Source organism: Streptomyces sp. NPDC086766, assembly GCF_044746005.1.
GTDB lineage: Bacteria > Actinomycetota > Actinomycetes > Streptomycetales > Streptomycetaceae > Streptomyces.
In genome coordinates, this window is sequence record NZ_JBIVBI010000006.1 from 158,343 (window position 1) to 382,238 (window position 223,896).

General features: G+C 73.4%; 203 protein-coding genes, 8 tRNA genes and 3 pseudogenes (1 of these 214 cut by a window edge). 63 read left to right on the forward strand and 151 right to left on the reverse strand.

From position 1 onward, the window contains the following. Positions 1-216: 216 nt before the first annotated feature. The 4 genes from ACIPM1_RS13665 to ACIPM1_RS13680 all read right to left on the reverse strand — a co-directional run bounded on the left by ACIPM1_RS13665 (position 217) and on the right by ACIPM1_RS13680 (position 4,810). The gene (locus ACIPM1_RS13665) at positions 217-777 is read right to left on the reverse strand and encodes an HIT domain-containing protein (RefSeq protein WP_356185315.1); all 561 of its coding nucleotides are present in this window, start codon (positions 775-777) and stop codon (positions 217-219) included. 82 nt (positions 778-859) lie between these two features. After that, the gene (gene thrS / locus ACIPM1_RS13670) at positions 860-2,836 is read right to left on the reverse strand and encodes a threonine--tRNA ligase (protein WP_356185317.1); all 1,977 of its coding nucleotides are present in this window, start codon (positions 2,834-2,836) and stop codon (positions 860-862) included. Positions 2,837-2,931: 95 nt separating this feature from the next. Beyond that, positions 2,932-4,209, reverse strand: coding sequence for a hypothetical protein (locus ACIPM1_RS13675; protein ID WP_402433306.1), 1,278 nt, complete (start codon positions 4,207-4,209; stop codon positions 2,932-2,934). Positions 4,210-4,243: 34 nt separating this feature from the next. Continuing rightward, positions 4,244-4,810, reverse strand: a complete 567-nt coding sequence (locus tag ACIPM1_RS13680; RefSeq protein ID WP_356185323.1) for a DUF4365 domain-containing protein — start codon at positions 4,808-4,810, stop codon at positions 4,244-4,246. A 168-nt stretch (positions 4,811-4,978) separates the two neighbouring features. Here ACIPM1_RS13680 and ACIPM1_RS13685 point away from each other — a divergent pair, with 168 nt between their 5' ends. Further along, the gene (locus ACIPM1_RS13685; RefSeq protein WP_402433309.1) at positions 4,979-5,707 is read left to right on the forward strand and encodes a 3'-5' exonuclease; all 729 of its coding nucleotides are present in this window, start codon (positions 4,979-4,981) and stop codon (positions 5,705-5,707) included. 54 nt (positions 5,708-5,761) lie between these two features. Here ACIPM1_RS13685 and ACIPM1_RS13690 read toward each other — a convergent pair. Next, positions 5,762-5,833: transfer RNA gene (locus tag ACIPM1_RS13690), tRNA-Val, on the reverse strand. A 39-nt stretch (positions 5,834-5,872) separates the two neighbouring features. Further along, on the reverse strand, positions 5,873-6,319 hold the full coding sequence (locus tag ACIPM1_RS13695; RefSeq protein ID WP_402433312.1) for an SRPBCC family protein: 447 nt from the start codon (positions 6,317-6,319) through the stop codon (positions 5,873-5,875). Between the two features lie 100 nt (positions 6,320-6,419). On the opposite strand from ACIPM1_RS13695, the gene ACIPM1_RS13700 reads away from it, so the two are divergent. Then, positions 6,420-9,059, forward strand: a complete 2,640-nt coding sequence (locus ACIPM1_RS13700; protein WP_402433315.1) for an SCO7613 C-terminal domain-containing membrane protein — start codon at positions 6,420-6,422, stop codon at positions 9,057-9,059. A gap of 387 nt (positions 9,060-9,446) precedes the next feature. Here the strand turns inward: ACIPM1_RS13700 and ACIPM1_RS13705 are convergent. Together ACIPM1_RS13705 and ACIPM1_RS13710 are read right to left on the reverse strand one after the other, a co-directional pair. After that, positions 9,447-9,518: transfer RNA gene (locus ACIPM1_RS13705), tRNA-Val, on the reverse strand. Between the two features lie 147 nt (positions 9,519-9,665). Continuing rightward, positions 9,666-10,118, reverse strand: coding sequence for a TIGR02611 family protein (locus ACIPM1_RS13710; protein WP_402433318.1), 453 nt, complete (start codon positions 10,116-10,118; stop codon positions 9,666-9,668). Positions 10,119-10,309: 191 nt separating this feature from the next. On the opposite strand from ACIPM1_RS13710, the gene ACIPM1_RS13715 reads away from it, so the two are divergent. Then, positions 10,310-10,723 carry an SsgA family sporulation/cell division regulator gene (locus tag ACIPM1_RS13715; RefSeq protein WP_004002642.1) on the forward strand — a complete coding sequence of 138 codons (414 nt, stop codon included), beginning with the start codon at positions 10,310-10,312 and terminating at the stop codon, positions 10,721-10,723. Between the two features lie 358 nt (positions 10,724-11,081). Then, the gene (locus ACIPM1_RS13720; RefSeq protein WP_356185336.1) at positions 11,082-11,642 is read left to right on the forward strand and encodes a CGNR zinc finger domain-containing protein; all 561 of its coding nucleotides are present in this window, start codon (positions 11,082-11,084) and stop codon (positions 11,640-11,642) included. A 54-nt stretch (positions 11,643-11,696) separates the two neighbouring features. On the opposite strand, the gene ACIPM1_RS13725 is transcribed toward ACIPM1_RS13720, so the two are convergent. Both ACIPM1_RS13725 and ACIPM1_RS13730 read right to left on the reverse strand, forming a co-directional pair. Continuing rightward, the gene (locus ACIPM1_RS13725) at positions 11,697-11,849 is read right to left on the reverse strand and encodes a hypothetical protein (protein ID WP_356185338.1); all 153 of its coding nucleotides are present in this window, start codon (positions 11,847-11,849) and stop codon (positions 11,697-11,699) included. 175 nt (positions 11,850-12,024) lie between these two features. Further along, positions 12,025-12,450, reverse strand: coding sequence for a hypothetical protein (locus ACIPM1_RS13730; protein WP_402433322.1), 426 nt, complete (start codon positions 12,448-12,450; stop codon positions 12,025-12,027). 217 nt (positions 12,451-12,667) lie between these two features. On the opposite strand from ACIPM1_RS13730, the gene ACIPM1_RS13735 reads away from it, so the two are divergent. After that, a complete protein-coding gene (locus ACIPM1_RS13735; protein ID WP_402433325.1) occupies positions 12,668-13,192 on the forward strand; it encodes a DsbA family protein in 525 nt (174 codons plus the stop codon). Between the two features lie 34 nt (positions 13,193-13,226). On the opposite strand, the gene ACIPM1_RS13740 is transcribed toward ACIPM1_RS13735, so the two are convergent. From ACIPM1_RS13740 to ACIPM1_RS13750, 3 genes are all read right to left on the reverse strand, one after another. Then, positions 13,227-14,051, reverse strand: a complete 825-nt coding sequence (locus tag ACIPM1_RS13740; RefSeq protein WP_402433328.1) for a GNAT family N-acetyltransferase — start codon at positions 14,049-14,051, stop codon at positions 13,227-13,229. 72 nt (positions 14,052-14,123) lie between these two features. Then, a complete protein-coding gene (locus tag ACIPM1_RS13745) occupies positions 14,124-14,945 on the reverse strand; it encodes an aminotransferase class IV (protein WP_402433331.1) in 822 nt (273 codons plus the stop codon). After that, the gene (locus ACIPM1_RS13750; RefSeq protein ID WP_402433334.1) at positions 14,942-15,997 is read right to left on the reverse strand and encodes a chorismate-binding protein; all 1,056 of its coding nucleotides are present in this window, start codon (positions 15,995-15,997) and stop codon (positions 14,942-14,944) included. The genes ACIPM1_RS13745 and ACIPM1_RS13750 overlap by 4 nt, the downstream gene beginning before the upstream one ends. 177 nt (positions 15,998-16,174) lie before the next feature. Here ACIPM1_RS13750 and ACIPM1_RS13755 point away from each other — a divergent pair. The 5 genes from ACIPM1_RS13755 to ACIPM1_RS13775 all read left to right on the forward strand — a co-directional run bounded on the left by ACIPM1_RS13755 (position 16,175) and on the right by ACIPM1_RS13775 (position 16,645). Then, positions 16,175-16,247 (forward strand) — tRNA-Gly (locus tag ACIPM1_RS13755). Between the two features lie 37 nt (positions 16,248-16,284). Then, a tRNA-Cys gene (locus ACIPM1_RS13760) sits at positions 16,285-16,358 on the forward strand. 1 nt (position 16,359) lies between these two features. After that, positions 16,360-16,431 (forward strand) — tRNA-Val (locus ACIPM1_RS13765). Positions 16,432-16,467: 36 nt separating this feature from the next. Continuing rightward, positions 16,468-16,539, forward strand: a tRNA-Val gene (locus ACIPM1_RS13770). Between the two features lie 34 nt (positions 16,540-16,573). Continuing rightward, positions 16,574-16,645: transfer RNA gene (locus ACIPM1_RS13775), tRNA-Val, on the forward strand. A gap of 99 nt (positions 16,646-16,744) precedes the next feature. On the opposite strand, the gene ACIPM1_RS13780 is transcribed toward ACIPM1_RS13775, so the two are convergent. The 3 genes from ACIPM1_RS13780 to ACIPM1_RS13790 form a co-directional block, all read right to left on the reverse strand. Beyond that, the gene (locus tag ACIPM1_RS13780) at positions 16,745-17,035 is read right to left on the reverse strand and encodes a zf-TFIIB domain-containing protein (RefSeq protein ID WP_402433337.1); all 291 of its coding nucleotides are present in this window, start codon (positions 17,033-17,035) and stop codon (positions 16,745-16,747) included. Positions 17,036-17,116: 81 nt separating this feature from the next. Continuing rightward, positions 17,117-18,247, reverse strand: coding sequence for a phosphotransferase (locus ACIPM1_RS13785; RefSeq protein WP_402433340.1), 1,131 nt, complete (start codon positions 18,245-18,247; stop codon positions 17,117-17,119). A 200-nt stretch (positions 18,248-18,447) separates the two neighbouring features. Continuing rightward, a complete protein-coding gene (locus tag ACIPM1_RS13790) occupies positions 18,448-18,654 on the reverse strand; it encodes a hypothetical protein (RefSeq protein ID WP_402433343.1) in 207 nt (68 codons plus the stop codon). A gap of 603 nt (positions 18,655-19,257) precedes the next feature. Here ACIPM1_RS13790 and ACIPM1_RS13795 point away from each other — a divergent pair. After that, entirely contained in the window at positions 19,258-20,733 is a 1,476-nt protein-coding gene (locus tag ACIPM1_RS13795) for a protein kinase (protein WP_402433346.1), read from the forward strand. Between the two features lie 222 nt (positions 20,734-20,955). Here the strand turns inward: ACIPM1_RS13795 and ACIPM1_RS13800 are convergent, their stop codons facing one another. The 9 genes from ACIPM1_RS13800 to ACIPM1_RS13840 all read right to left on the reverse strand — a co-directional run bounded on the left by ACIPM1_RS13800 (position 20,956) and on the right by ACIPM1_RS13840 (position 34,816). After that, a complete protein-coding gene (locus ACIPM1_RS13800; RefSeq protein ID WP_402433349.1) occupies positions 20,956-22,686 on the reverse strand; it encodes a RecQ family ATP-dependent DNA helicase in 1,731 nt (576 codons plus the stop codon). Positions 22,687-22,827: 141 nt separating this feature from the next. Then, positions 22,828-23,727, reverse strand: coding sequence for a TrmH family RNA methyltransferase (locus ACIPM1_RS13805; protein WP_402433352.1), 900 nt, complete (start codon positions 23,725-23,727; stop codon positions 22,828-22,830). A 65-nt stretch (positions 23,728-23,792) separates the two neighbouring features. After that, a complete protein-coding gene (cobA, locus tag ACIPM1_RS13810) occupies positions 23,793-25,025 on the reverse strand; it encodes a uroporphyrinogen-III C-methyltransferase (protein ID WP_402433355.1) in 1,233 nt (410 codons plus the stop codon). A gap of 145 nt (positions 25,026-25,170) precedes the next feature. Beyond that, on the reverse strand, positions 25,171-29,646 hold the full coding sequence (gene cobT / locus ACIPM1_RS13815; RefSeq protein ID WP_402433358.1) for a nicotinate-nucleotide--dimethylbenzimidazole phosphoribosyltransferase: 4,476 nt from the start codon (positions 29,644-29,646) through the stop codon (positions 25,171-25,173). Between the two features lie 347 nt (positions 29,647-29,993). Next, the gene (cbiE, locus tag ACIPM1_RS13820; RefSeq protein ID WP_402433361.1) at positions 29,994-31,202 is read right to left on the reverse strand and encodes a precorrin-6y C5,15-methyltransferase (decarboxylating) subunit CbiE; all 1,209 of its coding nucleotides are present in this window, start codon (positions 31,200-31,202) and stop codon (positions 29,994-29,996) included. A 126-nt stretch (positions 31,203-31,328) separates the two neighbouring features. Beyond that, positions 31,329-31,967, reverse strand: a complete 639-nt coding sequence (locus ACIPM1_RS13825; protein ID WP_402433364.1) for a GNAT family N-acetyltransferase — start codon at positions 31,965-31,967, stop codon at positions 31,329-31,331. 172 nt (positions 31,968-32,139) lie between these two features. Further along, complete coding sequence (locus tag ACIPM1_RS13830) at positions 32,140-32,973, reverse strand: MetQ/NlpA family ABC transporter substrate-binding protein (protein WP_402433367.1); 834 nt, start codon at positions 32,971-32,973, stop codon at positions 32,140-32,142. A gap of 65 nt (positions 32,974-33,038) precedes the next feature. Continuing rightward, the gene (locus ACIPM1_RS13835; RefSeq protein WP_402433370.1) at positions 33,039-33,776 is read right to left on the reverse strand and encodes a methionine ABC transporter permease; all 738 of its coding nucleotides are present in this window, start codon (positions 33,774-33,776) and stop codon (positions 33,039-33,041) included. Beyond that, the gene (locus ACIPM1_RS13840) at positions 33,773-34,816 is read right to left on the reverse strand and encodes a methionine ABC transporter ATP-binding protein (protein WP_402433374.1); all 1,044 of its coding nucleotides are present in this window, start codon (positions 34,814-34,816) and stop codon (positions 33,773-33,775) included. The genes ACIPM1_RS13835 and ACIPM1_RS13840 overlap by 4 nt, the downstream gene beginning before the upstream one ends. Before the next feature lie 647 nt (positions 34,817-35,463). Between ACIPM1_RS13840 and ACIPM1_RS13845 the strand changes: the two genes are divergently transcribed. Together ACIPM1_RS13845 and ACIPM1_RS13850 are read left to right on the forward strand one after the other, a co-directional pair. After that, positions 35,464-35,823, forward strand: a complete 360-nt coding sequence (locus ACIPM1_RS13845) for a hypothetical protein (RefSeq protein ID WP_402433377.1) — start codon at positions 35,464-35,466, stop codon at positions 35,821-35,823. A gap of 1 nt (position 35,824) precedes the next feature. Beyond that, positions 35,825-36,256 carry a hypothetical protein gene (locus ACIPM1_RS13850; protein ID WP_356191441.1) on the forward strand — a complete coding sequence of 144 codons (432 nt, stop codon included), beginning with the start codon at positions 35,825-35,827 and terminating at the stop codon, positions 36,254-36,256. A gap of 30 nt (positions 36,257-36,286) precedes the next feature. Here ACIPM1_RS13850 and ACIPM1_RS13855 read toward each other — a convergent pair whose 3' ends face one another. The 3 genes from ACIPM1_RS13855 to ACIPM1_RS13865 form a co-directional block, all read right to left on the reverse strand. Beyond that, positions 36,287-36,784, reverse strand: a complete 498-nt coding sequence (locus ACIPM1_RS13855; protein ID WP_356191439.1) for a GNAT family N-acetyltransferase — start codon at positions 36,782-36,784, stop codon at positions 36,287-36,289. A 45-nt stretch (positions 36,785-36,829) separates the two neighbouring features. Further along, positions 36,830-37,336 (reverse strand): RNA polymerase sigma factor, encoded by a 507-nt coding sequence (locus ACIPM1_RS13860; protein ID WP_402433381.1) that lies wholly within the window; start codon positions 37,334-37,336, stop codon positions 36,830-36,832. 75 nt (positions 37,337-37,411) lie between these two features. Further along, positions 37,412-38,587, reverse strand: a complete 1,176-nt coding sequence (locus tag ACIPM1_RS13865) for a glycerophosphodiester phosphodiesterase (RefSeq protein WP_356191433.1) — start codon at positions 38,585-38,587, stop codon at positions 37,412-37,414. Positions 38,588-38,957: 370 nt separating this feature from the next. On the opposite strand from ACIPM1_RS13865, the gene ACIPM1_RS13870 reads away from it, so the two are divergent. Next, entirely contained in the window at positions 38,958-39,629 is a 672-nt protein-coding gene (locus ACIPM1_RS13870) for a lysophospholipid acyltransferase family protein (protein WP_402433385.1), read from the forward strand. Between the two features lie 108 nt (positions 39,630-39,737). Here the strand turns inward: ACIPM1_RS13870 and ACIPM1_RS13875 are convergent, their stop codons facing one another. The 5 genes from ACIPM1_RS13875 to ACIPM1_RS13895 all read right to left on the reverse strand — a co-directional run bounded on the left by ACIPM1_RS13875 (position 39,738) and on the right by ACIPM1_RS13895 (position 45,723). Further along, a complete protein-coding gene (locus ACIPM1_RS13875) occupies positions 39,738-41,261 on the reverse strand; it encodes an MFS transporter (RefSeq protein WP_402433389.1) in 1,524 nt (507 codons plus the stop codon). After that, positions 41,258-41,809 (reverse strand): TetR/AcrR family transcriptional regulator, encoded by a 552-nt coding sequence (locus ACIPM1_RS13880; RefSeq protein WP_402433392.1) that lies wholly within the window; start codon positions 41,807-41,809, stop codon positions 41,258-41,260. The genes ACIPM1_RS13875 and ACIPM1_RS13880 overlap by 4 nt, the downstream gene beginning before the upstream one ends. A gap of 130 nt (positions 41,810-41,939) precedes the next feature. Then, a complete protein-coding gene (locus ACIPM1_RS13885) occupies positions 41,940-42,911 on the reverse strand; it encodes an aldo/keto reductase (protein ID WP_402433395.1) in 972 nt (323 codons plus the stop codon). Positions 42,912-42,986: 75 nt separating this feature from the next. After that, positions 42,987-44,423 (reverse strand): argininosuccinate lyase, encoded by a 1,437-nt coding sequence (gene argH, locus ACIPM1_RS13890; protein WP_402433398.1) that lies wholly within the window; start codon positions 44,421-44,423, stop codon positions 42,987-42,989. A gap of 106 nt (positions 44,424-44,529) precedes the next feature. Continuing rightward, positions 44,530-45,723: an argininosuccinate synthase gene (locus ACIPM1_RS13895; RefSeq protein ID WP_402433401.1), complete on the reverse strand. Its 1,194-nt coding sequence runs from the start codon at positions 45,721-45,723 to the stop codon at positions 44,530-44,532. 212 nt (positions 45,724-45,935) lie between these two features. On the opposite strand from ACIPM1_RS13895, the gene ACIPM1_RS13900 reads away from it, so the two are divergent. Then, a complete protein-coding gene (locus tag ACIPM1_RS13900; RefSeq protein ID WP_402433404.1) occupies positions 45,936-46,523 on the forward strand; it encodes a pyridoxamine 5'-phosphate oxidase family protein in 588 nt (195 codons plus the stop codon). A 5-nt stretch (positions 46,524-46,528) separates the two neighbouring features. Here ACIPM1_RS13900 and ACIPM1_RS13905 read toward each other — a convergent pair whose 3' ends face one another. Both ACIPM1_RS13905 and ACIPM1_RS13910 read right to left on the reverse strand, forming a co-directional pair. Next, a complete protein-coding gene (locus tag ACIPM1_RS13905) occupies positions 46,529-48,025 on the reverse strand; it encodes a sensor histidine kinase (RefSeq protein ID WP_402433407.1) in 1,497 nt (498 codons plus the stop codon). Then, positions 48,022-48,789: a response regulator transcription factor gene (locus tag ACIPM1_RS13910; protein ID WP_356191409.1), complete on the reverse strand. Its 768-nt coding sequence runs from the start codon at positions 48,787-48,789 to the stop codon at positions 48,022-48,024. Before ACIPM1_RS13910 ends, ACIPM1_RS13905 begins: the two co-directional genes overlap by 4 nt. Before the next feature lie 325 nt (positions 48,790-49,114). Here ACIPM1_RS13910 and ACIPM1_RS13915 point away from each other — a divergent pair, with 325 nt between their 5' ends. From ACIPM1_RS13915 to ACIPM1_RS13935, 5 genes are all read left to right on the forward strand, one after another. Continuing rightward, positions 49,115-50,467 (forward strand): ferric reductase-like transmembrane domain-containing protein, encoded by a 1,353-nt coding sequence (locus ACIPM1_RS13915; RefSeq protein ID WP_402433411.1) that lies wholly within the window; start codon positions 49,115-49,117, stop codon positions 50,465-50,467. Between the two features lie 7 nt (positions 50,468-50,474). Then, the gene (locus ACIPM1_RS13920; RefSeq protein ID WP_402433414.1) at positions 50,475-50,987 is read left to right on the forward strand and encodes an FMN-binding protein; all 513 of its coding nucleotides are present in this window, start codon (positions 50,475-50,477) and stop codon (positions 50,985-50,987) included. 94 nt (positions 50,988-51,081) lie between these two features. After that, a complete protein-coding gene (locus ACIPM1_RS13925) occupies positions 51,082-52,464 on the forward strand; it encodes a ferric reductase-like transmembrane domain-containing protein (RefSeq protein WP_402433417.1) in 1,383 nt (460 codons plus the stop codon). 53 nt (positions 52,465-52,517) lie between these two features. After that, on the forward strand, positions 52,518-53,402 hold the full coding sequence (locus ACIPM1_RS13930) for an FMN-binding protein (RefSeq protein ID WP_402433420.1): 885 nt from the start codon (positions 52,518-52,520) through the stop codon (positions 53,400-53,402). A 58-nt stretch (positions 53,403-53,460) separates the two neighbouring features. Next, complete coding sequence (locus ACIPM1_RS13935; protein ID WP_402433989.1) at positions 53,461-54,198, forward strand: FAD:protein FMN transferase; 738 nt, start codon at positions 53,461-53,463, stop codon at positions 54,196-54,198. Between the two features lie 88 nt (positions 54,199-54,286). Here ACIPM1_RS13935 and ACIPM1_RS13940 read toward each other — a convergent pair whose 3' ends face one another. The 5 genes from ACIPM1_RS13940 to argC are packed head-to-tail and all read right to left on the reverse strand — an operon-like array spanning position 54,287 to position 59,141. Next, positions 54,287-54,832 carry an arginine repressor gene (locus ACIPM1_RS13940; RefSeq protein ID WP_356191398.1) on the reverse strand — a complete coding sequence of 182 codons (546 nt, stop codon included), beginning with the start codon at positions 54,830-54,832 and terminating at the stop codon, positions 54,287-54,289. A 19-nt stretch (positions 54,833-54,851) separates the two neighbouring features. Further along, positions 54,852-56,048 (reverse strand): acetylornithine transaminase, encoded by a 1,197-nt coding sequence (locus ACIPM1_RS13945; protein WP_402433423.1) that lies wholly within the window; start codon positions 56,046-56,048, stop codon positions 54,852-54,854. Beyond that, entirely contained in the window at positions 56,045-56,968 is a 924-nt protein-coding gene (argB, locus tag ACIPM1_RS13950) for an acetylglutamate kinase (RefSeq protein WP_402433426.1), read from the reverse strand. The genes ACIPM1_RS13945 and argB overlap by 4 nt, the downstream gene beginning before the upstream one ends. Then, a complete protein-coding gene (argJ, locus tag ACIPM1_RS13955) occupies positions 56,965-58,116 on the reverse strand; it encodes a bifunctional glutamate N-acetyltransferase/amino-acid acetyltransferase ArgJ (RefSeq protein ID WP_402433429.1) in 1,152 nt (383 codons plus the stop codon). Before argJ ends, argB begins: the two co-directional genes overlap by 4 nt. Then, a complete protein-coding gene (argC, locus tag ACIPM1_RS13960; protein ID WP_402433432.1) occupies positions 58,113-59,141 on the reverse strand; it encodes an N-acetyl-gamma-glutamyl-phosphate reductase in 1,029 nt (342 codons plus the stop codon). The genes argJ and argC overlap by 4 nt, the downstream gene beginning before the upstream one ends. A gap of 187 nt (positions 59,142-59,328) precedes the next feature. Here argC and ACIPM1_RS13965 point away from each other — a divergent pair, with 187 nt between their 5' ends. After that, on the forward strand, positions 59,329-59,790 hold the full coding sequence (locus tag ACIPM1_RS13965) for a DUF6314 family protein (protein WP_402433435.1): 462 nt from the start codon (positions 59,329-59,331) through the stop codon (positions 59,788-59,790). Here ACIPM1_RS13965 and ACIPM1_RS13970 read toward each other — a convergent pair. From ACIPM1_RS13970 to ACIPM1_RS13980, 3 genes are read right to left on the reverse strand one after another with little or no spacing between them, the layout of a single operon-like run. Next, a complete protein-coding gene (locus tag ACIPM1_RS13970) occupies positions 59,772-60,365 on the reverse strand; it encodes a histidine phosphatase family protein (RefSeq protein WP_356191341.1) in 594 nt (197 codons plus the stop codon). The two genes, ACIPM1_RS13965 and ACIPM1_RS13970, sit on opposite strands and share 19 nt — an antisense overlap. A 52-nt stretch (positions 60,366-60,417) precedes the next feature. After that, positions 60,418-60,885 (reverse strand): GNAT family N-acetyltransferase, encoded by a 468-nt coding sequence (locus ACIPM1_RS13975; protein WP_402433438.1) that lies wholly within the window; start codon positions 60,883-60,885, stop codon positions 60,418-60,420. Further along, positions 60,882-62,396: a PLP-dependent aminotransferase family protein gene (locus ACIPM1_RS13980; RefSeq protein WP_402433441.1), complete on the reverse strand. Its 1,515-nt coding sequence runs from the start codon at positions 62,394-62,396 to the stop codon at positions 60,882-60,884. The genes ACIPM1_RS13975 and ACIPM1_RS13980 overlap by 4 nt, the downstream gene beginning before the upstream one ends. On the opposite strand from ACIPM1_RS13980, the gene ACIPM1_RS13985 reads away from it, so the two are divergent. Together ACIPM1_RS13985 and ACIPM1_RS13990 are read left to right on the forward strand one after the other, a co-directional pair. Further along, a complete protein-coding gene (locus ACIPM1_RS13985; RefSeq protein WP_402433445.1) occupies positions 62,395-63,399 on the forward strand; it encodes a DMT family transporter in 1,005 nt (334 codons plus the stop codon). The two genes, ACIPM1_RS13980 and ACIPM1_RS13985, sit on opposite strands and share 2 nt — an antisense overlap. 147 nt (positions 63,400-63,546) lie before the next feature. Then, a complete protein-coding gene (locus ACIPM1_RS13990) occupies positions 63,547-63,747 on the forward strand; it encodes a DUF1918 domain-containing protein (RefSeq protein WP_356191331.1) in 201 nt (66 codons plus the stop codon). A gap of 90 nt (positions 63,748-63,837) precedes the next feature. Here the strand turns inward: ACIPM1_RS13990 and ACIPM1_RS13995 are convergent, their stop codons facing one another. Next, the gene (locus tag ACIPM1_RS13995; protein WP_402433449.1) at positions 63,838-65,157 is read right to left on the reverse strand and encodes a glycoside hydrolase family 10 protein; all 1,320 of its coding nucleotides are present in this window, start codon (positions 65,155-65,157) and stop codon (positions 63,838-63,840) included. A gap of 172 nt (positions 65,158-65,329) precedes the next feature. On the opposite strand from ACIPM1_RS13995, the gene ACIPM1_RS14000 reads away from it, so the two are divergent. Both ACIPM1_RS14000 and ACIPM1_RS14005 read left to right on the forward strand, forming a co-directional pair. Then, positions 65,330-66,202 carry a 3-hydroxybutyryl-CoA dehydrogenase gene (locus ACIPM1_RS14000; protein ID WP_356190076.1) on the forward strand — a complete coding sequence of 291 codons (873 nt, stop codon included), beginning with the start codon at positions 65,330-65,332 and terminating at the stop codon, positions 66,200-66,202. A 194-nt stretch (positions 66,203-66,396) separates the two neighbouring features. Continuing rightward, on the forward strand, positions 66,397-66,654 hold the full coding sequence (locus tag ACIPM1_RS14005) for a hypothetical protein (protein ID WP_402433452.1): 258 nt from the start codon (positions 66,397-66,399) through the stop codon (positions 66,652-66,654). Between the two features lie 28 nt (positions 66,655-66,682). Here ACIPM1_RS14005 and ACIPM1_RS14010 read toward each other — a convergent pair whose 3' ends face one another. From ACIPM1_RS14010 to infC, 10 genes and pseudogenes are all read right to left on the reverse strand, one after another. Further along, positions 66,683-67,228 (reverse strand): NUDIX hydrolase, encoded by a 546-nt coding sequence (locus ACIPM1_RS14010; RefSeq protein WP_402433455.1) that lies wholly within the window; start codon positions 67,226-67,228, stop codon positions 66,683-66,685. Positions 67,229-67,394: 166 nt separating this feature from the next. Continuing rightward, positions 67,395-68,735 (reverse strand): transcriptional regulator, encoded by a 1,341-nt coding sequence (locus tag ACIPM1_RS14015; protein WP_402433458.1) that lies wholly within the window; start codon positions 68,733-68,735, stop codon positions 67,395-67,397. Positions 68,736-69,032: 297 nt separating this feature from the next. Further along, positions 69,033-70,046, reverse strand: a complete 1,014-nt coding sequence (locus ACIPM1_RS14020) for a PP2C family protein-serine/threonine phosphatase (protein ID WP_356190065.1) — start codon at positions 70,044-70,046, stop codon at positions 69,033-69,035. A 464-nt stretch (positions 70,047-70,510) separates the two neighbouring features. After that, complete coding sequence (gene pheT, locus ACIPM1_RS14025; RefSeq protein WP_402433462.1) at positions 70,511-73,024, reverse strand: phenylalanine--tRNA ligase subunit beta; 2,514 nt, start codon at positions 73,022-73,024, stop codon at positions 70,511-70,513. After that, on the reverse strand, positions 73,024-74,169 hold the full coding sequence (gene pheS, locus ACIPM1_RS14030) for a phenylalanine--tRNA ligase subunit alpha (protein ID WP_402433465.1): 1,146 nt from the start codon (positions 74,167-74,169) through the stop codon (positions 73,024-73,026). The genes pheT and pheS overlap by 1 nt, the downstream gene beginning before the upstream one ends. A gap of 169 nt (positions 74,170-74,338) precedes the next feature. Beyond that, positions 74,339-75,484, reverse strand: a complete 1,146-nt coding sequence (locus tag ACIPM1_RS14035) for an ATP-binding protein (protein ID WP_402433468.1) — start codon at positions 75,482-75,484, stop codon at positions 74,339-74,341. Positions 75,485-75,581: 97 nt separating this feature from the next. Further along, positions 75,582-76,443: pseudogene (locus ACIPM1_RS14040) on the reverse strand (TrmH family RNA methyltransferase). A gap of 96 nt (positions 76,444-76,539) precedes the next feature. Then, positions 76,540-76,923, reverse strand: a complete 384-nt coding sequence (gene rplT / locus ACIPM1_RS14045; protein ID WP_003989074.1) for a 50S ribosomal protein L20 — start codon at positions 76,921-76,923, stop codon at positions 76,540-76,542. Positions 76,924-77,022: 99 nt separating this feature from the next. Then, on the reverse strand, positions 77,023-77,217 hold the full coding sequence (gene rpmI, locus ACIPM1_RS14050; protein WP_004933563.1) for a 50S ribosomal protein L35: 195 nt from the start codon (positions 77,215-77,217) through the stop codon (positions 77,023-77,025). 107 nt (positions 77,218-77,324) lie between these two features. After that, a complete protein-coding gene (gene infC / locus ACIPM1_RS14055; protein WP_356190095.1) occupies positions 77,325-77,972 on the reverse strand; it encodes a translation initiation factor IF-3 in 648 nt (215 codons plus the stop codon). Positions 77,973-78,339: 367 nt separating this feature from the next. Between infC and ACIPM1_RS14060 the strand changes: the two genes are divergently transcribed. Further along, a complete protein-coding gene (locus ACIPM1_RS14060) occupies positions 78,340-78,696 on the forward strand; it encodes a DUF1844 domain-containing protein (RefSeq protein WP_356190052.1) in 357 nt (118 codons plus the stop codon). Positions 78,697-78,900: 204 nt separating this feature from the next. Here ACIPM1_RS14060 and ACIPM1_RS14065 read toward each other — a convergent pair whose 3' ends face one another. Beyond that, positions 78,901-79,632 carry an SseB family protein gene (locus ACIPM1_RS14065; protein WP_402433472.1) on the reverse strand — a complete coding sequence of 244 codons (732 nt, stop codon included), beginning with the start codon at positions 79,630-79,632 and terminating at the stop codon, positions 78,901-78,903. A 144-nt stretch (positions 79,633-79,776) separates the two neighbouring features. Here ACIPM1_RS14065 and ACIPM1_RS14070 point away from each other — a divergent pair, with 144 nt between their 5' ends. Further along, positions 79,777-80,523: a serine hydrolase gene (locus ACIPM1_RS14070; RefSeq protein WP_402433474.1), complete on the forward strand. Its 747-nt coding sequence runs from the start codon at positions 79,777-79,779 to the stop codon at positions 80,521-80,523. 151 nt (positions 80,524-80,674) lie between these two features. Here the strand turns inward: ACIPM1_RS14070 and mycP are convergent, their stop codons facing one another. Together mycP and ACIPM1_RS14080 are read right to left on the reverse strand one after the other, a co-directional pair. Next, positions 80,675-81,820 carry a type VII secretion-associated serine protease mycosin gene (mycP, locus tag ACIPM1_RS14075; RefSeq protein ID WP_402433993.1) on the reverse strand — a complete coding sequence of 382 codons (1,146 nt, stop codon included), beginning with the start codon at positions 81,818-81,820 and terminating at the stop codon, positions 80,675-80,677. 665 nt (positions 81,821-82,485) lie between these two features. Next, positions 82,486-83,601 (reverse strand): hypothetical protein, encoded by a 1,116-nt coding sequence (locus ACIPM1_RS14080; RefSeq protein ID WP_402433477.1) that lies wholly within the window; start codon positions 83,599-83,601, stop codon positions 82,486-82,488. Positions 83,602-84,802: 1,201 nt separating this feature from the next. Here ACIPM1_RS14080 and ACIPM1_RS14085 point away from each other — a divergent pair. Then, the gene (locus ACIPM1_RS14085) at positions 84,803-86,005 is read left to right on the forward strand and encodes an amino acid deaminase/aldolase (protein WP_356190043.1); all 1,203 of its coding nucleotides are present in this window, start codon (positions 84,803-84,805) and stop codon (positions 86,003-86,005) included. Between the two features lie 10 nt (positions 86,006-86,015). On the opposite strand, the gene ACIPM1_RS14090 is transcribed toward ACIPM1_RS14085, so the two are convergent. From ACIPM1_RS14090 to ACIPM1_RS14105, 4 genes are all read right to left on the reverse strand, one after another. Continuing rightward, the gene (locus ACIPM1_RS14090; protein WP_402433996.1) at positions 86,016-86,999 is read right to left on the reverse strand and encodes a DUF2510 domain-containing protein; all 984 of its coding nucleotides are present in this window, start codon (positions 86,997-86,999) and stop codon (positions 86,016-86,018) included. Between the two features lie 71 nt (positions 87,000-87,070). Continuing rightward, positions 87,071-87,862: a 3-oxoacyl-ACP reductase gene (locus ACIPM1_RS14095; protein WP_402433480.1), complete on the reverse strand. Its 792-nt coding sequence runs from the start codon at positions 87,860-87,862 to the stop codon at positions 87,071-87,073. Further along, positions 87,859-89,238 (reverse strand): aldehyde dehydrogenase family protein, encoded by a 1,380-nt coding sequence (locus tag ACIPM1_RS14100; protein WP_402433483.1) that lies wholly within the window; start codon positions 89,236-89,238, stop codon positions 87,859-87,861. The genes ACIPM1_RS14095 and ACIPM1_RS14100 overlap by 4 nt, the downstream gene beginning before the upstream one ends. 11 nt (positions 89,239-89,249) lie before the next feature. Then, a complete protein-coding gene (locus ACIPM1_RS14105; RefSeq protein ID WP_402433486.1) occupies positions 89,250-90,620 on the reverse strand; it encodes a glutamine synthetase family protein in 1,371 nt (456 codons plus the stop codon). 85 nt (positions 90,621-90,705) lie between these two features. Here ACIPM1_RS14105 and ACIPM1_RS14110 point away from each other — a divergent pair, with 85 nt between their 5' ends. Next, positions 90,706-91,443, forward strand: coding sequence for an FCD domain-containing protein (locus ACIPM1_RS14110; RefSeq protein WP_356190031.1), 738 nt, complete (start codon positions 90,706-90,708; stop codon positions 91,441-91,443). A gap of 82 nt (positions 91,444-91,525) precedes the next feature. Beyond that, complete coding sequence (locus tag ACIPM1_RS14115) at positions 91,526-92,236, forward strand: gamma-glutamyl-gamma-aminobutyrate hydrolase family protein (protein ID WP_402433488.1); 711 nt, start codon at positions 91,526-91,528, stop codon at positions 92,234-92,236. 114 nt (positions 92,237-92,350) lie between these two features. Here the strand turns inward: ACIPM1_RS14115 and ACIPM1_RS14120 are convergent, their stop codons facing one another. Both ACIPM1_RS14120 and ACIPM1_RS14125 read right to left on the reverse strand, forming a co-directional pair. Then, positions 92,351-93,325, reverse strand: coding sequence for a phosphotransferase (locus ACIPM1_RS14120; protein WP_402433491.1), 975 nt, complete (start codon positions 93,323-93,325; stop codon positions 92,351-92,353). 66 nt (positions 93,326-93,391) lie between these two features. After that, positions 93,392-94,351: a LysR family transcriptional regulator gene (locus ACIPM1_RS14125; protein WP_356190024.1), complete on the reverse strand. Its 960-nt coding sequence runs from the start codon at positions 94,349-94,351 to the stop codon at positions 93,392-93,394. A 70-nt stretch (positions 94,352-94,421) separates the two neighbouring features. On the opposite strand from ACIPM1_RS14125, the gene ACIPM1_RS14130 reads away from it, so the two are divergent. Further along, positions 94,422-95,594: a C4-dicarboxylate ABC transporter gene (locus ACIPM1_RS14130; RefSeq protein ID WP_402433494.1), complete on the forward strand. Its 1,173-nt coding sequence runs from the start codon at positions 94,422-94,424 to the stop codon at positions 95,592-95,594. Here the strand turns inward: ACIPM1_RS14130 and ACIPM1_RS14135 are convergent. From ACIPM1_RS14135 to ACIPM1_RS14150, 4 genes are all read right to left on the reverse strand, one after another. Then, positions 95,506-96,225, reverse strand: coding sequence for a helical backbone metal receptor (locus tag ACIPM1_RS14135; protein ID WP_402433497.1), 720 nt, complete (start codon positions 96,223-96,225; stop codon positions 95,506-95,508). The genes ACIPM1_RS14130 and ACIPM1_RS14135 overlap by 89 nt on opposite strands. Then, the gene (locus ACIPM1_RS14140) at positions 96,225-96,791 is read right to left on the reverse strand and encodes a helix-turn-helix domain-containing protein (RefSeq protein WP_402433500.1); all 567 of its coding nucleotides are present in this window, start codon (positions 96,789-96,791) and stop codon (positions 96,225-96,227) included. Before ACIPM1_RS14140 ends, ACIPM1_RS14135 begins: the two co-directional genes overlap by 1 nt. Before the next feature lie 482 nt (positions 96,792-97,273). Then, positions 97,274-99,892 carry an ABC transporter permease/substrate binding protein gene (locus tag ACIPM1_RS14145; RefSeq protein ID WP_402433503.1) on the reverse strand — a complete coding sequence of 873 codons (2,619 nt, stop codon included), beginning with the start codon at positions 99,890-99,892 and terminating at the stop codon, positions 97,274-97,276. After that, complete coding sequence (locus ACIPM1_RS14150; RefSeq protein WP_402433506.1) at positions 99,885-100,973, reverse strand: glycine betaine/L-proline ABC transporter ATP-binding protein; 1,089 nt, start codon at positions 100,971-100,973, stop codon at positions 99,885-99,887. Before ACIPM1_RS14150 ends, ACIPM1_RS14145 begins: the two co-directional genes overlap by 8 nt. Before the next feature lie 204 nt (positions 100,974-101,177). Here ACIPM1_RS14150 and ACIPM1_RS14155 point away from each other — a divergent pair, with 204 nt between their 5' ends. The 3 genes from ACIPM1_RS14155 (at position 101,178) to ACIPM1_RS14165 (ending at position 104,235) form a co-directional block, all read left to right on the forward strand. Next, a complete protein-coding gene (locus tag ACIPM1_RS14155; RefSeq protein WP_402433999.1) occupies positions 101,178-102,107 on the forward strand; it encodes a 5'-3' exonuclease H3TH domain-containing protein in 930 nt (309 codons plus the stop codon). Between the two features lie 103 nt (positions 102,108-102,210). After that, positions 102,211-103,056 (forward strand): siderophore-interacting protein, encoded by an 846-nt coding sequence (locus ACIPM1_RS14160; RefSeq protein ID WP_402433509.1) that lies wholly within the window; start codon positions 102,211-102,213, stop codon positions 103,054-103,056. 225 nt (positions 103,057-103,281) lie between these two features. After that, positions 103,282-104,235, forward strand: coding sequence for an RluA family pseudouridine synthase (locus ACIPM1_RS14165; protein WP_402433511.1), 954 nt, complete (start codon positions 103,282-103,284; stop codon positions 104,233-104,235). Here ACIPM1_RS14165 and ACIPM1_RS14170 read toward each other — a convergent pair. The 16 genes from ACIPM1_RS14170 to ACIPM1_RS14245 all read right to left on the reverse strand — a co-directional run bounded on the left by ACIPM1_RS14170 (position 104,229) and on the right by ACIPM1_RS14245 (position 120,923). Beyond that, complete coding sequence (locus ACIPM1_RS14170; protein WP_402433514.1) at positions 104,229-105,842, reverse strand: cytochrome P450; 1,614 nt, start codon at positions 105,840-105,842, stop codon at positions 104,229-104,231. The two genes, ACIPM1_RS14165 and ACIPM1_RS14170, sit on opposite strands and share 7 nt — an antisense overlap. 52 nt (positions 105,843-105,894) lie before the next feature. After that, positions 105,895-106,515 carry a GTP-binding protein gene (locus tag ACIPM1_RS14175; RefSeq protein WP_402433518.1) on the reverse strand — a complete coding sequence of 207 codons (621 nt, stop codon included), beginning with the start codon at positions 106,513-106,515 and terminating at the stop codon, positions 105,895-105,897. Next, complete coding sequence (locus ACIPM1_RS14180; RefSeq protein WP_356190002.1) at positions 106,496-106,900, reverse strand: DUF742 domain-containing protein; 405 nt, start codon at positions 106,898-106,900, stop codon at positions 106,496-106,498. Before ACIPM1_RS14180 ends, ACIPM1_RS14175 begins: the two co-directional genes overlap by 20 nt. Beyond that, entirely contained in the window at positions 106,897-107,304 is a 408-nt protein-coding gene (locus ACIPM1_RS14185; protein WP_402433523.1) for a roadblock/LC7 domain-containing protein, read from the reverse strand. The genes ACIPM1_RS14180 and ACIPM1_RS14185 overlap by 4 nt, the downstream gene beginning before the upstream one ends. Continuing rightward, positions 107,301-108,914, reverse strand: coding sequence for a sensor histidine kinase (locus ACIPM1_RS14190; RefSeq protein ID WP_402433526.1), 1,614 nt, complete (start codon positions 108,912-108,914; stop codon positions 107,301-107,303). Before ACIPM1_RS14190 ends, ACIPM1_RS14185 begins: the two co-directional genes overlap by 4 nt. A gap of 423 nt (positions 108,915-109,337) precedes the next feature. Then, positions 109,338-112,190 carry a DEAD/DEAH box helicase gene (locus tag ACIPM1_RS14195; RefSeq protein ID WP_402433529.1) on the reverse strand — a complete coding sequence of 951 codons (2,853 nt, stop codon included), beginning with the start codon at positions 112,188-112,190 and terminating at the stop codon, positions 109,338-109,340. Positions 112,191-112,296: 106 nt separating this feature from the next. Further along, positions 112,297-113,238 (reverse strand): twin-arginine translocase subunit TatC, encoded by a 942-nt coding sequence (gene tatC, locus ACIPM1_RS14200; RefSeq protein WP_402433532.1) that lies wholly within the window; start codon positions 113,236-113,238, stop codon positions 112,297-112,299. Between the two features lie 47 nt (positions 113,239-113,285). Continuing rightward, on the reverse strand, positions 113,286-113,561 hold the full coding sequence (gene tatA / locus ACIPM1_RS14205) for a Sec-independent protein translocase subunit TatA (protein WP_356189989.1): 276 nt from the start codon (positions 113,559-113,561) through the stop codon (positions 113,286-113,288). Between the two features lie 305 nt (positions 113,562-113,866). Beyond that, positions 113,867-114,061: a hypothetical protein gene (locus tag ACIPM1_RS14210; protein ID WP_356189987.1), complete on the reverse strand. Its 195-nt coding sequence runs from the start codon at positions 114,059-114,061 to the stop codon at positions 113,867-113,869. A 9-nt stretch (positions 114,062-114,070) separates the two neighbouring features. Then, a complete protein-coding gene (locus ACIPM1_RS14215) occupies positions 114,071-114,394 on the reverse strand; it encodes a hypothetical protein (protein ID WP_402433536.1) in 324 nt (107 codons plus the stop codon). Next, positions 114,391-115,479, reverse strand: a complete 1,089-nt coding sequence (locus ACIPM1_RS14220) for a helix-turn-helix transcriptional regulator (protein ID WP_402433539.1) — start codon at positions 115,477-115,479, stop codon at positions 114,391-114,393. Before ACIPM1_RS14220 ends, ACIPM1_RS14215 begins: the two co-directional genes overlap by 4 nt. Positions 115,480-115,497: 18 nt before the next feature. Next, complete coding sequence (locus ACIPM1_RS14225) at positions 115,498-116,475, reverse strand: helix-turn-helix transcriptional regulator (protein WP_402433542.1); 978 nt, start codon at positions 116,473-116,475, stop codon at positions 115,498-115,500. A gap of 135 nt (positions 116,476-116,610) precedes the next feature. Then, entirely contained in the window at positions 116,611-116,982 is a 372-nt protein-coding gene (locus ACIPM1_RS14230) for an FKBP-type peptidyl-prolyl cis-trans isomerase (protein ID WP_356189979.1), read from the reverse strand. A 91-nt stretch (positions 116,983-117,073) separates the two neighbouring features. Then, complete coding sequence (locus ACIPM1_RS14235; protein ID WP_402433546.1) at positions 117,074-118,081, reverse strand: FKBP-type peptidyl-prolyl cis-trans isomerase; 1,008 nt, start codon at positions 118,079-118,081, stop codon at positions 117,074-117,076. A 211-nt stretch (positions 118,082-118,292) separates the two neighbouring features. Then, positions 118,293-119,654 carry a Pup--protein ligase gene (pafA, locus tag ACIPM1_RS14240; protein ID WP_402433549.1) on the reverse strand — a complete coding sequence of 454 codons (1,362 nt, stop codon included), beginning with the start codon at positions 119,652-119,654 and terminating at the stop codon, positions 118,293-118,295. Positions 119,655-119,663: 9 nt separating this feature from the next. Next, positions 119,664-120,923: an MFS transporter gene (locus tag ACIPM1_RS14245; protein WP_402433552.1), complete on the reverse strand. Its 1,260-nt coding sequence runs from the start codon at positions 120,921-120,923 to the stop codon at positions 119,664-119,666. Positions 120,924-121,048: 125 nt separating this feature from the next. On the opposite strand from ACIPM1_RS14245, the gene ACIPM1_RS14250 reads away from it, so the two are divergent. Further along, entirely contained in the window at positions 121,049-122,065 is a 1,017-nt protein-coding gene (locus ACIPM1_RS14250; RefSeq protein WP_402433555.1) for a LacI family DNA-binding transcriptional regulator, read from the forward strand. A gap of 143 nt (positions 122,066-122,208) precedes the next feature. Here ACIPM1_RS14250 and prcA read toward each other — a convergent pair whose 3' ends face one another. The 6 genes from prcA to arc all read right to left on the reverse strand — a co-directional run bounded on the left by prcA (position 122,209) and on the right by arc (position 128,392). Further along, positions 122,209-122,961, reverse strand: a complete 753-nt coding sequence (gene prcA / locus ACIPM1_RS14255) for a proteasome subunit alpha (RefSeq protein WP_402433557.1) — start codon at positions 122,959-122,961, stop codon at positions 122,209-122,211. 59 nt (positions 122,962-123,020) lie between these two features. Beyond that, entirely contained in the window at positions 123,021-123,866 is an 846-nt protein-coding gene (prcB, locus tag ACIPM1_RS14260) for a proteasome subunit beta (protein ID WP_402433560.1), read from the reverse strand. Then, positions 123,818-124,423, reverse strand: a complete 606-nt coding sequence (locus ACIPM1_RS14265) for an endonuclease VII domain-containing protein (protein WP_402433563.1) — start codon at positions 124,421-124,423, stop codon at positions 123,818-123,820. Before ACIPM1_RS14265 ends, prcB begins: the two co-directional genes overlap by 49 nt. Before the next feature lie 49 nt (positions 124,424-124,472). Continuing rightward, positions 124,473-124,691, reverse strand: a complete 219-nt coding sequence (locus tag ACIPM1_RS14270) for a ubiquitin-like protein Pup (RefSeq protein ID WP_355892170.1) — start codon at positions 124,689-124,691, stop codon at positions 124,473-124,475. Positions 124,692-124,880: 189 nt separating this feature from the next. After that, entirely contained in the window at positions 124,881-126,392 is a 1,512-nt protein-coding gene (gene dop / locus ACIPM1_RS14275; RefSeq protein WP_356189957.1) for a depupylase/deamidase Dop, read from the reverse strand. A gap of 233 nt (positions 126,393-126,625) precedes the next feature. After that, complete coding sequence (gene arc / locus ACIPM1_RS14280) at positions 126,626-128,392, reverse strand: proteasome ATPase (RefSeq protein ID WP_356189955.1); 1,767 nt, start codon at positions 128,390-128,392, stop codon at positions 126,626-126,628. A gap of 250 nt (positions 128,393-128,642) precedes the next feature. Between arc and ACIPM1_RS14285 the strand changes: the two genes are divergently transcribed. After that, complete coding sequence (locus ACIPM1_RS14285) at positions 128,643-128,942, forward strand: ferredoxin (RefSeq protein ID WP_402433568.1); 300 nt, start codon at positions 128,643-128,645, stop codon at positions 128,940-128,942. Positions 128,943-129,001: 59 nt separating this feature from the next. Here the strand turns inward: ACIPM1_RS14285 and ACIPM1_RS14290 are convergent, their stop codons facing one another. From ACIPM1_RS14290 to ACIPM1_RS14300, 3 genes are all read right to left on the reverse strand, one after another. After that, on the reverse strand, positions 129,002-129,580 hold the full coding sequence (locus ACIPM1_RS14290) for a hypothetical protein (RefSeq protein ID WP_402433571.1): 579 nt from the start codon (positions 129,578-129,580) through the stop codon (positions 129,002-129,004). A gap of 218 nt (positions 129,581-129,798) precedes the next feature. Then, positions 129,799-130,701 (reverse strand): tRNA (adenine-N1)-methyltransferase, encoded by a 903-nt coding sequence (locus tag ACIPM1_RS14295; protein WP_276109401.1) that lies wholly within the window; start codon positions 130,699-130,701, stop codon positions 129,799-129,801. 131 nt (positions 130,702-130,832) lie between these two features. Next, entirely contained in the window at positions 130,833-132,395 is a 1,563-nt protein-coding gene (locus ACIPM1_RS14300) for a site-2 protease family protein (protein ID WP_402433574.1), read from the reverse strand. 188 nt (positions 132,396-132,583) lie between these two features. On the opposite strand from ACIPM1_RS14300, the gene ACIPM1_RS14305 reads away from it, so the two are divergent. Next, positions 132,584-133,603, forward strand: coding sequence for a RecB family exonuclease (locus ACIPM1_RS14305; protein WP_402433577.1), 1,020 nt, complete (start codon positions 132,584-132,586; stop codon positions 133,601-133,603). Positions 133,604-133,617: 14 nt separating this feature from the next. After that, the gene (locus ACIPM1_RS14310) at positions 133,618-134,289 is read left to right on the forward strand and encodes a response regulator transcription factor (RefSeq protein ID WP_356189943.1); all 672 of its coding nucleotides are present in this window, start codon (positions 133,618-133,620) and stop codon (positions 134,287-134,289) included. 23 nt (positions 134,290-134,312) lie between these two features. Here the strand turns inward: ACIPM1_RS14310 and ACIPM1_RS14315 are convergent, their stop codons facing one another. From ACIPM1_RS14315 to metH, 4 genes are all read right to left on the reverse strand, one after another. Beyond that, positions 134,313-135,893, reverse strand: a complete 1,581-nt coding sequence (locus ACIPM1_RS14315; RefSeq protein ID WP_402433580.1) for an ABC transporter substrate-binding protein — start codon at positions 135,891-135,893, stop codon at positions 134,313-134,315. 92 nt (positions 135,894-135,985) lie between these two features. Continuing rightward, a complete protein-coding gene (locus ACIPM1_RS14320; protein ID WP_402433583.1) occupies positions 135,986-137,590 on the reverse strand; it encodes an ABC transporter substrate-binding protein in 1,605 nt (534 codons plus the stop codon). A 419-nt stretch (positions 137,591-138,009) separates the two neighbouring features. Further along, on the reverse strand, positions 138,010-138,711 hold the full coding sequence (locus ACIPM1_RS14325; protein ID WP_402433586.1) for an HAD family hydrolase: 702 nt from the start codon (positions 138,709-138,711) through the stop codon (positions 138,010-138,012). A gap of 143 nt (positions 138,712-138,854) precedes the next feature. Then, on the reverse strand, positions 138,855-142,367 hold the full coding sequence (gene metH, locus ACIPM1_RS14330; RefSeq protein ID WP_402433589.1) for a methionine synthase: 3,513 nt from the start codon (positions 142,365-142,367) through the stop codon (positions 138,855-138,857). A gap of 367 nt (positions 142,368-142,734) precedes the next feature. Here metH and ACIPM1_RS14335 point away from each other — a divergent pair, with 367 nt between their 5' ends. From ACIPM1_RS14335 to ACIPM1_RS14360, 6 genes are all read left to right on the forward strand, one after another. Then, positions 142,735-143,499: an IclR family transcriptional regulator gene (locus tag ACIPM1_RS14335; protein WP_356189934.1), complete on the forward strand. Its 765-nt coding sequence runs from the start codon at positions 142,735-142,737 to the stop codon at positions 143,497-143,499. Between the two features lie 442 nt (positions 143,500-143,941). Next, the gene (locus ACIPM1_RS14340) at positions 143,942-144,736 is read left to right on the forward strand and encodes an MIP/aquaporin family protein (protein WP_356189931.1); all 795 of its coding nucleotides are present in this window, start codon (positions 143,942-143,944) and stop codon (positions 144,734-144,736) included. 83 nt (positions 144,737-144,819) lie between these two features. Further along, positions 144,820-146,355 carry a glycerol kinase GlpK gene (glpK, locus tag ACIPM1_RS14345; RefSeq protein ID WP_402433594.1) on the forward strand — a complete coding sequence of 512 codons (1,536 nt, stop codon included), beginning with the start codon at positions 144,820-144,822 and terminating at the stop codon, positions 146,353-146,355. Between the two features lie 8 nt (positions 146,356-146,363). Further along, positions 146,364-147,980 carry an FAD-dependent oxidoreductase gene (locus tag ACIPM1_RS14350; protein ID WP_402433597.1) on the forward strand — a complete coding sequence of 539 codons (1,617 nt, stop codon included), beginning with the start codon at positions 146,364-146,366 and terminating at the stop codon, positions 147,978-147,980. Positions 147,981-148,260: 280 nt separating this feature from the next. Continuing rightward, the gene (locus tag ACIPM1_RS14355; protein ID WP_402433600.1) at positions 148,261-148,932 is read left to right on the forward strand and encodes a FadR/GntR family transcriptional regulator; all 672 of its coding nucleotides are present in this window, start codon (positions 148,261-148,263) and stop codon (positions 148,930-148,932) included. Between the two features lie 352 nt (positions 148,933-149,284). Beyond that, positions 149,285-150,301, forward strand: coding sequence for a PAC2 family protein (locus tag ACIPM1_RS14360; protein WP_402433603.1), 1,017 nt, complete (start codon positions 149,285-149,287; stop codon positions 150,299-150,301). A 182-nt stretch (positions 150,302-150,483) separates the two neighbouring features. Here the strand turns inward: ACIPM1_RS14360 and mshC are convergent, their stop codons facing one another. The 4 genes from mshC to ACIPM1_RS14380 form a co-directional block, all read right to left on the reverse strand. After that, positions 150,484-151,713 carry a cysteine--1-D-myo-inosityl 2-amino-2-deoxy-alpha-D-glucopyranoside ligase gene (gene mshC, locus ACIPM1_RS14365; RefSeq protein ID WP_402433607.1) on the reverse strand — a complete coding sequence of 410 codons (1,230 nt, stop codon included), beginning with the start codon at positions 151,711-151,713 and terminating at the stop codon, positions 150,484-150,486. A gap of 145 nt (positions 151,714-151,858) precedes the next feature. Further along, positions 151,859-152,677, reverse strand: coding sequence for an SCO1664 family protein (locus ACIPM1_RS14370; protein WP_402433609.1), 819 nt, complete (start codon positions 152,675-152,677; stop codon positions 151,859-151,861). After that, the gene (locus ACIPM1_RS14375) at positions 152,641-153,231 is read right to left on the reverse strand and encodes a DUF3090 domain-containing protein (protein ID WP_356189917.1); all 591 of its coding nucleotides are present in this window, start codon (positions 153,229-153,231) and stop codon (positions 152,641-152,643) included. The genes ACIPM1_RS14370 and ACIPM1_RS14375 overlap by 37 nt, the downstream gene beginning before the upstream one ends. A gap of 100 nt (positions 153,232-153,331) precedes the next feature. Then, positions 153,332-154,018 carry a histidine phosphatase family protein gene (locus ACIPM1_RS14380; RefSeq protein WP_356189915.1) on the reverse strand — a complete coding sequence of 229 codons (687 nt, stop codon included), beginning with the start codon at positions 154,016-154,018 and terminating at the stop codon, positions 153,332-153,334. A gap of 62 nt (positions 154,019-154,080) precedes the next feature. Between ACIPM1_RS14380 and corA the strand changes: the two genes are divergently transcribed. Beyond that, positions 154,081-155,085 carry a magnesium/cobalt transporter CorA gene (gene corA, locus ACIPM1_RS14385; protein ID WP_402433614.1) on the forward strand — a complete coding sequence of 335 codons (1,005 nt, stop codon included), beginning with the start codon at positions 154,081-154,083 and terminating at the stop codon, positions 155,083-155,085. 32 nt (positions 155,086-155,117) lie between these two features. Here the strand turns inward: corA and ACIPM1_RS14390 are convergent, their stop codons facing one another. After that, on the reverse strand, positions 155,118-155,906 hold the full coding sequence (locus ACIPM1_RS14390; RefSeq protein WP_402433617.1) for a ferritin-like domain-containing protein: 789 nt from the start codon (positions 155,904-155,906) through the stop codon (positions 155,118-155,120). A gap of 229 nt (positions 155,907-156,135) precedes the next feature. Then, on the reverse strand, positions 156,136-157,191 hold the full coding sequence (locus ACIPM1_RS14395) for an LLM class F420-dependent oxidoreductase (RefSeq protein ID WP_356189910.1): 1,056 nt from the start codon (positions 157,189-157,191) through the stop codon (positions 156,136-156,138). 177 nt (positions 157,192-157,368) lie between these two features. On the opposite strand from ACIPM1_RS14395, the gene ACIPM1_RS14400 reads away from it, so the two are divergent. Further along, on the forward strand, positions 157,369-158,352 hold the full coding sequence (locus tag ACIPM1_RS14400) for an aldo/keto reductase (protein ID WP_402433620.1): 984 nt from the start codon (positions 157,369-157,371) through the stop codon (positions 158,350-158,352). Further along, positions 158,349-160,697, forward strand: coding sequence for an ATP-binding domain-containing protein (locus tag ACIPM1_RS14405; RefSeq protein ID WP_402433623.1), 2,349 nt, complete (start codon positions 158,349-158,351; stop codon positions 160,695-160,697). The genes ACIPM1_RS14400 and ACIPM1_RS14405 overlap by 4 nt, the downstream gene beginning before the upstream one ends. A gap of 67 nt (positions 160,698-160,764) precedes the next feature. On the opposite strand, the gene ACIPM1_RS14410 is transcribed toward ACIPM1_RS14405, so the two are convergent. Beyond that, positions 160,765-161,526, reverse strand: a complete 762-nt coding sequence (locus tag ACIPM1_RS14410; RefSeq protein ID WP_402433626.1) for a hypothetical protein — start codon at positions 161,524-161,526, stop codon at positions 160,765-160,767. 47 nt (positions 161,527-161,573) lie between these two features. Here ACIPM1_RS14410 and ACIPM1_RS14415 point away from each other — a divergent pair, with 47 nt between their 5' ends. Beyond that, positions 161,574-161,762, forward strand: a complete 189-nt coding sequence (locus ACIPM1_RS14415) for a DUF5703 family protein (RefSeq protein ID WP_356195371.1) — start codon at positions 161,574-161,576, stop codon at positions 161,760-161,762. An 82-nt stretch (positions 161,763-161,844) separates the two neighbouring features. Here the strand turns inward: ACIPM1_RS14415 and ACIPM1_RS14420 are convergent, their stop codons facing one another. The 3 genes from ACIPM1_RS14420 to ACIPM1_RS14430 form a co-directional block, all read right to left on the reverse strand. Further along, complete coding sequence (locus tag ACIPM1_RS14420; protein ID WP_402433630.1) at positions 161,845-162,627, reverse strand: chaplin; 783 nt, start codon at positions 162,625-162,627, stop codon at positions 161,845-161,847. A 191-nt stretch (positions 162,628-162,818) separates the two neighbouring features. Then, positions 162,819-163,052, reverse strand: a complete 234-nt coding sequence (gene chpH, locus ACIPM1_RS14425) for a chaplin ChpH (protein WP_356195367.1) — start codon at positions 163,050-163,052, stop codon at positions 162,819-162,821. A 147-nt stretch (positions 163,053-163,199) separates the two neighbouring features. Continuing rightward, positions 163,200-164,525, reverse strand: a complete 1,326-nt coding sequence (locus ACIPM1_RS14430) for a M20/M25/M40 family metallo-hydrolase (RefSeq protein WP_402433633.1) — start codon at positions 164,523-164,525, stop codon at positions 163,200-163,202. A gap of 201 nt (positions 164,526-164,726) precedes the next feature. Between ACIPM1_RS14430 and ACIPM1_RS14435 the strand changes: the two genes are divergently transcribed. Further along, a tRNA-Leu gene (locus ACIPM1_RS14435) sits at positions 164,727-164,814 on the forward strand. Between the two features lie 154 nt (positions 164,815-164,968). On the opposite strand, the pseudogene ACIPM1_RS14440 reads toward ACIPM1_RS14435, so the two are convergent. From ACIPM1_RS14440 to ACIPM1_RS14520, 17 genes and pseudogenes are all read right to left on the reverse strand, one after another. Beyond that, positions 164,969-166,516 (reverse strand): annotated as a pseudogene (locus ACIPM1_RS14440) (peptide MFS transporter); the annotation flags it as partial. Positions 166,517-166,644: 128 nt separating this feature from the next. Continuing rightward, positions 166,645-167,463, reverse strand: coding sequence for an SAM-dependent methyltransferase (locus ACIPM1_RS14445; RefSeq protein ID WP_402433636.1), 819 nt, complete (start codon positions 167,461-167,463; stop codon positions 166,645-166,647). 122 nt (positions 167,464-167,585) lie between these two features. Next, positions 167,586-168,878, reverse strand: a complete 1,293-nt coding sequence (locus ACIPM1_RS14450; protein ID WP_402433639.1) for a cytochrome P450 — start codon at positions 168,876-168,878, stop codon at positions 167,586-167,588. 1 nt (position 168,879) lies between these two features. Further along, complete coding sequence (locus tag ACIPM1_RS14455) at positions 168,880-169,221, reverse strand: antibiotic biosynthesis monooxygenase family protein (protein WP_356195355.1); 342 nt, start codon at positions 169,219-169,221, stop codon at positions 168,880-168,882. After that, the gene (locus tag ACIPM1_RS14460) at positions 169,218-169,553 is read right to left on the reverse strand and encodes an antibiotic biosynthesis monooxygenase family protein (protein WP_356195352.1); all 336 of its coding nucleotides are present in this window, start codon (positions 169,551-169,553) and stop codon (positions 169,218-169,220) included. The genes ACIPM1_RS14455 and ACIPM1_RS14460 overlap by 4 nt, the downstream gene beginning before the upstream one ends. A gap of 1 nt (position 169,554) precedes the next feature. Beyond that, positions 169,555-170,304 (reverse strand): SDR family NAD(P)-dependent oxidoreductase, encoded by a 750-nt coding sequence (locus ACIPM1_RS14465; protein ID WP_356195349.1) that lies wholly within the window; start codon positions 170,302-170,304, stop codon positions 169,555-169,557. A gap of 32 nt (positions 170,305-170,336) precedes the next feature. Next, positions 170,337-171,104, reverse strand: coding sequence for an SDR family NAD(P)-dependent oxidoreductase (locus tag ACIPM1_RS14470; protein WP_402434002.1), 768 nt, complete (start codon positions 171,102-171,104; stop codon positions 170,337-170,339). After that, positions 171,084-171,533, reverse strand: a pseudogene (locus ACIPM1_RS14475) (SRPBCC family protein); the annotation flags it as partial. The gene ACIPM1_RS14470 and the pseudogene ACIPM1_RS14475, both read right to left, overlap by 21 nt. After that, the gene (locus ACIPM1_RS14480) at positions 171,533-171,796 is read right to left on the reverse strand and encodes an acyl carrier protein (protein WP_402433643.1); all 264 of its coding nucleotides are present in this window, start codon (positions 171,794-171,796) and stop codon (positions 171,533-171,535) included. The gene ACIPM1_RS14480 and the pseudogene ACIPM1_RS14475, both read right to left, overlap by 1 nt. A gap of 38 nt (positions 171,797-171,834) precedes the next feature. Next, a complete protein-coding gene (locus tag ACIPM1_RS14485; protein ID WP_402433646.1) occupies positions 171,835-173,121 on the reverse strand; it encodes a ketosynthase chain-length factor in 1,287 nt (428 codons plus the stop codon). After that, the gene (locus tag ACIPM1_RS14490) at positions 173,118-174,443 is read right to left on the reverse strand and encodes a beta-ketoacyl-[acyl-carrier-protein] synthase family protein (RefSeq protein WP_402433649.1); all 1,326 of its coding nucleotides are present in this window, start codon (positions 174,441-174,443) and stop codon (positions 173,118-173,120) included. Before ACIPM1_RS14490 ends, ACIPM1_RS14485 begins: the two co-directional genes overlap by 4 nt. After that, positions 174,440-174,868 carry a cupin domain-containing protein gene (locus ACIPM1_RS14495; RefSeq protein ID WP_356194449.1) on the reverse strand — a complete coding sequence of 143 codons (429 nt, stop codon included), beginning with the start codon at positions 174,866-174,868 and terminating at the stop codon, positions 174,440-174,442. The genes ACIPM1_RS14490 and ACIPM1_RS14495 overlap by 4 nt, the downstream gene beginning before the upstream one ends. Next, on the reverse strand, positions 174,865-175,236 hold the full coding sequence (locus ACIPM1_RS14500) for a TcmI family type II polyketide cyclase (protein WP_356194447.1): 372 nt from the start codon (positions 175,234-175,236) through the stop codon (positions 174,865-174,867). Before ACIPM1_RS14500 ends, ACIPM1_RS14495 begins: the two co-directional genes overlap by 4 nt. A 445-nt stretch (positions 175,237-175,681) precedes the next feature. Further along, positions 175,682-177,613 carry a BTAD domain-containing putative transcriptional regulator gene (locus ACIPM1_RS14505; RefSeq protein ID WP_402433652.1) on the reverse strand — a complete coding sequence of 644 codons (1,932 nt, stop codon included), beginning with the start codon at positions 177,611-177,613 and terminating at the stop codon, positions 175,682-175,684. A gap of 401 nt (positions 177,614-178,014) precedes the next feature. After that, on the reverse strand, positions 178,015-179,889 hold the full coding sequence (gene asnB / locus ACIPM1_RS14510; RefSeq protein ID WP_402433655.1) for an asparagine synthase (glutamine-hydrolyzing): 1,875 nt from the start codon (positions 179,887-179,889) through the stop codon (positions 178,015-178,017). Then, positions 179,886-180,446, reverse strand: a complete 561-nt coding sequence (locus ACIPM1_RS14515; protein WP_402433658.1) for a hypothetical protein — start codon at positions 180,444-180,446, stop codon at positions 179,886-179,888. Before ACIPM1_RS14515 ends, asnB begins: the two co-directional genes overlap by 4 nt. Next, the gene (locus ACIPM1_RS14520; protein WP_356194436.1) at positions 180,443-180,892 is read right to left on the reverse strand and encodes a DUF1772 domain-containing protein; all 450 of its coding nucleotides are present in this window, start codon (positions 180,890-180,892) and stop codon (positions 180,443-180,445) included. Before ACIPM1_RS14520 ends, ACIPM1_RS14515 begins: the two co-directional genes overlap by 4 nt. A 211-nt stretch (positions 180,893-181,103) precedes the next feature. On the opposite strand from ACIPM1_RS14520, the gene ACIPM1_RS14525 reads away from it, so the two are divergent. Continuing rightward, positions 181,104-182,708, forward strand: coding sequence for an FAD-dependent monooxygenase (locus tag ACIPM1_RS14525; protein WP_402433662.1), 1,605 nt, complete (start codon positions 181,104-181,106; stop codon positions 182,706-182,708). A gap of 100 nt (positions 182,709-182,808) precedes the next feature. Here the strand turns inward: ACIPM1_RS14525 and ACIPM1_RS14530 are convergent, their stop codons facing one another. From ACIPM1_RS14530 to ACIPM1_RS14560, 7 genes are all read right to left on the reverse strand, one after another. Beyond that, complete coding sequence (locus ACIPM1_RS14530; RefSeq protein ID WP_356194432.1) at positions 182,809-184,416, reverse strand: FAD-dependent oxidoreductase; 1,608 nt, start codon at positions 184,414-184,416, stop codon at positions 182,809-182,811. Next, the gene (locus ACIPM1_RS14535; protein ID WP_402433665.1) at positions 184,413-185,459 is read right to left on the reverse strand and encodes a methyltransferase; all 1,047 of its coding nucleotides are present in this window, start codon (positions 185,457-185,459) and stop codon (positions 184,413-184,415) included. The genes ACIPM1_RS14530 and ACIPM1_RS14535 overlap by 4 nt, the downstream gene beginning before the upstream one ends. A 354-nt stretch (positions 185,460-185,813) precedes the next feature. Continuing rightward, the gene (locus ACIPM1_RS14540; protein WP_402433668.1) at positions 185,814-187,394 is read right to left on the reverse strand and encodes an MDR family MFS transporter; all 1,581 of its coding nucleotides are present in this window, start codon (positions 187,392-187,394) and stop codon (positions 185,814-185,816) included. A 229-nt stretch (positions 187,395-187,623) separates the two neighbouring features. Beyond that, positions 187,624-188,601, reverse strand: coding sequence for a zinc-binding dehydrogenase (locus ACIPM1_RS14545; RefSeq protein WP_356194424.1), 978 nt, complete (start codon positions 188,599-188,601; stop codon positions 187,624-187,626). Between the two features lie 161 nt (positions 188,602-188,762). Continuing rightward, positions 188,763-189,740: an NADPH:quinone oxidoreductase family protein gene (locus tag ACIPM1_RS14550; protein WP_356194421.1), complete on the reverse strand. Its 978-nt coding sequence runs from the start codon at positions 189,738-189,740 to the stop codon at positions 188,763-188,765. A 171-nt stretch (positions 189,741-189,911) separates the two neighbouring features. Continuing rightward, positions 189,912-190,991, reverse strand: a complete 1,080-nt coding sequence (locus ACIPM1_RS14555) for a methyltransferase (protein ID WP_402433672.1) — start codon at positions 190,989-190,991, stop codon at positions 189,912-189,914. Positions 190,992-191,032: 41 nt separating this feature from the next. Then, on the reverse strand, positions 191,033-192,553 hold the full coding sequence (locus ACIPM1_RS14560) for an FAD-dependent monooxygenase (protein WP_402433676.1): 1,521 nt from the start codon (positions 192,551-192,553) through the stop codon (positions 191,033-191,035). A 124-nt stretch (positions 192,554-192,677) separates the two neighbouring features. On the opposite strand from ACIPM1_RS14560, the gene ACIPM1_RS14565 reads away from it, so the two are divergent. Continuing rightward, positions 192,678-193,169 carry a MarR family winged helix-turn-helix transcriptional regulator gene (locus ACIPM1_RS14565; protein WP_402433680.1) on the forward strand — a complete coding sequence of 164 codons (492 nt, stop codon included), beginning with the start codon at positions 192,678-192,680 and terminating at the stop codon, positions 193,167-193,169. 184 nt (positions 193,170-193,353) lie between these two features. On the opposite strand, the gene ACIPM1_RS14570 is transcribed toward ACIPM1_RS14565, so the two are convergent. The 10 genes from ACIPM1_RS14570 to ACIPM1_RS14615 all read right to left on the reverse strand — a co-directional run bounded on the left by ACIPM1_RS14570 (position 193,354) and on the right by ACIPM1_RS14615 (position 202,105). Continuing rightward, complete coding sequence (locus ACIPM1_RS14570) at positions 193,354-194,979, reverse strand: FAD-dependent oxidoreductase (RefSeq protein WP_402433683.1); 1,626 nt, start codon at positions 194,977-194,979, stop codon at positions 193,354-193,356. Between the two features lie 45 nt (positions 194,980-195,024). After that, a complete protein-coding gene (locus ACIPM1_RS14575) occupies positions 195,025-195,894 on the reverse strand; it encodes an ester cyclase (RefSeq protein WP_402433686.1) in 870 nt (289 codons plus the stop codon). 47 nt (positions 195,895-195,941) lie between these two features. Beyond that, positions 195,942-196,904 carry a GNAT family N-acetyltransferase gene (locus ACIPM1_RS14580; protein WP_402433689.1) on the reverse strand — a complete coding sequence of 321 codons (963 nt, stop codon included), beginning with the start codon at positions 196,902-196,904 and terminating at the stop codon, positions 195,942-195,944. Between the two features lie 80 nt (positions 196,905-196,984). Then, complete coding sequence (locus ACIPM1_RS14585) at positions 196,985-197,179, reverse strand: ferredoxin (RefSeq protein WP_356194402.1); 195 nt, start codon at positions 197,177-197,179, stop codon at positions 196,985-196,987. Between the two features lie 11 nt (positions 197,180-197,190). Then, positions 197,191-198,420, reverse strand: a complete 1,230-nt coding sequence (locus tag ACIPM1_RS14590) for a cytochrome P450 (RefSeq protein WP_402433693.1) — start codon at positions 198,418-198,420, stop codon at positions 197,191-197,193. A 111-nt stretch (positions 198,421-198,531) separates the two neighbouring features. Beyond that, positions 198,532-199,305 carry an SDR family NAD(P)-dependent oxidoreductase gene (locus ACIPM1_RS14595; RefSeq protein WP_402433696.1) on the reverse strand — a complete coding sequence of 258 codons (774 nt, stop codon included), beginning with the start codon at positions 199,303-199,305 and terminating at the stop codon, positions 198,532-198,534. After that, the gene (locus ACIPM1_RS14600; RefSeq protein ID WP_402433699.1) at positions 199,302-200,711 is read right to left on the reverse strand and encodes an FAD-binding oxidoreductase; all 1,410 of its coding nucleotides are present in this window, start codon (positions 200,709-200,711) and stop codon (positions 199,302-199,304) included. Before ACIPM1_RS14600 ends, ACIPM1_RS14595 begins: the two co-directional genes overlap by 4 nt. A gap of 29 nt (positions 200,712-200,740) precedes the next feature. Then, positions 200,741-201,109, reverse strand: a complete 369-nt coding sequence (locus ACIPM1_RS14605; RefSeq protein WP_402433702.1) for a hypothetical protein — start codon at positions 201,107-201,109, stop codon at positions 200,741-200,743. Continuing rightward, complete coding sequence (locus tag ACIPM1_RS14610; protein ID WP_402433705.1) at positions 201,109-201,381, reverse strand: hypothetical protein; 273 nt, start codon at positions 201,379-201,381, stop codon at positions 201,109-201,111. The genes ACIPM1_RS14605 and ACIPM1_RS14610 overlap by 1 nt, the downstream gene beginning before the upstream one ends. A 166-nt stretch (positions 201,382-201,547) precedes the next feature. Continuing rightward, the gene (locus ACIPM1_RS14615; RefSeq protein WP_356195405.1) at positions 201,548-202,105 is read right to left on the reverse strand and encodes a class I SAM-dependent methyltransferase; all 558 of its coding nucleotides are present in this window, start codon (positions 202,103-202,105) and stop codon (positions 201,548-201,550) included. Between the two features lie 198 nt (positions 202,106-202,303). Between ACIPM1_RS14615 and polX the strand changes: the two genes are divergently transcribed. Beyond that, positions 202,304-204,031: a DNA polymerase/3'-5' exonuclease PolX gene (gene polX / locus ACIPM1_RS14620; RefSeq protein WP_402433708.1), complete on the forward strand. Its 1,728-nt coding sequence runs from the start codon at positions 202,304-202,306 to the stop codon at positions 204,029-204,031. Positions 204,032-204,117: 86 nt separating this feature from the next. On the opposite strand, the gene ACIPM1_RS14625 is transcribed toward polX, so the two are convergent. Then, positions 204,118-205,248, reverse strand: a complete 1,131-nt coding sequence (locus ACIPM1_RS14625) for a CapA family protein (RefSeq protein WP_402433711.1) — start codon at positions 205,246-205,248, stop codon at positions 204,118-204,120. 293 nt (positions 205,249-205,541) lie between these two features. Between ACIPM1_RS14625 and ACIPM1_RS14630 the strand changes: the two genes are divergently transcribed. Both ACIPM1_RS14630 and ACIPM1_RS14635 read left to right on the forward strand, forming a co-directional pair. Further along, positions 205,542-206,186 (forward strand): sigma 54 modulation/S30EA ribosomal C-terminal domain-containing protein, encoded by a 645-nt coding sequence (locus ACIPM1_RS14630; RefSeq protein WP_402433714.1) that lies wholly within the window; start codon positions 205,542-205,544, stop codon positions 206,184-206,186. A gap of 35 nt (positions 206,187-206,221) precedes the next feature. Next, entirely contained in the window at positions 206,222-206,464 is a 243-nt protein-coding gene (locus ACIPM1_RS14635) for a hypothetical protein (protein WP_402433717.1), read from the forward strand. 78 nt (positions 206,465-206,542) lie between these two features. Here ACIPM1_RS14635 and ACIPM1_RS14640 read toward each other — a convergent pair whose 3' ends face one another. Then, positions 206,543-207,841, reverse strand: a complete 1,299-nt coding sequence (locus tag ACIPM1_RS14640) for a phosphoribosyltransferase family protein (RefSeq protein WP_402433720.1) — start codon at positions 207,839-207,841, stop codon at positions 206,543-206,545. 65 nt (positions 207,842-207,906) lie between these two features. Beyond that, positions 207,907-208,218 (reverse strand): dsRBD fold-containing protein, encoded by a 312-nt coding sequence (locus ACIPM1_RS14645; RefSeq protein WP_356195389.1) that lies wholly within the window; start codon positions 208,216-208,218, stop codon positions 207,907-207,909. 121 nt (positions 208,219-208,339) lie between these two features. Here ACIPM1_RS14645 and ACIPM1_RS14650 point away from each other — a divergent pair, with 121 nt between their 5' ends. Then, a complete protein-coding gene (locus ACIPM1_RS14650) occupies positions 208,340-208,714 on the forward strand; it encodes a YchJ family protein (RefSeq protein ID WP_402433723.1) in 375 nt (124 codons plus the stop codon). Between the two features lie 28 nt (positions 208,715-208,742). On the opposite strand, the gene ACIPM1_RS14655 is transcribed toward ACIPM1_RS14650, so the two are convergent. Beyond that, positions 208,743-209,444 carry an FCD domain-containing protein gene (locus tag ACIPM1_RS14655; protein ID WP_356195384.1) on the reverse strand — a complete coding sequence of 234 codons (702 nt, stop codon included), beginning with the start codon at positions 209,442-209,444 and terminating at the stop codon, positions 208,743-208,745. A 129-nt stretch (positions 209,445-209,573) separates the two neighbouring features. On the opposite strand from ACIPM1_RS14655, the gene ACIPM1_RS14660 reads away from it, so the two are divergent. Next, positions 209,574-210,101, forward strand: coding sequence for a gluconokinase (locus ACIPM1_RS14660; RefSeq protein ID WP_402433726.1), 528 nt, complete (start codon positions 209,574-209,576; stop codon positions 210,099-210,101). A 132-nt stretch (positions 210,102-210,233) separates the two neighbouring features. After that, a complete protein-coding gene (locus tag ACIPM1_RS14665) occupies positions 210,234-211,631 on the forward strand; it encodes a GntP family permease (protein WP_402433729.1) in 1,398 nt (465 codons plus the stop codon). A 121-nt stretch (positions 211,632-211,752) separates the two neighbouring features. Here ACIPM1_RS14665 and ACIPM1_RS14670 read toward each other — a convergent pair whose 3' ends face one another. The 4 genes from ACIPM1_RS14670 to ACIPM1_RS14685 form a co-directional block, all read right to left on the reverse strand. Continuing rightward, positions 211,753-212,379: a cytochrome b/b6 domain-containing protein gene (locus tag ACIPM1_RS14670; RefSeq protein WP_402433732.1), complete on the reverse strand. Its 627-nt coding sequence runs from the start codon at positions 212,377-212,379 to the stop codon at positions 211,753-211,755. Then, positions 212,363-213,088 (reverse strand): molybdopterin-dependent oxidoreductase, encoded by a 726-nt coding sequence (locus ACIPM1_RS14675; protein ID WP_356190280.1) that lies wholly within the window; start codon positions 213,086-213,088, stop codon positions 212,363-212,365. Before ACIPM1_RS14675 ends, ACIPM1_RS14670 begins: the two co-directional genes overlap by 17 nt. Positions 213,089-213,210: 122 nt before the next feature. Next, positions 213,211-214,761, reverse strand: a complete 1,551-nt coding sequence (locus ACIPM1_RS14680) for an APC family permease (RefSeq protein ID WP_402433735.1) — start codon at positions 214,759-214,761, stop codon at positions 213,211-213,213. 76 nt (positions 214,762-214,837) lie between these two features. Then, positions 214,838-215,791, reverse strand: a complete 954-nt coding sequence (locus tag ACIPM1_RS14685) for a hypothetical protein (RefSeq protein WP_402433738.1) — start codon at positions 215,789-215,791, stop codon at positions 214,838-214,840. Positions 215,792-216,226: 435 nt separating this feature from the next. Here ACIPM1_RS14685 and ACIPM1_RS14690 point away from each other — a divergent pair, with 435 nt between their 5' ends. The 6 genes from ACIPM1_RS14690 (at position 216,227) to ACIPM1_RS14715 (ending at position 221,092) form a co-directional block, all read left to right on the forward strand. Further along, positions 216,227-217,138, forward strand: coding sequence for a DMT family transporter (locus ACIPM1_RS14690; RefSeq protein ID WP_402433741.1), 912 nt, complete (start codon positions 216,227-216,229; stop codon positions 217,136-217,138). 42 nt (positions 217,139-217,180) lie between these two features. Continuing rightward, entirely contained in the window at positions 217,181-217,696 is a 516-nt protein-coding gene (locus ACIPM1_RS14695; protein WP_402433744.1) for an NUDIX hydrolase, read from the forward strand. 202 nt (positions 217,697-217,898) lie between these two features. Next, positions 217,899-218,291: a DUF202 domain-containing protein gene (locus ACIPM1_RS14700; RefSeq protein ID WP_356190268.1), complete on the forward strand. Its 393-nt coding sequence runs from the start codon at positions 217,899-217,901 to the stop codon at positions 218,289-218,291. Then, complete coding sequence (locus tag ACIPM1_RS14705; protein ID WP_402433748.1) at positions 218,288-218,617, forward strand: DUF202 domain-containing protein; 330 nt, start codon at positions 218,288-218,290, stop codon at positions 218,615-218,617. Before ACIPM1_RS14700 ends, ACIPM1_RS14705 begins: the two co-directional genes overlap by 4 nt. A gap of 219 nt (positions 218,618-218,836) precedes the next feature. Next, positions 218,837-219,871: a phosphotransferase family protein gene (locus ACIPM1_RS14710; RefSeq protein ID WP_402433751.1), complete on the forward strand. Its 1,035-nt coding sequence runs from the start codon at positions 218,837-218,839 to the stop codon at positions 219,869-219,871. A 6-nt stretch (positions 219,872-219,877) separates the two neighbouring features. Then, complete coding sequence (locus tag ACIPM1_RS14715) at positions 219,878-221,092, forward strand: acyl-CoA dehydrogenase family protein (RefSeq protein ID WP_356190263.1); 1,215 nt, start codon at positions 219,878-219,880, stop codon at positions 221,090-221,092. Between the two features lie 78 nt (positions 221,093-221,170). On the opposite strand, the gene ACIPM1_RS14720 is transcribed toward ACIPM1_RS14715, so the two are convergent. The 3 genes in view from ACIPM1_RS14720 to ACIPM1_RS14730 are tightly spaced (at most 26 nt apart) and all read right to left on the reverse strand, a layout consistent with a single transcriptional unit that may run on beyond the window. After that, positions 221,171-221,764 carry a TetR/AcrR family transcriptional regulator gene (locus tag ACIPM1_RS14720; protein WP_402433756.1) on the reverse strand — a complete coding sequence of 198 codons (594 nt, stop codon included), beginning with the start codon at positions 221,762-221,764 and terminating at the stop codon, positions 221,171-221,173. Between the two features lie 26 nt (positions 221,765-221,790). After that, positions 221,791-223,494, reverse strand: a complete 1,704-nt coding sequence (locus tag ACIPM1_RS14725) for a class I adenylate-forming enzyme family protein (protein ID WP_402433759.1) — start codon at positions 223,492-223,494, stop codon at positions 221,791-221,793. After that, positions 223,491-223,896, reverse strand: the 3' portion of a protein-coding gene (locus ACIPM1_RS14730; RefSeq protein WP_402433762.1) for an SDR family oxidoreductase. Its footprint extends 359 nt past the window's final position; 406 of the gene's 765 nt are visible here — the last part of the coding sequence; the start codon falls outside the window, past its right edge — the gene reads right to left on this strand; the stop codon is at positions 223,491-223,493. Before ACIPM1_RS14730 ends, ACIPM1_RS14725 begins: the two co-directional genes overlap by 4 nt.

Here is a 223,896-nt window from a genome sequence, read left to right on the forward strand (position 1 = left end):
GGGGGGGGGGGGGGTTTTTTTTTTGGGGGGGGGGGGGGGGGGGGGGGGGGGGGGGGGCGGGGGGGGGGGGGGGGGGGGGGGGGGGGCGGGCCCCCCCCCCCCCCACCCCCCGCTTCGGTTGACGGCCTCGTCCTCGAGCGCCGGACGGGCTGGGTGACGCGGACGGGGCCGAAGGCTCACGCGGTGGGCGGACGGCTCACGTCCTGCGCCGACGGCTCACGTCGTGGGCCAGGCCTCCGCCAGCATCTTCCGGGTGTCGGCCAGCAGTTGCGGCAGCACCCGGGTGTGGCCGACCACCGGCATGAAGTTGGTGTCGCCGCCCCAGCGGGGCACGATGTGCTGGTGGAGGTGGGCGGCGATGCCCGCGCCCGCCACCGTGCCCTGGTTCATGCCGATGTTGAAACCGTGGGCGCCGGAGGCGGCGCGCAGGGCCCGCATCGCCTGCTTGGTCAGCTCGGCGAGCTCGACCGTCTCCGCCGGGGTCAGATCGGTGTAGTCCGCCACGTGCCGGTACGGCACGGTCATCAGGTGGCCGCCGTTGTACGGGTACAGGTTGAGCACGGCGTACACCTGCTCCCCGCGCTTGACGATCAGGCCGTCCTCGTCGGACTTGGCCGGGATGGAGCAGAACGGGCAGCCGTCACCGGCCCCCGGACCGGTCGGCTTGTTCTCGCCCTGGATGTAGGCCATCCGGTGGGGCGTCCACAGGCGCTGGAACGCGTCCTGCGTCCCGACTCCGATCTGCTGCTCCGGCTCACTCGTCATGCAACGCAGCATATGGCTTCACGCCCCGGCACAGGGCCCGGCCCCCGGTGAGAGAAGATCACCGGGGGCCGGGGCGGACAGCCGTCGCGGCCGCTCAGACCTGCGTCCGCTCCTCGACGACCTTCGCGATCTTCGCGATGGCCTCGTCGAACGGGATGCCGTTCTCCTGGGAACCGTCGCGGTAGCGGAAGGAGACGGCGTTGTTCGCCATGTCCTCGTCGCCCGCGATGACCATGAACGGCACCTTCTGCTTCTGCGCGTTGCGGATCTTCTTCTGCATCCGGTCCGAGGACGAGTCGACCTCGACCCGCAGGCCCTTCCTCCTGGCCGCCGCGGTGAACTTCTCCAGGTACTCCACGTGTGCGTCGCCGATCGGGATGCCGATCGCCTGCACCGGGGCCAGCCACGCCGGGAACGCGCCCGCGTAGTGCTCCAGCAGGACCGCGAAGAAGCGCTCGATGGAGCCGAACAGGGCACGGTGGATCATGACCGGGCGCTGCTTGGAGCCGTCCGCGGCCGTGTACTCCAGGTTGAACCGCTCGGGCAGGTTGAAGTCCAGCTGGACCGTCGACATCTGCCAGGTGCGGCCGATCGCGTCCTTGACCTGGACGGAGATCTTCGGGCCGTAGAACGCGGCGCCGCCCGGGTCCGGGACCAGCTCCAGGCCCTGCTTCTCGCCGACCTGGCGCAGGACCTCCGTGGCCTCCTCCCACACCTCGTCCGAGCCGACGAACTTCTCCGGGTCCTTGGTGGACAGCTCCAGGTAGAAGTCGGTCAGACCGTAGTCGCGCAGCAGGTTCAGCACGAAGGTGAGCGTCTTGTCGAGCTCCTCGGCCATCTGCTCGCGGGTGCAGTAGATGTGCGCGTCGTCCTGGGTGAAGCCGCGTGAGCGGGTCAGGCCGTGCACGACGCCCGACTTCTCGTACCGGTACACGGTCCCGAACTCGAACAGGCGCAGCGGCAGTTCGCGGTACGACCGGCCGCGCGCGTCGAAGATCAGGTTGTGCATCGGGCAGTTCATGGGCTTGAGGTAGTAGTCCACGCCCTCGTCGAGCTGCATGGGCGGGTACATGCCGTCGGCGTACCAGTCCAGGTGGCCCGAGGTCTCGAAGAGCTTCCCCTTCGTCGCGTGCGGGGTGTAGACGAACTCGTAGCCCTCCTCCTCGTGGCGGCGGCGCGAGTAGTCCTCCATGACCCGGCGGATCGTGCCGCCCTTGGGGTGGAAGACGGCGAGGCCGGAGCCGATCTGGTCGGAGATCGAGAACAGGTCCAGCTCGTTGCCCAGCTTGCGGTGGTCACGCTTCTCGGCCTCGGCGAGGAAGTCGAGGTACTGCTTCAGCTCGTCCTTGGACGGCCAGGCGGTGCCGTAGATGCGCTGGAGCATCGGGTTCTTCTCGCTGCCGCGCCAGTAGGCGGCCGCGTTGCGCATCAGCTTGAACGCCGGGATGAGGCGGGTGGAGGGCAGGTGGGGACCGCGGCAGAGGTCCTTCCAGCACAGCTCGCCGGTCTTGGCGTCCAGGTTGTCGTAGATGGTCAGCTCGCCGGCGCCGACCTCGACGTCCGCGCCGTCGTCGCTGGAGGCGGAGCCCTTGAGGCCGATCAGCTCCAGCTTGTACGGCTCGCCGGCCAGCTCCTCGCGGGCGGCCTCGTCGGTGACCACCCGGCGGGAGAACCTCTGCCCGCGCTTCTGGATCTCCTGCATCTTCTTCTCGATGGCCTTGAGATCCTCGGGCGTGAACGGCCGGGCGACGTCGAAGTCGTAGTAGAAGCCGTCCCTGACCGGCGGGCCGATGCCCAGTTTGGCCTCGGGGAAGATCTCCTGCACGGCCTGCGCCATCACGTGCGCGGTGGAGTGGCGCAGGATGTTCAGGCCGTCCTCGGAGGAGATCTCGACGCCCTCGACGGTCTCGCCGTCCGCCACCTCGTGGGTGAGGTCCCTGAGTTCTCCGCCCACGCGCGCGGCGATGATCGAGCGCTCGCCGGCGAAGAGGTCGGCGGCCGTAGTGCCCGTCGTCACCACGCGCTCTTCCCGCTCGGAATCGCGTTGGATGATCACACGGACGTCTGACACCGGTCTCTCCTGACTGCAGGTGGGGTGCGGCGCCATACCGGGAGCGCGCGCATGACTGGGATCGTACCGAGCCGGGGCCGCCGACCGCGAAACGGTTACCGTCCGTCCTCCCCCGTGCACACCTCCCCGAAGCAGTCCGGGTCCCCGGTGTCCTCCCGCAGGGACTTCATCAGGCGCTCCCGCTCCTCGTCGTCCACCTCCACGGGTACGACGCCCCGGGCGCCGGTGAGCCGCCGGAAGCCGCCCCGGCTCTCCAGCCGGCCCTCCACCCTGACCGGCAGGCCGACCAGGTGCGCGTGACCGGCGATCCGGTAGTCCTCCTCGTCCAGGGTGACGCGGAGGTGCGGCACCTCGGCGCCGGCGATCACCCGCAGCCGTACGGTGCCCTCGCCGCGTGGCTGCGGCCGGCGCATCCGCACCACCGCGCCGGTGACCCGCACGGGCACGGACGGCTCCGCGCGCAGGTAGCGGGCGCCGGCCTCGCGCAGCACGGGCAGGTCGCCCGGCGAGAACTCGACGGGTTCCGCGCTCGCCGCGCAGTCCCCGGGGACGCCTGCCGCGGGTGCCCACGCGACGGCGATGCGGGCTCCCTCGGTGCCGCGCACCAGTGCGACGAGGGCGTCGGTGAGCTCGCGGCTCACGCCCGCCGCGACGGCGCCGTCGAAGGCGTCCATCCCGCCCGCGGCCCGCCGGTAGTCGACGGCCTCCCGGACCGCGTACAGGGCCTGGTGCAGCCGTACCGCGAGCGGCCGCCCGGTGCCGACGGGGACGAACGCGGTCAGGCGGCGGCCGTCGGCCACGGAGCCGACGAGGACGTGGTCCAGGGACGCGGCGGCCGGGCGCCGGTAGCGCGCGCCGTAGTAGCCGGCCCGGGCGCAGCCGGCGAGCGCGGCGGCGAGCAGCATCCGGCGGGCGGCGGTGCGCAGCCCCTCCTCGGCGGACCAGGGCGCCGCGTCGCCCGGCCCGCCCGGCACGTCCCGCCACCAGCGGATCTCGTCGCTGGGGACGGCGAGCGAGACCAGCACCTCGCGTGCGGACGGCGTGCCGCTGCGGGCCAGGGCGTCGATCGCCTCGCCGAGCAGGTCGTCGCTGTCGGGAAAGGCGCGGCTCTCGGGCACCAGCAGGCTGGTCCCGGCGCCGCCCGGGCCGGGAGGGGTCCAGCGGCCGTAGCGCCCGCGGGCGCCGCCGCGCCGCTGCCAGCCGTGCCGGTGCAGCAGGGCGCCGAGCACGGCGGGGTCGACGTCGCCGGGGTCGACGTCGGCGGGGCCGGGCGGCCGGTGCCAGGAGGCGTCGACGGGCCGCGGCCGTACCGGTCGCACCGGTCGCACCGGTCGCACGGGTCGCGGGGTCTCGCCGAGAGGGCGATGCGTCATGGCCGGCCTCCCGGCCCCTGGAGTGGCCGGAGCGTCACGGTCTGCCTCCCGTCCCGACCCGCGTCATGATCTCGCAGAGCGCCCGGTCGTCGAAGATGCGCGAAGTCGGTACCCGCACGGTGGTGCGGTGCCGGCCGGTGACGGGGTGGCCGGCCAGGTTGACCCAGTAGCAGCAGTGCCTGAGGTCGAGCCGGTCGTGGCCCGCCCGCAGCCACTGCTCCTGAGAGCGCGGGACGATCATCACGACCAGGATCTTGTGCACCGTGACCGGGGTGCGGGCGAGCTTGGCCAGGTGGCCGTTGTCGAGCGTGAAGGAGAAGAAGCGGCCCGGGGGGTTCGGCGCGATCTGGTACGTGCACTTCAGCTGCACCTTGATGGTCACCTCGTCGTCGACGGTGTGCCCGGGGGCGCTGTGGCTGACGTGCCAGTCGATGCCGTTGTCCGGGAAGGGCTGCGACAGCGAGCAGCCGGCCGCCGCGGCCACCGCGTGCAGATAGCCCACCTGCAGTGTCTCCATGCACGCGGTGGTGGCGAGTGTGCCGCGAAGGGGGCCCGCACGTTCGGGCAGCAGCCCGCCCCGCTCGGGCTGCGCAATCGCCATGACGAACAGCCTTCCACGCCGGTGAAATCCCCGCTGCGGGCCGCTGAACTGCAAAGACCCGTACTCCTGTTGTCTCCATCCGGCGTACGACGCAAACAGCCCGGGTATCACCAAACGGGCAGAAGACGGGACGTCAGCTGCCGGGACCGCGGGAGGAGTTGGGGACGTATGACGTGCTGGTACGAGGGCCCGCTGGCCGCGTTCGACACGGAGACCACCGGCGTCGACGTCGAGACCGACCGCATCGTGTCGGCCGCCGTCGTCGTCCAGGACGCCCCGGGCTTCCGGCCGCGGGTGGCCCGCTGGCTGGTGAACCCGGGGGTGCCGGTGCCGGAGGCGGCGACGGCGGTGCACGGGCTGACGGACGAGCACCTCCAGCGCAACGGCCGCTGGCCGGCGCCGGTGATGCACGAGATAGCCGAGGAGCTGGCGGAGCACGCGGCCCGCGGCCGTCCGCTGGTGGTGATGAACGCGCCATTCGATCTGACGCTGCTGGACCGGGAGTTGCGGCGGCACCGGGCCTCCTCGCTCGCCCGCCGGCTCGAGGCGTCGCCGCTGCACGTGCTCGATCCGCGGGTCCTCGACAAGCATCTCGACCGCTACCGCAAGGGCCGCCGTACGCTCACCGACCTGTGCGCGCACTACGAGGTCGCGCTGGAGGACGCGCACGACGCGGCGGCGGACGCGCTGGCCGCGCTGGAGGTCGTCCGCGCGCTCGGCCGCCGTTTCTCGGCCCGGCTGGAGCGCCTGACCCCGGCCGAGCTGCACACCCTCCAGACCGGGTGGCACGCGGCCCAGGCCCGCGGCCTGCAGGCGTGGTTCGCGCGCAGCGGCTCGGAGGAGTCGGTGGATCCGTCCTGGCCGCTGCGCCCGGAGGTGCCGGCGGCGGCCGCGTAGCGGTGCCGGGGGCATGCAAAAAGCCGGTCCGCTGTGCGGACCGGCCTTTCCCGGTGGGCGATACTGGGTTCGAACCAGTGACCTCTTCGGTGTGAACGAAGCGCTCTCCCACTGAGCTAATCGCCCGGGAACGCACTGAACCATACAGGCCCGTGCGGGCTTCCTTCAAACCGCTGCCAGCCGGAGGGCGAGTCCGCGCCGTCCGGCGCGCATCATCAGCCGGTGGTTGAGCCGGAAAACCGGCCGTCCCGGTACGGCGAGGTGCCTGAGCAGCGGTTTGTTCACGTCGACGAGCTGGTCGTAGCGGGCCAGGGCGCCGGAGCCGTGGGCGGTGACGGTCCAGCGGGCCCAGCCGTCGAGATCGCCGGTCATCGTGGTCTCCAGCACCCCGGCCCGCGGGTCGCGCCGGGCCTCGCGGACGGTGACGACGAGGTCGTACGGCAGGAGGGAGCGGATCGTCAGCACGGCCGTCGCGCCGTCGACCCGCTCGACCCGGCGCACCTGGGGCCACCAGCGCGGATAGTCCTCGACCCGCTCCAGCTCCGCGTACACGGCGGCGGGCGGAGCGGCGAGGGGCCAGAGGCTGCGGAAACGGTAACGGTGCAGGTCCACGGGGAGAGTGTGGCAGCGCATCCGAGTACGGGCATCTGAGTACGCCGCCTGAGTACGCGCGCTCATGCCCGGGGCCGTGACCGCCGCCACACTCCGAGGCATGACGCACTTTCCGCCCCCGGCCGAGGAGTTGCGGCTCCTCGACGCCGAACTGAGCCGACTGGACGCCCGCCGCGCCCAGTTGCTGGCCCGCCGCGGCTGGCTGGTCGCCGTGCTGCGGCAGCACCCGGCGCCGCCCGCACCGCCGTTGCCGCCGGTGGCGGCGGCCGCCGTCGGGCCCGTCCAGGACACCACCGCACCGCGCGTGCAGAACGTGCTGCTGGTGCTCGGCGGTGTCCTGCTGACCGTCGCGGCGGTGGCGTTCACGCTGGTCAGCTGGGGGCATCTGGGCATCGCGGGGCGGGGCCTGGTACTCGGCGCGGTCACCCTGGGCGCACTCGCCGCGCCGGTGCCGCTGCTGCGGCGGGGGCTGGCCTCCACGGCCGAGTCGCTGGCCGGTCTGGGGCTCGCCCTGACCGTCCTCGACGTCTACGCGCTGCACGAGACGGTGTTCGCCGACACCGACGGCACGGGTTACGGGGCGGTGGCGTCGGCGCTGCTCGCGGCCGTGTGGGCGGTGTACGGGCACCTGCTGCGGACGGTACGGCCGCCGCGGCCGGCGGAACCCTCACCGGCGGACCCGCGGGGCCCGCGCCCGGCGGAGGCCACCCCGGCGCGGCCGGCCGGGCTGCGGCTGCCGCTGCCCTCCGCGCTCGGCGCGGCCCAACTGCCCCTGCTGCTCTGGGCGGTCGCCGCCGCCACGGGCCCGTGGGGCATCACCACCGCGCTCCTGCTGACCGGCGGGTTCGACACCGTCCTCGCGCTGCGGGCACGGACGGGGCACCTGCGGGTGACCGCCGCGGTCGGCGCGTGCGCGCTGGGCGGCTGGGGCGCGCTCGCGGCCGGCCTGCTGGCGTGGACGGCCGCCGGTCCGGCCGACGCCGTCCGGGGCGCGGCGCTCCTGCTGCTCGCCGCGGGCATCGCCCTGGCCGCCGCCGGGCGGCTCCCCGCGCCGAAGGCCGCCACCGGCGCCGCCCTCGGCGCCGGGCTCCTCGTGGTCGCCGCGCTGGGCAGCGTGCCGCACGCGGTGCTGCCGGACACGTGGACGGTGCCGGTCCTTCTGGGCTGGGGCGTCGCCCTGCCGGCGGCGGCCCGGACGAGCCGGCTGCCGGAGGCGGTACGGCAGGGCCTGGCCCGGGCCTCGGCCGTCGTCCAGGGCCTCGCGGTGCTGTGGGCGCTGCCGGCCGTCGTCGTGGTACTGCTGGGGCCGGCCGGCTGGGCGGCGCGGGCGTGGTCCGGGGCGCCGGACGACGTCCGCGCCGCGGTGACGGCCGGCCTGCCGTGGCCGCCGCACGCGGTCACCGCTCCGCTGGTCCTCGCCGTGGTCGCCGGCTTCCTGGTGACGGCGGTCCGCGCCCCGGCCCGGCGCCCGCGCGCGCTCGCCGGTGCCCTGGCCCTGGCCTGGGCGGCGGCCCTGGTCCTGCCCGCGGCGCTGGAACTGCCGTACGCGGCGGGCCTGGTGACCGAGGGTGTGACGACGGCGGGGCTGGTGCTCCTGGCCTACGGCGTGACGCGGGCCCCGGCACCCACCACGCCCACCGGACCGTACCCGTCCGCCGGACCGGCCGCGACCGCCACGCCCATCACCGCCGACGGGCCGACCGCACCGTCCGAGCCGACGTCCGCCCCGACGTCCCAGGCACCCCATGCACCTCACGGGCCCCACGGGCCCACCGCTCCCCCCACGCCCCTCCCCTCCCCTCTCCTCATCCCCCTCACCGCCACCGTCCTCGCGCTGGTGACCTCCGCCGGTCTCGCGCTCCTCGCGCTCGCGTCCGAGTCGGCCACGCTGGTGGTGCTCGCGTTCCTCACCGCGCTGTTCGCGGCCGTCGTACGCCGTCCCGCGCCGGCGGCCGCCGCCGGTGGCTACGCGACCGCCCTGGCCTGCGCGGTCGGTGCCTGGCTCGACTGGCAGCCGCAGCACAGCGCGCTGCTGGTCCTCGCCGTGCCGGCCGCCGCCGCGCTCGTCGCGCCGCGCGTCACCGGCGCCGCCCGGTACGCGGTCGAGGCGACGGGCGCCGCCTCGGCGCTGGTCGGCGTCGGGGCGGCGGTCACGGACCCGCCGATGCTGGCGCTGGTGCTCGCCCTGTGCGGCGTGATCGCCGCGGGCACGGCGGTCCGGCCGGACCGGAGGCAGGCGGGCTACGCGGCGGCCGCGCTGTTCGTGCTGGCCGGCTGGGTGCGGCTGGCGTCCTGGGGTGTGGAGACCCCGGAGGCGTACACGCTGCCGGTGGCCGTCCCGGCGCTGGTGGTCGGCGTGCTGCGCAGGCGCCGCGATCCGCTGGCGTCGTCCTGGACCGCGTACGGCCCGGGGCTCGCCACCGGGCTGCTGCCGAGCCTCGGCGCCGCCTGGAGCGACCCGCACTGGCCGCGCCCCCTGCTGCTGGGAGCGGCGGCGCTGCTGCTCACCCTGCTCGGCGCCCGGCACCGGCTGCGGGCGCCCCTCCTGCTCGGCGGCGCGGTGCTCGCCCTGGACGCGCTGCACGAGCTCGCCCCCTACCTCGTCCAGGTCACGGACGCCCTGCCGCGCTGGGTGCCGCCCGCCCTCGCCGGGCTGCTGCTGCTCGCCGTCGGGGCCACCTACGAGCGGCGGCTGCGGGACGTCCGCCGGGTGCGGGACCTGCTGGGGAGGATGCGCTAGCCGCGCGGCCGCGTCGTCCGGATCTCCGGCCTCACGGTCTTCGCCGCCCACGGGGAAAAGTGACGGTGTTTTGGAATACGCACGGGGATTTCCGCCGGACGCCCGCCTTCGGAACTTCTTCCGTAAAGAGAGGTGGTCCCGAAAGTCCGCCTCACTTGATCCCATTGATCCTCTTCGCGTGTTCTCGTACGCCCCGTCGCGAGTAACGGATCGTCACCGTCCGGACCGTGGAACCGCTTTCACCGCCACGCCCCCGGGATCGCGTGCGGGGTCGCGGACGGCGGCAGGAGGGGAGCCGGGGCGCGGTCGGCGGGTGGTGTACCGCGGAGACACGGCGGAAACGACGGCGGCCCGTCTGCCGAATCGCAGACGGGCCGCCGTGCCGGGTGGGCGATACTGGGTTCGAACCAGTGACCTCTTCGGTGTGAACGAAGCGCTCTCCCACTGAGCTAATCGCCCGGACGCAGGAAGAACATTACCCCATGTCAGGGGGTGGCCGGGACCAGCGGGCGGCCACGGGGCGGCCAGGGGCCGGTGAGCAGCCGGAGGGCGGGTCCCGGCGGGCCCGAGCGGGCCGTCCCCGCAGGCCGGCCCGGGCGTCCCGGATCACTGGTTCTCTATGGTCCAGGGCGACTGGAGGCCGAACTTCCACACGTAGACGCCGACCAGGGCGGCGATGATCACCAGCCCGGTCACGGTGAGGACGATGTTGCGGCGGCGCACCCTGGGATCGAGGGCCCGCTGGGCGGCCTCGGTGACCTTGCGCTTGGTCCAGCGCAGCACGAGCTGGGCCCAGACGAACTCGGTCGCCCAGATCGCCATGCCGCCGAAGATCACGACCCAGCCCGGTCCGGGCAGCGGGAGCATGACGACACCGGCGCCGACGACCGCCAGCCCGACGACGAAGACCCCGACCTGCCAGCTCACGTGCAGCGCGCGGCGCGACCGGATGAAGCGCGGCGCGCGCGACCCGAGTCCCTGCCGGTCCCGCGCCTCGTCCGCCTTCGGCTCGTCCGACGTCACGGCGACCTCGCCAGACCCGTCACTCCCCGTATTCATACAGCCCGACCCTACCCGAGAGATTCGAGTCACCGGAATGGTGGTACCTCGCGAACAGGTTCTCGGCCGGAAGAGTTACGTAAAGGCAGGCAAAACACTCAGAGGGGTTTACAACGGCACCGTAGGTGGCATGTCGATTTCGCCGACGTGCGAATCCCCGAGCGCACACTGAGCGAAAGGCCCCGGCGCTTATGAACACCACGGTCAGCTGCGAGCTGCACCTGCGCCTCGTTGTGTCGAGCGAGTCATCCCTGCCTGTCCCCGCAGGCCTGCGGTACGACACGGCCGACCCCTACGCCGTGCACGCCACCTTCCACACCGGAGCCGAGGAGACCGTCGAGTGGGTGTTCGCCCGCGACCTCCTCGCCGAAGGGCTTCACCGTCCCACCGGGACCGGCGACGTCCGTGTCTGGCCGTCGCGCAGTCATGGTCAGGGCGTCGTGTGCATCGCCCTGAGCTCACCGGAGGGCGAGGCCCTGCTGGAGGCCCCGGCGCGAGCCCTGGAGTCCTTCCTGAAGCGAACCGACGCCGCCGTGCCACCCGGCACGGAACATCGACATTTCGATCTGGATCAGGAGCTCTCGCACATCCTCGCGGAAAGCTAGCCCCGGATCCCTCGAGGGCCTCAAGCTGCCCGGCGCCGTCCACTCGGGGAGACGGCTCGGGCCAGGACAACCGCATACGGGATGCAACGGCACCGTTCCCAGCCAGGGAACGGTGCCGGTGTGCGTGGGCGGATGTGCGCGCAGTGCAGAGATGTCCTCCCGGCGCACAGGGCGGGGAAGCCCGTCACACAGGGTGAGCGCCGTCGGCGACGGCCGCGGGAACCCAGGAGCGCGCCACGGCGTTGATACCGACGGACGCTGGTGCGTGGTGAGGCCGGGTCGGCCGGCGGGCCGAACCACTACCATCGGCCAGCATCGGCGGGCGTGTGCGCCCGATCCCCAGGCCAGGGAGCGAAACGTGCTGATCACCCACGACACCCGGTGTGCGCTCGACACCGTGGTCGATCTGGTGAACACCGCACCGGAGGAGGACACGGCGCCGGACGGACTGTCGGACATCACGGCACTCGAGGAGTTCGTGCGGTCGCACCGGATGAGCGACGTCGGGGTGCTGTCGGAGTTCGACCTCTCGGCGGTGCGCCGGATCCGGGGACGCTTCGCCGGGATCTTCGCCGCCCCGGACAGCCGGACGGCCGCCGGAATGATCAACGAGCTGGTCGCCGCCGCGGGCACCACGCCCCGGCTGACGGACCACGACGGCTACGACTGGCATGTGCACTACTTCGCCCCGGGCGCCTCCGTGGCCGACCACCTGGCCGCCGACTGCGGCATGGCGCTGGCGTTCTTCGTGGTGGCCGGAGAGCGGGAGCGTCTGCGGCGCTGCGAGGCACCCGACTGCCGTCGCGCCTTCGTCGACCTCTCCCGCAACCGCTCGCGGCGCTACTGCGACAGCCGCACCTGCGGCAACCGGCTGCACGTGGCCGCGTACCGGGCGCGGCGCAAGGAGGCGGCGGGCTGACACGGCCTGTGGTCGTGGTCCCCGGCGGGTGACGCCGAGGACCCACGGTACGGCTCACAGCAACAGCAGGTCGTGCAACGAAGCCATGAGCAGCAGACACCCGATCACCGCAAGGAAGATCATCAGCGGCGGCTGGGAAAGGGCGAAGAGGCACCCGCGCGGCTCGTCCTTCGGCGGCGCGGCCTCGCTCTGTGTCGTGTCCACCATCTCGCGGCGATGATGACGCAGCGGGCACCGGCCGCGCGATCAACACGCGAGGATCGTCCGGGAGTTCGCCGGATTCCGTGATCTTCGTTTCGATTCGGGTCGGGTCCTGAGCACTTCAGGGCCAACCCCTGACGCCCCGCCCCGTTCCGGGCGGCGCGCGCCGGCCGCGCTCCGGTCAGATGCCGTGCTTCTTCAGGATGGCCTCGATGTCGCTGAAGTCGTCCTCGGCGCGGGGCGCGGCCGCGGGGCGGTCGGCCGGGCGCAGGGCCGGGGCCGACGTCCCCGGAGCCGCCACCTCCTGCCGCTCGGCCCGGGCCGCCGCCCTGCGCTCCTTGCGGGTGCCGCCGCGGCGGCGCTCCACCGCGCGGGTGGTCAGGAAGAGCGCCGAGGCGACGCCGAGCACGGCGAAGCCGGCCCAGGCGGTGGGGCTGAAGGCCGTGTCGGCCAGCCAGCCGACGACGCCCGTCATCACCAGGCCGACCGGGACGAGGGAGTACGCGGCGATCCGGGCCGCCGCGAGGAAGCGCTTGCGGTACGCCGTGACCGCGGCGATGCCCAGGCCGGCCGCGGAGACGGCGGAACAGACGGTCTCGGCAATCATCCGGGCCTCCAGGCAGGGCTCACCGGTCGGGCGTTTTCCTCCCTTCCATCCTGCACCCCGGCCGCGGCGCCGTGCCACGATCCGGGCGGACATCAGGGACATCTCCGGGTCGTCTCCTCCCCGGGTCCGGGTGGGCCGTACGACCGGCGCGGGACCCCGCCGGGCCGGCCGTGATCCCGGATTGGGCGGTCCGGGGCGGGGCTGGGAGACTGGAGCCATGAGCGACTCCTCCCCCGCACGCGCCGCCGCCCCGGTCCTCGACGTCTGGTGCGAACTCCAGTGTTCGGACTGCCGCACGGCGCTGGCCGACCTGCGCGCCCTGCGCGAGCGCTACGGCGACCGGCTGGAGCTGCGGCTGCGGCACTTCCCGCTGGAGAAGCACAAGTACGCCTTCGCCGCCGGGCAGGCCGCCGAGGAGGCCGCGATGCAGGGGCGGCTGTGGCCGTACGTGGAGGCGGTGCTCGAACGGGTCGAGGAGCTGGACCGCCGGGGCGAGTCCTTCCTGGTCGAGGTGGCCCGCGAACTGGGCCTGGACGCCGAGGAGTTCGACACCGCGCTCATCGACGGCCGGCACATCCTGATGGTCGACGCCGACCAGGCCGAGGGCAAGGCGATCGGCGTGACCGGCACACCGACGTACGTGGTCGGGGGCGAGCGCCTGGACGGCGGCAAGAGCCAAGAGGGTCTGCGCGAGCGCGTCGAGGAGATCGTGGACCGGCTGCTGGCCGGCCAGGAGGGCTGACCCGGTCCCCGTGCGAGGGGCCGCACGCGAGGGGCTACAGCAGGGGTTTGTGCAGGGCGTACCGCGTCGTCGTGTAGCCGAGCGACTCGTAGAGCCGCTCGGCCGGGGTGTTGCCCGCGAACACGTTGAGGCCGAGGCGGCGCCGGCCGGCCGCGATCGCCTGTGCCTCCGCGAGCCGCATGAGCGTACGGCCGTGGCCTTCGCCGCGGTGGGCGGCGTCCACCTCCACGTCGAAGACGAACGCCTCGTCGTCGCGCAGTGCCAGCCACAGGACGCCCACCCGCGCGCCGTCGTGCTCCAGGACGCTGAGGAGCGTGTCCTCGGTGGCCAGGCCGCGCGGCAGGAGCTGCTCGTGGTCGCGGCGCGACTTGGCGTACGCCTCGGCCTCGGGCACGCCCCGCTCGATCCAGGTGCGGGCGTACTGCTCGGACTGGTACGCGTGCCAGGCGGTGAACTCCGCCTCCGTCATGGGGCGCGCGCGGCTGCCGGGGGGCAGGTCGGGCGGCACGTCGCCGAGCTGCTTCTCCATGCCGCGGTTGCGCTGCGTGTAGCCGAGCACCCGGGTGAGCCTGAGGGCCGCCGGTGCGTCGGCGGGGACGAGGGTCTCGATCTGCCGGCAGCCCCAGCCGCGGACGACCTCCTCCGCGGCGAGCGCGGCCACGGTGGCCCGGCCGCGGCGGCGGTCGGGCTCCTCGATGCGCAGGTGGACGATGCGCGCCACCGAGTCGCCGAAGGAGGACGACGTGGCCAGGTGGATCACGCCGACGGGGCGGCTGTTCACGCACACCTGGTAGCGGCGCGAACGGGTCCCGTCGGCGTGGTGCTGAAGCGGCTCGCTCGGCCGCAGGGTCGTGGTCATCAAAGGTGTTCTACCCGCCGCGGCCGCGGGCGTCAGCCCGTTTTCCGGCTCCGGGAGGGGTGGGACGCGATGCTACGGATCGAGGTCGTCCCCGGACCGCTCCTGGAAGACCCGCATGGCCTTGGCGGTCACCGGCCCCGGCGCGTCCCCCAGGTCGCGGGCGTCGACCCGGCGCACGGCCTGGACGTCCCGCAGGGTGGAGGTGAGGAAGACCTCCTCGGCCCGCTCCAGCACGTCCAGCGGCAGGTCGGTCTCCTTCGCCCCGGTCCACTCGACCGTGAGCGCGCGCGTGATGCCGGCGAGACAGCCGGAGGCGAGCGGCGGGGTGTGGATCTCGCCGTCGAGGACGACGAAGACGTTGGAGCCGGTGCCCTCGCACAGCTGCCCGACCGTGTTGGCGAACAGCGCCTCGGAGGCGCCCTGTTGGTGGGCCCGGGAGAGGGCGACGACGTTCTCGGCGTAGGAGGTGGTCTTCAGGCCGGTGAGCGCGCCCCGTTCGTTGCGGGTCCACGGCACGGTGATGACGGCGGTGGAGTCGGGGCGGCGGGAGGTCTCGCCGAGGGCGACCACGAGGGTGGGGCCGTGGTCGCCGCGGTCGGAGCCGAGGGGGCCGTGACCGCCGGTGTAGGTGATCCGCAGCCGGCCGAGCGGCATCGGGTTGGCCGCGAGGACGGCCGCGCAGGCGCGGCGGACCTCGTCGTGGTCGGGGTCGGGCAGCCCCAGGCCGCGGGCCGAGCGGGTCAGCCGGTCCAGGTGGCGGGTGAGCGCGAACGGCTTCCCGTCGGCCGCCTTCACCGTCTCGAAGATGCCGTCGCCCACGGTCAGCCCGTGGTCGAAGACGGAGACGCGGGCGGTCTCGGTGTCCTGCAGCCCGCCGTCGAGCCAGATCTTCACGTGTGCAGTCCCTCTCCGATGGCCTCGTAGGATCCCGACGCTACCGCGAGCAGCCGGGCCGCCTTCAGCTCGGTCTCCCGCCACTCCCCCTCGGGGTCGGAGTCCCAGGTGATGCCGGCGCCGGCGCCGAAGCGCAGCAGCGCGGCGCCGTCGGCGGTCCGGTCGATCCAGAAGGTGCGGATGCCGACGGCCAGCTCGCCCGTCCCCCGGTCGGCGTCGACCCAGCCGATGCCGCCGCAGTAGGGGCCGCGGGGGGCGGTCTCCAGGGCGTCGATGATCCGCAGGGCGCTGGACTTGGGGGCTCCGGTGATGGAGCCGGCCGGGAAGGTGGCGTCGAGCAGCTCCGGCCAGCCGGCGCCGGGGAGCAGTTCGCCGCGGACGGTGGAGACGAGGTGGACCAGGCCGGGGTGCTTCTCGACGGCGCAGAGGTCGGGGACGGTGACGCTTCCGGTGGCGCAGACGCGCCCGATGTCGTTGCGGACCAGGTCCACGATCATCACGTTCTCGGCGAAGTCCTTCGCCAGCAGTTCCCCCTCGGTGGGGGCGGTGCCCTTGATGGGGCCGGACTCCACGGTCCGGCCGTCGCGGCGCAGGAACAGCTCGGGGGAGGCGGTGGCTATCTCCACGCCGTGCTCCGGCAGCCGTATCGTCCCCGCGTACGGCGCCGGGTTGCCGCGGGCCAGAACGGCGGTGAGGGCGTCCACGTCGGCGTCGGGCGCGACCGGCGCGGACAGCACCCGGCAGAGGTTCGCCTGGTAGACCTCGCCGGACGCGATGTGCTCGTGGATGCGCCGCACGCCGGCCGTGTACGCGGCGCGGTCGAGGGACGACGTCCAGTCACCCACCGCCGGGCCCCGCCACCGGCCCGGCACCGGGCCGGGCACCGGCTCCTCCCGTACGTCCCGGAAGCGGGCGCAGGTCAGCCGACCCTCGTAGTCGGCGGCGACGGCCCAGAAACCGGTGGAGTCCAGGGCGGCGGGGTCGTCGGTGACGTCGAGGAGGCCGGTGGCGGCGCGGTCGCCGAAGCGGGCGAGAGGAGGCAGGTCGGGCACGCAGTCGAGTCTATGGCGGGTGTCCGCCGGGCGACCCGGGCGTGTCCTTCCGGGTGCCCGCCCGGGTCCTCCCGGGGACGCAGCGCAGCACGCTGCACAAACGCGTTTTTGTACTGGCCCCGGAATCCGCTAGAGTTCAACACGTCGCCGGGACGCGGAAGCGGACCGAAACGACAGGCGGACGTAGCTCAGTTGGTAGAGCGCAACCTTGCCAAGGTTGAGGTCGCGAGTTCGAGCCTCGTCGTCCGCTCGAAGGAAGCAGGGGACTCCCGGTTCCCCGCACTCCTGGTGGAGTGGCCGAGAGGCGAGGCAACGGCCTGCAAAGCCGTCTACACGGGTTCAAATCCCGTCTCCACCTCCAAGGACGATTAGCTCAGCGGGAGAGCGCTTCCCTGACACGGAAGAGGTCACTGGTTCAATCCCAGTATCGTCCACTGGACCTGCAGGTCCGCCGGATCCCCGGATCCTCCGCGCGATTAGCTCAGCGGGAGAGCGCTTCCCTGACACGGAAGAGGTCACTGGTTCAATCCCAGTATCGCGCACGCAGTGCCCGTGATCTTCGGATCGCGGTCCCGAGGACGATTAGCTCAGCGGGAGAGCGCTTCCCTGACACGGAAGAGGTCACTGGTTCAATCCCAGTATCGTCCACACACCGAAGCCCCCGGCCGTCGCGTACGGCCGGGGGCTTCGTCGTGGTGCCGGCGGGCTGTCCGCGGGGTCAGCCGGAGAACGACGGCATCCGCCGGGTCAGCTGGAGAACAGCATGTGGCCGAAGCTCTTGTGGCGGTGGTGGCCGTAGTGACCGTGACCGCCGCCGTGGTGGCCGCCGTGCGGGGCTCCCCAGGCCGGGGCGGAGGGGTATGCCTGCGGGGCGGGCGGGGCCGGCGGCGCGGGCTGGGTCCACTGGGACTCCAGGCGGGTCAGCGACTCGAGCTCACCGTAGTCGAGAAAGATGCCGCGGCAGCCGCTGCACTGCTCGATCTGAACGCCGTTGCGGTTGTACGTGTGCATCGGCGCATGGCACTTCGGACACTGCATGGTCGGCTCAACTCCTCGCCGGTCGGTCCTGCTTCGGGGTGTCGCCAGGACAGACTCTGTCCGGCTGCGGTCGGTTGCACCCTACTTCGGCACGGCCTGGGTCAACTCCGCCGGGATGCCCCTCATTCGGTCGCAGGCGTCCACCACGGCCCGCTCGACCTCGTCCAGCGGGCGGCCCGCCGCGGCCGCCCGGGCGACGGCCAGGGCGGCGGTCTGCACGGTGAGCGCACGGGCGGGCACGTCGAGGGCGGGCCAGGGGTCGCCGTCCGCGGGCACGGCCGGGCCGCCGGCCGTCCGGTAGGCGGTCAGGAAGCGGGTCCACTCGTCGGGCGGCAGCAGCCCGCAGGCGAACCAGGCCGCCGGGCGGGCCAGGTCCCAGGCCGGTACGCCGGTGCCCAGGTCGTCGACGTCGATGAGCAGCCAGGGGCCGCCGGGCGCGGGGTGGCGCACGAGCTGACCGAGGTGCAGGTCGCCGTGGCACAGGACGGCGGAGTCCGGCATCGGCGCCTCGCCGCGGGCCCAGGCGGGCAGGGTGTCCCAGGCCCGCAGCACGGGAGCCGCGGCGGGATGCGCGGGCGCCACGGCGAGGAGACGGTCCCGCGCGCGGGCGGCCTTGAGGGGGCCGCGCATGGGCGGCGGCCCGGCGGCGGGACGGACGCCCGGGACCCCGGCGCGCGTCGCGGGCACGGTGACGGAGCGGGCGTCAGGCTCACCCTCCCGGGTCACGGGCGAGGGGACGGAACGGATCTCCGAAGTCTCGGCGTTCCTCGGGGGCGGGGCGACGGGACGGGCGTCCGGCGCGCCCCGGCCGCGCGCCGGCGGCACGGTGGCCGGGGCGGCGAGGGGGCTGCGGTGGAGGCGGGCCAGGAGGGTGGCGGCGGCTTCCCAGGGGGCGGCGTCCGGGGCGTCGGGGTCGACGGGGGCGCCGTAGGGCCAGAAGGTGACGAGACGGCCGTGCAGGTCGGCGGGGGCCGGGCACAGCGGGGGCAGCAGGATCCCGGGCAGCCGGGCCGCCACGGCCAGGCGGGCGGTCAGTTCGGCGCGGTCGGCGTCCGGGGCGTGGGCCTTGGCGACGGTGTCCGCGTGGCGGACGACGGTGCCGTCCGGGCGGTCGGCCAGGGTGCCGGCCGCCTCGCAGGCGCAGTCGCCCGCGCGCGCGTGGGCGGCGTCCCTCGCGCGTCCGGTCAGGGCGGGCGGCAGGTCTGCGGTCACGGGACCCCCGGGTGTGCGGCACTGGGGGCGATCGTACGGGGACGGGCCCGGCGGAGGGGCGAGAGGTCAGGGGAAAGGCAATGCCGGCGCAGCTCTTCAGCTGCGCCGGCATCTGTGCCGTCCGTCGCACCCCCGTCCCCACGGGGTTTCATGGGTGGATGTCCCCGCCCGGACCGCTCTTCCGGGCCTGGGGTCGCCGCTCAGCGCCCCAGCATCCCGCCCACGGACGACGCCTGTGTGGCCACCGTCTCCCACCCGTCGAAGACGAGCAGGAGCAGGACCGCCAGGGGAAGGGCCATCAGCGTCGCCACCAGGGGGTGGCGAGGGCCCTGACGGCGCGTGCGGAACGCGGTGTACACCCGGCGTCCCTCCGTGCGGAGCAGTGCCCGCGGTGCCGTGTGGGCCATGGTCCCTCTCCCGACCGTGCTCGGTTGTCCTTCGGCGGCGGCGGGTGCTGACCTCGGGGGACGAGTGCTGCACCCGCCGCTCGACCTCAAATCTAGGCGCGCGGCGGGCGCCGGGCGTCATGCCTTCGTATCGATTGCCGGGCCTCCCGGAGGATGAGCCGGGACCCCGGGACTACTCCCCTGGGTGGAGACGCGCCCCCGGATCTCCGGGTCTTCCCCGAAGGGGTGCCCGATGCGCGCCGGCTCCTCCGGTCCGTCCGGCCGCGGCCGTGCGTGACTTCGCTCACTTCCCCGGCATTCCGGTGTACCTCGGACTCCCCGCGGCGGGGCCTTCCGCCCGCCGTGGCCGCGCCCCCGCGCACCGGGTCCGCGGCGCCCCGGCTCTGAGCCGTGGCGTGGCCGACGGCATGATCAACCACCTGTGTGCGGGCGGCGGTTGAGTTCCGACACTTCCTCAGGACCGGCCACCCGCCCTCTTCCTGACCGCAGTTCAGCCGCACCGTCCGGCCGTCACAATCGATCGGGTCGAGAGGGCGCGGCCTCTGCGCGCGGACGCCCCCGGAAACGTAAGCTGTGGCTCGTCACAGGGACCGGGCAGCGGGGATGAACATGGCGATGATGCGCCTGAGGCGCGAGGACCCGCGTGTCGTCGGCTCGTTCAGGCTTCACCGACGGCTGGGCGCGGGCGGGATGGGCGTGGTCTACCTGGGCTCCGACCGCAAGGGCCAGCGCGTCGCCCTCAAGGTCATCCGGCCGGATCTGGCGGAGGACCAGGAGTTCCGGTCGCGGTTCGCCCGCGAGGTCTCCGCGGCCCGGCGGATCCGGGGCGGGTGCACGGCGCGGCTCGTCGCGGCGGACCTGGACGCGGACCGGCCGTGGTTCGCCACCCAGTACGTGCCCGGCCCCTCGCTGCACGACAAGGTCGCCGGCGAGGGCGCGCTCGGCGCGGCGGAGGTGGCCCGCATCGGGTCCGCCCTGTCCGAGGGCCTGGTGGCCGTGCACGAGGCCGGGGTCGTGCACCGGGACCTGAAGCCGTCCAACATCCTGCTGTCCCCCAAGGGCCCGCGGATCATCGACTTCGGCATCGCCTGGGCCACCGGCGCCTCGACGCTCACCCACGTCGGCACCGCGGTCGGCTCCCCCGGCTTCCTCGCCCCGGAGCAGGTGCGCGGCGCCGCCGTCACCCCGGCCACCGACGTGTTCTCCCTGGGGGCGACCCTGGCCTACGCGTCGACGGGCGACTCCCCCTTCGGGCACGGCAGCTCCGAGGTCATGCTCTACCGGGTGGTGCACGAGGAGCCGCACCTGTACGGCGTGCCGGACGCGCTGGCCCCGCTCGTCCGGGCCTGTCTGGCGAAAGACCCCGAGGAACGGCCGAGCACGCTGCAACTGTCGCTGCGGCTGAAGGAGATCGCCGCCCGGGAGGCGCAGGACCTGAACGACCTGCGGCCGCCCGCGCCGCGCTCCGCCGAGGCGGACCGCCCGACGGGGCGGCTCGTCGACACCTATCCGGACCAGCAGCGCGGCAGCCCTTCCGCCCGGCAGCGGACCGGCCACCCGGAGCAGCAGCGGGGTCAGCGGCGTCCGCAGGGCTCTTCCGGCACTCCCGCTCCGCGCGGCTCCGTCCCGTCCTCCCGGGCCGGCACCCCGTCGCGCGCGGGCGGCGCGTCGCGGCGCGGGGGCGCCGCACGCGGGAGTTCCACGGCCTCCCGTACGGGCGGAACGCGGTCGACGCCGCCGCCCCGGGGCGGCTCCCGCTCGGGCAGCCGTCCCGTGCGCGGCGGCACCGGGCGGCCTGGGCCGCGGAACACGTCGACGGGGCGGCGGCCCGCCAACCCGCGGCTGCTGCGCCAGCGGCTGTTCGTGTTCGTGGTGGTGACGCTGCTGGTCGCACTCGGCATCGCGCTGGCGCAGGGCTGCCAGGGGCCGGCGCGCGGCCTCGGCGACGACGGCGGCGGGGACCGGTTGCGGCTGGAGCAGGTACGGCAGGAGCCGGAGCGGCAGGAGCCAGAACGGCGGGGAGCGTGGGACGCCCGGCCGGTACCGGACGCGCGGTCGGCGCCCGCCGCCGGCGAGTAGCCCGGAGCGACGCTGCCTCCCCTCGCTCGCGAGGAGTTTGGGGAGTCCGGCGCGTTCCGGCCCGCGCCGTAGCCGCCGGGCCGACCGCGCCGGTCTCCGGTGCGGAGGCGGCCGGTCGCCCCCGCGTGGAAGGCGACGGCGGCCACGGCGCCCGCGTGGAGCCTGTCGACGTGGGGTCGCTGCGGGAGCGCCGGAACGCGTGCCGAGGACGTCGAGGCGGCGTCAGCCCCTCGTCGCGGCGGACGGCACCGGCGTCAGCAGGCCTCGCGCCTGGACGGCGGGGAGGGACAGCGTGCGATAGCCCACGCTCTCGAAGAGAACCGTGATCCTGTTCCCCTCTTCGCTCATCACCTCGCCCTCGCCCCACGTGCTGTGCCCCACCCGCGTCCCGGGCGGGAAGGCGCCCTCGGCCGCCGCGGGTTCCAGCGGGTCGGGGCCCGTCCCGGACAAGATGTCTCCTGTCCGGACGGGGGCCTCCTTCAACTCTTGTCTGCGGGTGCACGTGTCGCAGCCCGCGCAGTCGCCTTCTGCCAGACTCTCACCGAAGTACCCGAGCATGTGGCGTCGGCGACAGCCGTTCGTCTCCGCGTAGGCCCGCATCATCTCCACGCGGGAACGCTCCAGATCGACACGGGCGGAAGCAATCCGCATCGCCTCGCGGACGCACACGTCCCGCCGCGCCCCGGGAACGGCCCGAACGCCGCCGCGCTTCTGCGTCGTCACGGCTCCGGCCTCCTCCAGCAGATGCAGCATCGACGTCAGCGACGTCTGGGACAGCCCGGTGCGCTCGCGCAGAGCGGTCGCCGTGACCGGTCCCCGGTGCTCGCGCACCGCGTCGATCAGCCCGCCCAGCGCCTCCGGGTCGGGGTGGGCGCCCGCCCGGAACCGCTGCACGCCGAGGTCCTCGGGCCGGTACGCGAGGATCGCCCGCGACGGTTCCCCGTCGCGGCCCGCCCGGCCGATCTCCTGGTAGTAGGTGTCGAGGGACCCCGGCACCGATGCGTGCAGCACGAAGCGGATGTTCGGCTTGTCGATGCCCATCCCGAACGCGGAGGTGGCGACGACCACGTCGAGTTCGCCGTCCCGGAAGCGGTCGTGCGTCCGGGAGCGCTCAGCCGCCGTCAGCCCCGCATGGTAGGCGGCGCTGTCGAATCCGAGCGCCGACAGTTCCTGCGCGTACTCCTCGGTCTCCCGCCGCGTTCCCGCGTAGACGATGCCCGGTTTGGCCTCGGCCGCGGCCCGTTCCACCACCCACCGGCGCTTCTCCGCGTTCTCCCGGTGCCGTACGACCTCCAGCGTGATGTTGCGGCGGTCGAACCCCGCGACCACCTCGTACACCTCGTGCATGCCGAGCCGCTCCACGATGTCCGCCCGCACGGGGGCCGCCGCGCTGGCGGTGAGGGCGAGGAGCGGAGGCCGGCCGATGCGTTCGCGCACATGGCACAGGGACAGGTAGTCGGGCCGGAAGTCGTATCCCCACGAGGACACGCAGTGCGCCTCGTCGACCACCATCAGCGCGGGAGCGGCCGCGGCGATCTGATCCACCACCTCGTCCTTCGCGAGCTGCTCGGGCGAGACGAACAGAAAGTCCAGACTGCCTGCGCGTACGCGCTCCCACACGGCTTCGTTGTCCCGTGCGCGCTGCGCGGAGTTGACGGCCGAGGCGTCGGATCCCTCGATACGGGCGAGGTGGGCGACCTGGTCCCGCTGGAGCGCTATCAGGGGGGAGACCACGACGGTCGGCCCCTCCAGCAGCACCCCCGGCACCTGGTACACGGCGGACTTCCCCGCACCCGTCGGCATCACCACGACGGTGTCGCGTCCCTCCATCACCGCCGTCATGGCGGCGACCTGGGACGGGCGCAGTCTCTCCCAGCCGAACACCTCACGGGCGCAGCGGTGCAGGCGTCTGCTGAGTGACCTGGTCTTGAAGCATCCGACCTTGACCCGCATGACACTCCTGACGCCGCTCTCCGGTGGGGTTCGGCGCTCGTGTACCCCCAACGGGACGAAAAACGGTCCTGTGGCGCGGAGTTGTCGTTGCGTGGGCCGTCGAGACGGTCGGACTCATGACCCCGTCCCCGTCCTCCGGGGTCAGTCGGACGTCGGCCGGGTGGCGTAGAAGGCGACAGCGGAGGCGGCGGCCACGTTCAGGGAGTCGACACCGGCGTCCATCGGGATGCGCACATGCTCGTCGGCGGCCCGTAGCGCGCCGGCCGACAGCCCTTCCCCCTCCGTGCCCAGCATCAGGGCCAGCTTCTCGTAACGGCGGTCGGCGAGCTCGTCGAGAGGGATGGAACTCCCCGAGAGGCAGAGGGCAGCGAGCACGAAGCCGTGCTGCCGGACGGCATCGGCGTCACGCGGCCATGACTCGAACCTGGCGTACGGGACGGCGAAGACAGCCCCCATGGACACCTTGACGGCCCGCCTGTAGAGGGGGTCGGCACAGCGCGGGGTGAGGAATACGGCGTCCACTCCGAGGGCCGCCGCATTGCGGAAGGCCGCACCCAGGTTGGCGTGGTCGACGATGTCCTCGAAGATCGCAATACGACGTTGACCGGCACGCTCTCGCAGACCCGAGGGCGGAACCGCGCCGATGCCGGTGTGGTCGTCGGCCGGCTCCGCCACCGCGGCGCGGCGCGCGCTCTGCAGCAGTTCGCCCGCCGTCGGCAGCGGCTTGCGCCGCATGGAGGCGAGCGCGCCGCGGTGCACGTGGTAGCCGGTGACCCGCTCGGCGAGCTCCGGACTGACCGCGTAGACCGGGGCCGGGAGCTCGTCGATGACGTCCCGCATGACGTCGACCCACTTGGCCGACAGCAGCATCGAGCGCATCTCGTAGCCGGCGTCCTTGGCCCGGCGGATGACCTTCTCGCCCTCGGCGATGAACAGGCCCTCGGCCGGTTCGCGCCTGCGGCGCAGCTCGACGTCGGTCAGGCCCGTGTAGTCGCGCAGGCGCGGGTCGTCGGGGTCGTCGAGGGTGATGAGATCGGCCACGGAGTGATACTGCCTTGTCGTGGGTGCGGTGCCAAACGGCTCGGTGCGGGTGGCGTTACCCGAAGTCACGCGGTGGTCCGGGCACCGACCGCGACGACCTCTCCGACGACGATGACGGCCGGCGGCCTCACGTCCTCGGCGCGCACGGTCTCGGCGACCGTGGCGAGGGTGGCGTCGACCCGGCGCTGGGCGGCGGTCGTGCCCTCCTGGACCAGGGCGACCGGGGTCTCGGGGGACCTGCCGTGCGCGACGAGCGTCTCGGCGATCCGGCCTATCTTGTCGACGCCCATGAGGATCACCAGCGTGCCGGTGAGCCTGGCCAGGCTCGGCCAGTCGACCAGCGAACGCTCGTCGTCCGGGGCCACATGGCCGCTGACCACCGTGAACTCGTGGGCGACCCCGCGGTGGGTGACGGGGATGCCCGCCGCGCCGGGGACCGAGATGGAGCTGGAGATGCCGGGGACCACCGTGCACGGGATGCCGGCCTCGGCCAGCGCCTGCAGTTCCTCCATGCCCCGCCCGAAGACGTAGGGGTCGCCGCCCTTGAGGCGTACCACCGACTTGCCCTGCCGGGCGTGCTCGATCAGGGCGGCGTTGATGGCCTCCTGGGCCATGTAGCGGCCGTAGGGGATCTTCGCCGCGTCGATCACCTCGACGTGCGGCGGGAGCTCGGCGAGCAGGTCGCGCGGGCCGAGGCGGTCGGCGATGACGACGTCGGCCTCGGCGAGCAGGCGGCGGCCGCGCACGGTGATCAGGTCCGGGTCGCCGGGTCCGCCGCCGACCAGGGCGACGCCCGGGGTGCGGGTGCGGAAGTGCGGGGCGACCAGGGTGCCGTCGCGCAGGCCCTCGACGACCGCGTCGCGGACGGCCGCGGTGTGGCGGGGGTCGCGCCCCTTGGCCTCGGTGGTGAGCACGGCCACCGTGACGCCCTCGCTGTGCCCGGTGGCCGGGGTCCAGGCGGTCGCCGCGTCGGCGTCGTCGGCGCGGACGCACCAGACGCGCCGGCGCTCCGCCTCGGCGGAGGCACGGGCGTTGGCCTCGCCGTCGTCGCTGGCGACCAGGGCGTACCAGGCGTCCGCGAGGTCGCCGTCCTCGTAGCGGCGCCGCGTCCAGGTGATCTCGCCCGCGTCCGCCATCGCCTCGACGGAGGGGGTCGCCGCCGGGGAGACGAGCACGACGTCCGCGCCCGCGGCGACGAGTGCGGGGAGGCGGCGCTGGGCGACCTGGCCGCCGCCGACGACGACCACGCGGCGGCCGGTCAGACGGAGACCTACGGGGTAGGCGGGGTGTTCGGCCATGTGCGGTGCGGCTCCTCGTCCGGGCGGTACGCATGGGCGCTACGGCGCTGGAGCAGCCCTGACATGCGGATTTTAGAGGCGGTTTCAGCGTACGGCCGCGCCGGGGGCACGCGGGAGCGCGTGCCCGCCGGGCGCGGCCGCCGGCTCACTTCTCGGTGACGCCGGCCGAGTCGAACGTCGCGACCTCGTGCATGGCCCGCGCGGTGCTCTGCACCAGCGGCAGTGCCAGCAGCGCCCCCGTGCCCTCGCCCAGCCGGAGGTCGAGGTCGACCAGCGGGCGCAGGCCCAGCTTGTTGAGGGCGGCGACATGGCCCGGCTCGGCGCTGCGGTGACCCGCGATGCAGGCCGCCAGGACCTCGGGCGCGATGGCGCGGGCGACCAGCGCGGCGGCGCCGGCACTGACACCGTCCAGGATCACCGGGGTGCGCAGGGAGGCGCCGCCGAGCAGCAGCCCCACCATGGCCGCGTGCTCGAATCCGCCGAGCGCGGCGAGGACGCCGAGGGGGTCCGCCGGATCCGGCTGGTGCAGTTCGAGCGCCCGGCGGACGACCTCGGTCTTGCGGGCGAGCGTCTCGTCGTTGATACCGGTGCCCCGGCCCGTGACCTCGGCGGGGTCCGCGCCGGTGAAGACCGAGATCAGGGCCGCGGACGCCGTGGTGTTCGCGATGCCCATCTCGCCGGTGAGCAGCGCCTTGTTGCCCGCGGCGACCAGGTCGCGGGCGGTCTCGATGCCGACCTCGATGGCCCTCTTGGCCTCCTCGCGGGTCATCGCGGGGCCGGCGGTCATGTCGGAGGTGCCCGCGCGGACCTTGCGGGGCAGCAGGCCCGGGGTGGCCGGAAGGTCGGTGGCGACGCCCACGTCGACGACGCAGACCTCGGCGCCCACCTGGCCGGCGAACGCGTTGCAGACCGCTCCCCCGCCGAGGAAGTTGGCCACCATCTGCGCGGTGACCTCCTGCGGCCAGGGGGTGACGCCCTGGGCGTGCACGCCGTGGTCGCCGGCGAAGATCGCGACGGCCGCGGGCTCCGGGATCGGCGGCGGGCACTGGCGGGACAGGCCGCACAGCTGCGCGGAGATGATCTCCAGCATGCCGAGCGCGCCCGCGGGCTTGGTCATCCGCTTCTGCCGCTCCCACGCCTCGCCGAGCGCCTTGGCGTCCAGCGGGCGGATCTGAGCGACGGTCTCGGCGAGCAGGTCGTGCGGGTCCTCGCCGGGCAGCGCGCGACGGCCGTACGTCTCCTCGTGCACGACCCACGACAGCGGGCGGCGCTTGGACCAGCCGGCCTGCATCAGCTCGGGCTCGTCCGGGAACTCGTCGACGTATCCGACGCACAGGTAGGCGATGACCTCCAGGTGCTCGGGCAGGCCGAGGGCGCGGACCATCTCGCGCTCGTCGAAGAAGCTGACCCAGCCGACGCCGAGGCCCTCGGCGCGCGCGGCGAGCCAGAGGTTCTCGACCGCGAGGGCGGCGGAGTACGGCGCCATCTGCGGCTGGGTGTGGCGGCCGAGGGTGTGCCGGCCGCCGCGGGTCGGGTCGGCGGTGACGACGATGTTCACCGGGGTGTCGAGGATGGCCTCGATCTTCAGTTCCTTGAACTGCTTCGCGCGGCCCTTCGGCAGCGACTTCGCGTACGCCTCACGCTGGCGCATGGCCAGTTCGTGCATGGCGCGCCGGGTGTCGGCGGAGCGGATGACGACGAAGTCCCAGGGCTGCGAGTGGCCCACGGAGGGCGCCGTGTGGGCCGCCTCCAGGACGCGGAGCAGCACCTCGTGCGGGATGGGGTCGTCGCGGAAGCCGTTGCGGATGTCGCGGCGCTCGCGCATCACCTTGAGCACGGCCTCGCGCTCGGCGTCGTCGTAGCCGGGCGCGGCGGGACCGGTCGACTGTCGTTCCTCTGCCACTGCGGCCGTGCTCTCTTCCTGGTCGGCGACCTGTGTGTCCAGGTCGTCCGCGTGCTGCACGACCTCGATCTGGGGTTCCCCGCCGGGCGCGGCGGGGAGGGTGTCGGCCCCGCGGGGAGCGGGGAGGGTGACGACGGGTTCCGCGGGGCCCGCGGGAGGCTCCGCCGCCTGCCCGGCGGGCTGCTCGGCCGGGGCGGCGAGCGGGTGCGGCGGCGCCGGGGCCAGGTGCGGGGTGGTGGGCACCGAGCCCTCCACCGGCACGAACCGGCCCAGCGGCTCGCCCGGCTGCGCCTGGAGCGGCACGCCGGCCGGGAGGGGCCCGCTCCGGCCGGGGTCCTCGGCGTGGGCCGGCTCTTCCGGCGACTGGGCGGCGGGGGCCGCCGCGGGGACGCCGTCTTCGGCCGCGACCGTGGGGCCGGCCGGTCCGGCGGCGCCGGGCTCGGCGATTCCGGGCTCGGTGGTGTCCGGCTCGGCCGACCGGGCCGGTGGCGCGGCCTGGAGGCCCGGATCCACGGGGGCCGCGGCTACGGCCTGCTGGGCGTCGGTGAGGGCGTCCTGGTCCTGCGCGCCGGGGACGGCCGAATCGGCGGCCATGCCCTCGCCCGCCTCGGCGGGCGGTGCGGACTGCGGCAGCCCGGCCGCCTGCGCGGTCTCGGAGGACGGCGTGTGGTCGGCCGCCTTGGCGGCGTCACGGGCGATCGCGGCCTCCAGGGCGGACTGCTGCGAGAAGTGCGGGAGGTGGGGGTCCTGGTCCGGCAGCGCGGCCGGGTCCTCCCCCGCTGAGGCGGCGTCCGCGGGGTGGGCACCGGGAACGGCGGTGACCGCTTCCACGCCCTGCGGTCGCTCCGCCGGCAGGGCCTGCGCGGGCTGCGGCTCGTGGGTGCCGGGTCCCGCCTCGGCCGACTGCCGGAGGGCCTCCGGGTCGAGAGGCGCGGGGTCGCCTTCGGCGGGAATCGCGGTTCCCTCGGCGGGCGTCCGCGCCGGGTCGGCGTCCGCGGCTGCCGGCACGGTCGTGTCAGCGGGCGCGTCCGGGGTCTGGTCGGGGGTCTGCGCGGCGCCGGAGTCGGCTGCGGCCCCGGCTGCCTGCGGGTCCTGGGTGTCCTGAGCGCCCCCGGCGGCGTCCTGGCCCACCTCGGCGGCGGACGCGGCCTCGTGGTCCTGCGGGATCTGCGCGGCGTGGACGGCCTCAGGCGCCCGGCCGCCCTCGGCGGCGCCCGGGTCCAGGGGCTGCTCCGGTCCGGCGGCGGTCGGGTCCGGGACCAGGACCTGCTCGGCGGGGGCAGCGGCCATGGACGCGTCCGGCGTCTGACCGGAGTCGGCCGGGAGCGCGTCCGAGAACGGGCCCTCCTCGGCGGCGGCCGGGGTCTCCGCCGCGTCCGCGCCGTCGACGTCGGCGTTCGCGGCGACCGGTGCCGCGCCGGTCTCCGACATTCCCTCGGGTACGGACCCGTCCGGAGTCCGGGCCTCCGCGGGGGCCTGCCCGGTCTCCGCGCCCGGGGCGACCGTGTCCGGGGCCGGTACGGCGTGCCCGGCGTGCGCGCCGCCCGGCGTCACGTCGGCGTCGGCGCCGGGCACGGTGTGGCCGGCTTCCGGCTCCCGGCCCGACGGGGAGGCGGGGGCGTCCGCCGGAGCGGGACCCCCCTCGAACCCCTGACCGGAGCCGCCGACCTGAGCACCGTCCGCACCGTCCGCACCCGGCACCGTCGCGGCGGCGTCCGCACCGGGCGTCACCGGCTCAGCGGCGTCGGCGTCCGGAAGCACCTGAGCACCACCGTCCGCGACCGGCACGGCCTGCGCATCGCCGCCCACCCCGGGCTCCGTCTGCGCGTCGCCGACCGCTCCGGGAACCGCCGCTCCCCCGGCCACACCGGGCATCGTGGGCGCACCGTCCACGCCGGGCATCGCCGACGTGGCGACGTCGGTCCCCGGCACCGCCTGCACGCCGTCCGCGCCGGAGACCGGGTACGCACCGTCGCCGCCCCGCATCGTGCGCGCACCACCGTCCGCCGCCGGTGTCACCGGCGCGCCGTTCTCGGGGTCGTAAGCGGTGGGGGCCGTGGCCACCGGGGCGGGGCCGGTGGCGAACGTCTGGGTCGCGAGGCGGGCCAGGGTGGCCTGGGCCGCTCCGCCCGCTGGCGCGTCCCCCTCCGGAATAACCGTTTCCGCAGCCGGGACCTGCGCGCCGACCGGTGCCGGGGCGACCCCCGCGGTGGGGACGTGCGCGCTCCGGGGCGCGACGCCCTGCGGGGCGGTCTCGCGCGGCTGCTGGGCATCGGGGTACTCCGGGCCGACCGGCGCCGGGCCGGGCCGGACCGGCGCGCCCGCCGGGCCACGGTCGGCCAGGGACCGGACCGGGCTGGCGGAGGCGTCCGGGATCGGCGGGCCGAGGTGCAGCGGACGGCGCGGGGCCTGCGCGGCGGGCGGCGTGTACGCCGGGTTCGGGTGCAGGACGCCGCCGAGGTCGAGGGAGCCGCTGTCACGGCCGGACAGCTCGTGCGGACCCGGCTCGTGGACGGCCTCGAACACCGGCTCCGGGGCGGGCGGCGGCACCTCGTTGCCCCACGCGCCGTGCGAGCCGGGCAGCAGCAGGTCTTCGTCCTCGGCCGGGGTCTCGGAGAGGTAGGCGTACGACGCACCGTGCGTGGGGACGCCCGGCTGCTCCACCATGCCTGCGCTCTCCGGCAGTCCCTCGGCCGGGACCTGGCCGGTGTCGGTCATGCGTACCCCTCGCCCATCGGTTGAGTGCTTCTGCGACCAGCTCACCGGGAACGGCGCACCGACCGCCCCACAGTGAAGAACGAGCGTGCGTGCCCAGCGGCACGAACGACCCGCCCGTAAAAGACGACAAAGCCATTGAGAGGCATTGTCGCGGGCGTGCCGCCGCCACGACAGCTTGATCCGTGACGGTCCGCTGTGGACTGCGCCACGTTGCGCGTCCTCCGGTTCTGCCGTACCACACTCACCTCAAAACGGGCGGGGTTTCCGGACATTGGCGAACGAATTTCCGGACCACCCCATGCGGTACAACGATCGGCCAGCCTACCCCGCGCGGTACGACAAGCCGATCACGGGGCGCGGTCGGGAAGCACCCCGCTGAGCAGGAAGGCAACGCTCCGTTCCTTCTCCGTCCAGGCCCGCGTGTCGAGTTCGACGGACTGCAGGAGGGCGCACTCGACGTCGTACCCGTGCTCCGTGAGGTCGCGGCCGACGAGTTCGGCCTCGTCCCGGGTCGCGGCGTGCGTGACGATGCGCTGCGGGCGCCGGTCGGCGACCGCGGAGACGACGGCCGCGCCGCCGCCGCCGATCCGGACGACGTCGGGTTCGGGCAGGATCTCCAGAATGTGCGGGGCGGTCCCGTGCACCACTTGGAGGTGGACGCCGAAGCGGCGGGCGGCCGACTCGGTGCGGGCGCAGGACTCCGGGTCGCGGTCGACGGCGATGACCGCCGCGCCGCCGCGCGCGGCCTCGGTGGCGAACGCGCCACCGCCGCAGCCGATGTCCCAGACGAGGTCCCCGACGCGCGGTCCGAGGCGGGCCAGTTGGGCGGCCCGGAGCAGATCCGTTTCTCCCTCGCCGAACACGCCGCCGTAGACCTCGGCGGGCTGGGTCCAGCCGCGCGGTCCGGCGGCGGGGTCGCGCCCGGCGATCCAGCCGCCGTCGCCGCCGGCGGCCGGGCCGCCGATGGCGATGACGACGTTCGGGTCCCGCCAGACGTGGTCGGCGGCCTTGTCGGAGGTGACGACGGTGACCCGCTCCCGTTCGGTGCCGAGTTCCTCGCAGATGACGAAGGTGCGGTGGACCCCGTCGAGGAGCAGGCCCAGTTCGGCGGGGCCGGCGCCGGGGGCGGTCAGGACGGCGACCTTGCTGTGGGCGCGGCACACGTTCACCGCGCGTCGCAGGGTGCGCTTGTGTGCGACGACCACTTGGGCGTCGTCCCAGGGCATCCCGGCGCGGGCGAAGGCGGCGGCCACCGAGGAGACGGCGGGGACGACCTCGACCTCGAGGCCGAACTCCGGGGCGCGCAGGCTCCGTACGACGCCGAAGAAGCCGGGGTCGCCGTCCGCGAGCACCACGGCGGTGCCGCGGTGGGCGGCGATGCGGCGGGCGGCGAGGTCGAGGCTGCCGAGGCGGATGCGCTCGGCGGTGCCGGGCACCTCGGGCAGTGCCAGGTGGTGGGCGGCGCCGGCCACGAGGGTGGCGGCGCCGAGCGCGCCGCGTGCCGCCTCGGTCAGCGGCGAGCCGTCCCAGCCGATCACCGTGACCCGGTCGGCCATCGTCGTCAGTCTCCCAGGGGGTTTGCGCAGGTCGTCAGGGGCCGCCCGTACGGGCCCCGTGAGCGTACCCCGTCGTGTAGTACGGCGTGGCCCCGGCCGTGCCGCGTCGCCGCGCTTCCCGTCCGGTCAGCTCCATTCCGGGAACGACGTGAAACCGTCCGAGCCGTCGAGGCCGTCCCCCGCGCCCTCCAGGTCCTCCGGGAGCAGGCTCCAGACGATGAAGTCGGTGCGGACGTCGGCCCAGCCGCCGTCCTCGGTCCGCACGTGGGCTATGCAGGCGTTGCGCAGGACGCCCTCGCTGATGCAGCCGATCTTCTGCGCGACCTGCTGGGAGGCGGTGTTGCCGGCGGCGGTGCGCAGTTCGACGCGCTCGAACTTCTGGTCCTGGAACAGCCAGCGGGCGGTGGCGAGCGCCGCCTCGGAGGCGTAGCCCTCGCCGCGGGCCCAGGGGGCGACGATGTACGACAGCTCGGCGGAGCGGACGTGCCAGTCGGCCTTGGTCAGCTGCACGACGCCGACCAGGCGCTGGGTGAGGAACTCGGTGACGGCCAGGTCCAGGCCGCGGCCCTCGGCACGCTCGGTGGGCGCGTACTCGGTGACCCAGGTGCGGGCGCCGTCCTCGGTGAAGGGCTGGGGGACGTCGGTCCAGGCGGCGACCTGTTCGTCGTTCATCATCGCGGCCAGGGCGGGGACGTCGTCCTCGTCGAGGGGACGCAGCACCAACCGCTCCGTGCTGATGGAGATGTTGGGGAAGGTGCTAGTCATGCGCCGCTCCGTAACCTTCGGTGAACCTTCAGGGTCAGGCTGAACTGCCCAGCATGCAGCATGCAAGCATCGCGCCGCACCACGGGGTCCACACCCGGTGAGGGTGTGGACCCCGTGCGTGGCGATACACCGTGACGCGTCGTCAGGCGCGCGCCTGCGGTACCGGCCGTGCTCAGAAGGAGGGGATGACGGAGCCGGCGTACTTGTCCTGGATGAACTTCCTGACCTCGGGCGAGGTGAGGAGCTTGGCGAGCTTCTTGACCCGCGGGTCCTTCTCGTTGCCCTCCTCGACCGCGAGGAAGTTGCCGTACGGGCTGTTCTTCGCGGACTCCAGGACCAGGGCCTCCTTGGCGGGCTTGATCCCGGAGGAGATGGCGTAGTTGCCGTTGATCACCGCCGCGTCCACGTCGTCCAGGGAGCGCGCGGTCTGGGCCGCCTCGACCTCCTTGAACTGCAGCTTCTTCGGGTTCTTGGTGATGTCCCGCGGGGTGGCCTCGGTGCCGACGCCGTCCTTGAGGGTGATCAGCCCGTTGGCGGCGAGCAGCTTCAGGGCGCGGGCCTCGTTGACGGAGTCGTTCGGGACAGCGATGGTCGCACCGCTCTTCAGGGCGTCGGCCTTCTTGACCTTGTGGGAGTAGAGGCCGAGCGGCTCCAGGTGCACCGTGACGACGGGCGCGATGTGGGTGCCGCGCTTGTTGTTGAAGTCGTCGAGGTACGGCTGGTTCTGGAAGTAGTTGGCGTCCACCGAGCCGTCCTCGGTCGCCGTGTTCGGCGTGATGTAGTCGGTGAACTCCTTGACCTCGAGGTCGAGGCCCGCCTTCTTCGCCAGGTTCTTCTTGACGAAGTTCAGGATCTCGGCGTGCGGGGTCGGGCTCGCGGCGACGACCAGGGGGCCGCTGTAGTCGGAGGAGCCGGCGGAGTTCTTGCCGGAGCCGCAGGCGCTGAGCCCGAGGGTGAGGGCTCCGGCGGCGAGGACGGCGGTGGTGAGCTTGGCGGTGTTACGCACGAAAAGTGCCTTTCCTTCAGGGGTGGTGCGGCCCCGTCGTGGGTGGGACGGGGAGTTCTGGGGGGTCAGGCGACCTTGCCGACGTCGGCGGCCGCGGGCTCCTTCGCCTTCAGCAGCCGCAGCTTCGGCGCCGGGCCGGAGCGGGCGCCGCGGTGGTGCAGGGCGCGGGCCGCGACGTCGCCGGCGAACTGGATGAGGGAGATGACGACGGCGAGGATCGCCACGATCACCCACATCAGGCCGGTCTCGAAGCGCTGGTAGCCGTAGCGGACGGCGAGGTCGCCGAGGCCGCCGGCGCCGACGGTGCCGGCCATGGCGGAGTAGCCGATGAGCGCGACGAGGGTGGTGGTCGCGGAGGCGATCAGCGACGGCAGGGCTTCCGGCACCAGGACCTTGCGGACGATGGTGAGGGTGTTGCCGCCCATCGACTGCACTGCTTCGACGAGTCCGCCGTCCACTTCGCGGACGGCCGTCTCGACGAGGCGGGCGAAGAACGGGATGGCGCCTATGGCCAGCGGCACGATGGCCGCGTCACGGCCGATGCTGGTCCCGGTGACCCACCGGGTGAAGCTGGTCAGGGCGACCATGAGGATGATGAACGGCATGGAGCGGGTGATGTTCACGACCTGCCCGAGGACCTTGTTCACCACGACGTTCTGCAGCAGTCCGCCGCGCTCGCTGACCACCAGCAGGATGCCCAGCGGCAGTCCGCCGGCGACGGCGATGAGCGTGGACCAGCCGACCATGTAGGCGGTGTTCCAGCACTCCGGTTCCAGCAGCGACCACATCTCGGACCAGGTCACTTGGCCCCCTCCTTCACCAGCGGGGCCTCGGAGGCCGGGTTGTCCACGACGTCGATCTGCAGTCCCTGTTCGCGCAGGAAGCCGATCGGCACGACGTTGTCCTCGTAGCGGCCGGGCAGTTCGACGCGCATCCGGCCGACCTGGAGGCCGCCGGCGGTGTCGAGGGCGGCGCCGAGGATGGAGACGTCGATGTCGTAGGTGCGCGCGAGCCGCGAGACGACCGGCTGGGTGGCGGCCTCGCCGTGGAAGGTGACGTCGACGACGGTCCGGTCGGCACCGGAGGCCTCACCGCTCACCGGGAACAGCGCCGCGGCCAGCTCGGAGCCCGGGGTGGCGAGCAGTTCGCCGACGGTGCCGGACTCGACGATGCGGCCCTTCTCCATGAGCGCGGCCGAGTCGCAGACCGACTTCACGACGTCCATCTCGTGCGTGATGAGCAGGACGGTCAGGCCGAGCTGCCGGTTCAGGTCGCGCAGCAACTGGAGGATCGAGCGGGTGGTCTCCGGGTCCAGGGCGCTCGTGGCCTCGTCGGACAGCAGCACCTCGGGATCGCCGGCGAGGGCGCGGGCGATGCCCACGCGCTGCTTCTGGCCGCCGGAGAGCTGGGCGGGGTAGGCGCGGGCCTTGTCGGCGAGGCCGACCAGGTCGAGCAGTTCGAGCGCCTTGCGGGAACGTTCCCGCCCCGAGGTGCCGAGGATCTCCAGCGGCAGTTCGACGTTGTCCTGGACCGTCCGCGAGGAGAGCAGGTTGAAGTGCTGGAAGACCATGCCGATACGGCTGCGCGCGCGGCGGAGTTCCCGGCCGGCGCGGGGGCCCCGCCCGGCGAGGGCCGTGAGGTCCTGTCCGGCGACGGTGACCGTCCCGGAGGTGGGGCGCTCCAGCAGGTTGACGCAGCGGATGAGCGAGGACTTGCCGGCGCCGGACTGGCCGATGACGCCGAACACCTCGCCTTCGCGGACATGCAGGTCGACGCCGTCGAGGGCGGTGACCTCGCGGCCGCGTGAGCGGTAGACCTTGGTCAGGCCCGTTGTCGTGATCACGTGGGTTTCCGTCACTGTCGAGTGCGCGGCGCGTCGTGGGCACCGGCGCACGGCGTTCATGGTCGTGGGCAGCCGGAACGCGGCACGAATCCCGGGAGGACGCGGAGGACGGCGGGAAAGGTGCGCGCGATGGGGGTCCCCTCACGCCGTTCCGGCGGTGAGGGACGAGGCTCGGTCGTCCGCGCCGGACGGGCCGGACGCGGCGGTGGACACGAGCGGGCTCTCGCTTCGGGGCGCGAGGCTCAGGTGGTGCGGGGGCCCTCTGTCAGGCGCACATTCGACGCACAGGACACAGACAACGAGCACCGGGCGTCATCGTCGCCTCGGTCGCAGGGATGCGGTCGCTCGTCGTGGTCATGCGAGCAGTAAAGCAGACCGGCGATGCCGTCCCGGCATCGCTGTCCGCATGGTGGACACCCGTGGACACCCTGCGCCCCGGGCCGGCTCGCCACTTCCGCCCGCCCGTGACCAGCAAGGACGCGGTCGGCGCCGGAACTTGCGCCGCTCCCCCACGCGCGCGGGGCGGGCCAGGGCTGTGGCCGACACCACGACCGCGGCGCCCTCCCGGCGAGCCCCCGCCGTACCCCCTGGGGGCACGCGCCGGGGCCGGGGACGCCGGGGTATTTGGGCCGTAATAAGGTCGCACCATGCTTGATGCCCTGACGCTGGTGACCGGCGTCGCCGCGCTGCTGCTCGCCGCCTGGTGCGGCTTCGCGGCCTACCGCGACCAGCCGACGAAGGACTGGCACTTCATCGGGATGGCCGTGGTCACGCTGCTGGCCACGGTGCAGCTGGTGATCGGGGTCGTGGCGCTGGCGCGGGGCGGGAAGCCGGAGCAGGGGACGGCGATCTTCGTGGCCTATCTGCTGGGCGCCTTCGCGTGCGTCCCTGCGGCCGGCTTCATGTCGCTGGCCGAGCGGACGCGCTGGGGCTCGGTGACGGCCGCGGCCGGCGGTGTCGTCCTCGCCGTCCTCGAAGTGCGGCTCTACGACATCTGGGGAGGGTGAGATGGCGACCACGCAGCAGAAGCCGCCGCGCACGCGGCTGATCGGCGGTCCGGGGATGCTGCTCGTCTGGCTGTACGGGGTGATGGTCGTCGGCGCGGTGTCGCGCTCCGTCTACCAGATCGCCACCGAGTTCGACCGGGCGCCGCTCGCCTACACCCTCTCCGCGCTGGCGGGCCTCGTCTACGGGTTCATCACGTACTCGCTGGTCCGCGGCGGCGAACGGGCGCGCAGGGCGGCGCTGGTGTGCTGCGCCGCCGAACTCGCGGGTGTGCTGGTCGTCGGGACCTGGACGCTCGTCGAGCCGTCCGCCTTCCCCGACGCGACCGTGTGGTCGGACTACGGGATGGGCTACCTCTTCATTCCGGTGCTGCTGCCGGTCTCGGCGCTGTACTGGCTGCGCAGGGCCGAGAAGCGGCAGCCTGACGCCGCCTGACCCACTGGGCCCTGTTCGGCCGAACAGGGCCTACGCCGTCGCCACGTAGGCGCCGGCCGGCTTCTCCAGGACGATCATCGGTACGCCGTCCGCGCCCTGGGAGGTGCCCACCGCCTGGTAGCCCACGCGCCGGTACAGGCGCAGGCCGCTCTCGCTGCGGTGGCCGGTGTGCAGCCGGAACCTGGTGGCCCCGCGCTCCCCGGCCAGCGCCGCCTCCGCCGCGCGCAGCAGCCGCGCGCCGATGCCGTGGCCCTGGAGGCGCGGGTGGACGCAGAGCTTTCCGATGGAGGCGGCGCCGTCTCCGGTCACGCTGCCCCGCACCGAGCCGACCACCTCCTCGCCGAGCCGCGCGACGAACACGCAGTCCTCGGCGACCTCCCGGCGGACCGAGTCCAGGCTCTGGACGAGCGGGTCGATGCGGTAATTGCCGTAGAGCGCCGCCTCGCTCTGGAAGCACAGGTACTGCAACCTGAAGATCTGCTCCGCGTCCTGCTCGGTCGCCGCAGAGATGGTCACGCTCATGCCCATGTGCGCACGCCTCCCGCTCACCTGATCCGCTGCCGTTCCCGACTTCTATCCCCGCACTTCGCGGGCCGCAACCTCCGAGGTGAGCAATCGCCGCAGACATCCCAGGCATCGGGAACGTTCCGGGCCGAGGCTGCCCTGTGAGATACCCAACTCGCCCGCGATCTCCCGGTAGGTGAGGTCCCGCGGCGACAGCAGCGCCTCCAGCAGCCGCGGGCAGCGGCCCGGCAGCCGGCGCACCGCGTCGCGCAGCGCCCGCCGCCCGGAGGCGGCCAGGGCGAGGTGTTCGGGGGTGCGCTCGTGGTCGTCGGCGGGTTCGAGGCCGTACGGCAGTTCCAGCCGGACCGTGCGGCGGGTGCGGCGCGCCTCGAGGCGCACGGCCCGGCGCAGCCAGCCCTGCGGATCGGGAGGCGGGCCGCCCGCCTCCAGGAGTTCCAGCAGCCGTACCCAGACCGCCTGTTCCAGGTCGCCCGGTTCGGATCCGGACGCGTACGCCTCGGCCGACGCCTCGGCGGCGAGCAGCGGGCGCAGGGCGGTGAGCAGGTCGTGCGTCATATGCGGCACGACGCGGCCGCCCCGGCGCGGGTTGCCGGAGCGGCCGTCGTTTCACCCCAACCGGGGTTGGATCTCTCAGCCGTTGACGAAGTCCTCGCGGGCCAGCAGGCCGGTGTCCGCGTTGTCGGTGAAGACGCCGTCGATGCCGGTCGCGAAGTACGCCCGGAAGACGCCGAAGACGTCACCGTAGGCGTCCGGGTCCGTGCCCCTGCGGAACTTCGGCGGCAGGAAGGGGTTCTCGTTGCGGACGGTCCACGGGTGCACGACCAGGCCCGCCGCGTGCGCGTCGCGGACGAGCGAGCTGGGCGTGGTGAGGTTGCCGTCCTTGTCCTTGGGGATGACCAGGTCGAAGGTCGGGCCGATGCCCTGGGCGTAGGAGGCGATCTCCTTCAGGCCCTTGGGGGTGATGAGGTCGGCCACGGTGCGCGGGTCGCCCGCCTCGACGAAGTCGTAGGGACGGCTGTCGGCGCCGGACAGCAGCACGGCGAGGGGGTTCCCGACCAGCTTGTTCAGGCGCTGGATGCTGCTCGGCTCGAAGGACTGGATGATGACCGGCGCGTCCTTCCCGTCCTTGCCGTGCTTGCGCAGCAGCCGGGCGACCCGCTCCTCCAGGCCGAGGCCGAGCTTGCGGAAGTAGGTGGGGTGCTTGGTCTCCGGGTAGATCCAGACCTGCCGGCCGCGCCTGCGGGTCTGCTCGTCCTGCCACTTCAGGACCTCTTCGAAGGTGGGGATCTCCCAGCGCCCGTTGTAGAGGGTGTTGTGCGGGCGGTTGGCCGGGATGCGCTCGACCGCGCGCAGCGTCTTCAGCTCCGCCAGCGTGAAGTCCTCGGTGAACCAGCCGGTGGTGGGGACCCCGTCGAGGGTCTTGGTGGTCTTGCGGTCGGCGAACTCGGGGTGGTCGGCGACGTCCGTGGTGCCGCCGATCTCCGGCTCGTGCCGGCAGACCAGGTGACCGTCCTTGGTGGGCACCAGGTCACCGGCCTCGACGATGTGCGCGCCCAGGTCCAGGGCGAGGTTGTACGAGCCGAAGGTGTGCTCCGGCCGGTAGCCGCTGGCGCCCCGGTGCCCGATGATCGTGGGCACCGGCAGGCTCTTCAGGCCGCCGCCGGCGGACCCGGCCGTGGTGCCGCCCGCCGCCCGCGCTGCGCCGGGCAGCCCGAGGACCGCGCCGCCCGCGCCGAGCACCGCCGCGCCGAGCAGCGCCCGCCGTCCGGTCGCGTGTACCTGTCCGTCCGACCCCTGCGTGGCCATGACCGTCTCCTGCCCGTCGTGTCGTGGGTGGTGCGGGCCGATGGTAGGGGGGTGCGCATGACATGGGGGAGACCGCGTGCCGAACACAGGGGTGACGCCGGATGTCGTCACGGGCACGGCGGGTGACGCACCGTCGGCATGACCCGGGCCGGGCGGGGAACCCGCAGGGGGACGCGACCGGCGCGGCACGCGCGACCTCCGTCACATCGTTCCGTCCCGGTTTCCGGGGCGCTACGGGGTGCCGTCGCAGGTAAACATGCGTCAACAGTGCGTAAGACGTGGTGAGCCCGATGTGCAATCCGCCCGGGGCCGCGAGTATCGTCCTCACCTGCACATACTCATACCGAATCCCTTGACACCGGAGGGTCCGTTGTCCCGCTTCGCGCTCATCAAGGCAGTGCTCGGTCCGATCATGCGCCTGATGTTCCGCCCCCGGGTGGAGGGTGCGGAGCGCATCCCGGGCGACGGTCCGGTGATCCTGGCCGGCAACCACCTGACGTTCATCGACTCGATGATCCTGCCGCTGGTCTGCGACCGTCAGGTCGTCTTCATCGGCAAGGACGAGTACGTCACCGGCAAGGGCCTCAAGGGCCGGCTGATGGCCTGGTTCTTCACCGGCGTCGGCATGGTCCCGGTCGACCGCGACGGCGGCAAGGGCGGCGTCGCGGCGCTGATGACCGGCCGGCGGATCCTGGAGGAGGGCCGGATCTTCGGCATCTACCCCGAGGGGACCCGCTCCCCCGACGGCCGCCTGTACCGGGGGCGCACCGGCATCGCGCGGCTGACGCTGATGACCGGGGCGCCCGTCGTCCCGTTCGCCATGATCGGCACGGACAAGATCCAGCCCGGCGGGTCGGGGATGCCGCGGCCGAGCCGGGTCACCGTCCGGTTCGGCGAGCCGATGGAGTTCTCCCGCTACGAGGGGATGGACCGGGACCGGTATGTGCTGCGGGCGGTGACCGACTCGGTGATGGCCGAGGTCATGCGGTTGTCCGGGCAGGAGTACGTGGACATGTACGCCACGAAGGCGAAGGCGGCGTAAGCCTCCGGCGCTCGGCCGGGATCGCGCCGTCGGGGACCGATGTCTTCCGGGTGCGGGTGACCGGTGGCTGAGCGCGCGGTTCCCCGCGCCCCCTTCGGCGCGCCTGACTCAGGGCGCTTCTTCGAGGCGCCGGCCCTTCAGCAGGAACCAGGCCGCCGCCGCTGTCGCGAGGAGGACCGCCGCACCGGCGCCCGAAGCCAGGTGGAGGCCGTGCACGAAGGAGTCTCGGGCCGCCGTCAGCAGCGCTTCCGCGGTGGGCCGGGGCAGGGCCGACGCCGCCTCCACCGCGCCGCCCAGTGACTCGCGGGCCTGGGCCGGAGTGCCGGGCGGGCCGCTGAAGCCGCGGTAGACGCCGGTCACGATCGAGCCGAGCAGGGCGATCCCGAGGGCGGCGCCGAGTTCGTACGCCGTCTCGGAGACCGCGGAGGCCGCGCCCGCCTGCTCCTTGGGGACGGCGGCGAGGATGACGTCGGCGGTCACCGTGAAGGAGAAGCCGGCGCCCACGCCGACCACCAGCAGGGCCGCGCCCAGGAGCGGGTAGCCCGTCGAGGCGCTCAGCTTCGTCAGCACGGCCAGGGCCAGGCCCACTGCGGCGAGTCCGCCGGAGACCACGGCCCGTACCGAGAAGCGGCGGGCCGCGCGGCCGGCGGCCAGCCCCGCGGCGACCGCGCCGACGGCGGCGGGCACTTCGGCCAGCCCTGCCTCGAACGGCGCCCTGCCCTGCACCAGTTGCAGGTACTGGGAGAGGAAGAAGACCAGCCCGGACATGCCGAGGACGGTCAGGAGGTCGGCGAGGACGGCGCCGCTGAAGCCGCGGTCGCGGAACAGCCGCATGTCCAGCAGGGGCGTCGGCAGTGTGAGCTGGCGGCGCACGAACCCGTGGAGCGCGGCCGCGCCGAGCAGTCCGGTGGCGAGGGCCACCGGGGTGGGCCCGTGGGCGGCGGCGTCCTTCACCGCGTACACGACGCCGATCACGCCGGCCAGCGAGAGCGCCACGCTCAGCGGGTCCCAGGGTCCGGGGCGCGGATTGCGGGACTCCGGGAGCGTCCGGACGCCGACGAGCACGAGGACCGCCATCACGGGCAGGTTGATGAGGAAGACCGAGCCCCACCAGAAGTGTTCGAGCAGGAATCCGCCGGCGACCGGGCCGACGGCCGTGCCGGCGGAGGCGGTCGCGCCCCAGATGCCGACGGCGAGGCTGCGCTCGCGCGGGTCGGGGAAGATGTTGCGGATCAGGGCGAGGGTGGCGGGCATCAGGGTCGCGCCCGCGACGCCGAGCAGCGCCCGCGCCGCGATCATCAGCTCGGGCGTCGTGGCGTAGGCGTTGAGGACGGAGACCGCGCCGAACGCCGTGGCACCGCCGAGCAGGACGCGCTTGCGGCCGACGCGGTCGCCGAGACTGCCCATGGAGACGAGCAGGCCGGCGATGACGAACGAGTAGACGTCGCCGATCCACAGCAGCTGGGTGCCGGAGGGCTTCAGGTCCTCACTGATGTAGGGGGTCGCGAGGCCGAGGACGGTCGCGTCGACGGTCACCAGCAGCACGGCCAGGACGAGGACGGAGAGCGCGAGCCAGCGGCCCGGGCGCCTCTCCACACCCGTCACCGTCGCCGGCCGCAGGGTGCTGGTCATGGTTCCTCTCTTCGTGTCGCTCCGCCGAGCAGCAGCTCGACGATCATGTGGGTGAAGTCCTTGGGGGCCACGCGGCCCTCGGCCACGGCCCAGGCTCCGGAGGCCAGCAGTCCGTACAGCGCCTCGGTCAGCCAGGCCGGGGTGAGGTCGATGCGGAACTCTCCGGCCGCCTGGCCGCGCCGGAACAGGGCCGCGACGCGGTCGTCGATGCGGGTCCAGCCGGCGTTCTGCTCCTCGCCCTCGAAGAGCTGGTTCTCGGTGTAGAGGAAGGCGAGCAGTCCGGCGGCCGGTTCGATCGCGCGCACCAGACGCCGTACGGCCTCACCAGCCGGCCCCTCGTCGAGGCGGGCCGTGTCGAGCGCGGCCTCGCACTCGGCGATGCCGAGCGACTCCAGCGCCCGGACGAGCGCGTCGCGCCCGGCGAAGTGGCGGTGCAGCGTGGCCCGGCTGATCCCGGCCGCCCTGGCGACCTCGTCCATGGTGGCGGTGGATTTCCGGGTGAGCAGGGCGGCTGCGCTGCGCAGCACGTGGTCACGATTCACGGCCATGAGACAAGGGTAACCCATGTGAGACACAGATGTCTCAGAGAAGGCGCACTGGTCTCATAGGCGGCGAAGGGGCGGGGGCTGGAGCGGCGGCGGGAGCTGCGGGAATGGGAAGCGGTGCGGCGGTGAGGGCTCAGTGCCAGGGCAGCTGTCCGCGCCGCTCCCAGTAGGCGCGCGGCTCCTCGGCCAGTGCGTCGAGGCGGGCGAGCTGATCCTCGTCGAGGTCCACGGCCGGGGCGTGCAGGTTGGAGGCGAGCTGGGCGGCGGTGGCCGCGCCGGACAGCACGACGCCCGCCCACGGCCGGTGCAGGACCAGCGCGAGGGCGACCGCGTCGCAGTCCATGCCGGTCTCCCGGGCCACGGCCCGCAGCGCCTCGGGCGCGTCCGGCCCGGCGAGCCGCCCGTTGGCCATGCCCTCCTTGACGATCACCGTGAGCCCGGCGTCGTGCGCCTCGGCCAGGGCGGGCCCCGCCGAGGTCTCCAGGGCGTTGTACGTCGACTGGACGGTACGGAAGAGGGGCTCGCCGTCGACCGTCACGGCGAGCGCGGCGCGGATGGCGTCGGCCTGTGCGGGGCCGCTGGTGGAGAAGCCGACGGTGAGGCCCCGCTCGGCGGCCTCCGCCAGCGCGGCGTGCAGCTTCTGGTCGGTGAGGGCGGGGCTGTCCGGCGTCACCGAGTGGATCTGGTACAGGTCGAGCCGGTCCCCGAGCAGTTCGGCGCTCTCCGCGCGCTGCCGCTCGTAGGTGGCGAGGCTGTGGTCCTTGACCTCGTGGTGCTCGGCGTCGGTGCGCCAGTCGGCGGTGTACGTGTAGCCCCACTTGCTGCCGACGACGACGTCGCCGGCGTCGGGGCGGGCGCGCAGCCAGTCGGCGAGGAACTCCTCGGAACGCCCGTAGGAGCGGGCGGCGTCGATGTAGCGGACGCCCTGCGCGTAGGCGGCGTCCAGGAGTTCGTGGGTGCGCGCGCGCAGGGCGTCGACGGTGCGGTCGGCCGGGAGGTCACGCTCGCGGCCGAGGTTGATGTAGCCCGGGCGCCCGACGGCGGCGAGCCCCAGGCCCATGTGGGAGGTGGGAGTCGTGGCTGAGGCCAGTCGGGCGAAGGGCATCACAGGCTCCGTTCGGTCGGTTCCTCGCCGTGTGGTGACCAACGTATCCCGTGCCGCCCCGCCCGTCGCGACCTGCTACTTCCCCGGCTGCTTGGCGGTGGCCCAGGCGTGCTGCGCCGCCACGTCCGCCTTCACCTCGGCGAGCTGGACGGCGACCGCGCTCGGTGCGGTGCCCCCGCGGCCGCTGCGGGAGGCGAGGGCGCCGGGAACGTCGAGGACCGTACGCACATCGGGGGTGAGGTGGGGGGAGATCTCCGCGAACTGCTCGTCGGTCAGTTTGTCCAGCTCCTTGCCCTCGGCCTCGGCCGCCTTCACGCACTCGCCGGCGACCTCGTGCGCCACCCGGAACGGCACGCCCTGCCGGACCAGCCACTCGGCGATGTCGGTGGCGAGCGAGAAGCCGGCCGGGGCCAGTTCCTCCATGCGCTCGCGGTGCACGGTGAGGGTGGCGATCATGCCGGTGAAGGCGGGGAGCAGGACTTCGAGCTGGTCGCAGGAGTCGAAGACGGGCTCCTTGTCCTCCTGCAGGTCACGGTTGTACGCGAGGGGCAGCGCCTTGAGGGTCGCCATGAGCCCCGTCAGGTTGCCGATCAGCCGGCCGGACTTGCCGCGGGCCAGCTCCGCGATGTCCGGGTTCTTCTTCTGCGGCATGATCGACGAGCCGGTGGAGAAGGCGTCGTGCAGGGTCACGAAGGAGAACTCCTTCGTGTTCCAGATGATGATCTCCTCGGCGATCCGGGAGAGGTTCACACCGATCATCGCGGTGATGAAGGCGAACTCGGCGGCGAAGTCCCGGGAGGCCGTGCCGTCGATGGAGTTGCCGGCGCTGCCGTGCTCGAAGCCGAGGTCCTCGGCGACCGCCTCCGGGTCGAGCCCGAGGCTGCTGCCCGCCAGCGCCCCCGAGCCGTACGGCGACACCGCCGTGCGCTCGTCCCACTGCCGCAGCCGCTCGGCGTCCCGGGACAGGGACTGCACGTGCGCGAGGACGTGGTGGGCGAAGAGGACGGGCTGCGCGTGCTGGAGGTGGGTCCGCCCGGGCATGGCCACGTCGGGGTGGGCCTCGGCCAGGCCGACGAGCGCGTCCTGGAGGTCGGCGATCAGGCCGCCGATGATCCGGGCGTGGTCGCGCAGGTACATGCGGAAGAGGGTCGCGACCTGGTCGTTGCGGGACCGGCCCGCGCGCAGCTTGCCGCCGAGGTCCGCGCCGAGGCGCTCCAGCAGTCCGCGTTCGAGGGCGGTGTGCACGTCCTCGTCGGCGACGGTGCCCACGAACTCCCCGGACGCCACGTCCGCCTCGAGCCGGTCCAGGCCCGCGAGCATCCTCGTCAGCTCGTCGTCGGTGAGGAGCCCCGCCTTGTGCAGCACGCGCGCGTGGGCACGCGAACCGGCGATGTCGTAGGGCGCGAGCCGCCAGTCGAAGTGGACGGACGCGGACAGCTTCGCCAGGGCTTCGGCGGGACCGTCGGCGAAACGGCCGCCCCAGAGCCGTACGTCACCGCTGTTGCTGCTCACTTGCGTTGCTCCTCGAGGGTCTGGATGTGCCGCCGCCTCCCCACCTGGGAGCGAGGAGACGGTTGCCAGGCTAGTGCGTGCGGGGTGCGCCCGGCGGATCAGCTGGTCAGGCCAGGTCGCGCTTGGCGGCGATCTTCGACGACAGGCTGTAGATGTCGATGAAGCCCTTGGCGGCGGCCTGGTCGAAGGTGTCGCCGGTGTCGTAGGTGGCCAGGTTGAAGTCGTAGAGCGAGGACTCGGAGCGCCGGCCGGTGACGACGGCGCGGCCGCCGTGCAGGGTCATCCGGATGTCCCCGGAGACGTGCTGGTTGGCCTCGTTGATGAAGCCCTCCAGGGCGCGCTTGAGCGGGGAGAACCACTGGCCGTCGTAGACCAGTTCGCCCCAGCGCTGCTCGACCTGCCGCTTGTAGCGGGCCAGTTCGCGCTCGACGGTGACGTTCTCCAGCTCCTGGTGGGCGGTGATCAGGGCGATCGCGCCCGGAGCCTCGTACACCTCGCGGGACTTGATGCCGACCAGCCGGTCCTCGACCATGTCGATCCGGCCGATGCCCTGGGCGCCGGCGCGCTCGTTGAGCTGCTGGATGGCCTGCAGGACGGTGACGGGCTTGCCGTCGACGGCGACCGGGACACCCTCCTTGAAGGTGATGATCACCTCGTCGGCCTCGCGCGGGAGGGCCGGGTTCTGGGTGTACTCGTAGATGTCCTCGATCGGGGCGTTCCAGATGTCCTCGAGGAAGCCGGTCTCGACGGCCCGGCCGAAGACGTTCTGGTCGATGGAGTACGGGGACTTCTTGGTGGTCGCGATCGGGAGGTTCTTCTCCTCGCAGAACGCGATGGCCTTGTCCCGGGTCATCGCGTAGTCGCGGACCGGCGCGATGCACTTGAGGTCGGGGGCGAGGGCGACGATGCCGGCCTCGAAGCGGACCTGGTCGTTGCCCTTGCCGGTGCAGCCGTGGGCGACCGTGGTGGCGCCGTGCTTCTGGGCGGCGGCGACGAGGTGCTTGACGATGGTCGGCCGGGACAGGGCCGAGACCAGCGGGTAGCGGTCCATGTAGAGGGCGTTGGCCTTGATCGCCGGGAGGCAGTACTCGTCGGCGAACTCGTCCCTCGCGTCCGCGACCTCGGCCTCGACGGCGCCGCAGGCGAGCGCGCGCTTGCGGATGACGTCCAGGTCCTCGCCGCCCTGGCCGACGTCGACCGCAACGGCGATGACCTCGGCGCCCGTCTCCTCGGCGATCCAGCCGATGGCGACGGAGGTGTCCAGACCGCCTGAGTAGGCGAGTACGACGCGCTCGGTCACGGGTTTCTCCTCACAGTGCATTCGCTGTCATGCATGAGTATGCAGAAGTCTGCATGATTCGTCAATCTCATCGGGTCTGAACACGCGGAGCCGCTCTCCCGTACCTCGGGCCGTGGCCGCCCCGAAGCAGCGCCGGCCGGGGCGGCCACGGCACGTTCGTTCTCGGCCAAGTTCTTAGACAGCCGAAGGAAACGGCTCGATAATCGGCCGACATGGGAAAGACCTACGAGCGCATAGACGGCAGGCTGCGGACGTTCATCGAGGCGCAGCCGCTCTTCTTCACCGCGACCGCCCCGCTGTCCGGCGACGGCACCGTCAACCTCTCCCCCAAGGGCCTCAGGGGATCCTTCGCCGTGCTCGACGAGCACACCGTGGCCTACCTGGACTTCGCCGGGTCCAACGCGGAGACCGTGGCGCACCTGCGGGAGAACGGGCGGATCACCCTCATGTGGTGCGCCTTCCAAGGGCCGCCCACCATCGTCCGCGTGCACGGCCGGGGCGAGCCGGTCTTCCGCGACGACCCGCGCTTCGGGGAACTCCTCGCCCGCTTCCCGGACATCGACCCGTCCACCCACGGGCTGCGCGCGATCATCGTCGTCCGCGCCGACCTGGTGCGGGACACCTGCGGCTACGCGGTGCCCTTCATGGCCTACGAGGCCGACCGCGACCTGCACGGCAAGCGGTTCGCCCGCGAGGACGACGCCTCGCTGAGCGCGTACTTCGCCGGGAAGGACCACGTGGCCAGCAGCCTGGACGGACTTCCCGGGCTGCCGCTGCCGCTCCCGCCGTCCCCCGCCTGAGCCGCTCAGCCGAGCGGGAGGCGCACCGTGAACGTCGTCGCCCCCGGGCGGGACTCCAGGTCCACGCTTCCGCCGTGCGCCTCGGTCACCGCCGCCACGATCGACAGGCCGAGGCCCGCTCCGGCGCCCCCGGAGGCCCCGGTGCGGCGGCGGTCGGCGCGGGTGAAGCGCTCGAAGACGCCCGGCTGGACCTCCTCGGGGACGCCGGGGCCGTCGTCGTGCACCCGGAGGACGGCCGCCGGGCCGTCGGTCTCCAGCGACACCGTCACCTTGGTGCCGGCCGGGGTGTGCAGCCGCGCGTTGGCCAGCAGGTTGGCGAGCACCTGCTGGAGCCGGTGGGCGTCACCGGTCACCGTCACCGGCTCCTCCGGCAGCTCCATGGTCCAGCGGTGCCCGGGGCCCGCGGCGCGGGCGTCGGTCACCGCGTCCAGGACCAGGCGGGTCAGGTCGACCGGGCGGCGCTCCAGCGGCCGGCCCGCGTCGAGACGGGCCAGGAGCAGCATCTCGTCGACCATCTCGCCCATCCGGGCGGACTCCGCGGCGATGCGCTCCAGCGCGCGGGTGACCTCGGGCGGCACCGGCCCGGGATGCAGCAGGGCGAGCTCCGCGTGACCGCGGACGGAGGCGACCGGGGTGCGCAGCTCGTGGCTGGCGTCGGCGGCGAAGCTGCGCAGCCGCTCCTCGCTGGCGTGCCGTTTGGTGAGCGCGTCCTCGACGTGGTGCAGCATCCGGTCGAAGGCGGTGGCGACCCGGCCCACCTCGCTGCGCGGGTCGGACTTCGGGCCCCGCGGCGGCAGTGCCACCTCACCGCTGGCCAGCGGCAGCTCGCTGACCCGGGCGGCGGTCGCCGCGACCCGGCTCAGCGGCCGCAGCGACCAGCGCACCCACAGGGCCCCGGTGACACCGGCGAGCGCGAGGGCCGCACCGAACACGACGGCGGCGACCAGCTCGAGCCGGCGCACGGTGGCCTCCACCGGCTCCAGCGGCAGACCGGTGATCAGCACGTCGCCGTCCTCGCCGCGGGTGGCGACGACGCGGTAGCGGTGCAGGGACGACAGGCCGACGGTGCGCGCGGTGCCGTCGAGCGGCAGCCGGGCCAGCTCGGCCTGGTCGTGCGGGGTCAGCCGGGCGGTCAGGTCGGTGGAGTCGTCGGAGTCCACGCCGGGCACGACGGCGGCGTTGGTCACCCGGCCGTGCACCAGACGGGCGCCGAAGGTGCCGGACGCCTGCCGGCGGGTGTCGCCGTGCTCGTCGCCGTCGTGGTCGGTGCGGGGCGGCACGCCGTGCTCGAGGCTCGCCGGGTAGCGGGCACCGACGTCCCGCAGCTGCTGGTCGACGCGGCTGGTCAGGAAGCCGTCGAGCTCCACCACGGCGGCCACGCCGACGGCGGCGCAGCTGACCGCGAGCAGCACCACCAGGCCCGCCGTCAGCCGGGCCCGCAGGGTGCGCGGCCGGGGCAGCCGCCCGAGCCACCGGCCCGCCTTCGCCCGCACCGCCCTCATCGCACCGCCGGCTTCAGCACGTAACCGGCCCCCCGCACCGTGTGGATCATCGGCTCGCGGCCCGCGTCCACCTTCTTGCGCAGGTAGGAGATGTACAGCTCCACCACATGGGCCTGACCGCCGAAGTCGTAGGACCACACGCGGTCGAGGATCTGCGCCTTGCTGAGCACCCGCCGGGGGTTGTTCATCAGGAAGCGCAGCAGTTCGAACTCGGTCGGGGACAGTTCGATCAGCTCCCCGCCCCGGGTGACCTCGCGGGCGTCCTCGTCCATGACCAGGTCGCCCACCGTGAGCCGCGGCCCGTCCTCCTCCAGCTGCCGGGCCATGCCCGCGCGCCGCATCAGTCCGCGCAGCCGGGCGACGACCTCCTCCAGGCTGAAGGGCTTGGTCACGTAGTCGTCGCCGCCGGCGGTGATCCCCGCGATGCGGTCCTCCACCGCGTCCCGCGCGGTGAGGAAGAGCACACAGACGTCCGGCTTCACCTCGTGCAACGAGCGCAGCACGGCGAAGCCGTCGGTGTCCGGGAGCATCACGTCGAGGACGACCGCGTCGGGCAGCAGGTCGCGGGCCTCGGCGACGGCTCCCGCGCCGTCGCCCGCCGAGCGCACCTCCCAGCCCTGGTAGCGCAGGGCGCCGCTGAGGACCTCGGCGAGATCGGGGTCGTCGTCGACGACGAGGACCCGTATCGGGCTGCCGTCGGGCCGCGTGAGGGCGTGCGGACCGGGGCGGGCGGGACCTGTGGAGGGGTCGGGGGAAGTGTTCATGGCCCCTCCAGCATCCCCCGCCGCGTGACCTGTCCGCGAGGCCCGTCCCTCAGAGTTTCCTGTGAGTGGCCCCACGCCGTGACGCCCGCGGAACCGCACGGACACCCCGCCGATCACCCGGCGGACCCCCGTCGAGCGCCCTTCGGACGCCCTGCGGGCGCCTGCGGCGGGTCCCGTGTGAGATCTCCGTGAGATCCCGGTGAGACCCCGCTCAGAGTCCGCTCTGAGTTCCCTCTGGGACGCCCCGGCGGGCCCGGCGTCTCAGAGCGCCCTCAGAGGTTGACGCCGCACAGTTGCGTCCCGGACAGGTGAAAGGACGCGAACCATGACGACGGTCCAAGAGCGGCGGGCCGCTCCGCCCGTACCGCCGGCACCCCGGCGCTCCCCGGCCGCGGCCGTGCTCATGGCGCTGTGGGCCGGGGCCGCCGCCGTGATCGCCCTGTGGTGGTTCGGCACGGACTCGGTCGTGGGCACCGCGGGCTGGCTGACCGGCGCGGGCCGGATCGCCGGACTGCTGTGCGGGTACGCCTGCGCGGTGCTGGTCGGTCTGATGGCCCGGGTCCCGCTGCTGGAACGGCGGGTCGGCTCGGACCGCGTGGCCCGCTGGCACGCGATGGCCGGCCGGTACACGATCTGCCTGCTGCTCGGGCACGTGGTGCTGATCCTCGCCGGGTACGCGGCCCAGGACCACGCCACCCTGTGGCACGAGACGGTCACGGTGGTCATGGACTACCCGGAGATGCTGAAGGCCACCGCCGGCACGGTCGTCCTCATCGCGGTCGGGATCACCTCGGCGCGCGCGGTGCGCCGCCGCACCAGCTACGAGTTCTGGTACTACGTGCACCTGCTCACCTACGCGGCGGTGTTCCTCGCCTTCGGGCACCAGCTCGCCCTGGGCAACGAGTTCAACGGCAACCTGCTGGCCACCGGCGCCTGGTACGCGCTCTACCTGGGCGTCGCGGCCCTGGTGGTGTGGTTCCGGTTCCTCGCCCCGGTACGGCTGAACCTGCGCCACCGGCTGCGGGTCGAGTCCGTGCACCACGAGGCGCCCGGCGTGTACTCGGTCGTGATGCGCGGCCGGCGGCTCGACGAGCTCGGCGCGCAGCCGGGGCAGTTCTTCCGCTGGCGGTTCCTGGGCGAGGGCATGGGCTGGACGTCCACGCCGTACTCGCTGTCGGCGCCGCCGCGGCCGGACCTGCTGCGCATCACGGTGAAGGCGCTCGGCGACCACAGCGCGGCCGTGCCGCTGCTGCGGCCGGGCACACGGGTGTGGGCGGAGGGCCCCTACGGCTCGATGACCGCCGACCGGCGCACCTCGCACAAGTCCCTGCTGATCGGGGCCGGGGTCGGCATCACCCCGCTGCGGGCGCTGTTCGAGACGCTGCCCGGTGACGTCACGCTCCTGTACCGGGCCCGCACGGCGGAGGACCTCGCCCTCGGCGCCGAGCTGGAGGCGGTCGCGCGGTGGCGCGGGGCGCGGCTGCTGTACGCGCTCAACGGCCCGCGCGGGGAGCGGCCGCCGTTCACCGTCGAGGCCCTGCGGGGGGCCGTCGCCGACCTCGCCGGGCACGACGTCTACATCTGCGGTCCCCATGCCTTCGCCCAGGACCTGTACCAGGTGCTGCGCGCCGCCGGGGTGCCGGACCGGCGTATCCACCACGAGTCGTTCGAGCTGTGAGGTCCCCTTGCACGCGTTGAGGAAGAGCCGTCCGCTGCGCCGCGTCGTGCTGGCGAGCGCCGCCACCGTCTCCGGTCTGGTGATGCTGCTGTCGCTGAAACCGCACACGCCGCCTCAGATCGCCGCGGCCCCCGCCCCCGCCGCCTCCAGCGGCTCCGGCGCCACGGCCGGGTCGGACGGATCCGGGTCGTCGTCCGGTGGGTCGTCGTCCGGCGGAACGTCGTCCGGCGGCAGGAGCACGGGGACGAAGACCACCACGGGGGACACCGTGCAGACCCGCTGGGGCCCGGTCCAGGTGCGGATCACCGTGAGGAACGGGAAGATCACCGATGTGACCGCGGTCTCCTACCCCTCGGAGAACCCCAGGGACCAGGAGATCAACGGCTACGCGATCCCCCAGCTGAGGAGGCAGGCCCTGGCCGCGCAGAGCGCCCGGATCGACGGGGTGTCGGGCGCCACCTACACCAGCGACGGCTACCGGCAGTCACTCCAGTCCGCACTGGACTCGGCCGGACTCTGAACATCCGGCGGGGCGCTGAACGCCCCGCCGCCCCGACACGTATTGCAGGGCCAAGGGACCACGCCACCCCCCTTGCCCCGTCCACGGAGGAACCGTGACCACCACGCTCGCAGGAGGCCGCGCCGCCCGGCGCCAGACGATGCGCCGCATCCGGCCGCGCCGCTCCCCCGCCGTTCCGCTGCTGCTCGCCGTCTGGGCGGGCGCGGCGGCCGTGCTCTGGCTGTGGTGGATGAACACCCCGTCCGTCGCGGGCAGCGGCGGGCGGATCCTCAACGCGGGCCGGATCACCGGCCTGCTGGCCGGCTACCTCATGGCACTGGTCGTGCTGCAGATGGCCCGGGTACCCGCCCTGGAACGGCGGGTGGGCTCCGACCGCGTCGCCCGCTGGCACGCGATGAGCGGCCGCTACACGCTCTGCCTGGTCCTCGCGCACGTCTTCCTCACCATGTGGGGCTACGCGCTGCAGGCCGGCAAGACGCTCGGCGACATCGTCCAGCAGACCGTCGACTCCATCAACCAGCTGCCCGACATGGGCAAGGCCGCCGTCGGCACCGGCCTGCTGATCGTGATCGGCCTGGTCTCGATCGGCCCGGTCCGCCGCCGGATGCCGTACGACACCTGGTACCACGTGCACCTGTTCACGTACGCGGCGGTGTTCCTCACCTTCTGGCACCAGATCACCACCGGCAACGACTTCGCCGTCGAGCCGGCCGCCAAGACCTTCTGGTACGGGCTGTACGGCGCGGTGACGGCGCTGGTGGTCTGGTACCGGATCCTCACCCCGATCCGGCTGAACCTGAAGCACCGGATGCGGGTCGAGGCGGTGATCGAGGAGACGCCGGGGATCGTGTCCGTGCTGATCGGCGGCAGCAAGCTGCACCGGATGGGCGCGGAGGCCGGCCAGTTCTTCCGCTGGCGGTTCCTGGCGCCGGGGATGCGGTTCAGCTCCCACCCGTACTCGCTGTCGGCGGCGCCCCGCCCGGACCTGCTGCGCATCACCGTGAAGGCGATCGGCGACCACAGCGCCCGGCTGCGCGAGCTCGCCCCGGGCACCCGGGTGTGGGCGGAGGGCCCGTACGGCGCCCTGACCGCGTCCCGGCGCAGCCGCGGCAAGGTGCTGCTGGTCGCGGGCGGCGTCGGCATCACCCCGATGCGGGCGCTGTTCGAGACGCTGCCCGGCGCGGCCGGGGACATCACCCTGCTCTACCGGGCCAACAGCACCCAGGACCTGGCCCTGTGGGACGAGCTGGCGAAGATCGCGGACGAGCGCGGCGCCCGGCTGATGTACGCGGTCAACAGCCCGGACGGGGAACGCCCCGACATCTCCGCGGAGTCCCTGCGGCGGAAGATCCCCGACATCGACCACCACGACGTCTTCATGTGCGGGCCGAACGGCTTCGCGCAGTCGGTGTACGAGGCGCTGCGCGGCGCGGGCGTCCCCGCCCGCCGTATCCATCACGAGTCGTTCGAGATGTGAGCGACGGGAACCCCGACCATCCGGACTTCACGGAAATCAGGAGCTCAGGAGCGATGAGGAAGAGCCACCCCGTCCGACGTGCCGTGCTCGCCGGCGCCGCCACCGTCTCCGGCATCGTGCTGCTGCTGTCGCTGAAGCCGGCGTCCGACCCGGCCTCCGCCGCGGCGGCGGGCGGCGCGGCGCCGCAGCAGACCGCGTCGGCCCAGGACTCGCCCCAGGGCGGCGCCCGGGGCGCCGGTGACGGCACGGTCACCGGGACCGTCGCCCAGACGCAGTACGGGCCCGTCCAGGTCCGCCTCACGGTGAGCGGCGGCAAGATCACCAAGGCGGAGGCCGTGCAGGCCCCGAAGGGCGGGCTCAGCAGCCAGAAGACCGAACTGGCCGTGCCCCGGCTCAACCAGGAGACGGTGGCCGCGCAGAGCGCGCGGATCGACGCGGTGTCCGGGGCCACCTACACCAGCGGCGGCTACAAGAAGTCGCTCCAGTCGGCGCTGGACCGGATGAGGACGGCCGGGTCCGCGTCCGGCGGCTCCTCGTCCGCCCACAAGGGCGGCGGCACGCCGTCCGGAACGGCGTCCGCCGGCTCCTCCGGGTCGGCGGGCTCCTCGGGGTCCTCGGGCTCGTCGGGCTCGTCGGGCTCCTCGGGCTCCTCGGGCTCCTCCCAGGCCCGCACCGTCACCGGCAAGGTCGTCCAGACCCAGTACGGCCCGGTCCAGGTCCGGGTCACGGTGAGCGGCGGCAAGATCACCAAGGCGGACGCGGTACAGGCCCCCCAGGGCGGACTCAGCAGCCAGAAGACCCAGCTCGCCGTGCCCAGGCTCAACCAGGAGGCGGTCGCGGCCGGCAGCGCGGACATCGACGCGGTGTCCGGGGCCACCTACACCAGCGGCGGCTACAAGAAGTCGCTGCAGTCGGCGCTGGACCAGGCCGGTGGCTGAGGCCGTGGCCGAGCAGCCGGCGGGGACTCCCGCCGCGGTGCGTCACGTGGAGGAGGTCATGGGGACCGTCTTCTCCTTCGACGTCCGCGGCGGGGAACCGGATGCGGTCCGGGCGGCACTGCGCGAGGCCGTCGCCGGACTGCGGCGGGCCGACGAGGTGTTCAGCACCTACCGCGACGACAGCCAGGTCTCCCGGCTGGCGCGCGGCGAGCTGACCGTCGAGGAGTGCGAGCCCGAGGTCGCCGAGGTGCTCGGTCTCGGCGCCGAGGCCGAGCGCGCCAGCGACGGCTGGTTCAGCCTGCGCTACGAGGGGCGGCTCGACCCGACCGGCATCGTCAAGGGCTGGGCGGCCGAACGGGCGGCCCGGCGGATCGCGGCGGCCGGCGCGAGCGGGGTCAGCGTCAACGGCGGCGGGGACGTCCAGCTGCTCGGCGCGCCCGAGCCGCGGCGGCCCTGGCGGATCGGGGTCTCGGACCCGCTCCGGCCGGGCGGGCTGGCCGCGGTGATCTCCACGGCCGGGGCGGCGGAGCTGGCCGTCGCGACCTCGGGCACGGCCGAGCGCGGCGCCCACATCGTGGACCCCCGCACGGGCCGCTCCGCGGTGACCGACCTGGTGGCCGTCACCGTGGTCGCCCCGCGGCTGACCTGGGCGGACTGCTGGGCCACGGCCGCCTTCGCGATGGGTTCGCGGGAGGGGCTGGCCTGGCTGGAGTCCCTCCCGGACGTGGAGGCCCTGCTGATCACGGCGGGCGACGAGGTGCGCTGCACGGGAGGTCTGGCGGCGCGGCTGGGCTGAACCGGCCCGCCCGCCCGGCTCGGACCGGGCGCCGGACGCTGGCAGTGCGGAGGGGGCGTACCGATGCGGTACGCCCCCTCCGCACGCCTCAGCCGCCGTTCTGCGCGAGCCTCAGCAGGTGGTCCGCGAGAGCCTGCCCGCCGGTGGGGTCCCGGCTGATCAGCAGGAGCGTGTCGTCGCCGGCGATGGTGCCGAGGATGTCCTGCAGCTCGGCCTGGTCGATCGCCGAGGCCAGGAACTGGGCGGCCCCCGGCGGGGTGCGCAGGACGACGAGGTTGGCGGAGGCCTCCGCGGAGATCAGCAGCTCCTGCGAGAGCCGCCGCATCCGCTCCTCCTTGGCCGACCCCCCGAGCGGGGCGCGCGGGGTGCGGAAACCTCCCTCGCTCGGCACCGCGTAGATGAGGTCGCCGTCGGTGTTGCGGATCTTCACCGCGTTCAGCTCGTCCAGGTCCCGGGAGAGCGTCGCCTGGGTGACGCTCAGCCCGTCGTCGGCCAGCAGCTTCGCCAACTGGCTCTGCGAGCGCACCGGTTGCCGGTTGAGGATGTCCACGATCCGGCGGTGGCGTGCGGTGCGGGTCTGCGGCACGGCCGGTCCGGCCCCGTTCTGCCCGTGGTCCTCCTGCGCCTGACTCATCGTCGTCCCATTCTCCGGATCATCCGTCCCCCTTGGCCACGTCCAGGATGCCGGGCAGCGCCCCGAGGAAGGCGTCCACCGCGTCGTCGCCGAGGTTCAGCGGCGGCATCAGCCGTACGACGTCGGGGGCGGGCGCGTTCACGAGGAAGCCGGCGTCCTGAGCCGCCTGCTGCGTCTGCGGCGCGAGCGGCTCGGTGAGCACGATACCCAGGAGCAGACCGGCGCCCCGGACGTGGGCGACCGACGGGTGGCCGAGGGACTCGATCCCCTCCCGCAGCCGCTCGCTCTGCCGCTTGACGTTGTCCAGGAGTCCCTCGCCCGCGATGGTGTCGAGGACGGCGAGTCCGGCGGCGCAGGCGACCGGGTTGCCGCCGAACGTGGTGCCGTGCTGTCCCGGCTGGAGCAGCTCGGCGGCGCGACCGAAGGCGACGGTGGCGCCGAGCGGCAGCCCGCCGCCGAGGCCCTTGGCGAGGGTGACGACGTCCGGCAGGACGCCCTCGTGGGCCTGGTACTCGAACCAGTGGCCGGTCCGGCCGATGCCGGTCTGCACCTCGTCGAGGACCAGCAGTGAGCCGGTGGCGGCCGTGATCGCCCGGACCGCCTTGAGATAGCCGGCCGGGGGCACCACCACCCCGTTCTCGCCCTGGATCGGCTCGACGACGACCAGGGCCGTCTCCTCGGTGACCGCGGCGGCCAGGGCCTGCGCGTCTCCGTAGGGCACATGCGTGACGTCGCCGGGCAGCGGCCGGAACGGCGCCTGCTTGCCGGGCTGCCCGGTGAGCGCGAGGGCGCCCATGGTGCGGCCGTGGAAGCCGCCCTCGGTGGCGACCATGTGGGTGCGCCCGGTCAGCCGGCCGATCTTGAAGGCGCCCTCGTTGGCCTCGGCGCCGGAGTTGCAGAAGAAGACCCGGCCGTCCCGGCCGAAGAGCTGCAGGAGCCGTTCGGCGAGCGCGACCGGCGGTTCGGCGACGAACAGGTTGGAGACATGGCCGAGGGAGGCGATCTGCCGGCTCACGGCCTCGACGACGGCCGGGTGGGCGTGGCCGAGGGCGTTGACCGCGATGCCGCCGACGAAGTCGGTGTACTCCTTGCCGTCGGCGTCCCACAGCCTCGTGCCCTCGCCGCGCACCAGGGGCAGCCGCGGAGTGCCGTAGTTGTTCATGAGCGCGCCCTGCCAGCGCGCGGTCAGTTCGGTGTTGGTCGCGGTACCCGTCATGACTGCTCCCCCTCGGCTTCGTCGGGCACGACCATGGTGCCGATGCCCTCGTCGGTGAAGATCTCCAGCAGGATCGAGTGCTGCACCCGGCCGTCGATGACGCGGGCGGTGGTGACGCCGTTGCGCACGGCGTGCAGGCAGCCCTCCATCTTCGGCACCATGCCCGAGGACAGCTCCGGCAGCAGCTTCTCCAGCTGGGAGGCGGTGAGGCGGCTGATCACCTCGTCGCTGTGCGGCCAGTCCTCGTAGAGGCCCTCGACGTCCGTGAGGACCATGAGGGTTTCGGCGCCCAGTGCCGCAGCGAGTGCCGCAGCAGCCGTATCAGCATTGACGTTGTAGACATGTCCGTCGTCCTGACTGCGGGCGATGGAGGAGACGACCGGGATGCGGCCGTCGGCGAGCAGGGCCTGGATCGCGCCCGTGTCGATCTCGGTGATCTCGCCCACCCGCCCGATGTCGACGAGCTCGCCGTCGATCTCGGGCTGGTGCCTGGTCGCGGTGATGGTGTGCGCGTCCTCGCCGGTGAGGCCGACGGCGAACGGGCCGTGCCGGTTGAGCAGCCCGACCAGCTCCCGCTGCACCTGCCCGGCCAGCACCATGCGCACGACGTCCATGGCGTCCTCGGTGGTGACGCGCAGGCCGGCCTTGAACTCGCTGACGATGCCGTGCCGGTCGAGGGCGGCGCTGATCTGCGGGCCGCCGCCGTGCACGACGACCGGCTTGAGGCCGGCGTGCCGCAGGAAGACAACGTCCTGGGCGAAGGCGGCCTTCAGCTCCTCGTTCACCATGGCGTTGCCGCCGAACTTGATGACGACGGTCTTGCCGTGGTGCCGGGTCAGCCAGGGCAGCGCCTCGATGAGGATCTGGGCCTTGGGCAGGGCGGTGTGCTTGCGCGTGGTTCCCGTGCTCGCGTGGCTCATGACGAGTAGGCGCTGTTCTCGTGGACGTAGTCGGCGGTCAGGTCGTTGGTCCAGATGGTGGCGGTCTCGGTGCCGGCGGCGAGGTCGGCGACGATGTGCACCTCGCGGTAGCGCATGTCGACGCGTTCGCGGTCCTCGCCGACACCGCCGTTCTTGCAGACCCAGACGCCGTTGATGGCGACGTTGAGCTGGTCGGGCTCGAAGGCGGCCCCGGTGGTGCCGATCGCCGACAGCACGCGGCCCCAGTTGGGGTCCTCGCCGTGGATCGCGCACTTGAGGAGGTTGTTGCGGGCGATCGAGCGGCCCACCTCCACGGCGTCCTCCTCGGTGGCCGCGTTGACCACCTCGACCCTGATGTCCTTGCTGGCGCCCTCGGCGTCCCGCACGAGCTGCTGCCCGAGGTCGTCGCACACGGCCCGCACCGCCTCCGCGAACTCCTCGTAGGCGGGGGTGGCCCCGGCGGCGCCGGAGGCCAGGAGCAGCACGGTGTCGTTGGTGGACATGCAGCCGTCGGAGTCGACGCGGTCGAAGGTGACCCGGGTGGCGGCGCGCAGGGCGCGGTCCAGCGTCCCGGCGTCGACGTCGGCGTCCGTGGTGAGGACGACGAGCATGGTGGCCAGGCCCGGCGCGAGCATCCCGGCGCCCTTGGCCATGCCGCCGACGGTCCAGCCCTCCTTGGCGACGACGGACGTCTTGTGGACGGTGTCGGTCGTCTTGATGGCGATGGCGGCCTTCTCGCCGCCGTGCTCGGACAGCTGGGCGGCGGCCGTCTCGATCCCCGGGAGCAGCTTGTCCATGGGGAGCGTCACGCCGATCAGGCCGGTGGAGCAGACGGCCACCTCGATGGCGCCGACGCCGAGGACGTCGGCGGTCTTCTCGGCGGTGGCGTGCGTGTCCTGGAAGCCCTTGGGGCCGGTGCAGGCGTTGGCGCCGCCCGAGTTGAGGATCACGGCCGACAGCCGGCCGTCCTTCAGCACCTGCTGCGACCACAGCACCGGCGCCGCCTTGACGCGGTTGGAGGTGAAGACGCCCGCGGCGGCGCGGCGCGGACCGGTGTTGACCACGAGGGCCAGGTCCGGGTTGCCGTTCTCCTTGATTCCGGCGGCGATGCCGGCCGCCGTGAATCCCTTGGCTGCCGTGACGCTCACGGTGCGACTCCGATCGTGGAAAGTCCGGTGGACTCGTCGAGCCCGAGGGCGATGTTCATGCTCTGCACGGCACCGCCCGCCGTGCCCTTGGTCAGGTTGTCGATGGCGCTGATCGCGACGATGCGGTGCGCGGCCTCGTCGTACGCGACCTGGATCTGCGCGGCGTTGGAGCCGTGGACGGACGCCGTGGCGGGCCACTGCCCCTCGGGGAGCAGGTGCACGAACGGCTCGTCGGCGAGGGCCTTGTGGTAGGCGGCGCGGACCACGTCCGCGGTCACGCCGGGCCGCGCCTTCACGTTGCAGGTGGCGAGGATGCCGCGGGGCATCGGGGCGAGGGTCGGGGTGAAGGAGACGGAGACCGGCTCCCCGGCCGCCGCGCTGAGGTTCTGGATCATCTCCGGGGTGTGCCGGTGGACCCCGCCGACGCCGTACGGCGACATCGACCCCATGACCTCGCTGCCCAGCAGGTGCGGCTTGGGCGCCTTGCCCGCGCCGGAGGTGCCGGAGGCGGCGACGACCACGGCCTCGTTCTCGGCGAGGTGGGCGGCGTACGCCGGGAAGAGCGCCAGGGAGACGGCGGTCGGGTAGCAACCGGGCACCGCGATGCGCTTGGACCCCTCCAGCGCAGCGCGGCCACCCGGCAGTTCGGGGAGGCCGTAGGGCCAGGTCCCGGCGTGCGGGGAGCCGTAGAACCGCTCCCAGTCGGCCGGGTCCCGCAGCCGGAAGTCGGCGCCCATGTCGATGACGAGGACGTCGGGCCCGAGCCGCTCGGCGACGGCGGCGGACTGGCCGTGCGGCAGGGCGAGGAAGACGACGTCGTGCCCGGCGAGGGTCTCGGCGGTGGTCTCCTGGAGCACGCGGTCGGCGAGGGGGAGCAGATGCGGTTGCAGCGCGCCGAGCCGCTGCCCGGCGTTGGAGCCGCCCGTCAGCGCGCCGATCTCGGCCTCCGGGTGCGCCAGCAGCAGGCGCAGCGCCTCTCCGCCCGCGTACCCACTCGCTCCGGCGACCGCCACACGTACAGCCATGAACCCTCCTTCGACGGCATGACTATACGTTCGCTTGCACGTTTATGCAATCCTCCTCCGGGCGGGGCCGGGCCCTTCGCGCGGCGGCCCGGCTGGGCCGCCCGCGCCTCGGACGGCAGGATGGGGAGGAGGCAGGGGCACCTCGGGGGGTGCCGGAAGCGGGCGACGGAGAGCGGGAGCGGCGCGGGTGAGCAGCGGGGCCGACGGCGGCGGGTTCTGGCCGGTGGGCGATGTGCTGGCCCATCTGGCCGGTGGCTGGCGGGTCGAGCGGACGGTACGGGATCTGGCGGGCGGCGCCGAAGGGCGGTTCACCGGGACGACCGTCTTCGAGCCGCTCGACGGCGGCGGTCTGCTGCACCGGGAGTCCGGGGTCTTCGTCTGGCAGGGCGTCGCCCGGCCCGCCGAGCGGACACTGCGCTTCCTGCCCGCCGAGCCGCCCGGGACGGCCGAGGTGCGGTTCGCGGACGGGCGCCCCTTCCACGACCTCGACCTGCGGTCCGGGCGCCATGTCGCCCACCACCCGTGCGCGGCGGACCGCTACCGGGGCGAGTTCACCGTCCTCGACGCCGGCCGCTGGCGGACGGTGTGGCGCGTGGGCGGTCCCGCCAAGGACCTGGTCCTCACGACGGACTACGCCCGCAGGGGCTGAGCGGTCACTCCGTCCAGGTGCAGGTTCCAGCGGCCCGCCCAGCCGATGACGGTGCTCGTCGACAGCGGGTGGACGTCGATGTTCCAGTACGTCGCGGGGGGCGCCTTCAGGGCGTAGACCAGGGCGGCCCGGATCACCGAGGGCTCCGCCACCGCGACGATCCGGCAGCCGTCCTCGACGGGCCGGGTGTCCAGCCAGCCGCCGACCCGGGAGATGAAGGCGAGCAGCGACTCGCCGCCGTGCGGGGTGGCGCGCGGGTCGGCGAGCCAGGCGTCCACGGCGGCCGGCTCGCGGGCCATCGCCTCGCCGAGGGTCAGGCCGCGCCAGCGGCCCATGCCGCAGTCGCGCAGGGCGAGCTGCGCGAGCGGGGAGAAGCCCAGGGCGTCCCCGGTGGCGCGGCTGCGCGGGGACGGCGAGCAGTAGCGCAGTTCGGCGGCCGCCAGGGGCAGCAGGCCGGGGGCGACACGGAGCACCTCGTCCCAGCCCGCCTGGTCCAGTGGCCGGTCGTCCTCGAAGCGTTCCGCGAGCAGCGGGGTGCTGCGCGACGTGGCGACGAACGTGACCCGAAGTGCCATGCGGCGATCGTGGGCCGACCCGGTGTCCGGGTCAAGGGGTGTCACCGCGGAGTTACCCAGGCTGTACCGAGTCTTGCTCCAGGGCGAGTGCCATCCACTGGCCGGGCCGCTCCAGCGCCCGGAAGCCGAGCTTCTCGTACACCCCGTGCGCGTCGTGGGTGGCCAGCAGGATCCGGCGCAGCCCGCAGGGCCGCAGGTGCGCGCACACGGCGGCGACGAGCGCGGTGCCGATGCCCTTGCCGCGGACGGCCGGATCGACGTAGACGTCGCACAGCCAGGCGAAGGTGGCCCGGTCGGTCACCACCCGGGCGTACGCGGCCTGGTCACCGGACAGCGAGTCGAACACCCCGAACTCGAGCGAGCCGGCCGCCGCCCGCTCGTGCTTCTCGCGCGACCGTCCCAGCGCCCAGTACGCGTCGGTGGAGAGCCAGCGGTGGACGCGGTCCACGTCGATGCGGCCGGGGTCGGTGGAGATCTCGTAGCCGTCGGCGAGGCCGGGCGTGCGGGGCGTGTCCGTCATGGCGCGAGGCTGCCAGGGCCGGCCGGTCCTGTCGATCGGTTTCGGGGCTCCCGCGGCACCGTCCGCGTCCGGGCCGCCTCGCTCCAGGCCGTGCGCAGTCGCCGTACGCCCTCCGTGATCTCGGCCGTCCCGCCGACCGCGGCGAAGCTCAGCCGGATGTGGGCGGCGGGGGGCTCCGCGCTGAAGTAGGGGCGGCCGGGGGCGAGCGCCACGCCCGCGCGCAGGGCCGCGGCGGTCAGCGCGGACTCGTCCGCGCCGTCGGGCAGCCGCAGCCACAGGTGGTAGCCGCCGGAGGGGATGTGCGGGAGGGCGAGCTCGGGGAGGTGCAGGCGCAGCGCGCCGGTCATCGCCTCCCGGCGTGCCCGCAGCTCCGCCGAGACCGTTCGCAGATGGCGCGGCCAGGCCGGCGAGCCGACGAGTTCGAGGGCCGCCTCCTGCAGCGGGCGCGGGACGAAGAAGCTGTCGACGACCTGGATGGCGCGCAGCCGCTCCAGCACCGGGCCGCGGGCGGCCAGCGCGCTGACCCGGAAGCTCGGCGAGGTCGCCTTGGTCAGCGAGCCGACGTGGACGACGACCCCGTCGGCGTCGTCGGCGGCCAGCGGGGGCGGCAGCGGCCCGGCGTCCTCGTGCACGAGGCGGCGCACGAAGTCGTCCTCGACGACGAAGGCGCCGGCCGCGCGGGCGATGCGCAGCACCTCCGCGCGCCGTCCGGCGGCGAGGACGGCGCCGGTCGGGTTCTGGAACAGCGGCTGGCAGACGAAGACGCGGGCGCCGCTCGCCCGGAACGCGTCGGCGAGCAGCTCCGGTCGCACCCCGTCGGCGTCCACCGGCACGGGCACCGGCCGCAGCCCGGAGGCGCGGGCGATGGCGAGCATGCCGGGATAGGTGGGCGACTCGACCAGCACCGGCGCGCCGGGCGGGGCGAGCGCCCGCAGCGCGGTGGTCAGCGCGGACTGGCCGCCCGCGGCGATCAGGACCTCGGCGGCGGTGACGGAACCGCCGTGCCCGCCGATGCCCCGCGCGAACCACTCGCGCAGCTCGGGCAGCCCCTCCAGCGGCGGCCGCCCCCAGGCGCCGGGGCGGCGGCCCGCGCGGGCGAGCGCCGCGGCCATGGCGCGCTCGGGCTGCAGCGAGGGATGCAGATAGCCGCCGTTGAACTCGACGACCCCCGGGGGCGGCGCGGCCAGCGAGACGGTGACCCCGGAGGCGTCCACGGTGCGCGGCACGAGATCGGCGCCGCCGTCCGCGCTGAGCGCGACCTCCTGCCAGGAGGTGTCCCCGGCGGGAGCGGACGCCGTCCTCGGCCGGGCGCGGAAGGCGCCGGCGCCGGGCCGGGTGACCACCAGCCCTTCGGCGGCGAGCTGCGCCAGGGCCCGCGACACGGTCACCGGGCTCACCCGGAACCGCTCGACCAGGGCCCGGCTCGACGGGAGCTTCTCACCCGGCGAGTAGCGGTGCAGTTCCCGCTTCAGCAGTTCCGCCAGTTCACCGCCACTGCTACGCTCTTGCATGAGAGCAGAGAGTAGCGCTACCGCGCCGAATCGGGTAGCGGTCGGCGCCCCGGAGCAGCACACCGAGCCCAGGTGCACCGGGCCGGAGCACACCCGGCCGGAGCGCGGCGGACCGCAAAGCGGCCGCCCGCGGGCCATCGTGGCGGCCCGGCGCGCCGGGACCCTCCAGGCCGCCCTCGGGGTCGTCGCCTTCTCCCTCACCTTCCCGGCCACCGCCTGGGGACTGGAGGGGTTCGGCCCCTGGTCGCTGGTCGCCGTGCGCAGCGTCCTGGCCGCGGTCGTCGCCGGCGGCTGCCTGCTGGCACTGCGCGTCCCGCCGCCCGCGCCCCGCCACTGGCCCGGACTCGCGGTCGTGGCCGCCGGCGTGGTCCTCGGCTTCCCGCTGCTGACCACGCTCGCGCTGAAGACCTCCACCACCGCGCACGCCGCCGTGGTCGTCGGCCTGCTGCCCCTGACCACCGCGCTGTTCTCCGCGCTGCGCGTCGGCACCCGCCCCTCGCGCACCTTCTGGGCGGCGGCGCTGGCGGGCGCGGCGGCGGTGGGCGCTTTCACGGCGCAGCAGAGCGGCGGTGCCCTGACCACCGCGGACGGCTTCCTGTTCGGCGCGCTGCTGGTGTGCGCCGCGGGCTACACCGAGGGCGGCCGGCTGGCCCGGATCATGCCGGGCTGGCAGGTCATCGGTTGGGCCCTGGTGCTCTGCCTGCCGGTCACCGTGCCGCTCACCGCGCTCGCGCTGTCGTACGAACCGGTACGGCTGAGCGCGCACGGCGTCGCCGGGCTGCTCTGGGTGGCGGTGGGCTCGCAGTTCCTCGGCCTGGTCGTCTGGTACCGGGGCATGGCGGCCGTCGGCATCCCCCGGGCCAGTCAGTTGCAGTTGGCGCAGCCCCTGCTCACACTGGTGTGGTCGGTGCTGCTGCTCGGCGAGCACCTCACGGCGGCCGCTGTGCTGACCGCCGCCGCCGTACTCGTCTGCATCGCGGTGACCCAGCGGGCGCGCGGCTGACGGGTCCGCGTCCGGGTCCCCGCACTGCCCAGGTCCCCCTACAGCTTCGCGCACAGCCCCTGACCGATACCGATACCGCCGCGCGCCCGCGCCGCAGACCCGAGGCCACGGGCCGCTGCTCCCGCAGATGGTGAGGAGGCGCTGCAGATGCACGCATCCGTCGGCGACCAGCTTGTCCAGCACGGCAGGGTGGTCGGCCAGCACGACCAGATCTCCGAAGTCCTCGAGGTGATGGGCGCGGAGGGCAACCCGCCGTACCGCGTCCGCCTGGAGAACGGGCACGAGGCCGTCATGTGGCCCGGCCCCGACTGCCAGGTGCTCCACCGGCAGAAGGAACAGTACAAGTAGGGCCTCTCTTTCGGATCTTGCCGGGGTCGCGAGGCCCGGCACCTCGTGTGGCACCGTCGCCCGAAGTCGGCCTGATCCGAAGGAAAGGCCCTAACGCGGTGGTCGCGCCGGCTGCTGGTAGTGGTCGGCGACGACCCTCGTCATGGCTCCGGCCGGGTCCGCCGCGACCTCACGTGCGGCGAAGAAGACGTGACCGCGCACCTCGGCGTGCTCGCGGGCGAGGGTGAGGTGCCGGGAGAGCTCGGCCGGGTCCTGCCAGGCCGCCCCCTGCGCCGGGTCGCCCGCCTTGTACAGCGCCTCCCCGACGTACAGCTCGGTGCGGCTGCCCTTGGCGACCCCGGCCCACCAGGACACCAGCTCGGCGTAGTCGGCGGCGGGCAGGCCGATGTTCCAGTAGATCTGGGGGACGACGTAGTCGATCCAGCCCTCGCGGACCCAGGTGCGGGTGTCCGCGAAGAGGTCGTCGTACGTCTGCACGCCCGCCTGCGTGTCCGAGCCGCGCGGGTCCCTCGCGGCGTTGCGCCACACCCCGAAGGGGCTGATCCCGAACCGGGTGCCGGGCCGGAGCGCGGTGATGCCGGCGGCGGTCTCGCGCACCAGCCGGTCGATGTTGTCCCGCCGCCAGGCGGCCCGGTCCGCGAAGCCGCCGCCGTGGCGGTCGAAGGCCGCGTCGTCGTCGAAGACCTGGCCGGCCACCGGATAGGGGTAGAAGTAGTCGTCGAAGTGGACGCCGTCGACGGGGTACTTCCGCACCGCGTCGAGCATCGCCTCCCGGACGAAGGCGCGGACCTCGGGCAGGCCGGGGTTGTAGTGCAGCTTCCCGCCGTACGGCACCACCCAGTCGGGGTGCCGGCGGGCCGGGTGGGAGGCGACGAGCCGGCCGGGGTCGGCGTGCAGGGCGATGCGGTACGGGTTGAACCAGGCGTGCAGCTCCAGGCCGCGGGCGTGCGCCTCCTCGACCGCGGTGCCGAGCGGGTCCCAGCCGGGGTCCCGGCCCTGGGTGCCGGTGAGGAACTGCGACCACGGCTCGTACGGCGAGGGCCACAGCGCGTCGGCGGTCGGCCGGACCTGGAACATCACCGTGTTGAGGCGGCGGCTCACCGCCGCGTCGAGGAGGGCGGTCAGCTCGGCGTGCTGCTCGCCCGCGCTCAGCCCGGTGCGGGAGGGCCAGTCGCGGTGGGACACGGTGGCCAGCCACATGCCGCGCATCTCGGTGCCCGTGGCGCCGTCGGCGCCGGCGCGGCCGGCGTCCGTGGCGGGCGGGGGCCCGGCGGCCGGTGCGTCGGCGGGCGGGGGCGTCGGCTCGGCGCGCGGACGCGACCGGAGGTCCGACGCCCCCGCCGGACCTCCGGTCGCCGCCAGGACGGCCAGCGCCGCCGCGGTGAACGCCCGCCGTGTGACTCGGCCCATCCGGGCACCCCCATGACGCCGTGGATCCGCCTCGTGACGGATCGTGTACCGGGTCAGGATGCCCGACCCGGGCGATCGATCATCGGCGCCGCGGGGGTAACGTGCACGATCGGAGCAGGCACCACACGGAGGGGCCGCCTGCCACAGCCGTAGGATCTGCGAAAGGGACGATGTGACCGGCATTTCGGGAGACATTGCGCGCGTCGGAGTGGTGGGCTGCGGCCAGATGGGTGCGGGCATCGCCGAGGTGTGCGCCCGTGCCGGGCTGGACGTCAAGGTCGCCGAGACCACCGGAGAGGCCCTGGAGATCGGCCGCACCCGGCTGTTCAACTCGCTGGGCAAGGCGGCCGAGCGCGGCAAGATCAGCGAGGCGGAGCGGGAGTCGACGCTGGCGCGGCTGAGCTTCACCACGGACCTCGGCGAGTTCGCGGACCGCGACCTGGTGATCGAGGCCGTCGTCGAGAACGAGCAGGTCAAGACGGAGATCTTCCAGGTCCTCGACCAGGTGGTGACCCGGCCGGACGCCATCCTCGCCTCCAACACCTCCTCCATCCCGCTGGTGAAGCTGGCCGTCGCCACCTCGCGGCCCGACCAGGTCATCGGCATCCACTTCTTCAACCCGGCCCCGGTGCAGAAGCTGGTCGAGCTGATCCCGGCGCTGACCACCTCCGAGGGCACGCTGAGCCGGGCGCAGCTGTTCACCGAGAAGGTGCTCGGCAAGCAGGCGATCCGCGCCCAGGACCGCTCCGGCTTCGTGGTGAACGCGCTGCTGATCCCCTACCTCCTCTCCGCCATCCGGATGTTCGAGTCGGGCATGGCCAGCCGCGAGGACATCGACAACGGCATGGAGCTGGGCTGCGCCCACCCGATGGGTCCGCTGAAGCTGTCCGACCTGATCGGGCTGGACACGGTCGCCTCGGTGGCGCAGAGCATGTACGAGGAGTACAAGGAGCCGCTGTACGCCGCTCCCCCGCTGCTGCAGCGGATGGTGGACGCGGGCCGGCTGGGCCGGAAGACCGGCTCGGGCTTCTACACCTACGCCTGACCACGCTCCGTACCCGCCGCGGGCGGACGCGGGCCCGGCACCCCAGGAGGGTGCCGGGCCCGCGGCATTCGCACACCGTGTGCGCGGCGGACCCGCATATGCCCCTCGCACACTCTCCCCACCCGCCCACCAGGCGAGTTGACTCATCACGCGCATGCAAGGGATGTGAGACGACTACGGAAAGGAGCGGACTCGTGACCGCCGATCCCGAGCATCCCGTCCCCCACGGGGAACTCGCAGAGTTACGACGCCGCCTCGACGTGGCCTACGCCCGCGTCGAGGGAGGGCTGGCTCTCCTCAGCCACCGCACCGAGGAGGCCGCCAAGGAGCTCGACGATCTGCACACCCGGATCAGCTCGCTGGAGCACGCCCGCTGGCCGCTGCCCGCCGTGGCGGCCCTCACCGCCGCCGGGTCGCTGGTCGTGGCCGTGTGGCAGGCGGTGGGGCACTGAGCCGGCCGGGGCCGGACGCGGTGGGAGATCAGTGCGGGGTGTCCTGCCCGAGCCTGAGGTGATGCAGCAGCAGTAACGCGGCCGCCATGTTGGCGGCCGGGACCTCCCCGCGGGCGACCAGGTCGGGAATGAGCTTGAGGGGGACCCATTCCCGCCGGTCGGACTCGAAGTCGTCCACGGGGTGCCCGATGTACTCGCCCTCGTCCGACCAGTAGACGTGGTGCCGGGCGTCGGTGAGGCCGTTGGACGGCTCCACGCTCATCAGGTGGTGCAGGGGTCCCGGCCGCCAGCCGGTCTCCTCCTCCAGCTCCCGGGCGGCCGCGCTCACGAGGTCCTCGCCGTCCTCCACGACGCCCGCCGCCAGCTCCCAGCCCCAGCTGTCGGTGATGAAGCGGTGGCGCCACAGGAGGAGGACCTCGTTGGCCTCGTTGACCACCGTGGCCACGGCGACGGGCCGCAGCCGTATCAGGAAGTGGTCGAGGTGCCGGCCGTCCGGCAGCTCGACATCCGCGAGATTGACGCTGAACCAGCGGTTTTCATAGACGGTTTGTTCGTTCTGTTTCGTCCACTGCACGGTTCTGCCACCTTCCGACGAGTAAGTGGCAATATCGCAGCCGGAGCGGTCCGGCAGCAGGCGCGCAGGGAGCCGCTCGCGGCGCAGCGTCGGGCGCAGGGGGCCGTGCCGAGGGCACGCCCGGTCCACGCACGGACCGGGTACCTGGGTCGGTGTCAGCCGTTCGTCACAGCGGTACGCGCAGTGCGCCGTCGATGAGTTCTGCCGCCTCGGCGGTGCCGGCACAGCCGCTGCGCACCAGGTGGTCGCGCACCGCCCGGAGTCTGTCCCGCAGCCGCTGGGACTCCATGCCGCGGGCCTGTTCCGCCATCCGCACCGCGGTGTCCACCGCCTTCTCGGCGTTGCCGCGGCGCAGTTCGATCGTGCTGAGCATGGCCAGCCGGTGCACCCGGCCGCGGTCGTGGGCGGGGTTGTCCACCGCGGCCGCGGCGTGCTCCTCCGCCGCAGCCAGTTCGCCGAGGCTGAGCAGCGCCTCGGCCACCTGGACGTTGACCAGGCCCGGCTGGACATAGCCGGTCTCGTCGGGTTCGTAGCCGCGCCGGATCCGCCCGGCGGCCTCCTCGGCGCGCCGGATGCAGGACAGGGCGCTCGTGCCGTCGCCGAGGTGGGCGTACGCCTTGGCCTGCATCGCGTACAGGTCGGAGGCGAGGGCGGGGGTGATGTGCCGGCCGGCGGCGCGCAGCGCGGCCTCGGCGAAGGCCACGGCCTGGCGGTACTCCTTCATGAACAGCGCCTGGTTGACCAGCAGCGCTATGACGTACGCCCCCAGCCCCCGGTCCCCGCTGGCCTTGGCGAGCCTGAGGGCCTGGTGGAAGTAGCGCTGGGCGAGGCCGTGCGCGTCGGAGTCGTAGGCGCAGATGCCCGCGATCGCCACCAACCCGCCGGTGGCCCGGTGGAGTTGGCGGCCGGTGGCGTCGGTGTAGCTGCCGCGGAGCAGCGGCGCCGCCTCCGCGTTGAGGAAGCCGACGATGCGGCTGCGGGTCGCGACGCCGCCCGCCTTGCGGTACATCTGCTCGTAGTGGGCGCGGGCGGCGCGGAGCATGTCGATGTCGGCCGGGGTGACCCGGTGCCGGCCGCCGCGGGAGACGTCCACGTCCTCCGGCGGGTTCTCCCACTCCCACACGGGCATGACGGCGGGCGTGCCGGTGACGGCGGGCGCGCCGAGGATGTGCGGGCGCTGCTGCTCGTCGCAGCGCCACAGGGCCGTGGCCCGTTCGACGAAGCCGGAGAGCGAGGTGCCGTGCGGGGCGGACGGCTCGCCGGGCACGCCGAGCCCGATGTCGTCGAGGGTGACGGGCCGGTGCAGCCGGGCGGCGAGCACCTCGCAGATCAGGTCGGGCACCTGACCGCGGGGCCGCTGGCCCTTCAACCACCGTGCCACGGCGGTGTGTTCGTAGCGGAGGGCGAGACCCCGTGCCCGGCCCGCCTGGTTGACGTGCGCGGCGAGTCCCGCGTGCGAGATCCCGGCCTCGTCCAGGATCGCGTCGAGCAGTGTGTTGGGCTGCATGGATGCCCCCCGGGTGGCTCGGTGCGGACAGCGTAGTGCGTTCGGCTTCACACGGGGTGTGAACGGAGTGCGCGAACCCGAGCTGTGCGCGCGCTGTCGCGGAGAGTTCCGGGCCGGTTGACTGAGATGCCTCGCAAGAGGCCGGCACGGGCCGCCGGCTCCCCCTCGTACAGTGCGGCGGCCCGCTTGCGCGCCGTCCGCTCAGCTGCCTGCCCGACACTCCGTGGCGGGGCGGACGGCGCGGCCGTCGGCCGGCGGGGCGCGCGGTCGGGAGGCCGGGGCCGTCCACGGCGGACGCTAGGGGTTGGTGGGCGCCGGTCGCGCCCCGCGGCACATCCGCGCCTCGGTGGCCTCCCGCGCCCCCGTGGCGCCGGCGCGGGTCGGCAGGGGCCGGTCGTTGTGCAGGACCAGGACCGCCACGTCGTCGGCCGGGCGTTCCCCGGTGTGGTGCAGGAGCCGGGCGAAGACGGTGCGGAGCACGGTGCGCGGTGAGAAGGGCCGGTCCCGCGCCGACTCGGCCAGGACCGCGGGCAGCGGGAAGAAGCGGCCCCGGTGGTCCCGGGCGTCCTCGACGCCGTCCGTGTAGAGGACCAGGGTCTGTCCCGGACGCAGACGGCCCGCGGAGGGCGCGGACAGCTCGGCCGGCAGGGGGAACAGGCCGAGCGGGGGCAGGGGTTCGGTCCCGGACAGCGGGTCCACGCCGGGGCCGCTCAGCACATAGGGCCAGGGATGGCCGCAGTTGAGGGCGCGCATCTCGCCGTCGGCGTCGATCTCCAGCAGCAGGACGGTGACGAACTCCTCGGCCACCGGGTGCTCCGGTTCCACACCTGCCGGGGCGGGTCCGGCGCGGGCCCGCTCGCGCAGGTGCCTGGCCAGTGCCCGCTCCAGCCGCCGCAGCACACCGGCGAGTTCGGCCTCGTCGTACCCGGCCTCGCGGAAGCTGCCGAGGACGGCGGCCACGGTGCCGATCGCCGCGAGCCCGTGTCCCCGGACGTCCCCCATGACCACGCGGACGCCGTGCTCGGTGGCGATCACCTCGTACAGGTCGCCGCCGATGGCGGCCCCGCGGTCCGCGGACAACTGGGCGGCCGCGACGCTCAGTCCGTCGACGCGGGGCGGCAGCGGCCGCAGCAGCACGCTCTGGGCGGCGCCCGCGACCGCGTGGGCCCGGCGCAGTTCGCGCAGCAGGACCCGCCGGACGTGCAGGACGAGCCCGGTGCCCACGGCGAGGAAGACGGCGCTGGTGACGAGACGGGCGCCGAACCCGCTCTGCTGGGCGAGCGGGCAGGCCAGCCGGTACGTGGCCGCCATGGCGCCCCAGGCCGCGGGCGCCCCCAGGGCGACGGTCCGGCTCGGCGGCCGGTGGCCGGACGGGCCGCGGAGCGTGCGACCGGGACGCCGGATGCCGGACCGCACCCACGCCGGAAGCCCTCTCCGGGCGGATGTCCGGGAGTCCATACGGGACCACGCGCCGCGCGCGGTCCCAGCCTTGATGCGGATCATGCCCATGGCCCCCCATACAGGCCCTGACAGCGCAGACCGGCCCCGAAAGGCCGGTCCGATTCTGTCGAGCGTGCACCCGGTCTGGGCCGGATCGAGGGGAGTTGCCACCCGAACGAGTGAGGGATCTTCGAAGGGGCTGCATTTATGCAGCCCAGGGCCCGTGCGCCGCGCATCTCGACAGGGCCTGACAGGGCCTCGACAGGGCGCGGGGGACCGCGGGTCGACCCCGCGATCCCCCACTCCCGCCGCCTCGGTCCGGCGGCGGCGCCGCGTCAGCTCCGCAGCACGGCCCCGGTGCGCTCGGCGGCCAGCGCGACCGCCGCGTCCCGGGCCGCGGACGCCTCGTCGACCGTCAGCGTCCGGTCCGCCGCGCGGAAGCGCAGCGCGTACGCCAGCGACTTCCTGCCCTCGCCGAGCTGGTCGTCGTTCTCGTAGACGTCGAACAGCCGGATGGACTCCAGCAGTTCACCGGCGCCCTCGCGCAGCGCGGCCTCGACCTCGGCGTGCGGGACCGGCCGGTCGACGACGAGGGCGACGTCCTGCGTGGCCACCGGGAAGGTGGAGATGCTCGGCGCCTGCGGGGTGTCGTCGCCGACCTGCTCCAGGACGTCGAGGTTCAGCTCCATCGCGCTGGTGCGCTCCGGCAGGCCGAGTGCCTTCACCACGCGCGGGTGCAGCTCGCCCGCGTGGCCCACGACCCGCTCCGTGCCGTCCACCGCGAGCACCAGCTCGGCGCAGCGGCCCGGGTGCCACGGGCCGTACTGGCCCTTGCGGACGACCAGTTCGGCGCCCGCCTCGCCGGCGACGGCGCGCGCGGCCTCGACGGCGTCGGCCCAGTCGGCCGGGCGGCCCCTGCCCCACCAGCCGGCCTGCTCGCGGGCCCCCGTGAGGACGACGGCCACGTGGCGCGGCTGCTCCGGCAGCGCGGCGTCCAGCTCGGCGATCTCCTCGTCGGTGGGGCGCCGGTCGACGGGCAGGTGCACGCCGGTGCGCTGGTCGTCGCGCGGCTGGAAGACCAGGCCGGTCTCGAACAGGGCCAGATCGTGCGAGCCGCGGCCGTCGTTGCGGCGCAGGGCGCCCAGCAGGCCGGGCAGCAGCGTCGTGCGGAGCGCGGGCTCCTCGTCGTTGAGCGGGTTGGTCAGCCTGACGACGCGGCGGGCCGGGTCGTCGGCCGCCAGGCCGAGTTGGTCGAAGACCTGCTCGGCGACGAACGGGTAGTTCAGCGCCTCGACGTAGCCCGCGCCGGCCAGGACCCGGCCGATCCTGCGGTGCAGCCGCTGCCGGTGGGTCAGGCCTCGCCCGGAGGGGGGCTTGGGCAGCGTGGAGGGCAGGTTCTCGTAGCCCTCCAGGCGGATGACCTCTTCGGCCAGGTCGTTCGGGTCGGTCAGGTCGGGCCGCCAGGACGGGACGGTGACGACCAGCTCGTCCTGTCCGTAGACGTCGCAGCCGATCTCCTGGAGCCGCCGGACGACGGTCTCGCGGCCGTACACCACGCCCGCGACCTTGTCCGGGTGGTCGGCCGGGACGGTGATCGTGCCCGGCGCGGTGGCCGCGGCGACCTCGGTGACGCCGGCCTCGGCGGTGCCGCCCGCGAGGAGCACGAGCAGGTCGACGGTGCGCTGGGCCGCGGCGGCGGCGGCCTGCGGGTCGACACCCCGCTCGAAGCGCCGGGAGGCCTCCGAGGACAGCTTGTGACGGCGGGCCGTGCGCGCGATCGACACGGCGTCGAAGTGCGCCGCTTCGATGACCACGTCGGTCGTGGCGTTTTCCCAGTCCTCGTGATCGGCGATCTCGGTGTCGGCGCCGCCCATGACGCCCGCGAGACCGATCGGGCCGCGCTCGTCGGTGATGACCAGGTCCTCGACGTGCAGCGTGCGCTCGACGCCGTCGAGGGTGGCGAGCTTCTCGCCCTCCGCTGCCCGGCGTACGCCGATGGTGCCCTGGACCAGCCTGCGGTCGTAGGCGTGCAGGGGCTGGCCCAGCTCCATCATCACGTAGTTCGTGACGTCGACGGCGAGCGAGATCGGCCGCATGCCGACCTTCTGCAGCCGGCGCTGGAGCCAGATCGGGGAGCGCGCCTCGGGGCTCAGGCCGGTGACGGTCCGAGCGGTGAAGCGGTCGCAGCCGAAGGGTTCGGAGACCTGGACGGGGTAGCCGAACGCGTTGGGGGCCGGTACGTCGATCAGGGCCGGGTCGCGCAGCGGCAGGCCGTAGGCGATGGCGGTCTCGCGGGCGACGCCGCGGATGGACAGGCAGTCGCCGCGGTTGGCGGTGACGGCGATGTCCAGCACCTCGTCGACCAGTTCCAGCAGCTCGATCGCGTCCCTGCCGACCTCGGTCTCCGGCGGCAGCACGATGATGCCGTGGGTGCCGTCGTCGCCCATGCCCAGCTCGTCGCTGGAGCAGATCATGCCGTGGGAGGTCTTGCCGTAGGTCTTGCGCGCGGAGATCGCGAAGCCGCCGGGAAGCACCGCACCCGGCAGGACCACGACGACCTTGTCGCCGACGGCGAAGTTGCGGGCGCCGCAGACGATCTCCTGCGGCTCACCGGTGCCGTTGGCGGTGCCGACGTCGACGGTGCAGAAGCGGATCGGCTTCTTGAAGCCCTCCAGCTCCTCGATGGTCAGCACCTGGCCGACGACCAGCGGCCCCTTGAGGTCGGCGCCGAGCTGCTCGACGGTCTCGACCTCCAGACCGGCCGAAATGAGCTTGGCCTGGACGTCGCGCCCGGACTCGGTCGCCGGCAGGTCGACGTACTCCCGCAGCCAAGAAAGCGGGACCCGCATCAGATCTCCATCCCGAACGGCCGGGTGAACCGGACGTCACCCTCGACCATGTCTCGCATGTCCTCGACGTTGTGGCGGAACATCAGCATCCGCTCGATGCCGAACCCGAAGGCGAAGCCGCTGTACTTCTCCGGGTCGACGCCGCAGGCGGTGAGCACCCGCGGGTTGACCATGCCGCAGCCGCCGAGCTCGATCCAGCCCTCGGACGAGCAGGTGCGGCAGGGGCGGTCGGGGTTGCCGACGGACTCGCCCTTGCACACGTAGCAGAGCATGTCCATCTCGGCGCTCGGCTCGGTGAAGGGGAAGAAGTTCGGCCGCAGCCGGGTCTTCATGCCCTCGCCGAACAGCGACTGGACCATGTGGTCCAGGGTGCCCTTCAGGTCGGCCATGGTCAGGCCCTCGTCGACGGCGAGCAGCTCGACCTGGTGGAAGACGGGCGTGTGGGTGGCGTCCAGCTCGTCGGTGCGGTACACGCGGCCGGGGCAGATCACGTAGACCGGCAGCTCGCGGTCGAGCAGGGAGCGGATCTGCACCGGCGAGGTGTGGGTGCGCAGCACGACGCCGGACTCGGTGCCGCCGTCGCCCGCGGCGGAGCCGCCGCCGGACGGGGTCTGCACGAAGAACGTGTCGGCCTCGCCGCGGGCCGGGTGGTCCGGGCCGATGTTGAGGGCGTCGAAGTTGAACCACTCCGCCTCGACCTGCGGGCCCTCGGCGACCTCGTAGCCCATGGCCACGAAGATGTCCTCGATGCGCTCGGAGAGCGTGGTGAGCGGGTGCCGGGCGCCGGAGGGGACGCGGTCGTACGGCAGCGTGACGTCGACGTCCTCCTCCACCAGCACCCGGGCGTCGCGCTCCGCCTCCAGCTCGCTCTGCCGGGCGGCGAGGCCCTTGTTCACCGCGCCGCGGGCCTGGCCCACGCGCTTGCCGGCGTCGGCCTTGGCGTGCGGGGGCAGGGCGCCGATCTCGCGGTTGGCGAGAGCCAGCGGGGAGGCGGGGCCGGTGTGGGCGACCTTGGCCTCGTGGAGCGCGTCGAGGGAGTCCGCGGCGGCGAAGGCGGCGAGCGCCTCGTCCCGCATGCGCTCGATCTCTTCCGGTTTCAACGCCTCGACCTCGACAGGGTCGTACGACTTATTGGGTGCCGACATCTCTTCCCGTGCTTCCGATTGGCTGGCTGGAGGTCCCGTCAGCGACTCGCGGACGGACCGTCTTCGATGGCGAGACGGGCCGCCACTGTTTTTGGGACGCAAAGGTGCCAAAGGCCGAGTCTAACGGGGCCGGGTCAAGGTGATGCGCCCGTGGGGCCTCGGCCGGTGCTCAGAGCAGGTGTGCCGGGGTGCCCACGGGCAGGGTAAATCGGAACTGCGCGCCGCCGCCGGGGGCGCGTCCGACCGTGATGGTGCCGCCGTGCACCTCGACGATGCCCTTGACGATGTAGAGCCCGAGGCCGGTGCCGCCGCGCTTGCTGCCCCGCCAGAAGCGGGTGAAGACGCGGTTCATGGACTCCTCCGGGATGCCGGGGCCCTCGTCGCTCACCGTGACCGACGTGGCGGTGTTCTCTTCCTCTTCCCCGTCGCGCGGGGACACCGAGGGCGTGATGTCTATGGTGACGGTTCCCTCGCCGTGCCGCACGGCATTTTCGATCAGGTTGCTGAGCACCTGGTCGATCTTGTCGGGGTCGGCCCACAGGGTGGGCAGCGGCTGCTCGATCCGCAGCAGGAAGCGGTCGGCGGGCTGTCCGGCGGCGACGTACGCCTGGATGTGCCGGCCGACCGCGGCGCCTATGTCGATCAGCTGGCGGCGCACCTCCAGCCGGCCGGAGTCGATGCGGGAGATGTCGAGCAGCTCGGCGATCAGGCGGGTGACGCGGTCCGCGTCGGCGTCGACGGTCTCCAGCATCAGCCGCTTCTGGTCGTCGGTGAACCTCTCCCACTTGGCGAGCAGGGTGGCGGTGAAGCCCTTGACGGAGGTCAGCGGGGAGCGCAGCTCGTGCGCCACGGTGGCGATCAGCTCGGCGTGGCTGCGCTCGGTGCGGCGGCGGGCCTCTGTGTCGCGCAGCGAGACGACGACGCGGCGGACGGGGCCGGTGGGGTGGGTGCGGACGTACTTCGCCGAGACCAGGACCTCCCGGCCGCCGTGCAGCAGGAGGTTGCGCTCGGGCTGTCCGACGCGGATGGCCAGGCCGCCGTAGGGGTCGGTCAGCTGCCACCAGCGCCGGCCCTCCAGGTCCTCTAACGGCAGCGCCTTCTCCAGCCGGCGGCCGAGGGCCTCCTCGGCGGGCACGGCGGTGATGCGGGCGGCGGCGGCGTTGAAGCAGACGACGCGTCCCCGCTCGTCGGCGATCACCAGGCCGTCGGGCAGGTCGTCGGGGTCGATGCCGAGACCGGCGGGGTCATCGTGCCGGGGCGTGGACGCGGGGCGCGCGTTTCGTGTGCCCGGTGCGCTGCTCGTGCCGACGCTCATCCCCGTACCCCACCTCTCAGCCTGCGCCGGGAGTGCCCCCGCCGCGTGTCCGAGCGAAGCGGAAGCCTGGGGGGACGCCCCCGGGCTGGTCACCCTACTAGCTCTCGGTGACGGAGCGGCACCCTCCGTCAGGCACGCTGTGCACGCGCCGACGCGTAGAGACATACGGCCGCGGCGGTGGCGAGGTTCAGGCTCTCGGCCTTTCCGTGGATCGGGACGCGGACCACGGCGTCGGCGAGGGCGCGGGTCTCCTCCGGCAGGCCCCAGGCCTCGTTGCCGAAGACCCAGGCGGTGGGGCCGCCCATGGTGCCCCGGTCGAGCTCGTCGTCGAGGTCGTGCGGGCCGGCGCCGTCGGCGGCGAGGACGCGGACCCCGGCGGCCTTCAGGCCCGCCACCGCCCGCTCGACGGGGACGCCCACGGCCACGGGCAGGTGGAAGAGCGAGCCGACGGAGGCGCGGACGGCCTTGGGGTTGTACAGGTCGACGGAGGCGTCGGTGAGGACGACGGCGTCGGCGCCGGCGGCGTCGGCGCAGCGCAGGACGGTGCCGGCGTTCCCCGGGTCGCGGACGTGCGCGAGGACGGCGACGAGGCGGGGACGGGCGCCGAGGATCTCCTCGAACGGGGTGTCGAGGAAGCGGCAGACGCCGACCAGGCCCTGCGGGGTGACGGTGGTGGAGATGTCGGCGATGACCTGCTCGGCGGCCAGGTGCACCCGGGCGCCGGCGGCGCGGGCCTCGCCGACGATGTCGGCGTACCGCTCGGCCGCCTCCACGGTGGTGAACAGCTCGACGAGCGTCGGGGTGCCGTCGGCGCGGTGCGCGGCCGCCTCCCGCACGGCCTGGGGGCCCTCCGCGAGGAACAGCCGCTCCTTGCCCCGGAAGTTCCGCTTGGCGAGCCGCCGGGCGGCGCCGACACGGGGCGAGCGGGGGGAGATCAGCTCGGGGCTGGCGGGGGGCATGGGTTCACCTTCGCAGCTACTTCGGACACAAGGGGACCCGCAGACCGGTCCGGCCTGCGGGTCCCTACGTCACGTCGGCGTGTGGCCGGCGGGGCGTCACGCAGCCTTGGGCGCGTTGACGTCGCTCGGCAGCGCCTTCTGGGCGACCTCGACCAGCGCGGCGAACGCACCGGCGTCGTTGACGGCCAGCTCGGCCAGGATCTTGCGGTCGACCTCGACGTTCGCGGCCTTCAGACCCTGGATGAAGCGGTTGTAGGTCATGCCGTTGGCGCGGGCAGCGGCGTTGATGCGCTGGATCCACAGCTGACGGAAGTCGCCCTTGCGCTTCTTCCGGTCGTTGTAGTTGTAGACCAGCGAGTGGGTGACCTGCTCCTTGGCCTTGCGGTACAGGCGCGAACGCTGACCGCGGTAGCCGGAGGCCTGCTCGAGGATCGCCCGGCGCTTCTTGTGGGCGTTGACTGCCCGCTTGACGCGTGCCACTTGATTAACTCCTTGTAGCGGGGCCGTGGGTGTCGTCACACGGCCCGGAAACGATTGGGTCCCGGTCCAGACGTACGGCGCTCAGGCGGCGCCGCGGCGTCACTTGCCGAGAAGCTTCTTGATCTTCGCGGCGTCGCCCGGGGCCATCTCGGCGTTGCCGGTGAGGCGACGCGTCACGCGGGACGACTTGTGCTCGAGCAGGTGGCGCTTGCCGGCGCGCTCACGGAGCACCTTGCCGGAGCCGGTGACCTTGAAGCGCTTGCTGGCACCGCTGTGCGACTTGTTCTTCGGCATAGCGCCGTTCTCTCCTCGTCGGTGGCGCTCCGGTGCCCGGTCGTGAAACCGGGCACGGTGGAGTCGCTCTTGTATCGGTTACGTCCTGGGACGGGGTGTCCCGGGGATCACGCCTCGGCGGAAGCCTCGGCCGGAGCCTCTTCGGACTGGGCGTCGGCGGCGTTCTGCGAACGACCGGGGTTCGCCTTCGCGTCGGCCTTGCGGGCCTCCTGCGCCTGGCGGGCCTCGGCCATCGCCTCGGTCTTCTTCTTGTGCGGACCGAGAACCATGATCATGTTTCGGCCGTCCTGCTTCGGGTTCGACTCCACGAAGCCGAGGTCCTGGACGTCCTCCGCGAGCCGCTGCAGCAGCCGGTAGCCCAGCTCGGGCCGGGACTGCTCGCGACCACGGAACATGATCGTGATCTTGACCTTGTCGCCCTGCTTGAGGAACCGGACGACGTGACCCTTCTTGGTGTCATAGTCGTGCGGGTCGATCTTCGGCCGGAGCTTCATCTCCTTGATGACCGTGTGCGCCTGGTTCTTGCGCGCCTCACGGGCCTTCATGGCCGACTCGTACTTGAACTTCCCGTAGTCCATGAGCTTGCACACGGGCGGACGGGCGTTCGCCGCGACCTCGACCAGGTCCAGGTCGTACTCCTGCGCAAGCTCCAGGGCCTTGGCAAGCGGCACGATGCCGACCTGCTCGCCACTGGGACCGACAAGTCGCACCTCGGGAACGCGAATCCGGTCGTTGATGCGGGGCTCGGCGCTGATGGATCCTCCTCGGTAGCACCACGCGACGGCCTGGCGGACTGCCGCGTACAACTGTGTTCGATAGACCTAACCGCGCCGAAGCAGTAAAAATGCCCCGGACGATCACAGGCGGGGCTCCCATTGCTACCGGAGCACCGCCGCGATGGCCGCGGGGCGCGATTCGGACGGCTCCATCGTCCGTACGGAACGATGGTGGCCGTCTGACCGGGTGACCCGCCGTCCCGGAGGACGGTCGGGTGGGAGATCGGAGCCTCCACTTGTGGGCCGAGCACACATCGGTGTCCGGCCGGTCGTGAACAAGGTTAGCAGTATCGCTTGACAAGGGCTAATTGAGGAGCCGCCGCCGCGACCGCCTATCGTGTGCGCCATGAGTGAGACCCCTCCTGAGAACGCCGACTTCGACGCCATGGCCCGCGACATCGCCGAGGTCCCCGCGGTCGAGGTGATCGTGACGGTCGCCGTCAACCTGATGAGCGCCGCCGCCGTGAAGCTCGGCCTGACCGAGGAGGGCGACAAGTACAAGGACCTGGACGAGGCCCGCAAGCTGGTGACCGCCCTCGCGGGCCTGCTGGACGCGAGCGCGACCGAGATCAGCTCCTTCCACGCGGCGCCGCTGCGCGACGGCCTGAAGTCGCTGCAGCTGGCGTTCCGCGAGGCGTCGGTCGTCCCGGACGAGCCGGGCCAGGGCCCGGGCGAGAAGTACACGGGGCCGGTCTACGGCTGAACCGGGCCCCCGGCCGGGAAGCACCGGCGGGGCGGCGGCCGCGCGGACCGCGGTACGGCTCGGCCGCACACGCTGGGGGACGCACCGGCGGCGTGGACCGCGGGACGCACCGGCGGCACGCGACGCGGGGACGCACTGGCGGGACGGCCGAGCGGACGGGCCTACGCAACGGGCTGAAGCGGGCCGGGGCCCGCTGAGGCCGGCCTACTCCTTCACGTACAAGGGCTCGCCCGGCGGCGTCGCCCCGGCGGGCAGCAGTGCCAGGTCGAGGCCGCGCACCAGGCGGGCCCGCAGCGTCTCGCTGGCGGCGAGGTTCTCCGCGACGGCCCGGGCGGTCTCGGCGGGCGCCGCGGAGGGGTCGAGGACGAGGGCGAGGGTGCCGTCGGCCTCCCCCGGCCCCAGGTGCGCGCGGAGCACGCCCGGCTCGGCGGCCACGGCCTCCCGCACCGCCGCCACCACGGCCGGGTCGGCGAGCGGATCCGCCGTCGTCCGGCCCTCGGCGAGCGCGAGCAGCGCGGACCCGGTCAGCTCGAAGGGGACCGGCCCGGCCATGTCCAGGACGACCGTGTCCGCCTTCTCGTGCGCCGCGGCCTCCAGTGCCTGGTGCAGCGGTACGGCGACGGGGCGCGCCCCCGGGTCCCAGCGGGCCAGGGAGTCGGTGGAGGTGAAGGCGGGAAGCGCCGTGCGGTGACCGGCCTTCAGCGTGGGGACGGCCATGTCGCTGGTCTTCTCGCGGCGCAGCCCGTTCTCGTCCTCCTCCACCTCGCCGAGCACGGCCACGACGGGAACGAGCAGCCGGGCGCCCTTGAGCGCCTCCAGGACGGGGCCCACGGCGGTGCGGTCCTCGGCCCAGGCGGCGAGCGCCGCGCTCAGCCGGGGGTCGGCGGAACCGTCGTCGTCGGAGAAGCCGGGGTCGGGAATGTTCTTGTTCGCCACGGCCCCGACCCTATCCGGGGGGTGCCGCGCTCCCGGTGCGGGCCCTGGGAAGCTGGGACCGACGGGTGCGGGCGCCGTGTCGTCGTCGGCGGCGCCGTCGGGCCCGGCGTCGGGCGGCGGTGAGCGGGGAGGCGTGCGGTGGCGGTGACGGATCCCACGGGTTCCGCGGGGGCCCCGGGGGCGCGGCTGGCCGCGGCGATGAGGCCGGTGCCCGTGGCGGAGGGCGCGGCCGTGTCCGTGGCGGTCCTGGACGCGGACTCCGGGCAGAGCGCCGGGTACGGCGAGGGGACCTTCGTCACGGCGAGCGTCGTCAAGGTCGGCATCCTGGCGGCCCTGCTGCTCCAGGCGCAGGACGCGGGCCGCGGGCTGACGGCGCGGGAGAGGGCGTACGCCGCCGCGATGATCGGGCACAGCGACAACGACTCCGCGTCGGCGCTGTGGCGGAGCATCGGCGGGGCCGCCGGGCTCGACGCGGCCCACGCGCGCCTCGGGCTCACCGGCACCACAGGGGGCGAGGGCGGCCTGTGGGGACTGACCCGGACCACGGCCGCCGACCAGCTGACCCTGCTCCGGCAGGTGTTCGGGGACGAGTCGGAGCTGAGCGCGGCCTCGCGTACGTACCTCCAGGGCCTGATGGAGCGGATCGCCGAGGGCCAGGACTGGGGGGTCTCCGCCGCCGCCGACGGCTCCGCGTGGGCCCTGAAGAACGGCTGGCTGCCGCGGAGCGCGACCGGGCTGTGGGTCGTCCACAGCGTCGGGCGGGTGACGGCCGCCGGGGGCACCCGCCTGGTGGCCGCGCTGTCGCACGGCAACGCCACGAAGGAGCAGGGCGTCGCCCTGGTGGAGTCGGCGGCCCGGGCGGCGGTGTCCGTGTTCGCCGGGGGTGCGTGAGGCCGGTGCACCGGCGCCCCGGCGCCCCGGCGCTTTGGCTTGCGGGGGGCGGGGTTTGAGGTGCGGGGCGCGGGGTTCGGGTTGCGGGGTTCGGGGCGCGGGGTTCGGATTGCGGGGTCACGACGGATCCCCCGGGCCGGGCCGTGCGGTGTCAGAAGCCGTCGTGTTCCTCGCGGCGGCCCCGCCACAGGACGACCGCGGCGACCAGCAGCACTCCGCCGACGCCGCCCGCGAGGGGGCCGGCCCAGTCGGCCGCGTCGTCGGCCGCCGAGGCGGTGTCCGGGCCGGGGCCGAAGTACTTGTCGCCGTAGGCGGCCGCGTGGAGGTCCCCCGGCTGGAGGCGGCCCGCGGCGCGGATGGCGGCGGCGGGGTCGACGAAGCCGAAGCCGCGGGAGTCGTCGCGGCCGTCGACCGGGGCGTCCCGTGCCGTGTCCTCCAGGAGCCGCTTGATCTGGGCGGGCGTCAGGCCGGGGTGGGCGGCCTTGACCAGGGCGACCGCGCCGGAGACGAAGGCCGAGGCCGCGCTCGTGCCCCAGCCCTCGTAGTACCTGTGGTCGGGATCCGCGATCACGATGTCGACGCCGGGCGCGCTGACGGCGGCGTACCAGCGGCGGGTGGAGAAGGACGCACGGGTGCCGTAGCGGTCGACGGCGGCCGCGGCGATCACGCCCGGATACGCGGCCGGGTAGGAGATGTGGTCGCCCTTCTCGCCGCCGTTGCCGGCCGAGGCGACGACGACGACGCCCTTCTTCAGCGCGTACTGGACGGCCTCGTCCTCGCCGGGCTCGGGGTGGGCGGAGGCGGAGTCGTCGCCGAGGGAGAGGTTGATGACGTCGGCGCCGTGGTCGGCGGCCCAGCGGATGCCGTCGGCGAGGGCGTTGCCACGGCTGGCCCGGGCGCGGGCACGGGCGGAGTCGCCGTCCTCGAGGATCACCCGGACGGGCAGGATCCGCGCCTGCGGGGCGACGCCCATGACGCCGTCGGCGTGGCCGGGGCCGTGGCCGTGACCGGCGATGATGCCGGCCATGGCGGTGCCGTGGCGGGCCCAGGCCCGGTCGCCGCGCTCGGCGCCGAAGTCGATCAGGTCCTTGGCGGGCAGGACGTTGCCGGCCAGGTCGGGGTGGTCGGCCTCCACGCCGGTGTCCAGGACGGCGACGGTGATGCCCTTGCCCTTGGTGGTGCGCCAGGCCTCCTGGGTGTGCATGGCCTCCAGGGCCCACTGCTGGGCCCGGATCCCGTCGGCGTGGGCGACGGTGGACGGGACGAGGGCGAGCGCGGTGGCGAGGAGCACACTCAGGGCGCCGGTGCCGCGTACTGCGCCGACCCGGCCGGACCTCCCGGCCCGGCCGGCCCGGCGGACCCGTCGCGGCCCGCGCAGGTCCCGGGTCGCGACGGGGCGCGGGGCGGGGGGCGCGGGGGGCGCCTCGGTGAGTGCCGGGGCCGCTTCGCTGGGTGTGGGGGGTGCCTCGGTGGGTGCCGGGGACTCCTCGCTCGGCACGAGGGCCGCCTCGCCGGAGGCTGGGGGCGCCTCGGGTGCCGGGGTCGCCTCGCTTGGTGTGAGGGCCGCCTCGGCAGGCACCGGAGACTCCCCGTTGGGCGCGGGGGCGGCCTCGCCGGCGGCAGGGGGCGCACCGGCGGACACGAGGGCCGCCTCGCCGGATGCGGGGGCCGCCTCGGCGGGTGCCGGAGACTCGTCGCTGGGCGCGGAGGCCGCCTCGGCGGGCGCCGGGGCCGCCTGAGTCCGTGTCACGGTGGCTCTCACAGCAGTGGTCACCACGACGGCTGTCGCACGGGCGCGCGCGGCCGCTCTCGCTGGGGCGTGCGCGGCGCCCTCGGCGGTGCCGTCCACAGCGGCAGCGGCGCTCGCCGTGCCTTCGAGGGCGCCGTCCACAGCGGCGGCGGCGCTCGCCGTGCCTTCGGCGGCGTTCGCAGCGGGCCTCGCGGCACCTCGTGCCCTGGCCCTCACGACGGCTGCTCCGTGGCCGAGCCGACGGTCTTGCGGAAGCCGCGCTCGATGCGGTCGGCGAGGCCCTGGGCCTCGTTCCCGAGGCCCGCCTGGGCCGCGGCCGTGGTGGCACCCGGCTGCATCGCGTCCGCGGCGGGCTGCGGGGCGTCGACGGTGCGGCCGTCGGCCCAGCCGGAGACGGCGTAGACGACGACCGGGGCGTCGGTGAGCACCGACAGCGTCCACGAGGCACGCTGCTTGTCGCCGAAGGCCGCGGCGACGGTGCCCTTCGCCGCGTACGGGCGGGGCACGAGGTCGGTGCGCCGGTCGAGTCCCGCCTTCTTGAACCGGACGTCGAGCGCGCTCATGGTGGCGGCGTCGGCCTTGGTGAAGAGCATCCCGACGGTGGTGACGTAGGTCTGGGTGGCGTCCGTGTAGGTGGCGCGCAGCAGGCGGGCGCAGCCGACCGGGGTGAGCGACTTGCGCAGCAGGGGGTCGAAGGCGTCGGCGCAGCCGCCGTCCGGGGCCACGGCGATCCGGGTCCAGGTGCGGTCGGCGCCGCCGGGTCCGGCACCGCGGCCCTCCACGGTGGGCGGGAACAGCTGGTCGACGGGGACGTTGTGCCACATCTCCCCGGCCGCCGCGAAGGTGCCGGCCGCGCCGCCCTCGTCGGAGTCGCCGGTGAGCCAACTCCCGGTCACGGCACCGCCGATGAGTCCGATGCCGAGGACGACGCACGCGGCGGCCACGGCGGTCCGCGGGCGCACCCGTACGACACCGAGCGCCCGTCCGCGCCCGCGCTCGTCATAGCCCTCGGGCTCCCCGAAGGCCACCACGGGCCTGCTCGCGCCGAGGTACGCCCCGGGCGCCATGCCGGCGCTCCACGACAGGGCGGGGTCGGGGGCCACGGCGGGGTCCGGTGCCGCAGAGGGGCGCGGCGGGGCGGCCGGGGGCGGAGGGACGGCGGCAGCGGCCGGCGGCCGGGGGGTGACGGGCGGCGCCGTAGTGGCGTGCCGGGTGTCGGCGCCAGGGGGTGCGGTCGCCGGGCGGGGCGGGGCGCCGGGCGTCGCCTGCGGCCGGTCGGCCGGCACGGGGCGCAGGCGTGCGGTCGTCTCCTGCTCGGCCTCCCCCATGTCCTGACCTGCGACGGACCCCCCGCGCCCGGCGGTGGGCGGGGCGTCGGGGAAGCGGGCGGAGGCCGCCGGCGGGGGCGGGACGAAGGCTTCCGCGGGGCGCGCGGGCGCACCGGGCGTGACCGGCGTGCTGGACGCACCGGACGTGCCGGTGCGCGGGGCCGGGCGGAAGGCGTCATCGCCGGGCGTGGGCGAACCGGACGAGAGGGACGAGCCACTAGCGCGCGACGGCTGCCGCTCGGCGCCGCCGGCTCGCGGGGGCGGGGGCCGGAAGCCCGGGAAGCGGGGGCGGGACCCCGGGGCGGCGGGCGCACGGTCCGATCCTGGCGTGATCGAGGAACGGCCGGTGCCGGCGCCGGTCCGGGAGTTGGTGCCACTGCCACTGCCACTGCCACTGCCACTGCCACTGCCACTGCCGGACCCCGACCCGGCTCCGGTGTCGCCGGTTTCAGGGAGGGGCCGAGGGACACGGCCCCTGTCCGGGGAGGCCGCGGCGCGACCGGAGTCGGGAACGGCACGTGCCGCCGGATCGGCGTGCCCGGACGCGCCGCGGACCCGCTCGCGCGAACTCGCGGCGGCGGCCCCCGCGGCGGCGGAACCCATGGCGGCCCCACGCGTCACCTCGCCGGGCCCACCGGCGACCACGCCCCACGCGACGCCCCGGGAACCGGCCTCGGCACCCCGGGCGACCGCACCGGACTCACCCTTGGCACCCCGCGCCACACCGACGACCCCAGCCCCGCCGTCGGCGCCGGAGAGCACGGGCGTGCCCGAGCCGCCACCGGTCCCCCGCTCCCCCATGCCGGTCTCCCCGGCCGCGGCGCTCCCCGATGGGGTGGCGGCGTCGTCGAGGCGGGGGTCGGCCGAGGCCGGGCGGGGCGGGGTCGCCGGTCGCGGAGGGACGGGGGCGTGGCGTGCTTCCGTGCTCATGCACCCCCCGTTTCCTCGTGCCCGGGCCGTTCCCTCGTACGCGGGCCCTGCCAGTCGCCCTGCCCGGCACGGACGGTCTCGTCCACCAGGCACGCATACCCGTACGAGCGAATCGCCATCCCGGCTCAGATCCCGGCCGGAATCGTCGTGCCGTACGTGCGCGTCACTCTACGGGTTGCCCGCGCCCGTACGGGAACCAGTCCACGACCCCGGGGCATCTGCCCGGAACGTCCCCCTACCCTGCGGTAATCCTGTCTGGCAGGCTTCGGCCATGACTGCGCGCGCCGCCGACCGGGCCCGTCTCGACCGGGCCACCGCCCATCTCGACGCCCCCGTCGCGATCGTGGATCTGGACGCCTTCGACGCGAACGCGGACGACCTCCTCCGCCGGGCCGGCGGCAAGCCGGTGCGGGTCGCCAGCAAGTCCGTGCGCTGCCGGGCCCTGCTGGAACGCGTCCTGGACCGGGACGGGTTCGCGGGCCTGATGTCGTTCACTCTCGCCGAGTCCCTGTGGCTGGCCCGCTCCGGCTTCGACGACGTGCTCCTGGCCTATCCGTCGGCCGACCGCGCCGGCTTCGCCGAACTCGCCGGCGACCCGAAACTCGCCGCCGCCGTCACCGTGATGATCGACGACCCGGGGCAGCTCGACCTCATCGACGCGGCACGCGGCGGCGGACGCGAAGTGGTGCGCGTGTGCCTGGAGTTGGACACCTCGCTGAAGCTGCTCGGGGGGCGGGTGCGCGTCGGGGCGCGCCGCTCCCCGCTGCACGCGCCCGCGCGGATCGCCGACATGGCGCGCACGGTGGCCCGGCGGCCCGGTTTCCGGCTCGTGGGGATCATGGCGTACGAGGGGCACATCGCGGGCGTGGGCGACGCGGTCGCCGGTCGCCCGCTGCGCTCGCGTGCCGTCCGGCTGATGCAGGCGGCCGCCCGCCGGGAACTGGCGGAGCGGCGGGCCGCGGCGGTACGGGCGGTACGGGCGCTGGTGCCGGACCTGGAGTTCGTCAACGGCGGCGGCACGGGCAGCGTCCAGCACACCGCCGCCGAGGACGCCGTCACGGAGATCGCGGCCGGCTCCGGGCTGTACGTCCCGCGCCTCTTCGACAACTACACGTCCTTCCGCGGGCGTCCGGCGGCGCTGTTCGCCCTGCCCGTCGTCCGGCGCCCCGGGGTCGGGGTGGTGACGGTCCTCGGCGGCGGCTACCCGGCCTCGGGCGCGCCCGGCGCGGACCGGCTGCCGGTGCCGTACCTCCCGGAGGGGCTGCGCTACGACCCGCAGGAGGGGCCCGGCGAGGTGCAGACGCCGCTGCTCGGCTCGCCCGCCGACGACCTGCTGATCGGCGACAAGGTGTGGTTCCGGCACGCCAAGGCGGGCGAGTTGTGCGAACGGTTCGCCGAGCTGCACCTCGTCGAGGGCGACCGGGTGACGGCGACCGTGCCGACGTACCGGGGCGAGGGCCGTACGTTCCTGTAGGGGCCGGCGTTCAGTGCGACGGGCCGATGCTGCTGCCGACGCCGCCGTCCGTGGCCGCGTCCCCGACGGGCCGGATACCGCGCGTGATCCTGTCCATGTCGGCCGGCGGCGGTCCGTCCGGGCCCGCGTCGAAGACGAAGCGCACGACGACCGGCGCCTCGGTGCCGACACTGGACGGGAAGGCGAGCGACTCGACGTACCCGCCGGGCCCCTTCGCGGTCCTGACGCGCCAGCGCACGAAGTACCCGGCGCGGCCCGCGACGGCGATCTGCCCGGAGCGGACGGCCTGGTGCGAGGTGATACCGCCGAAGGGGCGCTCGCCGATCGTGTCGCGGTCGAAGGCCGCGTCGGCCGCGTCCTCGATGTCGTTCCGGGCCAGCGTCCGGGGTGACGTCCCGTCGGCCGCGGTCGCCGTGCGGGTGAGGACCAGGCCGTGCCGGCACAGGCCGACGCCGGCCGGGCAGTCGTAGGTGCCGTGGGTGGTCATGACGACGTCCTCGTCGGCCACGTCCTGCGGCTTCTCCCAGCCGTCCGGGAGGGGCAGGGTGATGCCGTTGAGCTGGTCGACCACGACGGAGGGGTCGTCGGCGGCGGAAGCGCCGGCGGAGGCCGGCCGGGACGCGGAGCGCGGGACGCTCGTGGGTGCGGCGGACGGGGTGGTGGGGGCGTTCCTCGCCCTGGTGCCGCCCTCGTCGCCGTGCCCGAGCACCAGTGCTCCCGTGACGGTCGCGGCGGCCAGGACGGCCCCGGCGCCGGCCAGGGCGACGGCCTTGGCACGCGGGCGCCGTGCCGGTGGTGCGGGTGGCCCGGCGGCGGGCGGCACCCGCGGCGCCGCCGGCTGCCCGAAGGTCTGCCGTACCGGAGGGGCTTGCGGTGCCGGGGGTCCCTGACGTTCCTCCGGCGCGCGGCGGTGCCCGGTCCAGGACGTGCCGTCCCACCAGCGCTCCAGATGCGGGGCCGTCGGGTCGCCGTACCAGCCGGGCGGGGGCGTCATGCTCATCCCGGCACTGTAGGACGGACCGTCCGGCGCCGTGGGCCGGACGGTCCGTATCGGCGCCGCGCCGCCTACAGGGGCGTGACGTACGCCCCGGAGATCCCCCCGTCGACCAGGAAGTCGGTGGCGTTGACGAAGGAGGAGTCGTCGCTGGCGAGGAAGGCCACGGCGGCGGCGATCTCCTCGGCCTCCGCGAAGCGGCCGACCGGGATGTGCACCAGGCGGCGGGCGGCCCGCTCGGGGTCCGTGGCGAACAGCTCCCGCAGCAGGGGGGTGTTGACCGGCCCGGGGCACAGGGCGTTGACCCGGATGCCCTCGCGGGCGAACTGCACGCCCAGCTCGCGGGACATGGCCAGCACACCGCCCTTGGACGCGGTGTACGAGATCTGGGAGGTGGCCGCGCCCATGCGGGCCACGAAGGAGGCGGTGTTGATGATGGAGCCCCTGCCCTGGCGCCGCATGTAGGGGATGGCGGCCTTGCAGCACAGGTAGACGGAGGTGAGGTTGACCTCCTGGACCCGCTTCCAGGCCTCCAGTCCGGTGTCCAGGATGGAGTCGTCGTCGGGCGGGGAGATGCCCGCGTTGTTGAAGGCGACGTCGACGCTGCCGTAGGTGTCGAACGCGGTGCGGAACAGCGCCTCGACCTGGTCGGGGTCGGTGACGTCCACCTTCACGAAGAGTCCGCCGGTCTCCTCCGCGACCGCCTTGCCGCGGGGCTCGTCGATGTCGCCGCAGACGACGTGCGCGCCCTCGGCGGCGAGCCGTCGCGCGGTGGCGAGACCGATGCCGCTGCCGGCTCCGGTGACGACGGCGGTACGGCCGACCAGACGGCGGCAGAGGGTCTCAGGGGTCTGTGAGCTCACTGTGCGGGGCCCTCCGTGCTGATGAAGACGTTCTTGGTCTCGGTGAAGGCGGACAGGGCGTCCGGGCCGAGTTCGCGGCCGACGCCGGACTGCTTGAACCCGCCGAACGGGGTCCAGTAGCGCACGCTGGAGTGCGAGTTGACGGACAGGTTGCCGGCCCGGACGGCCCGGGAGACGCGCAGCGCGCGGCCGACGTCCCGGGTCCAGAGGGAGCCGGACAGCCCGTACGGCGTGTCGTTGGCGAGGCGGATCGCGTCGGCCTCGTCCTCGAAGGGGAGGACGACGGCGACGGGTCCGAAGACCTCCTCGACGGCCACGGGCGCGCGGGGGTCGACGTCGGTGAGGACGGTGGGCGGGAACCAGAATCCGGGCCCCTCGGGGGCCTTGCCCCGGATGCCGGGCGCGTCGGCGTCGACGTAGGCGCGGACGCGCTCCAGGTGCGCTCGGGAGATGAGCGGGCCCATCTGGGTGTTCTCGTCGGCCGGGTCGCCGACGGCGACGGATTGGATCGCGGGGGCGAGGAGGGCGAGGAAGCGGTCGTGGACGCCGCGCTGGACGAGGATGCGGGTGCGGGCGCAGCAGTCCTGGCCGGAGTTGTCGAGGAAGGACATGGGGGCGGCGGCCGCGGCGGCTTCGAGGTCGGCGTCGGCGAAGACGATGTTGGGGCTCTTGCCGCCCAGTTCGAGGGTGACGCGCTTGAGGAGCGCGGATCCCTTCGCCAGCACCTGCCTGCCCACGGTGGTCGACCCGGTGAAGACGATCTTGGCAACCCCCGGGTGCTCGACGAGTGCGTCGCCGGCGACGGGGCCGTGGCCGGGCAGGACCTGGAAGAGGTGCTCGGGCAGGCCCGCCTCCAGGGCGAGTTCGGCCAGGCGCAGGGCGGTGAGCGGGGTGGTCTCGGCGGGCTTGAGGAGCACCGCGTTGCCGGCGGCGAGCGCGGGGGCGGCCCCCCAGGCCGCGATCGGCATCGGGAAGTTCCAGGGGGCGATCACCCCGACGACGCCGAGCGGTTCGAGGATCGTGACGTCCAGGCCGCCGGCGACCGGGATCTGACGGCCGGTCAGGCGTTCCACTCCCCCGGCCGCGTAGTCGAGCAGGTCGCGGACGTTGCCCGCCTCCCAGCGGGCGTTGCCCAGGGTGTGGCCGGCCTCGCGGACCTCCAGCCGGGCCAGTTCCTCGACGTGTTCGTCGACGGCCGTGGCGAAGCGGCGCAGCAGCCGGGCGCGGTCGCCGGGCGGGAGGGCCGCCCATCCGGCCTGCGCCGCGGCGGCCCGTACGACGGCGGCGTCCACGTCGGCCGCGGTCGCCGCCGGGACGGTGGCCACGACCTCCTCGGTGGCCGGGTTCAGGACCCGGAGCTCGTGCTGGTCGGACACGGAGGGACCTCTCACATGCGTTCGAAGGAGCGGCGCAGCTCCCAGTCGGTGACCGCGGCGTCGAAGGCGTCCAGCTCGACGCGCGCCATGTTGTGGTAGTGCGCGACGACCTCGTCGCCGAAGGCGGCTCTGGCGATCTCGCTGCCGGCCCAGAGGTCGGCGGCCTCGCGGAGCGTGGTGGGCACGTGCGCGAACTCGGCGGTGTAGGCGTTGCCGGGGCAGGGCTCGGGCAGTTCCAGCTTCCGCTCGACGCCGTACAGTCCGGCGGCCACCAGACCGGCCACGGCCAGGTGCGGGTTGACGTCGCCGCCGGGCAGCCGGTTCTCGAAGCGCAGGGAGCGGCCGTGGCCGACGACCCGGAGGGCGCAGGTGCGGTTGTCGTGGCCCCAGGCGACGGCGGTCGGGGCGAACGAGCCGTCCTGGAACCGCTTGTAGGAGTTGATGTTGGGCGCGTAGAGGAGGGAGAACTCGCGGAGCGCGGCGAGCTGTCCGGCCAGGAAGTGCCGCATCACCTCCGACATCCCGCCCGGGTCGCCCGGCGCGCCCGCCATGGCGTTGGCGCCGTCGGCGTCGGCGAGCGAGAGGTGGATGTGGCAGGAGTTGCCCTCGCGCTCGTTGTACTTGGCCATGAAGGTGAGGGAGACGCCCTCCTGGGCGGCGATCTCCTTGGCGCCGGTCTTGTAGATCGCGTGCTGGTCGCAGGTGGCGAGGGCCTCGTCGTAGCGGAAGGCGATCTCGTGCTGGCCGGGGTTGCACTCGCCCTTGGCCGACTCGACGGTGAGGCCGGCGCCCGCCATCTCGTTGCGGATGCGGCGCAGCAGGGGCTCGACGCGGCCGGTGCCGAGGATCGAGTAGTCGACGTTGTACTGGTTGGCCGGGGTCAGTCCCCGGTAGCCCGCCTCCCAGGCGGCCTCGTAGGTGTCCTTGAAGAGGATGAACTCCAGCTCCGTGCCGACCTGCGCGGTGTACCCGAGTTCGGCGAGGCGTTCGAGCTGGCGGCGGAGGATCTGGCGGGGCGCGGCGACCACCGGGGAGCCGTCGTGCCAGGCGAGGTCGGCGATCACCAGGGCGGTGCCCGGGTTCCAGGGGACGCGGCGGAGCGTGGACATGTCGGGGTGCATGGCGAAGTCGCCGTAGCCGCGGTCCCAGGACGACATGGCGTAGCCGTCGACGGTGTTCATCTCGGTGTCGACGGCGAGCAGGTAGTTGCAGCCCTCGGTGCCGTGGTGGAGCACCTCGTCGAGGAAGAAGCGGGCGGCGAACCGCTTGCCCTGGAGACGCCCTTGCATGTCGGGGAAGGCCAGGACGACAGTGTCGATCTCGCCGCTCGCGACGAGGGCGTGCAGTTCCTCGGCGGCGAGCGGGGGTGTGCGGTCTGCCACGGGTGAGCCTCCTCGGGCTACGTCGGCCGGCCGGGAGCCATAAGGTATTGCCGAGAACCATTGCTTGGGAAGGGGATGCGGCGGGATGTCGCGGGACAGGGCTCCGGAAGGGCCTGCTGATCGCCTCGCGCCGGTGCTGCGGCCGGTGCGCGCGGGCAACGGGTTCGAGGAGGCGCTGGAGCAGATCCTGCAGGTCGTCCGGCTCGGCCTGGTGCCGGCCGGGGAGCGGCTGCCCGCCGAACGGGAGCTGGCGGAGCGGCTGGGGATCAGCCGGGTGACGCTGCGCGAGGTGCTGAAGGTCCTCGCGGACCAGGGCCTGGTGGAGTCGCGGCGCGGGCGGTACGGCGGCACGTTCGTGCTGCCCCGCCCGGCGGCGGGCGGCGAGGACGAGCTGCGGCGGCGGATCGCCGAGGCCGACATCGAGGACGTGCTCCGCTTCCGCGAGGTGCTGGAGGTGGGCGCGGCGGGCCTGTGCGCGGCGCACGGGCTCACCGGCGCGCAGGCGGCGCGGCTGCGCGGGGCGCTGGAGAGCACGCACGACGCGCCGCCGGCCGACTACCGCCGCCGGGACACGCTGCTGCATCTCACCCTGGCCGAGCTGTGCGGCTCGCCGACGCTGGCCGCGCAGTACGCGGCGGTCCGGGCGACGGTGAACGACCTGCTCGACTGCATCCCGCTGCTCGTGCGCAATCTGGAGCACTCGCAGCGGCAGCACACCGCGCTGGTGGAGGCCGTGCTGGACGGGGACGCGGACGGGGCGCGGGAGATGATGCGGGAGCACTGCGCGGGCACGGCGGCACTGCTGCGGGGCTTCCTCGCCTGAGGCGCCGCCGTGGGGGCTTGCCGCGGCACACCGGAGCCGCAAAGGTAGCCCCGTACACCTTTGGGGGGGCAGGGAGGGCCGCGTGACCGGACGACCTCTGATCGGGATCAGTACGTACCTGGAGACCGGGGCCCGCTGGGGGGTGTGGGAGCTGGAGGCGGCGCTGCTGCCGGCCGGCTATCCGCGGCTGGTGCAGCGGTCGGGCGGGCTCGCCGTGATGCTGCCGCCGGACGCGCCGGAAGGGGCCGCTGCCGTCGTGGCCCGGCTCGACGGCTTGGTGATCGCGGGCGGCCCGGACGTCGAGCCGTCCCGCTACGGCGCGCTGCCCGACCCCCGGACGGGTCCGCCGGCCCGGACCCGGGACACCTGGGAACTCGCCCTGATCGACGCCGCCCTGGCGGCGGGCGTCCCTCTGCTGGGCATCTGCCGCGGCATGCAGCTGCTGAACGTGGCCCTCGGCGGCACCCTGGTCCAGCACCTGGACGGGCACGCGGAGGTGGTCGGCGTCTTCGGCGGCCACCCGGTCGAGCCGGTCCCGGGGACGCGGTACGCCGAGGCGGTGCCGGAGGAGACGACCGTGCCGACCTATCACCACCAGGCGGTGGACCGCCTCGGCGCGGGCCTCGTCGCGTCGGCGTACGCGGCGGACGGCACGATCGAGGCCGTCGAACTGCCCACCGCCCACTGGGTCCTGGGCGTGCAGTGGCACCCGGAGATGGACGACGACCCACGACTGATGCGCAGCCTGGTCCACGCGGCGACCGCACACTCGCCTCTGCACGCGCAACCCTGAACCGCTCCCCCGGGATCAGGCCCGGCTGCCGGGACCGAACCAGGACGGACCCGGCCGGCTCACACCGGCGTCGCGGGCGGGGCCGGGGCCGGACCAAGGCCGGGCCCGGGTCCCCTAAGCCCACCCCACCCGCGCCCTGAGCCACGCCAGGGCGGCCTCGCCCTGGGCGCGCTGGAAGGCGCGGAGGGTGGGGAGGCCCGGGGGGTCGGGTTGCAGGCTGTGGCGGAGGAAGTAGCCGGTGAGGGCGGCGAGCGTGGCGGTGACCGCCTCGGGGGCGGCGGCGCGGCCCAGCGGGTGTGCGGTGAAGACCGCCTCCGGGTCGGGGCCGCCCTGGGCCCGTACGCACGGCAGCATGAGCAGCAGGTCGAACCACGGGGCGGCGCGCACGGCGTGCGGCCAGTCGACGAAGACGACCTCGCCGTCGTCCTCCCCCGCTCCGGTGAGGAGCACGTTGTCGGCCCGCAGGTCGGCGTGGGCGAGCGTGTCGCCGGACGCGGCCTCGGGCCACGGTGCGGCGAGGTCGGTGAGTTCCGCGAGGTGGGCGACGGCCCAGGGGTCGAGGCGTCCGTCGAGGGGCGCCTCCGCGCCGTCGAGCAGCTGCCGCCAGCCGGCGAAGTCCCGGGCGAGTGCCTCGCCGGCGGGCGGGGCGGCGACGGGCGACGGGGTGAGGCCGCGGCTCAGCCGCTCGACGGCGTCGAGGACCCGCGCCAGCTCGTCCGGCCGCCACGGCAGACGCGGCTGGCGTCCGGCGACGTCCTCGAAGACCAGAGCGACCCAGCCGCCGTCGTCGTAGGCGCCGAGCAGGCGGGGTGCGGGTACGGCGGCCGGGAGGGCGGCGGCGTTGCGGGCCTCGGCGCGGTGCAGGCGGGGGCTGTGCGGGTTGGCGTCCGCGCCGAGGGCCTTCACGAAGGCGCGGCGGCCGGAGGCGGTCCGGACCCGCGCGGCCGCGCCGGGCGAGAAGCCGCCGGGCTGGGTGACGGCGTGCACCACGGGCGCGCCGAGGACCCCGGCCACGGCGTCCCGGACGGTCTCCGGCAGCCGTTCCCAGGGGGTGCGGACGCCCTCGGCGGGCGGAGCGGGGCTGGTCATGCGCCATGGTGGCGCCCCGCCCGCCGGGCACGCCAACGCTTTTCCGGCGCCCCGGCCCCCGCCCCCTCAGCCGGCCGAGGTGCCCGGCCGGGCGCGGGAACGGGTCAGGGACAGGAGGTCGCGGGCGGGGCCGGAGGGGCGGTGGCCCGTGGGCCAGACGGCTCGCAGGTCGCGGGTCAGGGCGATGCCGTCGACCGGGATGCTCACCAGCCGGCGCAGCGACAGCTCCTCGCCCACCGCCAGTTCGCTCAGCACCGCCGGCCCGGCCCCGCTGACCGCGGAAGCCTTGACCGCCGTGGTCGAGGACAGTTCGATGAGCGGCCTGGCCAGGCCGCCGAGCGCCGCGTCCAGGACCTGCCGGGTCCCGGAGCCCTCCTCGCGCAGGATCAGCGGGGTCACCGCCAGTTCCCCGGCCGCCAGCGGCCGTCGGCGGCGCGCCCAGGGGTGGCCGGGGGCCGTCACCACGACCAGGCGGTCCCGGGCGATCACCGCGGAGTCCAGGCCGGAGGGCACCGACAGCCCCTCCACGAAGCCGAGGTCGGCCTCGTCGGCGAGCAGCCGCTCCGCCACCGCGGCCGAGTTCCCGGCCAGCAGCGACACGGCGGTGTCCGGCCGCCGCGCGCGCAGCGCGATGAGCCAGCCGGGCAGCAGGTACTCGGCGATCGTCATGCTGGCCGCCACCCGCAGCCGGGAGTCCCGCCGGTCGCGCAGCGCCTGCGCCCCCGCGTCGAAGGCCTCGGCCGCCTCCACGACCCGCCGGGCCCAGTCCGTCACCAGCGCCCCGGCGTCGGTCAGCCGCGACCCGCGCGGCGAACGGTCGACCAGCGCCACCCCCAGCTGCCGCTCCATGGAGCGGATCCGGCTGCTGGCGGCTGGCTGGGTGATGCCCAGCTCCCGCGCCGCCCCGCCGAGGCTGCCCAGGCGCGCCACCGCCAGCAGCAGTTCCAGCGCCCCGAGATCCGGCACCCGGTGCGCCAGCGGCACACCCGGCGGCCGCTGCCGTCCGTTCCCCTCCGCGCCTGTCATAAATCCAGCTTATGCCCTGATAGAACCTGGCCCCCTGGTGACGGCTCCCGCCCCCGGACAGCCTGGGTCCATGGTCACCGCCGCCCAGCCCCTCCCCGTCCGTGCCGCACCCCGGCCCCGCTTCCCCGCCGTCCGCCACCTCGGACCCCACTGGTACGCCGCCGTCATGGGCACCGCCGCCGTCGCCACCGGCGGCGCCACGCTCCCGGTGCGCGTGCCGGGGCTGCGCACCGCCTGTGCCGCCGTCTGGGCACTGTCGCTGGTCCTGCTCGCGGCCCTGCTGACCGCCCGCGCCCTGCACTGGAGGCACCACCGCGACCAGGCGCGCGCCCATGTGCGCGACCCGGCCGCGGCCCCGTTCTACGGCTGCCTCGCCATGGCCCTGCTGGCCGTGGGCGGCGGCGCCCCCGCAGCCGGAGCGGACTGGCTCGGCGCCCGGACGGCCCTCGCGCTGGACGCCGGGCTGTTCGCCGCGGGTACGGCCGTCGGGATCGCGGCCGCCGTCGCGGTGCCGTACCTCATGGCCGTGCACCACCGGGCCGGGCCGCCGGAGGCATCTCCCGTGTGGCTGCTGCCGGTCGTCGCTCCCATGGTGTCCGCCGCGCTCGGCCCCCGCCTGGTGCCGCTGCTGCCGGCCGGGCAGGCGCGGGAGACGCTGCTCCTCGGCTGTGTGGCGCTGTTCGGGCTCAGCCTGCTGGCGACCCTGGCGCTGCTGCCTCTGGTGCTCGCCCGGCTGCTCACCGCCGGCCCGCTGCCCCTCGCGCTCACCCCGGCGCTGTTCCTGGTCCTCGGCCCGCTCGGGCAGTCCACCACCGCCGTGGGCGCCTTCGCGGACGCGGCACCCGGCGTCGTACCGGCCCCGTACGCCCAGGGCTTCGGCGTCCTGGCCGTCCTGTACGGCGTCCCGGTGATGGGCTTCGCGCTGCTGTGGCTGGCCCTGGCCGCCGCTCATGTGCTGCGCGCCCGGCGCCGGGGCATGGGCTTCGCGATGACGTGGTGGGCGTTCACCTTCCCGGTGGGCACCTGCGTCACCGGCGCCGCGGCCCTCGCCCGGCACACGCATCTCGCCGTCTACGCCGGGCTCGCGGCCGTCCTGTACGTCCTCCTCGTGGCCGCCTGGACCACCGCCGCCGCGCACACCGCGCGCGGGCTGGTCAGCGGTGCGCTGCTCGCAGCGCCTCCCCCAGCACCCGCGGCGCCTCGGCCAGTGACGGTCCGTACCAGGTCAGGTGCCGTCCGCTGACCAGCGCGCAGGGCAGGCCGGGGAAGGCCTCCGGCCCGTCGTCGGCGGTGAAGCGGTACGGCTCGTCCGGCAGCACGACGACGTCCGGCGCCGCCGCCCGCAACTCCTCCAGGCCGATCCGCGGGTAGCGCTCGGGATGGCCCGCGTACCGGTGGTCGACGCCGAGGCGGGCCAGTACGTCACCCGCGAAGGTGTCCCGGCCGAGCACCATCCACGGCCGCCGCCAGATCGGCACGACGGCGGTGGTGCGGCGGGCCGGCGGAGGCAGCGCCGACCAGGCCGCCTCCGCCCGCGTGAGCCACGGGGGCCGCTCGTCCGCACCGCACGCCCCAAGCACCCGGGACAGTTCCGGGAAGGCCTGGGCGACGGTGCGGACCTCCGTGACCAGAACCCGCAGCCCGGCCGCGCGCAGGGCGTCGAGGTCGGGGGCGCGGTTCTCCTCCTCGTTGGCGATCACCAGGTCGGGGGCGAGGGCGGTGATCCGGTCGACGTCGGGGTTCTTGGTGCCGCCGATCCGTACGACGTCGAGGTCCGCGGGACGGGTGCACCAGTCGGTGGCGGCGGCCAGGACGCCGGGCGCGGACTCCGCCACCGCCTCGGTGAGCGAGGGCACCAGGGAGACGACCCGCATCAGCGCGACCGGTCCTGCACCGCCTCGATGTGCTCGGCCACCGCGACCACGATCACCCGGGTGTCCGGCACGGTCGCCCGCCAGCGGTGGCGCACGCCGCCGGTCAGGTACATCGTGTCGCCGCGCACCAGCCGGTAGGCGCGGCCCTCCGCCTCGATCTCGACGGCGCCGTCGGCGACGTACATCAGCTCGTCGTTGCGGTGCTGGAACTCGCGGCCGGCGTCGTGGTCGCCGGTGTACTCCGAGGCGTGCAACTGGTGGTGGCCGCGCACCAGCGAGCGCACCCGGGGCTCCGGGCCCAGCTCCGCCTCCTCGGCCCGCACCACGTCGACGCTGCACGCCGGGTCGGCCGCCGCGAGCAGCTCCACGGCGGTGGTGCGCAGGGCGTCGGCGACCCTTTCCAGGGAGCTCCGGCTGGGCCGGGCCCGGTCGTTCTCCACCTGGCTCAGGAAGGGCACCGACAGGCCGCTGCGCTGGGCCACGACGGCGAGGGTGAGGTCCAGCGCGCGGCGGCGCCGCCGGACGGCCGCGCCCACCCGGAGGGGCTGCTCTTTGTGGTCGCCCATCGCTCCGGCTCCCTCCTTCGCTCGTCGGTCCGCCGCCCGGGGGCCCGGTTCCGGGCGCACTCCCCCTGATGACTTCTCTGCACCCTACGCATGTTCGGCAAACCGTTTCATGCGGCCGTCACATCCCCGTCATATCGTGTGGGGCCCGACCCGCCGGTTCGCGCCAGTGGATCCGGGTGCGCGCCCTCCCGTGCGCCATGTGCGCGGCGGCCTCCCCGGTGCCGGGCGGGCGGGGCGGGAGCCACGGACCGACGGGCGCGCCACGGCCGGCCGCGGGCGCGCGGGCCGGGCTCTGGTGGGGACGTCGCCGTGAGTGGTTGGCCGAATCCTTCCCGTGGGCGCCGAACGGTGCCGGTCACCCCTCGGCACGCCGGGCACCGCGCGGACGGCCGCCCGGAGAAGGCCCGAGGGGCGGGCCCCGGGCCCACGCGGTCAGGGTGCGTGGAAGGGGCCCGCCCCTCGGGCGGTGCGCGGCGCGTCGGCTACGACTGCGGAGTCATCCGGTCGGCCACGTCCGGGTGCTGCTTCAGCCAGGCGGCGACGGCCTCCTCCTCGTGGCCCTGACCGCGCTGGTTGATCTCGCTCTCCAGGCTGCCGAGCTCGGACTCGCTCATCCGGAAGTTCTTGACCCACTTGGTGAGCTGCGGGTACTGCTGCGGGAACTTCTCGTTGGAGATGGTGCGGATCGTGTTGCCCTCGCCGAAGAGCTTCTTGTCGTCCTTCAGCTTGGTCATGTCGTAGCGGGTGTAGGCCCAGTGCGGCGACCACAGGACGACCGCGACGGGCTTCTTCTGCGCGTAGTCCCGCTTGAGCTCGGCCAGCATCGCCGGCGTGGAGCCGTCGACGACCTTGTACTCCTTGTCGAGGCCGTAGCCGGGCAGGACCTTGTTCTTGAGCAGGTTCATCTCGCCGGTGCCCGGCTCGATACCGATGATCTTCCCGTCGAACGTGCCGGCCTTGCCCTTGAGGTCCTCGAGGGTCTTCACGCCCTTGACGTAGGAGGGCACGGCGACCTCCAGCGAGGTGGGCCGGTACCAGGTGCCGAGGTCCTTGAGTCGGTCCTTGCTCTTGTCCCAGTAGTTCTTCTGAGCGTAGGGCAGCCAGGCGTCGAAGTTGAGGTCGATGTCGCCGGAGGCCAGGCCGGTGTAGACCGGGCCCACGTCCATCTGCTTCAGGTTCAGCTGGTAGCCGCGCCGCTGCAGGACGTTCTTCCACAGGTAGGTGACGGCGACGTCCTCGTCCCAGGGGAACCAGGCGACGTTGAGGGGGCGCTTGGCCTCGGCCGGCTTCGCGCCGGCACCGCCCGGGAGCGGGGCCAGCTTGTCGACGACGCCCGGGTTCTGCTTCAGCCAGGCACGCACGGCGTCCTGCTGCTTGCCCTTGCCGGCCTTGTTGATCCGGGCCTCGAGGCTGGTGAGCTGCTTCTCGCCGAGCTTGAAGTTCTTCAGCCACTTGCCGACGACCGGGTTGTCGGCGGCGAAGCCCTTGCGGGCCAGCGTGTGCACGCCGTCGCCCTTGCCCCAGGCGCCCTTGGGGTCCTTCAGCTTCTTCAGCTTGTAGTCGTTGTACGCCCAGTGCGGCGACCAGAGCGTGACGACGATCGGCTGCTTCTTGCTGTAGGCGCGCTTGAGCTCGGCCAGCATCGCGGGCGTGGAGCTGTCGACGACCTTGTACTCCTTGTCCAGGCCGTACTGCTTGAGGACCTTGCTCTTCAGCAGGGCCATCTCGCCGGCGCTGGACTCGATGCCGGTGATCTTCCCGCCGAAGGTGCCGGCCTTGCCCTTGAGGTCGTCGAGCGAGTCGACACCCTTCATGTACGAGGGCACGGACAGCTCCAGGGACGTCTGCCCGTACCAGGAGCCGAGGTCGTCGAGCTGCTTGCCGTACTTCTTCCAGTACTGCGCGTGGGTCGTGGGCAGCCAGGAGTCGGTCTCGAAGTCGACGTTGCCCTGCGCGAGGGAGGTGTAGAGCGGTCCGGCGTCGAACTGCTTGGCGTCGACCTGGTAGCCGCGCTGCTCGAGGATCTCCTTCCACAGGAAGGTGGAGGCGACGCCCTCGTCCCACGGGATGTAGCCGATGCTGATCTTCTTGCCCCGGCCGACGTCCTTGCCGTCGGCCACCGAGGCCGAGCCGCCGCCGTGGGCGAAGACGCCCATGCCTCCCGCCACGAGGGCGAGGATCACGACGCCGACCACCGCGACCGTCGGACGCGGCCGGTAGGACCAGATCTTCAGGCCCTGCGCGGCGCGCGCCTTGGCGGCGGCGCGCCGGCCGAGCGGGGAGACCTGGGTGCCCAGGGCGCTGGTCATGCGGTCCAGGTAGATCGCGAGGATCACGATGGCCACACCGGCCTCGGAGCCGAGGCCCACGTTCAGCTGGCCGATGGCCTCGTTGACGTCGCCGCCGAGGCCGCCGGTGCCGACCATGCCGGCGATGGCCGCCATGGACAGGCCGAGCATGATCACCTGGTTGACGCCCGCCATCACCGTGGGCAGGGCCAGCGGAAGCTGGACCCGCAGCAGGGTGTTGCGGGGCGTGGTGCCGAAGGCGTCGGCGGCCTCGACCAGTTCCTTGTCGACCTGGCGGATGCCCAGCTCGGTCATGCGCACGCCCGGGGCGAGCGCGAAGATCAGCGTGGCGACGATGCCCGCGGAGGCGCCGGTCCCGAAGAAGAGGATGGCCGGGATGAGGTAGATCATCGCGGGCAGCGTCTGCATGAAGTCCAGCACCGGCCGGACCAGGGCGCTGACCCGGTCGGAGCGGGCGGCCCAGATGCCGACCGGCACCGAGATCACCAGCGCGATGATCGTGGCGACGAGGACGAGCGACAGGGTCACCATCGCGTCGTCCCACAGTTCGAGGGAGTCGATGAAGGCGAAGCCCGCGAAGGTGAGGACACCGGCGAGGCTGCCGCGCAGCCAGAAGGCGAGCACGGCGAAGATGCCGGCGAGCAGCAGCGGCTCGGGCGCCTGGAGGACGGCGTCGATGCCGTCGTAGGCGCCGGTGAAGACGGCCTTGAGGAAGTCGAAGAGCCAGGCCATGTGGCCGAGCAGCCAGTCGACGGCGCTGTTGACCCAGTCGCCGAGGGGGATCCTAGGCACGGGCCACCGCCTTCTCGCCGCCCTTGCCCTGGGCGCTGTCGCAGCTGCCCGGCACGGTCTCCTCGTCACCGAGGAAGCCGACGAGGCGCTGACGCTGGACGACGCCGACCAGCTCACGGTCCTCGTCCACGACGGCGACGGGGTGCGGCACCCGGGCGCTGATCGCGCACAGGTGGGTGAACGGCGTGTCCGGCGCGGCGGTCTCGCAGTCGCAGTCCGCCTCGTCGCCGCGCACGGCGCGGTCCATGACCGCCTCGGCCGTCAGGACCCGGGAGCGGTCGACGTCCTGGATGAAGGAGGCCACGTAGTCGTTGGCCGGCCGCAGCAGGATGTCCTCGGCGCTGCCGGTCTGCACGATGCGGCCGTCGCGCATGACGGCGATGCGGTCGCCCAGGCGCATGGCCTCGTTGAGGTCGTGGGTGATGAAGACGATCGTCTTCTTCAGCGTCTGCTGGAGCTGGAGGAGCTGGTCCTGCATGTCGCGGCGGATCAGCGGGTCCAGGGCGCTGAAGGACTCGTCCATCAGCAGCAGGTCGGCGTCGGTCGCGAGCGCGCGGGCGAGGCCGACGCGCTGCTGCATACCGCCGGACAGCTCGTCGGGCCAGGACTTCTCCCAGCCGGCCAGGCCGCACAGGGCGAGCGCCTCGTCGGCGCGGCGTTCGCGCTCGGCGCGGGGCACGCCCTGCACTTCCAGGCCGTACGCGGCGTTCTCGCGGACGCTGCGGTGCGGGAAGAGCGCGAAGTGCTGGAAGACCATGCTGATCTTCCGGGAGCGGACCTCGCGCAGCTCCTTGCCGCCGAGGCCGGTCAGGTCCTGGCCGTCGAAGCGGACCTGGCCCGAGGTGGGCTCCAGCAGGCCGTTCAACATGCGCAGCAGGGTGGACTTGCCCGATCCGGACAGGCCCATCACGACGAAGATCTGGCCGGGCTCCACGGTGAAGGAGGCGTCGATCACCGCGGCGGTGGCGCCGTCGGCGCGCAGCTCCTCGCGGTCGGCTCCTCGGCGGAGTCTGTCCACTGCTTCGTCCGGTCGTCTGCCGAACACCTTGAACAGGTGCTCGGCCTCTAGCGATGCTGACACGCGCACCTCTCGTCTCGGGGCCAGGGGCGGGACGCGAAGGGCCGCTAACAGTTGAAAGACGCAACGACCGTCGCTCCGAAGCCGCGCCTGCCCAGGACGGCCTGCCCCAAACGCGACAGTGGCCCGCCTCACACGCCCCTGACCTCGCGCTTCCCGGGCGCTCGGTCCCGCGCCGCACGCTGACTGTCGGTGCGGTGCGGCATGATGCGGAACGTGACCGGACGACTGATGCTCCTCGACGCCGCCTCCCTGTACTTCCGCGCCTACTTCGGCGTGCCGGAGTCGATCAAGGCCCCGGACGGCACGCCGGTGAACGCCGTGCGCGGGCTGCTCGACTTCGTCGACCGCCTGGTCAAGGACCACCGGCCCGACCGCCTGGTGGCCTGCATGGACGCGGACTGGCGTCCGCACTGGCGGGTCGAGCTGATCCCCTCCTACAAGGCGCACCGCGTCGCCGAGGAGCACCCGGGCGGCCCGGACACCGAGGAGGTGCCCGACACGCTCACCCCGCAGGTCCCAGTGATCGAGGCCGTCCTCGACGCCGTCGGCATCGCGCGTGTGGGCGTCGAGGGGTACGAGGCGGACGACGTCATCGGCACCTTCACCGCGCGGGCCGAGGGCCCGGTCGACATCGTCACCGGCGACCGCGACCTCTACCAGCTGGTGGACGACGCGCGCGGGGTGCGCGTGCTGTACCCGGTCAAGGGCGTCGGCACCCTGCAGGCCACCGACGAGGCGCTGCTGCGCGAGAAGTACGGCGTCGACGGCCGCGGGTACGCGGACCTGGCGCTGCTGCGCGGCGACCCGAGCGACGGCCTGCCGGGCGTGCCCGGCATCGGGGAGAAGACGGCGGCCGTCCTGCTCGACCGGTTCGGCGACCTGGCGGGCATCCTGGCGGCCGTGGACGACCCGAAGGCCAAGCTGACGCCCTCGCAGCGCAAGAGGCTCGACGAGGCACGGCCGTACCTCGCGGTGGCGCCGAAGGTGGTGCGCGTGGCGGACGACGTGCCGCTGCCGGACGTGGAGACCGCGCTGCCGCGCACCCCGCGCGATCCGGCGGCGCTCCAGGAGCTGGCGGCCCGCTGGGGACTGGGCGGCTCGCTGCAGCGCCTGCTCACCACGCTCGGGTCGTGAGGAGGCCGCCCGCGCCCGCCCATGAGGCGTCCGCGGACGAGGTGTTCACCCGGGGAAGGTGCTAACTTAGGTAACCCTAAGCATGGGGAACTGGGAGGCCGTCATGGCAGATCGTCCGGCGCGCAAGCCGCGGAAGACGCATTCCGCGCAGGTGATCCGCACCGAACGGCTGACCCCGCACATGCAGCGCGTGGTGCTCGGCGGCCCGGGCCTGGCCGGCTTCTCGGCCGACACGTGCACCGACCACTACGTGAAGCTGCTGTTCCCGCCCGCGGGCGTCACCTACCCCGAGCCCTTCGACCTGGAGCGGATCCGCGCGGAACTCCCGCGGGAGCGGTGGCCGGTGACGCGGACGTACACCGTGCGGGCCTGGGACGCCGAACACCGGGAGCTGACGCTGGACTTCGTCGTCCACGGCGACGAGGGTCTCGCCGGCCCCTGGTCGCTGGCCGTCGAGCCGGGCGCGACCGTGCGGTTCACGGGACCCGGCGGCGCCTACGCCCCGGACGCGAGCGCCGACTGGCATCTGCTGGCGGGCGACGAGAGCGCCCTGCCCGCGATCGCCCGCTCCCTGGAGGCGCTGCCCGAGGGCGCCGTCGCGCACGCCTTCGTCGAGGTGGCCGGTCCGCAGGAGGAGCAGAAGATCGACTCAGACGTCGCGGTCGTCTGGCTGCACCGCGGGGACCGGCCGGTCGGCGAGGCCCTGGTGGAGGCCGTCCGGGCGCTGGACTTCCCCGAGGGCCGGATGCAGGCGTTCGTGCACGGCGAGGCCGGCTTCGTGAAGGAGCTGCGCCGCCTGCTGCGGGTCGAGCACGGCATCCCGCGCGAGGACCTGTCCATCTCCGGCTACTGGCGGCTCGGTCACGACGAGGACGGCTGGCAGGCCTCCAAACGGGAGTGGAACGCCCGTATCGAGACGGAGCAGGAGGGTGCGCCCCCGGCCGCCTGAGCCCCGCGCGCCACCGCTCCGGCCTCCGGCCGCGGGCGGGCGCGCGACCTCGGACGCCGGAACCGGCGCTCGTACGGCTGGACCTGCACCTTTCACGCCGGGCTCGTCCGGCTGGACCCGCACCTCTCACTCCGGGCCCGTACGCCGTACGCCGCTGACCCATCCCTCTCACTCCGGCGCCCGTACGCCGTACGCCCGGACCGGCACCTCGTACGCTGGGCCGTGATGCGACGCAAGACCCCGATCCCGCCCCCGCCCCTGCCTCAGCGCGACGGCGTGGACCCCGTGCGGGTGCGGCTGCCCGGGGAGGGCGCCTGGGCCACGGTGCGCGAGCACCTGGTGGAGCGGCTGTCGGGCGCCGGGCCCGGGGTGGTCGACGCGATGTTCGACGCGGGGCGGATCGTCGGGGCCGACGGGCGGGCCGTCGCGGCCGACGCGGCGTACCGGCCGGGGATGTTCGTCTGGTTCCACCGGGAACTCCCCGACGAGGTCCCGGTGCCCTTCCCGCTGGAGGTCGTCCACCGCGACGAGCACATCGTCGTCGTGGACAAGCCGCACTTCCTCGCCACCACCCCGCGTGGCGGCCATGTCACCGAGACCGCGCTGGCGCGGCTGCGGCGCGAGCTGGGCATCCCCACGCTGACGGCCGCGCACCGGCTGGACCGGCTCACGGCCGGCCTGGTGCTGTTCACCGTCCGGCCCGGCGAACGCGGCGCGTACCAGACGCTGTTCGGCGACCGGCGGGTGCGCAAGGAGTACGAGGCCGTCGCCCCCTACGACGCCGGGCTCGCCCTGCCCCGCACGGTGCGCAGCCGGATCGTGAAGGAGCGCGGGGTGCTCACCGCCCGCGAGGTGGCGGGCGAGGTGAACGCGGTCACCCGTGTGGAGCTGAGGGAGCACCGCGCGGACGGCCTGGCACGCTACCGGCTGCTGCCCACGACCGGGCAGACCCACCAACTGCGGGTGCACCTCAACGCGTTGGGCGTGCCGATCCTCGGCGACCCGCTCTACCCGGTGGTGAGCGGCCCCGTGCCGCCCGGTGATTTCCGGCGGCCGCTGCAACTGCTGGCGCGGACGCTGGAGTTCACCGATCCGGTCACGGGGCGGGAGCACCGGTTCGACAGCGGGCGCACGCTCGGGGCCTGGTCCTCCCCCGGCGCGTGGGCGGCCGGTCAGTAGCCGCGCCACCAGCGCAGCAGCCGCCGCCAGGCCCCCTGCGGGCGGGCCGGCGCGGCGGGCTCACCGGCCGGCACCGGCCCGGGCCACGGCGGTGCGGTCTCCCCCGGCGCGGTCGACGCGCCCTCCCGTACGGGCGACACCCCCGCCCGTGCGGACGGCGCGCCCTCCCGCGCGGGCGACGCCGGGGGCGCGGCCGACGTGGCCGCCCACGGGGACGACGCCGAGGGGCCGGTCGGCGGTGTCGCGGGGGCCGGGCGGTCGGTGCCGATCTCCCAGGCGGCGCGCTGCTGCGGAACCGTGGCCGGGTTGAGGCTCGGCTTCGCCGTCACGTCCTGCGGCGGCCGCGGCGTGAACCGCACCGGCAGTTCCACCAGGTGCTGGGAGGCGATGGACTCGGTCCAGCGCAACTCCTCCTCGTCGCAGTCGAGCTGGATGTCCGGCAGCCGCATCAGCAGGGCGTCCACGCCGACGTCGGCGATGGCGCGCCCGATGTCCTGGCCGGGGCACTCGTGCGGGCCGCCGCCGAAGGCGAGGTGCGAGCGGTTGCCCTGCATGTCGGCGTCCAGGTCGGGGCGTACCCGGGGATCGACGTTGCCCGGCGCGATGCCGAAGAGCAGTCCGTCGCCCCGGCGGATGCGCTGGCCGCCGAGTTCCGTCTCCTGCTTGGCGAAGTAGCCGAAGACGGTGCTGAACGGCGGCTCGTCCCACAGGGACTGCTCCACCGCCTCCGGCACCGTCATCTGCCCGCCGTTGAGCTGGGCGCGGAAGCCCGGCTCGGTGAGCACCCGGCGCAGCACGTTGGCGAGGAGGTTGGCGGTCGCCTCGTAGGCGGCGATGAGCACCACCCGCAGGTGCTGGCCGATCTCGTCGTCGCTGAGGCCCGCCGGATGCCCGATGAGGTGGCTGGTGAAGTCGTCCTCGGGCCGGTCCCGGCGGCGGGCGGCCAGGCGCAGCAGGCAGTCCATGATGTACTGATTGCTGGCGATCGCGGTCTCGGTGCCCTTGAGCATGTCGCGGGCGGCGTGCACGATGCGGTCGTTGTACTCCTCGGGCATCCCGAGGACCTGGCACATCACCGCCATGGGCAGGTGCTCGGCGAACTCGTCGACGAGGTCGGCCCGGCCCTCCTCGCAGAAGCGGTTGACCAGGCGCTGGCTGGAGCGGCCGATGTGGCGGCGCAGACCGCGGTGGTCGATGGTGGCCATGGCGCCGGTGACCGCGCCGCGCAGCCGCTTGAGCTCGTCGCCCTCGGCGTGCGAGCAGATGGGCTGCCAGGCGATGTGCGGCATGAGCGGGTGGTCGGGCTTGACCATGCCCTCCCTGAGCGGGGTCCAGATGCGGCTGTCCCGGGTGAACTGGGAGGGCGTGCGCACCATGTGCAGGTTCTCGGCGTGGCCGAGGACCACCCACATCGGCACGTCGTCGTGGAGCAGCACGGGCGCCACCGCGCCGTACCGCTTGCGGAGCCGGTCGTACAGCCCCGTCAGGTCCTGTGCCTCGTGCAGCCGGTGCAGTCCCCCGGGCCCGACGCCGTGCGCGGGGCAGCCGGGGGGCGGATCGAGGGCGAGGTCGTCCGGTCCGGTCGGGGAGTGGGGTTCAGGCGTCACAGTGGTCGCTTTCGGACGGGATGGAATGCGGAGGGACTCGCGGCGACGGGCGTCAGGTGAGCGAGCCCGTCATGGCGAGCGAGTGCAGGAAGCGCATCAGGGTCATCAGGACGTCGCGGCTGGAGGCCCGGCGGCGGACGTCGCACTCGACGATGGGGATCTCCGGGGACAGGTCGAGTGCCGTGCGCAGCTCCTGGAGCGGGTGACGCGGGGCGTCCGGGAAGGAGTTGACGGCGACGACGAAGGGCACGCCGCGCTCCTCCAGACGCCCTATGACGTCGAAGCTGACCTCCAGGCGGCGGGTGTCGACGAGGACGACGGCGCCGAGCGCGCCTTCGAACAGGCCGTTCCACAGGAACCAGAAGCGCTGCTGCCCGGGGGTGCCGAAGAGGTACAGCACCAGCTGGTCGGTGATGCTGATGCGGCCGAAGTCCATCGCCACGGTGGTGGCGGTCTTGGAGTCGGAGCCGTAGTTGTCGTCGACGCCGATGCCGGCCTGCGTCATGGTCTCCTCGGTGGTCAGCGGCCTGATCTCGCTGACCGAGCCGACCATGGTGGTCTTGCCGACCCCGAACCCGCCGACCACCACGATCTTCACCGCGGCCTGGGCCGTGTGCGGCAGGTGGTCCTCGGTCCGTGGTCCGGGGACGGTGTCAGAGCCTTTGAAGTCCATGCATCACCGCTTCGAGGAGGGAACGGTCGGCTACGGCCTGGCGGACGATCGGGGCGCGCGCCTGAACCAGTTCGGCCGTGAGCAGCTCGGTGAGCAGGACCGTCACCGCGCTGAACGGCAGGTTGAGATAGGCCGAGAGCTCGGCCACGGACAGGGGGGCCGCGCAGAGCCGGAGCACCGTCGCCTGCTCGGGGGTGGCGGACGGGGGCGGATCGGCGCGGGCCACGATCAGGGTCACCAGGTCCAGGGCGGCACGGGCGCCGTCCTCGTCCGCGCCGGCCACCACGTACAGGCGCTCGGGGTTCTTCTCCTCGCCCTGCTTGGCGGGTTCGGGGGGCGGCGCTTCGTGCCGGGGGTAGCGCCTCTGGCGTCGCGGAGGAGTCATACGGTCTGCCCGTTGCGCCGGGGCGGACTGGTCAGATGGGCGCCGATGCGGACCACGAGGTCCCGCATCCGGGCGCTCATCAGGCCGGGCTCGGTCCGGATGTCGGCGAGCACCGCGAGGTAGGCGTTGGCTCCGGCGGACATCATGTAGAAGTAGCCGCCGTCGATCTCGATGATGACCAGCTTCATCCGGCCGTCGCTGTCGGGGATCTCGACGGCGACGGCGCCGGCGAGGCTCTGCAGTCCCGCGCAGGCCGCGGCGACCCGGTCGGCCGCGTCCGGCTCGCCGCCGTAGCGGGCGATGCGCAGGCCGTCGGCGGAGAGGACCACGATCATCTCGATGCCGGGGACGCCGTCGTGGAGCTCCTTGAGCATCCAGTCGAAGTTCGCTCGCTGCTGGATCACTTGAGGTCCCCCTCCTCGTCGGCCTCGGCGCGGGCCGGTCGGTCGATCAGATGGGTGAAGGCGGTCGGGTCCTGCGTGAACGCGGTGGGGTCGGGCCCGGGGTTGTCCTTCTTGAGTCCGTCCCAGAAGGCCTCGACCCACAGGCCCGGCTCGGGCTCCTTCCGGTCGGTCTTCGGCTCCGGCTCGGGCGGGGACCACACGGAGCGGCCCTCCTGTTCGGCGCGCTCGGCGGCCACCTGCTCGGCGATGCGCCGGCTGAGGGGGGCCTTGACCCGGCTGCGGCGCTGCGGAAGGCCGCCCGGCGTCCATTCGGTGACCTCGGGGACGTCGTCCTCCAGGGACACCGCGGCGGGGAGGCGCGGGCTGGTGGGACGGCGCCGCTTGGGGGCGCGCTCGGGTCCCTCCACGGTGCCCTCGGTGGGCTTGGGGATGGCGGTGGCGCCGATGCCGTGGGCGAGTCCGGGGGCGGGCTCGTTGGTCATCATGTCGCTCGGCACGACCAGGACGGCGCGGACACCGCCGTACGCGGAGGCCCGCAGTGACACCTGCATCTTGTACGTCGTGCACAGCCGGCCCACGACGGCCAGGCCGAGTCGGGGGCTTTCGCCGACGTCCTGCAGGTCCATGCCGGCCTTGGCGCGCTCCAGCATGTTCTCGACCCGGGCGCGGGCCTCCTCGCTGAGGCTGACGCCGCCGTCCTCGATCTCGATGGCGACGCCGGTCTGCACCTCGACCGCGGTGACGTGCACCTTGGTCTGCGGGGGCGAGTAGCGGGTGGCGTTGTCGAGGAGTTCGGCCGCGGCGTGGATGACCGGCTCGACGTGGGTGCCCTTGATGTTGACCTTGGCGATGGAGTGCAGCTCGATGCGGCGGTACTCCAGGATCCGGGACATGGCGCCGCGCAGCACGCTGTAGAGGGTGACCGGGTTGGGCCACTGGCGTCCGGGGCGGCCGCCGCCGAGGACCGAGACGGAGTCGGCGAGGCGGCCGATCAGCGCGGTGCCGTGGTCGATGCGCAGCAGGTCGTCGAAGACCTCGGGGCTGCGCCCGTGGTCCTCCTCCATCTCCCGCAGTTCCTTGGCCTGCTGGTGGACGATGGCCTGGACGCGCCGGGCGATGCTGACGAAGGAACGCGAGGTGGAGTCGCGCAGGGCCTCTTCCTGGTCGACGATGTCGAGGATGGACCGCACCACCGTGCGCTGCGACTCGGGGATCTGCCGCCACTCGGGATGGTCGTCGACGACGTCGAGCATGACCTCCCGCGGGGAGTTGCCGGAGCGCAGGTACTGGACCGCGGCGGGGATGATCTCCGATCCGAGGCGCACGATCTCCTGGTCGTGGGCGGCCAGGCGCCGCTCCAGACGCGCGGTGTGGAGGGCGTGTTCCGCCCGCTGGTCCCGGATGGTGCGTCCGCGGCGCACCGCTTCGGCCGCGGTGGCGAGCACCAGCAGGGTGGCGACGGCGCCGAGGCCGCCGACGGCGAGGCGGGCCGGGCCCGCCACCAGGGCGACGGCGGCCCCGGTCACCGCCGCCATCACTATGGCGGGCGGCAACAGCACACGCAGGAGGGGAAGTTCGCGGTCACCGGGGGGTGATTGGACACTCACCATGTAAGCCCTCTGAGACGAGTCGGCTGGGTTTCGGGGGAGCTTGCTACGGGGTACGTCATGGAAATGTCTGGAACATCGGCAGATTCGGGAACAAGCGCACGAATACGTCTCAACTCGGTGCGCCGCGGGCGAGCTTAGTCCGACCGGATCATCGCCATGTCATATTCACCAACCGCCTGAATCGGCATGCGGCACAGGAGTACGCTCAGGTCGTTTACACGCTCGGCCCGCTCTCGCACACGGAGTGTCACGACGTACAGGCGTGCGAAAGTGGTTCACCTTCAAGAGTGAACGGGCGGTTCCGGATCAACGGCGCCCGTAACCCCGCCCCGCCGGGGCGGTAATGCACGCGAACGGGAGCACACAGACGGGTGCGGGGCGCGCGAACGGTCTCGCGCACCCCGCACCCGTCGAACGTCCGTCTCAGCCCACGGACGAGTACGCCACCACTCCCCGCAGCAGCAGCTCGACGGCCTTGCGCGCGTTCTTCGTGACGGTCGAACCCTCCACGGGAGCCGCCGCGGCGATCTGCCCCAGGACGTCGATGACCTGCTTGCACCAGCGCACGAAGTCGCCCGCGGGCATCTCCACCTCGCGCAGCACCTCGTCCAGACCCTTGCCGGAGGCCCACATGTAGGCGGCCCAGGCGAAGCCGAGGTCGGGTTCGCGCTGGCCCACGCCCTCGGCCTGGTTGATCCGGAAATCCTCCTCCAGGGCGTCCAGGCGCCCCCAGATCCGCACCATCTCGCCGAGCGCCGCCTTCGCGTTGCCCGAGGGCACCTTGGGCGTCATCGCGTCGTCGCTGACCCGCGCCTCGTACACCAGCGCCGAGACGCAGGCGGCGAGTTCGGCCGGTCCGAGGCCCTCCCAGACCCGCTCGCGCAGGCACTCGCTGGCGAGCAGGTCCAGTTCGCCGTAGAGCCGGGCGAGCCGCTTGCCGTGCTCGGTCACCTCGTCGCCCCGCAGGTAGTCGAGCTCGGTCAGCAGCGCGACGATGCGGTCGAAGGTGCGCGCGATGGTGTTCGTCCGGCCCTCGATGCGGTGCTCCAGCTGCTTGGTGTCGCGCATCAGCCGGTGGTAGCGCTCGGCCCAGCGGGCGTGGTCCTCACGGTCGTTGCAGCCGTGGCAGGGGTGGGCGCGCAGCGCGGTGCGCAGCCGGGCGATCTCCCGGTCGTCGGCCGCCTGCGAGCGCCGCTTGCGCTGCCGCTCCGGCGCGATGTGCCCGGCCTTGGTACGCAGCGCGGAGGCCAGGTCCCGGCGGGACTGCGGCGAGCGCGGATTGAAGGACTTCGGGATCCGCATCCGCTCCAGCGGCTCGACCGGGACCGGGAAGTCCATGGTCGCCAGCCGCTTGACCTGGCGCTCGGCGGTCAGCACCAGCGGGCGCGGGCCGTCGTGGTACTCCAGGCCCCGGTGGCCGTTGGTACGGCCCGCGGGCAGGCCCGGGTCCAGGACCAGCGCCAGGCCCGCGTACTTGCCGGTGGGGACGTGGATGACGTCACCGGGCTTGAGCTTCTCCAGGGCGACGGCGGCCTCGGCGCGCCGCTGGCTCGCGCCCTGCCGGGCCAGCTCGGTCTCCCGGTCCTTCAGCTCCCGGCGCAGCCGCGCGTACTCCTCGAAGTCGCCGAGGTGGCAGGTCATGGAGGCCTTGTAGCCGTCCAGGCCCTCCTCGTTGCGCTGCACCTGCCGGGAGATACCGACCACCGACTTGTCGGCCTGGAACTGCGCGAACGACGTCTCCAGCAGCTCGCGCGAGCGGTGCCGGCCGAACTGCTCGACCAGGTTGACCGCCATGTTGTACGACGGCTTGAAGCTGGAGCGCAGCGGATACGTCCGCGTGCCGGCGAGCCCGGCCAGGTGCTCGGGGTTCATGCCGCGCTGCCACAGCACCACCGCATGGCCCTCGACATCGATGCCGCGCCGGCCGGCCCGGCCGGTGAGCTGCGTGTACTCGCCGGGGGTGATGTCGGCGTGCTGCTCGCCGTTCCACTTGACGAGCTTCTCCAGGACCACCGAGCGGGCGGGCATGTTGATGCCGAGCGCGAGGGTCTCGGTGGCGAAGACGGCCTTGACCAGGCCGCGCACGAACAGCTCCTCGACGACCTCCTTGAAGGTCGGCAGCATGCCCGCGTGGTGGGCGGCGATGCCGCGCTCCAGGCCCTCCAGCCACTCGTAGTAGCCGAGGACGTGCAGGTCCTCCGACGGGATGGAGGCGGTGCGCTCCTCGACGAGCGCGCGCACCTCCTGCCGCGCCTCCTCGTCGTTGAGCCGCAGGCCCGCGTACATGCACTGCTGGACGGCCGACTCGCAGGCGGCCCGGCTGAAGATGAACGTGATCGCGGGCAGCAGCCCCTCGGCGTCCAGCCGTTCGATGACCTCGGGGCGGCCCGGCGTCCACACCCGGGAGCGCTGCCGGCGCTCGCGCTCGCGGTCGGCCTCGCGCATGGCGCGGCCGCGCCGGCGGTCCTGGTAGGAGGGGCGGCTGGCCTCCATGCGGGCCATGCGCGTGAGGTCGGGGTTGACGGCCTTGCGGTGGCCCTCGCCCTCCTCGAACAGGTCGTACATCCGGCGTCCGGCGAGCACGTGCTGGAACAGCGGCACGGGCCGGTGCTCGGAGACGATCACCTCGGTGTCACCGCGGACGGTGTCCAGCCAGTCGCCGAACTCCTCGGCGTTGGACACGGTCGCCGACAGCGACACCAGGGTCACGGACTCGGGGAGGTGGATGATCACCTCCTCCCATACGGCGCCGCGGAAGCGGTCGGAGAGGTAGTGCACCTCGTCCATGACCACGTAGCCGAGGCCGAGGAGGGTCTGGGAGCCGGCGTACAGCATGTTCCGGAGCACCTCGGTGGTCATCACGACCACCGGGGCGTCGGAGTTCACGCTGTTGTCGCCGGTGAGGAGGCCGACCTTGCCGGTGCCGTAGCGGCGGCACAGGTCGGAGTACTTCTGGTTGGACAGCGCCTTGATGGGGGTCGTGTAGAAGCACTTCTTGCCCTGCTGGAGGGCGAGGTGGACGGCGAACTCGCCCACGATCGTCTTGCCGGAGCCGGTGGGCGCGGCGACCAGCACGCCCTTGCCCGCCTCGAGTGCCTGGCAGGCCTCGATCTGGAACGGGTCGAGGCCGAAGTCGTACATCTCGCGGAAGCCCGCGAGAGCGGTGGCCTGCTCGGCAGCGCGCCTGCGTGCTGCCGCGTACCGCTCGGCCGGTGAGAGATCCTCTGTCATCGTGCTTTCGAGCGTACCGGGCCGCACTGACAACAGGACGATCATTATCCGGATCGACGACTTCCGGGGCCGAGAACGCGAAGACCCCGGTCCGCACGGACCGGGGCCCCTCCGACCCGCTTCTCACCCCGGCACCCGCGCCGGGCGGCGGTCAGGTGACGTCGTCGTAGCCGTTGACCCGGTCCGTGGTCGCCTGCTCGGGCACGCGGGCGGCGCCGACCGGTTCGATCTCACCGATGTCCGCGGGGGTGAGATCCAGTGCGGAGGCCTCGTCGTCGCCCGGTCCCTCGGCCTCGCGCCGCCGCCTGCGCTTGTCGTTCGTCAGGGCGAACCCGGTGGCCAGGAAGTACAGCAGGACGATGGGGGCCGCGAGGGACAGCATCGAGATCGGGTCGACGGTGGGCGTGGCGAAGGCCGCGAAGACCGTGACCCCGAGCACCATGCCCCGCCACCAGCCGAGCATCCTGCGCCCGGTGACGATCCCGGTGAGATTCAGCATCACCAGCAGCAGCGGCAGCTCGAAGGAGAGCCCGAAGACGATCACCATGCGGGTGACCAGGTCCAGCAGATCGTCGAGCGGCAGGAGGTTGACCGCGCCGGCGGGGGTGAAGTCGATCAGGACGCTGGCCGCCGCGGGAAGCACGTGGTACGAGAACCAGGCGCCCGCCATGAACAGGGGGAAGCCGGCCCCGACGAACGCCAGCGAGTAGCGCTTCTCGTGCTTGTGCAGGCCCGGCGCGACGAAGGCCCACAGCTGGTACAGCCAGACCGGGCTCGCGATGACGACACCGGCCGTCAGCGCGACCTTGATCATCAGCGTGAACGGACCGAGCAGGCCCTCCACGGTGATGTTCCCGCAGGCGCCCTTGTTCTGGTGGGCCAGCTCCATGAACGACTTGGAACATCCCACCGAGTGCTGGACGGGCTCGGTGAGGAAATTGATGATGTCCCGGTAGTAGAAGGCGGCCACGACCGCGCCGACCACGATGGCCAGCACGGCCTTCGCGAGCCGGTTGCGGAGCTCACGAAGATGGTCCGCGAGGGGCATCCGCCCCTCCGGATCCTTCTCCCTCTTGCGGGCAGACTTCGGCAACCCACGTCCTCATCTCGTGCGGTGGGCCGGAGGAGTCCGGCCCTGCGTCAGCGCTGGGTGGTGTCCGTCGGCTCGTTGACCGGGCGCGAGCTCGTCACGTCGCCGGGAGCGGACTGAATGGTGCGCTGCGCGGGGGGCTGCTCGTTGCCGGACGCGGGGGCGGAGGTGTTGCCGTCCTCCTTCATCGCCTTGGCCTCGCTCTTGAGGATCCGGGCGGACTTGCCGAGGGAGCGCGCCATGTCCGGAAGCTTCTTCGCGCCGAACAGCAGCACGATGACGACGAGGATGAGAATGATCTCGGGGGCTCCGAGCCTTCCGAACATAAGTCTCTACCTTCTCACCGAGGCGGCTGGGTGGGGGTGCTGTCCGACCGGTCGGACGCATCTGTGATCGATCGTTCTTGACAGCGATCGTAACGCTCAGGGGTGAACGCGAGGCAATCCCCGTGCGTACTCCCGTCCACGGCCCGGGCCTCGTTCACCGGGCTGCGATCAGCAGGGTACCTGCTGAGGCGAACTGCATAACAGGGCGAGGTGGCACAAACGGGCGCGCCGAGCCGGACTCACACGACTTTCTTGACCGGTACCGCGGCGACCCCCGCGGCCGTGGGCGCGTGGACGCCGCACCTTCACAGCGACTCCGCGGACCGGGCCGTGCTCACGGCCGCCCGCTCCAGGTCCTCGGCCGCCCGGTTGATGCGGCGCGCGGACTCCGAGACCTGCCTGCCGAGACGCTGCGCCTCGACGAAGACCCGGACGGCGAGCACGCCGAGCACGGCGAGACCCAGGAAACCCGCGGCTACCGCGAACATCGGCCAGAACATGATCCGAGCCTAGACCGTGGGGTGCAGGCGCAGCGTCCTGACCCCGCCGCCGGTGAGGAGCTCGACGATCCGCTCACCGGCCGGCTTGCGGACCGCTGCGCCGCAGTCGGGACAGGTGAAGGAGTAGAAGGTGGTGCGGCTGCTGGCGCCGATGGCCAGGCGCAGCGAGCTCGCGGCGAGTTCGAAGCACTCCCGGCAGTCGGGGCAGCCCGCCCGGAACACCACCGGGGCCACGCTTCTCATCCCGGCGAACGCGGCCGCCACCGACATGTCCCGCACGTCCTGTACGCCGCGCACGTCCCGCACTCCGGACGACGTCGCCGACTCGCTCAAAGCCCCAGCTCCTGCCTGTCGTGCCACCCGTCCGCCCCGTCGTGGACCGGGTGCGCCCCGCCGGGTTCCGGCGCCCCGCCGGCCGCGTCGGCCGCGTCGGCCTCCATGCCGTCGTACGCCGCCAGCGCCTCGCGCGCCGCCTGCCGGGCGCTGTCGGCCAGCTCACGGGGCGCGACGATCCGGCCGTCGCGCCCGAGGCGCAGCGCCAGGCGTCTGAGCGACGCCGGGTCGGGGGTGCGCAGAGTGATACGCAGTCCGCCGTCGGGAAGCTCATCGGCGCTGTCGTGCGGGTAGTACTCGGCGACCCAGCGGCCTCCGGGGCCGGTCTCGACGACGACCTCGGGGTCCTCGGCGGCGGGCTGGACCAGCGCCTCGGACAGGTCGCGCAGTTCCATCTCGGGCGGCGCGGACGGCTCGTCGAGGATCTTGATCTCGGCGACCCGGTCGAGCCGGAAGGTGCGGCGCGCCTCGGAGCGGCGGCACCAGGCCTCCACGTACGTGTGGCCGACGCTGACCAGGCGGATGGGGTCGATCTCGCGCTCGGTGACCTCGTCGCGCGCGGGCGAGTAGTAGCGGATCCACAGGCGGCGGCGCTCGGAGATCGCCCGGTCGACGTCGGCGAAGACACCGCCCTCGGACTCGAAGGTCACCGACAGCCGGGAGCTGGCTCCGGCCGCCTCGCCGGCCGCCGTCTCCACCTTGGCGGTCGCCCGCAGCAGCGCCTGCCGGTCGCTCTCGCGTAGGCCGGGCAGGGTCGCCACTGCGCGGGCGGCGACGAGCAGCGCGGTGGCCTCGTCGGCGGCCAGCCGCAGCGGCTCGGCCGCGTCCGCCCCGAGGGCCGCGGGGTTGTGCCACCAGATGCGCTCGCCGTCGGTGTCGATGTCGAGCAGGTCGCCGCCGCGGAAGCTGGTGCCGCACATGGGCAGCACATCGAGGTCGGAGACCAGTTCGTCCTCGGTGATGCCGAAGGCGCGCGCGACGTCCTCGATCCGGGCGCCGGGGCGCTCCCGGAGATACGTCACCAGTGAGAGCATCCGCCGGGTCTGGTCGATGGCGTTCGTGGGCCTGACCGGTTTGCCTGCCACTTGCTCTTCCGCTCCCCCTCAGCCCTTGGCCACGGCACGCAGCCGGTCCACCACGTCGGCCCGCAGCTCGGCCGGCTCCAGCACCACCACGTCCGGACCGAACTCGACCAGCCAGGCGTCCAGCCCGTGCCCGTACGGAATCTCCAACTCGTCCCAGCCGTCGCCGAGTTCCCGCACCGCGGTGGCTTTCGCCCGAAGGGGGTACCCCGCGCCCGAGCGCAGCCGGATCCGCGCGGAGCGGTCGGCGATCTCGCCCGCCCAGCCCGCCACGGTCTCGCGGACCGTGACGACGTCCGGCACCGGGGCGGTGAAGCCGGCCCCGCGGGTGCGCACCCGGCCGGTGATCCGGGACAGCCGGAAGACCCGCTCGGCACCGCGGTCGCGGTCCCAGCCGGCCAGGTACCAGTGGCCGCGCCAGCACTCCAGCGCCCACGGTTCGACGAGCCGGGGCTCGGGGTGCGCGGCGGTGGCCTTGCGGTAGTCGAAGACGACCGGGCGCCGGTCCCGGCAGGCGAGCATCAGCGGCTCGAAGGCGGCCTCGTGCACCGGGATGCGCGGCTCCAGGGCGCCGTGGGCCTCGTAGGGGTCGACCTCCTCGGGCAGTCCGGCGGCGCGCAGCTTCTGCAGGGCGCCGCTGGCCGCGCCGGCGAGGCGGGCCTGCTGCCAGACCTTGGCGGCCAGACCGAGGGCGGCGGCCTCCTCGGCGTCCAGGGTGATGGGCGGCAGGCGGTTGCTGTCGCGGCGGGCCAGATAGCCCACCTCGCCGTCGAGGCCCTCGACGGTCTCGATGACCAGCCCGAGCTCGCGCAGGTCGTCCTTGTCGCGCTCGAACATGCGGTTGAAGGAGTCGTCGCTGCCGGACGTGCCCCGCTCCGGCCCGAACGTCTCCACGTAGGCCTCGATGGACTCGCGCAGCTCGCGCTTGCTGAGCGGCCGCCGCGTCCCCAGCAGACACAACGCCAGGTTCATCAGCCGCTCGGCCTTGGCAATGGCCATCGACGCCCTTCGCCTCCCTATGGTGCTTACGACCGTCGACCGTACCGCTCCGGGGGGCGGTGACAAAAGCCGAGGGCCCATGCCCGACCAGGCATGGGCCCCAGGTGATCGCATCCGGTCGGACCGGGCGGCGGATCAGACGCCGAGCAGGTCCACGACGAAGATCAGGGTCTCGCCGGGCTTGATCGCCGGCGTGGGGCTCTGGTCGCCGTAGGCGAGGTGGGCCGGGATGGTCAGCTGACGACGGCCGCCGACCTTCATGCCCTGCACGCCCCGGTCCCAGCCCTGGATCACGCGGCCCGCGCCCAGCGGGAAGCGGAAGGGGGTGCCCCGGTTCCAGCTGGCGTCGAACTCCTCGCCGGTGCTGAAGGCGACGCCCACGTAGTGGACGGTGACGGTCTGCCCTGCCTGCGCCTCGGGCCCGTCGCCCTCCCAGATGTCCTTGATCTCGAGGTCCGCCGGGGGCTCGCCGCCCGGGAAGTCGATCTCGGGCTTGTCGATGCTCACGTCTTTCGCTCCTGCTCATCTACTACAAGGCAACGGACAGTCTTTCATCCCCGGCGCCCTCCCGCCCGCGGCGGGCGGGCGCGCCGCGGCGTCACATCTTGGCGAGGATGTCCACCGAGAACACCAGCGTGGAGTCCTTCTTGATGCCGCTGTTCGGCGGCGGGTTCTCCCCGTACCCCAGGGACGGCGGGATGACGATCAGGACCCGGCTGCCGACCTTCTTGCCGGTCAGGCCCTGGGCCCAGCCCTTGACGACCTGCTGGAGGGAGAACGACGTCAGCGCGTGCCTGCCGTACGTCGAGTCGAACTCCTTGCCCGAGTCCCACAGCACGCCCTTGTACTGGACGAGCACCGTGTTGTCGGCGGCCACCTCCTCGCCGTCGCCCTCGATGACGTACTCGGCGACCAGCTTCTTCGGCGCGGGCTTCTTGGAGACGTCGACGGAAGGGGCCTGGCCGTCGGTGTTGGTGCCCACCTTGGGCAGGGCCGCGTCGTTCTGCGGGACGTCCTTGCCCTTGGCCGAGCTCTTGGCGTTGAAGGTGTCCACCACGTCGACGACGAAGACCAGCGTGTCGCTGCCCTTGATGCCCGCCTGCGGGTTGCCCTGCTTGCCGTAGCCCCAGGTGGGGGGCACCGCCATCTGCACACGGCTGCCGACCTTCTTGCCGGCGAGGCCGTAGCGCCAGCCGTCGATGATCGTGCCCTGGGAGAGCTTGATGAGCAGGGGCGTCTTGCGGTCGTACGAGTTGTCGAAGACCTTGGCCGTGGCCCAGACCTGGCCCAGGTAGTTCGCCTGGACGTAGTCGCCCTCCGCGACGGGGCGGCCGCCCCCCGCGACGACCGTCTTGACCGCGAGGTCCTTCGAGGGCTCGCCACTGCCCTTGGCCACGGTCGGCTTCTCGCCGAACTTCGCGCCCGCGGTGATCGCCGGGAGCGGACCGGAGACGATCTTCGGCGACGGCGCGGCGGACGGCGCCGAGGCCGACGCGGAGGGCGACGCGCTGTCGCTCGCCTTGCCCGAATCGGCCTTGTCGTTGCCGCATGCGGCCAGCGTGACCAGTCCCGCGGGTACGGAAAGAAGAAGTGAGCGTCGGCGCACGGTGGGGGCCTCGTAATCGGTCGATCCTGTGGATGGCGTGCGCGCCACCTTACTGATCCACCGGCGCCCATGCGGGTTTCGGCCCGCTCGAGTTTCGACCGGGGACCCGGGAGTCGTCCCCCGGAACAGCGCTGCCGGCGTGAGAAGGGCGCCGCACGTGAAACGTGCGGCGCCCGTGCGGCGTTCCGGCGACCGGCCCGGAACTCGCCCCTCACATACCGGCGATCAGCTTCTCCACCCGGTCGTCCACCGAACGGAACGGGTCCTTGCACAGGACCGTCCGCTGGGCCTGGTCGTTGAGCTTGAGGTGCACCCAGTCGACGGTGAAGTCCCGCCGCTGCTCCTGGGCCCGCCGGATGAAGTCGCCGCGCAGCCGCGCCCGAGTCGTCTGCGGCGGAACCGACTTGCCCTCGAAGATCTTCAAGTCGTTGCAGATCCGGGCTGCTTGGCCCTTCCTCTCCAGCAGGTAGTACAGGCCGCGACGGCGGTGGATGTCGTGGTACGCGAGGTCTATCTGGGCGACCCGCGGGTGGGACATCGTCATGTTGTGCTTGGCCCGGTACCGCTCGATGAGCTTGTACTTCATCACCCAGTCGATCTCGGTGCCGATGCGGTCGAGGTCCTCGGTCTCGATCGCGTCCAGCGTGCGGCCCCACAGCTCCAGGACCTGCGCGACCGTGCCGGTGCGGATGCCGCGGCGGTCGCAGAAGTCCACCGCCTTCTCGTAGTACTCGCGCTGCACCTCCAGCGCCGAGGCCTCCCGGCCGCTGGCCAGGCGCACCTTGCGGCGGCCGGTGATGTCGTGGCTGACCTCCCGGATCGCCCGGATCGGGTTCTCCAGCGTCAGGTCGCGCATCACGGTGCCGGCCTCGATCATGCGCAGCACCAGGTCGGTGGCGCCGACCTTCAGCAGCATCGTCGTCTCGGACATGTTCGAGTCGCCGACGATCACATGCAGCCGGCGGTAGCGCTCGGCGTCCGCGTGCGGCTCGTCGCGCGTGTTGATGATGGGCCGCGAGCGGGTCGTCGCCGAGGAGACGCCCTCCCAGATGTGCTCGGCCCGCTGACTGACGCAGTACACGGCCCCGCGCGGCGTCTGCAGGACCTTCCCCGCCCCGCACAGCAGCTGCCTCGTGACCAGGAACGGGATGAGGATGTCCGCGAGACGCGAGAACTCCCCGTGCCGGGCCACCAGATAGTTCTCGTGGCAGCCGTAGGAGTTTCCCGCCGAATCGGTGTTGTTCTTGAAAAGGTAGACGTCGCCCGCGATTCCCTCCTCGTGCAGGCGTCGCTCCGCGTCCACCAGGAGTCCCTCGAGAATGCGCTCCCCGGCCTTGTCGTGGGTGACCAGTTCGATCACGTTGTCACATTCGGGTGTCGCGTATTCCGGATGTGACCCCACGTCGAGATAGAGCCGGGCGCCGTTTCGCAGAAAGACATTGCTGCTGCGGCCCCATGACACGACACGGCGGAAGAGGTACCGCGCCACCTCGTCAGGCGACAGGCGGCGCTGTCCCCTGAACGTGCACGTGACGCCGTACTCGTTCTCCAGCCCGAAAATGCGGCGGTCCATGAGGGAACATTACGCCCGATCACCCGAGCTGAAACGGGGTTCGACGGCACGATTTGGATCATTTTCCGATGAAGCCGCAACGACCGCCCGTCCGGCGGGAGCTGCGAGGACCCCTCCGGTGGCCAGCAGGACCAGCAGCGACACCGCTCCCGCCGCCCCCGGCACGGCGAAGCCCCACAGGGCGCCACCCGCCTGGACCACCGGGCCCGCGACCCCCGTTCCCACCGACGCACCCACGGTGAACGTCGTCACCAGCCAGGAGAACGCCTCCGTGACCGTCCCGCTCGGCGCGTGCCGGTCCACGATGACGAAGGCGCAGGCGATGCAGGGCGCGAGGAAGACCCCGGACAGCGCCGTCAGCGCCACCATGGCCACCACGCCCGGCATCAGCGTCAGCGGCAGGTAACACACCGCCAGAAGGGCGACCAGCACCCGCAGTCGCCGCTCGGGCGCCCCGGCCCACTGCCGCGCCCCGTAGACGGTGCCGCCGAGCAGCGCGCCCAGCCCCAGCGCCGCCATCAGCCAGCCGTACACGGCGTCGCCGCCGTGGCCGTCCGCGTAGGGCACCGCCGCGACCGTGATGGAGCCCAGCGCGAGACCGATGAACAGGAAGGCGCCGAGCAGGGCCAGCAGGCCCGGCGAGCGCAGCGCGCCCAGCCAGTGCGCCTCGCGGGGCGCCGAGCGCCAGGCCCGCGAGGGCGGCGAGAGGACCACCGAGAGCGCACCCAGGACCCCGACGGCCTGCAGCACCACCAGCGCGGCCGCCGCCGACCACAGCGACACGCACAGCGTCACCAGCAGCGGGCCGACGGTGAACATGACCTCCTGGGCCACCGCGTCCATGGCGTACGCGGTGTGCACCTGCTCCTCCCGGCGCAGCACACTCGGCCACAGCGCCCGCAGACCGCCCTCCAGCGGCGGCGTGAAGAGCCCGGCGGCCGCCACGGCCGCGCAGGCCAGGGCGGGCGGCTCGGTGCCGGCCAGGGCGAACACGGTCATCGCCAGGGCCGACGCGAGCGCGGCGGGCAGCTGGACGCGCGGCTGCCCGCGCAGGTCGACCAGACGCCCGAGCACGGGCTGCCCCACCGCGTTGGCCACGCCGTACACGGCCGCCAGCGCCCCGGCGAGGCTGTACGTGCCACCCTCCGCGCGGACGAACAGCACGATCGCGATGGCCGCGGTGGCGTTGGGCAGGCGCCCCACGAGCGTGCCGGCCAGCAGCCTGGCCGCGTGCCGCGCCCTGAGGATCTCCAGGTAGCCCGTGGCCATCGCCCCGCCCTTCACCGGCCCGCCCGAGACCCTGGGAAGGTCTCGATCAAGTTTTACGTATAACGCCCGCCGTCATACGTACCATGTGCGCTGTTCACACGTCCAGACGAAGGAGCACGCCCCCGGTGGCACGAGGTAGCACGCGCCCGACCAGCCGTGACGTCGCCCGGGCCGCCGGGGTCTCCCAGGCCGCCGTCTCACTCGTCCTCGGCGACAAATGGCGCGGCCGGGTCTCCGAGACCACCGCCGAACGGGTACGCCGGGCCGCCGCCGACCTCGGCTACCGGCCCAACCTCGCCGCCCGCAACCTGCGCCTCGGCCGCACCCGCACCGTCCTGCTCGTCGTCCCCGCCCTCACCACCGAGTTCTTCGCCGGCGTCTACACCGGCGCCGCCCGGGTCGCCGCCGAGCACGGCTTCGGCATGGTCCTCTACCCCTCCCCCGAAGGCATCGGCCCCGCCAGGAACCCCTTCGCCTCCGCCCAGGCCGCCCTGGACGGCGTGCTCGCCTCCTCCATGGCCGCCGACGCCCTCACCGCCATCCGCGGCGACCAGCTCCCCCTCGTCATGCTCGACAGCGACCCGGAGGGCAGCCTCGGCGCCGCCACCGTGAACCTCGACATCGCCGACGGCGTGCGCCAGGTCGCCGAACACCTGCTCGGCCTCGGCCACCGGCGCTTCCTGCACCTGGCGGCCGACGTGCCGTCCTGGACCTTCGAGGTGCGCGCGCGGGAACTCGCCGCCCGCGCCGGCGCGGTCCCGGGCACCTCGGTCCGCACCGCCCGCGCCCCCATCTCCATCGAAGGCGCCCGAGCCGCCGCCGAGGCCGCGCTCGGCCTGCCCGGGCCCCGCCCCACCGCCCTGGTCTGCGACGACGACAAGCTCGCCGCAGGCGCCTACAAGGCACTGCGCCGCCTCGGCCTGCGGATCCCGGACGACATCTCCGTCACCGGCGTCGACGACCTCGCCCTCGCCACCGCCCTCGACCCCGAACTCACCACCGTCCGGCTGGACGCGGAACTCTTCGGCGAGCGCGGGATGCGCGCCCTGCTGGCCGTCCTGGAGGGCCGCACGCCCGAGGGCGGGAACATCCCCGTGGAACTGGTGGTACGGGCCTCCACGGCCCCGCCGGCCGCCCCCTGAGAGCCAGCCTCCCCAGCCCCTGCTCCCGAGAGTCCTGAGCCCCGTCCCCCCTGCGGCACCCGCGCCCCGACACGGGCCCCGGCACACCGGTGCCCCGGCCGTGACACCGGCCGGGGCACCGGACAGACCAGGCTGCCGCGCGGTCACTCCTCCTCGGCGTCCGCCTCCTCGGCACTCTCCGCACCCGCCGCCGCGCCGTCCGCCCCCAGCAGCCGCGAAAGCTGCCGGCCGACGATACGCCGGAACTTGCGCTTCTGCGGCCGCGTACGGTCCAGCACCGCCACCTCCAGACGCTCCGCGGGGATCTCCCGCTCACTGCCGCTGGTGTCGCGCGACAGCGCCTGCACCGCCAGCTTCAGCGCCTCGGCCAGCGACATGCCGTCCCGGTGCCGCTGGTCCAGATAACTGCTGATCTGCTCCGCATTGCCACCGACCGCCACCGAGCCGTGCTCGTCCACGATCGACCCGTCGTGCGGCAGCCGGTAGATCTGGTCGCCCTCCGGGGTCTCCCCCACCTCGGCGACCACCAGCTCCACCTCGTACGGCTTCTCCGCCGCGCTGGAGAAGATCGTGCCCAGCGTCTGGGCGTAGACGTTGGCCAGGCCGCGCGCGGTCACGTCGTCCCGGTCGTAGGTGTAGCCGCGCAGGTCGGCGTAGCGGACACCGCCGATGCGCAGGTTCTCGTACTCGTTGTACTTGCCGGCGGCCGCGAAGCCGATCCGGTCGTAGATCTCGCTGAACTTGTGCAGCGCGCGGGACGGATTCTCACCGACGAACACGATGCCGTCGGAGTACTGCAGCACGACCAGGCTGCGACCACGGGCGATGCCCTTGCGGGCGTACTCCGCCCGGTCGGCCATGGCCTGCTGGGGTGAGACATAGAACGGCGTCGACACCGGTTATCCGTCCCTTTCTGTCGAAGTCACTGGATCCCCTGGACAAGAACCGCCGCGGACTACAGCAGCGCGGCCCGCGGGCCGTCGGGCTGCTCCAGCCGCCGCTCCAGCACCGCACGGGCGATCTCCGAGGACTCGTCCTCGGTGAGCCGGCGGAAGCCGTCCTCGGTGATCACGGTGACGATCGGATAGATCCGGCGGGCGACATCGGGACCACCGGTCGCCGAGTCGTCGTCTGCCGCGTCGTACAGGGCCTGGACCACCAGCGTGGTGGCCTGGCCCTCGCTCAGGTCGTCGCGGAAGAGCTTCTTCATGGCGCCGCGCGCGAAGATCGAGCCGGAGCCCGTGGCCGCGTAGCCGTGCTCCTCGGAGCGACCGCCCGTCACGTCGTAGGAGAAGATGCGGCCCTTGTCGCGGTCCAGGTCGAAACCGGCGAAGAGCGGGACGACGGCCAGGCCCTGCATGGCCATGCCGAGGTTGGAACGGATCATGGTCGACAGCCGGTTCGCCTTGCCCTCCAGCGACAGCTGCGTGCCCTCGACCTTCTCGAAGTGCTCCAGCTCCAGCTGGAACAGCTTCACCATCTCCACGGCCAGACCCGCCGTACCGGCGATGCCCACCGCCGAGTACTCGTCCGCCGGGAAGACCTTCTCGATGTCGCGCTGCGCGATGACGTTGCCCATGGTGGCCCGGCGGTCACCGGCCAGCACGACACCCCCCGGGAACGTCACGGCCACGATGGTCGTGCCGTGCGGCGCCTCGATCACGCCCTGCACCGGCGGCAGCTGCCGCTTGCCCGGCAGCAGCTCCGGCTGGTGCTCGGACAGGAAGTCCATGAAGGACGAGGACCCAGGCGTCAGGAAGGCAGCTGGTAGACGCCCGGTGCTACGAGTGTTGGCTTCCACGCGTTTCCTTCCACGTATGCAGCAGCCCGCCTTATGGCATCGGGCCGATCCTTGAACTGCCCCAGTGCGGCGTTGCAGCTGAAGCACAGTACGCCACGGACCCTACCCGTCAGATGGCAGTGATCCACATGCTCGGGCAGAGCCGAAAGACAGATACAGCAGACGCCGCCCTGGGCGATGATCAACTCGTCGCGCTCGGCTTCGGTGAGGCCGTACTGACGCTTCAGGTGACCCTGCCGCCCCTGGACCGCTCGGCACGCCTTGCATCGCGTCGAGAGCCCGTCGGACGCCGTGGCATTGCAGTGCCACTCACTGTGCGGCTTGATCTCACCGCACGTCCGGCAGAGCTTGTGTCCGGCCGGGACATTCACCTTCTCCCGGACGGGCTTCCCCATGGCCTCCCGGCGGCGCCGGTAGCGCGCGGCGCTGTATTCCGCCACGCACTCCCGGCAGTGCGCCTGCAGGCCGTCACGCCGATTCCTGTCCCGTGCAAACGCCGCGGGAGGCAGATCCCGCCCGCACTTCGCGCAGCGCTTCGCGTTCGGCTCCTCAGCCACCCAACTCCCCCGCAACCTTCACTTCGTAGGCGAAGTGGCGAATCCGCCTTTACTCGCCACCCTTCTGCACGAAGCTTCGCACGAAATCCTCGGCATTTTCCTCGAGTACGTCATCGATTTCGTCCAGAACCGAGTCCACGTCGTCGCTCAGCTTCTCGTGGCGCTCCTTGAGGTCGTCCGCGGCCTGCGCGTCCTGCGCCTGCTCCTCGACCTCCTCGGTGGAACGCGTCGCCTTCTGCTGGCCGCCGCCGGTGTCCTTGGTTGCCATATCCCTCACCCCGCTCAGTTCGCCCGACATGGTCGACGGGTCGGCATTCCTGCCGATCGGTGATGATCAGACCCTACAAGCCGGGTCCGACATCGGCCCCGCAGTTTCTCCAACGTACGGGGGCCATCTCGATGATTCCCTCGCGCCGGGGTTTCCACCCCGGTCGGCCCGCCCGGCCCGGGTACCCGCTCAGCCGCCGGACAGGACCCTGACCAGGTCCTCCGCCGTGCGGCAGCGGTCCAGGAGCTCCTTGACGTGATTTCGCGTTCCGCGAAGCGGTTCCAGGGTTGGGACGCGCTGGAGCGAGTCCCGGCCCGGCAGGTCGAAGATCACCGAGTCCCAGGAGGCCGCGGCGACGTCGTCGGCGTACTGCTCCAGGCAGCGTCCGCGGAAGTACGCGCGGGTGTCCTCGGGCGGCGTGGTGCGGGCCCGGTCGACCTCGGTCTCGTCCAGCAGCCGCTTCATGCGGCCGCGGGCCGCCAGGCGGTTGTAGAGGCCCTTCTCGGGGCGTACGTCGGCGTACTGGAGGTCGACGAGGTGGAGCCGGGCGGCGTCCCAGTCGAGGCCGTCGCGGCGCCGGTAGCCCTCCATGAGCTCCCGCTTGGCGACCCAGTCCAGCTCGCCGGCCAGGCTCATGGGGTCGTTCTCCAGGCGGTTGAGGGTGTCCTCCCAGCGGGAGAGGACGTCCTTGGTCTGGTCGTCGGCGTCCGCCCCGAACCGCTCCTCGACGTACTTGCGCGACAGTTCGTAGTACTCCATCTGGAGCTGGACCGCGGTCAGGGTGCGGCCGCTGCGCAGCGTGATCAGGCGCTGCAGGCTCGGGTCGTGGGAGACCTGGTGGAGGGTGCGTACGGGCTGGTCGACGGCGAGGTCGACGGCGATGAAGCCGTCCTCGATCATGGACAGGACCAGGGCGGTCGTGCCCAGCTTGAGGTAGGTGGAGATCTCCGAGAGGTTGGCGTCGCCGATGATCACGTGCAGGCGGCGGTACTTCTCGGCGTCGGCGTGGGGTTCGTCCCGGGTGTTGATGATCGGGCGCTTGAGCGTGGTCTCCAGGCCGACCTCGACCTCGAAGTAGTCGGCGCGCTGACTGAGCTGGAAGCCGTGCTCGTGGCCGTCCTGGCCGATGCCGACGCGGCCGGCGCCCGCGAAGACCTGGCGGGAGACGAAGAAGGGCGTCAGGTGACGCACGATGTCCGAGAAGGCGGTCTCCCGCTTCATCAGGTAGTTCTCGTGCGTGCCGTAGGAGGCGCCCTTGTTGTCGGTGTTGTTCTTGTAGAGGTGGATCGGCTGGGCGCCGGGCAGCTGGGCGGCCCGTTCGGCGGCCTCCGCCATGATCCGCTCGCCGGCCTTGTCCCAGAGGACGGCGTCCCGGGGGTTGGTGACCTCGGGGGCGCTGTACTCGGGGTGGGCGTGGTCGACGTAGAGCCGGGCGCCGTTGGTGAGGATCACGTTGGCGAGGCCGATGTCCTCGTCCGTGAGCTGGCTGGCGTCGGCGGCTTCGCGGGCGAGGTCGAAGCCTCGCGCGTCCCGCAGCGGATTCTCCTCCTCGAAGTCCCAGCGGGCCCGCCGCGCCCGGTGCATCGCCGCCGCGTAGGCGTTGACGATCTGGGACGAGGTGAGCATGGCATTGGCGTTGGGGTGGCCGGGGACGGAGATCCCGTACTCCGTCTCGATGCCCATTACTCGCCGTACGGTCATGCGGCCCTCCTTGCCCGGCGGAACCCTCGGTCGTGGGTGCCGCTCAGATACCGCTGGTGCCCAGGTGCCTGTGCGGTGCCCGTCCCCGCACTGCGCGACCGGGCGGTACGAAAGAGCCTAGAACGCCTCTGCGCTGGTGGGGAGATCATTTGCGTCATTGCCTGCTCCAGCCGTGGCCCGAAAAACAGGTCGGCTGCGGGTACCCGCCGAGGGCACCCGCAGCCACCCCGCTTCTACAGGTACTGACCGGTGTTCGCCACCGTGTCGATGGAGCGTCCGGTGTCCGCGCCCTGCTTTCCGGTGATGAGGGTGCGGATGTAGACGATCCGCTCGCCCTTCTTTCCGGAGATCCGGGCCCAGTCGTCCGGGTTGGTGGTGTTGGGCAGGTCCTCGTTCTCCTTGAACTCGTCCACGCATGCCTGGAGGAGGTGGGAGACCCGGAGGCCCTTCTGGTTCTTCTCGAGGAAGTCCTTGATGGCCATCTTCTTGGCGCGGCCCACGATGTTCTCGATCATGGCGCCGGAATTGAAGTCCTTGAAGTAGAGGACTTCCTTGTCGCCGTTGGCGTAGGTGACCTCCAGGAAGCGGTTCTCCTCGGATTCGGCGTACATGTGCTCGACCGCGGTCTGGATCATGTTCTGGACCGTGCTGTCCTTGGCACCGCCGTGTTCCGCGAGGTCGTCCGCGTGCAGCGGCAGACGCTCGGTGAGGTACTTCCCGAAGATGTCCTTGGCCGCCTCGGCGTCCGGACGCTCGATCTTGATCTTCACGTCGAGCCGGCCGGGCCGCAGGATGGCGGGGTCGATCATGTCCTCGCGGTTGGAGGCGCCGATCACGACCACGTTCTGCAGGCCCTCCACGCCGTCGATCTCGGCGAGAAGCTGCGGGACGATGGTGTTCTCCACGTCCGAGCTGACGCCGGAGCCGCGGGTGCGGAAGAGGGACTCCATCTCGTCGAAGAAGACGATGACGGGGGTGCCCTCGCTGGCCTTCTCCCGTGCGCGCTGGAAGACGAGGCGGATCTGCCGCTCGGTCTCGCCGACGTACTTGTTCAGGAGCTCGGGGCCCTTGATGTTGAGGAAGAAGCTCTTGCCGGCGGCCTGGCCGGTGACCTCGGCGACCTTCTTGGCCAGCGAGTTCGCGACGGCCTTGGCGATGAGCGTCTTGCCGCATCCGGGGGGCCCGTAGAGGAGGACGCCCTTGGGCGGCCGCAGCTCGTGCTCCTTGAACAGGTCCGGGTAGAGGTACGGGAGCTCGACGGCGTCGCGGATGGCCTCGATCTGGTTCCCGAGACCGCCGATCTGCTCGTAGCCGATGTCCGGCACCTCTTCGAGGACGAGCTCCTCGACCTCGCTCTTGGGCACGACCTCGTAGACGTAACCCGACCTGGGTTCGAGCAGCAGGGCGTCGCCGGGGCGGATGGTGACGTCCAGCAGCGGCTCGGCGAGCCGCACCACCCGTTCCTCGTCGGTGTGCCCGAGCACCAGGGCGCGCTCGCCGTCCTCGAGGATCTCCTTGAGGGTGACGATGTCGCCGACGCGCTCGAACTCCATGGCGTCGACCACGTTGAGCGCTTCGTTGAGCATGACCTCCTGGCCGCGCCGGAGCTCGTCGAGGTCGACGCTGGGGCTGACGTTCACCCGGAGCTTGCGGCCGCCCGTGAAGATGTCGGCCGTGCCGTCCTCGTTCGCCTGCAGGAAGACGCCGAAGCCGGCGGGCGGCTGGGCGAGCCGGTCGACCTCTTCCTTGAGGGCCACGATCTGGTCGCGGGCCTCGCGGAGCGTGTTCGCCAGCCGTTCGTTCTGCGCGGACACGCCGGCCAGGTTGGTCTGCAGCTCGACGATCCGCTCTTCGAGAATCCTCGTGTGTCGCGGAGAGTCGGCGAGCTTGCGGCGCAGGACGGCGATCTCCTGCTCAAGGTAGGCGATCTGCCCGGCCGGGTCGTCGGACCCGCGTCCCGGGCGGATGCCGCGGTTAATGTCGTCGTCGTGGGCTGCCACGGTCCTCACCTCCTCCAAGGGGAGCTGGACGCTTCCAGACCCTACCTGGGTGGGTGTCGATTGAAACCCCTAGATCACAAAGACTGTAGGGGTGTGTCCGATCTTCACCCTTGCGCTCTCCCTCACGCCAGGGGAATACCCACCGAACATGATTGGAAAGCGGGCGGAGGTAGGGTCGAAGCGTTCAACACCCGCCGGAGCTGGCCGGATTCCCGCAGGGCTCGGCACGAATACGTCAGGAGAGAGAACCGTGCAGCAGCAGGCCCCGGGCGTGGGCGAGGCACTGGAGGTCTGGATCGACCAGGACCTGTGCACCGGCGACGGCATCTGCGCCCAGTACGCACCCGAGGTGTTCGAGCTGGACATCGACGGCCTGGCCTATGTGAAGGGGCCGGAGGACGAGCTGCTGCAGGCGCCGGGCGCCGCAACGCCCGTACCGCTGCCGCTTCTCACGGACGTGGTCGACTCGGCCCGGGAGTGCCCGGGCGAGTGCATCCACGTACGGCGGGTTCAGGACGGGGCCGAGGTGTACGGCCCGGACGCGGAGTGACCTTCCGCTTTCCCTGAGTTACGGATGTCTGGTTGCTCACATCCGCGCGGCATATGCGGTCAGACGCCGAGCGCCTGGGAGGGCGTGGAGCGGATGAAGGCGCCGTCGCGCCACTGCCATTTCGCGCCGTTCTTCAGGTCGGGGCAGCAACTGGGCACGTCCGGCGAGGAGTAGCCGAGCAGGGTGGCGGTGACCGCGCCGGCGCGCACCGCGAAGTCGGTCACCGTGAGGCGGTCCTTGGGGTCGACGAGGGTGGCGACCACGCGGGGCTTCTTCGCGTCGGCGGCCTGGGTGAGGACGTAGACGCCGTCGGGCGGCGTGCCCATGGGGGCGTCGCAGTGCACCACGGCCACGGTCTCCGGCCTGCCGTCGCCGTCGAGGTCTCCGGAGGCCTTCTTCACCACCACGGCCCGCACGGGGCCGCACTCGACCGGGAAGGTCACGCCCGTGGTGGCGGGCGCCGGGGCGGCCGCGGGGGCGGACTCCGCCCGGGTGCCGGAGGGCTGGGCGGCGGTCGCGGAGGCGGGTTGCAGGACCGAGGAGAGGGCGACCACGCCGGCGACCGCGGTGGCGGTGGCGACCCAGTGGATCGGGCGGGTGTGCGTGTGGGCCAGTTCCGGGACGGCGGAGTACTGCACTAGGAGTGTCTCCTGCGAGGGCTGTGCCGGTGGGGGTGGCCAGCATCGTGCCACACGTCACAGTGCGGGGGAACGGCGGGGTGGGTACTCGGAGCGATTTCGGTGCGGCCCGCTCGCGGGTGGGGGTGCCGGGTCAACGAAAGGGCGCCGTGGCGCAGTTCCGGATTCGTCCTGGGGAACTGCGCTACGGCGCCCGTGTGTTGCCCTCGGGGGCGGCCTCAGCGGCCTGCGCCTCCGTCGGCGTTGGGGCCTTCGTAGTCCTCGCCGTAGGCGCCCTTGGCGGGGCGGCGGCGGCGCATGGGCGGCTCGACGCCGTCCGCGAGGCGGCGGGCGGTGAGCAGGAAGCCGGTGTGGCCGATCATCCGGTGGTCGGGACGGACGGCCAGGCCCTCGATGTGCCAGTTGCGGATCATCGTCTCCCAGGCGGTCGGCTCGTTGAAGCAGCCGATCTCGCGGATGGACTCCACGGTCCGGGCGAGCTGGGTGGTGGTGGCGACGTAGCAGCACAGGATGCCGCCGGGCACGAGCGCCTTGGAGACGGCCTCCAGGCACTCCCAGGGGGCGAGCATGTCGAGGATGACGCGGTCGACGTCGGTGTCGGACAGGTTGTCCTGGAGGTCGCCGACGGTGAGCTGCCAGGCGGGGTGCGGGCCGCCGAAGTAGCGCTCCACGTTGGCCTGGGCGATCTCGGCGAAGTCGGCGCGGCGCTCGTAGCTGTGCAGCATGCCCTGGTCGCCGATGGCGCGCAGCAGGAAGCTGCTGAGCGAGCCGGAGCCGACGCCTGCCTCCACGACGCGGGCGCCGGGGAAGATGTCGGCGAAGGCGAGGATCTGCCCCGCGTCCTTGGGGTAGACGACGGCCGCCCCGCGGGGCATGGACAGGACGTAGTCGGGGAGCAGGGGGCGCAGCGCGAGGTAGGCGACGTTACCGGTGGTGCGGACAACGCTGCCCTCGGGTGCGCCGATCAGCTCGTCGTGCGGGAAGGAACCCTTGTGGGTGTGGAAGTTCTTCCCGGCCTCGAGCGTGAACGTGTAGTGGCGGCCCTTGGGGTCGGTCAGCTGTACCTGGTCCCCGACCTTGAAGGGCCCGCGTCGGCGGGCGGCACCGGTCGGTTCGGACATGTGACCAGCCTACCGGTCCCGCGGAGGGCCGCCGACCACCCGGGAAGCGGCCGCCGGGGCGGGGTTCCGTCGCGGAGCGGTTCCGTCGCGGGAGGGGCGCGCGGCCGGCTTGGTCGCGGTCGCGGGGGATTCTAGGAGGACGTGGCCGGGGGGCGGGCCATGGCCTTCACGAAGGCCCGCTCGACGTCCGCGGCGGACAGCACGCCGTAGATCTCGCCGGTCTCCTCCACCACGAGGTACTCGGTCGCCGGGGTGGCGCGCAGCACGTCGAGGAGGTCCTCTCCGGCGAGCTCGGCGGAGACGCGCATGCCGTCGGTGAGGTCCTGGGCGAGTTCGCTGGCGAAGACCCAGGGGCGGCGGTGCTCGGGGACGCCGACGATGGCGGACTCGCGGACCAGGGACAGGGGGCTGCCGTGGCCGTCGACGACGACCAGGGCGCGGGCGCCGGCGGCGTTGGCGCGGCGCAGTGCCTCGGACAGGGAGGTGTCGGTCTCTACGGGGACCGCGCGCCGGGTCAGGGTGCGGGCGCGCAGTTCGGGCAGGTGCTCGCGCAGCCGGGCCATGCGCAGGCTGTTGCCGGCGCCGGTCCAGATGATCGCCGCGAGGATGGCGGCGAGCAGGGCGTCGGTGACGGTGTCCATGCCGACGCTGTCCTCGGCGGTGGTGCCGAGGGCGCCGGACTGGGTGAGCAGGGGCAGTCCGATGAGGACGGAGACAGCGAGCGCGCGGCCGACCCAGGCGGCGGCGACGGTGCCGGTCATCGCCCGGCCGGAGATCTTCCAGACGACGGCGCGGAGCATCCGGCCGCCGTCGAGGGGCAGGCCGGGCAGCAGGTTGAAGGCGGCGACGATCAGGTTGGAGATCATCAGCCCGGCCAGCAGGACGCCGGGGACCGAGGCGGGCTCGACGGGCTGGAGGGCGAGGTAGAAGACGCCGGCCAGGATCAGCGACAGCAGGGGGCCGACGAAGGCGAGGACGAACTCGCGGCCGGGGGTCTCGGCCTCCTTCTCGATCTCGGAGACGCCGCCGAAGAACTGGAGCTGGATGCGGCGGACCGGGAGCCCGAAGCGGAGGGCGGCGACCGTGTGGGCGAGTTCGTGGACGAGGACGGAGGCGTAGAAGGCGACCGCGAAGAAGAGGGAGACGAGGTAGCGGGCGGCGCCGAGTTCGGGCAGCACGCGGTCGAGCTGGCCGCCGAACACCCAGGTGATCAGGGCCGCCACCAGGAACCAGCTGGGCGCCACGTACACGGGCACCCCGAAGGGCCGGCCCATGAGCAGCCCGCCGCCGGGTTCCCGGGGCCGCCGGGGCGGGGGGCCCAGGCGTGTGCCGGAGTGCGCCAGGGCGCGGTCGGGGTGGGAGTCGTGGGCGGCGTCGGTCTCGAGGGCGGCGTGGGAACGGCCGCCGGTCCGCGGCTGCTCCGCCGGTCCGGGCCGGCCGCGTTCCCCGTCTGCCTCGGCATCGGCCTCGGCATCGGTTCCGGCTTGGGCATCCGTTCCGGCTTCGGCTGCTACGGCTGTGTCGGCGTCCGGGTCCGGTCCGGCCGGGGCGTCGGACGTCTCGGGTCGGTGGCCGTCGTCGGGGGCCGGGCCGGGGCGCGGGGAGCCGGGGGCCGGGGCCGCGGGGCCCGGGTGGCGCTCGGCCGGCTCGTCGTCGCCGGACCGCGGCTGTCCGCTGCCGCCGCTCACGTCCACGGTGTCCCCTCGATCGAAGCGCGTCTCCCGCACCGGGCGGCCGGAAGGTCTCGCATCGATGGTATGCGGCCGAGCCGAACCCTTCCGCCTCGGCACCCCTTGTGTTCGCCCCCTGTGTCTGCCCCGTCGTCGCCCGTGCCGCACCCTGCCCTGCGTCACTGTCGGTGGCGGGCCGTATGGTCTGTGGCATGGAGACCAGCACCGAGGGCGAAGCGGCGGCCCACAGCGACGGTGAGGTACCCGCCGGGACCTCTGCGGGGGCGGCGGACGGTACGTCGGGGGTGGCGGCCGGGACGCCGGAGGCGGGGACCGGGACGTCCGGGGCGGGGACCGCGGGCGTCAGGGCGCCGGCGGTCGTCGTGGCGCCCGCCTCCCTGTCCCCGTCCCGCGCCGGCGACTTCATGCAGTGCCCGCTGCTGTACCGCTTCCGGGTGATCGACCGGCTGCCGGAGAAGCCGAGCGAGGCGGCGACCCGGGGCACTCTGGTGCACGCGGTGCTGGAGCGGCTCTTCGACGCCCCTGCCGCCGAGCGGACCGCGCCCCGGGCCAAGTCGCTGATCCCCGGGCAGTGGGACCGGCTGCGGGAGAACCGGCCGGAGCTGGTGGAGCTGTTCGCCGACGATCCGGACGGCGAGCGGCTGGCGCGCTGGCTGACGGAGGCGGAGCAGCTGGTCGAGCGCTGGTTCAGTCTGGAGGACCCGACGCGTCTGGAGCCGGCCGAGCGCGAGCTGTCGGTGGAGGCCGTGCTGGACTCGGGGCTGAGACTGCGCGGGATCATCGACCGGGTCGACGTGGCGCCCACCGGCGAGGTGCGCATCGTCGACTACAAGACGGGCAAGGCCCCCCGGCCCGAGTACGCCGAGGGCGCGCTGTTCCAGATGAAGTTCTACGCGCTGGTGGTCTGGCGGCTGAAGGGGGTCGTGCCGCGGCGGCTCCAGCTCGTGTACCTCGGCAGCGGCGACGTGCTGACGTACGACCCGGTCCTCGCCGATCTGGAGCGGGTGGAGCGCAAGCTGCTGGCGCTGTGGGAGGCGATCCGGCGGGCCACCGAGACCGGCGACTGGCGGCCGCGCCCGACCAAGTTGTGCGGCTGGTGCGACCATCGGGCCCACTGTCCGGAGTTCGGCGGCACTCCCCCGCCCTACCCGCTGCCCGTGAGGGCGCCCGTCTCCGGCGGCGGCGAGCAGGGCAGAATGGGCGCGGACTAGCGAAGGAGACTTCTGTGGCCATCCGTGTCCTACTGGTCGACGACCAGCCCCTGTTGCGCACCGGGTTCCGGATGATCCTGGAGGCGGAGCAGGACCTCGCGGTCGTGGGCGAGGCCGGGGACGGCCTCCAGGCGCTGGACCAGGTGCGCGCCCTGCAGCCCGACGTGGTGCTGATGGACATCCGTATGCCGCGGATGGACGGTGTGGAGGCGACCCGGCAGATCACCGGGCCGGGGCGGGACGGCCCCGCGAAGGTGCTGGTGCTGACCACCTTCGACCTCGACGAGTACGTGGTGGAGGCGTTGCGGGCGGGCGCGAGCGGCTTCCTGCTGAAGGACGCGCCGGCGACCGAGCTGGTGCAGGCGATCCGGGTCGTCGCGGCGGGCGAGGCGCTGCTGGCGCCCAGCATCACGCGGCGGCTGCTGGACAAGTACGCCACGCATCTGCCTTCCGGTGAGGATCCGGTGCCGGACACGCTGCACACCCTCACCGAGCGCGAGGTGGAGGTGCTGAAGCTGGTGGCGCGGGGGCTGTCGAACGCGGAGATCGCCGCCGACCTGTTCGTCAGCGAGACCACCGTGAAGACGCATGTGGGGCATGTGCTGACCAAGCTGGGTCTGCGGGACCGGGTGCAGGCCGCGGTGTACGCGTACGAGAGCGGGCTGGTGCGCCCCGGCGCGCAGTAGCGCCGGGGCGGCGGTGGGGCGGGTCAGCCCTTGCTGAGTTCCCAGAATCGGAAGACGGTCGAGGCGTCCAGGCAGTACTCGAGGCCGTAGACGCCGTCGCGGACGACCGCGTACTGCTTGGCCTGCCACACCGGCAGGACGGGCAGTTGCGCGGCCACGATGTCCTGGAGCCGGCCGAACTCCTCGTCGGTGGCGGCGCGGTCGCTCTCGGCGGCGGTGCGCGGGATGAGCGTGCCGGTGATGGTGTCGTTGGCGTAGTGGTTGCCGAGCACGTTGCCCTTGCCGAAGAAGGGTGCCGTGAAGTTGTCGGCGTCGGGGTAGTCCGGGACCCAGCCCTTGACGTAGACGCCGTACTTGCCCTTGGCGATGTCCTTCTCGTACTGGTCGAAGGGCACGGACCGCACGTCGGCCCGGAAGAGTCCGCTGGCGTTGAGCTGGGCGGCGATGGCCTTCAGTTCCTCGTCGGTGGCCGGGCCGTAGCGGGACGGGGTGGACCAGAGGGTGAGTTTCACCTTGCCGGTGATGCCGTCGGCGCGCAGGGCCTCGGCGGCCCTGGCCTTGGAGGGGCGGGCGCCGTAGGTGTCGAAGAAGGCGGTGTTGTGGCCGGCGATGCCGGCCGGGATGATCGAGTACAGGGGGGTCGCGGTGTCCTGGTAGACCTGCTTGATGAGGGCGTCGCGGTCGAGCAGGTAGGCGACGGCCTTGCGCACGCCGAGCTTTCCGGCCACCGGGTCGTCCATGTTGAAGACCAGGTGCTGGACCTCGGCGCTGCTGCCCTCGACGACCTCGACGCCCTTGCTGTCGTCCTGCTGGTCGATGCCGCTGATGTCCCGCGCGGTCAGGCCGCGGTAGGCGATGTCCACCTTGCCGGCGAGCAGGTCCCGCTTCAGGGCGGTCTGGTCGCCGTGGAAGAACCTCAGGGTGACGCCGGTGTTCTTGGTCTTGGCGGTGCCCCGGTAGTTCTGGTTGACCGAGAAGACGGCCTCGTCCTTGCCGAAGGAGTCCAGCTTGTAGGGGCCGGAGCCGACGGCCTGTTCGTCCTTGCGCAGTCCGGCGGCGTCGTACTGCCGGTGGTCGACGATGGAGCCGGCGCCGGAGGCTATCTTGCTGGGGAAGGTGGCGTCGGGGACCTTCAGCTCGAAGACGACCGTCCTGTCGTCCGGGGTGCGGACCTTGTCGAGCATGGGGAACATGATGGCCGGCCCGGCCGGGTCGTCGATCTTCAGCATCCGCTCGAAGGAGAACTTGACGTCCTCGGCGGTGAGGGGGTCGCCGTTGCTGAACTTCAGGCCGTCCTTGAGGGTGCAGCGGTAGACCTGGGCCCGGGTGTCGGTGAAGGAGCACTGCTCGGCCGCTTCCGGCTGCGGCTCCGTGCCGCCCTTGGGGAAGCTCAGCAGCGACTGGAAGACGTTGTTGAACAGCAGCCACGAGCCGGGGTCGTAGCCGGAGGCCGGGTCGGTGGCCAGGACGTCGTCGGACATTCCCACCACGAGCCGGGAGCCGTCGCTCTCCGCCCCGCCGGTCTCGGTGCCGCATCCGGTCAAAAGGCCGGAGGCCAGTCCCGCCACGATGGGCAGGACCGGCCACTGGTTGCGCATGTTCACTGCATGTGCCCTGTCTTTGGTTCTCGGGAAGCCCGGGATGCAGTCCCGTGCCCCCGGGCGAGGACCCGGTGCCGACGGGCCCTCAAGAACCGTTAGCTTTTCACACCGCGGCCGAGCTCCCACAGCTGAAGGGTCGAGGTGGAGTTGATGGCGTACGCGGTGCCGGTGATGTCGTCCCGGGCGGCGACGTACTGCTTGCCCTGCCACAGCGGCAGCATCGGCACGTCGCCTGCGACGATGTCCTGGATGGAGGTCAGGCTGGAGACGGCGGAGAGCCGGTCGGCCTCGCGGCGGGACTGCGGGATCAGCGAGTTGCGGATCTCGGAATTGGCGTAGGGCGAGTTGAGGGTGTTGTCCTTGTCGAGGAACGGCGCGAGGTAGTTGTCCGCGTCCGGGAAGTCGGGGAACCAGCCCATGCCGTAGACCTCGTAGGAGCCCTTCTGCTCGGCCGGGCGGAAGGCCGCCCAGGGCGTGCCCTGGATCTTGGCGTCGAACAGGCCGCTGGCGTTGAGCTGCTGCTGAAGGACCTGGAATTCCTTCTTGGTGGCCGGACCGTAGTGGTCGGTCGTGTAGTGCAGCGTCAGCTTCACCGGGGTGGTGATGTCCGCCTTGGCGAGCAGGGCCTTGGCCTTGGTGACGCTGGGGTCGCCGTACTTGTTGAAGAACGAGTTGGAGTGGCCGGTGACGGTGGCCGGGACCAGCGAGTACAGCGGCTCGGCCTGGGAGCCGTAGACCTTGGAGACGAGTTCGCTGCGGTTGACGAGCTGGGCGATCGCCTGGCGCACGGCGCGGCTCTTCACGGACGGGGCGTCGGTGTTGAAGGCCAGGTAGCGGATCTCCAGGCCGGGCATCTCGACCAGGTCGACGTCGCCGTCGGCGGCGTTGCCGAGCTTCTGGATCTGCTGCGGCGACATCGTGCGGGTCATGACGTCGATGTCACCCTTCTCCAGCGCGGCGCCCATGGCGTCGGCGTCCGGGAAGGTGCGCATCTCCACCTTGTCGTTCTTGAGCTCCAACGTCCCCTGGTAGTGGGGGTTCTTGGTGAAGACGGCGTCGACGAGCTCGCCGTTCTTGACGTCCGCCTTGAGGCTGTACGGGCCGGAGCCGTCCACCGCGAAGCCCTCGCGGAGCTTGTTCTTCTCGTAGTCCTTGGGGTCGACGATGCCCGCGACCGGCGTCGACAGCTTGAACGGGAAGGTGGCGTCGGCGGTGTTGAGGTGGAAGATGACCTCGCGGTCGCCCTGGGTCTCGACGGTGTCGATGGTGGACAGCAGTCCGGCGACGCCGCTGTCGGCCTTGATGCCGAGGGCGCGATCGATGGAGAACTTCACGTCGGAGGCGGTGATGGGGTCGCCGTTGGCGAACTTCAGGCCGTCGCGCAGGGTGCAGGCGTAGCGCTCGTTGCCGCTGTCGGTGAAGCCGCACTTCTCGGCGGCCTCGGGCACCGGGTCGCCGTCGCCCTTGGGCTGGGTCATCAGCGTCTGCACGGTCTGGCGCAGGATGTTCCAGCTGCCGACGTCGTAGGCGTACGCCGGGTCGAGGGGCGCGGGGGCGTCCTTCGAGGCGGTGAACCGGTCCGTGGTGCCGACGACTATGGCGTCGCCGCCGTTGCTGCCGCTGTCGGACCCGCCACAGGCGGCGAGGACCGGCGCCAGCAGACCGGCGACGGCCGGCAGCACCAAAGTCTTGCGGTTCATGCTCGAGTTTCTCCAGGCGTCAAGTCCGTGTATCCGGCATGCAGGGGTGTCGCGGCGGATCACGGGGGTAGTGGCGATGTTCTCGCGCTGAGATTAATCCGCCCCCGCAGGAAGGGTCACAGCGACCGGAGTTGAAACACCATCACGCTGCGGAACCGGGTGTGGACGGTGCGGAGAAACGACCGGCGGAAGGATTCGTGCAGCGTTCCACCAATCGGGACACAAGGGCACACGAAAGCGGGTCGAAGGGGGACGGAGAGCAGGCCGCGGCCTTCCTGTCGACCCTCTCGTGGGTGGCGAACGTCACACCCTCAACCGGCTTGCGCCGCAACGGAATTCGACTGCCGTTACGTATTAATTCATTCTTCGGAGCGACCCGAAGTAATGAATCTATTCACGATGCACGCTCGGTGAACGGGTCAGCGCATTTGTGTCATGAGTCCGCGCAGAAATGCGAGATTCACATGTTCGAGTGACGGAACGACCGTGCGCCGTTGGGCCGGGGCGATGGGGGCGACGGACGGCACGGCGACCACCTGGCAGCCGGCGGCCTCCGCCGCCGCGACACCGGTCGCGGTGTCCTCGACCACCGCGCACCGGGCGGGGTCGGCGCCCAGGCCGGCCGCGGCCAGCAGATAGGGGTCGGGGTGCGGCTTGGTGCGTGCCACCTCGTCGCCGGCCACCGTCAGGGCGAAGTGCTGCGGGCCGAGCGAGGTGAGCACCCGGTCGATGATGCGCCGGTGCGAGGCCGAGACGAGCGCGGTCGGGATCTCGTGCTCGGCCAGCTCGGCGAGCAGCCGGGCGGCACCCGGCATCAGGGGCAGATCGCTGCCGATGCGCTCCTCGAAACCCCGGTTCAGCAGCACCGTGATCTCGGCGAGGGTGACGTCGGCGCCGGTGGCCTCGATCAGGAAGCCGGCGCTGCGGGTCATGGGGCCGCCGACGACTACGTGTCTCCAGGAGTCGTCGAGCGTGTGGCCCAGGGCGGCGAAGACCTCGACCTCGACGTCCCACCAGAAGCCCTCGGTGTCCACCAGGGTTCCGTCCATGTCGAGGAGCACCGCCTGAAGGGCGGAGCCTTCGGCCGTACGGGTTTCGAGCGCGGGGACCGTGCTGGTCATCCGGGCGCACCTCCTTGAGGGACGATCAGGCCGGTTCCCGTGCGGGGAACCGGCCTGCAGTGGACCGACCAGTGTACGTCGTGGACGGACGAAACGCCTCATACGACCGCCGCCGGGCGCGCGGCGCCCGGCGGAAGCGCAGGTCAGCGGGCGTTGAAGTACTTCGCCTCCGGGTGGTGGATCACGATCGCGTCGGTGGACTGCTCGGGGTGGAGCTGGAACTCCTCCGACAGGCGGACGCCGATGCGCTCCGGCTGGAGCAGCTCGGCGATCTTGGCCCGGTCCTCCAGGTCGGGGCAGGCGCCGTAGCCGAGGGAGAAGCGGGCGCCGCGGTACTTGAGGGCGAACATGTCCTCCATGGCGCCCGGGTCCTCCCCGGCGAAGCCCAGCTCGGCGCGCACCCGCGCGTGCCAGTACTCGGCGAGGGCCTCGGCGAGCTGCACGGACAGACCGTGGAGCTCCAGGTACTCGCGGTAGGAGTCGGCGGCGAACAGCCGCGCGGTCTCCTCGCCGATCCGGGAGCCGACGGTGACCACCTGGAAGCCGACCACGTCCGTCTGCCCGGACTCCTCCGGGCGGAAGAAGTCGGCCAGGCACAGCCGGCGGCCGCGGCGCTGGCGCGGGAAGGTGAAGCGGGTGCGCTCGTTGCCCCGCTCGTCCAGGACGATCAGGTCGTCGTCCTTGGACACGCACGGGAAGTAGCCGTGCACGACGGCCGCCTCCAGCAGGTTCTCGGTCTGGAGCCGGTCCAGCAGCCCGCGCAGCCGGGGCCGGCCCTCGGTCTCGACGAGTTCCTCGTACGTCGGGCCGTCGCCGGTGCGGGCCTGCTTGAGGCCCCACTGGCCCTTGAACAGGGCGCCCTCGTCCAGCCAGGCCGCGTACTCCTTGAGCGGGATGCCCTTGATCACGCGGGTGCCCCAGAAGGGCGGCTCGGGCACCGGGTTGTCGGTGGCGACGTCGGAGCGGACGTGGCCCTCCTCGGGGCGCTCCTCGATCTCGACGGCCGCCGCCCGCACCCGGCGCTGCCGCAGCTCGGGCAGCTTCGCCCCGGGCACGCCCCGCTTGACGCCGATGAGGGCGTCCATCAGGCGCAGGCCCTCGAAGGCGTCGCGGGCGTAGCGGACCTCGCCCTCGTACAGCTCGTGCAGGTCCTGCTCGACGTAGGCCCGGGTCAGCGCGGCGCCGCCGAGGATGACCGGGTAGTCGGCCGCCAGCCCGCGCTGGTTCAGCTCCTCCAGGTTCTCCTTCATGATCACGGTTGACTTGACCAGGAGCCCGGACATGCCGATGACGTCGGCGCGGTGCTCCTCGGCCGCCTCCAGGATCGCGGAGACCGGCTGCTTGATGCCGAGGTTGACGACGTTGTAGCCGTTGTTGGACAGGATGATGTCGACGAGGTTCTTGCCGATGTCGTGGACGTCGCCGCGCACGGTGGCCAGCACGATGGTGCCCTTGCCCGCCTCGTCGGTCTTCTCCATGTGCGGTTCGAGGTGGGCCACGGCGGCCTTCATCACCTCGGCGGACTGGAGCACGAACGGCAGCTGCATCTGGCCGGAGCCGAACAGCTCGCCGACCACCTTCATGCCGTCGAGCAGGGTGTCGTTGACGATGTCGAGGGCCTTGCGGGTGGTCAGGGCCTCGTCGAGGTCGGCGTCCAGGCCGTTGCGCTCCCCGTCGATGATGCGCCGCTTCAGCCGCTCGTCCAGCGGCAGCGCGGCCAGCTCCTCGGCCTTGCCCGCCTTGAGGGACTTGGCGGTGGCGCCCTCGAAAAGCGCCATCAGCTTCTGCAGCGGGTCGTAGCCCTCGCGGCGGCGGTCGTGGATCAGGTCCAGGGCGGTGGTGACCTGCTCCTCGTCGAAGCGGGCGATCGGCAGGATCTTGCTGGCGTGCACGATCGCCGAGTCCAGGCCGGCCTTGACGCACTCGTCCAGGAAGACGGAGTTGAGCAGGATGCGGGCCGCCGGGTTGAGGCCGAAGGAGATGTTGGACAGGCCGAGCGTGGTCTGCACCTTCGGGTGGCGCCGCTTCAGCTCGCGGATGCCCTCGATGGTGGCGATGCCGTCCTTGCGGGACTCCTCCTGGCCGGTGCAGATGGTGAAGGTCAGGCAGTCCACGAGGATGTCCTCCTCGTGGATGCCCCAGTTGCCGGTCAGGTCGGCGATCAGCCGCTCGGCGATCTCCACCTTCTTCTCGGCGGTGCGGGCCTGGCCCTCCTCGTCGATGGTCAGCGCGATCAGCGCGGCGCCGTGCTCCCGGGCGAGCGCGGTGACCCGGGCGAAGCGGGACTCGGGGCCGTCGCCGTCCTCGTAGTTCACCGAGTTGATCACGGCGCGGCCGCCGAGCTTCTCCAGGCCCGCCTCGATGACGTCGACCTCGGTGGAGTCCAGCACGATCGGCAGCGTGGAGGCGGTGGCGAAGCGGCCGGCCAGTTCGGCCATGTCGGCGACGCCGTCCCGGCCCACGTAGTCCACGCACAGGTCGAGCATGTGCGCGCCCTCGCGGATCTGCTCGCGGGCGATCTCCACGCAGTCGTCCCAGCGGCCCTCCAGCATGGCCTCGCGGAACTTCTTGGAGCCGTTGGCGTTGGTGCGCTCGCCGATGGCCAGGTAGGAGGTGTCCTGGCGGAAGGGGACCGTCTGGTAGAGCGAGGCGGCACCGGGCTCGGGGCGCGGGTCGCGCGCGGGCGGGGTGAGCCCGCGGACCCGCTCCACCACCTGGCGCAGGTGCTCGGGCGTGGTGCCGCAGCAGCCGCCGATCAGGGACAGGCCGTAGTCGCGGACGAAGTTCTCCTGCGCGTCCGCCAGGCCCTCCGGGCCGAGCGGGAAGTGGGCGCCGTCCTTGGTGAGGACCGGCAGGCCGGCGTTCGGCATGCACAGCAGGGGGATGCGCGAGTGCCGGGTGAGGTAGCGCAGGTGCTCGCTCATCTCGGCCGGGCCGGTGGAGCAGTTCAGGCCGATCATGTCGATCCCGAGCGGCTCCAGCGCGGTGAGCGCGGCGCCGATCTCGGAGCCGAGCAGCATGGTGCCGGTCGTCTCGAACGCCATCGAGCACAGCAGGGGGACCTCGGTGCCGGTGGCCTCCATGGCGCGCCGGGCGCCCAGGACCGACGCCTTCGTCTGGAGCAGGTCCTGGGTGGTCTCCACGATCAGCGCGTCGGCGCCGCCGGCGAGCAGGCCCTCGGCGTTGGCCTGGTAGCCGTCGCGGATCGTGGTGTAGCCGACGTGGCCGAGGGTCGGCAGCTTGGTGCCGGGGCCGATGGAGCCCAGCACCCAGCGGAGGCGGCCGTCCCGGGCGGCGTACTCGTCCGCCACCTCGCGGGCGATCCGGGCGCCGGCCTCGGACAGCTCGTGCACCCGGCCGGAGATCTCGTACTCGGCGGCCGCGGTGTGGTTGGCGCCGAAGGTGTTGGTCTCCACGCAGTCGACGTCGGCCGCGAAGTAGGCCTCGTGGACCGAACGGACGATGTCGGGCCGGGTGACGTTCAGGATCTCGTTGCAGCCTTCGAGGTTCTCGAAGTCCTCGAGTGTGGGCTCCTGTGCCTGGAGCATGGTGCCCATCGCTCCGTCGGCTACCACCACACGGGTGGCGAGTGCCTCGCGGAGGGCGGACACACGGGTCCGGCTGTCGGCGGAAGGGGTCGGTGGCAACGAGGCCATGAAGGGGCTCCCTGTGGTGCGACGGCTGTCGGCTTTGCGCCTTCCCCCGGGGACTCCGCGCGGAAGCCTCCCGTGGCGGGCGCACGCGGCCAGGGTAGCCGGGACCGCGCGCCGATGGTCAGGGCGTCCACGACCCGGGACGGGCCCGGCCGGGAGGCCCTGGCCGGAAAGGGGCCGGTCCGGCGGCCGGGAGCGCCGCCGGACCGCCGCCGGGAGGGGTGCGTCGTGACATCCGGACGTCGTGCGGCGTAACAGGTGTCGACCGACCATTAGCGGGGAGTCGCCATCGACCGGTAGTGTTCGGCATTGCCGAACGGTGGCGCCCCCATCGCCGCCGGCGGTTCAAGGGGACGGAGGCAGGACGGCGATGGCACGGAACATCCAGTCGCTCGAACGGGCGGCCGCGATGCTGCGACTGCTCGCGGGCGGCGAGCGGCGACTCGGACTGTCGGACATCGCCTCGTCGCTGGGCCTGGCCAAAGGCACCGCCCACGGCATACTCCGCACCCTCCAGCAGGAGGGCTTCGTCGAGCAGGACGACGCCTCCGGGCGCTACCAGCTGGGTGCGGAGCTGCTGCGCCTGGGCACCACCTACCTCGACGTGCACGAGCTGCGGGCCCGCGCCCTGGTCTGGACGGACGACCTCGCGCGCTCCAGCGGGGAGAGCGTCTACCTGGGCGTGCTGCACCAGCAGGGCGTGCTGATCGTGCACCACGTCTTCCGCCCGGACGACAGCCGGCAGGTCCTGGAGATCGGGGCCATGCAGCCGCTGCACTCCACGGCGCTCGGCAAGGTGCTGTCCGCGTACGACCCGGTCGCGCACAGCGAGGCGCTCGAGGCCGACCGCAAGGCGTTCACCGACCGGACCGTGTGCGACCTGGAGGGATTCGAGCACATCCTCGACCTCACGCGCGCGCGGGGCTACGCGGCCGACGTCGAGGAGACCTGGGAGGGCGTCGCCTCCATCGCCGCGCCCGTCCACGACCGGCGGCGGATGCCGGTGGGCGCGGTCGGCATCACCGGCGCCGTGGAGCGGGTGTGCCGGGACGGTGAGCTGCGCCACGAACTGGTCGCGGCGGTGCGGGACTGCGCCCGCGCGGTGTCGCGGGACCTGGGCGCCGGGCGGTTCTGACCCACGTACGAATAAGGACCGGAAGGCCGAACGGCGTTCCGGTCCGCGGCATGTCCGCAGGCTCGCGCCTGCGCGCCCGGCCGGCCCCGCGCGCCCGTACACGCGCCCCGCGATCCGTACAGAACCGCTCGTGATCCCACACAGTCGACCAGGACGCAACCGATCACGACACCGCCTGGGCGACCAGCCGGTTTCCGCCGGCCGAGCCGACGCCACGCGGCGATCAGTAACGATCGGGCTACCGGCAACAGAACTCTTGACGCCCAGGTGAGGCCGAAGCAAGACTCCCGTCCATCGGTCGGCATTGTCGAACAGCTAACGGCAATAAGCGCTAGAGTGTGGCAGTGCCAGTGGCCGATTTCGCTCTCACCCCCGAGGGCGCCAGACCCCCGGAGGGACCCGGGGTTCGGCTACCCCTGGACGAAGGACAAAGGAGTCGCGGGTGTCCAGCTCCGACATCTTCATCGGCGAGACCATCGGTACCGCCATACTCATCCTGCTCGGCGGCGGCGTCTGCGCCGCCGTGACGCTCAAGGCCTCCAAGGCACGCAACGCCGGCTGGCTCGCCATCACCTTCGGGTGGGGCTTCGCCGTGCTCACCGCCGTCTACACCTCGGCGCCGCTGTCCGGCGCCCACCTCAACCCGGCGGTGACCCTCGCACTCGCGATCAAGGACAACGACTGGAGCAACGTCCCCACCTACTGGGCGGGACAGCTCCTCGGCGCCATGATCGGTGCGGCCCTGGTCTGGCTCGCCTACTACGGCCAGTTCCACGCCCACCTCACCGACAAGGAGATCGTCGGCGGTCCCGGCGCGCAGGCCACCACCGCCAAGGCGGTCGAGGCCCAGGAGGCGGCCGCGGGTCCCGTGCTCGGCGTCTTCTCCACCGGTCCCGAGATCCGCAACGTGGCGCAGAACCTGGCCACGGAGATCATCGGCACCATCGTTCTCGTGCTCGCCGTCCTCACCCAGGGCCTGAACGACAAGGGCAACGGCCTCGGCACGCTGGGCGCGCTGATCACCGCGCTGGTGGTCGTCGGCATCGGCCTCTCGCTCGGCGGCCCGACGGGCTACGCGATCAACCCGGCCCGCGACCTCGGCCCGCGTATCGTGCACGCCCTTCTGCCCCTGCCCAACAAGGGCGGCTCCGACTGGCGCTACGCCTGGATCCCGGTGGCCGGTCCGCTGATCGGCGGCGCGCTCGCCGCGGGTATCTACAACGTCGCATTCGCTTAGGCACGCATGGCTCTCCCGAGCACCGGGCTGCTCGGCACGCGTACGTACCGCCCCCTTGACCACGGAACCCTCAGGAGCACACAGTGACCGACGCCCACGCCGGCCCCTTCATCGCCGCCATCGACCAGGGCACCACCTCCTCCCGCTGCATCGTCTTCGACCGGGACGGCCGTATCGTCTCCGTCGACCAGAAGGAGCACGAGCAGATCTTCCCCAAGCCGGGCTGGGTCGAGCACGATGCCACCGAGATCTGGACCAACGTCCAGGAGGTCGTCGCCGGAGCCATCGAGAAGGCCGGCATCACCCGCGACGACATCAAGGCCATCGGCATCACCAACCAGCGCGAGACCACCGTGCTGTGGGACAGGAACACCGGTGAGCCGGTCCACAACGCCATCGTCTGGCAGGACACCCGCACCGACGCCCTGTGCCGGGAGCTCGGCCGCAACGTCGGGCAGGACCGTTTCCGCCGCGAGACCGGCCTCCCGCTGGCGTCCTACTTCGCCGGCCCGAAGGCCCGCTGGCTGCTCGACAACGTCGACGGCCTGCGCGAGCGCGCCGAGGCGGGCGACATCCTCTTCGGCACCATGGACACCTGGGTCATCTGGAACCTGACCGGCGGCGTCGACGGCGGACGGCACGTCACCGACGTCACCAACGCCTCCCGCACCCTCCTGATGAACCTGCACACCACGGAGTGGGACGCGAAGATCGCCGAGTCGATCGGCGTGCCGACGCGGATCCTTCCCGAGATCCGCTCCTCCGCCGAGGTCTACGGCGAGATCAAGGGCGGCAAGCTGGGCGACCTGCTCGGCGGCATCCCGGTCGCCTCGGCGCTCGGCGACCAGCAGGCGGCCCTGTTCGGCCAGACCTGCTTCTCCGAGGGCGAGACCAAGTCGACCTACGGCACCGGCACCTTCATGGTGATGAACACCGGCGACAAGATCATCAACTCCTACAGCGGGCTGCTGACCACCGTCGGCTACAAGATCGGCGACCAGGACACGGTCTACGCCCTGGAGGGCTCGATCGCCGTCACCGGCTCCCTGGTGCAGTGGATGCGCGACCAGATGGGCCTGATCTCCACCGCCGCCGAGATCGAGACGCTCGCGCTCTCGGTCGAGGACAACGGAGGGGCCTACTTCGTGCCGGCCTTCTCCGGCCTGTTCGCCCCGTACTGGCGCTCCGACGCCCGCGGTGTGATCGCGGGCCTGACGCGGTACGTGACCAAGGCGCACCTCGCGCGCGCCGTCCTGGAGGCCACGGCCTGGCAGACGCGGGAGATCGCGGACGCCATGACCAAGGACTCCGGCGTGGAGCTGACCGCCCTCAAGGTCGACGGCGGCATGACCTCCAACAACCTGCTGATGCAGACGCTCTCGGACTTCCTGGACGCGCCCGTGGTGCGCCCGATGGTCGCCGAGACCACCTGCCTCGGCGCCGCCTACGCCGCCGGCCTGGCCGTCGGCTTCTGGAACAGCACCGACGACCTGCGCGCCAACTGGCGGCGGGCCGCCGAGTGGACCCCCCGCATGGACGCGGACACCCGCGACCGTGAGTACAAGAGCTGGCTCAAGGCCGTCGAGCGGACCATGGGCTGGCTCGAGGACGAGGAGTAAGAAACCGCATGACCAGTCAGTCCACCCTGCAGTCCGCGCCTGCCCTGGGATCGCACCCGGCCTCCGGCTCCCACCCGAGCCGGGCCGAGACCCGGGAGCAGCTCTCGAAGGCGACGTACGACCTCCTCGTGATCGGCGGCGGCATCCTGGGCATCTCCACCGCCTGGCACGCCGCGCAGTCCGGCCTCAGGGTGGCTCTGGTCGACGCCGGCGACTTCGCCGGCGCCACCTCCTCCGCCTCCTCCAAGCTCCTCCACGGCGGTCTGCGCTACCTGCAGACCGGCGCGGTGAAGCTGGTGGCGGAGAACCACTTCGAGCGCCGTGCGGTCTCCCGCCAGGTGGCCCCCCACCTGGCGAACCCGCTCACGTTCTACCTCCCCGTGTACAAGGGCGGGCCGCACGGCGCGGCGAAGCTCGGCGCGGGCGTCTTCGCCTACTCCGCGCTGTCCGCCTTCGGCGACGGCGTCGGCCACCTGCTGAGCCCGTCGAAGGCCGCGCAGGACGTGCCCGAGCTGCGCACCGAGAACCTCAAGGCCGTCGCGGTCTACGGCGACGACCAGATGAACGACGCGCGGATGGCGCTGATGACGGTCCGCGCGGCCGTCGAGGCGGGCGCCGTCGTCCTCAACCACGCCGAGGTCACCGGCCTGCGGTTCACCCGGGGCCGGGTCACCGGCGCCGAGCTCAAGGACCGGCTGTCCGGAGACGAGTTCGGGGTCGCCGCCCGCCTGGTGCTCAACGCGACCGGCCCGTGGGTCGACCACCTGCGCCGGATGGAGGACCCCGGTGCCGCGCCGTCGATCCGGCTGTCGAAGGGCGCGCATCTGGTCCTGAAGCGCACCTCCCCCTGGAAGGCCGCGCTGGCCACGCCGATCGACAAGTACCGGATCACCTTCGCCCTCCCCTGGGAGGACATGCTGCTGCTCGGCACCACCGACGAGGAGTTCGAGGGCGACCCGGCCGATGTCGCCGTCAACGACAAGGACATCGCCCAGATACTCGACGAGGCCGCGTTCTCCATCCGCGACCAGCAGCTCGACCGTGACCTGATCACGTACGCCTTCGCCGGGCTGCGGGTGCTGCCGGGCGGCCCCGGCGACACCGCCAAGGCCAAGCGCGAGACCGTGGTGACCGAGGGCAGGGGCGGGATGCTGTCCGTCGCGGGCGGCAAGTGGACCACCTTCCGCCACATCGGCCGTACGGTGATGCAGAAGCTGGAGTCGCTGCCGGGCCGCCCGCTCGGCGAGGACTTCGAGCCGATCTCCTCGCTGCCGAAGAAGCTGCCGCTGCCGGGCATCGCCAACCCGCGCGCGGTCGCGCACCGGCTGCTGGTGGACCGCCCGGCGCCCGGCCCGCGCATGGCCCCCGACACCGCCCGGCACCTGGCCACGCACTACGGTTCGCTCGCCTTCGACATCGCCCGGCTGGCCAACGAGAACCCGGAACTGGGCGAGCGGGTCCACCCGGACGCGCCGGAGATCTGGGCGCAGGTGGTCTGGGCCCGCGACCACGAGTGGGCCGAGACGCAGGACGACGTGCTGCGCCGCCGTACCACCCTGACCATCCGCGGCCTGGCCACCGACGAGGTGCGGGCGAAGGTCCAGGACCTGCTCGACGGGAAGTGACCGTCGGGCGGACGACGGCCCCGTCGACGACGGGACCGGCCGGCCCGGCCCCCACCGCACGGGGGGCCGGCCGTGCGGAAGGGGGCGGCTCCACCCCGACGGAGCCGCCCCCTTTCGCGTTCCCGGCCGCGCGGGCGCACGGGCCGTGGCCCGTTGCACCGGGCGCGCGTGCGGCGGATGCGGCGGGCGCGCTGAGCTGTGGGCTCTCCTCCCCGGGCGGCGCGGCGCGCCCCCATACTGTGCTCGGACATCCGATGTCTGAGCGCCCGGGAGGACGGCCATGGCGGTGACCGACGCGGCGATCGAGAAGATCAAGGCGATGATCGTCTCCGGTGCGCTGCGTCCGGGCGACCGGTTGCCGAAGGAGGGCGAACTCGCCGCCGGACTCGGCCTGTCCCGCAACTCCCTGCGGGAGGCGGTGCGGGCGCTGTCCCTCCTCGGGATCCTGGACGTACGGCAGGGCGACGGGACGTACGTCACCGGTCTGGACCCCCAACTGCTCCTGCGGACGCTGGGTTTCGTCGTGGACTTCCACCGCGAGGAGGCGGTGCCGGAGTTCCTGGCCGTGCGCCGCATCCTGGAGCCGGCCGCGACCGCGCTGGCGGCCGCCCGCATCACCGACCGTCAACTGGACGAGCTGTCGGCCCTGTTGGACGCGCTCGGCCCGAATCCCTCGGTGGCGGAACTGGTCGCGTGCGACCTGGAGTTCCACCGGGGCATCGCGCTCAGCTCCGGCAACTCGGTGCTCGGCGCCCTGCTCGACGGCCTGCCGGGGCCCGCCGCCGTGGCCCGGGTCTGGCGCGGCCCGGCGGGGGCGGACGCGATCGGCCGCACGCTGCGTGAGCACCGGGCGATCCTCGCGGCCCTGCGCGACCGGGACGCGGAGGCGGCGCGCTCCTGGGCGACCGTGCACCTCGCGAGCGTGGAGCGGCGGCTGCGCGCCACTCCCTGAGGGGGCGTGGAGCGGCGGCGGTCCGGCGTGCGGGCACCGCGCGGTTCGCTCATGCGTGCCTCTTGTCCCTCGGCAGCCGTGTGTCGTGGGACGCCTGCCGCACACCCGCGCCGCAGGTCATCGGAGCTCTTCGGTACATCCGACCTATGAACGATCCCCCTGGTCGTGTCCTGGTCGTATACAAGGCGGCCGGCCGCATCCGGCGGGCACAGCTCCGATGAATCGGGGGTGTTCCCGGGTGGCGAACGGGGCAGTGATCCGGTCACTCCCCCGTGCAAGGGGGCTGCGGTCGCCCCCGCCGCACGCCGTAAGGTTGGGACGTACGCGAGGGCACGTCGGAAGGAGGCACTGGGTGATCGAGCTCGAGGGGGTTCCCGAGCTGATCGACCCGGTCATGGTGGCCGCGTTCGAGGGCTGGAACGACGCCGGCGACGCCGCCTCCACCGCGGTCGCGCATCTGGAACGGGAGTGGAAGGGCGAGGTGTTCGCGGCGCTGGACGCCGAGGACTACTACGACTTCCAGGTGAACCGCCCCACGGTGTTCATGGACGGCGGCGTCCGCAAGATCACCTGGCCGACGACGAGGCTGTCGGTGGTCCGGATCGGCGGCGAGAAGCCGCGCGACCTGGTGCTGGTCCGCGGCATCGAACCGTCCATGCGCTGGCGGTCGTTCTGCAACGAGCTCCTCGGATTCGCGCACGAACTGGGCGTGGAACTGGTGGTCGTCCTGGGCGCCCTGCTCGGCGACACCCCGCACACGCGCCCGGTCCCGATCAGCGGCACCACGTCCGACTCGGACCTGGCCCGCCGCATGGATCTGGAGGAGACCAAGTACGAGGGGCCGACCGGCATCGTCGGCGTCCTGCAGGAGGCCTGCACGCACGCGGGCATCCCGGCGGTGTCGCTGTGGGCGGCCGTCCCGCACTACGTCTCGCAGCCGCCCAACCCCAAGGCCACGCTGGCCCTGCTGAACCGTCTGGAGGACCTGCTGGACCTGCGCATCCCGCTGGGCGAACTGGCGGAGGACGCGCGCGCCTGGCAGGTGGGGGTGGACCAACTCGCGGCCGAGGACAGCGAAGTGGCCGAGTACGTCCAGACGCTGGAGGAGGCCCGGGACACCGCGGAGCTGCCGGAGGCGTCGGGCGAGGCGATCGCCCGCGAGTTCGAGCGCTACCTGCGCCGCCGCGACGGCGGTTCCCCGGGCGGGCACGCGACCGCGGACGGCGCCGAGGGCGGCTCGTACCGGCGGGACAGCCCCGGCGGCCGCGGCCGGCCCCCGAAGCCGCCGAAGCCGGGGACGGGCCCGGGCCCGGCGTCCGGGTCGGGACCGGCCCCGGGACCGGACGACGAGGACTCCTCCGAGGACTGAGGGCGGCCCGGCGAAGACCTCGGGGCCGGGCGGGCCGCGAAAGGCCGGAAACGGGTCAGGGGCGGTGCGCTTGCCGCGCACCGCCCCTGACGGCGTCTCGGGTGCCCTCGCGGGCCGGAGCCCCGCGCGGGGTCAGATCCCGCGTGGATCAGGACCCCGCGTGGATCAGGACCCCGCGTGGATCAGAGCGCCACGCCCAGCAGGGCGTCCACGGCGCGGGAGACCAGGCCCGGGGCGCTGATGTCCGTGCCGCCCCGCTCCTGCTGGAGCGCCGCCCAGCGGTCGACCGCGGCGAGGGCGGCAGGGGCGTTCAGATCGTCGGCGAGCGCCTCGCGGATCTCCTCGACCAGCGCGTCGGCGGGCGGGCCGTCCGGCCGGGAGACGGCCGAGCGCCAGCGGTCGAGGCGCGCGACGGCGTCCTGGAGCACCTGGTCGGTCCACTCCCAGTCGGACCGGTAGTGGTGCGCGAGGAGCGCGAGCCGGATGGCGGCGGGGTCCACGCCGTCGTAGCGCAGCCGCGACACGAAGACCAGGTTGCCCTTGGACTTGGACATCTTCTCGCCGTCCAGGGCGACCATGCCGGCGTGCACATAGGCCTTGGCCATGGGGAACTCGCCGGTCAGCACCTGGGCGTGCGAGGCGCCCATCTCGTGGTGCGGGAAGGCGAGGTCCGAGCCGCCGCCCTGCACGTCGAAGCCCATGCCGAGATGGTCGAGGGCGATGGCCACGCACTCGATGTGCCAGCCGGGCCGGCCGCGGCCCAGCGAGCCGCCGTCCCAGCTCGGCTCGCCCTCACGGGCGGCCATCCACAGGATCGGGTCGAGCGGGTTCTTCTTGCCGGGCCGGTCGGGGTCGCCGCCGCGCTCTGCGGACAGCAGGCGCATCGCTGCGGCGTCCAGGCGGGACACCTTGCCGAAGTTCGGGTCGGACTCGACCGAGAAGTAGACGTCCCCGTCGAGCTCGTAGGCCGCGCCGAGGTCCCGCAGCCGCTCGACCAGCGGGACGATGCCCGGTATCGCCTCCACGGCGCCTATGTAGTGCCGCGGCGGCAGCATCCTGAGGGCGGTCATGTCCTCGCGGAACAGGGCCGTCTCCTGCTCGGCCAGCGCCACCCAGTCGACGTCGTCGCGCTGCGCCCGCTCCAGCAGCGGATCGTCGACGTCGGTCACGTTCTGGACGTAGTGGACCTGCCGCTTGGTGTCGAGCCACACGCGCTGCACCAGGTCGAACGCGTTGTAGGTCGCCGCGTGACCCATGTGGGTCGCGTCGTACGGGGTGATGCCGCAGACGTAGATACGGGCGACGGGACCGGGGTCGAGGGTGACGAGGCCGCCGGTCGCGGTGTCGTGGATCCTCAGGTCGCGGCCCTGACCAGGCAGGGCGGGGACCTCGGAAGCGGGCCAGGCATGCATGACATGAGCCTAACCGGACCGGAGTTCCGTATACGAACCGGATCGCGCCGCACGGCCGCGAAGGCGCTCTCGCACCGGCCCCGGCGGGTGGGCCCCGAGCGCGGTGGGGTGTGGCGGCCGGGGCGCCCCGGCCCGCCGGGGTGCCCTAGACCGGTGGCCAGGGAATGGCCGGCCATTCCCCGTTGGGCTCGGGGTGTCTGCCGGAGGCGAGCAGGGCGTCGACCCGCGCGCGGGTGGCGGCGACCTCGGCCGGGGTGATCAGGGCGGCCAGCCGCAGGGCCAGGCTGCCGCCCTCGCCGAGGGCGTCGCGCAGGCCCTTGAGGACACCGACGGCCTCCGGGGGCAGCGGCTCGCCCGCCCAGCCCCACAGCAGCGTCCGCAGCTTGTTCTCGGCGTTGAAGGTGACCCCGTGGTCGATGCCGTACAGCCGTCCGTCCGGGGCCGGCAGCAGATGGCCTCCCTTGCGGTCGGCGTTGTTGATCACCGCGTCGAGCACGGCCATCCGGCGCAGCCGCTCGTCGTCGGCGTGCACGAGCAGGGCGGTCCGCCCCTCGCCGACCTCGGCGAAACCGATCGCCTTCCAGCCGGGACCGGGCTCCTCCTCGTCGACGAGGGCGAGCAGCTCGGCGTCCGGCGTGGCCTCGATCCACAGCTGGCACATGCCCTCGCCGTAGGGGCCGTCGCGGAGCACGGTGGGCGGCACCAGGCCCCAGCCGGTCGCCTCGGAGACCTCGTACGCCGCCACCTCGCGCCCGGCGAGCGTGCCGTCGGGGAAGTCCCACAGCGGGCGCTCCCCGGCGACCGGCTTGTACACGCAGGACGCCTCCTGTCCCGCGTGCGCCACCGTGCAGAACAGCGCGGCGTTGGAGGCGTCACGGATGCGGCCGCGCACCGTCAGCTCGCCCTCGGCGAGCAGCTCGGCGGAGGTCACGCTCCGCGGCGGTATCCGTTCTGGCGCGGACATACGTGTCCTTCCGGATCGAGCGGGAGGCTGCACAGCGGGCACGGCGGCCGCCCGGCGTTGACGACGTCGAGGGCGCGCTTGGCGAAGGCCCGGGCCTGCGCGCCGGTGAGCCGGACCCGCAGCATCGGGGGGCCGTTCTCCTCGTCCTGCAGCAGGCGCTCCTCGGCCTCGGCGAGGTCCTCCTCGGACTCGGCGTCGAGCTCGACCAGGGCCTGCGCCTCGACGATCATGCGCTGCTCCTCGCCGTCCCAGGCGAGCGCCATGGTGCCGACCCGGAACTCCTCCTCGATGGGGGTGTCCAGGGGACCGGTGTCGGAGACCTCGGTGGGGGCCACGGCCGGGACGGAGGCGCTGCCGCCGCTGCGGCGCAGCACCTCGTCGAGCAGTTCGTCCATGCGCTCGGCGAGAGCGGCGACCTGGGTCTTCTCCAGGGCCACGCTGGTCACCCGGGAGCCGGCGGTGGCCTGGAGGAAGAACGTACGGCGCCCGGGCAGTCCGACCGTGCCGGCCACGAACCGGTCCGGGGGGTCGTAGAGGAACACCTGACGGGACACGTCCTGTCTCCATGGGATCGAGGGGGGAGCTGGTGGAGGTGAGGGGGGTGGTGGCGGCCGCTGCGTCACCGTGACCGCTTCACCCTACTGCGGCCGACGATCACGGTGCGCCCGCGCCGCCCCCGACCGGTGCGTCGTCGCCCGGGGGCTCCTCGCGGGGCGCGAGGGACGCGAGATCGCCCGTGTCGCCGAGCCGTACGAGGAAGGGCCGCAACCGGGTGTACCGGATCGCGGTGACCGAACAGGGTTCCACGGAGATCCGCTGGAACAGGTCGAGGTGAAGTCCGAGCGCGTCCGCGACGAGCGACTTGATGATGTCGCCGTGCGAGCACATGAGGTACACCGCGTCGGCGCCGTGGTCGCGCTCCACCCGCGCGTTCCACTCGCGGACGGCCTCCGCGGCGCGGGTCTGCATCGCGCGCATCGACTCGCCGCCGGGGAAGGCCGCCGCCGAGGGGTGCGCCTGCACCACCTCCATCAGCGGTTCGTCCTTGAGCTCGGCGAGCTTGCGTCCGGACCAGTCGCCGTAGTGGCACTCCCCGATCCGCTCGTCGGTGTGCGCGGTCAGGCCGGGCCGGGCGTCGAGCAGCGGTCGCAGGGTCTCCCGGCAGCGCTGCAGCGGGCTCGTGACGACCTCCGCGATGGGCAGCTCGGCCAGTCGCCGGGGCAGCGCGGCGGCCTGCGCGGCCCCGCGTTCGTCCAGGGCGACGCCGGGCGTCCAGCCGGCGAGCAGTCCGGCGGTGTTGGCGGTGGAACGTCCGTGCCTAACGAGGATCAGCGTGGGCATGCGGCCCAGGGTAGGCGTAGGGGGAACACCGGCGGGGGCCGGGCGAAAGGAGGACACGCTCTGTGATCGTCGACTGTGCCATCTATCACGACGGGCACCGGACGGAGGGCCCCGAGGACTTCTCCGACGCACTCGACACGGCGCGGGCGGCGGGCGGCTTCGTCTGGATCGGCCTGCACGAGCCGAGCGAGAAGGAGTTCGGCCACGTCACGGACGAGTTCGGGCTGCACCCGCTGGCCGTCGAGGACGCCCTGAAGGCGCACCAGCGGCCCAAGCTGGAGGTGTACGACGACTCGCTGTTCGTCGTGCTGAAGCCCGTGCTCTACGAGCCGCGCAGCGACACGGTCTCCACCGGGGAGATCATGGTCTTCCTCGGCGACTCGTTCGTGGTGACGGTCCGCCACGGCGAGGGCGGCGGGCTGGCCGCGGTGCGGCAGCGGCTGGAGCAGGAGCCGGAGACGCTCGGCCGGGGCCCCACCTCCGTGCTGTACGCGATCTCCGACAGCGTGGTCGACCACTACCTCGACGTGGCGACCGAGCTCCAGACGGACCTGGAGGAGCTGGAGGCGGAGGTCTTCTCGCCGGAGGGCGGCGGCTCGCGCCACACCGCGTCCCGGATCTACAACTTCAAGCGGCAGATCACCGAGTTCCGCCGGGCCACCGGACCGCTGGCGCTGCCCATGTCCCGGCTGGCGGGCACGGGCGCGGGCAGCACGTTCGGCACGGGCGTGCCCTTCGTGGAGGACCGGGCGCGGCCCTTCTTCCGCGACGTCAGCGACCACCTGACCCGGGTGAACGAGTCGGTGGAGAACCTGGACCGGCTGGTCTCGGACATCCTCTCGGCGCATCTCGCCCAGATCAGCGTCCAGCAGAACGACGACATGCGGAAGATCTCCGCGTGGGCCGCCATGGCCGCGATCCCCACGATGCTCGCCGGCATCTACGGCATGAACTTCGACCACATGCCCGAGCTGCACTGGGTCTGGTCGTATCCGGCGGTGATCACGGTGATGGCGGTCATGGAGGTCCTGCTGTACCGGCTGTTCAAGCGGCGGGGCTGGCTGTGAGGAGCGCCGGGCCGCCGGGGGGGGAGGCGCGCTCAGACGTATTCCGGCGCCGGTGCGGCGGGCCCGCCGAGCGCGTCGCGCCGGTCCGGCATCGACAGGCTCACCATGCGGTGCCAGCCCGCGAACCGCTCGTAGGCGTAGACGACCCGGATGCCCGCCGCGAGCAGCGCCGACTTCGCCCTCGGCCAGCCGAGGATGCGTCCCATACGGGCCATGACGGCGAGGCTGACGTCGCGGTGGATCCGGATCTCGGCGAGCGCGCAGGCGCGCAGCGCGCGCTGGATGGTCCGGCCGTGCCCGGCGGCCGCGAGGCGCAGCAGTTCCTCGTGGCAGTAGGCCAGGTGGGCGTCCTCGTCGTGGGAGATCATCCTCACCGCGCGGCCCACGTCGGGGCGGTCGGCGAAGTACCGGCACAGCAGCTGCATCTGCTCCGAGGCTCGCTGTTCGGTGACCCGGCTGTGCGCCAGGTAGACGACGATGTCCTCCTCGGTGAGCGGGGTGTCGCCCTTGAGCTTCTCGTGCGCGAGGCCGATGCCGTGCCGTTCCAGGAGCATCGTGTAGTCGGTCTCCTCGGGCACCGGGACGGGCTCCAGGCCGCGCTTGCGCAGCAGGGCCCGGAAGATCCTGCCGTGCTTGTCCTCGTCCGCCCCGTGGCGGGCGATCCTGGGCGCGAGGGCGCGCTCGCCGGGGGGCACCAGCGCGGCGATGCGCCCGTTCTCCCAGCCGCCCTGCGCCTCCCCGCTGGCCGCGATCGAGCAGAACAGCCGGAACGACTCGTCGTTGTCGAGGATCTCCTGGAACAGACTCTTCGCCGAAAGCATCGTGGGCACCTCTCTGCCGGGCTCCGCGAAGAACGAGTCAAGTGCGGCCGCGGGGACCCCGCAACAGCAGTGCCGGACCACTGCGCCGAACGGGGGAAGCACGAACTCGCGCCGGGGGCGTAACCGACCGGGGCCGCGGGCGTTGTTCTCCGTGACGGCCGTGGCGGGGAAGACCCCCGAGCCCCCACCACGGCCGCGAAAACCTCCCGCGCGGATCAGGCCGCGCGGATCAGGCCAGCCCGGCGCGCTCCAGCGCCTCGGTTCCGGCGCGGAGCGCGGCCAGCCTCTCGTCGAGCGTGAAGCCGGCCGGGGCGAGCGTGAGGGTGGTGACCCCGGCCGCCGCGTAGGCCTTCATCCGGTCCGCGATCCGGTCCACGGACCCGAGCAGCGTGGTCCGGTCGATCAGCTCGTGCGGGACGGCGGCCGCGGCGCCCTGCTTGTCGCCGGACAGGTACTTGTCCTGGATCTCGGCGGCCTCCTTCTCGTATCCCATGCGCCGGGCGAGCTGGTTGTAGAAGTTCTGCTTGCGGCTGCCCATGCCGCCGACGTACAGGGCGGTGTAGGGGCGGAAGGTGTCGGCGAGGGCGGTGACGTCCTTGTCGTCGCCGAGGGCGAGCGGCAGGGTCGGGCAGACGTCGAAGCCCTCCAGGGTCTTCCCGGCCTTCTCCCGTCCGGCGCGCAGGTGCTTGACGGCCGTCTCCTCGAGGTGCTCGGCCGAGGGGAAGATGAGCAGCGCGCCGTCCGCGATCTCGCCGGTCTGCTCCAGGTTCTTCGGGCCGATCGCGGCGATGTAGAGGGGGATGTGCTCGCGCTGCGGGTGCACGGTCAGCTTGATCGGCTTGCCCGGCCCACCGGGCAGCGGCAGCGTCCAGTGCTCGCCCTCGTACGTCAGCCGCTCGCGGGTCATCGCCTTCCGCACGATCTCGACGTACTCGCGGGTGCGGGCGAGCGGCTTGTCGAACTTGACGCCGTACCAGCCCTCGGACACCTGCGGTCCGGAGACGCCGAGGCCGAGCCGGAAGCGGCCGCCGGACAGCGAGTCCAGCGTGGCGGCGGTCATCGCCGTCATCGCGGGCTGCCGGGCGGGGATCTGGAAGATGGCCGAGCCCACGTCGATGCGCTCGGTCTGCGCCGCGACCCAGCTGAGGACGGTGGCCGCGTCCGAACCGTAGGCCTCGGCCGCCCAGCAGACGGCGTAGCCGAGCCGGTCCGCCTCCTGCGCCACCGCCAGATTGTCCGCGTCCATCCCGGCACCCCAGTAACCGAGGTTGATCCCGAGCTGCATCCGCATCCCCTTACCGATCAGTAACGTCCCTTGTGCGGGGAACACTAGCGCGGGGTCCCCGGATACGGCAGGCCGTGGCCGGGGCCGCGCCGGGTATCGAACGGCCGTCGCCCGGGCGGGAAATCGGTTGTCCACAGGCAACCCGCGGCCCACCCCTGGCCAGTAATCTCGGCGTTCATGGAGCAGAGGCATCTCGGCCGTACGGGTCTGCGCGTCTCCCGCATCGGCCTCGGCACCCTCACCTGGGGCCGGGACACCGACGAGCACGACGCCGCGGACCTGCTGAAGGCGTTCTGGGAAGCGGGCGGCACCCTGGTCGACACCGCCGACGTGTACGGCGACGGCGAGGCCGAGTATCTGCTCGGGCGGCTCACCGAGGGGCTGGTTCCCCGCCGTGACCTGGTCATCTCGACGAAGGCGGGCGGCGTCGCGGACCCGGACCGCCGCTTCGACGGCTCCCGCGGCCACCTGCTCGCCGCCCTGGACGCCTCCCTCGCCCGGCTGGGCACGGACTACGTCGACCTCTGGCACGTCCACGCCTACGATCCCCACACGCCCCTGGAGGAGACCCTCCAGGCGCTCGACCTGGCCGTCAGCAGCGGCCGGGCGCGCTACGTCGGGGTGTGCGACTTCTGCGGCTGGCAGCTCGCCAAGGCGGCGACCTGGCAGCTCGCGGCGCCGGGCGCGCGGACCCGGCTGGCCGGCACGCAGATGGAATACTCGCTGCTGCAGCGGGGCGTGGAGCGCGAGGTGCTGCCGGCCGCGCTCGACCTGGGCATCGGCCTGCTGCCCTCCTCCCCGCTCGGCCGCGGGGTGCTGAGCGGCAAGTACCGCAACGGCACGCCTCCGGACTCGCGCGGCGCCTCGGACCACCTGGCGCCGTTCGTCGAGCCGTATCTCGACGACGCCGCGCGCCGCATCGTGGACGCCGTGGCGACGGCGGCGGACGGGCTCGCGGTCACCCCGCTCCAGGTGGCTCTCGCGTGGGTCCGGGACCGGCCCGGGGTGACCGCCCCGATCGTCGGCGCGCGCAACGCGCAGCAGCTCACGGCGGCGTTGTCAGTGGAGGCGCTTAGTCTTCCTTACGAGATCTGCCGGGCGCTCGACGACGTGTCGGCGCCCGTGCACCGCTATCCCGATCACGACTGGAGCACGCTGTGAGCACGGACCCGGAGACCACGGAGCAGGCCGAACCGGGGACCCCGGACACGGACTCGGCGGCCGAGGGGGCGGACGTGGCGGAGGCCGGTCCGGTGGCTGCGGGAGCCGACGTGGCGGACCCCGGCGCGGCGGGCGAGGGAGCCGGCGCGGCGGGCGTCCGTCCGGTGGCGGGAGACGCCGGGCCCGCGGACACCGACCCCGGTTCCGCGACGGCGGACGAGTCGGACGCCGGTACGGCCGAGGAGGCGGGCGGGGACGCCGGGGGGCTGTCCGAGGCCGAGGCCGAGCTCGCGGCCCAGCGGGTCGAGCGGGAGCGGATCGCGCGGCGCAAGGCCGAGAGGAGGGGGCCGGTCGAGAGCGGGTCCAAGCTCAGCGGCAAGGCGGCCGACCTGCTCGCCGCGGTGCGGGCGGTGGAGGGCGGCGAGAAGCCCGTGGCCGGCGTCTTCGCCGAGCCGGAGCCCGCGCCGCGCCGTGCCGCCCCGGAACCGGCCCGGCGCCCGGGGCCGGCCCCGGCCGGGCCCGCCCCCGTGCCCGCGGCGCCCGCGGCCGTGCCGCCCGAGGCCGTGGACGCGGTGCGCCGGGTGCTCGCCGAGGGCGGCGCCCCGGAGCCGCTCGCCCCCCAGGCCGCGGCGGTCCTCGGTGCGGACGCGGACGACCGGCTCCGCTCCGACCCCTGGCTGCTGCTGCGCGTCAGCGGCGTACGGCCCGAGCACGCCGACGGGTTCGCCCGGGCACTGCTCGGCGCGGAGTGCGGCCCCGGCGACGAGCGGCGCGGGCGGGCCTTCACCCTCTGGCTCCTGGAACAGGCGGCCCTCGCCGGGCACACCGCACTGGAGGCGTCCGCACTCACCGCGGCACTGGCCCAGCGGGGCGTCCCCGATCCGGACGCGGCCCTGCAGAGCACCCTGGCAGAGGGCGAGGCCCTGGTCTTCCAGGACGCCCTGGAGGAGCCGGGCGCCCCGGCCCGGCAGCGGGCGGCGGCACCGGACGCGGAGGACGACGCCGGCGGCGAGGCGGACGAGGAGCGCCCGGTGCGCGTCCTGGTCGGCCTGGAGCGGTACGCGCTGGCCGAGGAGAGCCTGGCCGACGGACTGGCCAGACTGGTCAACTCCGTTCCCAAGGAGGACGGTTCGGTCGAGGGCTGGGAGCGCGCCGCGTCCGCCGCACACGGTTCCGCCGCCGAGCTGATCCGCGCGGTCGCGGGCCACGGCCTGGTGCTGCACACCGGTGGCGAGGCCTCCCGCGCCGAGCCGGCGCGGCTGGTGCACGAGGCGCACGGTCTCGGCCTGCGCGCCTGGGCCGCCGCGCACAACCCGCTCGGCCGGGACGCCTTCGCGGCCCTCCTGGCCCCGTCCGGCCGCCCGGCCGGTCCGGCGGAACCGGCCGCGCACCCCGTCGCCACGGTGGCCGGCCTCCTGTCCGGCGCCGAGGGGCCCGGCCGGGACGCCGACGGTGCGCTCGACCTGGACCTCCTCGTCGTGCTCGACGCCCCCCAGCTGGACGTCGAGACGGCGGCCCTGCTGGTGGAGTCGCTGCCGGACGGGGCCCGGCTGGTGCTGGCCGGGGATCCGGCCGTGCTGTGGTCCGTGGGCCCCGGGCGGGTCTTCGCGGATCTGCTGGCGGCGCGGGTGTGCCCGCAGATCGCCTCGCGGACGCCGGACCCGGGTCCGCTGGGCGAGCTGGTCTCGGGCATCGGCGTCGGCGAGCTGCCCCAGGTGGCGGCGCCCGGCAAGGAGGTCGTGATCGTTCCGGTGCGGGACGCGGGCGAGGCCGTGCACCGGACCGTGCAGCTCGTCGCGGACTCGGTGCCCCGGGCGATCGGCGTCCCCGCCGGGCAGACGATGGTGATCACGCCGGGTCACGGCGGCTCCGCGGGCACCCGCGCGCTGAACGCGGCGCTCAAGGAGCGGCTCAACCCGGGCCCGGGCCGCTTCGGCGGCTTCGACCCGGGCGACCGCGTCGCCTACTCCCCCGCCCCCGGGCGCACGCTGCCCGGCGAGGTGGTGGGGGCCGACGCCGAGGGGCTGCACCTGTCCTGCGCGGGGGCCGCGGTGGTCGTGCCGAGGGAGCGGGTCGACGGCTGCGTACGGCACGGGTGGGCGCTGACCGCCCATCAGGCCGCGGGGGGCCGGTGGCCGGCGGCGGTCGTGGTGCTGCCCGGGGACGCGGCGCAGGCGCTGAGCCGCCCCTGGGTCTACACGGCGTTCAGCCGGGCGAGCCGCCATCTGTCCGTGGTGCAGGGCGTGGAGCAGGCGCTGCCGAGAGCCGTGGCCGAGGTCCCGGCCCGGCCCCGGACGACCCGGCTGCCCGCGCTGCTCGCCCCGCAGGTGCCCGCGGCCGGCTGAGAGCACGGACGAGGGCGGTGGCCGCGGGACGCCTCCCCGCGGCCCCGCCCTCGTCGGGCGCGCGGACTCAGCGGTCCGCGTCGAGCGGCTCCAGGTCCTCGTCCTCGTCGAGATGCGTGTCGAACTCGGTGTCGAGGTCGTCGGCCAGGTCGTCGGGCGCCTCGTCGTCGATGTCGTCCTCGTCCGGGTCTTCCGGGCCGTCCTCGTCGTCGGCGTCCAGATCCTCGTCGAAGACCGCGCTGACGTCGAAGCGGCACACCACCGCCTCCGGGTCGACCTGCTCGAAGGGCGCCTCCAGCCAGTCGCCCGGGTCGGCGGGCTCGTCCGAGGCCGTGACCCAGAGGGTCGAGTCGCCCTCCTCCAGGCCGAACTCCTTGTGTCTGGAGGCGATCTCGTCCGGTTCGAACTCGCCGAACAGTATGCCGAGCGCTCCGTGGACCGTGTCCGAGGCATCCCCGCCGAGGCTCGCGCCGACCTCGGAGTCGGCCGCCTCCACCCGCTGGGCCTGGGACCGCAGCCGCTGCGGCTCGACCACGGCGTAGTCGCGGCGGATCAGCACACTGATCGCGCTCGGTTCCTCGGGGCCCGCGTACGGCGGCAGCACGTCGTCGCCGGGGATCTCGAAGGGCGTGACCTCGTCGTAACGGTCGTAGAGCAGCTCGTCGTACACCTCTGCGGCCGCGGCCAGCTGGTTGAACGCCTCGTAGACGGCCGGGTCGTCCTCTCCCGACCTGCGTTCGACCGCGGCCAGGTGGCGGTCGAGCGCGGTCTTGACCGCCTCGGCGGCGGCGCGTACCTCGGCAACGGTGGGCTGCGCAGCATCAGACATAGTGCAGACGCTATCCGTACCGGGCCCCAGCCCGCACAATAGATGCGATGCCGGAATACGAATTTGTCGACGTGTACCTACCGCGCGGGGTGTCCCGCAAGGAGACCACCCGCCTGCTCACGGAGCGTGCCGAGTACGGACACTGGGAGCTGTACCGTCTGAGCCTGCTGCGCGACGGCAGCCGCAGGGTGCGGCTGCGCCGGCGGATCATCCGCCAGGTGCGCGCCACGTGGTGAGCCGGGACACCAGCGGGCCCCGCATGACGCGGGGCCCGCTGTGTCGTCTGCGCCACGACCCGGCCGGGCCGACGCGGTCCGGCTAGGCCGAGGCCCGCCGCGCCCTGCGGTACAGCACGGCGCCGGCCAGCAGCGCCCCGGCCCCCGCGGGCAGTGCGACGCCGATCGGCAGGTCACTGCCGGTGTGGGCGAGCTGCGCAGCGCCGTGCGGAGCGACGACGGACTGCGCGCCGGGGTGGTTGACGTGGGACGACGAGCCGCCCGGCGTCCTGCTCCCCGGGCTGGGCGGGGTGTTCGGGTTCCCGGGCTGCGCCGGATTGCCCGGATTGCCCGGCTGTCCCGGCTGGCCGGGGTTGCCGGGCTGGCCCGGCGTTCCGGGCGGGTTGCCGGAGCCGCCGCCGGGGGGCGTGTGGTGCCCGCCGCCGGCGTTGCCGCAGGCGTTGCCCGCGGCGGCGTTGCCCACGCCGATCACGTCGACGCTGTTGCCGCAGACGTTCACCGGCACGTCGATCGGCGCCTGGACGTGGTTGCCGGAGCCGACGCCCGGCGAGCCGCCGGTGTGCCCGCTCGCGTGCGCCCCGCTGCCGGAGTCGTCGGAGTCGCCCGACCCCCCGGAGGAGCCGCCGTGGTTGGCGCATGTGTTGCCCGCCGCCGGGTTGAGCAGCCCGACGATGTCGACCGTGTTGCCGCAGACGTTCACCGGCACGTGCACCGGTGCCTGGACGGTGTTGCCGGACAGCACGCCCGGCGAGTGGGACGCGGCGCCGCTCGCGCCCGCGTCGGCGTGGGCGTAGCCGCCCGCGGCGGCGAGCACGCCGGTGGCGGCGGCCACGGTCATCAGGCCCTTGCGGGTGACCTGTCGCATGGTGATGAAATCCCTGCCTTCGACCTTTTTTCTCGAACCTTCCGGAAACGCGCATCGCATCCTGATAGAAGGAATGCCGTAGCGCGAGAGACCGGTCGGCCCCGGAGCGCATGGCGCGCGCTCCGGGGCCGACTGGTTCAGACCCCCCACGGAGCCGATGGAGTCAGACCCTCACGGGGCGGGGCGCAACGTCAGTCGTTGACGCAGGTGTTGCCGAAGGCGGGGTTCAGGAGCCCGATCACGTTGACCGTGTTGCCGCAGACGTTCACCGGCACGTGGACGGGCACCTGCACGACGTTGCCCGAGAGGACGCCCGGGGAACCCACGGCCGCACCCTGGGCGCCGGAGTCGGCGACGGCCAGGCCCGCGCCCGCGAGAACCAGTCCGCCGGTGGCGGCCGCGGCGGCGACAATCTTCTTGATCATTATTCCTCCTCGTTGGCAAAAGCGATCTCTCTCACTGATCGCGATACCTGTAACGAGGAGGGAGTAATGGAGCTACGAGCTTATGGTCGCATTCACTCTTCTCAGTAACTCCCGCACACGCGGGCGATTACCGTGCGGCTCACGGCGTCACGACGCGTCGATGAAGCGGTCGAGGACGCGGACGCCGAACCTCAGGCCGTCGACGGGCACCCGCTCGTCGACGCCGTGGAACATGCCCGCGAAGTCCAGCTCCGGCGGCAGCTTCAGCGGCACGAACCCGAAGCCGCGGATGCCCAGGTCGTCGAAGGACTTGGCGTCCGTGCCGGCGGAGAGCATGAACGGGATGGCCCTGGCGGCCGGGTCCTCGGCCAGCAGCGCGGACCGCATCGCGTCCACCAGCGCACCGTCGAAGGTGGTCTCGACGGCCTTGTCGGCGTGCACGTCCTCGCGCCTGACCCGGGGGCCCAGGATCCGGTCGAGGTCGGCGAGGAACTCGTCCTCGAAGCCGGGCAGGAACCGCCCGTCGACATGCGCCGTGGCCTCGCCCGGGATGACGTTGACCTTGTAGCCGGCGCCCAGCTGCGTGGGGTTGGCCGTGTTGCTCAGGCTCGCGCCGATGAGCTTGGCGATGCCGCCGAGCTTGGCGAGCGTCCCTTCCATGTCCTCCGGGTCCAGCTCGGTGCCGAGCGCGTCGCCGAGTTCGTCCAGGAAGGCCCGGGTCGTCTTGGTCACGCGGACCGGGAACCGATGCCGACCCAGGCGCGCCACGGCCTCGGACAGCTCGGTGATCGCGTTGTCCCGGTGGATCATCGACCCGTGCCCGGCGGTGCCGGCCACGGTCAGCTTCATCCAGTGCATGCCCTTCTCGGCCGTCTGGATCAGGTAGAGCCGCCGCTGCTCGCTGACGGTGAAGGAGAACCCGCCGACCTCGCTGATCGCCTCGGTGACGCCCTCGAAGAGGTCCGGGTGGTGGTCGACGAGGTACCGGGCGCCGTACGTGCCGCCGGCCTCCTCGTCGGCGAGGAAGGCGAGCACGATGTCCCGCGGGGGCCTGCGGCCGCTGCGCAGCCGGTCGCGCACCACCGCGAGGGTCATCGCGTCCATGTCCTTCATGTCGACGGCGCCGCGGCCCCACACGCAGCCGTCCGCGACCTCGCCGGAGAAGGGGTGGTGGGTCCAGTCGGCGGCGTTGGCCGGTACGACGTCGGTGTGGCCGTGGATGAGCAGCGCGGGCCGCGAGGGGTCCTCGCCCTCGATGCGGGCCACGGTGGAGGCCCGGCCCGGGTGGGACTCGAAGATCCGCGGTTCGAGTCCCACCTCGGCGAGCTTCTCGGCGACGTACTCGGCGGCCCGGCGCTCGCCCGGGCCGGAGTGGTCGCCGTAGTTGCTGGTGTCGATCTGGATCAGCTCGCGGCAGAGGTCCACGACCTCGTCCTCGCCCGATACGCCCCTGGCCGTGTCCGTCTCGCTCACGCCGCTTCCTCCCGCTGGGTGCTGGTGGTCCACCTCACGTGCCGGTGGTCCTCCTCATCCTCCCCCTCCCCCGGCGCCTCCCCAAGGCTGCCCCCGGCCCGTCACGCGCCGTTCACGCGGGGACGGGGGGTGATCGGGGCCGTCGGAAAGCCTGGTAATGTTTCCTTCGTCGCCGGGGAGAGCCCGGGCGGCAGACACCTTGTCCGGGTGGCGGAATGGCAGACGCGCTAGCTTGAGGTGCTAGTGCCCTTTATCGGGCGTGGGGGTTCAAGTCCCCCCTCGGACACCAGCTGAGACCCCTGTTGAACAGGGGTCTTCTGCTTTTCCGGCGGCGGTGGGGCGAGCCGCCGCTCCAGCCGTCCGGCGGCGAGCGCCACGGCCGCGCCGACGGCCAGGACGAAGCCGCCGACGAGCAGGAAGTAGACGGAGAGCGGCAGTACGGCGGTGAGCCGGTAGAGCTGGCCGCCGACCACGACGCCGACCGCGCCGAAGAGCCCGTTCACCGCGAGGAAGCGGCCGGTGCTGCCCGGCGGGGCGACCTCCGCGGCCAGCGCCAGACCGGCCGGGGCGAGGGCGATCTCGCCGCACGAGTACAGCAGGTAGACCAGCACCAGCCAGTACGGCCCGACCGGTCCGTCCTCGGCCAGGGACGCTGCGACGGACATCAGCAGGAAGCTCGCCCCCGCGGCGGCGAGGGCGCCGGCGAACTTCACCGGCGTCCGCGTGCCCGGCCCCGCGCGCCGCCCGAGCCGGGCCGCGAACGGGGCGGCGAGCAGGACGAACAGCGGGTGCAGGGACTGGAACCAGCTGGCCGGGACCTCGAAGCCGAGCAGCTCCCGGTCGGTGTCTCGCTCGGCGAACAGGCTCAGGGCCGACCCGCTCTGGGCGAAGATCATCCAGAAGGCGGAGGAGGCCGCCATCATGACGGCGAAGGCCCCGAGCCGCGCCCGCGCCGCGGAACCGGCTCCGAAGTCCCCCGCGGACCCGGCGGCGGGCCGGACGGCGGGCCGATCGGCCCCGCCGTGGGCCACGCCGGCCACCGGACCGGCCCCGCCACAGGCCACGCCGGCCGCCGGGCCGGCCCCGTCCCGGGCCCCACGGACCGCCGGAGGAATCCCGCCGTTGGCACCACGGACCGCCGGACCGACCCCGCCGTGGAGCCCGCCGACGGCCGGACCGGCTCCACCGTCGCCCCCGCGGACCGCCGGAACCGCCCCGTCGTGAGGCCCGCCCCGGCCGGTGTGCGGGCCGGTGGGCGCGGGGCCCTCCCGGTCGAGGGTGCGGCGGAGGGTGCGGAGGTAGGCGAAGGGGAGGGTGATCGTGGTGAGGCCGAGCGCGGCCAGTACCGCCTTGAGGGGCAGGACGCCGAGAAGCGCCGGGGGTGCGAGCACCGCGCAGAGCGCCGCGGCGGCGAGGGCGACCCGGCGGCGCACGGTCGCGGCCTCGGCCCGGGTGACCGGGCGGGCCGGCCGGGAGCCCACCGCCCCCAGGCCGCGCAGTCCCAGGGAGAACTGCGCGAGCCCGGCCAGCATCCCGACGGCCGCCGCCGCGAAGCCCAGGTGCCAGGCGATCCGCTCGGCGAGCAGCCCGGTCACCACGGGCGCGATCAGCGCGCTGACCTGGATGCACACGTAGAACAGCGAGAAGTCGGCCTCGCGGCGGGCCCGCCCCGCGCCGCCGGCCTCGGCCACCATGGCGGCCAGGGCCGGCTTGACGAGGCCGGTCCCCGCGACGACCAGCAGCAGACCGGCGTAGAGCGTGCCCCGCACGGGCGCCGCGAGCACCAGGTGGCCGCAGGCGATGAGCGCGCCGCCCAGCAGCACGGCCCGGCGCGCGCCCAGCACCCGGTCGGCGAGCCAGCCCCCGGGCAGCCCGGCCAGGAAGCACAGGGACATGTACGCCGCGAAGACGGCGGCCGCCGACTGCGGCGCCATGCCCGTGCCGCCCCGGTCCGCGGGCGCGGTGAGGTAGAGCACGAGGATCGCCGCCATCCCGAAGAAGCTGAAGCGCTCCCACAGGTCGACCGCGAGCAGGGCGCCGAACCCCCGGCGCCTTCCGCCGCGCCCGGACACGGATCCCGCGGCCGCCGGCGGCTCGGTGGAGGAACGGCGCACGCGGCTCACCCGGCCGGTTTGAGGGCCACTCCGGCCAGCATGGCGAGGTCCGGGTCGGGGTGCTGGCCCGGCTCGGGACGCCACAGCGGGGCGCGCACCACGCCGGGCGAGAGCAGGTCGAAGCCGTCGAAGAGGGCGGTGAGTTCGGCCGTGCTGCGCCAGATCACCTGGCTGACCGCGCCCCGGTACTGCTCGGCCGCCTCGGGGGCCGCCTGCGGCACCTCGTCGGCGCCGGCGTGGGAGAGGACCAGGGCGCTGCCGGGTGCCAGCGGGCCGGTGTACCGCCGGACCAGCTCCAGCGGGTCGTCGCCGTCCGGCACGAAGTGCAGTACGGCGGCGAGGATCAGCGCGACCGGGCGGTCGAAGTCGATCAGCCGGCGGGTGTCGTCCGCGTCCAGGATCTCCCGGGGCTTGTGCAGATCGCCCTGGAACACCGCCGCCCTGGGCTCGTCGGCGAGCAGGGCCCGGCCGTGGGCGACCGCCACCGGGTCGATGTCGACGTAGACGACGGTGCTGTCGGGGTGGGCGGCGAGCGCGACGTCGTGCACATTGCCCTCGGCGGGGATGCCGGAGCCGATGTCGAGGAACTGGCGGATGCCGAGCGCGGACAGTTCGCGCACCGAGCGGCGCAGGAAGGCGCGGTTGGCCCGGAGGGTGGCGACGAGTTCCGGGTTGCCGGCCGAGACCCGGTCGCCGAGTTCCCGGTCGGCCGGGAAGTTGTGGGTGCCGCCGATCCAGTAGTCGTACACCCGGGCGATGCTCGGGGTGTCGATGTCCACCTCCGGCGGCGCCCAGCTGGGACGTTCGGTGTCCAGACGTTCCACGTGTGTCTCCTGAGGTCGTTGGTGCGTCGGTGCGTCGGTGCGAGGGGCGAGCGTCTCGGCGGCGGGCGGCCGGGGCTCGGACGTCCGGTCGGACGGTCGCCCGGGCCGGACGGTCGCCCGGGTCAGACGGTGTCCTCGCCGGTGAAGACGGGCAGTTCCTCCAGGCCGCGCATCATCAGGCTGCTGCGCCAGCACAGTCGGGAGGCGTCGGTGGCGAGCCGCAGCCCGGGGAAGCGCGCGAACAGGCGGCTGATGACGATCTGCCCTTCGAGGCGGGCCAGCGGGGCGCCCAGGCAGTGGTGGATGCCGTGGCCGAAGGCGACCGAGGCGCTGTGGGGGCGGCCGATGTCCAGCCGGTCGGGGTCGGGGTAGCGGGCCGGGTCGCGTCCGGCCGCGCCGAGCGAGATGGTGACGAACTCGCCCTCGGGAATGACCACGGAGCCGACCTCGACGGGTTCGGTGGTGAAGCGCCAGGTGGCGTTGGTGACGGGCCCGTCGTAGCGGAGGAACTCCTCCACGGCGGCCGGCCACAGCGAGGGGTCCGCGGCGAGCTGCTCGCGCACCCGGGGGTGGCCGAGCACGGCGAGGGTGCCGTTGCCGATGAGGTTGACGGTGGTCTCGTGGCCGGCGACGAGCAGCAGGAAGGCCATGGAGATCAGCTCGTCGTCGGAGAGCTGGTCGCCCTCGTCGCCGGCCTGCACGAGGTCGCTGAGCATGTCGTCGGCGGGCTCGGCGCGCTTGCCGTCGATCAGCGCCCGCAGGTAGGCGATCATCGAGACGCTGGCGTCGCGCACCTCCTCGGTGCCCGCTCCGGAGACCAGCAGGTTGGACCAGCGGCGGAAGGAGGCCCGGTCGTCCGGGGGCACGCCGAGCAGCCAGCAGATGACCGTGAACGGCACCGGGAAGGCCAGCGCCTCCATCAGGTCCACCGTGCCGTCCGCGGCGATGTTCTCCAGCAGTTCGTCGGTGAGCCCGGTGATCCTCGGCCGCAGGGCCTCCACCCGGCGCGCGGTGAAGGCCCGGCCGACCAGCCGGCGCAGCCGGGTGTGGTCCGGCGGGTCGCTGTCCAGCATGTGCACGCTGAGGACCTGGGGGAACTGGGCGTGGTCCCCCGCCTCGGCGAGGAAGGCCCGCTGTTTCTCCGGGTCGGCGAAGTTGCGCGGGATGAGGTCCCTGCCGACCCGCATGTCCTTGCTGAGGCGGGGGTCGGCGAGCAGTTCCCTGGCGTGCTCGTACCCGGTGACCAGCCAGGTGCGCAGGCCGTTGGGGGTGACGACGGGCACGGCCGGGGCGGTCTGCCGCAGTTCGGCGAGCGCCCGGTGCGGGTCCTGGTGGAAGGCCGGGGTGAACAGTTCGGCGGGCGGCGGGGGCGGGCCCTGTACGGAGCTCTGGGCGGGGCTCTGGGCGGCGGGCATCTCAGGCTCCTTCCGGGGCGGACTGCGGGTGGCCGCCCTCGTAGCGGGCGAGCTCCCGGTAGATCTCGAACGGCCGGTCCCGCTCCAGGTCCCGGAACGGCCGCAGGGGTGCGGTCTGCTCCTTGTGGGCGGCGCCGCCCTCCCAGGCCGCGAAGGCGTCCCAGTCGGACCACCGGCTGACCACCACCAGGGCGCGCGGGTCGCCGACGGCGCGCAGCAGCCGGTTGCCGAGCAGCCCGGGTGTTCCCGCCATGCGCCGGCTGGCCTCGTGGTAGGCGCTCACGACAGGCTCGGCGTCGTCGCTGAGGTGGTGCAGCACCACTTCGACGGGGGCGGCGGTCACCGGACGTCCCGGGCGGAGCCGGCCGCGCCGGCGAGGGCGGCGACGACGTGCATCGTCGTCATGGAGCCGCCGCTGCGGTACGGGTGGAGCTTGCGGCGGTGCTCGACGTGGCGGTCGCTGGTCTCGAACGCGCGGAACAGCGGCTCGTTCACCCAGTCGCTGACGATGTAGTAGATGCCGTTCTCCTCGGCGCTGCGGGACAGCCACTGCCCGAGGTTCGCGGGGTGGTCGGTGACGGAGTCGCCGACCTCCAGCCACACCTTCTCGAAGTCGTCCTCCATGCCGGGCCGGATCTCCATGCGGAGCATGACCCGGAAGACCTGGTCGGCCATGTCAGATCCCCCCGTCGACGTTGAGCGTCTCGCCGGTGATGTACGCGGCGTGCTCGCTGAGCAGGAACAGCACGGGCCCGGCGAGTTCGTCGACGGTGCCGAGGCGGGCGAGGGCGGTCTTCTGCGCGTAGGTGGCCCGCAGACCCGCGGCGCGTTCGGCGGGCATCGCGTCGAAGGCCTCGGTCTCGATGACGCCGGGCGCGACGACGTTGACCCGGATGCCGCGGGGGCCGAGCTCCTTGGCGAGGGAGCGGGTCAGGCCGGTCATGGCGGCCTTGGCGGCGGTGTAGTGGGCGCGCAGCGGTATGCCCGCGGCGGCGCCGCGCGAGCCGATGTTCACCACCGAGGAGCCGGCGCCGAGCAGCGGGAGCGCCTGCTGGATGACCCGGTAGGCGGCGGTGAGGTTGGTGTCGATGATCCGCGACCACTCCTCGGCGGGCAGTTCCGCGAAGGGGATGTGGCTGATCACGCCCGCGTTGTTGACGACGCCGTCGAGCCGGCCGTAGCGGTCCTTGACCTCGCCGAGGAGCCGGTCGACCTCGGCGGTGTCGCCGACGTCGGCGCGCAGCACGTGGTGGTCGCCGGCGGTCTCCTTCAGAGCGGCGGTCAGTGTGTCGACGGCCTCGCTCTCCTGCCGGTGGCAGGTGATGACGTCGGCACCGGCGCGGGCGGCGGCGAGCACGACGCCGCGGCCGATGCCCCGGCTGCCGCCGGTGACGAGGAGCTTCTTGCCGTGCAGTGCGAATTCCACGGGATGTCCCTTTCGTTGCTGGGGGTTGCGGGTCACACGCAGCCGTCGACGTGGAGGTTCTGGCCGGTGACGTAGGCGGCTTCGTCGCTGACGAGGAACAGCACCGTGCGGGCGATGTCGTCGACGGTGCCGAGCCGGCCGAGGGCGGTGAAGGAGGAGAAGGTCCGGCGCTCCCGCTCGGCGTCCTCCTCGGGCAGGTCGTCGAGTGCCTCGGTGGCGATGCGGCCGGGCGAGACGGTGTTGACGCGGATGCCCCGCGGGCCGAGTTCGCGGGCGAGCGAGCGGGTCATGCCGACGAGGGCGGACTTCACCGCGGTGTAGTGGACGCCTCCGGCCATGCCGATGAAGGCCACCGTGGAGCCGATGTTCACCACCGAGGAGCCCTTGTCCAGCAGGGGCAGGGCGCGCCGGGTCACCAGGTGGGTGGCGGTCAGGTTGCCCTGGAGGGTGGCGGCCCACTGGGCGTCGTCCAGGTCCGCGTACGGCGCGGGCCGGAAGGCGCCCGCGTTGTTGACGACCGCGTCGAGCCGGCCACCGCTCGCCTCGCACTCGGCGACCAGCCGGTCCACGTCCGCCGGGTCGGCCGCGTCGGCCCGCACCACCTGGTGCTTGCCGGGGGTCCGGGCGAGCTCCTGCTCCAGGGAGGCGACGGCCGGGCCGGGGGTGCGGTAGCAGGTGACGACGTCGGCCCCGGCGCGGGCGGCGGCGAACACGACGCCGCGGCCGATGCCCCGGCTGCCGCCGGTCACCAGCAGCCGCCTGCCCTCCAGTTGCCGGGCGGCCCGGGCGGCGGCCTCCACCTTGGCCTTGATCAGCCGCATCTGCACGGCGGTGTTGCGGTTGAGGCGCTCGGTCATCCCGGCGTCGTCGAGGGGGGCCGCGGGCTTCATCGCGAAGTCCTGGATCCAGCGCATCCGGACGCCGTCGGGCCGCTGCTCGTACTCCCAGCGGATGTTCATGTACGCGAAGGGTCCGGTCTCCACCCGGCGGGCGGTGACGGTGCGGGTGGCGGGGTCCGGGGTGCGTTCGGAGACCCAGCTCCAGACCGTGCCGTTCTCGTCGGGGTGCAGGGCGAGGCGGAAGGTGACCGTGTCGCCGTCGCGTCCGAGGATCTCGGCCGACGCGTACTCGCTGAACAGCCGCGGCCAGGAGGCCACGTCGTTGGTCATGGACCACACGAGGTCCATGGGCGCGTCGACGACGATCTCGTTGTCGGTGTGTCCGGCCATCAGACGCGCACCTCCGCGAGCCGGGCGTGCACGTAGGCGAGGGCCTCGCGCGGGGTCTGGGTGTGCTCGAGGTCGCCGTCGGGGATCTCGATGCCGTACTCGCGCTCGATGCGGTTGGCGAGTTCCAGCAGGGCGAGGGAGTCGTATCCGAGGTTGGCGAACGCGGTGTCGGCGAAGTCCGCGCCGTCCAGGTCGGTCTGTTCGTCGACGCCCGCGCTCGCGCGCAGGATGCGCCGGATGTCGTCGAGGGTGAACTCGGCCATGGTGGGCCGCCTTCCGGTCGTCGTGGGGTGGTCGTCGGTCACTTCTTGGGGTCGTCGCGGTCACCCGCGCCGACGATGAGCGCGGAGGTGAACCCGCCGTGGCCGCGGGCCAGGACCAGGGCGGTGCGCGGAGCGGTCGGGCGCGGCCGGTGGAGCACGAGGTCGATCTCGCAGCCGTCGGCGGCGGCCCCGAGGCCCGCGGTGTGCGGGACGACCCCGGCGGTCAGCGCGAGCAGCGCGGTCGCCACGTCCAGCGCGGCGCCGCCCGCGTACAGCCGTCCGGTGAGCGTCTTCGGCGCGGTCACCGGCACCCCGCGGGGGCCGAACACCTCGGTGATCGCGCGGGCTTCGGCGAGGTCGGCGGCGGGCACCCCCGCGGCGTCCGCGAAGACCACGTCGACGTCCGCGGGGTCCAGCCGGGCGTCGGCGAGTGCCCGCCGGACGACGGAGGCGAGCACGGCGTGCCGGGGGCGGCCCGTGGCGGCGGGGGCCGGGGCGTCGGCCGCGGGGTCGAAGCCGGCCGCGTAGCCGAGGAGTTCGCCGTAGTGCGGCACGCCGCGCGCGCGGGCGGACGCGGCGCTCTCCACCACGAGCATGGCTCCGCCCTCGCCGGGGACGAAGCCGGAGGCGGCGGCGTCGAAGGGCAGGTAGGCGCGGGCCGGGTCGTCCTCGGTGGACAGGCGCCCCGAGGAGAGCTGGGCGACCAGGCCGTACGGGCAGAGGGAGGCGTCGGTGCCGCCGCTGAGGACCAGCCGGGAGCCGGTGTCCAGCAGCCGGCGGGACTGGCCGAGGGCGTCGAGGCCGCCGGCCTGCTCGCAGCAGATCACCCCGCAGGGGCCGCGCATCCCGTGCCGAATGGAGACCTGGCCGGTGGTGGCCGCGTAGAACCAGGCGATCGACTGGTACGCGCCCACCCAGGAGGACCCCTGCTGGTAGAGGTTCTCCATCTCGTGCTGGCCGAACTCGGTGCCCCCGGAGGAGCTGGCGGTCACTACCGCCATCTCGTACTCGGGCAGCCCGGCCGGATCGGCGGCGGCGTCCGCGAGGGCGGCCTCGGCGGCGGCCAGCGCGAAGTGCGTGTACCGGTCGGTCTGCGGGACGAGCCGCCCCGGGATCTGCTCGCCGGCCCGGAAGCCGGGCACCTCGCCGGCGATCCGGACGGGGTAGCCGGTCGGGTCGAAGCGGGTGATCCGGCCGAGGCCGCTCTTGCCCGCGAGGACGGACTCCCAGTGCCGGGCCGCGCCGATGCCGGTCGGCGCGATCACGCCGAGCCCGGTGACCACGGCCCGGCCGCGCGGGCCGGGGCGTATGCCGGAGGCGCTCATGCCGCCTCCTTCCGCGCCGGGGAGGCACTCCGGGCGGCGCGCGGCGTGGTCCGCGTCCGCCCGGGCCGGCCGAGCACCATCGCGGTCTGGAAGCCGCCGAAGCCGCTGCCCACGCTGAGCACCCGGTCCATACGGTGCTCGCGCGCCGTCACCGGTACGTAGTCCAGGTCGCACTCGGGGTCGGGGACGGCCAGGTTGGCGGTGGGCGGGACGACCTGGTGGCGCAGCGCCAGGGCGCACGCGGCGATCTCCAGGGAGCCGATCGCGCCGAGGGAGTGCCCGATCATCGACTTGATGGAGCTGACGGGCACCTCGTGGGCGCGGCGGCCGAGGCTGCGCTTGAACGCGGCGGTCTCGTGGCGGTCGTTCTGCTTGGTGCCGGAGCCGTGCGCGTTGATGTAGTCGATCTCGCCGGGGTCGAGCCGGGCCCGGTCGAGGGCGACCCGGATGGCCTCGGCCATCTCCCGGCCGTCCGGCTTGAGTCCGGTCATGTGGAAGGCGTTGCTGCGCCCGGCGAAGCCGAGGATCTCCGCGTACACGGTGGCGCCGCGGCGCCGCGCGGACTCGGCCTCCTCGATCACCATCACCGCCGAGCCCTCGCCGAGGACGAAGCCGTCGCGCCGCCCGTCGAAGGGGCGGGAGGCGTGCTCGGGGTCGTCCTTGTTGGGGGTGGTGGCCTTGATGGCGTCGAAGCAGGCGGAGGTGATCGGCGAGAGCGGGGCGTCGGTCGCGCCGGCGAGCACGACGTCCGCGGAGCCCTCCTCGATCAGCTGGACGCCGTGTCCGATGGCGTCCAGGCCCGAGGTGCAGCCGGTGGAGATCAGCGCGACCGGCCCCTCGGCGTGGGCCTGCCGGGCGACCTCGACGGCGAGGGTGCTGGGCACCATGTAGCCGTACAGGTGGGGTACGCCGTAGCTGTGGTCGACCAGCCAGTCGCGTCCGCCGTCGGAGAGGACGGCGTACTCCTCCTCCAGGCCCATGGTGCAGCCGACGGCGCTGCCGATGCTCACGCCGATCCGGCCCGGGTCGGCGGCGGGCAGGTCGAGCCCGCTGTCCTCGACGGCCTCGCGGGCGGCGACCACCGCGAACTGGCCGGCCCGGTCCATGCGGCGGGCCTCCTGCGGGGTGAGCCCGGCGGCGAGGGGGTCGAAGTCGCACTCGGCGGCCACCTGGGAGCGGAACCCGGCGGGGTCGAACAGGCTGATCCGTCGGGTGGCGGTGCGCCCGGCGGTGAGCAGGTCCCAGTAGGCGTCGCGCCCGTGGCCGCCGGGGGCGACGGCCCCCACGCCGGTGATGACCGCGCGCCGCTGCGGGCGGGTCACCGGGCCTCCCCGACGTCCGGGTTGCCTGCGGCGGCGTCGAGCGGCTGCTCGGTGTCGACGTGGCCGAGCTCGGGGCGGGGCGCGAGCGGGGAGAGGTGGAAGACCACCTCGGCGGGCACGGTCCCGGTGTTGACCAGGCGGTGCCGGACGCCGATGGGCACCAGCAGCGAGTCTCCGGGGCCGAGTTCCACGGGGACCCCGTCCAGCCGCATCTCCAGACGGCCCTGCACGACGTGCAGGAACTCCTCGGAGTACGGGTGGAGGTGCTCGGTGACGTACTCGCCGGGGGCGAGGCGCAGCACCCCGCCGAATCCGGAGGTGCAGCCGACCGTGCGGGGGCTGAGGGTGACGCGGATGTCGCCGCCGCGCTTGGTGTTGGCGGCGACCGTGTCCGCGTGGACCTTGGTGGTGACGGGGGCGCTCATCGGGCACCACCCCGGTTCGCGGCGGTCGGGGCGGTGATGGCGGGGCCCTGCTCGGGCGTCCAGGAGTAGAACGGGACGGCCATGGCGTCCTTGGGCTCGCGCCAGTTCGGGTCGTAGGGCGAGATGAACTGGCCCAGGCGGGTGTTGATCTCGCCGTAGAGGGGGTGGCTGCGCGCCTTGTAGAGGTTGGGCGCGATGTCCTGGTCGGCCTCGACCAGGTGGAAGTACAGGTCGTGGAAGGCGAACAGGGTCCGCCGCGACACACCGACCATGTGCGGCAGTTCGGTGCTGTCCGAATCGGCGAAGACCTCGGCGACGCCCTGGGCGTCGGCAAGGCTCATCCTGGCCACGATCAGTGTTCGGTGCACGATGTCCTCCCGGGCTTGGCTCCTCTGCGTTCACCCTGTTCGGAACGGGTCGAGGCAGTCTGGAGGGCGCCTGGAGAACCGCTCGGTGCGCGGGCGGGGGGCGCGAGCGGGGGCCGGAGGAGGGCGCGGTGGCCGGCCGGCGGGGGCGGCGCGCGGACGGTGGCCGGCCGGCCCGGGGCGGCGCCCCGGGCGGGGGCCGGACGGAGGGTGCCGTGACCGGCCGGCGGGGGGCGCCGTGGCTGGTCGGCGGGGGGCCGTAGCCGGGCGGGAAGGCGCGATGGCCGGGGCGGGAGGGCACCGTAGCCGGGCAGGAAGCCGCGATGGCCGGGCGGAGGGCGCGGGTGGCCGGGCGGAGGGGGCGCGCAGCGGTGCGGCCCGCCGCACCTGGGGTGCGACGGGCCGCTGGGTGGGGTGATGCCGTGGGGCGGGTCGGGGTGGACGGGTGCTAGCCGCGGGGTACCGCGGTCTTCAGCAGCGTGACCCGCCCGGCGTGGCGGGTCCCGACGTTGGCCGCGGAGCCGGTGTGGACCGTGCCGCCCTTCTGCAGGCCGCCGGGCAGCAGCTGGAGCAGCGCCTGCCGGGTGAGTCCCGGCACCGCGTACACCGGTTCACCGCCCGGGGGCAGGGCCTCCTCGACCAGATGGACGTCCACCAGGTACTCCAGCAGCGTCTCGCTGTCGGCGGCGCGTCCGGGCAGCAGGGCCCGCACCTCCTCCAGGCGCCAGCGCGGCTGGCTCCGGGTGAGCAGCAGGTGCAGCAACTCCCGGTAGGGGGCGGACAGATGGCGGTAGCTGGACTCGACCGTGCTCATCAGGGACTGGGTGCCGGCCGGCAGTTCCAGCAGCAGGCGCTGGTTGGTGCGCAGCCGGTCGACCAGGCGCCCGGCCGACCAGCCGGGCCGGGCCGCCAGCCGCCCGGCCACCGCCCGCACCGCCAGCGGCAGCCCCTCGCACATCCGGATCAGTTCCTGTACGGCGGCCCGGTCCTCCTGCTGGGAGCGGTCCTGGGCGACCTTGTTGTAGAGCTGGAGGGACTCGGTGTCGGAGAGGGCGGACAGGACGACCTTGCGTCCGGTGGACAGGCTGTGCGCCCGGTAGCGGTTGGTGGCGATCACCGCGCAGCCCGCCCCACCGGGCATCACGGCGCGCAGCTGGGAGGCGGCGAGCACGTCGTCGACCACCACCAGCACCCGGCGGTCGGCGGTCCAGCTGCGGAAGAGCCGGCTGAGCTCGTCCAGGCCGGACGGCTGCTTCTCCCGTCCGATCCCGCAGGCGCCGAGGGCCGCGGACAGCACGTCGGTGAGCTGTTCCGAGCCGTCGCCGACCGTGGACAGGTCGATGAAGAGCTGCCCGTCCGGGAAGTGCGGCCGCAGCCGGTGCGCGGCGCGGATCGCGAAGGCGCTCTTGCCCACCCCGGGCGGGCCGTGCACCTCCACCACCCGCATTCCGGTACCGGCTCGGTCTCCGCCGAGGAAGGCCTCCAGCTGGGCCAGTTGGTGCTCGCGGCCGACGAAGTCGCCTATGTCGTGCGGGAGTTGTGCCGGGCGGGGCGAGGGCGGCCGGGGCCCGGCCGCGGCGGTGGCGCCGGCCCGGGGCCGGCCGGAAGCCGAGGTGAGCGCGCCGCGGTCGGCGAGGACCTCCTGGTGCAGCCGCTGGAGCTGGAGCGAGGGTTCCAGGCCCAGTTCGTCGACGAGGTGGCCGCGCAGGGTGCGGAAGACCTCGAGGGCGTCGGGCCGGCGGCCGCAGCGGTGCAGGGCCCGCATCAGCTGTCCGGCGAAGGCCTCGTGGGTCGGGTGGGCGCCGAACGCCTCCGCGAGCTCGTCCAGGACGACCTGGTGGCGGCCGAGTTCCAGTTCGAGGGCGAAACGTTGTTCCTGGACGTTCTTGCGCCGCTCCTCGAGCTGGGTCGACCAGGCCGACAGACGGCGTCCGGAGCTGACGTCGACCAGGGCCGGCCCCCGCCAGACACCGAGTGCCTCCTTGAGGGTGCGGGCCGCCTCCTCGTGGGCTCCGCCGCGCTGATGGGCCTTGCCGCGTTCGACGAGGAGCTCGAAGCGGTACGCGTCGACCGCCTGCTTGTCGTGCAAGCGCAATTCGTACCCGCCGACCCGGGTGAGCAGGGCCGGGAAGCCGTGGGGCGGCCGGGAGCCGAACGGAGCGCCGTGCTGCCCGGTGGCCAGGAGCAGCCTGCGGCGCAGTTGATAAATGTAGGTTTGCAGGGTGGTCAGCGCGCTGAAAGGTGGGTGGTCCTCCCACAGTTCCTCGCACAGCTGGTCGACGCTGACCAGCGAGTTGGCATTGAGCACCAGCAGGGCCAGCACTTGACGCAGTTTCGGGGCCGACGGCGTCACATCGTCCCCGTCCCTGCAGACTCGCATGGAGCCCAGCAGACCGATCTCTATCACTCGTTCCCCCTGATGTTGCCGCCTGGTCTGCGCCAGCCGCCGGCTGGCCAGTAGTCCGGCAATCGTGTCGGCTGTTCACCTTCCTACACCAAAGCGTCATTCGCGAAACGCCGCCATGACACACAACAAGCGCCGATATTCGGACAATTACATGGTCAATTGCGGAGCGGTGCGGACTATGTGAAACGCGGAAAACTAATGCTTCAACAAACTCCGCCGGGGGAGGCGGAAAAACGGGTGCGGGTCGAATTCGCGGGGCCGGGCGCCCGGGAGGACGCCCGGCAAAACTGTATGACTTCCCGCACCTTATTCCATCTCGCACATGCGTGACAAGTGGCACATGTCGCATCCCCGGCGGGAACTTCCGCGCCGGCTCACAGCCGCAGCTCGACCCCGTACTCGGTCAGCCAGGTGTTGAGCTGGAGCACCATCTCCATACTGGCCCGCTCCACCCAGGCGAAGGCCCCGCTGGGGGCGCCGGCGGCGTCCAGGGCCGCGCTCGTCGCCCCCGCGTCCAGCAGCGGGGCGACCGGCGCCGCGGTGTCCTTGGCCAGTTCGCCGAACCGGTGCCGCACGAACTCGCCGTACGCCGCCTCCTGCACGGTCGGGTAGGCGCTCTTGGGCCGCTCCAGGACCCGCCGGGGCAGCAGATCCGCCACGGCGGCCCGCAGCAGGCTCTTCTCCTGCCCGTTCACCCGCTTCAGCTCGGCCGGCACGTTGTACACGTACTCCACCAGCGCCCGGTCGCAGAACGGCGGGCGCAGTTGCACCCCGTGCGCCATGCTCATCCGGTCCGCCCGGTCCAGATGGGTCGGCGCCCACCGGGTCAGCGCCAGGTACGTGATCTCGCGGGCCCGGCGCTCCGCCGGGCTCTCGCCCGCCACGTGCGGCACCTCGGCCAGCGCGTCCCGGTAGTGCTGGTCGGCGTACTCCATGAAGTTCAGCTCGCGGCGCAGCGAGCGGTCCACCAGGGAGCAGCCGAGCCCGCCGGCGGCGGCGTCGTGGCCGCGCTCGAAGGAGATCCAGGGGAAGGTGGTCGAGTTGCTGTGCCGGGGGTCGTACGACCAGAAGTAGCCGTTGAACACCTCGTCCGCGGTCTCCCCGGAGAGCACCGCGGTGACCCCGGCGCCGCGCAGCGCCTCGAAGAAGAGCAGCAGCGAGACGTCCATGTCGCCGAGCGGGGAGGGCGTGTCCTGGCAGCGCAGGGCGGCGGCGTGCACCTCCGGGTCGGCGAGCGCCGCGGTGTCCAGCAGGATCTCGGTGTGCTCGGTGCCGATGTGCTCCGCCGCCAGCGCCGCGTAGGGCGCGTCGGGGGTGGCGCGCATGGTGGGGTGCGGCTCGAAGTTCTCCGCGTAGCCGGCGAAGTTGACCGAGAACGACCTCAGGCGGCCGGCGCCCGAGGCGGCTACCGCGCGGGCGGCGAGGGCCGTCAGCGCGCTGGAGTCGATGCCTCCGGAGAGCATCGCGCCGACCCGCACGTCGGCCCGCAGATGCGTGGCCACCGCCTCGCCGAGCAGCCCGCGCACGGTGGCGACGGTGGCCTCCGGGGTGTCCTCGTGCCGTCGCGCGGGCAGCGACCAGTAGCGCCGCCGGCCGGTGCCGCTGCGCCGGACGGTCAGTACGTGGCCCGGCAGCACCTCGCACATCCCGTGGAACACGCCCGTGCCCGGCTTCCGGCTGTGCGCGAACAGTTCGCGCAGCCCGTCGGCGTCCACCAGCGGCCGCACCGCCGGGTGGGCCAGCAGTGCCTTGGGCTCGGAGCCGAACAGCACGCCCGACGGGGTCAGGAAGTACGCCAGCGGCTTGACCCCGAGCCGGTCGCGGACCAGGTGGAGCTCCTGCCGGACGACGTCCCACACGGCCAGGGCGAACAGCCCCTCCAGCCGCGCCGCGAAGTCCGTGCCCCACTCCAGGAAGGCGTGCACCGCCACCTCGGCGTCCCCGCGCCCGGTGAACCGGTGCCCCCGGGCGGCCAGTTCGCGCCGCAGCTCGGGCTCGTTGGTGATCGCCCCGTCGAGCACGAGCACCGCCAGCGGCTGCCCGGACGCGGACTCCGCGACCGCGGGCTGCTGCCCGTGCGCGCGGTCGAGCAGCGCGAGCCGCCGGTGGGCCAGCGCCGCGTGCCCCTCGATCCACTCCCCCGGGCCGTCGGGCCCACGGTGGGTCAGGGTGTCCGCCATGGCGCGCACGGTGGGCGCCTCGGGCACCAGGTCCCGTTCGAAGTCCACCCAGCCGGCCAGTCCGCTCATCGTGGGGTCCTCTCGTTCGCTGTCTCGGATGCTTCCGGTGCGCCGGGCCCGGCCGTGGCGGAAGCCGCACCGGGCGCGTCGCCGGTCCCCGCCGTCTCGACGGTCACGAGGGACAGGCCGCGGCGCACCACCGCCTCGCGGAACGCTTCGAGGCCGGGCGCTTCCCCGCCGCGCACCGCGATGCCCAGCCGGCGCGGTGCCGCCTCCCCGTACCTGCGGTACAGCTCCAGATAGCCGCGGGCGATCCGCTCGACGTCGGTCATCAGCGCGAAGCGCGCCGGGAGGTTCCGGCCGCGCCAGGTCAGCGCTCCCCTCGCGCCGCCCTCGAAGTTGTGCCGCCAGCCGCTGCCGGTGGCTACGACCAGATCGCCGCCGAGCGTGTGCACCCCGGCCGGCACCGTGTACGGCCGTCCCGTGCGCCGGCCGGTGAAGTGCAGCAGCGCGATCCGCTCGGCGAGCGGCCCCGGGTTCGGGCGGGCGAGCAGGTCCCGCATCCGGGCGTCGGCGGCGGCCCGTTCCTCGCCCTCGGGCAGGTCCCGTACGACCTCGGCGCTCACGACAGCACCACCGCGGCCGCCGTCAGCGCGCAGCCCGCGACCGCGCAGCAGGTGCGCACCAGGTGCCAGTCCCGCCAGGCCGGGCGCGGATCCCGCCAGCCGGGCCCCAGGTCCTCGGGACGGGTCTGCTTGACCCTCCGGTTCATGGGGACGTTCCGGGTCTGCGACACCACCGCGACCCCGGCCATGCACAGCGCCGCCAGCGCGAACAGCAGCCGGGGGGTGCCGGAGGCGCGGATCGCGAAGCCGACGTCGACGGCGGTGGAGCCGGTGACGATGAACGGCATGATCCGGTCGTAGCGCCGGCCGAGCAGCCGGTGGGTGTCCACGTACCGCTCGGGGGTCATCGCGATCAGTGCGGGCACCACGCTCAGCGCGACCGCGAACAGCACCCCCGCCACCAGGCCGGTGCCCAGCAGCACCAGCACACTCAACGCCTCCACCATGGTTCCGGTCCTCCTAGGCGTGCCAGTCGCACATGTCGGTCGGGCTCGGGCGACTCGAAACTGTCAGCCGCGCCTCGGGCACCACTCGAATCCGCCTGGGGTGGGCCTGCGTCCCGGGTGACCGGTTTGCACCGGCCACGAGCCCCCTTCGAGGGGGCGGAGGTTGCATCGGGCCAACTGTCCGAGCACACGCACCTGTCCGGGAGCCGGTATGGCAGAAGAGACGACCGACGTTCTGATCGTGGGCGGCAGCATGGTGGGGCTGGCCCAGGCCCTGTTCCTGGCCCGGCAGGGCATCCGCCCGCTGCTGGTCGAGCGGCACGCGGAGATCTCAACGCACCCGCGCGCCCAGGCGGCCAGTCCGCGCACCATGGAGCTGATGCGCGCGCTGGGCCTGGAGGACGCCGTACGCGCCAACGAGAACCCGCACGCGCACTACGGCGACGTGCTGCAGGCCGAGTCGCTCGCCGGGCCCGAACTGGGCCGGTTCGACGGGCCGTTCCGCCACGACCCGAACGACGTGGGCGGCACCGGATGGACCCTGATCGGCCAGGACCGCTTCGAGCCGGTGCTGCGCGACCGCGCCGTGGAGCTCGGCGCCGACCTCCGGTTCGGCACCGAGATGACCGGGTTCACGCAGGACGACGACGGGGTCACCGCCGTCCTGCGCGGGCCGAGGGGCGGCGGCGGGCCGGTCGAGTACACGGTGCGGGCCGAGTACCTGGTCGCCGCGGACGGGTTCCGGGCGCCGGTGCGCTCCTCGCTCGGCATCGGCCGGCACGGGCAGGGCGTCTTCGGCCGGCAGATGAACATCGTCTTCCACGCCGATCTCGACCCGTACGTCGCGGGCCGGACCTTCTTCCTCTGCTTCGTGAACAACGAGCGGGTCAAGGGCGTGCTCGGCAAGCTCGGCGGCGACGGCTCCGACCGCTGGGTCCTGGCGCCCAGCCTGCCGCCCGGGGCCCGGCACCAGGAGTACGGGACGCGGGAGTGCGTCGAACTGGTGCGGGCGGCGGCGGGGGTGCCGGACCTCCCGGTGCGGATCGAGTCGGCGACGAGCTGGGAGATCGCCGCCTGGGTGGCCGACCGTTTCCGCTCCGGCCGGGTGCTGCTGGCCGGGGACTGCGCGCACGTCATGCCGCCCACCGGCGGCTTCGGCGGCAACATGGGCGTCCAGGACGCGCACAACCTGGCGTGGAAGCTCGCCCTCGTCCTGCGCGGGCGGGCGGCCCCGGAACTGCTGGACAGCTACGAGCAGGAGCGGGCGCCGGTCGCGGAGTTCACCGTCGACCAGGGGGTGATCCGCTATCTGCAGCGCAGCGGGCTGGACGAGGCGGCCGCGGCCCGGCACCGTCCGGAGACCACCGTGCTCTTCGGCCACGTCTACCGCTCCGGCGCCGTGATCGCCGAGGGCGGCCCCGACGACGGCGCCCCCGTCGAGGACCCGACCGCCCCCTCCGGCCGGCCGGGCACCCGGGCCCCGCACCTGCCGGTCGTCAGGGCGGGCAAGGAGATGCCGCTGCACGACCTGTTCGACGGCGGGTTCTGGCTGCTGGCCGGGCCCGAGGGCGCGGCCTGGGAGAGCGCCTGCGCGGCGGACGCCCTGCCGGCCGGCGTCTCCTTCCACCGCGTCGGGGCGCAGGAGCCGGGCGCGACGGTGGAGCGCTTCCTCACCCGGTACGGGGTGGACGCGTCCGGCGCGGTGCTGGTCCGGCCGGACGGGTTCGTCGCCTGGCGTTCCCGGGACCTGCCGGCGAAGCCCGCCGAAGCGCTCCTGACGGCCCTCGGCCGGATCCTGGGGCGCGCCTCGGAGTGAGGCGCCCCCCGCCACGACGTCCGCGGTGTGCTCCCGAGCGGGGGCACACCGCGGACGTCCGTACGAGTAGGGACTCTCCAGGCGCGAGCGCGGGGACTCTCTAGGCGCGGTCCAGGATGTCGCGCAGGGCGGCGACGGCAGAGCGGTCGACCGGGCCGGAGCGGCCCGCGGTGACCCGCCAGCCGACGAACCCGTCCGGGCGGACCAGCACCGCGCCGCCGGGCAGGATGCCGTAGCGCTGCCGGAACTCGCCGTCGCGGTCGGCGAAGCGGGCTCCCGGCCCGATCCGCACCGACTTCAGGGAGACGCCGAGCGCCTCGGCCTCGCGCTCGACCGCGGCCGGCCACGGCCCCGCCGCCTCGTCGACCAGCAGGGTGAACGCGTCGCCGAACAGGTCGCCCACGGGCAGGGGTCCGTCGGGGCCGTCCAGGACCAGGTGCGGGGCCCGGGTGCCGGGGGCGGCGCTCGGGTGCTCCGGGTCCTCGACGACCGTGCCGGGGGTGCCCTCCTCCGCGGCGAAGGCGCCGGACCGGTAGCAGTAGCCGAAGGTCATCGTCGTCTCGCTGAGCAGTTCGTCGGCGACCTCGTGGTACTGCTTGCCCTCGCGGACCGCGAACCGCAGCATCGCCTGCCGTACGGTCTCCTCGGCGACCGGACGCCGCTCCGCGTCGTAGCTCTCCAGCAGGCCCGGGCCCGCCGCGCCCGACAGCACCAGGGCCAGCTTCCACGCCAGGTTGTACACGTCCTGGATGCCGGTGCTGGCGCCGAACGCGCCGGTGGGCGGCATGACATGGGCGGCGTCCCCGGCGACGAAGACCCGGCGGGTGGCGAAGCGGTCCGCGAGCCGGGCGGAGATGTCCCAGGCCGGCATGTCCACCGACTCGATCTTCAGCGGCAGGCCGGGCACGCCCACGGCCGCCCGGACCAGCTCGATGCAGCGCTCCTCCGTGAAGTCCTCGGCGCTCTGCCCCCGGTCGGGGAAGAAGGAGACGTTGATGACCCAGCGGCGGTCGTTGTCCAGGGGGATGATCGTGCCGCGCACCTCGGGGTTGTTGACGTAGGCGGCGATGATCCGCCGTCCGCGCAGCGCCTCGTCGAGGTCGGCCTCGAAGAAGAAGCTGACGAGGTTGGTGATCGTGCCGCGCCCGTGCGTCCCGATGCCGAGCATCCCGCGCAGCGGGCTGCGGCTGCCGTCGGCGGCGATCACGTACCGGCTGCGGATCTCCGACTCGGTGTCCGTGGAGAGGTCCCTGACCCGGACGAGGACGCCGTCCGCGTCCTCCTCGACCGCCTCCACGCGGGTGTGGAAGCGCACGTCGGCGCCCGCCTCCACGGCGCGGGCGCGCAGGATGGGCTCGAGCTGGTTCTGGTCGATGAGCGTCCACTGGGCGGGGCTGATCCGGCCGATGTCCTCGATGGACGCGTTCGGCATCCGCACCCGTTCCCTGCCGGCCAGGGTCTCCACGTGCACCAGGTCGGTGTTGCCGGAGATGGGCGACCGGCCGGCCCGCACCCGCTCCTCCATGCCGACCGCGCGGTACAGCTCCATGGTGCGCGGGTTGATCGCGCGGGCCTTGGGGTGGGTGGAGGTGTCGGCGTGCCGTTCCACGAGGGTGGCCCGCACGCCGTGCCGGGCCAGGAAGACGGCCGCGGACAGGCCGGTGAGGCCGCCGCCGACGATGAGGACCGGGGTCTGCTCCTGCTTCATGCCGCTGCCTCCTTGTGGGCGGTGACGAGGGTGTGGGTGCCGAGCAGCGGCTCGGCGCCGGCGCCGGTGAAGCCGGCCTCGCGCAGCCAGGTGTGGCAGTCCGCGATCCGGTACTCGGAGCCGTCCTGGCTGACCAGCCTCATGTGCAGGCTGCTGAGCAGCCGTTCGGGGTCGCTGCGGTCGTCGTCGATCATGCGGTCGTAGACGAGCACGGTGCCGCCGGGGCGCACCGCGTCGAAGACCCGGCGCAGCAGCGCGATCCGCCGCTCGGTGTCGAAGCCGTGCAGGATGTGGCCGAGCACGACCACGTCCGAGGCGGGCAGCGGGTCGGCGAAGAAGTCGCCGCCGGCGAAGGCGATCCGGTCGGCGAGGCCGAGTGCGGAGACGTGCTCGGTGAACAGCGGGCGGGTGCGCTCCAGGTCGAAGCAGGTCGCCGTGAGGTGGGGGTGGGCCTGGACCAGGACGGCGGCGAGGTTGCCGCGGGCGCCGCCCAGGTCGGTGAAGGAGGAGTACCGGCTCCAGTCGACGCGGCGGGCCAGTTCGGCGCCCATCCGGTCGCTGTAGGCGTCGAGGCCGGCGAGGAACCGCTTCATCTTCGCCGGGTCCTGGTGCCGGTCGCCCACGAACCCGCCCTTGTCGGGGTCGAGATGCTGGGGCTCGCCGGTGCGCAGCGCCTCGGTGAGCCGGCCCCAGGTCCCGTACAGGGTCTCGTTGGTGAGCTCGATGAAGCCGCCGAGGTAGGAGGCGGAGTCGGGCACCAGGTAGGTCTGCGCGAGGGCGGAGTTGCGGTAGCGGCCGTCGGTGCGCTCCAGGAGGCCGAGCCCGGCGAGGGCGTCCAGGAAGTCGGGGAGCATCCGGTGGTGCGTACCGGTGCGCCGGGCCACCTCCGCGGCCTCGCGGGGGCCGTCGGCGAGCGCGCCGAACACACCGAGCGCGACGGCGCTGTGCAGCACCTTGGCGGCGCAGTCCGCGATGGTCAGTTTGATCAGCGGCCCCGGGTCGACCGCCGCTGCCGTCGGGGTGGGGTCTTCGGTCGTCGTCACACAAGCCTCCAGGTCGCCCTCGGCGTCTTTCGTACGGTGCGGTGCTGCCGACGATGGCCGCGGGGTTTCGAGGGGGGCTCGAAGAGCGCTGAAGCGTCCGGGCGCGCTCGGCGGGGGCGTACGACAGGTCGTACGGCAGGCGTGCGCCGGGGGACGGCGGGTGCGGCGGGGGCGCGCGGACGGGACGCTCGACACGGGCGCGTACGGGACCGGCGTACGGCGCGGGGCGTACGGAACCGGCTGACGGCGCGGGCACGTTCGGGTCGGGACGCGCGGACCGCCCTCCCGCGGGCGTGTGGTGACGCCGGCGCGGGAGGGCGGTCCCGGGCGGCCCGGAGCGGGGCCGTGGTGCGGTCAGTGTTCGGCTACGGGGTGCTCCCGGGCCTTCTCCTCCCCTCCGTGGTGGTCCCACGAGCGCAGCGGCAGGTTCCTCATGCGCAGGGCGACGGCCAGGCCGACCAGGAGCACCGGCACGGCGGCCAGGAAGACCGGGGTGAGCGCGGTGACGTAGGACTGCTCGACCGCGTCCCGCACGGGGGCGGCGAGCTTGTCGAGGACCTCGTGCGAGGTGAGCGAGTTGTGGTCGACGCCGCGGAGCGCGCCGGCGGGCACCCGCTTGCCGAGTTCCTCGGTCAGCCGGTCGTAGAAGATCGCGGCGAAGACCGAGATGCCCAGCGTGCTGCCGAGCTGGCGGGAGAACGACACCGTGGCGTGGACGGCGCCGATGTCGTCACGCGGCGCGGTGTTCTGCGCGGCCATCGTCAGGACCTGCATGTTGAGGCCCGCGGCGATGCCGAACAGCAGCATGTAGGCGACGACGACGGCCCGCGGGGTGCCGGTGTCCATGGTGGCGAACAGCAGCGCGCCGCCGATGCCGGTGACCATGCTGAGCACCGGGTACCACTTGTAGCGCCCGGTCTGGGTGATGACCCGGCCGCTGACCACCGAGGAGGCGACCAGGCCGAACATCATCGGCAGCAGCACCACGCCGGACATGGTGGGGCTGGCGCCGGTGACCACCTGCACGTACAGCGCGAGGAAGTTGACCGCGCCGAGGAAGACGACACCGGCCGCGAGGCTGACCACGACGCTGATGGTGAAGGTGGAGTCGCGGAAGAGGTGGAGCGGGATGACCGGTTCCGGGGCGCGCCGCTCGGCGGCCACGAACAGGACGCCCATGACGACGGCGGCGAGGCCGAGCCCGAGGATCTGCGGCGACGTCCAGTCGTACTTCACCCCGCCCCAGCTGGCGAGCAGGGTGAGCGAGACGATGGCGAGGCTGAGGGTGGTGAATCCGGCGTAGTCGATGTGCGGGCGCCGCGACTTGGGCGGCAGATGCAGACCGGTGGCGATCATCCCGAACACCACCAGCCCGACGGGCAGGTTGATCAGGAACACCCAGTGCCAGCTGAGCAGATCGGTGAGCAGTCCGCCGATCGCGGGTCCGGCGAGGGCGGCCGCGGCGAAGACGATGCCGAAGAGGTTGAAGTACCTGGCGCCCTCGCGGGGGCTGAACAGCTCGCCGATGATGGCGAGCACGGAGACGAACAGGCCGCCGGCTCCGAGCCCTTGGAGGACGCGGAACACGATGAGCTGTTCCATGGACTGCGCCGCGCCCGCGGCGGCCGAGCCGACCAGGAACAGCACGATGGCGATCAGGAAGACCTTCTTGCGGCCGAAGAGATCGCCGAGCTTGCCGTAGACCGGCGTGGTGACGCTGCTGGTGATGATGTACGCCGTGGTCACCCAGGCGAACACGTCGAGGCCGCCGAGGTCGGCGACGATGCGGGGCAGCGCGGTGGCGATGATCTGTGCGTCGAGCATCGCCAGGAAGACCGCCAGCATGCAGGCGGTCATCACGGTCTTGATCTTCGTCTGGGGTGCGAGCGGGGCACCCGTTCCCACGCTGTGGGATCCGGTTGTCGGGGATGACACGGAAGTGACCTTTCGGTGAGGATCTGAAATCCGCATGGGGCGGCGCCCCTACGAGTGGTGTTCCGTCCCCGTCCCGCCGGCCGCGCGGGCGGCCGGCGTCGTGAGCTGTCCGAAAAGGGGATCTTCACTTCATCGTGCGGGTGGGTGGAGCAGTGGCCGGCCGCACCCGGGGGACAGCGCGGCCGGCCACCGTCTGGGAGAGGCGGTCGGAGCGGCCCGGCCGGCCCGGTCAGGGAACCAGGACGACCTTGCCGAGCTGGGCGCGCGCCTCCATCAGTTCGTGCGCCTTGACGGCGTCCGTCAGGGGCAGTCGCTCGTGGACGACCGGGCGCACCTTGCCGCTGCCGATCATGTCGAGCAGGTCGCGCTGTCCGGCGGCGATGGCCTCGGGCTTGTTGTAGAGCATCGCGTAGAGCGCGAAGCCGGCGACGGTCTTCATCCGGCTGAGCATCAGCGGGTTGACCGGCTGGATGTCGCCGCTGGCCGAACCGTAGAAGACCAGCCGGCCGAACTGGGCGGTCAGGGCGATGCTCTTGGTGAGGATGTCGCCGCCGACGGTCTCGAGGACGACGTCGGCGCCGCGGCCGTCGGTGGCCGCCTTGACCTGCTCGTCCCAGTCCTCGTCGGTGTAGTTGACGGTGACGTCGGCACCGAGTTCGCGGACGAAGTCCAGCTTGGCCCGGGTGCTGGCGGTGGCGATGACCTTGCCGGCGCCCATCGCCTTGGCGATCTGCACGGCGAGGTGGCCGACGCCGCCGGACGCGGCGTCGATCAGCACCGTCTCGCCGGGCTTGAGCTGACCGGCCTCCTTGAGCGCGTGGTACGCGGTCTGGGCCGGGCTGGGCAGCAGGGTCGCCTCGGCGGCGTCCATGGTGGCCGGGATGGAGATGGCCCAGGCGGCGTCGGCGACGACGTGGTCGGCGTAGGCACCGCGGTCCACGTCGACGACGACACGGTCGCCGACACGGAGGTTGGTCACGCCCTCACCGAGCGCCTCGACGGTGCCGGCGACGTCGCCGCCGGGGGCGCCGGGCAGCTCGGCGTGACCGCCGATCGGGATGCCCTGGCGCCGCTGGACCTCGGCGAAGGTGACACCGACGGCCTCGGAGCGGATCAGCACTTCGCCCGGTCCGGGCTGCGGCTTCTCCGCCTCTTCGACACGCAGCACCGACGGGGCGCCGTGCTCGTAGTGGCGGACGATTCGCATGGTGTTCTCCCAACTAGGAAGTGACTTTTCGAGCCGCGGACGTGCCGCGGCTCCGCCCAGGGATCCGGGTTGCAATTTATATGCACTCATGCACGTGTATGAGAGTCTACATATCAGTGCACGGCGCGCAAGCCCTTTGGACGCGGAAAAGCGCCCACGGCTCAGGGAACGAGGACCACCCGCCCGAGCTGGGCGCGTGCCTCCATCAACTCGTGGGCGGCGGCGGCCTCTTCGAGCGGCAGCTCGGCGTGCACGACGGGCCGGACCTTGCCCGACGCCACCATGTCCAGCAGCTCCCGCGCGCCCTCGGCCATGGCGTCCGGCCGGTGGCGCATCACGCCCCACATGCTGAAGCCCATGACGGTGCGGTTGTCGAAGATGTCGCGGACCTCGACCGCCGGCACCTCGCCGCCGGCCGTGCCGTAGACCACGGTCCGGCCGAAGGCGGCGGTCAGGTTGACGCTCTTGGTGAGGACGTCACCGCCGACGGTCTCCAGCACCAGGTCGACGCCCTGCCCGCCGGTGGCGGCGAGGACCTTCTCCTCCCAGCCGTCCTGGCTGTAGTCGACGGTGACGTCGGCGCCGAGCGAGGCGGCGAAGTCCAGCTTGTCCCGGCTGCTCGCGGCGGCGATCACGCTGCCCGCCCCGAGCGCCTTGGCCATCTGCACCAGCAGGTGGCCGATGCCGCCCGCCGCGGCCGTGATGAGCACCGACTCCCCTTCCCGGAGCCGGCCGGCCGTGACGATGACGTGGTAGGCGGTCTGCGCGGGGATCGGCAGGGACGTGGCCTGGCCGGCGTCGATGCCCTCGGGAATGGCGAACAGCCAGTCGGCGCGGGTGACGACGTACTCGGCGTACCCGTCGGCGCCGACGCCGGTGACCACCCGGTCCCCGGGGCGGACCTGGGTGACGCCCTCGCCGACGGCCTCGACGGTGCCGGCCACGTCGCCGCCCGGGGATCCGGGCAGGACGGCGGGGCCGCCCACCGGGATGCCCTGGCGGCGCTGACACTCGGCGAAGTTGACTCCGACGGCTTCGGTGCGGATCAGCACCTCACCGGGGCCGGGCGCCGGTTTGTCTGCCTCCTCGACTCGCAGCACCGACGGGGCGCCGAACTCGTGGTGACGGACGATACGCATGGACGTGCTCCTCTTGCTGATGGGGGGAATGGTGCTCGTGGTACGGGTCGTGCTCGGTCGATCGCGCGGTGCGCGTGGGGGTGGGGTCGTGCGGGGCCGTACGGGCTCGTACGGCTTCGTACGGGCTGGTGATCAACGGGTCGGTTCGTACGGGGCTGGTGCGGGTGGCCGTCAGGTGGCGGCCGGGGGTGCGGTTGAAGGGGGCGGCGGATGGCTGGACGGGGGCGGCGGGGCTCGGTGGGCGGCGGCTCGGGCCCGGGTGAACTCGGCGAGCGAGCGGACCGGGCCCAGGCTGGTGACCCGGCGCAGCGCGAGCCCGGCCGCGGCCCCCAGCTCGCGCAGCCGGCCGGTCGTGCGCATCTGCCCGCCCAGATAGACGAGCATCCGCAGGTCCAGGTCGGTCTGGTCGGTCTGCAGGTCGAGCAGGCCCTCGACGACCATGACCCGCCCGTCCGGGGCGACGGCCTCGGCGCAGCGCCGCAGAATGGTCCCGGCCTCTTCGTCCGGCCAGTTCAGCAGGACGTTGGCCAGCAGGTACACGTCGGCGCCGGGCGGCAGCGGCTCGAAGAAGCTGCCCACGACCGCCCGGCAGCGCTCTCGCAGACCGGCCGCCGCGAAGTCCGACTCGGCCGCCCCGGCGGGTCCTTCGAGGTCGACGAGCGTGCCCCGGGCGCCGGGCGCGGCGGCGATCACGGCCGCGAGCAGCGCGCCGCTGCCGCCGCCGACGTCGACGACGTGCCGGACGCCCTGCCAGTCGCCCTGCGCGAGCAGCGCGGGGGTCACCCAATCCATGCTCGCCGCCATCCGCCGGCCGAAGGACTCGGCGGCCGCGGGGTCCGCCTCGACGTCCGCCCAGAAGTCGCGGCCGTAGAGGTCCGCGTAGACGGGGGTGCCGGTTCGGACGGCGTCGAGCAGCCGGAAGAAGGCGAGTTCGCCCCGGCCGGTCGGCCCGTCCAGGCCGAGCCAGTCGCGGCCCGAGCCCTGGGCGTCGCCGCGCAGCAGGTCGCCGAGCCCGGTCGGCTCGTACCCGCCCTCGGGGAGTTCCCGGTAGAGCCCGGCCGTCACCAGGTGGCCGAGCAGGCGGCGCAGCGCGTCCGGGTCGGCGTGCGCCCGGTGGGCCAGCGCGTCGACGGTGACCGCGCCGGCCGCCATGTGGTCGGAGAGCCGCAGGGTCGCGGCCACCCTGATCGCCATCGGAGTGATGAGGTCGCTCTTCCGCAGCAGTTCCTTCGACCAGGGCGGCGCGCTCACGATGCTCCTCTCGGGTAAGGACATGACGGGACCGGGGCCGGTCAGACAGTGCCGAACCACGTGGCCAGCGCGGTGCCCAGCGACTCGCGCAGCTCCGCCTCCGGCATGTCCCGGTCCGCGGCCCAGGCGACGTACCCGTCGGGGCGCACCAGCAGGCCGGACAGCTCCCGCTCCTGGCCGCACTCGGCGCGTACGTGGCGGACCCGGCCTGCCCAGGAGACGCCGGCGCCCCACTTCTCGTAGACCTGGCCGATCTCCGGACGGCCGGTCAGGTCGAGCAGCACGCCGGTGCCCCGCTTCAGGTACTCCGGCAGGGTCTTCTCGCCGTCCTCCGTGTGCAGCGCCAGGTCGCGGGCGAAGTCGCCGAGCATCGGGTGGGCGGGGCCGTCGAGTTCGTAGCGGACGGTGACGCCGCTGAGCATCTGGGCGAGGTACAGGTTCACCTGGTCCTTGCGCATGAGGTCGGTGAACAGCTCGCGCAGCGGGGTGACGTACGGGTCCGGGTTCATCAGCGCGATCTGGGCGCGAGTGTTGGCCAGCACCTTGCGGGCCGGGGCCTGGCGCTCCCGGTCGTAGGTGTCGAGCAGTCCTTCGGGCGCCCAGCCGTGGACGGTCGCGGCGAGCTTCCAGCCGAGGTTGAAGGCGTCCTGGAGGCCGAGGTTGACCCCCTGGCCGCCGACCGGGAAGTGGGTGTGGGCGGCGTCGCCCGCGACCAGGAGCCGGCCCTCGCGGTAGCGGTCGGCCTGGCAGGCGGAGTCGGTGAAGACGGAGAGCCAGCGCGGGTCGTGCGCACCGAGGTCGCTGCCCCAGACCTCGCGCAGGCTCGAGGTGAGCTCGTCCAGGGTGAGCTCCGCGCCGGGCTCCCGCTCGGCTTGGAAGTCGAAGGTGGACACGCGGTGGTAGGTGTCGTCCAGCGGGACGCAGAAGAGCAGGCCGCGCTCGGTGCGCTCCATGCCCATCGGGGCGTTCTCCCGGTCGGCGAGCTTCACGTCGCCGAGGCGGGCGGTGACGCGGCCGCCGGTGCCGGGGAAGGCGATGCCGGCCTCCCGGCGGACCAGGCTGCGCCCGCCGTCGCAGCCCACCGCGTAGCGGGCGCGCAGGGTGTAGGCGCCGTCGGGGCCGGTCACGTCCGCCTCGACACCGTCGGCGTCCTGGCGTACGGCGGTCACCTCGTGGCCGCGCCGGATCTCCGTGCCGACCTCGGCGGCGCGCTCCTCCAGCAGCCGCTCGGTCCTGGTCTGCTCCGAGAGCAGCGCGTAGGCGTGGGAGCTGTCCAGGGCCGAGAAGTCGACCCATTCGTCGAGGCCCGCGAAGTGGCCGTTGTTCCAGGACCGCGCGCCCTCGCGGAAGCGCCCGACCAGGCCGCGCCGGTCGAGGGACTCCAGGGATCGCGCGTGCAGGCCGAAGGCCTTGGAGTGCGGGGTGCGCTCGGGCAGGCGCTCGAGCACCACGGCCCGGACCCGGGAGATGCGCAGTTCCGCGGCGAGCAGCATGCCGACGGGCCCGCCGCCGACGACGAGCACATCGAAGTCGTGGTCCCGCTCAGTCTTCCCCGTTGACACGGCGAGTTCCTCTCGCTCGGCGCCAGCTTATGTGCTGGCGAGCAGATATATGTTTTCACACATGCAGTAGATTGAGAGCATACAGATGCTCGCTCGACGTAATCAAGTCGCCTAGACTGCGTGCATGGAGACTTCGACACAGAGTCCGCCGCGGGCGTCGGAACTGCTCGACGCCGTGGGACCCGCGTTCTCGCGCCTGCGGCGGACCCAGGCCCTGAATGTCGAAAAGCAGGTGTCCCGCAAGGACATGACGCGGACACTCGTGCTCAACATCGTCCAGGACGGACCCGAGCACGAGGGCCAGGAGATCACCGTCGGCGTGGTCGGCGAGCGGCTGGCCGTCGACCCCTCCGTGGCCAGCCGGATGGTCTCCGACTGCATCACGGCCGGCTATCTGGTCCGCGCCGCCTCGCAGCGCGACGGACGCCGGACGATCCTCCAGCTCACCCCGGACGGGCACGAGATGCTCGACCGCTTCCGCAGCCACCAGCGCTCGGCGTTCGAGCGCATCACCCGGGACTGGCCCGACGAGGAGCGGCTGGAGTTCGCCCGGCTGCTCATCAAGTACGTGGACTCCATCGGCGAGTTGCAGCAGGAGGCCGCCGAGTCGGCCTGACCCGGCGGCACCCGGCGACCGGCCCGCGAGGCGCCCGGGCCCTCAGGCGACCGGGCCGTCAGGCGCCAGGCGCCGGAACCGACGGCACACGGCGAACGGACCGACGGCACACGGACGACGGGCCGCCGGCGCACGGCGATCGGGCCGGGAGCGCGGCGGGCGCCGCTCCCCCCGGCCCGGTGCGTCAGTGCCGTGCCAGCACCGTCCGCAGCACGGCCGTCAGGGCCGCGGCCTCCTCCCCCGCCGGGTCCGCGCCCGGCGAGCGCCAGGCGACGACCCCGTCCGGCCGCACCAGCACCGCGCCCTCGGGCGCCAGGCCGCCGTAGCGCTCCGCCCAGTGGCCGTCCGGGTCCGCCAGGGTTCCCGAGCCGCCGCCCGTGCCCGGGACCACCCGGCGCGCGGTGACCTTGAGCCCGAGTGCGGAGCTGGCCGCGACGGCCGCGGTCAGCCACTCCCCGCCCCGCTCCCCGGCCAGCAGCACGAAGCCGCCGCCGAACAGGTCGAGGGTCGGGACCGGCGCGCCGTCCCGCGCCAGCACCACGTACGGCGCCCGGGTGCCCGCCCGGCCCCGCAGCGTCCGGGGGTCGGCGGGCGCCGGGAGCTCCTCGGCGCCCGGCTCCGGGACCACCGCGGTGGACCGGTAGGCCTGGCCCATCGTCACCGTCAGCGCGTCCGCCGTGGCCGCCTGCTGCTCCGGGGTGGCGCTGCCCGACCGCACGGCCAGTTGCAGGGACCCCTGCTCCGCCGTGTACGCGGCGACCGGCCTGCGCTCGGCGTCGTAGGTCCGGAGCAGGTCCGCTCCGGCGAGGCCGTCGACGACCAGGGCGAGCTTCCAGGCGAGGTTGTGGGCGTCGGCGATGCCGGTGTTGGCGCCGTACCCGCCGGTCGGCGGCACGACGTGCGCGGCGTCCCCGGCGAGCAGCACCCGTCCGTGCACGAAGCCCTCGGCGACCTGCTCCGCCATGTCCCAGGGGAAGCGGGAGCGGATCGTCACGTCCACGTCGGGCGAGCCGACGGCGGCGGTGACCAGCTCGGCGCAGCGTGCGTCGGTGAAGTCGTCCAGGCTCTCGCCGTCCTCGGGTCGGTAGCCGACGATCAGGGTGCCCCCGGTCAGGGTGTCGTCGTGCACCAGGATCCCCATGACGTCGGGGTTCTTCACATGGACGACGCTGTAGCGGCGGTCGCCGAGCACCGGGCGCAGGTCGGCGCCGAAGGCGATGCTCACATGGCGGGACAGCACCCCGCGGCCCCGCCGGGGCACCTTGAGCGCCTCGCGCACGGTGCTGCGGGGCCCGTCGCAGGCCACCAGGTAGTCGCTGCGGAAGGTGCGGGTGCCGCCGTCGCGGTCGGCGAGGACGGCGGTGACCCCGCCCGGGTCCTCCGCGAAGGACAGCAGCTCCGTGCCGAAGCGCAGGTCGGCGCCGAGCTCCACGGCACGGTCGCGCAGCAGGGGCTCCAGGCGGTCCTGCGGGAGCAGCAGCAGCCGGGACGGGGTGAGGTCGCCCAGCTCGTCGCCGCCCTCCAGCTCCTCCTTGCTGAACAGCACCTCACCGGCGAGGGAGGTCACTCCGGCGCGGGTGCGGTGCGTCTCGAAGCCCGCGGCCTCCTTCCGGGCGGCGTCCTCGACGCCGGCCTGGCGCAGCAGTTCCGCCGTGCGGGGGTAGTAGCCGACCGCGCGCGGATGGATGGAGGTGCCCGGGTGGCGCTCCACCAGGGTGCAGCGGACCCCGTGGTGGGCGAGGAAGACGGCGGCGGACAGGCCCACCAGGCTGCCGCCCACGATCAGTACGGGTGCGTCACTGGAACTCATCGGAGAGCCCTCTCTCGTCGGTCTCGGTCGGGACGGCTGCGGTGCTCACGGGGTCGGCAGTCCCGCCCGGCGCAGCGCCAGGTAGTCGACGACCTCCCAGTGCTCGGCCACCTTGCCGGCCTCGATCCGGAACTGGTCGCAGGTGCGCATCCGCAGCGGCAGGTCGGAGGGCCCGCCGCCGCTCCACGCCCCGGTGAGGGTGCCGGTCCAGGTCACCAGGACCATCACCCGGTCCTCGGCGGCGACGATGTGGTCGACGGTGGTGACCAGGTCGGGGAAGGCGGCGATGTTGTCCGCGAAGAACGCCTTGAAGGCGTCGAGCCCGTCCGGCACCGCGTCGGTGCGCATGTTGTGGTGCCGGTAGTCGTGGTGGTAGTAGCGGTCGGCGAGTTCCAGCCGGTGCTCGCTGAAGATCTCGCGGTACGCGCCGAGCACCAGCTCGGCGTTGGCCTGTTCGGCGGCGCTGTGCGGGCCGTGCAGGCCGGGCGCGGCGGGCTGTTCGCCGTCGCCCTCGAGTCCGGGCACGCCGTGCGCCGCGAGCACGTCGCGGTCGGCCACGTTCCAGTGCTCGGCGATGCGGCCGTCCCGGGTGCGGTACAACTCGGCGGTGTGCAGTCGCAGTTCGTCACCGGAGGGGGTCCGCCCGGTCCAGGTCGCGAACAGCATCACCCGGTCGTTGCCGGCGACCAGGTGGTCGATGTCCGCGCTCAGGTCCGGGAACCGTTCGGTCAGGGACCGGAAGTGACCGAGGGGACCGCCCGCGGCGGGCCCGGCCAGCGGATCGTGGTCGACGTGTCCCGCGTGGAAGAGGCGGCCGGCCTCCTCGAAGCGGTGCTCGCGGTACAGCACTTCGTACAGGTCACGCACCAGGTCCGCGTTGCGCGCGCGCTGCCCGACGGGGCTCACAGCGGTCATGGGTTCCTCTCGGATCAGCGGGGACCGGTGGGTGGTCCGCCGGGCTCTCAGACCTTGAGCGCGTACGTCGTCCAGTGGGAGTCGGTCTCGAACCCGAGCTTGCGGTTGAGGGCGACGACGGCGGTGTTGCCGATGTCGTTGAACACCTGGACCACCGCGAGGCGTTCGTTCTCCCGGGCCGCCCGCAGCAGCAGCTCGGCCTTCAACCGGGTGGCGAGGCCCCGCCGCCGGTGCTCCGGCAGCACGAGCGTCTCGCCGGCGTCCGCCATCGGGCTGTCGCGCACGAAGAGGGTGCTGTAGGCGACGACGCCGCCGCCGTCCTCGGGCAGCGCCGCCACCGCGTGGGGACGGTGTCCGGCGCGGGCCGCCTCGGCCTCCCGCGCCCGTACGTCGGCGGCCGCCGGACGGCGTACCCGGGCCTGGCCGTTGACCCGCTCGTCCAGGGCGCTCCAGGCGCGGGCGTAGGAGTCGACGAGGTCGTCGGGGCAGGGGCCGGTCCAGTGCACCAGGCGGTAGCCGGGCACGGGGCGGGCCGCCGCGGCCCGCAGCGCCTCGCGGGCGGGCCCGGCCGGGCGCAGCCGGTTGCGCACGGTCTCGCCGGTGCGCTCCGCGCCGAGGGCGGCGGCGAAGCGTTCCGCGGCGGCCCCGGCGGGCGCGTCGGCCAGGAGCAGGTCGCGGCCGCGGTCGCGCAGGGCGAAGCGGCCCGCGGTGGCCAGCGCCCGGCCCGCGCCGCGCCGGCGGAAGCCGGGGAAGACCCAGAGCGAACCGTGCCCCGGGCCGGCCGGGTCACCCAGGTCGAGGCCGAGTTTCAGCACTCCGGCCGGGGTGTTCCCGTCGTAGGCGGCGAGCACGATCCGCTCCGTGCCGTGGCGGCGCTGGAACAGCCGCGCGAGCAGCGCCTCCGTCACCGGCGGGTCCGCGGGCAGTTCCAGGCGCATGGTCTCCCGGAACCCGGGGAGCAGGGCGGCGAGGGTCGCCGGGTCGTCACCGTCGAGGCTGCGAATCTCCATGTCCGACACCCTGTCCCGCCGCTCTCGAAGCGCCGTCGAGGGCAGCTCGACACCGGTTCACCGGCGGCGGGGCGGGCGGCTCAGGCCTCGTGGACGGTGATGGCCTGGACCGGGCAGGCCCGGGCGGCCTCCCGGACCCGGCCGTCCGCGGCGCTCTCCGGCGCGCCGGGGAGCAGCCGGCTCACGCCGTCGTCGTCCTGGGTGAAGACCTCGGGCGCGGTCAGGGCGCACATGGCGGCGCCGATGCAGCGGTCGGTCGCGATGCTGATGGCCATCCGGTCCTCCGTCACCACTCGACGGGGAGTTCGGCGACGCCCTGGAGCACGTACGGGGCGTTCAGCGGCAGCCGGTCGGCGCGCACCGGCACCCGCAGTCCCGGGATGCGCCGGAAGAGGGTGCGGAAGGCGATCTCCATCTCGGCCCGGGCCAGGTTCTGGCCGATGCACTGGTGGATGCCGTAGCCGAAGGCGACGTGCCGGCCGGCGGAGCGGGTGATGTCGAAGGAGTCGGGGTTCTCCCAGGCCCGCGGGTCGCGGTTCATCAGCATGGTCGACATGGCGACGCCGTCCCCGGCGCGGATGGTCTGCCCGGCGATCTCGATGTCCTCGACCGCCACCCGCATCAGCACGTCGCCGATGGAGGTGAACCGCATCAGCTCCTCGACGGCGCCCGGCAGCAGGGTGTCGTCCGCCCGCAGCATCGCGAGCTGGTCGGGGTGTTCGAGCAGGGTGACGGTGCCGAGCGCGATCATGTTGGACGTGGTCTCGTGGCCGGAGACGAGCAGCAGCGAGCAGATCATCGCCAGTTCGTGGGTGTCGAGGGCGCCCTCGGCGAGCTGGTGGGCGATGAGGTCGTCGACGAGGCCGTCGCCCGGCTGCTTCTCCTTCCTCCGGATCAGGTCGTGCAGATAGGTGAGGATCTCCGTGAAGGCCGTCCGGGCCCGCTCCGCCTCGCCCTCGCCGGAGGAGGACAGCACGTGCCGGGAGCGCTCGTCGAAGTAGCCGCGGTCCTCGTACGGGACGCCGAGCAGCGCGCAGATCACCGCGGAAGGCAGCGGAAGCGCGTACTGGGAGAGCAGTTCGGCGGGGCTGCCCCGGTCGAGCATCGCGTCGATCAACCCGTCGGCGATCCGCTCGATCTCCGGGCGCAGCGCGGCGACCCGCCGGATCCCGAAGCCGGGGATCACCATGCGCCGCTGCCGCCCGTGCTCGGGGTCGTCGACGCCGACCAGCGGCGGCGCGGCCCGCTGCTGCGTCTGGGCGGCGATCCGGGGGGCGAGGAAGGGGAAGCCCGGGTGCAGGACGTCGGAGGACAGGCGCGGATCGGGGAACAGGGCCCGGCCGACCTCGTTCCCGGCGACCAGCCACACCTGGCGACCGTCGTACAGGGTGACCTTGGTGAGGGGCCCGCGCTCCCGCAACTCCTCGTAGCCGACGGGCATCTGGTACGGGCATCGCCGGGTCATCGGGTAGGCCGGCGCCTCGCTCCCGGTGGGCGGGCTGGTGGTCTCCGTCATGGGGTGCCTCCTCAAGTCGTAGCGCGACGCACGTCATTGAGCCCCGCCGCTCTCGAGGGGGCTTGGAAGATCCCTGGAGAGCGACGGGGCCCGGTGGGGGTGGCGGGAGGGTCAGGCTCCGCCGGTGACGCGGAGGGTCTCGCCGTTGGTGTTGCCGTTGGCCGCGGAGCCGAGGAAGACCACGGCGTTGGCCACGTCCCGCGGCTCGGACATCCGCCCGGAGGGCAGGCTCCTGCCCTTCTCCTCCAGGAAGGAGGCGGGCACGTTGGCGCGTACCGTCTCGGTGGCCGTCTGGCCCGGGACGGCCATGTTGACCAGGATCCCCTCGGGTCCCAGCTCCCAGGCGAGGCTGCGCGTCAGCCCGAACAGCGCCGACTTGCCGGCGCCGTAGGCCCCGGCGCCCGGCTTGCCCGCGTCCGCGAGGCCCGCGCCGATCAGCACGATGCGGCCCCAGTCGCGGCCCCGCATCCACGGCAGCACGGCCTGGACGGTGTGGAAGACCGCCTCGACGGAGGTGTGCAGCACCTCCTGCCACTGTTTGGCCGGTACGTCCTCGAAGCGCGGCACCGGCCGGCCGGGGCGCGGGATCGCCTCGCTCCACACCACCGCGTTGGCCACCAGGACGTCGATGCCGCCCCACTCCTCGGCGACCCGGCCGACGGCGTCCCGGATCGACCGCTCGTCGGCGAGGTCGTAGCGCACGACGAGCGGCGTGCCGCCCGCCTCGGTCACCAGCCGGGCCGTCTCCCGGGCGCCGTCCTCGTTGCTGTGGTAGGTGATCGCGACGCGGGCGCGCTCCTCGCCGTAGGCCACGGCCGTCGCCCGGCCGATGCCCGAGGAGGCGCCGGTGACCAGCACCACCTTGTCCTGCAGATCGGTCCTCATGAAGCCACCTTGGTCGTCGGGGGCCGGCCGCCGATGCTCTGCGCGTGCCGGAAGAAGTTCTCCGGGTCGTACGCGCGCTTCACCTCCAGCAGCCGGGCGCGGTTCTCGCCGAAGCAGTCGGTCTCCCAGTCCTCGCTCACCCGGGAGCTGGGGAAGTTGATGTACGAGCCGCAGGCGAGCGGGGCGAGCGCCCCGGCCGCGCGGTCGGCCCAGGCGGTGAGCCGGGCCCCGGCCCCCGGGTCCGCCGCCACGTCGCGGCAGGCCATCTGATAGCCGATCAGGAAGCGGGCGTCCCGGTGCGCATAGGCGGTCTCCGTCCGCGGGACCCGGTTGGCCGCGCCGCCGACCGCGATGCACAGCAGGTACCTCTCCCGGCCCTCCCGGTCGAGCGAGGCGTCCCAGGCGTCGAGCAGCGCCGCGGACTCGGCGCGGGTGGCGGCCCGTGCGGTCAGCCGGTAGCTCTGCCGGGTGTACGGATGGCGGTGTCCCTCGGCCTCGGGCCCCGAACCGGTGCGGTGGCACTGCGCCACGGTCTTCGAACCGCACAGCGCCTCGTGCATCACGTCGGCGTACACGCCGCGGGACCCGACGGTCCGGCTCAGCGGCTTGGCCGCGGCCCGCTCCGCGAGGGCGTCCAGCTCGGCCGCTAGCTGCTCGGTCGGGCCCAGGTGCACGCCCCACACCCGGACCACGGGACGTCCACCGGGACCGAACATGCCGGGCAGCACGACCAGGGACGTGCCCAGTTCGTCGGGGCCCTCGACGCACCACTCCTGCCAGGCGGTGAGGACGTCCACGGCGTCCTCGTACGCCCAGAGCGTCTCGAAGCCCGTCATCACCGGGGCGTCGACGGGACGCACCGCGAACTCCGTGACGACGCCGAAGCTGCCGCCACCGCCGCCGCGCAGCGCCCAGTACAGATCCGGTTCCTCGGTCACCGAGCAGCGCACGGTGCGGCCGTCGGCCAGCACCACGCGGGCCGCGGCGATCCGGTCGCTGCCCATCCCGAACTTCCGTGTCTGCCAGCCGATTCCGCCGCCGGTCAGGAAGCCGCCGGCGCTCACGGTGGGAAAGGTGCCGGTGACGATCTGGCGGCGCCGCGGCTTCAGCGCGTCCAGCGCGTCCAGCGACTGGACGCCCGCCCCGAGCCGGACGAGGGGGCCGTCGGCCACGGCGTGGTTCATCCGGGACAGGTCCACGACCAGGCCCTCGCCGGTCGACCAGCCGTTCATGCTGTGGCCGTTGCCCCGCACGTGCACCCGCAGCCCGTGCTCGCGCGCGTGCCGCAGGCAGGCCGCGACGTCCTCCTCCGACTCGCAGTACGCGACGGCGTGCGGCCGGACCGTGTCGTACTCGGTGTTCTGCAGCTGCCTGGCCAGCGGGAAGCCCGGGTCGGCGGGTTCCACCAGCTCCCCCCTCAGACGGTCGCGCAGCATCAGTCGTCGACGCCGAACTTCTCGGCGGTCACCTTGGACCCGGAGTGGCCGCGCAGCTCGATGCCCTGCGGGTCGAAGAACTGGGCGCCGCCCGTCCCCTGCCAGGCGGTGCCGGAGACGAACTCGCCCTCCACCCGGACGTGGGCCTCGCCGACGTGGTTGCCCTCGGGGTCGGCCGCGAGGATGTGGAAGCCGTACTCGAAGGTGTCCGGGCCGGTGGACCGCCAGGTGCCCAGGCCGATGTTCTTGGTGTTCAGCTGGGTCGAGACGACCCCGCCGTCGGCCGAGAAGGAGACCAGCCCGGGGACCGCCTTGCCGTCGTCGTCCAGCTGAGTGGTCCAGGTGCCGACCAGACGCGCGTCGCTCATCACAACTCTCCTCGGAAGGGTCGCGGGGTGGGTGTCGTCGTCAGGCTTTCGGGCGTGTCTGGAACGGCGCTCGAGCCTGCCTGTAGGAGGCGCCGGAGCTCCTCGGTGCCGTCGTCGCAGAACCACGGCGGCGGCGGGGAGCCGAGCTCGGGGTGCCAGAAGGTGGCCACGTGCATGCTGCCGAGCGCGGTCAGCGCCCGCAGCGCGGGCCGCAGGAGGTGGCTGACCAGCACCCGCCGCACGGGCGAGGTGGGGTACACGCGGGGGGACACATCGTTCCCTTCGGTTGCGGTGCGCGGTGGAGAGACTTGTGCGGGGTGCGCCGGCGCGCGGTGCGTCGGTGCGATGCGCCGGGGCGCGGTGGGCGGTGCACCGGGGCGAGCTGCGCCGGGGCGGGAGTGCGGCGGGCGGTTCCCCCGGCGCGGACGGCGCGGCGGTTCAGCGGGCGCAGACGGCCATTTCCAGGCCGGCGCCGAACGGGAGGGGCAGCGAGACGTAGCCGCCGCCGGGCAGGCGCAGGTGGGCGAGGAACTCGGCACAGCGCCGGGCGACCTGGCGCACCCCGCAGGCCACGACCACGGCCCCCGGCAGCATCCGGGGTTCCAGCAGCCTCAGCAGCGGTAGGTACGACTCCGGCCGGCCGTCGAGCAGCAGCAGGTCGACCGGTCCGGGCACGCCGGGCAGCATCCGCTCGGGGCTGCCCGCCCGCACCTCGGCGTACCGCCCGAGTCCCGCCGCCTCGATCGCCGCGGCCGCCGCGGCCGCACGCGCGCCCTCCGGTTCGCAGCACACGACCCGGCCGCGCCCGTTCTCGCTCAGCGCCTGGGCGAGCCGGACGACGGTCGACTCGTGCGGGCAGCCCGCCTGGAGCACCGTGAGCGGTCCGGTGGCCAGCACCAGCTGGCGGAGCAGGGTGCCCACGGCGGCCTGGGCGCCCCGCGGGGCCGCCGGCGCGGTTTCCGGGAGGTGGTCGACGGACGATGTGGTGTTGGGCATGCGCAACTCCCCCGTGCAGAGTGTCGAGAGACCGGCGACGGTCCCTCCTGGCCCGTGGAACCTCTCGGCCGAGCGTTACAGACCGGGCCCCGCCGGGCCACGGCCGTGGACGGCCCCCCGAGCGAGACTCCAGCCGTCCTCCACCCCGCCCCCGCCCACGGCTCGCCCGCCGGGCGCGTCCCTTCTTAGACTTGAGGGGTGGCCCGGCCCAACGAGGAGGTCGAGGCGCTCCTCCAGGAGTACGCGGACCTCGTCGCGATCACGGGAGGCGACGCCTTCAAGGTGCGCGCCTACGAGAAGGCCGCGCGCGCGATCGGCGGTTACCCCGCCGACATCTCCCATCTGGACGCGCACGGGCTGCGGGAGATCCCCAACGTCGGCCGGTCGATCGCCGACAAGGTGCTCGAGTACCTGCGCACCGGCAGCGTCGCCGTGGTCGAGGAACGCCGGGCGAGGATCCCGGCCGGGGTGCGGGAACTCATCGCCATCCCCACGCTCGGGCCGAAGAAGGCGCTGCGGCTCCACCAGGACCTGCACATCTCCTCGGTCGACGAACTCGCCGCGGCGATCGCCTCGGACGCCCTGCGCGACCTGAAGGGCTTCGGCGCGAAGACCCAGGAGAACATCCTGCACGGCATCGAGCTGCTGCGGCGGAGCGGCGACCGCATCCCGCTGCACGTCGCCCTGGACACCGCCGAGGAGATCGTCGGCGAGCTGTCCCGGATCACCGGGTGCCGCCGCTGCGCGTACGCCGGTTCGCTGCGCCGGATGAGGGAGACCGTCGGCGACATCGACGTGCTCGTCGCCGCGCGCGTGTCCGCCCCGTTCATGGACGCGCTCACCGCGCTGCCGGTGACCGCCGAGGTGATCGCGCACGGCCGGAAGAAGACGTCGGTGCGCACCGCCCGGGGCGTCCAGGTCGACCTGCGCGTGCTGCCGCCGGCCTCCTGGGGCGCGGGCCTGCAGTACTTCACCGGCTCCAAGGCGCACAACATCCGTACCCGCACCCTCGCCGTCCGGCAGGGCCTGAAGCTCTCCGAGTACGGCCTGTTCGACGTGGAGAGCGGGGAGTCGGTCGCCTCGCGCACGGAGGAGGAGGTCTACGCCCGGCTCGGCCTGCCGTGGATCCCGCCCACGCTGCGCGAGGACCGCGGGGAGATCGAGGCCGCCCAGCGCGGCGAGCTGCCCGAGGTGGTGACCGAGCGCCGTATCCGCGGGGACCTGCACACCCACACCGACCTCACCGACGGGCTCGCCCCGCTGGAGACCATGGTCGCGGCCGCCGCCGAACGCGGTTACGCCTACTACGCGGTCACCGACCACGCGCCGCGCCTGTACATGCAGCGCATGACCGACGAGAAGATCCTCGCCCAGCGGGAACGGCTGCGGGCCCTGGACGGCACCCACCACGGGATGCGGCTGCTGCACGGCACGGAGCTCAACATCGGTCCCGACGGCGAGCTGGACTGGCCCGACGACTTCCTGGCCGGCTTCGACCTCTGTGTGGCGTCCCTGCACTCCCACTTCGACCTGGACCGCAAGGCGATGACCGCGCGGCTGGTGCGCGCCTGCGAGAACCCGCACGTGCACGTCCTCGGCCATCCGACCACCCGGCTGATCGGCCGCCGGGCGGGCGTCGACGCCGACTGGGACGAGGTGTTCGAGGCGTGCGCCCGCTCCGGCACCGCGCTGGAGGTCAACGCCCAGCCCGACCGCCTCGACCTGGGCGACGAGGACATCCTGCGGGCCAGGCGGTACGGGGTGAGGTTCGCCGTCGACACCGACGCCCACTCCGTGCCGCAGCTCGGGTACCTGCGTTACGGCGTGGGCACGGCGCAGCGCGGCTGGCTCACCCCGGACGACGTCGTCAACGCCTGGCCGCTGAGCCGGCTGCGGCGGTTCCTGCGCGGGAGCGGGCGGTCCTGAGCGCCGCCCGGGGTGTCCCGGTCCCCCCGGCGGACCCCGCCCACATGCCGCGGCGTCCTCGAGCCCAGCGCCCGCGCGTCCCGCCGCTACGGCGCCGCGCCCGCCGGCACGGACCCGAGCGTGAGGGTGCCGTCGTCCCCGAGGCCGACCCGGGTGCCGAGGTCCCGGCCGCACCGGTCGAGGACGCTGCGCAGCCATGCGGTGTCCTCGGCGGACGCGTGCTCCAGGCGCATCCGGCGTGCCTGGAGGGGCACCATCCGCAGGCCGGTCAGCCGCCCGGTGCCGGACTCGACCGACACCAGGTACAGCAGCCGCAGGTCGTCGCGGTAGCGCTCGTACCCGCCGATGCCCTCGTAGTCGTCGACGAGGTCGCCGCAGCCGTACAGGACGAGCCGGCCCCGGTAGAGCTCCAGCGGACGCGGGTGGTGCGAGGAGTGCCCGTGGACGACGGCCGCACCGGCGTCGACGAGCGCGTGGGCGAAGCGGACCTCGTCGCGGGAGAGCGCGTAGCCCCAGTTGGAGCCCCAGTGGACCGAGGCGACCACGAGATCGCCGGGCCGCTCGATCTGCCGCAGGCGGTCGGCGAAGGCGGCCGCGGCCTCGGCCGTCGGCGCGGGGACGAGATCGACCCCGGCCCGCTCGCCGGTGGCGGCCCAGTCGTGCGGGATCCCGCTGGACGGCATGCCGAAGGAGAAGACCAGCACCCGCCCGCCCGCCTCCAGCGGGACGACCGCCGGCTGCCGCGCCGCGACGAGGTCACGGCCCGCCCCCGCCGTGCGCAGCCCGGCCCCGGCCAGCGTGTCCAGCGTCTCCAGCAGGCCGAGCGGGCCGAAGTCGAGCACGTGGTTGTTGGCCAGCGTGCACACGTCGGGGCGGGCCATGGCCAGGCAGGGCAGGTTGTCGGGGTGCATGCGGTAGTGGACGGCCTTGCCGGGCGCGAAGTCCCCGTCCCGGGTCACGGCGGTCTCCAGGTTGACCACCCGTACGTCGGGGGCGGCACGGTCCAGGGCGGGCAGCGCCTCGCCCCAGGGCCAGGAGAAGTCCACCGGCCGGGGGATCGGGCCGTTCACGGCTTCCGCGAGGCGGACGTAGTCGCGGGCGTCGTGCAGGTAGTCCTCCCGCAGGACGGGAGCACCGGGGTGCGGGAGGATCTGGTCGACACCCCGGCCGAGCATGACGTCACCCGCGAGGAAGAGGGTGACCGTGCCCCGCTTCATGCTTCCAAGCTAACAAGCCGCGGGCCGCCGGGCGTGGCGGGCGGCCGTCCCGGGAGTCCGGGGACCTTCGGCCCTCCACATCCCACCGGAGGGGGACAAGCCTGGAGAGACGACACCTTCCGGAACAGGAGGCTGCCATGAAACCAGCCGCACCACAGCGCGCTCCGGAGATTCAGGTGGAGGCCCGGGGAGGGGTACCGCGGTCCGCCCTGGAGTACGCGCAGGAAAAGGTGGGGGCGGTCCTCGGACACACTCGGGAACCCATTCTCTACGCCCGGGTCAGACTGACTTCGATGGAGAATCCCGCCCTGGAACGGCCGGCGCTGGCCCAGGTGAACGTGGACGTCAACGGGCGCCAGGCGCGGGCCCACGTCGCCGCCACGACCCTCACGGAAGCCGTCGACCGGCTCCAGGAGCGGCTCGGCCAACGGCTGGGGCGGCTGGAGCGGCACTGGGAGGCCCGGCGCGGCCGGACATCGGCCGGGGAGGCGCACGAGTGGCGGCACGGCGACGAGCCCACCCAGCGCCCCGACCACTTCCCGCGCCCGCCCGAGGAGCGGCGGGTCGTGCGGCACAAGTCCTTCTCGCTGGACCGGGAGACGCCGGACGAGGCCGCGTTCGAGATGGAGACGATGGACTACGACTTCCAGTTGTTCACCGACCTGTCCAGCGGCGAGGACAGCGTGCTGTACCGGGGCGGCCCGACCGGCTACCGGCTGGCCGCCGTAAGTCCCCCCGCCGCTCCCCCCGGCGACGCGGCCGTGCCGCTGACCGTCAGTGAACTGCCCGCTCCCCGGCTGACGGTGGACGAGGCCAAGCAGCGGCTCGACGTCACCGGGTTCCCCTTCGTCTTCTTCAGCGACGCCACGACGGGACGCGGGAACGTCCTGTACCACCGCTACGACGGCCATTACGGCCTGATCACCCCCGCCGAGTAGCCCCGGTCGGCCAAGACCGAGAAAGAAGGCCCGACATGACGCCGAACCAGTCCGGCGAGACGGACACCGAGGCCCGCCCCGCCCCTTCCGCCGCGCAGACCGCGAAGAGCCCGGAGGAGCGGCTGAGCCAGCTGGAGTCCCAGGTGGCGACCCTGGCCGGCGCCGTGCGGGCGCTCGCCCGGGGCCTGGAGAGCGTCCCGGCCGAGGACACCCCGCCGGAGGAGGCGGCCAAGGGCGCCCGCCTGGCCCACGAACTCCTCCTCTCCCAGGGGCTGTAGCCCGTTCACCGGGCCCGCGGCCCGGCACCCCGCCCCGCGCGCTCTCGGCGCGGGGCGGGGTGCCGGATGCCGGGGCCGTCAGACGTGGGCCGGTGCCATGTGGTCGGTGAACCAGTCGCGGGCCAGTTCGGTGACCGCCTCCAGGGTGCCGGGCTCCTCGAACAGGTGGGTGGCGCCGGGGACGACCGCGAGCCGGTTCTCGCAGCGCAGCAGGGCCTGTGCCCGCCGGTTGAGCTCGAGCACGGTCAGGTCGGCGCTGCCGACGATCAGCAGCGTGGGCGCGGTCACCGCGCTCAGGCGCGGCCCCGCCAGGTCGGGCCGGCCGCCGCGGGAGACGACCGCGGCGGGACGTGCGTCCGGTTCCGCGGCGGCCCACAGAGCGGCGGCCGCGCCGGTGCTGGCGCCGAAGTAGCCGACGGCGAGCCCCTCGACGTCGGGCTCCTCACGCAGCCAGGCGGTCGCGCCGACCAGCCGCTCGGCCAGCAGGTCGATGTCGAACACGTTGGCCCGGTCGCGCTCCTCGGCCTCGGTGAGCAGGTCGAACAGCAGGGTGCCGAGTCCGGCCCGGTTCAGCCCCGAGGCCACGAACCGGTTCCGCGGGCTGTGCCGGCTGCTGCCGCTGCCGTGCGCGAAGACCACGACGCCGGTCGCTCCCGCGGGCACGGTGAGCCGCCCGCGCACCCGCACGGCACCGGCCGTGATCTCCACCTCCCGGTCCACCTGCCCGGCGGCGGCGCCGGACCGGGCCGCCACCCGCCGGAGGACGGCGGTGACCTCCTCGTCCTCGACCTGGGTGAAGTCGTCGTAGAACTGGCCGATGGCGTAGAAGCCGCGGGGGGTGTCCACGCAGACCAGTTCGTCGGCCTCCCCGGCCAGCCGCACGGTCCAGTCCCGCGGCGCGACGGGCACCGCGAGCACGATGTGCGCCGCGCCCCGGGCCCGGGCGATCCGGCAGGCCACCCGGGCGGTCGACCCGGTGGCCACGCCGTCGTCGACCACCACGACGGTCCGCCCGGCGACGCTGACCGGCGCGCGCTCGCCCCGGTACCGCGCGGCCCGCCGCTCCAGCACCTCGCGCTCGCGCTCCTCGACCAGCGCCAGGTCGGCCGGCGAGACCCCGGTCTCGCGCACCACCTGGTCGTTGATCACGCGCACGCCGTCCTCGCCGATCGCGCCCATCCCCAGCTCGGGCTGGTAGGGCACGCCCAGCTTCCGCACCAGGCAGACGTCCAGGGGCGCGTCGAGCGCGGCGGCGACCTCGGCGGCCACCGGCACGCCTCCCCGGGGCAGCCCCAGCACCACGATGTCCTGGCCCCTCAGGTATTCGAGGCGGGCGCCCAGCCGCCTTCCCGCTTCCAGACGATCCGTGAACAGCACGGTGCAGCTCCTTCGTTCCCTGGGCGACCGTCACGGCCCGGGCGACGACGCTCCCCCGAGCGACGTCATTCCCTGGGCGACCACAGGGGCATGGGAGGGGTCGCCTCGGGCGCTCCCACCGCCTTGATGTCGCCCGCGGCGGCGCGCAGCAGCCGGCGGCCCAGAGCGATCAGGGCGCGCCCGGCGGCGAGTTCGTCGCCGATCTCGGGCACCGCCCGGTCGTAGGGGTTCCGGCGCGCCTCCGCGCGGCTCTCCAGCACGTTGTCCCCGGTGTCCAGGATGATCCGGGCCGTGGTGTCCGGATCGTGCTCGGACAGGTACAGGTTCAGCCGCCACTCCTTGACGGACGCGGGCCGGCTGCCGACGGGTCGAGTCATCGTCCGTCTCTCCTCACTCCGGTGCGAAGCAGGGGACCCAGGGGCGGCGACGGAACACGAGTGCGACACCCCCTTCCACTGTGCATCCGACCCGGGTGCGCCGCACGGGCAGAATGGGGCCATGACCACGCGTTCCTGCCCCTGCGGACTCCCCCGTCCCTACGAGGCCTGCTGCGGCCGCCACCACACGGGCGCCGCGCCCGCGCCCACCGCCGAGGCCCTGATGCGCTCGCGCTACACCGCCTTCGTGCGGCAGGACGGCGGCTATCTGCTGCGGACCTGGCATCCGCGGACGCGGCCCGCGCGGATCGACTTCGACCCGGCGATGCGGTGGACCGGACTGGAGATCCTCGGCACGACGGACGGTTCCGCGTTCCACACCGCCGGGACCGTCACGTTCCGTGCCTCCTACCGCGGGGGCGCGCTGCACGAGCGCAGCCGCTTCGAGCGGGTGGACGGGGCGTGGACGTACGTGGACGGGGACTTCCCGGACTGACGTCCCGGCCGCCGCACGCCCCCTCGCGCTACGGCGCCAGGATGTCCAGCTCCTGCAGCGCGCCCTCGGTGATCTCGCGGGTCAGCTGCTCGGCGCGGGCGGCGTCCCTGGCCCGCACCGCCTCGGCGACCCGCACGTGGAGGGTGACGGCGGCCGGGTCGGGGTCCTCGAACATGACCTCGTGGTGGGTGCGCCCGGCCAGCACCTCGGCGACGACGTCGCCGAGGCGGGCGAACATCTCGTTGCCGGAGGCGGTCAGGATCACGCGGTGGAAGGCGATGTCGTGGACCAGGTACCCCTCCAGCCGGTGCCCGCGTGAGTTGGCCACCATGCCGAGGGCGCACTCGGTGAGTTCGGCGCACTGCTCGGACGTGGCGTGCTTCGCCGCGAGGCCCGCGGCGACCGGCTCGACGGCGGAGCGCAGCACGGTCAGCGAACGCAGTTGCCGCGAGCGGTCGGCGCCCGCAAGGCGCCAGCGGATGACCTGCGGGTCGTAGACGTTCCACTCGGACCTGGGCCGCACGGTCACGCCGACGCGGCGGCGCGACTCGACCAGGGACATGGACTCCAGCACCCGGACCGCCTCGCGCATGACGGAGCGTGAGACGTCGAAGCGCTGGGCCAGCTCGTCGGTGCGCAGCACGCTGCCCGGCGGGTACTCCCCCGCGGTGATCGCGGGGCCGAGGGTGTCCAGTACATGGCCGTGCAGCCCCCGGCCGGGTGTGCTCATGCACTCAGAGTACGGGGTGGATCACGACTGAAAAAGTCAGACTTATTTGTCACAGACTCTTGAATTCGTCGTACCTAATCGGTTTCAGTTGCGTCGACATCACGTGTCGACGAAGACAGCGAGGCAGCAATGAGTACCCCCCGAGTCGTCGTGGTCATGGGGGTCGCAGGCACCGGCAAGACCACCATCGGTCCCCTGCTCGCGGCCCGGCTCGGCGTCCCGTACGCCGAGGGCGACGACTTCCACCCCCAGGCCAACATCGCCAAGATGACGGCCGGCACTCCGCTCACCGACGACGACCGCTGGCCGTGGCTCGACGCCATCGGCGCCTGGGCGCACGGACGGGCGGGGCTCGGCGGGGTGGTCAGCAGCTCGGCGCTGAAGCGGGCCTACCGCGACCGTCTGCGGGCCGCGGCTCCAGGCATCGTCTTCGTGCACCTCACGGGCGACCGCACGCTCATCGAGGACCGGATGGCACACCGGCAGGGGCACTTCATGCCCACCGCACTGCTGGACTCCCAGTTCGCCACGCTCCAGCCGCTGGAGCGGGACGAGGCGGGGGTGGAGGTGGACGTCTCGGGCAGCCCCGAGGAGATCACCACCCGCGCCGTGGACGCGCTGCACGGCCTCGGCCGTTCCGCCGCCCGGACCTCGTAGGAACCGGCCCCCGCCGGAAGCAGCCCTCTCCCCACGGACGCGGCCCCCTGCGGCCGTCCTCCGAGGGCGGGGGCCCGTAGGACCCTCCCCAACCCGAAACCGAGAGTTCCTCTCCTCACCCAAGGGAACACCGTGACCAGACTCAGCGTCGAGATGCTGGCAGCGGACTCCGTCCAGCCGATCACCTCGGCCGGCCACGCCCAACTGGGCATCGCCGTACTGGCGGGCATCGCCGTCATCGTCGTCCTCATCACCCAGTTCAAACTGCACGCCTTCCTGGCGCTGACCATCGGGTCGCTGGCGCTCGGCGCGATCGCCGGAGCGCCGCTCGACAAGGCGATCCTCAGCTTCACCACCGGCCTCGGCACCACGGTCGCCGGCGTCGGTGTCCTGATCGCCCTCGGCGCGATCCTCGGCAAGATGCTCGCCGACTCCGGGGGCGCCGACGAGATCGTCGACACCATCCTCGCGAAGGCCGGCGGCCGCGCCATGCCGTGGGCGATGGTGCTCATCGCCTCGGTGATCGGCCTGCCGCTGTTCTTCGAGGTCGGCATCGTGCTGCTGATCCCGGTCGTGCTGATGGTCGCCAAGCGCGGCAACTACTCCCTCATGCGCATCGGCATCCCGGCGCTGGCCGGCCTGTCCGTGATGCACGGCCTGATCCCGCCGCACCCCGGCCCGCTGGTCGCGATCGACGCGGTCAAGGCCAACCTCGGCGTGACGCTGGCGCTCGGCATCCTCGTCGCCGTTCCCACGGTGATCATCGCCGGTCCGCTGTTCTCCCGCTTCGCGGCCCGCTGGGTGGACGTCCCGGCCCCCGACCGCATGATCCCGCAGCGTCCCTCCGAGGAGCTGGAGCGCCGCCCCGGCTTCGGCGCCACGCTGGCGACCGTCCTGCTCCCGGTCGTGCTGATGCTCGCCAAGGCCCTGGTCGACATCGTCGTGGACGACCCGGCGAACTCCACGCAGCGCGTCTTCGACGTGGTCGGCTCCCCGCTGATCGCCCTGCTGGCCGCCGTGCTGCTCGGCATCTTCACGCTGCTGCGGCCGGCCGGGTTCGGCAAGGAGCGGATATCGGGTCTCGTCGAGAAGGGCCTCGCGCCGATCGCCGGCATCCTGCTCATCGTCGGCGCGGGCGGCGGCTTCAAGCAGACGCTGATCGACTGCGGTGTGGGCCAGATGATCCTGGACGTGTCCAAGGACTGGTCCATCCCGGCGCTGCTGCTGGGCTGGCTGATCGCGGTGGCGATCCGGCTCGCCACCGGTTCGGCGACCGTGGCGACCGTCTCGGCGGCCGGCCTGGTCGCGCCGCTGGCGGCCGACATGTCCACCACCCACGCCGCCCTGCTGGTCCTCGCGATCGGCGCCGGCTCGCTGTTCTTCAGCCACGTCAACGACGCCGGCTTCTGGCTGGTGAAGGAGTACTTCGGGCTGAGCGTCGGCCAGACGATCAAGACGTGGTCGGTGATGGAGACCGTCATCTCGGTGGTCGCCGGCGGTCTGGTCCTGCTGCTGTCCCTGATCATCTAGGGCCGGTACGGCTGACCTTCCGGGGCCGGGTACGGCCCTGCGGAGCCGGGCGGCGGCGCCTCGTCCACGACGGATGGGGCGCCGCCGCCTCGTCGCGCCGTTCTCCGGCGCCCGGGCGGCGTCACGGTCTCCACAGCGGGTGTTCGCTCTGCGCCCACTCCCGGCTCACCGAGCCGGTGCGCAGGCCGCGCCGGGCCTCCGGGTCGCCGAGGGCCATGCCGATGTGGCCGGCCAGCACGATGCCGACGGTCAGGGCCAGCCAGTCGTGCACGAAGGTGGCGCCGGTGCGCCACGTCAGCGGGGTGAGGCGGGTGAACCACATCAGCAGGCCCGTCCCCAGCATCACCAGCGCGGCCCCGGCGATCCAGGCCGCGTAGATCTTCTGACCGGCGTTGAACTTGCCCGCCGGGCGGGAGGCGGGGCGGCGGTCGCGGCGCAGCGCGGCCCGCAGCCAGATCCGGTCGTGCGGACCGAAGCGGTTGAGGAACCGCAGGTCGGCGCGGAAGGCGCGGGAGGCCAGGCCCAGCAGGACGGGCACCGGCAGCGCCAGCCCGGCCCACTCGTGGACGCGGACCACCAGCTCGCGGCGGCCGACGAGTTCGGCGAGCTGCGGCACGTAGAGGCAGGCCGCCGTCGCCACGCACACCCCCATCAGCGCGGCGGTGGTCCGGTGCACCCAGCGCTGGGCCGGGCCGAAGCGGTGGACCTCCGCGTCCGGCGGGGCGGGGGTCTCAGCTCGTGGGCTCATCGTCGCGTCCGTTCGACCGGCCGACCCAGGCGTCGACGTCGTAGCCCCGCTCCTCCCAGTAGCCCGGCCGCACCTCGTCCGTGACGGTGATGCCGGAGAGCCACTTGGCGGACTTGTAGAAGTACATGGGGGCGACGTACAGGCGGACCGGGCCGCCGTGGTCGTGGCCGAGGTCCTTGCCCCGCATCCGCAGCGCGACCAGGACGTCGGCGCGGCGGGCCTGGTCGAGGGTGAGGCTCTCCGAGTAGGCGCCGTCGAAGCAGGTGAAGCGCACCGCCCGCGCCGAGGAGCGCACACCGGCCGCGTCCAGCAGCCGGGACAGCCGCACCCCTTCGAACGGGGTGGCGGGCACCCGCCAGCCGGTCACGCACTGCACGTCGCGCACCACGCGGGTCTGCGGCAGGGCCCGCAGGTCCGCCAGCGTGTACGTGGCCGGGTGGTCGACCAGGCCGTCGACGGTCAGCCGGTAGTCGGCCGGGCCGCGGTGCGGGACGGAGGCGGCGACCGAGTAGTAGCGGAAGCCGCCGCCGTTGGGCAGCAGGCCGGTCAGGCCGGTGGGGTCCTTGTCGGAGGCGGCGCCGAGCACGGCCTCCAGGCCGCGTTGCAGGGTGGGCGCGGTGAGCACGCCGAGGGCGCCGAGGCCCAGGGTGCCGAGCAGGACGCGGCGGCCGACGGGCCGGCCCTGCTCCTCTGGTTGTCCGGAGTTCACCCCTTCATTCGAGCACCCGCGACCCCCGCGCGGCCAGGGATCACGGGTACGCGTCAGACTTCCGTCATCACTCTCGCGTGACGCGCGGCGGGACCGGTCCCGCGCCGTCTCCCGGAGACTTCCTAGGAAGCCGCCTCGGCCGCCTTCTCGAGCTGGAACGCCTCGTTGCCGAGTCCGATCCGGGCGTGCGCCCGCGGTCTGCGGGAGCGCAGGACGGCTCCCTGGACGAGCCCGGTCACCAGGGCGAGGCCGATGATGCCGGGCAGCACCAGGCTGAGGGAGGAGTCGGGGCCGACGCCGACCAGGATGTCGAAGTCCTTCACCGTGTAGACGGCGATCACGAGCAGTGCCACGCCCGCCAGCGCGGAGGCGACCAGCCGCCAGGCCTGCGCGGCGGCGGCGCCGCGCCGCGCGAAGAAGACGATCACCGACAGGGAGGCCGCGGCCATCAGGACGATCACGCCGAGGGCGCCGACGTTGCCGAACCAGGTGAACAGGTGCAGCACGGGCGCGGTCGGGTCGCCCGCCGGCCCGTCGTCTTCGAGAAGCGCGAACGCGGCCACGACCACCAGCGAGACCACGGTCTGGGAGAGCGACCCGGTCGCGGGCGCCCCGCTGGCGGTGGAGGTGCGTCCGAAGGCCGCGGGCAGCAGGCCCTCCCGGCCCATGGCGAAGGCGTACCGGGCGACGACGTTGTGGAAGCTGAGCATGGCCGCGAACATGCCGGTGACGAACAGCACGTGCAGGACGTCGGTGAAGGTGGTGCCGAGCCGTGACTCGGTCAGCGCGAACAGCAGCCCCGCGCTCTCCTTGCGCGCCGCGCCGACGATCGCCGAGGGCCCCGCGGCGACGGTGAGCGCCCAGGAGCTGAACGCGAAGAAGACGGCGACGCCGGCGACCGCCAGGAACATCACGCGCGGCACCAGGATGTGCGGGCGGCTGGTCTCCTCCGCGTACACCGGGGCCTGCTCGAAGCCGAGGAAGGCCGCGATGCAGAAGCACAGCGCCGTGCCGATGCCCGCGCCGCCGAGTGTGCCCGGGTTGAAGGCGTGCAGGGACAGGCCCTCCTTCGCGGGGTCGGCGACCGCGGCCACGTCGAAGATCACGACCAGCGCCACCTCGACGACCAGCAGCACGCCCAGCACCCGCGCGTTGACGTCGATCTTGAGCCAGCCGAGCGCGCCCACGACGGCGACGGCCGCGAGGGCGGGGATCCACCAGGCGACCGTGGTGTCCGCGTAGGTGGCGAGGAGGCTGGACACCTCGAAGCCGAAGAGGCCGTAGATGCCGACCTGGAGGGCGTTGTAGGCGACGAGGGCGACCAGCGCCGCGCTCGCCCCGGCGGTGCCGCCGAGCCCCCGGGAGATGTACGCGTAGAAGGCGCCCGCGTTGTGCACGTGGCGGCTCATCTCCGCGTATCCGACGCCGAAGAGGACGAGGACCGCGCCGAGGGCGACGAAGAGCAGCGGCTGCCCGACGATGCCCATCACCGCGAATGTAGTGGGCATGACACCGGCGACCACCATGAGGGGAGCGGTCGCGGCGAGCACGGAGAGCAGCAGGCCCCCCGTGCCGAGGCGGTCCGCGCGCAGGGCGCGCTCCTGCCCCTTGAAGGTGCTGATGCCGCCGCCGTCCGCGGTGGATCTGCTCGTGTGCGAACTGCCCGTCGTCATCGGGGTGGTCCTTTCGGGCTCGGGTTCCGGGGACTTTCCGTGGTGCGGGTGCGTTCGGGCGCGTACGTCGCAGGTGTCACGCCGCGCCGAGCGCGGCGGCGCGGGCGGCGCGGAAGGCGGTGAACGGGTCCCGGTCGGGGTACGACCAGGGCGCCGGGGTGCCGTGCTCGCCGATGCGGTGGAACAGGGCGGCCGCCTCGGCGCCGCGGCCCTCGCAGTACTTGGCGTGGGCGAGGAAGTTCAGGTCGACCAGGCGCCGCGGATGGCCGTCCTGCTCCCACTCCAGCCACCAGTCGAAGGCGGCCTTCAGCACCTGCCGGGCGCGGCGGCCCGCCCAGTGCCCGGAGCCGGCCGGGTCGGCGGGCTCGTGCCCGGCGGCGGCCAGCACGCGGTACCGCTCGGCGTGCGCGACCACCGGCAGGACGGCGAGCGGCGAGTCGGCCGGCGCCTGCTCGGCGGCCCAGGCGGCGAAGTCGTAGACCTCGTGCCGCGGGTCCGGGCCCGCCTCGGCGTGGCGCTCGGCGAGCCGGGCCACCATCAGGTGGTGCGCGTGGTGGTGGTCGGGGTGCCGCCGGCGGATCTCCTCGAAGAGGCGGACCGCCTCCCGCGCGCCGCCCGGCCCCCGCTCCAGCAGGAGCCGCCCGAGCCACGGCGTGGGGTCGGCGGGCGCGAGCGCGGCCGCGGCCCGGCAGGCCTCACGGGCGGCCTCGGGCTCCTCCTTGCCGCGCAGGGCGCGCTGCACCAGGGCGGCGCCGAGCAGCACCGAGGCGTCGGCGGACTCCGGTTCGGCGAGCAGCCAGTCGCGGGCCCAGGCGGCTGCGTGGGGCTCCTGGGCGAGGACGGTGACGCGGTGGCCGCGGCGGTCCCAGTCGTCGCCGGTGTGGACGAGCAGCGAGCGGACCGCCTGCCACCGCCCCTGCGCCAGCGCGGTCCGCGCGGCGGCGAGCGGGGCGTCGTCGAGGGCCGCGTCGAAGGCCTGCGCCGCACGCCTGCGGCCGCGGCCGAGGGGCGGCGGGGGTGGTGGGGGCACCGCGGCACTTCCTCACACGCTCTTCGTTCCGTGGCGCCGCGCCTGCCGCGCCGCGGCCGGGCCGCCGGTCATCGGCCCGCCACCGACTGATCACGGACAGCAAACCCGCGGCCCGCACCTGCCGTCAAGGTCCGCCCGGGCGTTACACGCGTCAACTGGCCTAAAAAGAACGGGACTTGAAGCGGTCCCGGCTAGGCCTCCCGCCCGCCCGGCCCTCACCCGCGGGTCACGTCTGTGGCGTACGCCATGGCGCGCCCGCTCCCGGGCGTCCCACCATGGCCGGTACGGCCGTACCGCCGTCCCGGTCCGCGGGGCGTCGTGACCGGGCCGGCTGCCCGATCCGGGTGCTCCCCGCGGCGGACACCGCCCCGGTCCCCGGGGCAGGCACCGCCCCGGGCTACAGTCGGCCCCCTACGGACCCCGTAACCCAGCCGGATGATCGAGGTACGCAGCGTGTCGGTCCTGGTCCTGATTCTCGCCGTGAGCGCCGCCTGCTGTGTGGGCCTCGGCTTCGTGCTCCAGCAGAACGCGGCCCAGCAGGCACCGCTCAGCGACTTCCTCTCCCCCCGGCTGCTGCTGGACCTGATGCGGGTGCCGCGCTGGCTCGGCGGCATCGCCCTGATGGCGGCGGGCATGGGCCTGGGCGCGGTCGCGCTGAGCCGGGGCGAGGTCTCGCTGGTCGAGCCGCTGCTGGCGACGAACCTCCTGTTCGCCCTGACCCTGTCCCGCAGACAGACCCGGCAGCCGCTCGGCCGCCAGGGCTGGACGGGCCTGGCGCTGCTGGCGGGCGGGGTGACGGCGTTCATCGTGGCGGGCCGCCCGCGCTCCGGCAGCGCGGTGACGGACCCGCTGCGCCACTGGCTGATCGTCGGCGCGCTGGTGGGACTCGCGCTGCTGCTGACGGCGTACGCCAAGCGGTCCCGGCTGAGCTGGGGACCGGTGCTGCTGGCCACCGCCGCCGGACTGCTCTACGGCGTGCAGGACGCGCTGACCCGGGTGAGCGGGCAGCGGTTCGCGGCGGGCGGCTGGACGGAGCTGCTCACGGGCTGGCAGCCGTACGCGGTGCTGGTGCTCGGGGTGACCGGGCTGGTCCTCGTGCAGAGCGCCTTCGAGACGGCGCCGTTGCGCATGTCGCTGCCCGCGCTGACCGCGGCCCAGCCGCTGACCGGCATCGCCTGCGGGGTGGGCTTCCTCGGCGACCGGCTGCACACCGACACCGGTGCGCTGGCCTGGGAGGCGGCGGGGCTCGCGGCGATCGTGACCGGCATCGTGCTGCTGGGCCTGCACCCGGCGATGCCGTGCGGGGCGACGGCACCCGCACCCGCCGGGGACCTCCAGCGGCGCTGACCGGCGGCCCGCCGCCGCGGCGGCCCTGCTTGGATGGGCGCCATGAGCGCCGCAGAGGAGATCCTCGACATCGTCGACGAGAACGACCGCGTCATCGGGCAGTGCCCGCGGGGCGAGGCCTACGCCCGGGGGCTGCGCCACCGCTGCGTCTTCGTCGAGGCCCGGGACGCCGACGGCCGTGTCTTCGTCCACCGCCGCACGGCGACCAAGCTCGTCTTCCCCTCCCACTACGACATGTTCGTCGGCGGGGTGGTCGGCGCGGGCGAGTCCTACGACGACGCCGCCCTGCGCGAGGCGGAGGAGGAGCTCGGGGTGACCGGACTGCCCCGCCCCGAGCACCTGTTCACGTTCCTCTACGACGACGGCGACGGCCACAGCTGGTGGTCGGCCGTGTATCAGGTGCGCTGCGACCTCCCGGTCCGGCCGCAGGCCGAGGAGATCGCCTGGCACGCCTTCCTGCCGGACGCCGAGGTGGAGCGCCGACTGCGCGAGGGGGACTGGGTGCCGGACGGCCTGGCCGCGTACGAACGACTGCGGGCCCACCGGACGGCGGACTGAGACGCCCCGGGGCGGCGGCCGGCCACCGGACCACCGGGCGGTCCCCGTGAGCCCCCACGGGGCGACCGACCCACACCGGCCCGGCGGGCGGCGGGCGAAGGCCCGCACCGAGGGGAAGGCCGAAGCCGCCCCATCGGACCGCGGACCGGCGTCGGCCCGGCCCGCCGCGCCCCTGACGCGGCCGCTGGGTAAGGTCCGTGACGTGATCGAGCTCGTACGGAACGCCCGCCTGTGGTTCGCCCCCGGGGAGATCGCCAAGGAGGGGCACACCCCCGACTACCGCTTCTCGCTCGCGAACGAGCGCACCTTCCTCGCCTGGCTGCGCACCGCCCTCGCCCTGATCGGCGGCGGCTTCGCCGTGGACCAGTTCCTGCCCCACCTGCCCAGGCCCTGGCGCGTCGGCCTCGCGCTCGCGCTGCTGGCCGCGGGCGTGCTGTGCTCCCTGCGCTCGGTCAACCACTGGGTGCGCTGCGAGCGGGCGATGCGCCGCGGCGAGGATCTGCCGGCCTCGCGCTTCCCGGCCCTGCTGGGCGTCGTGGTCGCGGTGGTCGCCGTCGCCATGGTCGTCGTCGTGCTCGTCGGCTGGGAGGGGTGAGCGTGGGCGCGGACCCGGAGGCGCCGCGGGACCCGGGGCTCCAGCCGGAACGGACCCGGCTGGCCTGGCGGCGCACGACCCTGTCCTGCACGGTCGCCGCCGTCCTCGCGGTGCGCGCGGTGCTGCGCGGCGGCGCCACGCCGGCCGCCCTCGCCGTCTGCGGCCTGATCGGAGTGCTCTGCCTCGGCTTCCTGCTGGTGGCCCAGCTCCGGATCCGCGCCATGGACGCCACACCCGTACCCGAGGCCCTGGCGCCGCGCCACGCCACCGCCGCCGCCCTCTGCGCGGCGGCCCTGGCGCTGTGCGCGGCCACGCTGCTCGTGTGAGGGTCCGCGGGACGGCACCGGGACGGGCGACCGACGAGCCGACGCGGAGGAAGCGGGGAACAGCCGGGAGAAGGGACGCCGGCGAAGCGGTGACGGGCAGGACGGCGAGGTCTCCGCCTATCGTGGCTCCGATCACGTTGGGCTCGCCCACTGGACGACATACCGACCGGTCGGCATCATGGTCGCGTCCCGTTCGTTCCTCCGTCCGTAGGAGCAATGATGAGCCCCGACCATCCGCCCGGACTCGATCTCGACCGGCTGCGCGGCCTGCTCGACCGCGAGCGGCCCGGCCTGGCGCAGGGCCCCCTGACCGGCCGGCTGATCGAGGGCGGACGCTCGAACCTCACCTACGCGGTCTCGGACGGCACCTCGAAGTGGGTCGTGCGCCGCCCCCCGCTCGGCCACGTCCTGGCCACCGCGCACGACATGCGGCGCGAGCACCGGGTGATCAGCGCGCTGCACCCGACCGACGTGCCGGTGCCCCGCCCGGTCCTGCTGTGCGAGGACGAGGAGGTCCTCGGGGCGCCCTTCTACGTCATGGAGTTCGTCGAGGGCACCCCCTACCGCACCGCGGACCAGCTCGCCCCGCTGGGCGCCGAGCGGACGCGGAACGCGGTGCTGTCGCTCGTCGACACCCTGGTCGAGCTGCACGCGGTGGACCCCGCCGAGGTGGGACTGGCCGACTTCGGCCGCCCCGAGGGCTTCCTGGACCGCCAGCTGCGGCGCTGGGGCAAGCAGCTGGACGCCTCCCGCAACCGCGAGCTGGCCGGCATCGACGAGCTGCACGCGGCGCTCGGCCGCGCGCTGCCCGCCTCCCCCGCCCCGGCCGTCGTGCACGGCGACTACCGGCTCGACAACGTCCTGATCGGCGCCGACGACACGATCCGGGCGATCCTCGACTGGGAGATGTCGACGCTCGGCGACCCGCTCACCGACCTGGGCCTGCTGGTCATGTACAGCATGCCGCTGGGCACCGGCGACTCCCCCGTCGCCACCACCGCCGAGGCCGCCGGGCACCCCGATCCCGCCGAACTCGTCGAGCGGTACGCCGCGCGCTCGGGGCGCGACGTCTCCGCCGTCTCCTGGTACACGGCGTTCGCCTGGTTCAAGCTCGCCGTGATCCTGGAGGGCATCCACTACCGGTACACGCTCGGCCAGACGGTCGGCCGCGGCTTCGACCGCATCGGCGATCTGGTCCCCGTCTTCATCGAGCACGGCCTCACCACGCTGCACCAGGGCCTACAGGAGGGCTGATCCGCCATGGACTTCGCGTTCGACGCACGCACCGAGGAGCTGCGCGCCCGGCTCCTCGCCTTCATGGACGAGTACGTCCACCCGGCCGAGCAGGTCGCGCACGAGCAGCGCGCCCGGCTGGCCTCGCCGTGGGACACCCCGGCGGTGGTCGAGGAGCTGAAGGCCGAGGCCCGCCGCCAGGGTCTGTGGAACCTCTTCCTGCCCGACGCCGAGTACGGTGCCGGGCTGACCAACCTCCAGTACGCCCCGCTCGCCGAGATCACCGGCCGCAGCCCGCAGCTCGCGCCCACGGCCACCAACTGCGCGGCCCCCGACACCGGCAACATGGAGGTGCTGGCGCAGTTCGGGGACGAGCGGCAGAAGAAGCAGTGGCTGGAGCCGCTGCTGGCGGGCGAGATCCGCTCGGCGTTCGCGATGACCGAGCCGGAGGTCGCCTCCTCGGACGCCACGAACATCACCACGCGCATCGAGCGGGACGGCGACGAGTACGTCATCTCCGGCCGCAAGTGGTACATCTCCGGGGCGATGGACCCGCGCTGCGCGATCTTCATCGTGATGGGCAAGACGGACCCGGACGGTCCGGACATCCGCCGCCAGCAGTCCATGGTGCTGGTCCCGCGCGACACACCCGGCGTCACGGTCAGGCGCGCGATGCAGGTCTTCGGCTACGAGGACCACTACCACGGGGGCCACGCCGAGGTGGTCTTCGACCAGGTGCGGGTGCCGGTGGCGAACCTGGTCGGCGAGGAGGGGGGCGGCTTCGCCATCGCCCAGGCCCGGCTCGGTCCCGGCCGGATCCACCACTGCATGCGCCTGATCGGCATGGCGGAGCGGGCGATCGAGCTGATGTGCCGCCGGGCCGTCTCCCGCACCGCCTTCGGCAAGGCGCTGGCCCAGCAGGGCGTGGTGCACAACTGGATCGCGGACGCGCGGGTCACCGTCGAGCAGCTGCGGCTGCTGGTGCTCAAGACGGCCTGGCTGATGGACACGGTCGGCAACCGGGGCGCCCACACCGAGATCCAGGCCATCAAGATCGCCACACCGCGCGCGGTGGTCGACATCATCGACCGGGCGATCCAGCTCCACGGCGCGGGCGGGGTCAGCCAGGACTTCCCGCTGGCCGAGCTCTACGCCGGCGCCCGCACCCTGATGCTCGCCGACGGGCCGGACGAGGTGCACCAGCGCTCGCTGGCGCGGCGGGAGCTCAAGAAGTACCTGTGAGACCGGGAGGTACCCGTGGGACACGGACGAGGGGCGGCCGCGCCGGGCGGCCGCCCCTCGTCCTTGTACCCGGCGCGACTACGGGCGCAGGGCCCGCAGCAGCAGGTCCGCGAGGTGGTCGGCGACCTCCTGCGGGGTGAGCGGTCCGTCGGGGCGGTACCAGGTGGACAGGTGGTGGACGGAGCCGAAGTGGTAGTCCACCACCAGGTCGGCCGGGGTCGCCCGGGAGAAGACGCCCGCCTCCTGGCCCTCCTCGATGAGGGCACGGAAGCGTTCGTGGTAGCGCCGGCGCTCGGCGCGCACCTGCTTGTTCTTCTCGGGGCTCAGGTGGTGCATGGAGCGGAAGAAGATCGACGCGTCGTCGAGGTTGTCGATCGTGGTGACCACGACGTCGGCGGCCGCGTCCCGCACCCGCTTCTCGATCGGCTCGTCGGCGTCCGCGAAGGCGTCCAGGCGCTCCTGCTGGACGCGCAGCACGCGCGCGTACACCTCGTGCAGCAGGTCGTCCTTGGAGCCGAAGTAGTGGTAGAGCGCCCCCTTGGTGACGCCGGCCGCCTCGACGATCTCCTGCACCGAGGTGCGGTCGTAGCCCTGCTCGGCGAAGAGCCGGGTGGCGGCGGCCAGGAGCCGCTGCGGCACGGGGGTGCCGTACGTGTCCGTCGTTCTGGGCACTGCCGCCACCTGCCTTTCCTCGATGTCTACTGGCTTTCGTGGGCCTGCTCCGCGTCACGGGAACGCAGCTCCCGACGCAGGATCTTCCCACTTGCCGTCTTGGGCAGGTCGGGCAGGATCTCCACCTGGCGCGGGTACTTGTAGGCCGCCAGTCTCTCCTTGCACCAGGCGGCCAGCGCACCGGGGTCCGCCTCGGCGCCCGGGCGCAGGCTGATGTACGCCTTGACGGTCTCCCCGCGGTAGCCGTCGGGCACCCCGACCACGGCCGCCTCGCGCACGGCCGGGTGCGTGTAGAGCACGTCCTCCACCTCGCGCGGCCACACCTTGAAGCCGGAGGCGTTGATCATGTCCTTCTTGCGGTCGACGACGTACAGCCAGCCCTGCGCGTCCATGAACCCGATGTCGCCGGTGCGCAGTTCGCCGCCGGGGAAGGTCTCGGCGGTGGCGTCGGGGCGCCGCCAGTAGCCGGGCACGACCTGCGGGCCGCGTACGGCGATCTCGCCCTGCCCGCCGAAGGGCACCTCCCGCCCCGCGTCGTCGACGATCCGCACGACCGTGTCGGGGCCCGGCAGGCCCACCGCCAGCGTCCCGGAGGCCGGGTCGACCGGGGCCTCCAGGTGGGGCGGGACGGAGGCGCAGGGCGCGGTGCACTCGGTGAGCCCGTAGCCGTTGCGGATGTACGGCCCGAAGCCGGCCCGGAACTTCTCCACCAGCGCGGGCGGCAGCGGGGCGCCGCCGGAGGAGATGACGTGGAAGGAGGAGAAGTGGTCCGCCGTGGCGGAGGGGTGGGCGGCCAGCGCCATGAAGGCGGTCGAGGGGCCGACGGTGTAGTGCGGCCGGTGCTCGGCGAAGGCGTCGAGCACCACCCCGGGCTCGAAGCGGTACGCCAGGACCAGGGTGCCCGCGCTGTTCAGGCAGGCGCCGAACTGGACGACCATGCCGGTGATGTGGAACAGGGGCGCCATCGCGAAGTAGACGGGTGTCGCGGGCAGGGCGAGCCCGGTCCGCTGCCGCTCGGCGTTGTACATGATGTTGCCGTGCGTGTTGGTGGCGCCCTTGGGCGTGCCGCTGGTGCCCGAGGTGTAGCTGATCAGCGCGATGTCGGCCGGGGCGGGGTCGCGGTCCTCGGGTGCCGTCAGCCCCTGCCGGGCGACGGCCACCAGGTCCTCGGCGTCGGGGGCCTGCGGGAGCCGCTCGAAGTTCAGCACGCGGGCGTCGTCGCGGGTCTGGAAGTCGCGCTCGCAGCCGGTGAGCACGATGCGCACCGGCGAGCCGGCGGCGGTGTCCCGCAGGTACGCCTCCCAGGCCCGGTCGGAGCAGATCAGCGCGGCCACCTCGCCGTCCCGCAGGACGTGCCCGACCTCCGCCGACTTGTACATCGGGTTCACCGGGACGACGGTGGCGCCCGCCTTCCAGGCGCCGAGGACCGCGAGCACGAAGTGCGGGGAGTTCTGCAGCAGGACGGCGACCCGGTCGCCGCGTTCCAGGCCGCGCGCGGCGAGGTGGCCGGCGACGGAGTCGCTCAGCTCGTCGACCTCGCGGTGGGTCAGCCGGGCGTCGAAGTAGGCGAGGCAGGTGCGGTCCGGGGCCTCGGCGACCGCGCGGCGCAGGGCGTGCACGAGGGAGTCGGCGGGGTCGACGGGAGTGCGCTGGGCTTCGGTGAGCAGGGCCAGCCAGGGCTGGGCGGCGTAGGCGGAGGGGGCGTCGGGCGCGGTGCCGGAGGCGGTCACCGGACCTCCTCCCACTTGCGCTGGATGTGGTTCATGTGCACCAGCCACTGGTCGGGCTCACCGGCCCGGGCCTGGTAGAACCCGGCGACCTCGGGGTGCGGCAGGATCAGGAACCGGTCCTCCTCGATGCCCCGGAACAGGGCGTCGGCCACGTCCTCCGGCTCGATCGCGGTGGGCCGCAGGACGACGTCGCCCGCACTGCCGGCGGCGGTCAGCATGTCGGTGCGCACGCCCTGCGGGCAGATCGCGTGCACCTTGAGGCCGCGGTGGCGGTAGGTCAGCGACAGCCATTCGGCGAAGGCGTACGCGCCGTGCTTGGTGACGCTGTAGGGGGCGGCGCCGATCATGGTGAGCAGTCCGGCGGCGGAGACGGTGGAGACGAACCGGCCGGCGCCGCGCTCC

Excerpts from the sequence above, each read along its gene's own strand:
- ACIPM1_RS13665 (WP_356185315.1), bottom strand. The coding sequence starts at position 777 with ATGCTGCGTTGCATGACGAGTGAGCCGGAGCAGCAGATCGGAGTCGGG.
- ACIPM1_RS13675 (WP_402433306.1), bottom strand. The coding sequence starts at position 4,209 with ATGACGCATCGCCCTCTCGGCGAGACCCCGCGACCCGTGCGACCGGTG.
- ACIPM1_RS13680 (WP_356185323.1), bottom strand. The coding sequence starts at position 4,810 with ATGGCGATTGCGCAGCCCGAGCGGGGCGGGCTGCTGCCCGAACGTGCG.
- ACIPM1_RS13685 (WP_402433309.1), top strand. The coding sequence starts at position 4,979 with ATGACGTGCTGGTACGAGGGCCCGCTGGCCGCGTTCGACACGGAGACC.
- ACIPM1_RS13700 (WP_402433315.1), top strand. The coding sequence starts at position 6,420 with ATGACGCACTTTCCGCCCCCGGCCGAGGAGTTGCGGCTCCTCGACGCC.
- ACIPM1_RS13710 (WP_402433318.1), bottom strand. The coding sequence starts at position 10,118 with ATGAATACGGGGAGTGACGGGTCTGGCGAGGTCGCCGTGACGTCGGAC.
- ACIPM1_RS13715 (WP_004002642.1), top strand. The coding sequence starts at position 10,310 with ATGAACACCACGGTCAGCTGCGAGCTGCACCTGCGCCTCGTTGTGTCG.
- ACIPM1_RS13725 (WP_356185338.1), bottom strand. The coding sequence starts at position 11,849 with ATGGTGGACACGACACAGAGCGAGGCCGCGCCGCCGAAGGACGAGCCG.
- ACIPM1_RS13730 (WP_402433322.1), bottom strand. The coding sequence starts at position 12,450 with ATGATTGCCGAGACCGTCTGTTCCGCCGTCTCCGCGGCCGGCCTGGGC.
- ACIPM1_RS13735 (WP_402433325.1), top strand. The coding sequence starts at position 12,668 with ATGAGCGACTCCTCCCCCGCACGCGCCGCCGCCCCGGTCCTCGACGTC.
- ACIPM1_RS13740 (WP_402433328.1), bottom strand. The coding sequence starts at position 14,051 with ATGACCACGACCCTGCGGCCGAGCGAGCCGCTTCAGCACCACGCCGAC.
- ACIPM1_RS13780 (WP_402433337.1), bottom strand. The coding sequence starts at position 17,035 with ATGCAGTGTCCGAAGTGCCATGCGCCGATGCACACGTACAACCGCAAC.
- ACIPM1_RS13790 (WP_402433343.1), bottom strand. The coding sequence starts at position 18,654 with ATGGCCCACACGGCACCGCGGGCACTGCTCCGCACGGAGGGACGCCGG.
- ACIPM1_RS13795 (WP_402433346.1), top strand. The coding sequence starts at position 19,258 with ATGAACATGGCGATGATGCGCCTGAGGCGCGAGGACCCGCGTGTCGTC.
- ACIPM1_RS13800 (WP_402433349.1), bottom strand. The coding sequence starts at position 22,686 with ATGCGGGTCAAGGTCGGATGCTTCAAGACCAGGTCACTCAGCAGACGC.
- cobA (WP_402433355.1), bottom strand. The coding sequence starts at position 25,025 with ATGGCCGAACACCCCGCCTACCCCGTAGGTCTCCGTCTGACCGGCCGC.
- cobT (WP_402433358.1), bottom strand. The coding sequence starts at position 29,646 with ATGACCGACACCGGCCAGGTCCCGGCCGAGGGACTGCCGGAGAGCGCA.
- cbiE (WP_402433361.1), bottom strand. The coding sequence starts at position 31,202 with ATGGCCGACCGGGTCACGGTGATCGGCTGGGACGGCTCGCCGCTGACC.
- ACIPM1_RS13825 (WP_402433364.1), bottom strand. The coding sequence starts at position 31,967 with ATGACTAGCACCTTCCCCAACATCTCCATCAGCACGGAGCGGTTGGTG.
- ACIPM1_RS13845 (WP_402433377.1), top strand. The coding sequence starts at position 35,464 with ATGCTTGATGCCCTGACGCTGGTGACCGGCGTCGCCGCGCTGCTGCTC.
- ACIPM1_RS13850 (WP_356191441.1), top strand. The coding sequence starts at position 35,825 with ATGGCGACCACGCAGCAGAAGCCGCCGCGCACGCGGCTGATCGGCGGT.
- ACIPM1_RS13855 (WP_356191439.1), bottom strand. The coding sequence starts at position 36,784 with ATGGGCATGAGCGTGACCATCTCTGCGGCGACCGAGCAGGACGCGGAG.
- ACIPM1_RS13860 (WP_402433381.1), bottom strand. The coding sequence starts at position 37,336 with ATGACGCACGACCTGCTCACCGCCCTGCGCCCGCTGCTCGCCGCCGAG.
- ACIPM1_RS13865 (WP_356191433.1), bottom strand. The coding sequence starts at position 38,587 with ATGGCCACGCAGGGGTCGGACGGACAGGTACACGCGACCGGACGGCGG.
- ACIPM1_RS13875 (WP_402433389.1), bottom strand. The coding sequence starts at position 41,261 with ATGACCAGCACCCTGCGGCCGGCGACGGTGACGGGTGTGGAGAGGCGC.
- ACIPM1_RS13880 (WP_402433392.1), bottom strand. The coding sequence starts at position 41,809 with ATGGCCGTGAATCGTGACCACGTGCTGCGCAGCGCAGCCGCCCTGCTC.
- ACIPM1_RS13885 (WP_402433395.1), bottom strand. The coding sequence starts at position 42,911 with ATGCCCTTCGCCCGACTGGCCTCAGCCACGACTCCCACCTCCCACATG.
- ACIPM1_RS13900 (WP_402433404.1), top strand. The coding sequence starts at position 45,936 with ATGGGAAAGACCTACGAGCGCATAGACGGCAGGCTGCGGACGTTCATC.
- ACIPM1_RS13905 (WP_402433407.1), bottom strand. The coding sequence starts at position 48,025 with ATGAGGGCGGTGCGGGCGAAGGCGGGCCGGTGGCTCGGGCGGCTGCCC.
- ACIPM1_RS13910 (WP_356191409.1), bottom strand. The coding sequence starts at position 48,789 with ATGAACACTTCCCCCGACCCCTCCACAGGTCCCGCCCGCCCCGGTCCG.
- ACIPM1_RS13915 (WP_402433411.1), top strand. The coding sequence starts at position 49,115 with ATGACGACGGTCCAAGAGCGGCGGGCCGCTCCGCCCGTACCGCCGGCA.
- ACIPM1_RS13930 (WP_402433420.1), top strand. The coding sequence starts at position 52,518 with ATGAGGAAGAGCCACCCCGTCCGACGTGCCGTGCTCGCCGGCGCCGCC.
- ACIPM1_RS13935 (WP_402433989.1), top strand. The coding sequence starts at position 53,461 with ATGGGGACCGTCTTCTCCTTCGACGTCCGCGGCGGGGAACCGGATGCG.
- ACIPM1_RS13940 (WP_356191398.1), bottom strand. The coding sequence starts at position 54,832 with ATGAGTCAGGCGCAGGAGGACCACGGGCAGAACGGGGCCGGACCGGCC.
- ACIPM1_RS13945 (WP_402433423.1), bottom strand. The coding sequence starts at position 56,048 with ATGACGGGTACCGCGACCAACACCGAACTGACCGCGCGCTGGCAGGGC.
- argB (WP_402433426.1), bottom strand. The coding sequence starts at position 56,968 with ATGAGCCACGCGAGCACGGGAACCACGCGCAAGCACACCGCCCTGCCC.
- argC (WP_402433432.1), bottom strand. The coding sequence starts at position 59,141 with ATGGCTGTACGTGTGGCGGTCGCCGGAGCGAGTGGGTACGCGGGCGGA.
- ACIPM1_RS13970 (WP_356191341.1), bottom strand. The coding sequence starts at position 60,365 with ATGGCACTTCGGGTCACGTTCGTCGCCACGTCGCGCAGCACCCCGCTG.
- ACIPM1_RS13975 (WP_402433438.1), bottom strand. The coding sequence starts at position 60,885 with ATGACGGACACGCCCCGCACGCCCGGCCTCGCCGACGGCTACGAGATC.
- ACIPM1_RS13985 (WP_402433445.1), top strand. The coding sequence starts at position 62,395 with ATGAGAGCAGAGAGTAGCGCTACCGCGCCGAATCGGGTAGCGGTCGGC.
- ACIPM1_RS13980 (WP_402433441.1), bottom strand. The coding sequence starts at position 62,396 with ATGCAAGAGCGTAGCAGTGGCGGTGAACTGGCGGAACTGCTGAAGCGG.
- ACIPM1_RS13990 (WP_356191331.1), top strand. The coding sequence starts at position 63,547 with ATGCACGCATCCGTCGGCGACCAGCTTGTCCAGCACGGCAGGGTGGTC.
- ACIPM1_RS13995 (WP_402433449.1), bottom strand. The coding sequence starts at position 65,157 with ATGGGCCGAGTCACACGGCGGGCGTTCACCGCGGCGGCGCTGGCCGTC.
- ACIPM1_RS14015 (WP_402433458.1), bottom strand. The coding sequence starts at position 68,735 with ATGCAGCCCAACACACTGCTCGACGCGATCCTGGACGAGGCCGGGATC.
- ACIPM1_RS14020 (WP_356190065.1), bottom strand. The coding sequence starts at position 70,046 with ATGGCGGCCACGTACCGGCTGGCCTGCCCGCTCGCCCAGCAGAGCGGG.
- pheT (WP_402433462.1), bottom strand. The coding sequence starts at position 73,024 with ATGCGGGTCCCGCTTTCTTGGCTGCGGGAGTACGTCGACCTGCCGGCG.
- pheS (WP_402433465.1), bottom strand. The coding sequence starts at position 74,169 with ATGTCGGCACCCAATAAGTCGTACGACCCTGTCGAGGTCGAGGCGTTG.
- ACIPM1_RS14035 (WP_402433468.1), bottom strand. The coding sequence starts at position 75,484 with ATGAGCGTCGGCACGAGCAGCGCACCGGGCACACGAAACGCGCGCCCC.
- rpmI (WP_004933563.1), bottom strand. The coding sequence starts at position 77,217 with ATGCCGAAGAACAAGTCGCACAGCGGTGCCAGCAAGCGCTTCAAGGTC.
- ACIPM1_RS14060 (WP_356190052.1), top strand. The coding sequence starts at position 78,340 with ATGAGTGAGACCCCTCCTGAGAACGCCGACTTCGACGCCATGGCCCGC.
- ACIPM1_RS14080 (WP_402433477.1), bottom strand. The coding sequence starts at position 83,601 with ATGGGGGAGGCCGAGCAGGAGACGACCGCACGCCTGCGCCCCGTGCCG.
- ACIPM1_RS14085 (WP_356190043.1), top strand. The coding sequence starts at position 84,803 with ATGACTGCGCGCGCCGCCGACCGGGCCCGTCTCGACCGGGCCACCGCC.
- ACIPM1_RS14090 (WP_402433996.1), bottom strand. The coding sequence starts at position 86,999 with ATGACGCCCCCGCCCGGCTGGTACGGCGACCCGACGGCCCCGCATCTG.
- ACIPM1_RS14110 (WP_356190031.1), top strand. The coding sequence starts at position 90,706 with ATGTCGCGGGACAGGGCTCCGGAAGGGCCTGCTGATCGCCTCGCGCCG.
- ACIPM1_RS14120 (WP_402433491.1), bottom strand. The coding sequence starts at position 93,325 with ATGACCAGCCCCGCTCCGCCCGCCGAGGGCGTCCGCACCCCCTGGGAA.
- ACIPM1_RS14125 (WP_356190024.1), bottom strand. The coding sequence starts at position 94,351 with ATGACAGGCGCGGAGGGGAACGGACGGCAGCGGCCGCCGGGTGTGCCG.
- ACIPM1_RS14130 (WP_402433494.1), top strand. The coding sequence starts at position 94,422 with ATGGTCACCGCCGCCCAGCCCCTCCCCGTCCGTGCCGCACCCCGGCCC.
- ACIPM1_RS14135 (WP_402433497.1), bottom strand. The coding sequence starts at position 96,225 with ATGCGGGTCGTCTCCCTGGTGCCCTCGCTCACCGAGGCGGTGGCGGAG.
- ACIPM1_RS14140 (WP_402433500.1), bottom strand. The coding sequence starts at position 96,791 with ATGGGCGACCACAAAGAGCAGCCCCTCCGGGTGGGCGCGGCCGTCCGG.
- ACIPM1_RS14155 (WP_402433999.1), top strand. The coding sequence starts at position 101,178 with ATGCGGAACGTGACCGGACGACTGATGCTCCTCGACGCCGCCTCCCTG.
- ACIPM1_RS14160 (WP_402433509.1), top strand. The coding sequence starts at position 102,211 with ATGGCAGATCGTCCGGCGCGCAAGCCGCGGAAGACGCATTCCGCGCAG.
- ACIPM1_RS14165 (WP_402433511.1), top strand. The coding sequence starts at position 103,282 with ATGCGACGCAAGACCCCGATCCCGCCCCCGCCCCTGCCTCAGCGCGAC.
- ACIPM1_RS14175 (WP_402433518.1), bottom strand. The coding sequence starts at position 106,515 with ATGGACTTCAAAGGCTCTGACACCGTCCCCGGACCACGGACCGAGGAC.
- ACIPM1_RS14180 (WP_356190002.1), bottom strand. The coding sequence starts at position 106,900 with ATGACTCCTCCGCGACGCCAGAGGCGCTACCCCCGGCACGAAGCGCCG.
- ACIPM1_RS14190 (WP_402433526.1), bottom strand. The coding sequence starts at position 108,914 with ATGGTGAGTGTCCAATCACCCCCCGGTGACCGCGAACTTCCCCTCCTG.
- ACIPM1_RS14195 (WP_402433529.1), bottom strand. The coding sequence starts at position 112,190 with ATGATCGTCCTGTTGTCAGTGCGGCCCGGTACGCTCGAAAGCACGATG.
- tatA (WP_356189989.1), bottom strand. The coding sequence starts at position 113,561 with ATGTTCGGAAGGCTCGGAGCCCCCGAGATCATTCTCATCCTCGTCGTC.
- ACIPM1_RS14210 (WP_356189987.1), bottom strand. The coding sequence starts at position 114,061 with ATGTTCTGGCCGATGTTCGCGGTAGCCGCGGGTTTCCTGGGTCTCGCC.
- ACIPM1_RS14225 (WP_402433542.1), bottom strand. The coding sequence starts at position 116,475 with ATGGCCATTGCCAAGGCCGAGCGGCTGATGAACCTGGCGTTGTGTCTG.
- pafA (WP_402433549.1), bottom strand. The coding sequence starts at position 119,654 with ATGGACCGCCGCATTTTCGGGCTGGAGAACGAGTACGGCGTCACGTGC.
- ACIPM1_RS14245 (WP_402433552.1), bottom strand. The coding sequence starts at position 120,923 with ATGGCCACGGGCTACCTGGAGATCCTCAGGGCGCGGCACGCGGCCAGG.
- ACIPM1_RS14270 (WP_355892170.1), bottom strand. The coding sequence starts at position 124,691 with ATGGCAACCAAGGACACCGGCGGCGGCCAGCAGAAGGCGACGCGTTCC.
- dop (WP_356189957.1), bottom strand. The coding sequence starts at position 126,392 with ATGACCGTACGGCGAGTAATGGGCATCGAGACGGAGTACGGGATCTCC.
- ACIPM1_RS14295 (WP_276109401.1), bottom strand. The coding sequence starts at position 130,701 with ATGTCCGAACCGACCGGTGCCGCCCGCCGACGCGGGCCCTTCAAGGTC.
- ACIPM1_RS14305 (WP_402433577.1), top strand. The coding sequence starts at position 132,584 with ATGGAGACCAGCACCGAGGGCGAAGCGGCGGCCCACAGCGACGGTGAG.
- ACIPM1_RS14320 (WP_402433583.1), bottom strand. The coding sequence starts at position 137,590 with ATGAACCGCAAGACTTTGGTGCTGCCGGCCGTCGCCGGTCTGCTGGCG.
- ACIPM1_RS14325 (WP_402433586.1), bottom strand. The coding sequence starts at position 138,711 with ATGACCAGCACGGTCCCCGCGCTCGAAACCCGTACGGCCGAAGGCTCC.
- metH (WP_402433589.1), bottom strand. The coding sequence starts at position 142,367 with ATGGCCTCGTTGCCACCGACCCCTTCCGCCGACAGCCGGACCCGTGTG.
- ACIPM1_RS14335 (WP_356189934.1), top strand. The coding sequence starts at position 142,735 with ATGGCACGGAACATCCAGTCGCTCGAACGGGCGGCCGCGATGCTGCGA.
- ACIPM1_RS14350 (WP_402433597.1), top strand. The coding sequence starts at position 146,364 with ATGACCAGTCAGTCCACCCTGCAGTCCGCGCCTGCCCTGGGATCGCAC.
- ACIPM1_RS14355 (WP_402433600.1), top strand. The coding sequence starts at position 148,261 with ATGGCGGTGACCGACGCGGCGATCGAGAAGATCAAGGCGATGATCGTC.
- mshC (WP_402433607.1), bottom strand. The coding sequence starts at position 151,713 with ATGCATGCCTGGCCCGCTTCCGAGGTCCCCGCCCTGCCTGGTCAGGGC.
- ACIPM1_RS14370 (WP_402433609.1), bottom strand. The coding sequence starts at position 152,677 with ATGTCCGCGCCAGAACGGATACCGCCGCGGAGCGTGACCTCCGCCGAG.
- ACIPM1_RS14380 (WP_356189915.1), bottom strand. The coding sequence starts at position 154,018 with ATGCCCACGCTGATCCTCGTTAGGCACGGACGTTCCACCGCCAACACC.
- ACIPM1_RS14390 (WP_402433617.1), bottom strand. The coding sequence starts at position 155,906 with ATGCTTTCGGCGAAGAGTCTGTTCCAGGAGATCCTCGACAACGACGAG.
- ACIPM1_RS14395 (WP_356189910.1), bottom strand. The coding sequence starts at position 157,191 with ATGCAGCTCGGGATCAACCTCGGTTACTGGGGTGCCGGGATGGACGCG.
- ACIPM1_RS14400 (WP_402433620.1), top strand. The coding sequence starts at position 157,369 with ATGGAGCAGAGGCATCTCGGCCGTACGGGTCTGCGCGTCTCCCGCATC.
- ACIPM1_RS14410 (WP_402433626.1), bottom strand. The coding sequence starts at position 161,526 with ATGTCTGATGCTGCGCAGCCCACCGTTGCCGAGGTACGCGCCGCCGCC.
- ACIPM1_RS14415 (WP_356195371.1), top strand. The coding sequence starts at position 161,574 with ATGCCGGAATACGAATTTGTCGACGTGTACCTACCGCGCGGGGTGTCC.
- ACIPM1_RS14420 (WP_402433630.1), bottom strand. The coding sequence starts at position 162,627 with ATGCGACAGGTCACCCGCAAGGGCCTGATGACCGTGGCCGCCGCCACC.
- chpH (WP_356195367.1), bottom strand. The coding sequence starts at position 163,052 with ATGATCAAGAAGATTGTCGCCGCCGCGGCCGCCACCGGCGGACTGGTT.
- ACIPM1_RS14450 (WP_402433639.1), bottom strand. The coding sequence starts at position 168,878 with ATGCCCGCCGCCCAGAGCCCCGCCCAGAGCTCCGTACAGGGCCCGCCC.
- ACIPM1_RS14460 (WP_356195352.1), bottom strand. The coding sequence starts at position 169,553 with ATGGCCGACCAGGTCTTCCGGGTCATGCTCCGCATGGAGATCCGGCCC.
- ACIPM1_RS14480 (WP_402433643.1), bottom strand. The coding sequence starts at position 171,796 with ATGGCCGAGTTCACCCTCGACGACATCCGGCGCATCCTGCGCGCGAGC.
- ACIPM1_RS14485 (WP_402433646.1), bottom strand. The coding sequence starts at position 173,121 with ATGAGCGCCTCCGGCATACGCCCCGGCCCGCGCGGCCGGGCCGTGGTC.
- ACIPM1_RS14495 (WP_356194449.1), bottom strand. The coding sequence starts at position 174,868 with ATGAGCGCCCCCGTCACCACCAAGGTCCACGCGGACACGGTCGCCGCC.
- ACIPM1_RS14505 (WP_402433652.1), bottom strand. The coding sequence starts at position 177,613 with ATGCGAGTCTGCAGGGACGGGGACGATGTGACGCCGTCGGCCCCGAAA.
- asnB (WP_402433655.1), bottom strand. The coding sequence starts at position 179,889 with ATGAGCGGACTGGCCGGCTGGGTGGACTTCGAACGGGACCTGGTGCCC.
- ACIPM1_RS14520 (WP_356194436.1), bottom strand. The coding sequence starts at position 180,892 with ATGGTGGAGGCGTTGAGTGTGCTGGTGCTGCTGGGCACCGGCCTGGTG.
- ACIPM1_RS14525 (WP_402433662.1), top strand. The coding sequence starts at position 181,104 with ATGGCAGAAGAGACGACCGACGTTCTGATCGTGGGCGGCAGCATGGTG.
- ACIPM1_RS14530 (WP_356194432.1), bottom strand. The coding sequence starts at position 184,416 with ATGAAGCAGGAGCAGACCCCGGTCCTCATCGTCGGCGGCGGCCTCACC.
- ACIPM1_RS14545 (WP_356194424.1), bottom strand. The coding sequence starts at position 188,601 with ATGCGAATCGTCCGCCACTACGAGCACGGCGCCCCGTCGGTGCTGCGT.
- ACIPM1_RS14550 (WP_356194421.1), bottom strand. The coding sequence starts at position 189,740 with ATGCGTATCGTCCGTCACCACGAGTTCGGCGCCCCGTCGGTGCTGCGA.
- ACIPM1_RS14565 (WP_402433680.1), top strand. The coding sequence starts at position 192,678 with ATGGAGACTTCGACACAGAGTCCGCCGCGGGCGTCGGAACTGCTCGAC.
- ACIPM1_RS14570 (WP_402433683.1), bottom strand. The coding sequence starts at position 194,979 with ATGAGTTCCAGTGACGCACCCGTACTGATCGTGGGCGGCAGCCTGGTG.
- ACIPM1_RS14575 (WP_402433686.1), bottom strand. The coding sequence starts at position 195,894 with ATGACCGCTGTGAGCCCCGTCGGGCAGCGCGCGCGCAACGCGGACCTG.
- ACIPM1_RS14580 (WP_402433689.1), bottom strand. The coding sequence starts at position 196,904 with ATGGAGATTCGCAGCCTCGACGGTGACGACCCGGCGACCCTCGCCGCC.
- ACIPM1_RS14585 (WP_356194402.1), bottom strand. The coding sequence starts at position 197,179 with ATGGCCATCAGCATCGCGACCGACCGCTGCATCGGCGCCGCCATGTGC.
- ACIPM1_RS14590 (WP_402433693.1), bottom strand. The coding sequence starts at position 198,420 with ATGACGGAGACCACCAGCCCGCCCACCGGGAGCGAGGCGCCGGCCTAC.
- ACIPM1_RS14595 (WP_402433696.1), bottom strand. The coding sequence starts at position 199,305 with ATGAGGACCGATCTGCAGGACAAGGTGGTGCTGGTCACCGGCGCCTCC.
- ACIPM1_RS14605 (WP_402433702.1), bottom strand. The coding sequence starts at position 201,109 with ATGAGCGACGCGCGTCTGGTCGGCACCTGGACCACTCAGCTGGACGAC.
- ACIPM1_RS14615 (WP_356195405.1), bottom strand. The coding sequence starts at position 202,105 with ATGCCCAACACCACATCGTCCGTCGACCACCTCCCGGAAACCGCGCCG.
- ACIPM1_RS14625 (WP_402433711.1), bottom strand. The coding sequence starts at position 205,248 with ATGAAGCGGGGCACGGTCACCCTCTTCCTCGCGGGTGACGTCATGCTC.
- ACIPM1_RS14630 (WP_402433714.1), top strand. The coding sequence starts at position 205,542 with ATGGAGAATCCCGCCCTGGAACGGCCGGCGCTGGCCCAGGTGAACGTG.
- ACIPM1_RS14635 (WP_402433717.1), top strand. The coding sequence starts at position 206,222 with ATGACGCCGAACCAGTCCGGCGAGACGGACACCGAGGCCCGCCCCGCC.
- ACIPM1_RS14645 (WP_356195389.1), bottom strand. The coding sequence starts at position 208,218 with ATGACTCGACCCGTCGGCAGCCGGCCCGCGTCCGTCAAGGAGTGGCGG.
- ACIPM1_RS14650 (WP_402433723.1), top strand. The coding sequence starts at position 208,340 with ATGACCACGCGTTCCTGCCCCTGCGGACTCCCCCGTCCCTACGAGGCC.
- ACIPM1_RS14655 (WP_356195384.1), bottom strand. The coding sequence starts at position 209,444 with ATGAGCACACCCGGCCGGGGGCTGCACGGCCATGTACTGGACACCCTC.
- ACIPM1_RS14660 (WP_402433726.1), top strand. The coding sequence starts at position 209,574 with ATGAGTACCCCCCGAGTCGTCGTGGTCATGGGGGTCGCAGGCACCGGC.
- ACIPM1_RS14670 (WP_402433732.1), bottom strand. The coding sequence starts at position 212,379 with ATGAGCCCACGAGCTGAGACCCCCGCCCCGCCGGACGCGGAGGTCCAC.
- ACIPM1_RS14680 (WP_402433735.1), bottom strand. The coding sequence starts at position 214,761 with ATGACGACGGGCAGTTCGCACACGAGCAGATCCACCGCGGACGGCGGC.
- ACIPM1_RS14690 (WP_402433741.1), top strand. The coding sequence starts at position 216,227 with ATGATCGAGGTACGCAGCGTGTCGGTCCTGGTCCTGATTCTCGCCGTG.
- ACIPM1_RS14695 (WP_402433744.1), top strand. The coding sequence starts at position 217,181 with ATGAGCGCCGCAGAGGAGATCCTCGACATCGTCGACGAGAACGACCGC.
- ACIPM1_RS14710 (WP_402433751.1), top strand. The coding sequence starts at position 218,837 with ATGAGCCCCGACCATCCGCCCGGACTCGATCTCGACCGGCTGCGCGGC.
- ACIPM1_RS14715 (WP_356190263.1), top strand. The coding sequence starts at position 219,878 with ATGGACTTCGCGTTCGACGCACGCACCGAGGAGCTGCGCGCCCGGCTC.